General features: G+C 36.3%; 178 protein-coding genes and 2 tRNA genes (1 of these 180 cut by a window edge). 77 read left to right on the top strand and 103 right to left on the bottom strand.

Translation table 11 applies throughout. From position 1 onward, the window contains the following. From VB248_RS04495 to VB248_RS04465, 7 genes are all read right to left on the bottom strand, one after another. Window positions 1-378, bottom strand: the 5' portion of a protein-coding gene (locus VB248_RS04495; RefSeq protein WP_323295543.1) for a solute:sodium symporter family transporter. The gene continues 1227 nt to the left of window position 1, outside the view; the window shows 378 of its 1605 coding nt (coding positions 1-378); it begins with the start codon at window positions 376-378; the stop codon falls past the left edge of the window. Continuing rightward, window positions 375-1391, bottom strand: coding sequence for a GntR family transcriptional regulator (locus VB248_RS04490; protein WP_323295542.1), 1017 nt, complete (start codon window positions 1389-1391; stop codon window positions 375-377). The genes VB248_RS04495 and VB248_RS04490 overlap by 4 nt, the downstream gene beginning before the upstream one ends. A 261-nt stretch (window positions 1392-1652) precedes the next feature. Continuing rightward, window positions 1653-3863, bottom strand: a complete 2211-nt coding sequence (locus VB248_RS04485) for an alpha-galactosidase (RefSeq protein WP_323295541.1) — start codon at window positions 3861-3863, stop codon at window positions 1653-1655. 23 nt (window positions 3864-3886) lie between these two features. Then, a complete protein-coding gene (locus VB248_RS04480; protein ID WP_323295540.1) occupies window positions 3887-7183 on the bottom strand; it encodes a VCBS repeat-containing protein in 3297 nt (1098 codons plus the stop codon). A gap of 46 nt (window positions 7184-7229) precedes the next feature. Then, window positions 7230-10793, bottom strand: coding sequence for a VCBS repeat-containing protein (locus tag VB248_RS04475; RefSeq protein WP_323295539.1), 3564 nt, complete (start codon window positions 10791-10793; stop codon window positions 7230-7232). Window positions 10794-11055: 262 nt separating this feature from the next. Next, window positions 11056-12612 carry a RagB/SusD family nutrient uptake outer membrane protein gene (locus VB248_RS04470; protein WP_323295538.1) on the bottom strand — a complete coding sequence of 519 codons (1557 nt, stop codon included), beginning with the start codon at window positions 12610-12612 and terminating at the stop codon, window positions 11056-11058. A 20-nt stretch (window positions 12613-12632) separates the two neighbouring features. Next, complete coding sequence (locus VB248_RS04465) at window positions 12633-15758, bottom strand: SusC/RagA family TonB-linked outer membrane protein (RefSeq protein WP_323295537.1); 3126 nt, start codon at window positions 15756-15758, stop codon at window positions 12633-12635. A 534-nt stretch (window positions 15759-16292) separates the two neighbouring features. Here VB248_RS04465 and VB248_RS04460 point away from each other — a divergent pair. Then, window positions 16293-16862 carry a hypothetical protein gene (locus VB248_RS04460; RefSeq protein WP_323295536.1) on the top strand — a complete coding sequence of 190 codons (570 nt, stop codon included), beginning with the start codon at window positions 16293-16295 and terminating at the stop codon, window positions 16860-16862. Here VB248_RS04460 and VB248_RS04455 read toward each other — a convergent pair. Both VB248_RS04455 and VB248_RS04450 read right to left on the bottom strand, forming a co-directional pair. Continuing rightward, window positions 16846-17754, bottom strand: coding sequence for a sugar phosphate isomerase/epimerase family protein (locus VB248_RS04455; protein WP_323295535.1), 909 nt, complete (start codon window positions 17752-17754; stop codon window positions 16846-16848). The genes VB248_RS04460 and VB248_RS04455 overlap by 17 nt on opposite strands. 231 nt (window positions 17755-17985) lie before the next feature. After that, the gene (locus tag VB248_RS04450; RefSeq protein WP_323295534.1) at window positions 17986-19701 is read right to left on the bottom strand and encodes a GMC family oxidoreductase; all 1716 of its coding nucleotides are present in this window, start codon (window positions 19699-19701) and stop codon (window positions 17986-17988) included. 369 nt (window positions 19702-20070) lie between these two features. Between VB248_RS04450 and VB248_RS04445 the strand changes: the two genes are divergently transcribed. From VB248_RS04445 to VB248_RS04435, 3 genes are all read left to right on the top strand, one after another. Beyond that, window positions 20071-23853, top strand: coding sequence for a sensor histidine kinase (locus VB248_RS04445; RefSeq protein ID WP_323295533.1), 3783 nt, complete (start codon window positions 20071-20073; stop codon window positions 23851-23853). Between the two features lie 94 nt (window positions 23854-23947). Continuing rightward, a complete protein-coding gene (locus VB248_RS04440) occupies window positions 23948-24313 on the top strand; it encodes a response regulator (protein ID WP_323295532.1) in 366 nt (121 codons plus the stop codon). Window positions 24314-24390: 77 nt separating this feature from the next. Next, entirely contained in the window at window positions 24391-27954 is a 3564-nt protein-coding gene (locus VB248_RS04435) for a PAS domain S-box protein (protein ID WP_323295531.1), read from the top strand. Here the strand turns inward: VB248_RS04435 and VB248_RS04430 are convergent. The 4 genes from VB248_RS04430 to greA form a co-directional block, all read right to left on the bottom strand. Continuing rightward, a complete protein-coding gene (locus VB248_RS04430; protein WP_323295530.1) occupies window positions 27951-29039 on the bottom strand; it encodes an ATP-binding response regulator in 1089 nt (362 codons plus the stop codon). The two genes, VB248_RS04435 and VB248_RS04430, sit on opposite strands and share 4 nt — an antisense overlap. 307 nt (window positions 29040-29346) lie before the next feature. Then, window positions 29347-29751 (bottom strand): response regulator, encoded by a 405-nt coding sequence (locus VB248_RS04425; protein WP_323295529.1) that lies wholly within the window; start codon window positions 29749-29751, stop codon window positions 29347-29349. Between the two features lie 360 nt (window positions 29752-30111). After that, entirely contained in the window at window positions 30112-32193 is a 2082-nt protein-coding gene (locus VB248_RS04420) for a BatA domain-containing protein (RefSeq protein WP_323295528.1), read from the bottom strand. 183 nt (window positions 32194-32376) lie between these two features. Next, window positions 32377-32850 (bottom strand): transcription elongation factor GreA, encoded by a 474-nt coding sequence (gene greA / locus VB248_RS04415; protein WP_323295527.1) that lies wholly within the window; start codon window positions 32848-32850, stop codon window positions 32377-32379. A gap of 595 nt (window positions 32851-33445) precedes the next feature. Here greA and fmt point away from each other — a divergent pair. After that, window positions 33446-34360: a methionyl-tRNA formyltransferase gene (gene fmt / locus VB248_RS04410; protein WP_323295526.1), complete on the top strand. Its 915-nt coding sequence runs from the start codon at window positions 33446-33448 to the stop codon at window positions 34358-34360. A 205-nt stretch (window positions 34361-34565) separates the two neighbouring features. On the opposite strand, the gene VB248_RS04405 is transcribed toward fmt, so the two are convergent. The 3 genes from VB248_RS04405 to VB248_RS04395 form a co-directional block, all read right to left on the bottom strand. Next, window positions 34566-34835 carry a hypothetical protein gene (locus VB248_RS04405; RefSeq protein ID WP_323295525.1) on the bottom strand — a complete coding sequence of 90 codons (270 nt, stop codon included), beginning with the start codon at window positions 34833-34835 and terminating at the stop codon, window positions 34566-34568. Window positions 34836-34906: 71 nt separating this feature from the next. Continuing rightward, the gene (locus tag VB248_RS04400) at window positions 34907-35341 is read right to left on the bottom strand and encodes a hypothetical protein (RefSeq protein WP_323295524.1); all 435 of its coding nucleotides are present in this window, start codon (window positions 35339-35341) and stop codon (window positions 34907-34909) included. Window positions 35342-35352: 11 nt separating this feature from the next. Next, window positions 35353-36582 (bottom strand): sulfite oxidase, encoded by a 1230-nt coding sequence (locus VB248_RS04395; protein ID WP_323295523.1) that lies wholly within the window; start codon window positions 36580-36582, stop codon window positions 35353-35355. A 175-nt stretch (window positions 36583-36757) separates the two neighbouring features. Between VB248_RS04395 and VB248_RS04390 the strand changes: the two genes are divergently transcribed. After that, entirely contained in the window at window positions 36758-37591 is an 834-nt protein-coding gene (locus VB248_RS04390; RefSeq protein ID WP_323295522.1) for a fumarylacetoacetate hydrolase family protein, read from the top strand. 48 nt (window positions 37592-37639) lie between these two features. Here VB248_RS04390 and VB248_RS04385 read toward each other — a convergent pair whose 3' ends face one another. The 13 genes from VB248_RS04385 to VB248_RS04325 all read right to left on the bottom strand — a co-directional run bounded on the left by VB248_RS04385 (window position 37640) and on the right by VB248_RS04325 (window position 48534). Continuing rightward, window positions 37640-38176 carry a DNA polymerase III subunit psi gene (locus VB248_RS04385; protein ID WP_323295521.1) on the bottom strand — a complete coding sequence of 179 codons (537 nt, stop codon included), beginning with the start codon at window positions 38174-38176 and terminating at the stop codon, window positions 37640-37642. Window positions 38177-38188: 12 nt separating this feature from the next. Next, window positions 38189-38911 carry an alpha/beta fold hydrolase gene (locus VB248_RS04380; protein ID WP_323295520.1) on the bottom strand — a complete coding sequence of 241 codons (723 nt, stop codon included), beginning with the start codon at window positions 38909-38911 and terminating at the stop codon, window positions 38189-38191. Between the two features lie 42 nt (window positions 38912-38953). Next, window positions 38954-40291: an ethanolamine permease gene (gene eat / locus VB248_RS04375; protein ID WP_323295519.1), complete on the bottom strand. Its 1338-nt coding sequence runs from the start codon at window positions 40289-40291 to the stop codon at window positions 38954-38956. Window positions 40292-40542: 251 nt separating this feature from the next. Further along, window positions 40543-41685, bottom strand: coding sequence for a cysteine desulfurase family protein (locus tag VB248_RS04370; RefSeq protein ID WP_323295518.1), 1143 nt, complete (start codon window positions 41683-41685; stop codon window positions 40543-40545). Window positions 41686-41813: 128 nt separating this feature from the next. Beyond that, window positions 41814-42422 (bottom strand): hypothetical protein, encoded by a 609-nt coding sequence (locus tag VB248_RS04365; protein ID WP_323295517.1) that lies wholly within the window; start codon window positions 42420-42422, stop codon window positions 41814-41816. Between the two features lie 11 nt (window positions 42423-42433). Further along, on the bottom strand, window positions 42434-43243 hold the full coding sequence (locus VB248_RS04360) for a hypothetical protein (protein WP_323295516.1): 810 nt from the start codon (window positions 43241-43243) through the stop codon (window positions 42434-42436). A gap of 21 nt (window positions 43244-43264) precedes the next feature. Next, window positions 43265-43858, bottom strand: a complete 594-nt coding sequence (locus VB248_RS04355; RefSeq protein WP_323295515.1) for a hypothetical protein — start codon at window positions 43856-43858, stop codon at window positions 43265-43267. A gap of 104 nt (window positions 43859-43962) precedes the next feature. Then, the gene (locus tag VB248_RS04350; protein WP_323295514.1) at window positions 43963-45036 is read right to left on the bottom strand and encodes a hypothetical protein; all 1074 of its coding nucleotides are present in this window, start codon (window positions 45034-45036) and stop codon (window positions 43963-43965) included. Window positions 45037-45084: 48 nt separating this feature from the next. Beyond that, complete coding sequence (gene glmM, locus VB248_RS04345; RefSeq protein ID WP_323295513.1) at window positions 45085-46476, bottom strand: phosphoglucosamine mutase; 1392 nt, start codon at window positions 46474-46476, stop codon at window positions 45085-45087. A gap of 263 nt (window positions 46477-46739) precedes the next feature. Then, window positions 46740-46810: transfer RNA gene (locus VB248_RS04340), tRNA-Gln, on the bottom strand. 71 nt (window positions 46811-46881) lie between these two features. After that, window positions 46882-46952, bottom strand: a tRNA-Gln gene (locus tag VB248_RS04335). A 162-nt stretch (window positions 46953-47114) separates the two neighbouring features. Continuing rightward, a complete protein-coding gene (gene fabD, locus VB248_RS04330) occupies window positions 47115-47996 on the bottom strand; it encodes an ACP S-malonyltransferase (protein WP_323295512.1) in 882 nt (293 codons plus the stop codon). 118 nt (window positions 47997-48114) lie between these two features. Continuing rightward, the gene (locus tag VB248_RS04325) at window positions 48115-48534 is read right to left on the bottom strand and encodes a thiol-disulfide oxidoreductase DCC family protein (protein WP_323295511.1); all 420 of its coding nucleotides are present in this window, start codon (window positions 48532-48534) and stop codon (window positions 48115-48117) included. A 125-nt stretch (window positions 48535-48659) separates the two neighbouring features. Between VB248_RS04325 and VB248_RS04320 the strand changes: the two genes are divergently transcribed. From VB248_RS04320 to VB248_RS04310, 3 genes are all read left to right on the top strand, one after another. Next, entirely contained in the window at window positions 48660-49841 is a 1182-nt protein-coding gene (locus tag VB248_RS04320; RefSeq protein WP_323295510.1) for a cation:proton antiporter, read from the top strand. A 52-nt stretch (window positions 49842-49893) separates the two neighbouring features. Next, on the top strand, window positions 49894-50982 hold the full coding sequence (locus VB248_RS04315; protein WP_323295509.1) for an MBL fold metallo-hydrolase: 1089 nt from the start codon (window positions 49894-49896) through the stop codon (window positions 50980-50982). A gap of 236 nt (window positions 50983-51218) precedes the next feature. Beyond that, window positions 51219-52154, top strand: a complete 936-nt coding sequence (locus VB248_RS04310; protein WP_323295508.1) for a hydroxypyruvate isomerase family protein — start codon at window positions 51219-51221, stop codon at window positions 52152-52154. Between the two features lie 50 nt (window positions 52155-52204). Here VB248_RS04310 and VB248_RS04305 read toward each other — a convergent pair whose 3' ends face one another. The 4 genes from VB248_RS04305 to aroQ form a co-directional block, all read right to left on the bottom strand. Continuing rightward, the gene (locus VB248_RS04305; protein WP_323295507.1) at window positions 52205-52843 is read right to left on the bottom strand and encodes a ribonuclease H family protein; all 639 of its coding nucleotides are present in this window, start codon (window positions 52841-52843) and stop codon (window positions 52205-52207) included. A 154-nt stretch (window positions 52844-52997) separates the two neighbouring features. Beyond that, window positions 52998-53573, bottom strand: coding sequence for a MarC family protein (locus VB248_RS04300; protein ID WP_323295506.1), 576 nt, complete (start codon window positions 53571-53573; stop codon window positions 52998-53000). A gap of 6 nt (window positions 53574-53579) precedes the next feature. Then, on the bottom strand, window positions 53580-54626 hold the full coding sequence (locus tag VB248_RS04295; RefSeq protein ID WP_323295505.1) for an aminotransferase class V-fold PLP-dependent enzyme: 1047 nt from the start codon (window positions 54624-54626) through the stop codon (window positions 53580-53582). A 172-nt stretch (window positions 54627-54798) separates the two neighbouring features. Beyond that, complete coding sequence (gene aroQ / locus VB248_RS04290; RefSeq protein WP_323295504.1) at window positions 54799-55224, bottom strand: type II 3-dehydroquinate dehydratase; 426 nt, start codon at window positions 55222-55224, stop codon at window positions 54799-54801. A 340-nt stretch (window positions 55225-55564) separates the two neighbouring features. Here aroQ and xerD point away from each other — a divergent pair, with 340 nt between their 5' ends. Then, a complete protein-coding gene (gene xerD, locus VB248_RS04285) occupies window positions 55565-56485 on the top strand; it encodes a site-specific tyrosine recombinase XerD (protein ID WP_323295503.1) in 921 nt (306 codons plus the stop codon). Here the strand turns inward: xerD and VB248_RS04280 are convergent. The 11 genes from VB248_RS04280 to ade all read right to left on the bottom strand — a co-directional run bounded on the left by VB248_RS04280 (window position 56475) and on the right by ade (window position 70434). After that, window positions 56475-57074: a Crp/Fnr family transcriptional regulator gene (locus VB248_RS04280; RefSeq protein ID WP_323295502.1), complete on the bottom strand. Its 600-nt coding sequence runs from the start codon at window positions 57072-57074 to the stop codon at window positions 56475-56477. The two genes, xerD and VB248_RS04280, sit on opposite strands and share 11 nt — an antisense overlap. A 137-nt stretch (window positions 57075-57211) precedes the next feature. Continuing rightward, a complete protein-coding gene (locus tag VB248_RS04275; RefSeq protein WP_323295501.1) occupies window positions 57212-57415 on the bottom strand; it encodes a hypothetical protein in 204 nt (67 codons plus the stop codon). A 177-nt stretch (window positions 57416-57592) separates the two neighbouring features. Then, window positions 57593-57994 (bottom strand): hypothetical protein, encoded by a 402-nt coding sequence (locus tag VB248_RS04270; protein WP_323295500.1) that lies wholly within the window; start codon window positions 57992-57994, stop codon window positions 57593-57595. Between the two features lie 145 nt (window positions 57995-58139). Beyond that, window positions 58140-59360, bottom strand: a complete 1221-nt coding sequence (locus VB248_RS04265; protein WP_323295499.1) for an alanine dehydrogenase — start codon at window positions 59358-59360, stop codon at window positions 58140-58142. A 43-nt stretch (window positions 59361-59403) separates the two neighbouring features. Further along, window positions 59404-59847, bottom strand: coding sequence for a tRNA (adenosine(37)-N6)-threonylcarbamoyltransferase complex ATPase subunit type 1 TsaE (gene tsaE / locus VB248_RS04260; RefSeq protein ID WP_323295498.1), 444 nt, complete (start codon window positions 59845-59847; stop codon window positions 59404-59406). A 155-nt stretch (window positions 59848-60002) separates the two neighbouring features. Then, window positions 60003-60923: a sugar phosphate isomerase/epimerase family protein gene (locus VB248_RS04255; RefSeq protein WP_323295497.1), complete on the bottom strand. Its 921-nt coding sequence runs from the start codon at window positions 60921-60923 to the stop codon at window positions 60003-60005. Between the two features lie 167 nt (window positions 60924-61090). Continuing rightward, complete coding sequence (locus VB248_RS04250) at window positions 61091-62806, bottom strand: GMC family oxidoreductase (RefSeq protein WP_323295496.1); 1716 nt, start codon at window positions 62804-62806, stop codon at window positions 61091-61093. 104 nt (window positions 62807-62910) lie between these two features. After that, complete coding sequence (locus VB248_RS04245) at window positions 62911-63765, bottom strand: BT_3044 domain-containing protein (protein ID WP_323295495.1); 855 nt, start codon at window positions 63763-63765, stop codon at window positions 62911-62913. Between the two features lie 82 nt (window positions 63766-63847). Next, on the bottom strand, window positions 63848-65317 hold the full coding sequence (locus VB248_RS04240; protein ID WP_323295494.1) for a SusD/RagB family nutrient-binding outer membrane lipoprotein: 1470 nt from the start codon (window positions 65315-65317) through the stop codon (window positions 63848-63850). A 63-nt stretch (window positions 65318-65380) separates the two neighbouring features. Then, window positions 65381-68551, bottom strand: coding sequence for a SusC/RagA family TonB-linked outer membrane protein (locus VB248_RS04235; RefSeq protein ID WP_323295493.1), 3171 nt, complete (start codon window positions 68549-68551; stop codon window positions 65381-65383). A 239-nt stretch (window positions 68552-68790) separates the two neighbouring features. Next, window positions 68791-70434, bottom strand: a complete 1644-nt coding sequence (gene ade / locus VB248_RS04230; protein WP_323295492.1) for an adenine deaminase — start codon at window positions 70432-70434, stop codon at window positions 68791-68793. Between the two features lie 198 nt (window positions 70435-70632). Here ade and cmk point away from each other — a divergent pair, with 198 nt between their 5' ends. The 4 genes from cmk to VB248_RS04210 all read left to right on the top strand — a co-directional run bounded on the left by cmk (window position 70633) and on the right by VB248_RS04210 (window position 77411). After that, window positions 70633-71322 carry a (d)CMP kinase gene (cmk, locus tag VB248_RS04225; protein WP_323295491.1) on the top strand — a complete coding sequence of 230 codons (690 nt, stop codon included), beginning with the start codon at window positions 70633-70635 and terminating at the stop codon, window positions 71320-71322. Between the two features lie 9 nt (window positions 71323-71331). Continuing rightward, window positions 71332-72390: an NAD(P)/FAD-dependent oxidoreductase gene (locus VB248_RS04220; protein WP_323295490.1), complete on the top strand. Its 1059-nt coding sequence runs from the start codon at window positions 71332-71334 to the stop codon at window positions 72388-72390. A gap of 102 nt (window positions 72391-72492) precedes the next feature. Next, window positions 72493-75744, top strand: a complete 3252-nt coding sequence (locus tag VB248_RS04215; protein WP_323295489.1) for a hypothetical protein — start codon at window positions 72493-72495, stop codon at window positions 75742-75744. A gap of 17 nt (window positions 75745-75761) precedes the next feature. Beyond that, the gene (locus VB248_RS04210) at window positions 75762-77411 is read left to right on the top strand and encodes a CotH kinase family protein (protein ID WP_323295488.1); all 1650 of its coding nucleotides are present in this window, start codon (window positions 75762-75764) and stop codon (window positions 77409-77411) included. On the opposite strand, the gene VB248_RS04205 is transcribed toward VB248_RS04210, so the two are convergent. The 6 genes from VB248_RS04205 to VB248_RS04180 all read right to left on the bottom strand — a co-directional run bounded on the left by VB248_RS04205 (window position 77401) and on the right by VB248_RS04180 (window position 81812). Continuing rightward, window positions 77401-77916: a hypothetical protein gene (locus VB248_RS04205; RefSeq protein WP_323295487.1), complete on the bottom strand. Its 516-nt coding sequence runs from the start codon at window positions 77914-77916 to the stop codon at window positions 77401-77403. The genes VB248_RS04210 and VB248_RS04205 overlap by 11 nt on opposite strands. Before the next feature lie 54 nt (window positions 77917-77970). Continuing rightward, window positions 77971-78708, bottom strand: coding sequence for a dioxygenase family protein (locus VB248_RS04200; RefSeq protein ID WP_323295486.1), 738 nt, complete (start codon window positions 78706-78708; stop codon window positions 77971-77973). A gap of 81 nt (window positions 78709-78789) precedes the next feature. Continuing rightward, window positions 78790-79500, bottom strand: a complete 711-nt coding sequence (locus tag VB248_RS04195; RefSeq protein WP_323295485.1) for a pirin family protein — start codon at window positions 79498-79500, stop codon at window positions 78790-78792. Between the two features lie 131 nt (window positions 79501-79631). Next, on the bottom strand, window positions 79632-80318 hold the full coding sequence (locus VB248_RS04190; RefSeq protein ID WP_323295484.1) for a LytR/AlgR family response regulator transcription factor: 687 nt from the start codon (window positions 80316-80318) through the stop codon (window positions 79632-79634). A 1-nt stretch (window position 80319) separates the two neighbouring features. After that, window positions 80320-81378 (bottom strand): sensor histidine kinase, encoded by a 1059-nt coding sequence (locus tag VB248_RS04185; RefSeq protein WP_323295483.1) that lies wholly within the window; start codon window positions 81376-81378, stop codon window positions 80320-80322. 11 nt (window positions 81379-81389) lie between these two features. Continuing rightward, the gene (locus VB248_RS04180; RefSeq protein WP_323295482.1) at window positions 81390-81812 is read right to left on the bottom strand and encodes a (4Fe-4S)-binding protein; all 423 of its coding nucleotides are present in this window, start codon (window positions 81810-81812) and stop codon (window positions 81390-81392) included. Window positions 81813-81911: 99 nt separating this feature from the next. Between VB248_RS04180 and VB248_RS04175 the strand changes: the two genes are divergently transcribed. From VB248_RS04175 to VB248_RS04125, 11 genes are all read left to right on the top strand, one after another. After that, window positions 81912-83183: a glutamate-5-semialdehyde dehydrogenase gene (locus VB248_RS04175; RefSeq protein WP_323295481.1), complete on the top strand. Its 1272-nt coding sequence runs from the start codon at window positions 81912-81914 to the stop codon at window positions 83181-83183. A 215-nt stretch (window positions 83184-83398) separates the two neighbouring features. After that, window positions 83399-84178 carry an RMD1 family protein gene (locus tag VB248_RS04170; RefSeq protein ID WP_323295480.1) on the top strand — a complete coding sequence of 260 codons (780 nt, stop codon included), beginning with the start codon at window positions 83399-83401 and terminating at the stop codon, window positions 84176-84178. Between the two features lie 65 nt (window positions 84179-84243). Continuing rightward, a complete protein-coding gene (locus VB248_RS04165) occupies window positions 84244-84828 on the top strand; it encodes a porin family protein (RefSeq protein ID WP_323295479.1) in 585 nt (194 codons plus the stop codon). Window positions 84829-84956: 128 nt separating this feature from the next. Then, window positions 84957-86663, top strand: coding sequence for a DNA polymerase III subunit gamma/tau (locus VB248_RS04160; RefSeq protein ID WP_323295478.1), 1707 nt, complete (start codon window positions 84957-84959; stop codon window positions 86661-86663). Window positions 86664-86912: 249 nt separating this feature from the next. Beyond that, window positions 86913-88001, top strand: coding sequence for an MBL fold metallo-hydrolase (locus tag VB248_RS04155; protein WP_323295477.1), 1089 nt, complete (start codon window positions 86913-86915; stop codon window positions 87999-88001). Between the two features lie 142 nt (window positions 88002-88143). Then, complete coding sequence (locus VB248_RS04150) at window positions 88144-88524, top strand: BlaI/MecI/CopY family transcriptional regulator (protein ID WP_323295476.1); 381 nt, start codon at window positions 88144-88146, stop codon at window positions 88522-88524. Window positions 88525-88879: 355 nt separating this feature from the next. Then, entirely contained in the window at window positions 88880-89377 is a 498-nt protein-coding gene (locus VB248_RS04145; protein ID WP_323295475.1) for an ExbD/TolR family protein, read from the top strand. A gap of 52 nt (window positions 89378-89429) precedes the next feature. Beyond that, window positions 89430-91157 (top strand): TonB family protein, encoded by a 1728-nt coding sequence (locus VB248_RS04140; protein WP_323295474.1) that lies wholly within the window; start codon window positions 89430-89432, stop codon window positions 91155-91157. 156 nt (window positions 91158-91313) lie between these two features. Beyond that, window positions 91314-91970 (top strand): hypothetical protein, encoded by a 657-nt coding sequence (locus VB248_RS04135; protein WP_323295473.1) that lies wholly within the window; start codon window positions 91314-91316, stop codon window positions 91968-91970. A gap of 87 nt (window positions 91971-92057) precedes the next feature. Continuing rightward, on the top strand, window positions 92058-92888 hold the full coding sequence (locus tag VB248_RS04130) for an energy transducer TonB (RefSeq protein ID WP_323295472.1): 831 nt from the start codon (window positions 92058-92060) through the stop codon (window positions 92886-92888). 230 nt (window positions 92889-93118) lie between these two features. Next, window positions 93119-93421, top strand: coding sequence for an isoamylase early set domain-containing protein (locus VB248_RS04125; RefSeq protein WP_323295471.1), 303 nt, complete (start codon window positions 93119-93121; stop codon window positions 93419-93421). 152 nt (window positions 93422-93573) lie between these two features. Here the strand turns inward: VB248_RS04125 and VB248_RS04120 are convergent, their stop codons facing one another. Both VB248_RS04120 and VB248_RS04115 read right to left on the bottom strand, forming a co-directional pair. Next, window positions 93574-94683 carry an acyltransferase family protein gene (locus tag VB248_RS04120; protein WP_323295470.1) on the bottom strand — a complete coding sequence of 370 codons (1110 nt, stop codon included), beginning with the start codon at window positions 94681-94683 and terminating at the stop codon, window positions 93574-93576. A 218-nt stretch (window positions 94684-94901) separates the two neighbouring features. Continuing rightward, a complete protein-coding gene (locus tag VB248_RS04115; protein ID WP_323295469.1) occupies window positions 94902-95858 on the bottom strand; it encodes an alpha/beta hydrolase in 957 nt (318 codons plus the stop codon). A gap of 112 nt (window positions 95859-95970) precedes the next feature. On the opposite strand from VB248_RS04115, the gene VB248_RS04110 reads away from it, so the two are divergent. Then, complete coding sequence (locus tag VB248_RS04110; protein ID WP_323295468.1) at window positions 95971-96690, top strand: tRNA1(Val) (adenine(37)-N6)-methyltransferase; 720 nt, start codon at window positions 95971-95973, stop codon at window positions 96688-96690. Between the two features lie 42 nt (window positions 96691-96732). Continuing rightward, window positions 96733-97683 carry a glycosyltransferase family 2 protein gene (locus VB248_RS04105; protein ID WP_323295467.1) on the top strand — a complete coding sequence of 317 codons (951 nt, stop codon included), beginning with the start codon at window positions 96733-96735 and terminating at the stop codon, window positions 97681-97683. 95 nt (window positions 97684-97778) lie between these two features. On the opposite strand, the gene VB248_RS04100 is transcribed toward VB248_RS04105, so the two are convergent. After that, window positions 97779-97982 carry a hypothetical protein gene (locus VB248_RS04100; protein ID WP_323295466.1) on the bottom strand — a complete coding sequence of 68 codons (204 nt, stop codon included), beginning with the start codon at window positions 97980-97982 and terminating at the stop codon, window positions 97779-97781. Window positions 97983-98329: 347 nt separating this feature from the next. On the opposite strand from VB248_RS04100, the gene VB248_RS04095 reads away from it, so the two are divergent. From VB248_RS04095 to VB248_RS04080, 4 genes are all read left to right on the top strand, one after another. Next, window positions 98330-100051, top strand: a complete 1722-nt coding sequence (locus VB248_RS04095) for a DUF885 family protein (RefSeq protein ID WP_323295465.1) — start codon at window positions 98330-98332, stop codon at window positions 100049-100051. 183 nt (window positions 100052-100234) lie between these two features. Beyond that, window positions 100235-101488 carry an NAD(P)/FAD-dependent oxidoreductase gene (locus VB248_RS04090; RefSeq protein ID WP_323295464.1) on the top strand — a complete coding sequence of 418 codons (1254 nt, stop codon included), beginning with the start codon at window positions 100235-100237 and terminating at the stop codon, window positions 101486-101488. A gap of 185 nt (window positions 101489-101673) precedes the next feature. Beyond that, window positions 101674-104028 (top strand): glycoside hydrolase family 127 protein, encoded by a 2355-nt coding sequence (locus VB248_RS04085; RefSeq protein WP_323295463.1) that lies wholly within the window; start codon window positions 101674-101676, stop codon window positions 104026-104028. A 591-nt stretch (window positions 104029-104619) separates the two neighbouring features. After that, on the top strand, window positions 104620-105720 hold the full coding sequence (locus VB248_RS04080) for a DUF4172 domain-containing protein (protein ID WP_323295462.1): 1101 nt from the start codon (window positions 104620-104622) through the stop codon (window positions 105718-105720). Between the two features lie 55 nt (window positions 105721-105775). Here VB248_RS04080 and VB248_RS04075 read toward each other — a convergent pair whose 3' ends face one another. Then, a complete protein-coding gene (locus VB248_RS04075) occupies window positions 105776-106672 on the bottom strand; it encodes an AraC family transcriptional regulator (RefSeq protein WP_323295461.1) in 897 nt (298 codons plus the stop codon). Between the two features lie 140 nt (window positions 106673-106812). Here VB248_RS04075 and VB248_RS04070 point away from each other — a divergent pair, with 140 nt between their 5' ends. The 6 genes from VB248_RS04070 (at window position 106813) to VB248_RS04045 (ending at window position 115571) form a co-directional block, all read left to right on the top strand. Next, complete coding sequence (locus tag VB248_RS04070) at window positions 106813-107709, top strand: dihydrodipicolinate synthase family protein (protein ID WP_323295641.1); 897 nt, start codon at window positions 106813-106815, stop codon at window positions 107707-107709. A 282-nt stretch (window positions 107710-107991) separates the two neighbouring features. After that, window positions 107992-109452, top strand: a complete 1461-nt coding sequence (locus VB248_RS04065; protein ID WP_323295460.1) for an aldehyde dehydrogenase (NADP(+)) — start codon at window positions 107992-107994, stop codon at window positions 109450-109452. Between the two features lie 180 nt (window positions 109453-109632). Beyond that, window positions 109633-110634, top strand: coding sequence for a 4-hydroxyproline epimerase (locus VB248_RS04060; RefSeq protein ID WP_323295459.1), 1002 nt, complete (start codon window positions 109633-109635; stop codon window positions 110632-110634). 220 nt (window positions 110635-110854) lie between these two features. After that, the gene (locus tag VB248_RS04055) at window positions 110855-112252 is read left to right on the top strand and encodes an APC family permease (protein WP_323295458.1); all 1398 of its coding nucleotides are present in this window, start codon (window positions 110855-110857) and stop codon (window positions 112250-112252) included. 257 nt (window positions 112253-112509) lie between these two features. Further along, complete coding sequence (locus VB248_RS04050) at window positions 112510-114906, top strand: glycoside hydrolase family 127 protein (protein ID WP_323295457.1); 2397 nt, start codon at window positions 112510-112512, stop codon at window positions 114904-114906. Between the two features lie 152 nt (window positions 114907-115058). Next, window positions 115059-115571, top strand: a complete 513-nt coding sequence (locus VB248_RS04045; RefSeq protein WP_323295456.1) for a GNAT family N-acetyltransferase — start codon at window positions 115059-115061, stop codon at window positions 115569-115571. Between the two features lie 116 nt (window positions 115572-115687). Here VB248_RS04045 and VB248_RS04040 read toward each other — a convergent pair whose 3' ends face one another. Next, on the bottom strand, window positions 115688-116851 hold the full coding sequence (locus VB248_RS04040) for a sigma-54-dependent transcriptional regulator (RefSeq protein ID WP_323295455.1): 1164 nt from the start codon (window positions 116849-116851) through the stop codon (window positions 115688-115690). Between the two features lie 293 nt (window positions 116852-117144). Here VB248_RS04040 and VB248_RS04035 point away from each other — a divergent pair, with 293 nt between their 5' ends. The 5 genes from VB248_RS04035 to VB248_RS04015 are packed head-to-tail and all read left to right on the top strand — an operon-like array spanning window position 117145 to window position 120191. Further along, window positions 117145-117573: a DM13 domain-containing protein gene (locus VB248_RS04035; RefSeq protein WP_323295454.1), complete on the top strand. Its 429-nt coding sequence runs from the start codon at window positions 117145-117147 to the stop codon at window positions 117571-117573. Between the two features lie 40 nt (window positions 117574-117613). Beyond that, a complete protein-coding gene (locus VB248_RS04030) occupies window positions 117614-118345 on the top strand; it encodes a hypothetical protein (RefSeq protein WP_323295453.1) in 732 nt (243 codons plus the stop codon). 18 nt (window positions 118346-118363) lie between these two features. After that, window positions 118364-118897, top strand: a complete 534-nt coding sequence (locus tag VB248_RS04025) for a YceI family protein (RefSeq protein WP_323295452.1) — start codon at window positions 118364-118366, stop codon at window positions 118895-118897. Between the two features lie 44 nt (window positions 118898-118941). Next, entirely contained in the window at window positions 118942-119445 is a 504-nt protein-coding gene (locus VB248_RS04020; RefSeq protein ID WP_323295451.1) for a hypothetical protein, read from the top strand. A gap of 29 nt (window positions 119446-119474) precedes the next feature. Then, window positions 119475-120191 (top strand): NRDE family protein, encoded by a 717-nt coding sequence (locus VB248_RS04015; RefSeq protein ID WP_323295450.1) that lies wholly within the window; start codon window positions 119475-119477, stop codon window positions 120189-120191. Window positions 120192-120374: 183 nt separating this feature from the next. Here the strand turns inward: VB248_RS04015 and VB248_RS04010 are convergent, their stop codons facing one another. Next, window positions 120375-120908, bottom strand: coding sequence for an NUDIX hydrolase (locus tag VB248_RS04010; RefSeq protein WP_323295449.1), 534 nt, complete (start codon window positions 120906-120908; stop codon window positions 120375-120377). A 154-nt stretch (window positions 120909-121062) separates the two neighbouring features. On the opposite strand from VB248_RS04010, the gene VB248_RS04005 reads away from it, so the two are divergent. From VB248_RS04005 to VB248_RS22575, 11 genes are all read left to right on the top strand, one after another. Next, complete coding sequence (locus VB248_RS04005) at window positions 121063-121944, top strand: DUF2911 domain-containing protein (protein WP_323295448.1); 882 nt, start codon at window positions 121063-121065, stop codon at window positions 121942-121944. Window positions 121945-122115: 171 nt separating this feature from the next. Continuing rightward, window positions 122116-122505 (top strand): hypothetical protein, encoded by a 390-nt coding sequence (locus tag VB248_RS04000; RefSeq protein WP_323295447.1) that lies wholly within the window; start codon window positions 122116-122118, stop codon window positions 122503-122505. A 184-nt stretch (window positions 122506-122689) separates the two neighbouring features. After that, window positions 122690-125053: a TonB-dependent receptor gene (locus VB248_RS03995; RefSeq protein ID WP_323295446.1), complete on the top strand. Its 2364-nt coding sequence runs from the start codon at window positions 122690-122692 to the stop codon at window positions 125051-125053. A gap of 123 nt (window positions 125054-125176) precedes the next feature. Continuing rightward, window positions 125177-126811, top strand: coding sequence for a PepSY-associated TM helix domain-containing protein (locus VB248_RS03990; RefSeq protein ID WP_323295445.1), 1635 nt, complete (start codon window positions 125177-125179; stop codon window positions 126809-126811). Between the two features lie 207 nt (window positions 126812-127018). After that, entirely contained in the window at window positions 127019-127831 is an 813-nt protein-coding gene (locus VB248_RS03985) for an MbnP family protein (RefSeq protein ID WP_323295444.1), read from the top strand. A 303-nt stretch (window positions 127832-128134) separates the two neighbouring features. After that, window positions 128135-128434, top strand: coding sequence for a YHS domain-containing protein (locus tag VB248_RS03980; RefSeq protein WP_323295443.1), 300 nt, complete (start codon window positions 128135-128137; stop codon window positions 128432-128434). 11 nt (window positions 128435-128445) lie between these two features. Next, window positions 128446-129546, top strand: coding sequence for a cytochrome-c peroxidase (locus VB248_RS03975; RefSeq protein ID WP_323295442.1), 1101 nt, complete (start codon window positions 128446-128448; stop codon window positions 129544-129546). 128 nt (window positions 129547-129674) lie between these two features. Continuing rightward, window positions 129675-130592: a transporter gene (locus tag VB248_RS03970; RefSeq protein WP_323295441.1), complete on the top strand. Its 918-nt coding sequence runs from the start codon at window positions 129675-129677 to the stop codon at window positions 130590-130592. A 160-nt stretch (window positions 130593-130752) separates the two neighbouring features. Next, on the top strand, window positions 130753-131145 hold the full coding sequence (locus VB248_RS03965) for a transposase (RefSeq protein WP_323295440.1): 393 nt from the start codon (window positions 130753-130755) through the stop codon (window positions 131143-131145). A 38-nt stretch (window positions 131146-131183) separates the two neighbouring features. Continuing rightward, entirely contained in the window at window positions 131184-131834 is a 651-nt protein-coding gene (locus VB248_RS03960; protein ID WP_323295439.1) for a DDE-type integrase/transposase/recombinase, read from the top strand. Further along, entirely contained in the window at window positions 131831-132085 is a 255-nt protein-coding gene (locus VB248_RS22575; RefSeq protein WP_407652852.1) for an integrase core domain-containing protein, read from the top strand. The genes VB248_RS03960 and VB248_RS22575 overlap by 4 nt, the downstream gene beginning before the upstream one ends. 130 nt (window positions 132086-132215) lie before the next feature. Here VB248_RS22575 and VB248_RS03955 read toward each other — a convergent pair whose 3' ends face one another. The 3 genes from VB248_RS03955 to VB248_RS03945 all read right to left on the bottom strand — a co-directional run bounded on the left by VB248_RS03955 (window position 132216) and on the right by VB248_RS03945 (window position 135087). Beyond that, window positions 132216-133034 carry an aminotransferase class IV gene (locus VB248_RS03955; protein ID WP_323295438.1) on the bottom strand — a complete coding sequence of 273 codons (819 nt, stop codon included), beginning with the start codon at window positions 133032-133034 and terminating at the stop codon, window positions 132216-132218. A gap of 178 nt (window positions 133035-133212) precedes the next feature. Then, window positions 133213-133944, bottom strand: coding sequence for a peptidase (locus VB248_RS03950; protein ID WP_323295437.1), 732 nt, complete (start codon window positions 133942-133944; stop codon window positions 133213-133215). Between the two features lie 147 nt (window positions 133945-134091). Continuing rightward, window positions 134092-135087 carry an alpha-E domain-containing protein gene (locus VB248_RS03945; RefSeq protein ID WP_323295436.1) on the bottom strand — a complete coding sequence of 332 codons (996 nt, stop codon included), beginning with the start codon at window positions 135085-135087 and terminating at the stop codon, window positions 134092-134094. Window positions 135088-135453: 366 nt separating this feature from the next. Between VB248_RS03945 and VB248_RS03940 the strand changes: the two genes are divergently transcribed. Further along, complete coding sequence (locus tag VB248_RS03940; protein WP_323295435.1) at window positions 135454-138165, top strand: TonB-dependent receptor; 2712 nt, start codon at window positions 135454-135456, stop codon at window positions 138163-138165. 76 nt (window positions 138166-138241) lie between these two features. Here the strand turns inward: VB248_RS03940 and VB248_RS03935 are convergent, their stop codons facing one another. The 20 genes from VB248_RS03935 to VB248_RS03845 form a co-directional block, all read right to left on the bottom strand. After that, the gene (locus VB248_RS03935) at window positions 138242-139924 is read right to left on the bottom strand and encodes a sensor histidine kinase (RefSeq protein WP_323295434.1); all 1683 of its coding nucleotides are present in this window, start codon (window positions 139922-139924) and stop codon (window positions 138242-138244) included. 92 nt (window positions 139925-140016) lie between these two features. Next, complete coding sequence (locus VB248_RS03930) at window positions 140017-141129, bottom strand: sensor protein KdpD (RefSeq protein ID WP_323295433.1); 1113 nt, start codon at window positions 141127-141129, stop codon at window positions 140017-140019. Window positions 141130-141266: 137 nt separating this feature from the next. Further along, window positions 141267-142346, bottom strand: coding sequence for a porin (locus VB248_RS03925; RefSeq protein ID WP_323295432.1), 1080 nt, complete (start codon window positions 142344-142346; stop codon window positions 141267-141269). Window positions 142347-142565: 219 nt separating this feature from the next. Further along, window positions 142566-143132, bottom strand: a complete 567-nt coding sequence (locus VB248_RS03920) for a K(+)-transporting ATPase subunit C (RefSeq protein WP_323295431.1) — start codon at window positions 143130-143132, stop codon at window positions 142566-142568. A 142-nt stretch (window positions 143133-143274) separates the two neighbouring features. Next, window positions 143275-145320: a potassium-transporting ATPase subunit KdpB gene (gene kdpB, locus VB248_RS03915; RefSeq protein ID WP_323295430.1), complete on the bottom strand. Its 2046-nt coding sequence runs from the start codon at window positions 145318-145320 to the stop codon at window positions 143275-143277. A gap of 164 nt (window positions 145321-145484) precedes the next feature. After that, window positions 145485-147179: a potassium-transporting ATPase subunit KdpA gene (kdpA, locus tag VB248_RS03910; RefSeq protein ID WP_323295429.1), complete on the bottom strand. Its 1695-nt coding sequence runs from the start codon at window positions 147177-147179 to the stop codon at window positions 145485-145487. 3 nt (window positions 147180-147182) lie between these two features. Next, window positions 147183-147260: a K(+)-transporting ATPase subunit F gene (gene kdpF, locus VB248_RS22570; protein ID WP_407652867.1), complete on the bottom strand. Its 78-nt coding sequence runs from the start codon at window positions 147258-147260 to the stop codon at window positions 147183-147185. A gap of 863 nt (window positions 147261-148123) precedes the next feature. Beyond that, window positions 148124-148861, bottom strand: a complete 738-nt coding sequence (locus VB248_RS03905; RefSeq protein WP_323295428.1) for a hypothetical protein — start codon at window positions 148859-148861, stop codon at window positions 148124-148126. Then, the gene (locus VB248_RS03900; protein WP_323295427.1) at window positions 148851-149966 is read right to left on the bottom strand and encodes an AAA family ATPase; all 1116 of its coding nucleotides are present in this window, start codon (window positions 149964-149966) and stop codon (window positions 148851-148853) included. The genes VB248_RS03905 and VB248_RS03900 overlap by 11 nt, the downstream gene beginning before the upstream one ends. A 458-nt stretch (window positions 149967-150424) precedes the next feature. Next, window positions 150425-151582 (bottom strand): Fic family protein, encoded by a 1158-nt coding sequence (locus VB248_RS03895; protein WP_323295426.1) that lies wholly within the window; start codon window positions 151580-151582, stop codon window positions 150425-150427. A gap of 283 nt (window positions 151583-151865) precedes the next feature. Next, entirely contained in the window at window positions 151866-152618 is a 753-nt protein-coding gene (locus VB248_RS03890) for a shikimate dehydrogenase family protein (protein ID WP_323295425.1), read from the bottom strand. 149 nt (window positions 152619-152767) lie between these two features. Further along, a complete protein-coding gene (gene ruvX, locus VB248_RS03885) occupies window positions 152768-153184 on the bottom strand; it encodes a Holliday junction resolvase RuvX (protein WP_323295424.1) in 417 nt (138 codons plus the stop codon). 60 nt (window positions 153185-153244) lie between these two features. Then, window positions 153245-153877, bottom strand: a complete 633-nt coding sequence (locus VB248_RS03880; protein WP_323295423.1) for a hypothetical protein — start codon at window positions 153875-153877, stop codon at window positions 153245-153247. Window positions 153878-154025: 148 nt separating this feature from the next. Next, window positions 154026-155195, bottom strand: coding sequence for an AI-2E family transporter (locus tag VB248_RS03875; RefSeq protein WP_323295422.1), 1170 nt, complete (start codon window positions 155193-155195; stop codon window positions 154026-154028). 185 nt (window positions 155196-155380) lie between these two features. Continuing rightward, a complete protein-coding gene (locus tag VB248_RS03870; protein ID WP_323295421.1) occupies window positions 155381-156478 on the bottom strand; it encodes a M15 family metallopeptidase in 1098 nt (365 codons plus the stop codon). A 59-nt stretch (window positions 156479-156537) separates the two neighbouring features. Continuing rightward, complete coding sequence (locus VB248_RS03865) at window positions 156538-157401, bottom strand: DMT family transporter (protein WP_323295420.1); 864 nt, start codon at window positions 157399-157401, stop codon at window positions 156538-156540. A 253-nt stretch (window positions 157402-157654) separates the two neighbouring features. Then, window positions 157655-158107 carry a regulatory protein RecX gene (locus VB248_RS03860; RefSeq protein WP_323295419.1) on the bottom strand — a complete coding sequence of 151 codons (453 nt, stop codon included), beginning with the start codon at window positions 158105-158107 and terminating at the stop codon, window positions 157655-157657. Continuing rightward, window positions 158107-158328, bottom strand: coding sequence for a hypothetical protein (locus VB248_RS03855; RefSeq protein WP_323295418.1), 222 nt, complete (start codon window positions 158326-158328; stop codon window positions 158107-158109). The genes VB248_RS03860 and VB248_RS03855 overlap by 1 nt, the downstream gene beginning before the upstream one ends. A gap of 647 nt (window positions 158329-158975) precedes the next feature. After that, window positions 158976-159656, bottom strand: coding sequence for an Abi family protein (locus VB248_RS03850; protein WP_323295417.1), 681 nt, complete (start codon window positions 159654-159656; stop codon window positions 158976-158978). Between the two features lie 623 nt (window positions 159657-160279). Further along, on the bottom strand, window positions 160280-161053 hold the full coding sequence (locus VB248_RS03845) for a hypothetical protein (protein WP_323295416.1): 774 nt from the start codon (window positions 161051-161053) through the stop codon (window positions 160280-160282). A gap of 394 nt (window positions 161054-161447) precedes the next feature. On the opposite strand from VB248_RS03845, the gene VB248_RS03840 reads away from it, so the two are divergent. Both VB248_RS03840 and VB248_RS03835 read left to right on the top strand, forming a co-directional pair. Then, the gene (locus tag VB248_RS03840; RefSeq protein ID WP_323295415.1) at window positions 161448-163517 is read left to right on the top strand and encodes a S9 family peptidase; all 2070 of its coding nucleotides are present in this window, start codon (window positions 161448-161450) and stop codon (window positions 163515-163517) included. A gap of 123 nt (window positions 163518-163640) precedes the next feature. Continuing rightward, on the top strand, window positions 163641-164216 hold the full coding sequence (locus tag VB248_RS03835) for a peptidylprolyl isomerase (RefSeq protein ID WP_323295414.1): 576 nt from the start codon (window positions 163641-163643) through the stop codon (window positions 164214-164216). A gap of 173 nt (window positions 164217-164389) precedes the next feature. On the opposite strand, the gene VB248_RS03830 is transcribed toward VB248_RS03835, so the two are convergent. From VB248_RS03830 to VB248_RS03810, 5 genes are all read right to left on the bottom strand, one after another. After that, window positions 164390-165415, bottom strand: a complete 1026-nt coding sequence (locus VB248_RS03830; protein WP_323295413.1) for an ATP-grasp domain-containing protein — start codon at window positions 165413-165415, stop codon at window positions 164390-164392. A 319-nt stretch (window positions 165416-165734) separates the two neighbouring features. Then, window positions 165735-167093, bottom strand: a complete 1359-nt coding sequence (locus VB248_RS03825; RefSeq protein ID WP_323295412.1) for a M24 family metallopeptidase — start codon at window positions 167091-167093, stop codon at window positions 165735-165737. 99 nt (window positions 167094-167192) lie between these two features. After that, a complete protein-coding gene (locus VB248_RS03820) occupies window positions 167193-170369 on the bottom strand; it encodes a WD40 repeat domain-containing protein (protein ID WP_323295411.1) in 3177 nt (1058 codons plus the stop codon). After that, entirely contained in the window at window positions 170366-171997 is a 1632-nt protein-coding gene (locus VB248_RS03815) for an nSTAND1 domain-containing NTPase (RefSeq protein WP_323295410.1), read from the bottom strand. Before VB248_RS03815 ends, VB248_RS03820 begins: the two co-directional genes overlap by 4 nt. A gap of 21 nt (window positions 171998-172018) precedes the next feature. Beyond that, on the bottom strand, window positions 172019-173467 hold the full coding sequence (locus VB248_RS03810; protein ID WP_323295409.1) for a toll/interleukin-1 receptor domain-containing protein: 1449 nt from the start codon (window positions 173465-173467) through the stop codon (window positions 172019-172021). 304 nt (window positions 173468-173771) lie between these two features. Here VB248_RS03810 and VB248_RS03805 point away from each other — a divergent pair, with 304 nt between their 5' ends. Continuing rightward, window positions 173772-174926: a T9SS type A sorting domain-containing protein gene (locus VB248_RS03805; RefSeq protein WP_323295408.1), complete on the top strand. Its 1155-nt coding sequence runs from the start codon at window positions 173772-173774 to the stop codon at window positions 174924-174926. A 227-nt stretch (window positions 174927-175153) separates the two neighbouring features. On the opposite strand, the gene VB248_RS03800 is transcribed toward VB248_RS03805, so the two are convergent. Continuing rightward, window positions 175154-177319 carry an FUSC family protein gene (locus VB248_RS03800; RefSeq protein ID WP_323295407.1) on the bottom strand — a complete coding sequence of 722 codons (2166 nt, stop codon included), beginning with the start codon at window positions 177317-177319 and terminating at the stop codon, window positions 175154-175156. A gap of 161 nt (window positions 177320-177480) precedes the next feature. Here VB248_RS03800 and VB248_RS03795 point away from each other — a divergent pair, with 161 nt between their 5' ends. Beyond that, window positions 177481-179016, top strand: a complete 1536-nt coding sequence (locus VB248_RS03795; RefSeq protein ID WP_323295406.1) for a glycosyltransferase family 39 protein — start codon at window positions 177481-177483, stop codon at window positions 179014-179016. Between the two features lie 161 nt (window positions 179017-179177). Here VB248_RS03795 and VB248_RS03790 read toward each other — a convergent pair whose 3' ends face one another. Continuing rightward, window positions 179178-180377 (bottom strand): type IV pili methyl-accepting chemotaxis transducer N-terminal domain-containing protein, encoded by a 1200-nt coding sequence (locus tag VB248_RS03790; RefSeq protein ID WP_323295405.1) that lies wholly within the window; start codon window positions 180375-180377, stop codon window positions 179178-179180. Between the two features lie 489 nt (window positions 180378-180866). On the opposite strand from VB248_RS03790, the gene VB248_RS03785 reads away from it, so the two are divergent. The 3 genes from VB248_RS03785 to VB248_RS03775 all read left to right on the top strand — a co-directional run bounded on the left by VB248_RS03785 (window position 180867) and on the right by VB248_RS03775 (window position 182948). Beyond that, the gene (locus VB248_RS03785; protein ID WP_323295404.1) at window positions 180867-182003 is read left to right on the top strand and encodes a hypothetical protein; all 1137 of its coding nucleotides are present in this window, start codon (window positions 180867-180869) and stop codon (window positions 182001-182003) included. 407 nt (window positions 182004-182410) lie between these two features. Continuing rightward, the gene (locus VB248_RS03780) at window positions 182411-182623 is read left to right on the top strand and encodes a hypothetical protein (protein ID WP_323295403.1); all 213 of its coding nucleotides are present in this window, start codon (window positions 182411-182413) and stop codon (window positions 182621-182623) included. Further along, on the top strand, window positions 182610-182948 hold the full coding sequence (locus VB248_RS03775; RefSeq protein WP_323295402.1) for a type II toxin-antitoxin system PemK/MazF family toxin: 339 nt from the start codon (window positions 182610-182612) through the stop codon (window positions 182946-182948). The genes VB248_RS03780 and VB248_RS03775 overlap by 14 nt, the downstream gene beginning before the upstream one ends. 41 nt (window positions 182949-182989) lie before the next feature. Here VB248_RS03775 and VB248_RS03770 read toward each other — a convergent pair whose 3' ends face one another. The 3 genes from VB248_RS03770 to VB248_RS03760 all read right to left on the bottom strand — a co-directional run bounded on the left by VB248_RS03770 (window position 182990) and on the right by VB248_RS03760 (window position 185863). Then, window positions 182990-183526 (bottom strand): DUF2911 domain-containing protein, encoded by a 537-nt coding sequence (locus tag VB248_RS03770; protein WP_323295401.1) that lies wholly within the window; start codon window positions 183524-183526, stop codon window positions 182990-182992. Between the two features lie 191 nt (window positions 183527-183717). Next, on the bottom strand, window positions 183718-185091 hold the full coding sequence (locus VB248_RS03765; protein WP_323295400.1) for a sodium:solute symporter family protein: 1374 nt from the start codon (window positions 185089-185091) through the stop codon (window positions 183718-183720). Between the two features lie 190 nt (window positions 185092-185281). Next, window positions 185282-185863 (bottom strand): acyl-CoA thioesterase, encoded by a 582-nt coding sequence (locus VB248_RS03760; RefSeq protein WP_323295399.1) that lies wholly within the window; start codon window positions 185861-185863, stop codon window positions 185282-185284. Window positions 185864-186078: 215 nt separating this feature from the next. On the opposite strand from VB248_RS03760, the gene nuoL reads away from it, so the two are divergent. Both nuoL and VB248_RS03750 read left to right on the top strand, forming a co-directional pair. Next, window positions 186079-188001 carry an NADH-quinone oxidoreductase subunit L gene (nuoL, locus tag VB248_RS03755; RefSeq protein ID WP_323295398.1) on the top strand — a complete coding sequence of 641 codons (1923 nt, stop codon included), beginning with the start codon at window positions 186079-186081 and terminating at the stop codon, window positions 187999-188001. A gap of 152 nt (window positions 188002-188153) precedes the next feature. After that, window positions 188154-189809, top strand: coding sequence for a complex I subunit 4 family protein (locus VB248_RS03750; RefSeq protein ID WP_323295397.1), 1656 nt, complete (start codon window positions 188154-188156; stop codon window positions 189807-189809). 194 nt (window positions 189810-190003) lie between these two features. On the opposite strand, the gene VB248_RS03745 is transcribed toward VB248_RS03750, so the two are convergent. Further along, window positions 190004-191017 carry a sensor histidine kinase gene (locus VB248_RS03745; RefSeq protein ID WP_323295396.1) on the bottom strand — a complete coding sequence of 338 codons (1014 nt, stop codon included), beginning with the start codon at window positions 191015-191017 and terminating at the stop codon, window positions 190004-190006. A gap of 72 nt (window positions 191018-191089) precedes the next feature. Here VB248_RS03745 and VB248_RS03740 point away from each other — a divergent pair, with 72 nt between their 5' ends. Further along, a complete protein-coding gene (locus tag VB248_RS03740) occupies window positions 191090-192622 on the top strand; it encodes an NADH-quinone oxidoreductase subunit N (protein WP_323295395.1) in 1533 nt (510 codons plus the stop codon). A 109-nt stretch (window positions 192623-192731) separates the two neighbouring features. Here VB248_RS03740 and VB248_RS03735 read toward each other — a convergent pair whose 3' ends face one another. Continuing rightward, a complete protein-coding gene (locus VB248_RS03735; RefSeq protein WP_323295394.1) occupies window positions 192732-193241 on the bottom strand; it encodes a phosphoribosyltransferase family protein in 510 nt (169 codons plus the stop codon). Between the two features lie 239 nt (window positions 193242-193480). On the opposite strand from VB248_RS03735, the gene VB248_RS03730 reads away from it, so the two are divergent. Beyond that, entirely contained in the window at window positions 193481-194038 is a 558-nt protein-coding gene (locus VB248_RS03730; RefSeq protein WP_323295393.1) for a YcxB family protein, read from the top strand. Window positions 194039-194139: 101 nt separating this feature from the next. Here VB248_RS03730 and VB248_RS03725 read toward each other — a convergent pair whose 3' ends face one another. The 5 genes from VB248_RS03725 to VB248_RS03705 all read right to left on the bottom strand — a co-directional run bounded on the left by VB248_RS03725 (window position 194140) and on the right by VB248_RS03705 (window position 204863). Next, the gene (locus tag VB248_RS03725) at window positions 194140-194655 is read right to left on the bottom strand and encodes a hypothetical protein (RefSeq protein ID WP_323295392.1); all 516 of its coding nucleotides are present in this window, start codon (window positions 194653-194655) and stop codon (window positions 194140-194142) included. An 86-nt stretch (window positions 194656-194741) separates the two neighbouring features. Next, on the bottom strand, window positions 194742-196433 hold the full coding sequence (locus VB248_RS03720) for a S41 family peptidase (protein WP_407652866.1): 1692 nt from the start codon (window positions 196431-196433) through the stop codon (window positions 194742-194744). A 94-nt stretch (window positions 196434-196527) separates the two neighbouring features. Further along, window positions 196528-199068, bottom strand: coding sequence for a translocation and assembly module lipoprotein TamL (tamL, locus tag VB248_RS03715; RefSeq protein WP_323295390.1), 2541 nt, complete (start codon window positions 199066-199068; stop codon window positions 196528-196530). After that, window positions 199065-203993, bottom strand: a complete 4929-nt coding sequence (locus tag VB248_RS03710; RefSeq protein ID WP_323295389.1) for a translocation/assembly module TamB domain-containing protein — start codon at window positions 203991-203993, stop codon at window positions 199065-199067. The genes tamL and VB248_RS03710 overlap by 4 nt, the downstream gene beginning before the upstream one ends. 156 nt (window positions 203994-204149) lie before the next feature. Next, the gene (locus VB248_RS03705; RefSeq protein WP_323295388.1) at window positions 204150-204863 is read right to left on the bottom strand and encodes a hypothetical protein; all 714 of its coding nucleotides are present in this window, start codon (window positions 204861-204863) and stop codon (window positions 204150-204152) included. A gap of 502 nt (window positions 204864-205365) precedes the next feature. Here VB248_RS03705 and VB248_RS03700 point away from each other — a divergent pair. The 3 genes from VB248_RS03700 (at window position 205366) to VB248_RS03690 (ending at window position 207999) form a co-directional block, all read left to right on the top strand. Further along, complete coding sequence (locus tag VB248_RS03700) at window positions 205366-206175, top strand: tRNA threonylcarbamoyladenosine dehydratase (RefSeq protein WP_323295387.1); 810 nt, start codon at window positions 205366-205368, stop codon at window positions 206173-206175. A gap of 448 nt (window positions 206176-206623) precedes the next feature. After that, complete coding sequence (locus VB248_RS03695; protein ID WP_323295386.1) at window positions 206624-206983, top strand: hypothetical protein; 360 nt, start codon at window positions 206624-206626, stop codon at window positions 206981-206983. A 422-nt stretch (window positions 206984-207405) separates the two neighbouring features. Further along, on the top strand, window positions 207406-207999 hold the full coding sequence (locus VB248_RS03690) for a hypothetical protein (protein ID WP_323295385.1): 594 nt from the start codon (window positions 207406-207408) through the stop codon (window positions 207997-207999). 174 nt (window positions 208000-208173) lie between these two features. Here VB248_RS03690 and VB248_RS03685 read toward each other — a convergent pair whose 3' ends face one another. Continuing rightward, entirely contained in the window at window positions 208174-209106 is a 933-nt protein-coding gene (locus VB248_RS03685) for a metallophosphoesterase family protein (RefSeq protein ID WP_323295384.1), read from the bottom strand. Window positions 209107-209429: 323 nt separating this feature from the next. Continuing rightward, complete coding sequence (locus VB248_RS03680) at window positions 209430-210371, bottom strand: ATP-grasp domain-containing protein (RefSeq protein ID WP_323295383.1); 942 nt, start codon at window positions 210369-210371, stop codon at window positions 209430-209432. A 355-nt stretch (window positions 210372-210726) separates the two neighbouring features. Here VB248_RS03680 and VB248_RS03675 point away from each other — a divergent pair, with 355 nt between their 5' ends. The 3 genes from VB248_RS03675 (at window position 210727) to VB248_RS03665 (ending at window position 213489) form a co-directional block, all read left to right on the top strand. After that, window positions 210727-211413, top strand: coding sequence for a response regulator transcription factor (locus VB248_RS03675; protein WP_323295382.1), 687 nt, complete (start codon window positions 210727-210729; stop codon window positions 211411-211413). Window positions 211414-211476: 63 nt separating this feature from the next. After that, window positions 211477-212313 carry a UDP-2,3-diacylglucosamine diphosphatase gene (locus tag VB248_RS03670; RefSeq protein ID WP_323295381.1) on the top strand — a complete coding sequence of 279 codons (837 nt, stop codon included), beginning with the start codon at window positions 211477-211479 and terminating at the stop codon, window positions 212311-212313. Window positions 212314-212325: 12 nt separating this feature from the next. After that, entirely contained in the window at window positions 212326-213489 is a 1164-nt protein-coding gene (locus VB248_RS03665) for a glycosyltransferase family protein (RefSeq protein WP_323295380.1), read from the top strand. A gap of 174 nt (window positions 213490-213663) precedes the next feature. On the opposite strand, the gene VB248_RS03660 is transcribed toward VB248_RS03665, so the two are convergent. Next, complete coding sequence (locus VB248_RS03660) at window positions 213664-214413, bottom strand: L,D-transpeptidase family protein (RefSeq protein ID WP_323295379.1); 750 nt, start codon at window positions 214411-214413, stop codon at window positions 213664-213666. A 307-nt stretch (window positions 214414-214720) separates the two neighbouring features. Between VB248_RS03660 and VB248_RS03655 the strand changes: the two genes are divergently transcribed. The 3 genes from VB248_RS03655 to VB248_RS03645 all read left to right on the top strand — a co-directional run bounded on the left by VB248_RS03655 (window position 214721) and on the right by VB248_RS03645 (window position 218480). Then, window positions 214721-215974, top strand: a complete 1254-nt coding sequence (locus tag VB248_RS03655) for a DEAD/DEAH box helicase (protein ID WP_323295378.1) — start codon at window positions 214721-214723, stop codon at window positions 215972-215974. Window positions 215975-216335: 361 nt separating this feature from the next. Continuing rightward, a complete protein-coding gene (locus tag VB248_RS03650; RefSeq protein WP_323295377.1) occupies window positions 216336-217280 on the top strand; it encodes a 3-oxoacyl-ACP synthase III family protein in 945 nt (314 codons plus the stop codon). A 300-nt stretch (window positions 217281-217580) separates the two neighbouring features. After that, on the top strand, window positions 217581-218480 hold the full coding sequence (locus VB248_RS03645; protein WP_323295376.1) for a DUF4349 domain-containing protein: 900 nt from the start codon (window positions 217581-217583) through the stop codon (window positions 218478-218480). A gap of 105 nt (window positions 218481-218585) precedes the next feature. On the opposite strand, the gene VB248_RS03640 is transcribed toward VB248_RS03645, so the two are convergent. Together VB248_RS03640 and VB248_RS03635 are read right to left on the bottom strand one after the other, a co-directional pair. After that, a complete protein-coding gene (locus VB248_RS03640; RefSeq protein ID WP_323295375.1) occupies window positions 218586-220193 on the bottom strand; it encodes a RagB/SusD family nutrient uptake outer membrane protein in 1608 nt (535 codons plus the stop codon). A 32-nt stretch (window positions 220194-220225) separates the two neighbouring features. Continuing rightward, window positions 220226-223381: a SusC/RagA family TonB-linked outer membrane protein gene (locus VB248_RS03635; RefSeq protein ID WP_323295374.1), complete on the bottom strand. Its 3156-nt coding sequence runs from the start codon at window positions 223379-223381 to the stop codon at window positions 220226-220228. Between the two features lie 380 nt (window positions 223382-223761). Between VB248_RS03635 and VB248_RS03630 the strand changes: the two genes are divergently transcribed. Beyond that, window positions 223762-225087 (top strand): amidohydrolase, encoded by a 1326-nt coding sequence (locus VB248_RS03630; RefSeq protein WP_323295373.1) that lies wholly within the window; start codon window positions 223762-223764, stop codon window positions 225085-225087. A 91-nt stretch (window positions 225088-225178) separates the two neighbouring features. Here the strand turns inward: VB248_RS03630 and VB248_RS03625 are convergent, their stop codons facing one another. Both VB248_RS03625 and VB248_RS03620 read right to left on the bottom strand, forming a co-directional pair. Next, complete coding sequence (locus VB248_RS03625; RefSeq protein WP_323295372.1) at window positions 225179-225982, bottom strand: SDR family oxidoreductase; 804 nt, start codon at window positions 225980-225982, stop codon at window positions 225179-225181. 66 nt (window positions 225983-226048) lie between these two features. Beyond that, complete coding sequence (locus VB248_RS03620) at window positions 226049-227284, bottom strand: M16 family metallopeptidase (RefSeq protein ID WP_323295371.1); 1236 nt, start codon at window positions 227282-227284, stop codon at window positions 226049-226051. A gap of 614 nt (window positions 227285-227898) precedes the next feature. On the opposite strand from VB248_RS03620, the gene VB248_RS03615 reads away from it, so the two are divergent. After that, complete coding sequence (locus tag VB248_RS03615) at window positions 227899-229011, top strand: ABC transporter substrate-binding protein (protein ID WP_323295370.1); 1113 nt, start codon at window positions 227899-227901, stop codon at window positions 229009-229011. Further along, entirely contained in the window at window positions 229008-230339 is a 1332-nt protein-coding gene (locus tag VB248_RS03610; protein ID WP_323295369.1) for a sigma-54-dependent transcriptional regulator, read from the top strand. The genes VB248_RS03615 and VB248_RS03610 overlap by 4 nt, the downstream gene beginning before the upstream one ends. Window positions 230340-230686: the final 347 nt, after the last annotated feature.

The following is a 230686-nucleotide window of genomic DNA, read 5'->3' as shown; positions in this document are numbered from 1 at the left end:
GAGAAAAATAATACTAACAATGGTTTTGGTACTTGAGTCAAAGCGTTCTTCTAAAAAATCGGGCGTAGTAATGAAGCCTCCACGTAAATAAATAGGCATAAAAAACTCCGAAACGATAATCATAGCAAAAACCGAAGTAAGCCCCCAAGCCATTACCGTCATGTTATTGGTATAAACGGATTCGTTTTCTCCGATAAATTGTACGCCGTTGATATTCGTCAAAAAAAGTAAACTTCCTACTAATACAAAACCAAGATTTCTTTTTCCTAAAAAGTACTCTTCAGAAGTTTTACTTTTTTCTCTGAATAGCTTTTTCCAAGAAACCAGAGCGATGATTCCATTGAAAAGTAAAAAAAAGAGTAAAGCAGAAATATTCACAATGAATTTCTTCTAATTAATACGGTTGGTAATATTTCTTGTACTTTTTTTCGAGTTAAAACGTAAGTAGCTGCTTTGCGTCCCATTTCTCCAAAATCAACTGAATAGGTCGTTATGCCGTCCCAAAGTATTTCTTTTACTGGTTCGTCATTATGTGAAAGTATGCCAAAGTCTTCACCTAATTTGTAATTTTTGGTTTTACAATCTTTGAGAATTGATACAATACAGGCGTTGTCTAAAGTAAAATATACTTTCCCTTTTTCTAATGAACCTGCTGTATAATTTACTTTTATAGTACCTTTTACTTGGTAATTTTTACAAAACTTCTTGAATGATTTTAGAATTTCAATCGGAATGGCTGAAACTGGCTCGTAAAAAAAGATTACTTCGTCGAATTTCTTGATGGCATCGGCTAATTCTACGAAAGCATTATAAGTAGCTTCTCCAAATTCTTGAGAGAGATAACTAAAGTCGCCTTCCATTGGCTCGTATCTATCAAACATCAAAAACTTATTTGTAGGAATCGCTTGCAACAAAGCGGCCGTTTTGGGATGCGGAATCGGTGCTACTACATACATTCCGTACTTTCCTTTGATATGCCCAAGAATGGTTTCAAATACTTCTATGTTGTTGTGATGAAAAAAAACATCTAAATGAACATTTTCGCCCAAAGTTTCTCTGAAATTTCTATAAAAAATCTCTTGAAAAGTATCGAAACCAAACATCAATAGTGCTACTTTCAAGGTTTGGTCGATAGATTCATTGGCAACAAAATAGCCCAATCTATTTTTAGATTCGATAATTCCTCTGTCTTTTAGCTCTTTGTACGCTTTCGTGATGGTTTCACGGGCAAAGCCAAATTCTTTTATCATATTATTGACAGAAGGCAAAGCTTGCCCTTTGGTCAATAATTTTTCTTGAATAGCATTGATAACTCCTTGAACCAACTGTTCATGTTTTGAGTAGGTTGGAATATCTTCTAATTCTTGTATTTTCTCGAAAAGGTCTCTCATTTGTGTCAGAATGAGTAAGTGATATATTATGTATTCTTAGTTTGTACTGCACGAAAAGCTTGAGTATTATGGAAGATTTGGGATTTGGGGTTTCTGATTTCGGATAAAATGACTTCATAAAAAACACTTCTAAATAATGTGTTTTATAAAGCCGAAATCCGATACCCGAAATCAACAACTTTCACAATTCTTCGCACAGTACTAATGCTCGTTCATTGGATATTTTTGCAATCTACTAAGAATACATAATATTTTACATCATTACTTCAGTTCTGTTAATTCTAATACAATACTTGTTCTATTGCCTGATAATTCTGGATTGATACCAACATTCATTAAATAGTCGCCAGAATAGACTAAATCTGTTTTTAAGCTTGAGCTTGTTCCGGGGAAAAGGTTGATTTCTTTTACCGAATATTTTTTGTTCGGGTCTAATCCGTTCAACTTGATTGGCGTCGGATTATAAATAATATCAAAACGATTTGTGGTTAGATAAGTAAACATTACTGCATGGCTTTTATCTTTATTGCTGTACAACAAAGAAGCAAAAGGTTTTTCCCACGGACTTTGCAAACGATATAAATCGCCTTTCCAAATGGTAGGATTGATTCTTTTGTAATTTTCAAGTGCTTGCTGACTGAACAATAATTCTTTATCAGTAAGATTACTTACTACAATATCATAACCCATTTTGCCCATCATGGCTACGTCTGTACGGAATTTCAAACCTACTTTACTCCAATCGGTAATGTGATTACAATGTGCTACGGCTGGATAGAAATATGAGTATTCCCATTGAATAAAAATTCTTTCTAATGGGTCAGTATTATCACTCAACCAAAATTCGGTGAAGTATTTCAATGCTTCGTAGTCCACACGTCCGCCACCGCCCGAACACAGCATCATTGGTACTTTAGGATATTTTGCCCTGATGCGTTCTAATACTTTGTACAAACCTTGTACATATTCTACATACAGATGTGTTTGTGGCAAGCCTTGTTTTTGTAAATAAGCCGAATGTGCATTATAAGTAACGGCGTTACAATCCCATTTGATAAAGGCTAATTCTGGATTTTTGGTGAATAAATTATCCAAAACACCAAATACAAAATCTTGTACTTCTGGATTACTGAGGTCTAATGGCAATTGATTTCTGAAATAATGTTCTGGTCTTTCAGGTTCACGAATTACCCAATCTTTATGTTTTTCATACAATTCTGATTTTGGATTTACCATTTCTGGTTCAACCCAAATCCCGAATTTTACACCTGCTTTGGTGGCTTCTTTTACCAAATAACCGATGCCATTGGGTAATTTTTTACGGTTTTCTTGCCAATCGCCCAGACCAGCTACATCGCCATTTCTTGGATATTTATTCGCAAACCAGCCATCATCCAACAAAAACATATCAACGCCCAGTTTTTTAGCGTCTTTGAACAAGCCTGTTAATTTTGTCTCATCAAAATCAAAATAAGTTGCTTCCCAGTTGTTCAATAAAGTCAATCTACTGCCTTCGCCATCCAAGATTCTGTATTTTTTTGCCCAATCGTGCATATTTCTACTGGCTTCGCCTTTTCCATGACTTGAAAAAGTATAAATAAACGAAGGCGTTTTGAATTCCTGATTTGCCGCAAGCGAGTACTCCGAAGCGTGCGGATTGATACCAGCCAACACACGAAGGTTGTGATATAAATCCATTTCAAAATCAATCTTGAAATTTCCTGACCAAGCCAAAGTTCCTAACATTACATTTCCTTCGTTTTCAGTGGCTGGGCGGTCGAATGAAATCATAAAAGTTGGCGGTTGGAAAAGATTGGCTCTTGTTCCTAATTTAGAATCCAAGGTTTTGATACCAGCCGTCAATAAAGTTTCTTCGGGCTTCATTTCACGTCCCCATCCTCCGTGATAATGGCGTAAATAATAATTGTCTGCCATAAAGTACAAGTTGGCAGAAGCGTATTTTTGTAGTAAAATGTTCTTCTTTTCTTGGTGTTTAATGAGCGTCCATTGCTCTATGGTATTTTCTTTTGCATACACTTTGTAGCAAAGTGTTACTTCTACGCCATATACAGGGTCTTTGAGTACGATATTGGTTTGGCTCACGTTGGCATCTGTGCGTTTGGTTTCGTGACTCACGTACTTCAATTCTAATGAAGTATTACCGTCGGCATGCGTAATTTGCAAGGCTGGTTCAACCAAACTCCAAGTACCGCTTGGGGTATAAGCTGAATTATAAATACCTGCATTTGAGTCGTTTAGGCGGTACTCTTTCGAAATCAAAGCATTTTCGCTACTTTTTGCGAGCTTTTTTCCAAAATAAGTAATTCCTAAACGGTTGTCTTTATCCGTTTGTAAAACCAAAGCATTCTGCTCTGTTTCGATTGGAATGGTAACGATTGTTTGAGCTTGTGCAAGAAAACTGAGGCTTACAGCACACAAGAGTATCAAAGTTTTTTGAGCTACTTTCAACATAGATTTTGATTTTACTAAGGTTGTTACTTGTATTTAAAAATTTGTAATTGGTCTGAATTATTTCCTACTACGATAAAGTTTTGGTCTTTGTCTCGTACTTTCACTAAACTTTTGGCATTTTTATCCGTTAAAAAACCTGTTTTCACTGATTTTTTAACTCCAAAATTTCCTTTGCCATTACCTACCAAAAGTAAGCCCGTAAGAGCATCATAACGCCCCGTGGACGATTCTGTACTGTATGAATTGCCTGCCAAAAGAATATCCAAATGTTTATCGTGATTGAAATCGTTGATGACAAGCCCGCAAACAGGTGCAAACTGTGCTTCAATCGGCAAAGTATGTATTTTAAAATTTCCGTTTCCTACATTTTCGATATAACTACTTGCAAAATGGGTACTCTTTAACACAAAAGCGTCTTCTAATTCCTGCTTCATAAAAGAGTTTTCAAAAGTAGTTTCAGCGTATTTTTTATAGGAATCAAACCTGAGTTTCATCGAAGGAATCTGTATCGCCAATTCGTCACGAGTATGGCTGATATAATTTTTTCCTTGAATGTAATAACTCATTATGGGGTCTAAAGTACCATTTTTATCAAAGTCTTTTGCATGGATTTGAAGTGGTTCATCAACATTTGCTTTGTAACGAGTATTTAATCCTAAGTTTCCTGCTACAAAATCGCTGTCGCCATCGTGGTCAAAATCACCCGACGCAATTACATTCCACCAACCATTTGAATTGGGGATTTCTATTTTCTCTCGTACACTAAAATTACCTTTGAGGTTTTTCAAGAAAGTAATGGGCATAAATTCTCCCACAATTACCAAATCGTCCCAGCCATCGGCATCATAATCTTGCCATAAAGCACTACTTACCATTCCGATTTTGGCAAGTACTGGTGGCGTAACGTCGGTGAAAACGCCTTTGTCGTTGCGTAATAAATAATTAGTGGCAGGCATCGGATAATTTTGTACAGAGATTCTTCCTCCTACAAAAATATCTAAATCGCCATCGTGGTCGTAGTCGTTGGCTTGCACACACGAACCGCTACTTTTGGTATTGGGCAAAGCTTTGGGCTGAAAAGTAAAATTGCCTTTGCCGTCGTTGAAGTACAGTCTATCTTGGTACAATTCTGTATCAATGCCAAATTCCGTTCCGCCACTTACTACGTACAAATCTAAATCTTTATCGTTATCAGCATCGAAAAGTAAAGCTCCTGTGTCTTCTTCTTGAAGATGTTGATTTAATGGATGTTGCGAAAAAGTACCCGAAGCATTTTGCCAGAAAAACACGCCACTAAAACCAGACGAACCGCCTACATAAAAATCTTCGAGACCGTCGCCATTCACATCGCCCACGGCGATACAAGGCCCATTTTGTGAATGCTGATGTGGCAATAATGGATTTTGTTTGAAATCAACAAAATCATTTTCTTGATGAACAAAATTGCCAAAACGACTACTTTCTACGGCTTGAAAAAGCCAATTTTTATTATCGTCAATTGTTCTTAATTGGCTATTTGGGGCGTATTTTACTTGAAGTATTTGGTTGATTTTTGGGTGAAGAATTACTTGGCGTTGTTGGTTGGGCCACATTACCACAAGGCTATCGATTGCCGTAGATTTACCAATGCCAAAATGTAAAGTACTTTCTACGGTAGATTCATAACCTCGATAGGGATTGAGTTCTTGAAACTGTGTTTTTCCATCTGCATAAAGCCAAACTTTAGTACCAATGCCCTGAATATTGGGCGATGCTCCCTTCATTTTTAAAGTAATAAAATGATGCTGACGCAATTCGTTAGCCCTGTTTTCATATACTTTTGCTTCGGCATTAAATTCGTTGATGACTAATTCAAGGTCTCCGTCGTTGTCTAAATCGGCATAACAAGCACCGTTTGAAAAACTGGGTGAATCGAAACCCCAATCTTCAATGCGATTGCTAAACGTTAAATCACCATTATTTTCATAGAGATAATTATTCAAAGGTACTTTTACGAGTGAATGAATGGCTTTCAATTTCTCAGCACGTTTTACCGCTTCCGAACCCATCGGCGAAGCAGATTTAAACTGATAATTGATGTAATCTAAATCGCCTAAATCTCTGTAAAAACCATTTGTTACCATCAAATCTTTATCGCCATCATTGTCATAATCTGCAAAAAGCGAACTCCAACTCCAGTCTGTACTACTGATTCCTGCCAAAAAAGCAATTTCTGAAAAAGATACTTTATTGCCTTTGGGCGTGCGAACGACTCCATTGTTGAGTTGTAAAGTATTGCGAGTATATTGTGCTGAATAACCTTTCTTGAGTGTCAGTTGAAATTTATCATAACCCGTTGCAGGAATCAGCATTTTCTTGCGATAATTGTCTTCGGGCAACATATCCAACACGAAAATATCGGTCAGTCCGTCGTTGTTAATGTCGGCAATATCATTGCCCATAGAGGCAAAACTGGTGTGTTTTAAGTACTCCGTAATTTTATCCGTAAAAGTACCATCGCCATTATTGATGTACAGAATATCATTCGTCAAAAAATCATTCGATACATAAATATCAGGAAATCCATCTTGATTAATGTCGCTAATGGCTGCCCCCAAACTATAACCATCCATTAAAATCCCTGCTTCTTTTGAAACATCCGTAAAAGTATGATTGCCATTGTTTCGATACAAAATATCCGTTCCCTCCGACTCGCCCTTTACCAATCTGTCTTTTACGGTATTTACGCCCGTAATCATTTCATCGGCTGGATTGGTAATCAAAAAAAGGTCTAAATCGCCATCTACATCATAATCAAAAAAAGAGGCGTTCATGGTTTGCCTTTTTTCAGCAATCCCATAAGCTTCAGCACTTTCTGTGAATGTCACCAAGTTTTTATCTTTGGCAGAAGGACCATTGTTGATATAAAGTAAGTTTGCCATTTTACCAAATTTGGCACTTCCCGAAACGTTGATGTAGATATCTAACCAACCATCCTGATTGATGTCCACCATCGAAACGCCCGTACACCAACGGTCGGTTTTGATACCTGCTTCTTCGGTAATGTCTAAAAATGAAATTCCCTCCGCTTGATTGCCTTTATTCAAATACAATTTTCCAGAAACCTGATTGCCACTAAAATATAAATCTGTAAAACCATCGTTATTCACATCGCCTGCCGCTACGCCTGCCCCTGTGTAGATGTTCATGTATTCCAACACATTGTACTTGTCGTTTTCTTCTACTTGGTTGACGAAAGTAATGCCTGTTTCAGAAGAAGATAATTCTTTGAACAAAGTATCGCTACGCTTACAAGCCGTGAAGACCGAGATGAAAAGCACAAAGCAAAAGTATTTGTATATTTTATGTTGATAAATGTTTTGCATCTTAACGTTTCCCAAATTCAATGATTCTACGAAGTCCTTTGCTGCTGACAATTTCCATTTTGGTAGCTTGGCTTGGCACATTCACCGTTCTACTTCTTTGTGATAAATAAGTACTTCCCCAATAAAATTCTTCTTTGTATTTTTTCCCGTTGCGGAGCGTAATCCAAGCGAAAGTATCGGTAGGCAATAATTTTACGAGCTGGTTTCTACTCGCTACTTCATCATATACTTTTAGCTTTGCCGAATTTGCCCCAATTAAAATAATGGGCTGATTTCCTTTGCCGTACAATTGTGTGATAGATTTATTATCGCCCGAAATGGCAAAAGTATTTCGCTTGGCAATGAAATTTCCTTTGCCGTTTCCTTTCAAAAATAAACTTCCTTGTGCATCGTATCGCCCGAGGTTTACTTCTGTGGCAAAAGAATTTCCGACTGATAGAATGTCTAAATTTCCATCGCCGTCGATGTCTTCTACCAGCATGCCAAACACGGGTGAAAGTTGCATTTCCAAAGGAAGCGAAACGAAAGTAAAATTACCATTGCCAAGGTTTTGGAGGTAAGAGGTCTCAAAGCGTTCGGCTTTGAGGATAAGGGCATCTTTTAATTCTTCTTTTAAAAATGATTTTTTAAAAGGCGTTTCAGCATAAGTCGTGAAGTCTTTAAACCTTGCACGCATGGCTGTCATTTGCTTATTGAGGTCGTCTCGTGTATGAAAAATCTGTTCTTCGCCATCAATATAATGGCAAAGTATGGGGTCGATAATGCCGTTTTTATCAAAATCTTTGGCATATACACAAGTAGGCTCGTCTTCGCTGGCTTTGTGCTGAGTATTCAGTCCGAGATTTCCCAAAACATAATCTGTGTCGCCGTCTTGGTCAAAATCTGCCGCTACAATACTGTTCCACCAACCTCTTGAAACAGGTATTTGCTGTGATTGACTAAATTTTCCTGCTTCGTTATGAAACAAAGTAATGGGCATATACTCGCCTACCAAGAGTAAATCTTGCCAACCGTCGTTGTCATAATCTGTCCAAAGTGCAGACGTGACCATGCCAATTCGTTCAAGTGTTGGAGCAATTTGTGCGGTAACATTCGTGAATTTTATATTTTTGGGTGAAGAATCATTTCTCAATAAATAGCTCTGCGGAGCAGTTGGATACGCCTGCGGACTTACTCTTCCGCCCACGAATACATCCAAATCGCCATCTTTGTCAAAATCTCCAGCCGTTACACTTGCGGCACTGTTAGTAATGGTCGGAATAGCACGGAGATTTTTACTAAAATTTCCTTTGCCATCATTCACAAAAAAACGATGCTGATACACGGATTTATCATCACTTTGCTCAACTACTCCTCCACTGGCAATGTACAAATCTTGGTCGCCGTCTTGGTCGGCATCAAAGAAAAGTACGCCCATTTCATCACTTAAATTTTCAGAATCAATGGTTTTTGGAATAAACTTTCCATCTTTTTGCTGAATGTATAAATTCCCTTTTGCTCCTTTGCCTGCTCCTACATAAAAATCGTCCAAGCCATCAGCATTAACATCTGCAACGGCAATACCCGGCCCATTTTTTGAATGCAAATGCGGTAACAAAGCCTGTGTATGAAAATCTACAAAAATGTCTTCTTGGTGCTGATAATCAATGTTTTTTGAAGTACTGCTTTCTACAAAAAGATTATTTTTAGGCTGAATTTCTTCACTTTTTCCCTGTACTTCTTTTGCATTTTTATGGGTTAAATGTAGTACTTGTTTCGCTTTTGGATGAAGAATTACTTGTTCGTTTCCGTCTGTCCAACGAACTTTCAAACTATCAATTTTGGGATTTTCTAAACCAAAATGCAAAAAAGGCTCAACCGTAGATAAGTAACCACGATAAGGCGAAAAATACTGATACTGCATTTTTCCTTGTTGATAAAGCCAAACTTTTGCTCCGAGTCCTTCACGGTTGCCTTCTCCGCCTTCAAAGCCAATTCTTAGCCAATTGTTTTCTGGCGAAATTTGATTCAATTGATTTTCGCAAATGTTCGATACTTCATCTAAATTATTGAAAACCAAATCTAAATCGCCGTCATTGTCTAAATCGCCATAAGCGGCACCGTTTGAAAAAGTAGGCGTATCAAAACCCCAATCTTTTGAAACATCTTGAAAAGTAAGATTGCGTTGATTTTTGTATAAATAATTATGAATATGAATGCCGGGATATTTTTTTAGTTCTTCCAATCTATCATGGCGATTGGCTTCGGGCGTTCCCATAAAAAGGGCTTGTTTGCCGTACATGATAAAATCCAGATTGGTAACGTCTTCTCTGTAACCGTTGGCAATCATCAAATCTTTCCAACCGTCATTGTCGTAATCGGCTAATAATGGCGACCAACTCCACTCTGTGGCATGCACACCCGCCAATTGCCCGATTTCACTAAAACTTACTTCTCCTTCGCCATTTTCGGCTACACCATTATTGATTTGCAAAGTATTCCGAACGTATTGTGGCTCATAACCCAAACCAATATTTTGCTGAAATTCTTCATAGATATTGCCCATCATGGTCAGTTTCCAACGCTTGTTATCGGGCGGAAGCATATCTACAACGACAATATCTTGATTGCCATCGTTGTTAATATCGGCTACGTCGTTGCCCATGCCGTTGTAGGTTTGGTGACGCAACATTTTGCCTGCATTATTTACAAAACCTGTGTGTTTTCCTGTTTTGTCGTGTTGATTAATATAAATGAGGTCGTTGGTAAGAAAATCGTTTGAAATATAAATATCTGGAAAATCGTCGTTGTTGAGGTCGCAAATAGAAATGCCCAAACCGAAGCCTTCAATTCGGATGCCTTCTTGGTAGGACACATCGGTAAATTTAATTTCGCTTAGGGCTAAAGCTTTTCCTTGAAGATTTTTTGGACTATCGTTTCTGAATAATTTGCCCGTTGTAGGCGATTGTCCGTCCGTTTGTTTAGGTCTTGAGTTATTACGATTATAATTCACAAAGGCATTTCTGAGTAAATACATATCCAAGTCACCATCTTTGTCATAATCAAAAAATGCGGTTTGAATATCATAACCTTCGTCGTTGAGTTTTAAATCTGCGGCTACTTCTTTAAAAGTATTATCGCCATTATTGATGTAGAAAAGGTTTCTCATTTTGTCCACAGGTGTTTTTCGGCTACCTGCTTTACAGACATAAAAATCTTTGAAACCATCTTGATTGATGTCCACTACCGAAACGCCATAAGCCCAACCATCAGTTTGTACGCCAGCTTTTTTAGTAATGTCTTCAAAGTGCATATTTCCTTTGTTGAGGTACAAACGGCTTGAAACCATATTGCCTGCAAAGAAAATATCCAATAAATTATCATTGTTAATATCTGCCAAAGCTACGCCAGCCCCATTGAACATATACTCAAATTCGAGTACAGTTAGGGAATCGTTATAAGTAAGTTGATTGACGAAATCAATGCCTGTTTCTTCTGAACTTAATGTTTTAAAAAGAGGCTTTGATTTCCCGAAACGGCAATCCGTCAGACCGAAAATTACTAAAACGAACAGTAATTTTTTCACCAATTTTAACATGATTTTTCAAGATTGTTTTATTAAGAAAGGGCAAGGCAAAACCTCGCCCTTTAATTCATTAACCATTTTATTATTGAACACTATTTATTGGATTTGGGATGTCGGATGTATGATGTATGATTTCGGGTTTCAGATTTCGGATGTCGGATTTCAGAAATTTGATAAAATAAAACGTGTCATTAACCTTTTATCCAACATCATAAATCATACATCATACATCCGAAATCATACATCCCAAATCCGAAGATGATTAATAATTCGGATTTTGTTTCAATACTCCACCAGTTCTGTTGATTTCAGACTGAGGGAATGGAAACACGTTGAATTTATCATCCCATTTACTGCCAAATACTTCTTTACCAATTCCCCAGCGAGTAATATCAAACCAACGGTGTGGCTCGAATGCCATTTCAACACGTTTTTCGTGGCGTAATGCTTTGCGTGGGTCAGCAATAGTCGTCGCTTTTAAGCCTACTCTTGCTCTGATTTCATTGTTGATTACAGCTAAACCTTCAGCAGTACGACCAGCTTCAATCAATGCTTCTGAATACAATAAAAGCATTTCGGCATAACGGTAATAACGTTCGTTGTTAAATCCTGCTTGTCCGTTTGGTGCATAAGCCGCTGCTACTGCATTTTTTGCTCCAAAGTATTTTTTCACAGAATATCCACTTGAAGACCAAGCAGGGTCATAAGGTGCTGTTCCGCTTGCTTTGTCGTAATAAGTATCGCCAGCTTTGTAGATACTTGCCGCCAAACGTGGGTCGCCAGCTTCAAATTCATCTACTAAATTTTTGGTAGGAATAAACCAACCTAAACCTCCGCCTGGAGCACCAGCATCGCCACTTGGATTCCAGTACCAAACTCTACCAGTACCCTGAGACGCTTTGAAAGCTTCTGAGTGTGTATCATCAAAAACCCAAAGGTTATCGTCTGAGTGTGGGCCGCCGTATTGAATTTCAAAGATTGATTCTGTACTGTTTTCTTTGTCGAAAGCGAAAGCGTCTTCGTAGTTAGCCATCAATTTATAGCCACCATTTTTTCTTACGTCTTCAAAAGCAGCAATGGCTGCATTCCAGTCTTTTTTCCAAACATTTACTTTTCCTTCAAATGCACGAGCCGCATATTTTGTAGCACGACCAGTATTGCCAGAATCCCATTTCTCAGGAAGACCAGCGTAAGCATCTTGGAAATCTTTTAAAATCGCTGCAAAAAGAGCTTCTTTTGTAGCATTTGGCACTGATAAAGAAGCTAAATCTTTTTTCACTTCCATAACTAAAGGAGGCGTTCCCCATACTTCTAAAGCAAGGAAATGAAAGAAAGCTCTCAAGAATTTTGCCTCAGCAATGTACTTTGTTTTTTGTTCGGCAGTCAATGAATTTTGTCCGCTTTGAGCTGCTTCAATCACTAAATTAGCACGCAAAATACCTTCGTAAACTTGTGTATAAAGTGCAGCATAAGGCGTATCAGATGCTCTGATAAACAAATTATCCAATGACCTCGCATTGTTATAATCTCCTCCGCTATTCCCTGCTTTGGCGTTTACTTCTACGTCGTCGGTAGTTGTCAATGACAAACTCCAGTATTCACCTCTTTCGTTCAAAGTTTCGGTACTTGTTCCCCAGATGTCTTGAATAGAAGAATATCCTGCGAAAATCGCTCCGTCAAAATCAGTGGGTGTTTTGTAAAAAGTACTCGTTGTAACTCTATCTAAAGGTTGTAAATCAAGATTATTACAAGCCTGAACGATAAAAAAAGTGGAAAAAGTGGCCAATACTATGCCTTTGATATATGTGTTTTTCTTCATTTCTCGTAAAATTTTAAATGTTAGAATGATAATTGCCAGCCCAATTGAACAATAGATGGTTGTGGTGAACCTCCTGAATCCTGACCATTTGCTAAAGCAAACTCACCTTTTTGGAAACTTGCCCCACGAGTTACTTCTGGGTCGTAACCTTTATACTTCGTGAAAGTGGCTAAGTTTTGCATACCGACATAAATACGAGAAGTCGATAATGCTCCTTTGCTAATTTTACTCAATACTGAAGCTGGAATGTTGTAACCGATTTGGATGTTTTTAATTCTCAAATATGCTCCGCTTTCAATCCATCTGTCAGAGTAACGGTTGTTTTGGTTAGGGTCATCAGCATCTGCTCTTGGCATTGTAGTACTTGGATTAGAAGTAGTCCAACGCTCTAAAACTGTTGCTGATTGGTTTGCACCACTTCTCATCGCTTCCAAAGAAGCTCTTGCTTGGTTGTACACTTGAACATTACCAACACCTTGGAATAATACCGAGAAATCGAAGTTTTTGTAAGAAGCTGAAATATTTGCTCCGTAATAATAACTTGGAATTGAAGAACCAATGTTGGTACGGTCGTTGGCATCAATTGTTCCGTCGCCGTTTACATCTACGAAGCGAATATCACCCGGCTGACGCTTGCTTGAGTTTACGTCTTTGGTTTTGTCGGCATCAATTTCTGCTTGACTTTGGTAAATACCATTGGTTTTGTAGCCATAGAAATATCCTAAAGGCTCGCCTACCGAAGTACGGTGTGTTTGTCCACCGCCAGTACCTGCTATGATTTCTGGAACAGAACCTAATGAAGTAATTTTGTTTGAAACAGTAGTGATGTTACCGCCAATATTGTATTTCAAATCGCCGATACTTCCTCTGTAATTTAATGATAATTCAATCCCTTTGTTTTTGATTTGCCCTAAGTTGGCATCAGCAGGCAAGAAATAGCCAGAAGTGTATGGAATTGGTAAACTCAACAATACGTCATCAGTAGTTTTGCTATAATAATCAATTGTACCGCTGATTTTTCCGTTATAGAAACTGAAATCTGTCCCTAAGTCAAACTGTGTACTGGTTTCCCATTTCAAGTCTTTGTTCGCAAAAACCGTTGGTGCTGGCCCTCTTACTACGGTTTGTCCATCGCCTGCTACATAAAAAATAGTAGTATTTAATGAAGGCAAGTAAGCAAAGTTTTGACCCGTGAACTGATTACCCGATTGCCCTAAACTTGCTCTTAATTTCAAATCGCTAATGATAGAAGAACCTTTCAAGAATGGCTCTTCGCTCAAACGCCAGCCAGCAGAGAACGATGGGAAAATACCTGCTCTGTGTTCTGGAGCAAATCTTGAACTTTCGTCACGACGAACGTTGAACGTCAATAAGTATTTATTATCGAAAGAGTAATTCAAACGACCCAACATACCTCTCAAAGCCCAGTGGTCAGCTTCGTTGGCTGCCGCTACGTTGTCTGCTACCGAAGCAAAACGAATCGCCGAGTTGAACAAATTACGTCCTTGAATACGTACTTTGTCATAACGGAAATTAGTTTCTTCATAACCCGCCAAAATGGTCAAATCATGTTTTCCAAATTTCTTGTGATACGTAAGCGTATTAGCAATGTTTGTTGTTAATTCGATTGGTCTTTCTTGTACTAATAAAGACGTTCTGCCCGGTGTTCCAGCAGTTCCGTAGTTATTAGCTTCAGCTTCTTGGAAGAAAAATCCGTCAGCTACGTTATAGTCAAGCCCGACAGCAAGTCTGTATTTCAAGCCTTCGATTGGTTCAAATTCACCATAAAGGTTGCCTAAAATTTTCTTGTTGTTTACTCTGGTTTCGTTGTATTTGGTATCAGTTGCCCACATATAGTTTGAACCCGTTGCACCATTTCCACGAGTAGCCGCAGTTGACTGGTTGTAATTTCCAGCTGCATCATAAGGTTGATAATAAGGAGCGTTCAACATCGAGTTGAAAGCCGCAAAGTTTCCACCTTCCGACTGTACCAATCTGTCGGTTGAAGTAATCAAAGCAGATTCACCAAATTTGAAATACTTCCCTACTTTCGCATCAACATTTGCTTTGAACGAAAATCTTTCAAAACTCTGCGAACGCTCAACACCATCTTGTTTGTGATAACCGCCAGCAATGTTGAAGTTTACATTTTTTGAACCACCGTTTATTGTAATGTTATGGTTGCGTACTGCTCCTGTTTGGAACATTGCATCTTGCCAATTGTAAGCTGGGCTACTACTGAAAGAAGAAAAATCTCTTCCTAATTCTTTCTGCAAACCGATGTACTGATTTACGTCTAATACCTTAATTCTTTTGCCTTGAGGCACATACTGCACACCCACATAGCCATCGTAAGTAGCCGAAGTTCTTCCTTCTTTACCTCTTTTGGTCGTTACGATAATGACACCGTTTGCCGCTCTTGCACCATAAATTGCTGCCGCCGAAGCATCTTTCAAAATGTCCATTGATTCAATATCACTTGGGTTGATACCTGCCAATGGGTTCGATTCTGTATAAGATGCTGTGTTTACAGAAATATTACTGGTTTGAACAATCGGCACACCGTCGATTACCCATAAAGGTTGGTTGTTTCCAGTAGTACCAACACCACGGATACGCACGTCGATTGGTGCACCCGGGTCACCACTTCTGTTTGAGATGTGAACTCCTGATACTCGTCCTGCTAAAATTTGGTCAGGGTTTGTATAAGGACGGCTCGTAATGTCTTTACTAATTACTGAACCAACCGCACCTGTCAAATCTACTTTTCGCTGAGTACCGTAACCTACTACTACTACTTCGTCTAATGCTTTGGTTTCAGAAACCAATTGCACATTAATTTCTGACAAACTTCCAACCCTTACTTCTTTGGTTTGGAAACCTGTAAAACTAAATACCAACACAGCATCGCCATTGGGAACAGTTAGGGAATAAACCCCTGAAGCGTTGGTACTCACGCCTTTTTTTGTTCCTTTAATGAGTACAGATACACCGGGTAATTCCGCTCCAGAATCATCCGTTACTTTTCCCGACACCTTTTGGTCAACTGCCCAATGCGTCTTCGCAGCAATGTCATAACTGGTCATTTTCATTACTCCAAATACCAGAAGTATTAGCAGCAATTTCTGGGTAATTTTTGCATTCATAGAATAATTGTTTTTAGATAAAAAAGATTAATTATACTCTCGGCAATGCTTTAAAGGGTTTTCATTTCGGTCGCTAATCATTCTAAAGTGACCTACACTATCCTATATTATACTATACTATGCTATACTACTTTAAAGTCGTGCAAAGATATATAAAATATTATTTATCCAAGAAGTTTTTTGATTAAAAAATTTTCGGGCAATAATTATCTCCTGAATGTTACAAAAAGGCAAAATTTCCGTTCAACATTCATTTTGATTTTCAAAGTATTACAGCCATTAAATACATCAGAGAAAGCCGATTATAAGATTTTGTTTGATACTTTTGGAAGTACCAGAAGGATTGTTGAAAATTGTATTTTTTGAAGATTTAAAAATTGAATAAAAAAGGCTTTTATACAGTAGTCTAAATTGATTTTGAAGAGAATTAATATTTTTGGGGAAGAGAGAATGTTAAAAAATCTTAATAAGAAGGATTTTGGAAATAGAGTTATTTACTGTTACGTTCTTGAGTTATCAAACTAATTGCAACAAATGAAAATAATACTTTTACTGGTTTTGATACTGATTAATTTCAGCCCAATGTTGGCTCAAGACGAAGTGTTTCACAAGCCATTTATTCGTTGTCTTACCTTACAAATGACAGGTAATAAACACAATTTGCACTTCCATGAAGGCGATGAAATTTCCTTGAAATTATTTTCAAGACGACAAAAACAAAGCATTGAAATCGTTGAATTATCTGATTCTTCTTTGTTTTATTTTCCAGATAAAAACCAATATTCCATTTTCGACCTCCAAGAAGTGAAGTTCAGAGACATTAAGAAAATTTACATTGGCGGAAACAAACAAGTATTTGGCACAAAGGGCGTAGGTGCTTTGGGCGGTGCAGGCTTGTTATTGTTTTCAATTGATAATCTCAACAGAGTTGGGAAGCCAACCAATGGAGCAAGTCCGACTATTATTATCGTGAGTACTGGTTTAATCGGACTAAGTTACGTCATCAATTCCTTACAAAATCCTGGGTACAGGATTTCAAAAAAGCATTTTCTAAGGCTTTATCACATCCAAAATCCGCAATTACATTTTAAAAATACTTTTTGATAGCGATTGGAAAATCTGGTATGGCAATCTCTGGCTCTTGGATTTCTGGATGCCAGAGTTTTTCCCATTCAAAACTATAAAAACCTTTGTAGCCACCTTTGGCTAAAACTTTTACAGCCTCCGCAATAGGTGCTTCGCCTTTGCCCAAAAGTACGTACTCTTCTTTGCCATTTAGCAAATTGGCATCTTTGATATGCGTATGGCGAATGTAAGGATGAAGTTTTTGATAGACAAAAGTTGGGCTTTCTTTAGTAATCGACCACATATTAAAAATATCCCAAACCATTCCGACATTGGGATGGGCTGAGGCTTTCATAATTTTCAAGAGTAAATCCGTCTGAATTACTTTTCCGTGTGATTCCAACAAAACCGACACAGACGAACCTTTGGCATAGTCACCAAGTTCCAATAAACCTTTGATGATTAAATCTATCGTTTGGGATTCGTCTTGGTCTTTGGGCAAATCGTTCGGGAATACTCTGATAAAAGGACAATCTAATTTTGCCGCTAAATCAATAAAGCGTTTGGCTTCATCCATTTGAGTTTTTCTTTTACTTGAATCTGCATGATGCAATTCAGCAGAAGAACCCAAATCAACAATTTTCAGCTTATTATCGGCGATTTTCCTCTTGGTTTCAGCAATATTCAGCGAAGAAAATTCAGGGCATTTAGTTAAATCCAATTGCTTTTGAATACCTCTGATTTCAATGCCGTCATAAGCATTATCTACTGCATATTTTAGAATGGTATCAAAAGACCAATTCGGACAACCTAAAGTCGAAAACGACAATAATGGTTTTACTTTTTTGAAATCCAAAGAAGTTTCAAGCATCGCCAAACTGGCAAAAGCTAAAGTATTTTTAAGAAAAGTACGACGAGTATTTGGAGTCATTTTTTTTGAGCTTTGAGCTATGAGCCGTGAGCTGTGAGCCGTAAGCGATAAGTTTTAAGTTAATAATAATCAAGAATACTCAAAGCTGATAGCTCATTGCTCACGGCTAATATAAAAAGCTCGTCGCTAATAGCTGAGAGCATTGAGCTGTGAGCCATGAGTTTTAAGTTAATTATTGTCCTTGCTCCAATAAGCAAGAATACTCAAAGCTCACTGCTCAAAGCTGACAGCTCACAGCTTCAACGCCTTCATCTGTTTTACCGCATAATCAACCGCCCGTGCGGTCAGTGCCATGTAAGTAAGTGATGGATTTTGTGTGGCAGTGGAAGTCATACAAGCACCATCCGTTACAAATACATTTTTACAAGTATGAAGCTGATTCCATTTATTCAATAAAGACGTTTTCGGGTCTTTTCCCATTCTTACGCCACCCATTTCATGATTTTCAGAACCGGGCATTCGGTGAGTTTCGTGCAACTGAATGTTGGTAAAACCTGCTTTTGTGTACATTTCAGCAAATTGTTCGTGAAAATCTTTCATCATTTTACGGTCGTTTTCATCAAACTTTACTGAAATTCTTAATTGTGGAATGCCGTACTTATCTTTCAAATTTTTATCTAAACTTACCGCACTTTCTTCTTTCGGAATCGTTTCGCCCATCATGTGCGAGCCAACTTGCCACAAGCCTAAATCATTACTCAATAATTTACTTTTCAAGTTTTCGCCCATTTCATCAGAAGATTGAACTGGGTTTCGGGAAGCCGAAAAACCTGCGGCATAGCCTCTTAAAAAGTCTGTTTCTTGTTTGAAAACATTTCTAAATCGTGGTACATAGCTGGCATTGGGTCTTCGTCCGTCGGTTGTGGCATCTAAATAGCCATCATACTCGGCTGAAATTCTACCTTGATAAGTATGGAAGGCGATGAACTTTCCCAGCAAACCATTGTCGTTTCCTAAACCATTCGGAAAACGATTTGAAGTAGAATTTAATAATATCAGGTTTGAATTGATAGCAGAAGCATTCAAGAAAATGATTTTTGCATAAAATTCAATCATCTCGCCCAAAAGAGCATCAATTACTCTTACGCCTGTGGCTTTGCCTTTTTGTTCATCATAAATAATAGAATGCACTACTGAGTGTGGACGTAAAGTAAGATTTCCCGTTTTTTCAGCCCAAGGTAAAGTAGAAGAATTACTGCTAAAGTATCCTCCAAGCGGGCAACCTCTTTCGCACATCGTTCGGTGCTGACATTTACTTCTTCCTTGTTTTTGATGAATTGCTTTTGTTTCAGTAAGATGGGCTGCCCTACCAATAATTACATGACGAGCTTTTCCATAGTTTTTTGATACTTGTTGTTTAAAATGTTTTTCAACACAAGACATTTCGTGCGGAGGTAAAAATTCGCCATCGGGCAATTCGGGCAAAGCGTCTTTATTGCCGGTAATACCTGCAAATTTTTCTACATAACTGTACCACGGAGCAATATCGGCATAACGAATGGGCCAATCTACGGCAAAACCATCACGGGCTGGGCCTTCAAAATCAAAATCACTCCAACGCTGGGTTTGTCTTGCCCACAGCAAAGACCTTCCTCCTACTTGGTAGCCACGCATCCAAGTAAAGGGAGCATCCTGAACATACTCTTGTTCGGCATCTTTCACTAAAAAGTGTAAAGTACTTTCACCAAAAATATAATGACTACTCGGAATTTTATATTCATCATGAAGTGCCAAAGGAATTTTACCATGATGCGGAAATTCCCAAGGATTCATCATAGCCGTTGGATAATCACTGATATGCTTTACATCTCTGCCACGCTCCAAAACTAAGGTTTTTAGCCCTTTTTCTGTGAGTTCTTTTGCTGCCCAACCTCCACTAATGCCCGACCCAATCACTATGGCATCGTAAGTATTTTTCTTTTGACTATCTATATTTATTAATGACATAAGGATTCAGTTTTTATACTTCAAGAAAGAAAAATAAAAGATTAAACTACTGAAAAACAATAGGAATCCTAACAGCTATTAACCCGTTCTGAGTAAAAATATCACAAGGCAACGTGGCGAAATAAAATTAAAAAAGGATTTTAATAGAATGTTTTATGAAAAATCTTATTTAAAATTGTTCAATCTAAAGATTTTAATAAATTGCATTAAATTTATGCGGATGACTGTTCATCCAAAGTAGTACACAATCTAAGCTTAAACTACAAATAATGATTTGTTTAGATTTTCATGTAATGTAAGTAACACTTATTTTACTTTGCTGTATCGAGGACTATGACGAGCTACTTAAAAAATGACCTCTACCAATATATGAAGAGGGATGAGCAGGTTTTCGATTTTATTGAAAACACTGCTTTAGACGGTTTTTGGGTTTGGGATTTAGAAAAAACAGCTTTGGGCTGGATAAACCCAACATTTGCCAATACTTTAGGCTATACTTCGCCAACGGAGTATGCTAATTTGATGCAAAAATGTAGCTATGTTTTTGAAGATGAAAGTATCCTCAATACTATCCCGACGACTCACTTTATTAACGACCCTTTTAGCCTTCAAATCAGTTATCGCCACAAAGACGGAACGACAAGTTTGATGAATTGTAGCTGTGTGGTTTTTAATGACAGTGAAGGAAAAGCCAACAGACTTTTAGGAACAAACAAAGTGGCGGAGTCTAAAGTAAAACCACACGAGTTATCGGTACTTGAAGCAGTTGGAAGCGGTGTAAAAAATAGCGGTGCTATTTATATTTTAAAAACAGATGTATTAGGCAATTACATTTACAGCAACGACTACTTTTATGAAGTTTTTGGTTTTGCTCCTCACGAGATTCTGGGAACAAATGCCTTAGATTCCATCATTCCCGAAGACCATGCGGCTTGTAGAGAAACGGTTGTAAAATGTTTTATGTACCCCAAAACGCCTTTTAAAGTCGTACTAAGTAAACGTCATAAAAAAGGACATATCATTACAAATCAATGGGAATTTACGGGCTTGCCAGATGCCGATGGAAAAACCTTTGAAATCCTGTGTATTGGCTATAATGTTTCGGAAAAAGTAAAAACTGAAAATGATTTATCAATTTTAGTTGCCAACATGACCGACCTACTAATTTCGGTTGATTACTTCGGAAATATCTCTTATGCTTCGCCCAATATTACGGCATTGTACTATTATGATTTAGAAGAAATTATTGGAAAAGCCTACTTAGATTTTGTACATCCAGACGATATAGAAATCGGAATTAATGCTGTAAAGCAAAGTCTTGCAACCAAAATTCCTTTCAAAAACGTAGAAGTTCGATTAAAAAGAAAAGATGGTACTTATGTTTGGACAAATACAAATTCAAGCATCAATCCACTCAATAATGAAACCATTTTAGTCATCAATGACATTTCGGATAAAGTTGAATCTTTGAACGAATTAAAACAAACGAAAGAGTTATTAGAGGAAGTCAGCGAAGTATCAAATGTTGGTGGTTGGGAATATTTCCCTTCTGATAAATCTTTTTTCTGGTCTGGAATTACCAGAAAAATCTTTGGTTTAAATCAAGATTTCGTTCCAAATCTCAATAAAATTCTGCCTTTCTTCAAGCCAGAAAGTAAGGCTAAATTTTTAAGTGCCATCAAAAAAGCCGTAAAAACCAAAAATTTTGCAGCAGACTTAGAAATGGAAATCATTACGGCTCAACAGCAAGAACTTTGGCTGAGAGTAATTATCAAAAATAATTCTACGGATGAGGTTTGCCATAGAATTTATGGTACTTTTCAAGACATCGACCAGCTCAAAAAAGCAGAACTTGCCCGTGAAGCCAGTTCTTTGATGTTGAAACAAATTGCCAAACAAGTACCGGGAATGCTCTACCAATTTCAATTATTTGATGATGGGCGTTCATTTTTCCCTTTTGTCTCTCGTGATATTATTAAAACAGCCGATAATTCGAATAGCAAAAACGAAGAAATTACGAAAGGTCTGTTTAAGTTAATTCACCCAGACGATGCACCGATGGTGATGCAAGAAATTAAAAAATCTTTTCATTCACTTACACTAACCGATATTGAATTTAGAATATTTACCCTTTCTGGTAAAGTGAGATGGCTCAAAGCTATTTCTACCCCAGAAAGGTTGAAAGATAGCGTAATTTGGCACGGCTACATGAGTGACATTACCGAGCGAAAAATTGTAGAACAAGAACTCCGTAGAACCAAAAATTACCTTCAAGAAACAACACAAGTAGCCCGAATTGGCGGTTGGGAAATTGACCTTAATACCAATACGGTTTATCTGTCGGAGCTTACCAAAGAAATGCACGGCATTGATAAAAATGAGTACATGGATGGCATCGACGACGGCATTAACTTCTACAAAGAAGGTAGAAGCCGTGAAATGATGCGTGAAGCTTTGGAAAAACTCATAAAGTACGAAACACCTTTTGACCTCGAACTACAAATTATCACACTTCAAGGAAAAGAAATGTGGATTAGAGCTATCGGTAAAGCAGATTTTAGCGACCCCAACCGTAAAAGAGTGTATGGTACTTTTCAGGATATTGACCAACGTAAAAGAGCGGAAATTGAAACAGAAAAAGCCAATCAATTATTAAAACATTTATCAAAACAAGTACCTGGCGGTCTTTGTCAGTACCAATACTATGATGATGGGCATTTTGATTTCCCATATATGTCGGAAGGATTTTTAAATCTTTTTCAGATTCAAAAGGAAGAGATTATCGAAAACCCAAGAATTATTTATGATAGAATTCATCCTGATGATTTACCACTTTATCATCAATCATTGATAGAGTCTTATCATAATTTAACGATTTGGCATTCAAACTTTAGAATCTTTTTACCATCGGGCGAAATCCGTTGGATTGGGAATGAATCCAGCCCAGAAAGACTTGAAAACAGAGTAATCTGGCATGGCTATTTTAGTGATATAACTGATGCCAAAAATGCAGAAGTACAACTTACCCGAACAAGAGATTTATTAGAAGAAACCAACCGTGTAGCCAGAGTAGGCGGATGGTCGATTGATATTCCAAACAACAAAGTTTACTGGTCAAAAATCGTGAAAGAAATCATTGAAGTACCCAATGATTTTGAACCTTCGCTTGAGTTTGGTTTGTCTTTATACAAAGAAGGTTATAGCAGATATATTGTTACGGAAGCAGTCAATAAATGTGTAGAAGATGGAACACCTTTTGAAGTAGAAGTACAGGTAGTAAGTACTGAGACAAAGGAAGAAATTTGGGTAAAAGTAATTGGGAAAGCTGAATACGAAAATGGAAAAGTGAAAAGAGTATATGGTATTTTCCAAGACATCAATCAGTCTAAAATTGCTGAAGAAAACAAAAAGAACTTACAAGCTTTAGAAGTACTGCTGGTAAAAGAACGACAATTGAATTTACTAAAATCACGTTTTATTTCATTGGCATCACACGAATTCCGTACACCTTTGGCATCCATCTTAGGTAGTACAGATTTGTTAGAATTGTATGCCGAAAATATAGAAAATACAGCAATCAAGAACAAAATGCAAGAACACCTCAACCACATTATCAGTAAAGTGGACAGGCTAACAGGCATGGTTTCTGATATTTTAACTTTAGAAAAAACAGCAGAAGGTAAAACAACATTAGAGCTGAAAGCCGTAAAAATTGTGGCATTTCTGCAAAAACTTGCCCAAGAGTATGACTTACATCATCGTGACAAGCGTAAATTAGTTTTAATTTTACCTGCCGAAGAAAAAGAAGTCCTTTCAGATGAATCCTTATTACTTCATATTCTGAACAACCTCATCAGTAATGCCTTCAAGTACTCAAGAGGCGTAGAAAATGGGCCAGAATTGCAATTGGAGTATTTTGAAAAAAGTTTTATCATTTCCGTAAAAGATTATGGTATGGGAATTCCAGCAAAAGACCAAAAACAGTTGTTTGAAACTTTTTATAGAGCAAGTAATGTAATTAGTACAGAAGGTACTGGTTTAGGGTTAAGTATCGCTAAAGAATTTACCCTAAAATTAGGGGGCGAAATCAGCTTTGAAAGTGCCGAAGGGAAAGGCAGCATTTTCAGGTTAGAATTACCATATAATAATTAAATCAAGTATCTTTTGTAAAATCAAAAAAAGATGTTATCTTTTGTAGCTTTTTCCCAACCCATGCCTAATCTTGTTTAGACGATAAAATTTAATTATGAAGCCCAAAATACTTTTTGTAGAAGACGACATAGTGCTCAGGAACAATTACGTTGAAATTCTTGAACTTTACAATTTCACTGTTATCCCAGCTGAGGACGGACAGGAAGCTTATGAAATTCTTCAACACGAAAATGTGGATGTAATTGTTTCGGATATCAGAATGCCCCGAATGAATGGTTTGGCATTTTTAAAGACTGTCCGTTCTGAGTCAAAATGGGAGGATTTACCTTTCATTTTACTGTCTGCTCATGCCGAAAATGTGGACTATGAAAATGGCATTAAAAGTGGGGCAAACGACTATCTCACAAAGCCCATTCGTGGTAAAGACTTAGTGAATGCTATCCAAAACGTACTTCCGTAAAGTTTGTATATTTCTCCTCAGTTCCACAAAACACTGAATAACTCACTTCAATTTAGGTTTAAACCATCAATAAACTAATGGAATCTCGAAAAAACCCTTCAAGTGAATCTATTCGTTTGTCAGTTTTAAAAGAATTGAGAATACTTGACACTCCTCCTGAACAAGATTTCGACGATATCGTTACGCTGGCTTCTCAAATTACTGGTGCTTCCATTGCCTTAGTGAGTCTGATGGACACAGACCGCCAATGGTTTAAAGCTAAGATTGGCATTGATTTCTGCGAAGTATCTAAAAATGATTCTTTTTGTCAGTATTTAGTCAGAGAAGAAAAAACCATCAATGTTGTAGATGCTACACAAGATGAACGCTTCTCGAACAACCCTTTTGTAGTAGGCCCACCTTATGTAAGATTTTACACAGGTGTTCCTATTGCTTCGGTTGATGGGCTTATATTGGGTTCGGTATGTGTATTAGACCCTTCTCCTATCGTTTTAAGTGAAAAGCAAGTCAAAAGTTTAGAGATTTTAGCTCGTCAGGCTGAATCGCTGATTAATAAAAAATCGGCCCTTATCAAATCTGAAAGTATTCTTTCAACTTATGTGAATAATACTTTAGATTCTATCATTCTGATTGATTTAGATAAAAATATTATCGACTGCAATAAGGTTTTTATAGAAAGAGTTCGTAAAATTTTAAACAAAGAACTCATCAAAGGAGACACAGTTTATAATTATACTCCGCTAAGTATTCACCCTATCATCGACGAATCTATTCAAAAAGCTTTTTCGGGACAAGAAGTAAAACTTGAAATTTTTATTCCCTTCCCCAATTTCCCGAATTGGTATAAAACACTCTTGATTCCAATCAAAAACTCTTATGAGGAAATCACGGGGGTTGTTATTACGCTTACCAATATCACCGAACAAAAAGAGTATGAAAAACAATTACAGTCACTCAATAGAGAATTAAGTTTTCACCAAACTAATTCGCCTTTGGCTGTAATTAAGTGGGACAAAGGGCTTACGGTATGCAGTTGGTCGGAACAAGCAGAAAATATTTTTGGTTGGTCGGCGGATGAAGTAGTTGGAAAATCAATCAATAAGTTGAATATGATTTTCGAGAAAGACATTGAGTCCGTTTTGAAAAATAGTGAGCTTATGCTCAGTGGAAAAATCAGTAGATTGACTTCCAAAAACAGAAATTATACAAAATCTGGCGAAGTTATCTATTGCAATTGGCATAATTCTATTTTGATTGACGAAAGCGGTGATATTATTTCAATTCTTTCTTTAGTTGAAAATATCACAGAGGTCATTACGCTTACCAAAGATTTAGAAAGTAAGAAAAGTAATTATGAAGCCTTGATTAATAGTAGCGATGAAATGGTTTGGAGTATCGACGACCAATACAATTTTCTAACGCTCAATCAAGCTACAACCCGACAGTCTGAAATAATTTTTGGCAAAAAAGACATCAAAGAAGGGGAACAATTCTTTGATATGCCAATGCCAGATTGTAGAAAAAATTTCTTCAAAGATTTATTTGATAGAGTATTATTGGGTGAAGGAATTTCTACGGATTTACCATCTTTCAATGTCAATGATAATTTCAACAACTTACTTTTTGATGCTCACTTAAACCCCATTGTCAAAAAAGGAAAAATAGTTGGCGTAGCTGTTTCACTAAGAAATATTACCGAAAAAAGAGCCGCAGAACTAAAACTGTTGGAGTCGGAAGCCAATCTAAAAGCTATTTTTGAAACTACCGATACAGGTTACATCCTCATCAACAACGAGTTACGTGTAGTTGCTTTCAATAAAGTAGCGAGTGATATTTCTGGTCAGAATTTCTTTAATGCCGATAAAATACCAGAAATTGATACACCAATTTTAGACTATTTCCCTGAAGAAAGAAGGGAAATTCTAAAAAATACGATGCTTCAGGTACTTAACGGCAGACGAGTAGAGTACGAAATCTCGTTTCCACAGCCCAATGGCACAACTAATTGGTATTTTGTAAGATTGTACCCCATTCAACCTGAAAGTAAAATCAAGTATGGCTTGGTAATGACACTTTCGGACATTAGCCGTCAAAAATTATCTGAAAAAGAATTAGAAGCCAGTAAAGAAAGATTTACGTTGGCTGTTCGAGGCTCAAGTGATGGCATTTGGGACTGGGATATTGCTCGTAATGCCATTTATTTCTCGCCAAGATTCAGAGAAATGCTTGGTTTTAGTCCAGAAGTATTCAATGAAGAAACTTATATCAATTCGTCGGGCTTCAATTATATTTTTGATTCAACGCACGAAGACGACTTAGAGTCGCTCATTTTTGCAATCAACGAACATTTTGAATATAAAAAACCTTTTCAACACGAATGTAGATTCAAAACCAAAAAAGGTGATTATCCGTGGTTTTTAATCAGAGGTCAAGCTACTTGGGACAGTAACCAAAAACCTGTACGCATGGCAGGTTCATTAACAGACATTACTCAGCGAAAATTGGCAGAAGAAAAACTCCGCCAAAGCGAAAAAATGTTTAGTGATTTAGCTAAAAATGCTCCCGGAGTAGTTTTCCAACTTTGTGCCGAACCCGACGGTTCTTCTTATTTTTCTTATATCAGTGATAAGGGAAAAGGTATTTTGGATATTCCTATCAATGACAAAAACTGGCAGTTAAATAATAGAATACCGCCAAAAGACATTGCGACATTTAATCATTCTATTTCAAAAGCTTTTTCAACCAAAAGCGATTGGAATTATGAAGGAGAAATCATACTTCCCAATGGCACAAGAATGTGGTTCCAAGGTTTAGCGAGTCCAATTGTTAAATCTAACAAACTCATTTACAACGGTATAGCTTTAGATATTACCGAAAGAAAAATTGCAGAAGAAGACCGAAAAAATTTAAGAAAATTAGAACTTTCTTTGGCAAAAGAAAAGGAAATCAACATTCTGAAATCTCGTTTTATTTCTTTGACTTCGCATGAATTCAGAACACCAATAACGGCTATCGTAAGTAGTACCGATTTACTGGGTATTTACGCTGAACATATTCCTGACCCCGTTTTACAACAAAAAACAAATGACCATATCAACAAAATTATCGTTCAAACAGACCGACTGACAGGTATGTTGGAAGATATTTTGATGTTGGAAAAAAATGTGGAAGGTAAATTAAAAGTTACTCCACAGCCCGTAAATATCAATAAGTTTTTGATTGATTTGAATAATCAGTATTACACTGACAGAAGAGATAAAAGAAAACTAAAAATGTACTTGGGAAATGAGTATCGTGAAATTATTACTGACCCTTCATTACTCATTCATATTGTGAGTAATTTGGTCAATAATGCCTTCAAGTACTCGTTGGGTGCTGCCGAACCTGAACTTACACTTAGCTATCAACCTGATACTTTTAGTATTAGTATCAAAGATTATGGTATTGGCATTCCCCTTGCTGACCAAGAGCATCTCTTTGAAACCTTTTTTAGGGCCAACAATGTAATGAATATCGAAGGAACAGGCTTGGGATTGGCAATTACCAAAGAATTCACCGAAAAATTAGGAGGAAATATCTCCTTCACAAGCCAACAAGATAAAGGAAGTATTTTTGTTATTCAATTCCCTTACCGCATTTAGTTGACTTTAGGAACAGGGATTTTAAGCATTACTTCAAAAATATTCGACATTCCATTCACAGAAAAAGAGCCGCCCTGTCGGCTCGCCCATTCTTTTACAATATATAGCCCCAGTCCCGAACCATTCATATCTTTTGAATAATGAGCCTGATAAAAAGGCTTTACATGACTGGTTTTCATTCGATAAGAATCCTTATAATGATTCCTAATAGTGAGGACAAACATATTATTTTCAGTATATGCGATAGATTCTACTTCATATTTAGGGTCGGCGTATTGTATAACGTTCTGGAATAATTCCGTAATCATTTGCTCTAATACTTCACTATCACAACCATACAGATACGACACGTCACTTTTTACCGATACATTGAAATGCGTAGAAGTACTATTTTTCAAAAACTCAAAAATAGACTTTTGCATTTCTAAAACGTTCACTTTTGATTTGCTGGAATTTTCCCAAGGATTGATGCCATTTGAAAGCTGATTGTACCACAAAAGTTTGCGAGTTACCCTCAACATCCTTTGTCCAGAAAGTTGTATGCCTTTGATGATACTGATGGCGTCTGCCAAGTCGTTCTGAACGATCATTTCTTCAAGAAGATTGCCGAAGTTTATGATTCCGTTCAGTGGAGTAAGATATTCGTGATTGGAGATTTTATAGAAAATATCAATGGCATTCTTTCGAGTTTCGATTTCAGCATTTACTTTTTTTGCCGAACTTATCTCGATTCTTGCCTGAATCGTTTCTATCAAATCTTTAGAAGTATAAGGTTTTGTGAGGAAATCATCTGCTCCTAAATTCATTCCACGACGCTTGTCGGTAAAATCAGCCAGTCCAGATAAAAATATAAATGGCAAATTGATAAAGCCTTTTTCCTGACGAATAATTTTGAGTACTTCAAAACCATCCATTGAATCAAGCATAATGTCGCATACAACCACATCGGGAACAATTTGTTCTATTAAGCTAACTCCCTCTTGACTACTATTAGCCACAAAACACTCATATCCATTTAAACTAAGGATTAAACTGGTATTTTCGGCAAGAAGTAAATCATCTTCTATCAGTACAATTTTTGGCATCTTAGTAACTATTTTCCCAATTCTTAAAGTTTTCCCTTCAAAATAAGCCCCTCAAAACAAAAAGATAACACTCTATCGAAATATTTAAAAATTGACATTTTCTAATATTGACTCTTTAAAACAGACATAAAAATGACAATTATTAAAGATAATAAATCTTTGAAAAAGTATCACTATAAAGTTATTCTTAAAATTTAAAAATGAACAAATAGGTTACATTTGTGGAGAAAAGGCTATTAAATTTACAACAAAAGCCCATCAAATCATAGGATTATGATGGGCTTTTATTAAAAAAGTTTAACAAATGTTAAAAAACGGTTTGCAAGTTTTCGGCAGCTTGCCAAACTACGTCTATTAGTACATCTTTACTAACTGGTTTTGAAATATATTGGACAATTTCTGCATTCGGAGCGTTTTGCCTAAAAACAGTATATTCAGATGCCGAAACAATTACTATCAATATTTTTTTGTCACTAAACTCATCTTGGTGATATGAAAGATACTCCAGAAACTCATAGCCATCCATTACGGGCATGTTCAAATCAAGTAAAACAATAATCTGTTTTTCGGTGCTTCCCTTAATCCAATCAATTGCTTCCTGACCATCCGTTGCTTCAGCATAAGGAATGCCACCAGTTGCTAAGAATTTCTTCATCAATAGTCGATTCAGATGTTCATCATCAACGATTAAGGTCATAAAATTATTCATCATTTCAATACAGTGTTAATCTTTCAATGTTATATGATTGCATTAATTATCATTTAAAACTAAAATGATAATCATAATTTTAATAGGATATGTAACATAGAAAAAACTAACAAAAATCATATTTAAAGAGCCTTTAAAAGTACTTGTTTACACGATTGAGCGATAAATTTAAAGGCTATAAATGAGATTGTTTTTCTAATGATTACGTGCCAAATGTATAATTTTTTTATGTAAAAAACATCTAAAAAATCAAAAATGCCATAAAAAAAATTAAAATATTAACATTTTATATTAATACAGGTAGATTTTATTAAAAATATGAAGATGTCGATACGATTTAACACAAAAGCTACCGAAGGGTTTTTATTTTAATAGCTTAACTAATAAAATTTCAATTGCCAAAAACAGTAAGGCAAGTACAATAAAGTACTTCCAAAGCGAAGTGCCAAAGTTTTGTTCTTTGAAGGTACTCACAAAATCGGTATCGTCAATTTTATCAAAAACAGCTACATTTTTATTGGCTTTGAAAATACTTTTCAATTCATCAGCACTGTAAAAATCCATTTGAGATTCGTTATCGTCGTGATTCAAGGCTAAAATTCGCTCTACTTTTCCATCCAATAATAATTCATAATATCCCGAAAGTATCGATTGGTTTTCATTCAATTGGTTAGCTTTAGGAAGTTCAATCGTTAGCTCTTTACCAACTAAATTCTGCACGGGAATCATTTCCAAAGCCTTGTTTCGTAATTTGAACATTACTTGCTTATTGGAATTAAGCTGAGGTAGATTATTCAAAATCAACTTAATGGTATTTTGCTCAAAGGAATAGGCTACTGGCTCTTGCGTTACACTCAAAGCGGCTATTTTATACATAATTGGCACAAAAAGAGCATTGCGGGCAAAGTCGCCAAACTGCGTATCCAAAGGTGAAGCCACTAAGTAAACTTTACCAGCACCACCAAGGGCTACACTCAAAAAAGGTTGGTTATTTCTGAAAGATAAAAGTTTTTCAGCCACTCCTTGCCAAGCGATGGTTGCTCCTTGCACAGGCATTTGTATTAACTCTTGTTGCGTAGAATGGTCAAAAATATCTATAAAAAAAGAGGAAGATTTAAGTGGTTCGGCAAGTGGCAATTTTTCGTCCACTGCCAATTCTTTTGTCTGTACATTCCGAATATTATAAGTACCCAAGAAACTATTATAACTACCTGTATTAGGCGAAGAATGTGGTATAAGCAACAAACTTCCGCCTGCACGAACAAAATCTTGTAAAGCCGTTTTCATACTTCCTTCAATACTTTGTACGCCTTCCAGAATTACTAAATTGGCACTTTTAAACAAGCCTACATCAACATTTGAAGCCGAATAACTATTGAAAACGAAGACGCTATCGTTATTGAAAACCGCAGGAATATACTTGGCAGCAGTAGCCTGTTGACCAAACAAATGTAAAACCTTTATGGTAGGAGCAGCATTGAGGACAAAATAGTAGTCGTTGTCAAAAGTAATTGGAGAATCATCAAAGGAAATACGTGCTTTTTTGAAACCTTTTCCTTGAACATTAAAAGAAAATTGTGCGTTTGCCGACGATTTCGCTCCAATATTTACAATCGACGAAGACACTTGTACTTCATCCATAAACAGTTTTACTTGTAAATTATCAACGGCTCTTTCGCCAGTATTGAAGAGTTTAACGCTCAGTTGGTTCACTTGCATTTCACGCACAAATGGTGTACTCAACCATACTGAATCAACAAAAACATTTTGCAAAGCTTTGGCTTGAACGGGTACAAGAAAAAGACGTGAACTGGTATCAATTTTCAGTTTGGTTAAATCCCCTGCTGTTGATTTCTGAAAATCAGAAAACCATAAGTATTGATTCCCCCCTTGCGAATTGTGCTTGGCTGCCAAACTGCTTTGGCGTTTCAGAATATGATCGAACGAACGTGCTGTATGCGTAAATTTGATAGAAGTGGTTCGATCTTTTAGCTGCTGAGGATTTCCTAAACTATGTTCTTCAGAGGAGAAGTCATTGGTAATTAGTTGCAAACGAGCGTCTTGAGGAAAAGCTGTTAATAATTCCTCTACTTTGCTAATTGCTTTATCGAGGTACGATTTTTTATCCAATTCGTTTTGCATCGACAAAGAATTATCAATGTATAAACTACTAATTCCGCCTACTTTTAGCCCAACGCCGTTGCTCGAAGGCAAAAATGGTTGAGCAAAAGCCATGACCAAAGCTGCAATAAAAGCCATTCGTGCAGCCATAATCAGCAAGTGTTTCAAACGACGAAACGAAGAAGTTTGTGTATTGACAGACTTCAAAAAAGCAACGTTTGTAAAAAGTACCTTGCGGGTTCTTCGGAAATTAAAAAGATGAATAATCAGAGGAATCGACACAGCCAAAAGTCCCCAAAGAAAAGATGGATATAGAAATTGCATGAAATTATCGCTTCGTTTGAATTCAGGTTTAAAATGTTGATGTACAAAACTTGAACTTTTATTATGGTATAAATCTACAAAAAAAAGCCATCATTGACCGACATCAACAATGGCTTCTTTTAGATTTGTCTATTGCTTTAGTTTAAATACGTACAAAGCCATAGAATATTTTAAAATTCTTGCTTAGCGAGAAATTTCTAAGATTTCAAATTCTAATCTTCCAGCAGGAGCTTGAATTTCAGCAATATCTCCAACTGATTTTCCGAAAAGACCTTTTCCAAATGGAGAAGAATTAGAAATTTTTCCAGCTTTCAAGTCTGCTTCCTCTTCAGAAACGATGGTATAAACTACTTCCATACCATTTTTCTTATTTTTAATTTTTACTTTCGATAAAATCGACACTTTTGAAGTATCAATGTTCGTCTCATCTAAAACACGAGCATTGGCTACGATTTCTTCCATTTTAGAAATCTTCAATTCCAACAAACCTTGTGCATCTTTTGCGGCATCGTATTCCGCATTTTCACTTAGGTCTCCTTTGTCACGTGCTTCAGCAATTTGTTTTGCCATATCCGAGCGACCTTGCAATTTTAAATATTGCAATTCAGCTTTTAATTCGTCTAATTTTTCTTGCGTGTAATACTGTACTTTTGCCATTGGGTTATTTTTTTAGAGCGTAAAGACCGAAATTGTGATAAATACACCGAGTAGCATACTCTGAGCTTCATCGTCAAATCGCTTTTGAATTCATTACGCTTTGAGTTGATACAAAAAAAATTACTGACATCGCTGCCAGCAAGTGAAAATCAAGGATAAATACTTTACTCAAACTCTTTACAAACAAAAAGAACGGCTTTCGACCGTTCTACAAGATTTTTTAAGACCTTTGCAGAAATATCGAAGCTATGTAATGATGCTTATTTGAGTCGTTCGTATCATATTTAACCGAATTGAGTAAACAAAGTTACAAAAAGCCAAAAGGATTTCAAAGAGAAATTTAAAATTGTGTTTTTTTTAGAAAAAATTACATCAAGCTTAAAGCATTTAGCAGTAAGCTGTGAGATTTGAATTTATTTTGAAAACTATCTTGTCAGCATTAAACTTAATTGGAATGCTTTAGGCGGTAAGCTGTATGTAATAAGTACAAAATACCTTTTTTTGACAAAAAGCAAAAAATCGCCTATTGCCTACCGCTTACAGCCTATTGCATCTTAAAAGTCATACCAATAATGACAACAAAAATATTCATCGTATGAAAATCATTTTTATGGGTACTCCCGACTTTGCTGTTGAGAGTTTAAGAATTTTAGTTGAAAATAATTGTAACGTCGTAGCCGTAATCACAGCCCCCGACAAACCGATTGGTCGTGGTTTGAAAATGGGAATGTCTGCTGTGAAAGAGTACGTTTTAGCGAACGCTCCGCATATTCCAATTTTACAACCAGAGAAATTAAAAAATCCTGAGTTTTTAGAAGAATTAAAAAGCTATGAAGCAGATTTACAGATTGTAGTGGCTTTCAGAATGCTTCCAGAAGTAGTTTGGAATATGCCTCCGCTCGGTACTTTCAATTTACATGGTTCGCTTTTACCACAATATCGTGGGGCTGCTCCTATCAATTGGGCGATTATCAATGGCGAAAAAGAAACAGGCGTAACTACTTTTTTCTTGAAACATGAGATAGATACAGGTTCAATTATTTTTCAAGAACATGAACCCATCGCTGAAACTGATAATGTAGGAGATGTGTATGTTCGTTTGATGCACATTGGAGCAAAATTGGTTTTAAAAACCGTGAGAGCCATAGAAGCAGGCGATTATCCACAAGAGCCACAAGTAGAATCTGATGAGATAAAACACGCTCCAAAGATTTTTAAAGAAACTTGTGAAATCGACTGGACAAAATCTGTAAAAGCTGTTTATGATTTTATTCGTGGACTTTCACCCTACCCTGCCGCTTGGACTACTCTCAATGGAAAAACTTGTAAAATCTATCGTACCGCTAAAGTAAGCGACGAAAGTATTCAGTTTGAAGAAGCCTTTAAAAGTGATGGCAAAAAACACCTTCACTTCAAATGTGCCGACGGCTACTTAGCCATTGAAGAATTACAATTAGAAGGCAAAAAACGCATGGGAATTGAAGAGTTTTTGAGAGGGTATAGGTTGTAATAAGATTGTAAGACTTTAGGATAAAAGACTTTAGGAATTTGGATTCTGGGAAATAGGAGGAAATTCGCTGTAATTAGCCTCGAAGAGGCGAAATATTGGTAGTTTTCTGTAAATATTATTTACATCGAAGCCCCATCAGAGCGAAACATTTCGCTCTGATGGGGCTTCGATGACTTGGGGAAATACTACAATACAATTTCGAAAATCATATTAAAGCATCATTTATTGATGAAAAAAGAGAAACTGCCTCTTTGCTAATACTTTCATCAGTTATTCCATAATTAATTGTTGAAATATGTTCTTTATAATCTAATGAAGGAATAACAAAAGGAAGTGTTTGCGAAGTAATATCTTGTTCATGAAGATTCAAACTCAAAACATTTTGTACAAATGCCTGAGTAGTCATTCCATTTTCAAAAGCTTTTTTCTCTATCAGTTGCTCTAAGTGAGCATCATTTATTTCTACTGTTAGCATGGCATATTGATTTAGATACTTTACAAATATATCAGTATTTCGCTTGAATAAATTTCATAATTCTAAAATCCTTATCGCTCTTCCAACTTGTACCACTCTATCTTTTTCAATAATTCTCGTCTGTTCAGAATTTTCTGTGAAGCCATTTTAGGAGAATAATACTTTTCTAAATAGTCTAATACTACTTTTTCAGATTCTCCCAAATCCCATAGTTTATGGTTTTTCTGCATCCACCTGATTTTATCCTTCCAGCCTTCACGAGTAAAACGGTGTTGCTGAATCAATTTGGTATTATGACAAGCCGTACACTGTGCCTTTACCATCATCAAATTTGTATCATTGATTAAGCCTGTTTCTTCGTCAATGGTCAAAGAATCAGAAACATTTAAGTTTGGAGTGCGGAGTGCGGAATGCGGAGTATTAATTTTAATTTCTTCTGGTTGCTTGAAAGCAAGAAAAGTAATCAATACCGTTCCGACTAATATATATACATTAATAATTTTCATCTTGATTTGATTTACACGATTTTCACTGCAATTCTATGACAAGCATTATTCAAATATCCTCCCGGATTCCACTGTGGAATTACCATTGGTTGCGTAATTCCTTTACTGTCGATTGCTCTTACCCATACTTCAAAATACCCTTTTTGCGAAAAATCTAAGGCTAAAGACCAATGTTGCCATGCCAAACGATTTTTGGGTGCTTCCAAATTACATTTCTTCCAAGTTACACCATAATCAAGCGAAAGCGATACTTCTTTTACTTCCAAATCGCCCGCCCAAGCGTGTCCACGCAAAGTCACTTTTTTGCCTGCATCAATTACTGCACCTGTTTTAGGATAAGTAATCAAAGATTTTACAGGCATTGCTTCGATAATTTTGAAGTTTTCGGGCGTTTCTGCTAACTTCTCGCCGGGTTCAATCGGATTAATGGGTACTCTATAACTATGACCGCTCATTTTTTCGCCATCATGCTCTTTGTTTCTGACCACGATTTTATCCAACCATTTTCCCGAAACCGAAGCAGGCCAGCCACCCACAACCAAACGTAATGGAAAACCATGTTCCAAAGGAATATCTTTGCCATTCACCGCCCAAGCAATAAGTGTTTCATCTTCTAAGGCTTTTTTGATAGGTACGCCTCTTGAAATTACCGACTTATTGGGCGTTCTACTCAAGTGAATGTCTTTCCCATAATAACCGATATAAACGGCATCGTCTTTCAAACCAACGTCTGCTAAAATATCTTTTAGACGAACGCCCGTCCATTCTGCACAACTTACTGCTCCTTGCTCCCATTGGTTTCCAGAGGTTTGTGGGAAATAGCCCGAACGCCCATTTCCGCCACATTCCAAAGTAAGCTGATAAGTATATTGCTTAAATTTCGATTTTAAATCCTTGATTTTATACACTTTAGAGGTTTTTACTGATTCTCCGCCGATGGTCAAAGTCCAAGTATCAATGTCTATTTTTTCTTCTGGAATCAAGCCATTATTCCGAATAAACATTTTTTCAACTGGCGTTACTTTGTCATCTAATAAATGCGGTGGCGTTTCTACATTCCAAGGTTTATCCGAAAGAATAATCAGCTCCTTATTTTTCCATTCAGGCAAAGCACCTTCTGCCAGCTTTAAATTTTGAGCAGTATTTTGCGAAAAAGTAACCTTTGGAATGAGTAATCCCAACAAGGTAGAATAAGTACTTTTCTTTAAAAAATCTCTCCTGTCTTGAATCATTTTTTTCATTGTTAATTTGTCTTTCAATAATATATAAATTTTAAATCGACATCTTTAGCAAATCAGATGGTTTGATTCGTAAAACAATTTGATTTATTTTGATAAATTTATGGCAATATATTTGGTAAAAATAGCATTTCTGTCTGCTTTATCAATTTAGACCTTTCAAATCAAACCTTTAATAATGAAAATTTACAAAACCAAACAGGGAATTATTGTAGAATCGGCTGATAAATTTTATTTATCTACCGAAAGTAATTGGGACGCTTATGTAAATCGTGATGATTTATACGAACAAGTAAGTAAAGAAATAGCAACACTTACAAGTATAGCATGGGCTGGCGATGAAATACTACCTCCCATCGGGCAACAAGAAATTTGGGCATCTGGCGTAACCTATATGCGTAGCCGTGAAGCACGCATTGAAGAATCTAAAGATGCTGGTGGTGGCGATTTTTATGCTCGTGTTTATGAAGCCGAACGCCCTGAGATTTTCTTTAAGTCTCCTGCAAGTCGCTGCGTAGGTACAAACGATTTTGTGCGTATTCGTAAAGATTCCGCTTGGAATATTCCTGAGCCAGAACTGACACTTTTTGCTACTTCAAGTGGAAAAATTGTTGGCTACACGGTTGGCAACGACATGAGTTCGAGAGATATTGAAGGCGAAAATCCGCTGTACTTACCTCAAGCCAAAAGTTATGACAAAGCCGCTGCCATCGGCCCTTGTTTGTATGTAACTGAAGGAGAAATTAGTCAAGATACTTTGATTTCGCTTGAGATTATTAGGAATAATGTTTCACTATTTGAGGGAAGTATTGCGATTAATCGCATGAAGCGAAAGCATACGGAACTGATTTCATTTTTATTCAGAGAAACCACTTTCCCACAAGGAGTATATTTGATGACAGGAACGGGCGTTGTTCCTCCAAATGAATTTACTTTAGCCGTTGGTGATGTAATTAAAATTACGATTGAAGGCATTGGAACATTGACGAATACGGTGGAGGAGAAGGCTTAGATTCTATATTTACTTGGTAGATTCTTAGAGAACCTACCAAGTAAATTTCTACAAAAACATTTCCTGCAAAGCCTTCCAAAGGGCTTTTTTCTTTTCTACATCATTTTGCAATTCACTCAAAGCATCAGAAAATAAAAAACGAATACTTTTGATTTCTTTTATTTGATATGCCATTAAAGGAATCTCAAGCTTAATATTAGGCATTGGTATGCCAAAGGTGATAAAATGACTTATCAGATTTTGTGATAATGCTGTTTTTACATTCATCGTTTTTAGTAGCGATAATTCCACTAAATCTACTTTGCTTAAATCTAATTTTACCGCTACTAAGATTTTTGATAAAAGTACTTTGTCGGCTTCACTGATATTATTTACCAAAATCACTACTCTGTGACTTGGCACAAAATGCAATAATTCTTGTGATTTTTCTTCTTCTACAATCGGCTGGGGTACTTCTTTTACTACTTGAACATTTTCTGGTTCAAGTACTTTTTCGGGTACAGCAATTGTAGCATTTTCGGGAATCACAAAAAGATGTTCTTCCGCAAAAAGGTATTGAAAAACCGCACTATTATTCTCAAACATTTTTCTTTTTATTTAACACTTCAACAAAAATTTCCCTACAAATTTCAAGCAATCTTCTGGTTCTTCAATCATTCCCATGTGAGCTACTTCGTCGAGTATCAACGAAGAGAAAAATTTAGGAATCATAATCTGAGCTTTCGCATCGGCAGGAGCTACACTTTTGTCTTTTTCTCCAATAATAAACATTACCGGACAACGCAAAGATTTCAGCACGTGCTTTCTGTCAGGACGTTCACGCATGGCTTCCATGCCTGCAATCAGTGCCTCCACTGGCAAAGTAGAAGAAGCTAAAATATGCTTTTGGATGATTTCTGGGTATTTTTTAGCAAAAGTTTCTGCATACAAGTTGGGAGTTGTGGCTTTGATAAATGCTTCTGTTCCGTGAGTTTTCAGAAATTCTACATTTTTACTTCTTGCTACCTTTTTCTCATCCGAATCCGCAAAAGCAGTTGAATGAAACAATGAAAGCCCCAATACTTTTTCAGCATATTTTTCAGCAAAAGCCAAAGCAATATAGCCACCCATCGAGTGTCCGATAAGAATACATTTCTCGAAACCACTTGCTACTACAATGTCATTCACAAAATCTGCATATTGTTCTATCGTCTTTAAGTGACTCAAACGTGCATATTCTGGCGTAATGATAAAAAAGTCTTTTTGTAAGAAAGGCACATAACCACTCCAAATGGTGGAGTCTTCGCCAAAACCATGTAATAATACTACTGCCTTTTTCATGTTTTTATTTACATTCGCTACCTGTTTGGAGCGAAATGAATATTAGATTTTTTGTGGAGCTTTTACTCCAAATATTAATAGAAAGCCTACCAAACACACCAACATACTACCGAAAAAAAGTAAACTCAATCCTACATTATAATACACAATCGCACACATACAAACGAAAGACAAAAGCAAAGCAATGATTGGAAAATAAGGATAAAATGGAGCAAGATAAGGTCTATCAAGTAAAGGCTCTTTTTTCCTTAAAACCAGCAAACTTACCATACTTGTACCGTACATCACCACCGCACCCAGTACCGACATGATGATAATTTTATCCGTAGTTCCTGTAAGGATTGCTAAAGTTCCAACCAATCCACCAACAATCAAAGCCCAATGAGGCGTTTGATACTTTTTATTAACACTCGCTAAAAAAGCAGGCAAGTATCCTGCACGAGCTAAAGCAAACAATTGTCGAGAATAACTAATGGTATTACAGTGAAAAGAAGCAATTAAACCGAAAAGACCGAGACTGGCAAAAATCTTTGATAAACTATTGTTTTTGCCCAATGCCATCGACAAAGTTTCGGGTAAAGGATAATCTATGGTACTTAGTGTCCGCCAATCGCCAACGCCTCCGCTCAGAACCATTACGCCCAAAGCTAACACCACTAAAGTAATAATACTTGAAATATAGGCTTTCGGAATCGTTGTTCGTGGTTCTTTTACTTCTTCGGCTACCATTGCTACGCCTTCGATGGCAACAAAAAACCATATCGCAAAAGGGATTCCAGCAAAAATACTGTTTGTACTGATGGGCGGATTGTTGGCAACAAAATTTTCGGTTTTGAAGTAAGGAACAATCACCGCTATATAAATAAGTAACTCTGCAACAGATAAAATAGTTACAAAAAGTGAAAAACGAGCTGATTCTTTGATACCAAAAATATTAATTCCGATAAAAATCACATACATCGCTACTGCCGTTGGAATCACAGGAATCAGTGGATGTAAAAAATGTACATAACTTCCTAAAGCATACGCAATGGCTGGTGGAGCTAAAAGAAAATCTACCAAAGTAGCAAAGCCTGCAATAAAACCGCCAACATGACCAAAAGCTCGATTGGCGTAATCGAATGCACCGCCTGCGTGCGGAATAGAAGTAGTGAGTTCGGTATAAGAAAAAATGAAAGTAATGTACATTACCGTCACCAATAAAGTAGCGATTAAAAAGCCAATTGTTCCAGAGGAAGCCCAACCATAATTCCAGCCAAAGTACTCTCCTGAAATAACCAAGCCAACCGCAATGGCCCATAATTGTGTGGTATTTATTACTTTTTTTAAGGTTGGCTGATGATTTTCGGCAATCGGATGGTGGCTATCTGTTGTCGGCATAAGTTTATAATATTAGTAAGGATTTAAAAATTGATGAATCAGTAATGCTTTTTATATTTAAAAATATGCTTCAAGATGCAATAATTAAAGGTTTTCGAGAGTAATAAAATCCAATAAAAGAATGTCAATCTCCGAAAATTGACGACCGAAAGCCGACGGCTGAAAGCCATTTTTAATTTGGCAATTAAACAAATATACAAAAGGCTCAGATAATCTCTGAGCCTTTTGTATTAAATCTATTTAGCCTTTGCTTATACAGGAGTTTTCACAATGCTGATAAGTTTTTCTACTACGTAATCTATTTCTTCAACAGTATTATATTTCGAAAACGAGAAACGTACCGAAGGACGGTCTGGAGCTACATTCAGAGCCGTCAAAACGTGTGAACCAATATCCGAACCACTCGTACAAGCACTTCCACCTGAGGCTGAAATTTTATTAATGTCTAAATTAAACAAAAACATATCGCCTTCGTCAGACGGCGGGAAGCTTACATTCAATACTGTATAAAGGCTATTCTCAAGATTTGCTGAATCTCCATTGAATTCTACTCCTTCAATATTTTGTTGCAACTTCTCAATCATTCTACTTTTCAAGCCTTCTACATGTTTGCGGTGTTCATCCATGCCAGCGTAAGCAATTTCCAAGGCTTTAGCCAAACCTACAATTCCATATACATTTTCAGTACCTCCACGCATATTTCTTTCTTGCGAACCACCGTGAATGAATGGAGAAATTTTACTTTTAGCATTGATATACAAAAAGCCTACACCTTTAGGCCCATGAAATTTATGAGCCGCACCTACCAAGAAATCAATTTTCAATTGTTGTAAGTCGTGGCGATAATGGCCCATCGTTTGTACAGTATCCGAATGGAAAATCGCTCCATAATCTTCACACAATTGTCCGACGATATTCAAATCTAAAAGATTTCCGATTTCATTATTACCATGCATCAACGAAACCAAAGTTTTAGGATTATCCCTTAGAAGTTCTTCTAAATGCCCTAAATCAATATGTCCTTTGGCATCTAAAGCCACATAACTCAATTTGATTTTTCCTTTTTTTGCCAAGTACTCCATCGTATGCAAAACCGCATGGTGTTCTAAAGGCGAAGTAATGGCGTGCGTAATGCCAAAGTCTTCAATAGAGCGAACAATCGCCGTATTGTCTGCTTCTGTACCACCCGAAGTAAAGAAAATTTCGGCAGGCGAAGTATTTAAAAGATTAGCAATTGTTTTTCTCGAACGCTCGATGGTATTACGCACCTGACGCCCGTGAGTATGGATAGATGAAGGATTGCCAAAGTTTTCTTCCATCATCGGAAGCATTGCGTCAATTACCGCTCTATCCATCGGAGTAGTAGCAGCATTATCTAAATAGATTCTATTCATTACTTGATGAAGTCTATTACTTCTGTCTGTTTAATTGATTTTGCTTAAAACGAAGAATGTCAGACCAAAGCCTGACATTCAAATATATATTAGGAATTAAAATTCTTTGTAATTAGTATAGTTAATGATTAATTCAGAGATTTTATTATTCTGAATTTTATTCCCATCAATTTTGAATCTGGATTTTTGTTTGTCATTACATCTAAAAATTTACATACATTATCTTTGGTTAAATAATTATAACCTCGTTTTCCTACTTTTTTTCCTTTAGGAAGAAATTGTTTCTCATCATCCTCATTAAATAATACATAATTTTCAAGTAGATAAATATCTTTAGGTAGTGACTTTATATTCGTTTCAAAATATTCTTTAAAAGTATCTATTGGGGATTTTTTTCTACCTTTTTCAAAAATAGGAAAAGCATAAAAACCGACAATATAAGTTAAACCATCTTTCCAATTTTTTGACTTTAAAATTACAATCTTTACTGTTTTAGATTTTTCTTTATCTGGTGTTTTAGTCCATAATTGTGGAAGTAGCCCTGAATAATATTCATCTTCATCGCTTGGGTACATTTCATGTCCAAAATTTATAGCTGTGTAAGTTTTGTTATTTTCTTCTACATAACCAAATTTTGTACTTTCTAAGTCTTCAATAGTTGGTACATTTTGCCATTTATTTGAGTTCCAATCAATAGTTGCTAATATACCACAATATTTTTCTTCTATAATATTCATAAGGTTATAGTTTAAATATTCATTTCAAATTTTACAGTATTAGTTATGTCCATAAAGATTTCTCTGTCAGCAATTGAAAACAATAACATTTCAGTGTAGTACAAATTTCGTTTTTTTTCATCATCACCTTTCCATAACTCATCACTTATCCTTTTTATCAAAGTAGTTAGCTCTATATATGCCTCCGATTCTTTAATAAATATTTTTTTATCAGCATTTTTAATAAAGAATCGTTCTTCTGTCTGTATTCTTGATTTGGGTTGAAAATGATGAATATTTTTTAACCGAATAAGAACATCTAAGTCAAACGCAGACATTTTAGAGTTTCGTCCTTCAGGTATAGGGAAAAAAACTTCACCTGCATTTTCTTTTAAAATAATCCAATTAATTGAGTAAGCTACCCGAGAATCATAAATTACATTTTGTTCTGGATACAAATATGCTCCTACTTTAGATTTGCTTGCAATCCTCTTAAAACTCTTTTTTTCATCATTTAGAAAACTGTAAACCAAATTTATCGTTTCTCTATCATTTGCGGATGTAATACCACCCCAATCTTTAATTATCCATAAACAAAGCTTTTCAAACGAAGATTTGTCTGTTTCTAAATACTCTCTTAATTTTCCTCCAACAACTTTCTTTAACTCTATCTCTTTCTCATACGGTGTTAGGCTATTTAATTCTAAAACTTTTTCCTTGGTAAAAATACCCAAGTCGATTAGCTTATCAATTTTTGCATTCCAACTGTATAATTTATGCAAATCAAATTTAAATTTCTCAAGATAATTTACAATTAAAGTTATATCGAAGGTCTTTTCCATATTAGCGTTTGTCGTTTATGATTAATCTTCATCATCATCCAAAAAATTGGCTATGATAAATTTATCAAGATAAATCAAGCCATTATTTTCTAACATCTCAAAGAGTTCGCCAAATACCTGCTCATCTTCCTCAAATAATAAACGACCCAAAGCGTCAAGGTTTTCAGGATTATTTGCAATTTTTAATTCATTTAAGACATTTTCAATTGAATCATCCTTTTTAAGAAGTATTTCATTATATACAAAAATAGTATATACATGAGTTCTAATATTTAATTCTGGTAAAACTGCACTAAATTCATGTGAAAATTCTTGTGCTTCATTTAAGATTTGTATATCAGATTTTGTATTACTTTGAAAATAAATAGTCGCTCTGTTATGAAGTGACGTTATTCTTTCTAAAATTTCTTCTTGAGAGGGTATTTCGTTAAATTGTAAGAGTTTTTCATTCTCAGTAGTTGATGATAGTCCAAATAAACTCAAAACGTTATCTTGAATTTCTAAAATTTCATCAAATATTTCTCCATCAAAATCTGGTCCACCTAGCTTATTTAACTTTAATTGAAGATTGGCTAAGTTTGATAGTTCAATTACTAAGGCTTCATAATTTATCATCTTTTCTAAGGTTTAATTTTTATTAAAGAATTTATAGATGTATCTAATAAACAAATGTCAGACCAAAGCCTGACATTTGTTCAAATTTATTTATTAAAGAATCCTTAAAAATCATACAAAACAGAGAATATTACATTTCTTAAACTTCCGTTTGTTAATTCTCTGTATTCTATTTTTACGGCTCTTTTCCAACTAACACCTGCACCAACAATACCTTCTCCTCCAAATTTACCCATTGCTGACAAACCTACATTTACATAAGGTCTAATACTTCCTTTACCTAAGTGCATTCCACCTAAAACATTTCCCCCAAAAACTTGAAGTCCATCATCGTATTTAGGATTAATAAACTGTCCACTTGATTCTCTGATATTATTATAATTAGCCTCAATTAACAAAAAAGCATTCCTAAAATTGCGAGGGAAGTTCATTCTTAAAGCTAAACCTCCAATCCAATTTTGTGGATTATCCACTCTTAAAAAATGTCCGCCAAGCACTCCTAAAGAATAAGTTATTCGCTCTTCTTTATTTTCACTTGTATTAACTGTAAAAGATGAATTATCACCTTTGCATTTTAAGTAAGCTAAACAAATTTTTAAAATTTCACTCTTTGTATAAGGTAAATTATCATTCACTTGAATTTTGCTACAATCTCCTAATAATGCTCTCAATTGACCTATATAGCCTTTTTTGCTCACCATATACAAGATATTTTCTTTATTGTAGCGATATTCTTCTGAAAAGAATAACTCTTGAAAAGCATTATCTTTTTCAATAAACAAATGAACTTTCTCATTTGAATCCACAAATTCAAAAAGTGTAATAATATTCGTTTTCAGTAATACTCTTAAAAATCTATCGCCTTCAAACAAGATAGGAACGGTTTCTACATTGATTGACTTTTGATTATTTACCTCAACTAAAATTTTAATCTTTTTAGATACATACACTTCATTATGTACCGTAAATTCATCTGCACCTTGTGCATCAATTTCATCAGGATAAGCTTCTAAAGTAGTTTTAAACTGAATACTTTTTGGTGTTTGTAACCAGTTTTCGTAGTTAATGAAACCTACTGATTTCTTTCCATCTTTAATAAATTGCCCTGCCTCATATCCTTGCGAGTAAATAGGTGAAAATGCTAATAGGATACAGAACACCAAAACAAGTGTCTTCATATAAATAATGATGCGAATTAGTGAATATGTTTCTGAAATCTAAAATTATTACTTCCCAGCCACAAACTCTTTAATATCACTAATGAGTTTCTTAGCTAAATTATCTGCCTTCGTCATAGAATCTGACTCTGAGTAAATTCTGATGATAGGCTCGGTATTAGATTTACGAAGATGTACCCACTCTTTTTCAAACTCAATCTTCACGCCATCAATGGCATTGATTGGGTTTTTAGCATACTTTTTCTTCATGGCTTCTAAAACGCCGTCAACGTCGATATCGACAGTTAATTCAATTTTATTTTTCGAGATATAATACTCTGGATAGCTTTTTCTGAGTACTGAAATACGTTTGCCAGCTTTAGCTAAATGTGTCAAAAACAAAGCAATTCCTACCAAAGCGTCACGTCCGTAGTGTAATTCTGGATAAATAATTCCTCCGTTGCCTTCGCCACCGATAACCGCCTTACTTGATTTCATCAAGGTAACTACATTTACTTCACCCACGGCAGAAGCATAATATTTGCCTCCTGCTTTCTCTGTAACATCACGCAAAGCACGAGTTGAAGAAAGATTTGAAACGGTATTTCCTTTCTGATTTTGTAAAATATAGTCTGCAACGGCTACCAAAGTATATTCTTCTCCGAACGGTGAGCCATCTTCGCACATAAAGCAAAGGCGGTCAACGTCTGGGTCAACGACGATACCTAAATCGAATTTTCCTTTTTCGATAGCCTTTGTTATATCTGTTAAATTTTCAGGAAGTGGCTCAGGATTATGTGCAAAATGCCCTGTTGGTTGGCAATGCAATTCTGTAATCTGAGTAACGCCCAAAGCTTTTAAAAGCATCGGAACGGCAATTCCACCCGTAGAGTTTACAGCATCTACAATTACTTTGAAATCTTTACTTTTGATAGCTTCTACATCCACCAATGGCAAAGCCAAAATCAAGTCGATGTGTTTTTGAAGCCAAGTATTATCTTGGGTATAAGCACCCAGTTTTTTTACATCTACAAAATCAAAGTCTTCTTTCTCTGCAATTTCAAGCATTTCTTCGCCGTCGCTGCCAGAAATAAATTCACCTGTTGCGTTCAGCAATTTCAGTGCATTCCACTGAATAGGGTTATGGCTTGCCGTAAGGATGATACCCCCTGCGGCTTTTTCAGCAGGAACTGCCATCTCAACGGTTGGCGTTGTAGAAAGACCTAAATCAATAACATTAAAACCTAAACTTTGTAGCGTACCAGTCACTAATTTAGAAACCATGTCGCCCGACAAACGTGCGTCACGCCCAACTACAATTTTAAGTACTTCTGGACTTTTTCTTTTTAACCACGTGCCAAAAGCAGCGGTAAATTTAACAACGTCTAAAGGAGTAAGTGCTTCTCCAGCTTTTCCTCCGATAGTACCTCTAATGCCTGATATAGATTTGATGAGTGTCAATTTCTTATAGAATTGTTTTAAATTTTCAAATATTAAAGTTACTAAAAAAACCAGCTTCTTTTGAGATAAATCATGAATGAAAAGCTGAGAATCTTTAGCTTTTTTTGCACGTCAAAAAGAATTTAGAGATATTTTGTATAATAATCTTTTGCTAAGAATTCATTTCGGCATTTAAAACTTGAATTCGCTTAAAAGCCTCATTTTCAATATTCAAGGTATTACTAATACAAAAGCCTTCAAACTTGAAGTTTGAAGGCTTAATGTTAACCGACATGGATTCGAACCATGAATGACGGTACCAAAAACCGTAGTGTTACCATTACACCATCGGTCAATTTATATTCTTTTGCTCTTGACTTGTTATTTAAAAAGACTCTCGAAACAGAAGTTTCAAGAGTCTTTTTGTTAACCGACATGGATTCGAACCATGAATGACGGTACCAAAAACCGTAGTGTTACCATTACACCATCGGTCAATCGCAATTGAATTGTGGTGCAAAATTAGTCCTATAATTCGATTTTGTCAAGTGCTTTTTTTAAAAAAACTTTTCAAAGTCATTATTTCACAGGCTAAGTAATTGAATATTTGCTTATTAAGTACTAAAAAAAATACTCAATTGCCTCAGTACTTTACTTTTTTATAAAGAAACTCCGCTGGTCTCAACGGTTGGAGCAATCTTTTTCACCAATCCTTGTAATACTTTTCCCGGGCCACATTCTACAAAAACTGTTGCTCCGTCTTCAACCATATTACGAACAGACTGTGTCCAACGCACTGCACCTGTCAACTGAGCAATCAAATTAGCTTTAATCGTTTCAACGTCTGTTGAAGGCTGTGCATTTACGTTTTGATAGATTGGGCAACTTGGTTGTTCAAAATGAGTTGCTTCAATCGCTGCGGCTAATTCTTCACGAGCCGACTCCATCAATGGTGAATGGAAAGCTCCACCCACTGGTAAAAGCAATACTCTCTTCGCTCCTGCGGCTTTCAATTTTTCTCCAGCCTGAGCAACACCTTCATTTGAACCAGAAATCACTACTTGTCCTGGACAGTTATAATTGGCAGCTACTACTACTTCGTCGCTGATAGATGCACAAATTTCTTCGATTACTTCATCTGATAAATTAAGAACCGCTGCCATTGTTGAAGGATTGTTTTCACAAGCCTTTTGCATTGCCAATGCACGAGCTGAAACTAATCTAAGACCATCTTCAAAACTCAATGCTCCAGCCGATACCAATGCCGAGAATTCTCCTAATGAATGACCCGCTACCATTTCTGGCTGAAAATCAGCCGTTTCTTTTGCTAAAATAACTGAGTGCAAGAAAATAGCTGGCTGTGTTACTTTAGTTTGTTTGAGTTCTTCGTCTGTTCCTTCAAACATAATGTCTGTAATACGAAAACCTAAAATTTCGTTTGCTTTCTCAAAAAGAGCTTTAGCTGATTCTGAATGGTCGTAAAGGTCTTTACCCATGCCTTTGAATTGCGAGCCTTGACCAGGGAATACGTATGCTTTCATTTGTAAAGAGTAAATGAATGTGAGGAAAAAATTGTAAATCAAAGTTTTGCATTGTCGCTACTTGCTCTGATTAAAGTTCGCAAAAATAGCTATTCACTCTCAACTGTTTGCTATACGTTTATAGAAATCTTTCACGTAACTCTGGAGTAATGACTCGACAAGTGACTGATTTACCAAAAAGTTTATACCTGTTTTTTGCCAACTTGATATAAAAAAAATCAAGCCAAGCACTTGGTAAAATTTGCAATACCGACAAGTACTTCCAAACACCTGATAAGCTTTTTACAATTTCTAAAGTTGCCGAAGACCTTTGGTATAAATGATTGTTTTTCAGTAAGATTACTGAGTCGAATTGTTGAGTATCTAAATGATGTGTTTTTAATAATTCCTGACCAATCGGAGATTGAAGCGAGGCAAATCTGAACTGTTTTGAAGGGTCGTGGTCGATAATAAAATTGATTGATGAATTGCAGAAATTACAAACTCCGTCAAACAAAATTATTTGATACTCCTTAGTCAATGCTTCTATGTTTTCCATTTGCAAATGTATTTTCAATCTTTAGTTTTCCCCTTAATAATACAATAAATAACGAACCTGTACTTTATAAACTCAAAAAGAGTACCATTTTACAGTTATCTATCAACTTTTAACCTTTTGAATTTATGACTACTACTATTATCATCACTATTTGCTCGCTATTATTAATAGCTTACGCATTCGACTTGACGGCTTCTCGCACAAAAATCCCATCAGTTATCTTATTACTCCTTTTAGGCTGGTTGGTTAAACAGATTACTGAATTTAGCCATATAACAGTTCCCAATCTGAGTCCAATTTTACCCGTTTTAGGCACAATTGGTCTGATACTCATTGTATTGGAAGGTGCTTTGGAACTCGAATTAGACAAAAGCAAAATCCCAATGATTAAAAAGTCATTCATCGTTGGCTTTATTCCGATGGGCGTTTTGGCTTTTTCTTTGGCATTTATTTTTCAATATTTTGGTGGTAATTTTTTCCAAAGTAATCTTCTGAATGTAATTCCACTTTGCGTAATAAGTAGTGCAATTGCCATTCCGAGTGTAAAAAACCTTAGTCCGCTCGACAAAGAATTTATCATTTACGAAAGTAGTTTATCAGACATTATCGGCGTATTGTTTTTCAATTTTGTTGCTTTCAACAGTACCATTAGTTTCAGTTCATTTTATGATTTTGCACTTGAACTCTTCGTTATCATTCTTATTTCCTTTATTTCCACCGTTACTTTATCCTTTTTGCTGAGTAAAATTGAGCATCCAATCAAATTTGGTCCAATTATTCTATTAGTCATTTTGATTTATGCCATTGCCAAAATTTTCCATTTGCCAAGCTTAGTTTTTATTCTTCTTTTTGGACTTTTCTTAGGAAACCTCGACAAGTTAAAACAGTTTAGTTGGATTCAGCAATTAAAACCCGAACAATTAGAAACAGAAGTAAACAAATTTCATGAATTGGTTGGCGAAGCTACTTTTCTGATAAGAGCTTTATTTTTTCTCCTTTTTGGCTACCTTATCCAATCTGAGGAAATTCTCAACACAGATACACTCGTTTGGGCATTTGGTATTGTTACTTTGATTTTTTTGATTCGTGCCATTCAATTAAAAGTTTCTAATCTAAAACTCAAGCCTTTTCTTTTTGTAGCTCCAAGGGGGCTGATTACCATTTTACTTTTTTTAGCGATAGAACCTCAGCAAAATATTCCGCTGATGAACAAGTCTTTAATCATTCAAGTAATCGTTTTAACCGCTTTAGTAATGATGTTTGGTTTGATGAACAATTCACAAAATGAACAAAAACAAGCAGAATAAGTGTTAGCTCTATAATTATTTTAATGACCCTAAAAAAGTGAAACTAAAAAAAATGATATTTACGCTGCTCTTGATTGTTGCCATTCTGGGAATTGGCATTTTTATATTTATGCAACAGGCTGTTTTTGGAAAAGACCCATCAGGAAACCGATTAGCACGTATTGAAAAATCGCCCAATTATAAAAATGGTACATTTCAGAATCTTTCTCCCACAGAAGTAATGCCAAAAGACGCTTCATTTTTTGAAATGTTGAAAGATTTTATCAATAAACCTAAAACCGTTGAACCAGAAAAAGAGCTACCTTCTGTACAGACGGATTTAATCAATTTGTCTTCCGAAAAGCCGAGTATTGTTTGGTTTGGGCATTCTTCTTATTTAATCAAATCAAAAAATATCAATATTTTAGTTGACCCTGTTTTTAGTGGTACTGCATCGCCAGTTTCATTTTTTGGAAAATCCTTCAAAGGTTCTGATGTGTATTCGGTAGAAGATTTGCCCAACATCGACATTTTGGTACTCTCGCACGACCATTACGACCACTTAGATTATCCAACAATCACTAAACTAATTCCTAAAGTAAAGAAATTTTATACTGCTTTGGGCGTTGGGGCTCATCTTGAACATTGGGGCGTAAAACCTGAAAATATCGTAGAATTAGATTGGTGGGAAAATCATCAAATTTCAGCAGAAATTCAAATTACTTCAACGCCAGCAAGACATTTCTCTGGACGTGGTTTTACTCGTGGCAAAACACTTTGGTCATCTTTTGTATTGAATATTCACGGCTACAACATCTTTATTGGCGGTGATTCGGGCTATGATTATCACTTCAAAAAAATTGGTGAAAAATTTGGGCCTTTCGACCTCGCACTTTTAGAAAATGGTCAATACGGCAAAAACTGGCCTTTGATTCATACAACGCCCGAAGAAACCGCTACCATCGCCAAAGAACTCAATACCAAAGTACTTATGCCAGTACACTGGGCAAAATTTGCCTTGGCGTATCACCCTTGGAACGAGCCTATCAATCGCCTAACACAAGCTTTGAAAGGAAGTAATATCCAACTCACTACTCCGATGATTGGCGAGCCTGTGATTTTAGGTAGTCATTATCCACAAAAAGTTTGGTGGAATTTTTAAATATTCACTTTTGTATTGATTAGAATTTAGTAATAATGTTTGGATTTCGGATGTCGGATTTCAGCTTTCTGAATTTAGACAAAACAACTTTGTTTAGAACAAATCACTGAAAACCAACATTTTAAATTCATCATTCATATCTCATAATTCATACTTATAAGTCCATACATATTTTTAATTCCTTCTTGATATATTTGTAAGCCATTATTAAGGCGTTCAAACAATACTCCGTAACTATGAAAAGAAGGGATTTTACCAAAAACATCATTGCAGGTACAGGTTTGGCTACTTTGCCATCCATCGCTAAAGCATCTGAAAATACTGCTCATTCCAACACAACAGCACAGCCTGCTTTTAAATTAAAGTACGCTCCGCATTTTGGAATGTTTGAAAATTCAGCAGGAAAAGATGAAATCGACCAATTGAAATTTATGCACGAAATGGGTTTTCGTGCCTTAGAAGACAACGGCATGATGGGCAGAAGCCCCGAATTACAAACCAAAATTGGCGATACAATGGCAAAATTGGGTATGTCGATGGGCGTTTTTGTTATTGATGGCGGCGAAAACTGGAAAACTTCTTTAACAACAGGCAAACAAGTACACAAGGATGTTTTTGTAAATACTTGTAAAAAAGCCCTTGAAACTGCCAAACGTTGTAATGCAAAGTACATGACCATTGTACCCGGATATTTTGAAAGAAATTTACCGATGGGACTACAAACGGCAAATGTAATTGACGCTTTCAGAAGAGGGGCTGAAATTTTTGAACCACATGGTTTAGTAATGGTAATGGAGCCACTTTCGGATAATGCCGATTTGTTCCTTCGCCATTCAGACCAATCTTATCTGATTTGTAAAGCTGTGAATAGCCCTTCTTGCAAAATTTTGTTTGATATGTGGCACATGCAACGCAACGAAGGACGAATGACGCAACACATTGATTGGGTTTGGGATGAAATCGCTTATTTCCAAATCGGAGATGAACCGGGCAGAAAAGAACCAACCACAGGCGAAGTAAATTATAAGAGTTTATTCAAACATATTCACGAAAAAGCCAAAGCAACCAACCGTGGTGAATTTATTTTCGGAATGGAACATGGCAATTCAGTAGCTGGAAAAGAAGGAGAAATGAAAGTAATTGAAGCTTACAGAGTTTCGGATATTAGCTAAAATCAAAAAGGGAATTTGAACAAACAATAAAGTTCAAATTCCCTTTTTACTTATTTTCGACCATAATCGGCAGGATTTTCTCCCCAAAATTCAGTTTCCCACTTCAATATTTTGTTAGCGTATTGGTTGTTTTTCAGCCATAGAATACCTCTATCTACTAATTGAAATAGCTCTTCATTTTTAGCGTTTCGTTCCAATTTGGTTTTTACCGCTTTGTTTTTCACCCAACTAATAGCCGTTTTTGAATCTGAATAAATCGGTAAAGTAGAGTTGTGTTTTTGTAAAAAAGCCAAACCATGCACAATTGCCAAAAACTCTCCAATATTTACCGTTCCTTCTGGAAAAGGCCCCATCGAAAACAGTACTCTTTTGGTACTGGTTTCTACACCCTGATACTCCAAAACGCCAGGATTACCCGCACAAGCTGCATCAACTGAAATACTTTCTGCAATAGGATTGCCTACCAAAGCCAAAGATTTAGTTTGATTACCCAAAAAGCCGCTTTGTTTTTTCTGAACTATCTGCCAAAAATTACTCTTGAAAGCTTCTTCTGCTTCTTTTAGGCTTTCAAATGATTTGAACTGAGCCGTTTCAAAACCTTTTACTTGTTCTTCTGTTTCAGCCCAAGTATCAAAAACACCTGTTTTTCGTCCTTTCCAGACTACATAAAATTTAGGTTTCTTTGCCAAATGAATAAAATTTAGAGAGAAAAGGTTTAGTTAAATATGAGTACTTAATTATGAATTATGAGTTTAAATATTTGAATATCAATTTGCTGACCAATCTTAAAATCATAATTCAGCATCGCACGGCGAACCGTTCGCAACTCTGCATTTATACTTATTATCCGATTCTCGATTTAATGATTTTGATAGCAATGGCTAATAAAATTACACCAAATACTTTTCTCAAAACATTCGCTCCTACTTGCCCCAAACGGTTTTCAATCCATTGCGAAGCCCTCAGAACTACATAAATAAATACCAAATTTAAGCCAATTCCTACTAAAATATTAATTTCGTCAAACTGGGATTTCAGTGAAAGAATGGTCGTCATTGTACCTGCACCTGCAATCACAGGGAAAGCCAAAGGTACAATTGAGGCGGCTTTTGCTTCGCCCAGCGAGCCTTCCGACTTGAAGATATTTCTACCCAAAGTCATTTCAAGACCAATCAAGAAGATGATTAATGCCCCAGCGATAGCAAATGAGTTAATATCGACGCCGAATAGATTTAAAATTGATTTTCCGACATACAAAAAACCAACCATAATAATCCCCGAAACGATGGTTGCTTGTTCGGCATGAATGTTTCCCGTTTTTCTACGAATGTCGATAATAATGGGAATTGAGCCTAAAATATCAATAACCGAAAAAAGAATAAGCGAAACCGAAATGATTTCTTTGAAGTTTAATTCCATAATTTTTTAACCTAATATTTCTTTAAGTTTTGTGATTTCAAATTCATCTATGGCTGGGAAATTGGCAATTCTAAAAGTTGAATTTTTCCATTTACCATAGCCATTTCCCAACGTAATTCCTGCCAATTTGGTTCGCTCTTTTACCGCTTGAATCGTTTCCTCAGAACCTTGCACGGCAATTACGGTATCTGATTGTGTTTCAATATTTTGCACTAAACAATTTAAGCCAAATTTTTCAGAAGTATTCAAGAACTCATACCAACTTTTTGATTGCTTTTTGATTTTTTCTGAAATCGTAGAAATATTGGGAATTTCATATAAAATTTTATTCAACAAATACATATTCAATACATTAGGTGTATAATGTGTTTGAAACTTCATAAAATTTTCGTGGATAAACAGTAGGCTGTTATAATACTTTCTGTCGTTGATTTCGGTAGCTCGTTCGATGGCTTTTGGCGAACAAATCATCACTGCCATACCTGCAGGCAAGCCCAAACATTTCTGAACAGAAGCAAACCAAACGTCTCCGTCTTCCCAATTGAAGTTGATACCTCCCAAAGAAGAAGTAGCGTCCACAGCAATGATACTTTCTGGAAAAGCTTTTCTGAAAACCGACAAATCTTTGATTTGCGTAGCATTAGAAGTTTCATTTTGAGTCAGACACAATACTTCTATTTCTTGCTGTGACAACATGGCTGGCGAAGCAATTTCTTCTACACCAAACACAATACTTTCGGTTTGCTTTAACAATTTCCCTGCATACTCTGCCCATTTTTCACCAAAAGCACCATTGTACAAATGCGTACTTTTCTCTTTCGTAAGCGACTGAGCAATAATTTCCCAAGCCTCCGTTGCCGAAGAAATAAAGTAAACGGAATATTGATTGGGAATATTCAACCGCTCGTGCAACAACTGTATGGCACTTTGGGTAATGTCCATACATTCGGGGCTACGGTGATTGATACTCAGAACGCCTTCCTCAAAAGCACTCTGCATAAATGTTGCTATTTGCGGATATACTTTTGAAGGGCCGGGATAAAAAGTTATCATTTAGAATGAGTGATGAAATAGTTGTGTACGAAGTGTTGATTTTGGGTTTCGGATGTCTGATTTCGGATTTATTAAAAACGATTTTTTTAGAAGTATTTTATCCAATTTCCGAAATCATAAATCCGAATTGCTGAAAGCTCACTGCTGAAAGCTCAAAGCTAAAAGCTAAAAACTACAAAAACGTCTGAACGGCAAAATCGTAGCCACGCAAACCAAAACCAATAATAATTCCCTTAGAATGCTTACTAATATAACTATGATGACGAAACGATTCTCGTGCATGAACATTTGAAATGTGTACTTCAACCACAGGCGTTTTTACGCCAGCCATCGCATCGGCAATAGCAATAGAAGTATGCGTATAAGCACCTGCATTCAGCACGATGCCATCATAATAAAAACCTACTTCATGAATTTTATCAATCAAAGCTCCTTCGTGGTTTGATTGAAAGTACTCTAAATCAACCGTTTCGCTGAATTTATCTTTTAAAATTTCAAAGTATTGTTCAAAAGTTTGATAACCGTAAATTTCGGGTTCACGTCTTCCTAATAAATTAAGGTTGGGGCCATTGATGATGATGATTTTTCTCTTTCCCATGTTTACAAAAAATAATGAATGTTTATGAGTGCGTAATCTTGTTAAAATAAACGATAAACATTTTGAGGTAAATTACTGAAAATCAAATTTTTAAATTCTCATTTCATCATTTATTCCTTATCATGCGTACAGTATAAAAATTTCAGATTTAGGATTTGTGATGACGGATGAATTAGACAATTTTATTGAAAATGAAGTATTATTCATTCAAACTGAAAAATCAGAAATCTCAAATTCACAATCAGATACATTGGTTTTTAGCTATCTTTGAACGAAATTCAAGCATCACAGAATTTTATTTTTCAAGACTCCCACCATCAATCCTAAATGCTGAATCCTTATGGTATGGCAAAGCTATCTAAAAAATTTCAAAAGCTATCTTACTTTAGAACGTTCTCTTTCTGAAAACTCTATTGAAGCTTATCTTCGAGACGTTCAAAAACTATGGGAATATTTAGAAATTGCTGGCGAAGCCGATGTAAATCCAGAAACGGTAAACGATACACATATTTTTAATTTTTTTACTTATTTAGGCGAATTGGGCTTAGAAACTACTTCTCAAGCCAGAATTTTATCTGGATTAAAAGCTTTTTTTAAATATCTCCTGATTGAAGATGTGATAAAAAAAGACCCAATGGATTTGATTTCTTCGCCAAAAGTTGGTCGAAAACTTCCGCCAACACTTTCATTTCCCGAAATCGAAAAAGTACTTTCTATCATCGACCTTTCTACGCCCGAAGGTACACGCAACCGTGCCATGTTGGAAGTACTGTACAGTTCAGGACTTCGAGTTTCTGAATTGGTAGAAATGCAATTGAGTGAATGTTTTTTTGATATTGGTTTTATCAGAATTATCGGAAAAGGCAACAAAACTCGGCTTGTACCTATCGGTAAAGATGCCATTCATTATACAGAAATTTATTTAGAAAATATCCGCAAATTTCAAGTTATCAAAGAAGAAGCAAGCAACTATGTTTTTTTGAACAGAAGAGGCAATAAGCTGACAAGAGTGATGATTTTTCTGATTATCAAAGACTTAGTGGCTCAAGCAGGTATTCATAAAAACGTAAGTCCGCATACGTTCAGGCATTCTTTCGCTACGCATCTGATTGAAGGTGGTGCTGATTTGCGTGCCGTTCAAGAAATGTTAGGTCATGAATCCATCACCACTACCGAAATTTATACGCACCTCGACCGTGAATATCTGCAACAAACCATCGTTGATTTTCATCCAAGAAGTAACAAAAATCTTAGAATTTAATTTGCGTTCTGATTCTACTTAAACTATCAGGATGAATGCCCAAGTACGAAGCCAAATCTTTGATGGGAATCAAACGAAGTGCATCTGGTTGATTTTCTAAAAGATGCAAATAACGCTGCTCGGCATTTTGTGAAATCAACGAAAAAGTACGTTTAGTTTCTCGAATATAAAGCTGTTCGGCGATGAGTCTATGGAAGCGTTCAGCATTTTTTGAGGTTTCCATCAAGTCCAAAACCGAAGGATAATACAAGCGAAAAGCCTTCACCGCCGTTACGGCTTGAATAGATACCGTAGAGGCTTTCTGTGACAAACAAGAAGCAAAAGAACTTACGAAATTGCCTTTAAAGCCAAAATCCAAGCAAATTGTTTTGCCATCTTCTGTATTTGTTTCGTATTTTACCGCCCCATCCACAATGAAATAAGCATATTTTTCTATTTCGCCTTTGAGCGTTAGGAATGCCTTCTTCTTAAATGAGACTTCTTCAATAATACTTTTATAGAACTCCCACTCTTCCGAAGAAAAATTGGCAAGCTTAAAAATTGACTCTTTAACAAGATTTATTTTAGAGAGATTCAAGGCATTCATCATATCAATGTTCAGGATTTAAGGGAGTAAATTTAATCATTTATCAAAAAAAAAGCTGAGAATAGTTGAGGACTATTCCCAGCAAATTTTACGATAATAAAGCATTTAGTGTTAAAACTGATACTTTATCTCTTGAAAAATTAACTCCACATCATGTAAGTAACAAGGTCATTGTCTCTTTCTACTTCTTCGATGACTTCAAGAGGATAATCAAACTTGATTTCTTTAGAATCAGTTTGTGTAAATGTGATTACGTAGCCATTTGACTTCAAATTAACTACAACGCCGTCGCCATAATCTTTGTGACGGATACGTGAGCCGATGCCCAAAATTGCGTTTAACATTTTGTTTGAGAAATTTAAAGGCATACTCCCATTGACAATTATGAGCTTGGAAGTCTGCTTAGTGGTTGGTTCTTCAAAGTTAATAAACGCAATTTATAATTTTATATTATTTGTAAAATTATTTTTTTTATTTGTATAGTTATATTTTTAAAACTCTACAAATTTAGTAGTTTTTACTCAATCTTCTGGAAATGGGATATAAACGAAGCTGGCAAAGTCACGGTCGAGTACGAAAAGACAGCAAAATTCATCTGCATCTTTGTAACTGGTTTTAAAAACTTCTACATTTTCTTCGGCAATGATTCCTCTTTGAATAAATTCCTCCATAAAAGAAGCGTGATAATTCCAAGTATTGCCGTTCATTTCGTGGATGCCGATGAGTTTCTGACCAATCGGAACTGGATTTTGCGAAACGGCAAAAATTGGGAATTTAGAAAAACCTCTGGTTCGGATTTGGTATGAGGCTTCTTTCAAAAATTCTGCGACTAAAGCAAAGTCGGCAGAAATAATGCCCAAGTATTTTCCATTCAAATCAGGAGAATTCGGGGCATTGGATATGGCTGTGTAATCTTCTATCATTGTTTTTATATTTTTGTGGACTTTGGGATTTGAAGACTGGAGGACTTGAAGACTTTAGGATTTTAGACTTTAGGAATAGTTTCAAGAATGTTATTCGTTAAAAATCAAAAAGTCTAAAAATCTTAAAGTCCTAAAGTCTTAAAATCTAAAATCTCGCCGCAGATAATAAACTTAAATCTTTGTAATTCATGCCTAATTTTTTGGCAATGTTGGCGTTTGTTAAACTTCCTTTAAAAGAATAAACACCTTTCATAAAAGCTTTGTTGGCAAAAATGGCTTCTTCGATACCGCCTGTTTTTCCAGTTTTCAATAAAAATGGCGTGAAAATATTACTCAAAGCTTGGCTTGCAGTATGGGCTACTCTTGAAGGAATATTCGGAACACAGTAATGAATAACATCATATTTTCGGTAAATCGGCTTGTCGTGCGTAGTGATTTCTGAGGTTTCAAAACAGCCCCCTCTGTCAATACAAACATCTATAATTACCGAATCGGGTTTCATCATTGATACCATTTCTTCCGTAACAATGCAAGGTGTAAAGCCATCTTCGGCACGCAAAGCACCAATTACTACGTCGGCTTCACGGATGGCTTGGGTAAGTACGTTGGAGTCGATGATACAAGTATAAATATTCTGCCCAACTGAGTACTTCAAACGTTGGAGTTTGAAAATATCTTTATCAAAAACCTTTAAATCAGCTCCTAAACCAATGGCAATTCTTGCTGCATATTCCGACACCGTTCCTGCACCCAAAATCACAACTTTGGTAGGTGGAACGCCAGTAATACCGCCTAAAATTACGCCCATACCATCATTGGCACTACTCAAACATTCAGCGGCAATCAACATGACGGTACTTCCAGCAATTTCAGACATGGCACGAATAATGGGAATTCCGCCAGCATTATCTTCGATATACTCATAACATAAGCCTGTGATTTTCTTCCGATTCAGTTTCTCGAAATACTCCTTTTTCATTTTAGGCATATTCAGCGAAGAAACTACCGTAGCTCCATGTTGCAAATACTCAATTTCAATGTCTGTCAATGGTTGAATTTTCACAATCACATCAGCTTTGTAAAGCTCTTCGGTAGAGTATGCGATTTGAGCTCCAGCTTCAGAATACTGATTATCCGTAAATTTTGCACCATTTCCAGCACCTGTTTCAATCAGTACACGATGTCCGTTTCTTACTAATAAAGCTACGGCATCGGGCGTGAGCGAAATACGATGTTCTTGCATAGACACTTCACGAGGAAGACCAATGAAAAGACTTTTAGCATTTTGTTTAGTCCAAACTAATGCTTCTTGTGTCATTAGCCCTGATTGAGCAAGTACTTCTTTGAATCCAGAGGGTTGAGCCATTTCGATTTTGTAATAAGAGTGCCGTTTTGAACAACACCCAACATTAAACTTTTAACAAATTTATCACTCTTTTACCATTTTCATCTACTTCAATGTTTACTTTGAGGTGTTTGGAAGGTAAAAGGTTCTCAATTTTAGAAGGCCATTCAATAAAACAAAAACCTCCAGAATAGAGATAATCCTCAAAACCAATGTCCATGGCTTCTTCTTCGTTTTTGATTCTATAAAAGTCAAAATGATAAATTTTTTCTCCACGAGTAGTAGCGTACTCGTTTACAATAGAGTAAGTTGGGCTTTGTACGTGCGTATTTACGAGCATACACTCACAAATTGCCTTAATCAATGTTGTTTTTCCAGCACCCATTTGTCCTTCAAAAAGCCAAATGGGTGTATTTTTTCCAAAAGCAAGAATTGCCTGAGCCGCTTTGTTGATGTCTTTCAACGAAGTATATTCTATGGTTTTGGTATTATTTTGGTTTTTACTCATTTTATTGTAGCTATTAGTTTTTGAGCTTTTTAGCTGTGAGCTGTGAGTTTTGAGCCATTAATATTTCATATATCATACTTCATACATCATATCTCATAATTCATATTTCATACATCCTAACTCATATATCATAATTCATATCTCATACTTAATAGCTAACCCAAAAACTGACTCAAATAGTTTCTTGCCGTCAGGATTGCGGTCTCTATATCTTCATCAGAACCTTCATAGGCTTTGTCTTCTACTTCAATTACAACTGGGCCACGGTAGCGAGCATCATTCAAAGCAGAGAAGAATTTTCCCCAATTGATGTCGCCCAAACCCGGTAATTTTGGTGAATGATACTCTAATGGGTTTGCCATAATGCCTACTCTGTTGAGTTTATCGTAATACACTTTGGCATCTTTTAAATGGATGTGATGCAGACGGTCACGGTAATCGTAGAGCGGACGAGTATAATCCATCATTTGCCAAACCAAATGAGAAGGGTCGTAATTCAACCCTAAAGTGGCAGAAGGAATAATTTCAAACATTTTATCCCAAATAGCTGGCGTTGTTGCCATGTTTTTTCCGCCCGGCCATTCGTCGTTTGTAAAAAACATTGGACAGTTTTCGATACCGATTTTTACGCCCAAAGTTTCAGCGAGTTTTACAATATCCGTCCAAGTTTCTTTGAATCTATCCAAATTATAAGCAATATTTTTAGCAGGGTCTCTACCGATAAAAGTATTTACTACGGGAATTTCTAATTTAGCCGCCGCTTGGATGATTTTCTTGATATGGTCAACATAGAAATTTGCTTTGTCCACATCAGGGTCGAGCGGATTGGGATAATAGCCCAAGCCAGAAATAAATACTCCTTTTTCGGCTGTATAATTTTTGATATGAGTAATTTGTGCTTCGTCAAGCGAATCGACGTTGATATGTGTTACTCCTGCGTAACGACGAGCGTCGGCATTACCAGCAGGCCAGCACATTACTTCTACACATTTAAAATTCTTTTCTGAGGCGAAATCAATTACTTCTTCAAAAGTACGTTCCGCTAAAATAGCACTGACAAATCCTAATTGATGCATTGTTGTTTTGAAAGATATTAAATTGGTTTTTAGTAAATTTTATTAAAAATAGAGAATCAAAAGAGAAATTGTTATCTATAAGTTAGGAGCAAAAGTAATGTTAAATATACTATTTTCATTCACGCAGTTATCATACCTTTAGAAGTATAATTCATATCTCATACTTATTATAAACTCCCTTTCTTCATTTCAGCTACGGCATGATTTACTGCACGAGCCGTAAGAGCCATAAAAGTAAGCGAAGGATTCTGATTTCCGACAGAAGTCATACAAGCACCATCGGTTACAAACACGTTTTTACAAGTATGTAATTGGTTGAATTTATTCAATAATGAAGTTTTGGGGTCTTTTCCCATGCGTACTCCACCCATTTCGTGAATATCCAATCCGGGAGCTTGTTTGCTATCGGACATATAAATATTCTTGCAACCTGCTTTTTCAAGCATTTCTGTGGCTTGTTGATGAAAATCTTTCATCATTTTTTCGTCGTTTTCAGCATCATAGCCAATAGAAGTAATCAGTTGAGGAACTCCCCAAGCATCTTTTTTATCTGTACTTAGGCGAAGGTGATTTTCTTCACGAGGTACAGTTTCGCCTTGCATCATAATAAATACACCCCAAGGCCCAACGTTTGTTGCTTTTGCTTTGTAGTCTTCACCAAAAGTAGGCTGATTGATGTCTTGTTGCCATCCTGCTCTGGAGGCAGAAAAAGCCACCATATAGCCCCGCTGAAAATCCATTTCTTGTTTTTCGAGGTTTCGGAAAGAAGGCATAAAAGCCGTAGTGGGTCTTCTTCCTAAATAATATTGGTCTTCAAAACCCTCAAAAGTAGCTCCGCCCGAACCACGATAATTATGAAAAGCCACATACTTTCCGAGTAAACCATTATCGTTTCCTAAACCTTGCTGAAAACGATTGGAAGTAGAATTGAGTAAAATCAGGTTTGTGTTTAGCGTAGCGGCATTTACAAAAATAATTTTAGCGTAAAATTCCATTACTTCTTTCGTTTCCGAATCCACTACTCTAACGCCTTTTGCTTTGCCTTTTTGCTCATCATAAATAATTGAATGTACTACTGAATGTGGACGAAGGGTGAGATTCCCCGTTTTGGCAGCCCAAGGAAGCGTAGCAGAATTTGAACTAAAATATCCACCAAAAGGACAACCTCTATAACATAAATGCCGAGCCTGACACTGCCCACGCCCTTGTGCCAAATGAATAGGATTGGGTTTGGTGAGGTGTGCACAACGCCCAATAATTACGTGGCGGTTGGCATAATTTTCTTTTACACTTTTTTGAATGTGTTTTTCCAGACAGTTCAATTCCCAAGCAGGTAAAAATTCACCATCGGGTAAACTTTTGATTCCGTCTTTATTACCACTGATTCCTACAAATTTTTCTACTTTACTGTACCACGGAGCAAGGTCTGCATAACGAATGGGCCAATCAACGGCAAAACCATCACGGGCTGGGGCTTCAAATTCATAGTCACTCCAGCGTTGGGTTTGTCTTGCCCACAATAAAGACTTCCCTCCTACTTGGTAGCCCCGAATCCAATCAAAAGGCTTTTCTTGGATGTATGGATGTTCTTTATCTCTTACGAAGAAATGTTGCGTAGCTTCATCAAAAGCATAGCAACGTTTTACGATAGGGTTTTCATCGATTACTTCTTGTGGCAATTTTCCATGATGGGGTAAATCCCAAGGGTCGGTCATGGCTGTTGGATAATCCTGAATATGTTTTACATCTCGTCCACGCTCTAAAACGAGCGTTTTCAAACCAGCTTCACACAATTCTTTGGCAGCATATCCGCCACTAATGCCCGAGCCAATCACGATGGCATCATAAGTAATTTTTTTTGAGGCTACTCCGTTTAGATACATTTTTAGGTTTGTTGATTTGAGTATCAATTTAAGATAAATTTAGAAGAAAAGCCACAAAAAAAGGGTCGCTGTATAGCGACCCTTTCCAGACAGAAAAACTAAAATTAGTTTTTCTTGATTGTTTCAGTGATAACACGAGTACCAACATTGTATTGATAATTCAATGTAAATGTTTTGGTAGCAGGGTCATATTTATTCACGCCAGTTTGCTCGAATGGACCAGCCAAATCAGCAGCAGCACCTTTTGGAATAATCGTAACAGTGTTGTCTTTGTTCACTTTCAACCACATGATATAACCTAAATCTGCAAACTCAGTTTCAGAAGTATTTTTATCAATAGTAGCCAAATGCTTTTCTCTATTGATAGCACGAGGAGCACTTGGGTGAGAGAAATAACCAGTTGATTGGTAAGTACCGTCGTATTGGTTAGGAGTACCTCCAACGAAGATATTCATAAAGCCCAAGTTGCTACTGATTTTCACACCGCTTGCATCAGTAATACCTACTGGAATAACGTATTCTTTAGATAAATCAAGCGTTTTAGGAAGTTTTACTTTTACAGTAAAATCTGCATCTCTTGTACCTGCTTTGATTACTGGATTCACAAAAGTATAAGCAGAAGTTGGTAATGCTACGTAAGGATCATCGCCAGCGGCAGCTCTTGTAGCATTTGTTGCTTTCAAGAAGTCTGTTGCAGCAGTAGTTACACCCATTGTTAAAGCTAAATCTTTGTCTAAAGTATTTACAGAACCAAGATTTACTTTATAAGTTACATCTACTAAAGTATCAATTTTGAATTTTCCAGTTTGTAATGAACCACCCGCATTTCCGAAGATACTTACGATTGGTTCTGCTCCGACAGCATTGATAATGTCTGTATAGCCTTTGTCCTCTAAACAACTGCTTAGTCCGATAATCGTAGCAAAAAGTATCAGACCTGATTTTATTATTCTTTTCATTTTATAATTGCTAATGTTAAAAATTGAGTAATGTGTTGGTTTGAGTGTCTTTCAACTCAAACCTTCAACTTATCAAATTATATTATTTCTTAGCCCAGAAGATTTTATTATCAAATTGGCTGGTAACATTTTGTGCCGCCACGTTTTCAGCATTTGTTGAAATCTCAGAAGTAGGATAAAACAAACGTTGTGGAGCTTTTGCTTGAATAGCTTTCGTAGCTAAAGGTACTTTAGGGAAACCTGTTCTACGGAATTCACTCCAAGCTTCAAAACCAGTTAAGCTGAACATTGCTACCCATTTCTGAGTAATGATAGCTTCAATTTTATCAGGAGAACCTGCCCAGCTTGCATTTACAATACTTGAACCATAATAAGTAGCAGCGTCAGCAGCAGTTAAACCAGCCGCTGTAAATGCTTCTGTAATACCTGCTTCATACAATGCTTTTGCATCGCCAGTCATAAAACCTCTTTGAACAGCCTCAGCTTGTAAGAAGAAACTTTCAGCAGCAGTCATCAAAATCATTGGTTGGTCGAACGACTTAATGATAGCAGGACCAAACCAAGAACGTTTAGGGAAAAGGTTGGCATCGTTACCTTCGCCAAGTGGTACACCTACATAAATACCAGCATTATTTTTAGCCGCTAAACGAGACAAACGTGGGTCTTTCAAATCATCTTGAAGTGTATTGATGAAGAAAGCAGAACAAACATAAGCTTGTTTTGTACCAGCATCACCACCGGCTGCATTTTGTACATAGTTTTCCCAGAATGGGTTTTGCTTACCAGAAGTTTTCAAATAACCCGGCGTAGAAGTAACAGTAGCACCAGCTCCTAAGAAACCTGCACCTTCAGCTACAACTTTAGCAATTTCAGTTTTTAAATCTTTACCACTAACGTTTGTTTGACGTATCAAAAGTCTTAAACGAAGTGTATTTGCAAACTTTCTCCATTTAGTTAAATCTCCTTTGAAAACGATGTCCTGAGCACCAGGGCTTGGGTTGTCACCCGAAATAGCCACTTTCAAATCTGTTGATGCTGCATCTAATAAAGCTACCAAGTTATTATAAACCGTTTGAGCATCATCATATTTAGGACGAATCGCAGTTGTACCTTTTAAAGCATCAGAATATGGAATATTACCATAAGCATCTACTAAAATTTGATAGTTATAAGCCATCATTACTTTAGCAATACCTGAAACTGCTTTCCATTTCTGCTCTTCAGCTTTATCTAAAATATATTTATAGTCAGTTAAGTTATCATAACAGCCATTCCAAACACCAGTACCATAAGTAGCACCATAGTCAAACTGACGTTCTTCGATGAAACCAGAGTAGCTACCAGATGGAGCCCAGTATCCTCCGAAGAAGTTACCAATTTGGTTATGACCAAGTCTTCCAGCAGTAGTATTCAAAGCATTTGATAATACTAATTCTGGCGTTGCAGATACCGCTTGGTTGGGGTTATCGTTAATATCGAGATAATCTCCAGTACAACCTCCCAAAAATAGAAGAGCTGTTGCGGTAAGGATTGAATATATTTTTCTTTTCATTTTGAATTTCTATTTGAACGTAAAATATTTATCTGATTGACAAGTATTTAACTGATTTTTGACTTAGAATCCTAAATTAACTGTGAAACCATAAGTACGAGTTGGAGGCGTTTGACCAGTGTTGTTCAAACCAACTGCGTTAGAAGTAGTGTTCGCAAACTCAGGGTCAGTGTAAAGGTTTTCTTTTGGAAGTAAAGTAATCAAGTTACGTCCTACGATACCAACTGAAGCACTTTTAATGAATTTAGTCGAAGATAAAACTGACTTAGGAACATCATAAGTGAAAGCAATTTCACGAAGTTTCCAGAAAGCAGCACTTGTAACAAAGTTTTCACCATAACGACGAAGGTTACTATCCCATGCACCTAAACCACCATCTTTCACTGTTACAGTTGTGTTTGGAGTGAAAGTTCCATCAGCATTTTGAATTACTGAGTTAGGGAATACAAAACGCTCACGTCCGTAAGATGCTGTTGCAGAAGCAACACCTGTAAACCACATTGTACTTGCTAAACCATGATAAACATAGTTTCCTCCACGATATTCAGCTACTGCATTAAGTCCGAATCCTTTGTATTTCAAGTTTGTTGTTAAACCTAATCTGTATTTAGGGTTAGACTGTCCGATAGTTTTCAAACCAGTAGCAACCGTTGGATAACCTGTTTGAGAGTTTACAATTACACGGCCTTCTGGGTCACGTTTGTAAGCTACTACTTTAATTACTGGATACTGCTCACCAACTGTTGCGAATACTTGTCCTAAAGAAGCATCACTTGTTAAACCATAATAGTTAGAAAGGTTCAACTCGTTAATTCCTTGGTATAACTCAAGTACTTTGTTATCTACTTGGCTAAAGTTGATGTTGAAATCCCATTTGAAGCCATTCGCTAGTTTCACTGGAGTAGTTTTCAAGTCTAATTCAAAACCAGAGTTTTGAACTGTACCAGCGTTAATCAAAGCACTGTTATAACCTGTTGCTTGTGAAGTAGAAATTGATACTGTTTGACCAGTTGTTTTCTGTGTATAGTAAGCAACTTCTAAGTTTACTCTGTTGTTCAAGAAACCAAACTCACCACCGATTTCATAAGAATTTGTAAATTCTGGAGTTAAGTTAGGGTCAGGTAAAGTGTTTCCTACTGAATAACCAGCTAAGCTACCATAAGGGAAGTTACCCGTTCCGAAAGTAGTTTGTAAAGCATAAGGACCAACGTTGATACCACCCACTTTAGTAGCCGCTAATCTTACTTTAGCAAAATTCAAGAAAGTTAATTCTTTCAATGCTGGAACAGCTTCTGTCAACACTAATGAAAGGTCAGCACCTGGATAGAAGAATGAACGGTTTGCTTTGCTCAACAATGAAGACCAGTCGTTACGACCAGATACGTGTAATGAAAGGTAGTTATTATAAGTAACAGATAAGTCTGCATAAGCACCGAACAAACGGCTCTTAAAATCTGAAGCCGAAGCTCCTGCTTCGCCAATACGGTTAGTTACGTTGTATAAACCAGGAATAACCAATGAGTTTGCAGTAGCATTAACAAATTTCTGAGTTGTCTCTTTATTGTTGATACCTGCGATTAAAGTACCTGAGAATTTACCGATTTTTTTCTCTGCTGTCAAGAAGAAGTCAGAACTCAAACGGCTCTCGCTTGAATTATAATCAAAATTAAATCCATTTAAATCGTTTTGAGCTTCTGAGAAATCTGCAACGCTTTTCGCATAATCGCTATATCTGAATTTCTCTTGATAAGCTTTTCCGTTGTAATCTTTTTTAGTGATACCCACACGACCTAAGAAACTCAACCATGAAGTAGCTTTGTAAGAAAGCTCAACGTTACCAGTTAAGTTTGTGTTTACTTCTTTTCTACGGTTTACATCTTTAAAGAAGAATGGAGAATAGAAATAAGCATTATAGTAGTTGTTAGGGTGTGCGTAGTTCAATGAACCATCAGCATTTTTGAAATCTCTCCAGTTTCTGTATTGGTCAAGAGGTACTTGTCCACCTGTGTTCAATACGTTGTTATAGAAATCTGAAGTAGTAAAGTCAATAGTATTGCTTGTATAACCGATATTGAAAGCACCTTTAAACTTACCATATTCATGCGAAGCATTTGTACGGATAGTAGTTTGAACTTTTGTATCACCCGGAACAATTGCTTTTGTATTGTTTTGTTGAGCCGAAATAAAGAAAGTACTTGCTTTATCACCAACAGAAAGCGATACCGCAGACTGAGTAGTAACACCTTTATCGTAAGAATTCAACTTAGAGTTTGCTTTGTTTGTGTAAGAAGTTTTTTGGATTGTTCCATCTTCCAAAGGCATCCCTAAGTCAACACTTGTACCTTTTTGAATACCAGCACCACTTACTAATACATCACCAGTTGTATATTCTGGACCGTAAGATTGGTTTTCAAAAGGAATATAAGTACGGCTATAAGATTCTGTACCACTACCAAATCTTTCTTGTAACTTAGGCATGAAGCTTATTTCTTCAATATAAGTAGTATTAGAAACTGAAATTTTTGGAGCACCCACAGAACCTTTTTTAGTAGTAATGATTAACGCACCGTTTGAAGCATCTGAACCATAAAGAGCAGCAGCGTTAGCACCTTTCAATACAGTTACGTCATCAATATCATTTGGGTTCAAATAGTTCAACACATCTGATGGTGCTACTGTACCATCCACAACAATCAAAGCTTCGTTGTTACCTAATAATGAACGGTTACCACGTAAAACCACACGGTTTGAAGGGTTTACACCGTTATTAACAGTATTGATTTGAAGACCTGAAACTTTACCTTGTAAAGCACTTGCTACTGAAACAGCCTTAGCTTGGTTAAGTTCTCCACCTTTTACACTGGTTGTAGAATAACCTAAAGATTCTTTTTGACGAGTAACCCCTAAAGCCGTAACTACTACTTCTTGAAGCTGTGAAGTGTTAGCACCAAGCGAAACATTAATTACCGATTGGCTACCAACAGCAATTGATTTAGAATCAAAACCTACGAATGAAAAAGTAAGTGTTGCTCCGTTCGGTACACTAATTTTGTATGTACCATTCGCTGTTGTAGTTGTACCTCTTGAAGTACCTTTAACAACAATACTTACACCTGGTAGTGGAGAGTCATCCTCTGCTGAAACCACTTTACCAGTGATTTGCCTGTCTTGTGCAAACGTCTGCCCGATTAAAGCCAACAAAAGCACTGATGTAATGAGTAAAAATTTTCTCATTGCGTTTTTGGGTTTTAGGTTGAAAAATTGAAGAAATATTTTTTTAAACACAATAAATCATCAATACCATATCAAGTATGGGAATATTTGATTACTAAAAAAAACAGGATTAATTAGAAATTTGTCCATAAACGGATAGGACACAATTCTTCTAATGAAGGAAAGTGGCGTGTTTTTTAGTTTGGATTGATGAATTGTAACAATAACATTTTGTTATTGAGATGTTAAAATTAGTTAAATTATTTAACAAACAAGCTGGTTAGTGAAAATTTTTCTCCATCAAACAGGCCAAGGTCGGACAGCTTTAGCTTCGGAATTACTAAAAGCCCCATAAATGATAGACTCATAAAGGGAGAATGCAAAGTACATCCTAAATCTTTGGCAAATTTGTCTATGGCAGAATATTCTTTGGCAACGGCATATCCATCATTTCCCGACATAATACCAGCAATTGGTAGCTTTAACAGTTTTTTTTCTCCGTTTTGTGCAATTGCAGCTACTCCGCCTTTTGCTTCAATGATTAAATTGACAACCGCTGCAATCGAAGCATCATCAACGCCTACCGCAATAATATTATGTGAATCATGTGCCACTGATGAAGCAATTGCTCCTTCTTTCAAGCCAAAATTTTTGATAAAACCTATTGCTGGATCTGCCTCCGAGTATCTGTTCACAACGGCTATCTTCAAAATGTCCTGCAATAAATTAGTTTGAATTACGTTATTAAAACTTTGCATTTCATGCTCGGATTGTAGCGTAATCAATTGCCCATCTAAGACCTCAATAACCTTCACTACATTACTTTCAGCCCTTATCTGAAACTGTTCAGGCGTTTTGGGTTTACAGTCGAACTGATTCACTATTTCACTACCTAAATTCGGAATTAATGAAATCCCATTTTCTGCCACTACTTCTCCTGATAAATAGGTTTGAAGAATATTAAAATTATGAAGATTTTCAACTACAATAAAATCTGCCGAATCGCCTTCACGCAATAAACCTACTGGCAATTGATAATGAAGTACAGGATTGACACAAGCAACTTGTAAAATTTCAAACATAAGTGTAGGAAATTTTTCCAATGCTCTTAGCACTAATTGATTGATATGCCCTTCCACCAAATTATCTGGATGCTTATCATCCGAACAGAACATTAAACTTTGATAGTATTCTGGTAAAAGTTCAATCAAAGCCTCGAAATTTTTAGCAGCAGAGCCTTCTCGTATCAAAATTTTCATACCATACTTTAACTTGTCTAAAGCTTCCTCTGCCGTGAAACACTCGTGGTCAGTTTGGCATCCTGCTTCAATGTATCGTTTGGCGGCTTCCCCACGCAAACCCGGAGCATGGCCATCTACTGGTTTTTGGTACTTCTGAGCTAAGGCAATTTTCGCCATCATATCTGGGTCGGCATTTAGTACACCCGGAAAATTCATTACTTCTGCCAAGTAGCCAACTTCTGGATAGGTCTGAAATAATTCTTCAATATTTGCTGGGGTAATCACCGCCCCCGCTGTTTCAAAAACCGTAGCAGGTACACAGGAGGGAGCTCCAAAACATACTTTAAAAGGCGTTTGTCGAGCATTTTCAATCATATATTCTACGCCTTTTTTACCGAGTACATTCCCAATTTCGTGCGGGTCTGAGACCGTTGCAACAGTGCCATGCACTACTGCCAAACGTGCAAATTGAACGGGAGTAAGCATCGAACTTTCAATATGTACATGGGCATCAACAAAACCTGGAAGAATATACGATTCATTCAATCTTTCCGCCGAATCTTCCTCAATTCTGATTTGTACAATTTTCCCTTGTTCAACTTCAACTGTTCCGTAATAAATACTTTTTTCAAAAATGTTGATGATATTGCCTTTAATTTGCATGATTTATATTTTTTTGATTGTCAATTATTTAGTCGAAATTTATTTTTTGAATCAAAATTAATCTTTCAAAAGCTTGATACTTAAAATTTGAATATGGTTCATTTAAGTATCTTTGCCGCTATTTACTGAGGTTTCGACAGACGAATAAAGCAATTAATCTTAGTATTCTATCATTTTATTTTAGAAAATTCTCTTTCAATGAAAAAAGTCATTATTGCTCTTGACGGGCATTCAAGCTGTGGAAAAAGTACAACAGCCAAACGTGTAGCAGCCCAATTGGGTTATGCTTTTATCGACACTGGTGCAATGTATCGAGCGGTAAGCTTGTACTTTCACCAACAAAAAATCAATAGCTCGGATACAGCTGAGGTAGAGAAAGCCCTTAGTCAAATCCACATTCGTTTCGTATTTAATCAACAAAGAGGGGCAAGTGATGTTTATTTGAATGATTTGAACGTTGAGGAAGAAATTAGGAAAATGTATATCTCACAAATGGTTGCCCAAGTAAGTGCCATTCCAGCCGTTAGAAAAGCGATGGTTGCTCAACAGCAACAAATGGCAAAACACCGTGGCGTAGTGATGGACGGAAGGGACATCGGCACACAGGTATTTCCAGATGCAGAAGTGAAAGTATTTATGACTGCCGATACCGTTATCAGAGCGGAAAGAAGACAAAAAGAATTACTCGAAAAAAACGAATTAGTTGATTTAGAGGAAATTATCGAAAACCTCAAACAAAGAGATTTGATAGATTCAACTCGTAGCGAAGGACCACTTGTACAAGCCAAAGATGCAGTATTGATGGATACTTCGTTTATGACGCTTGAAGAACAAGTAAATTTTGTTCTGGATTTACATCAAAAAGCCCTTGAAAAACAGGCGAATTAGCCTAAAATTATGGAAACAGAAACCACAGGTTTGGATTACTTAATCGTCGGACAGGGTTTGGCGGGGTCGATACTTGCCTATTTACTCATTCGTGAAGGTAAAAAAATTAATATTATTGATTCCCCCGAATTCCCTTCTTCATCTCGGGTTGCCGCTGGTATTTATAATCCAGTAACAGGCCGAAAATTAGTGAAAACTTGGCTCGCCGACGAGTTATTTCCTCATCTTGAAGTTTTTTATACCGAATTAGAACAAGTACTGGATGCAAAATTTTTACATCCAGTACCCATATATCGTCCCTTTCCGAACAAAGAAGTACAAACATATTTCAAGAGTGACAAAGTATCGGCAGATTTTTATGATTTTGCTACCGTTGAATTTGAAAATATCCGCTACAAAGACCTTGTGAATAGTACTTTGGGCGGTGTAACAACCAAACATTCTGGCTGGCTCGATTTGAAAGTAATGTTGGAAGCTTTCAGAAAATATTTTCAAGAAAAAGGAGTTTTTATTGCCGAAAAGTTTAATCCAGAAAAAGCTCTATCGGCTACTTGTACAACAATTTTCTGTGAAGGTTTTCAAGCTGTCAATAATCCATTTTTCAACTACTTACCCTTCAGTCCTGTAAAAGGTGAAGTATTGGACATCAGTATTGAAGGAATTGAACTTTCAGAAATCATTAATCAAGGAGCATTCGTTGTGCCACTTTCTGCGAATACTTTCCGTTTGGGAGCTACTTATAGCTGGCACGAATTAGACTTTGCCCCTACTCAAAAAGCCAAAGAGGAGTTAATTGAAAAATATCACAAATTAATGAAACCTGCAATCAGCGTTACGGCTCATCAGGCTGGTGTTCGCCCAGCTACAAAAGACCGTCGCCCATTGATAGGAATGCACCCAGAGTTTCAACAAATTGGCATTTTTAATGGTTTAGGCTCTAAAGGTGTAGCACTTGCCCCATACTTTGCCGAACAATTTGTAGATTTTTTGGTGAATGGAAAAGAACTTTCACCCGAAGTCAATATAAATCGTTTTGCTTCGTTATATTTAAGGGTCGGGAATTCGTGATTGATGAATTACCATTCTTTTTTTATGAGTAAATACGTCTTCTATTTCTTCATAAATAATGGTATTTTACGAAGAAAAGCCCCTAAACTTCGTCCTAAAACAATGAGAAAATTATTACCAATATTTTTTATTCTGACTACTTCTTACTCGTTTGCTCAGAATTTTTTACCTACACAAGAACCTTTCGGTAAAAACCGTATTCAATACCGTCCGTTCAAATGGAAAGTATTGGCTTCACAGAATTTTGAAATTTACTTTTATGAAGGTGGACAAGCTACTGCCACTTTAGCTGCCCAATTGGCCGAATCTGAATTCGACCGCATTACCGAAATTTTAGGCTACTCTCCTTTTACGAAAACAAAAATTTTCGTTTACAATGCTACGCAAGACCTCAACCAAAGTAATGTAGGCTTGAAACTTTCGAGCGAAAAAGAAATTCGTGAAGAAAATTTATCAAAATCTCGTGTAGAAGTTGCCTATACTGGTAGTGCCTCAAGTTTTAAGAAAAAGCTTGCCAAAGAGATTTCACAAGTATTTGTACATGATATGCTTTATGGCGGAAGTGTGAAAGAATCTTTACAAAATTCATTATTACTCAGTGTACCCGAATGGTATCTCAACGGTATTACAAGCTACATCGCCGAGGGTTGGAGTACGGAAATGGACACTTATATGCGTGATGCCATCACGAATAAATATATTAAAAAGCCCAATTTTACTACTGATAAAGAAGCCGAATTGGTCGGTCAGTCTATTTGGAATTACATTGCTGAAAAGTACGGAAAAGATAATATTGCTAATATTTTAAACCTTACTCGTATTATCAGAAACGAGCAAACGTCTATTTCAAGCAGTATCGGAATGCCTTACAGCCGATTCATCAAAGAATGGCGTGAGTATTATACCAGCGGAGCTGAACAAGTAAATAGTAGCTACCAGAACAATAAATATGATTTTAAGATTGACGAAGATAAATTCAATAGCAGTAGTAAAATCAGTAAGTTTAAAATTAGCCCTGACGGAGCTTTTATTGCTTATTCTCGTAATGAACTTGGGAAATCAAGTGTTGAAATTTTAGATGTAAAAACGAAAAAAAGAGCCTTATTGCTTACTTCTGGCTTCAAAACATTGAAGCAAGCAGTGGATTATAATACGCCACTTTTATCTTGGACGAAAGGCGGAACTTTAGCGGTGATATATGAAAATCAGGGTGATATGGTTTTAAGTATTTATTCTGATATTACTTCTAAAGATTTAACAGGGAAATTTTTCGCCAGAAAAATCTTAAAGGATTTCGACCAAGTACAAGATTTTGATATTGCTGATAATGGAACTTCCATAATTATGAGTGCCATCAGTAAAGGACAAAACGACTTGTTTTTGTACGAAGTATCAAGAGGTAGAGTGCAACAACTTACCAACGATTTGTACGATGACCTTTGTCCACAATTTGTTGGAAATGCAGGAAAAGTGATTTTCACGTCCAATCGTTTGAAAGACACTTTAGATGCCGACAAAGGAACTTATAAAAGCGTGAACAACCGTTTTGATTTGTACCTACACGAAGGTAAACCACAAGCAACTAAATTAAAACGTTTGGTAGATTCGTTAGGAACAATTTCACGTCCGATTGTTACCGACGGAAGTACCGTATATTTCCTAAGCGACGAGAAAGGCATTAGAAATATTTATCGATTAGTTGCGGGTGATTCTACCGTTACGCAAGTATCAAATTTCAAAAATGACATTGACGATTTTGACTATACCGCTACTACCAATAGTTTGGTTTACAAATCATTAGAAAACAATCAAGAAATTATTGTTTATCTGGCAAATGCTGATTTTAGTAATAAAGTAAATCTTCCGCATACTCTCAGAAATGTTCGCTTGTACGGAATTCAACAGAGCAGTCAAGCCAATATCTCTACAAATAGTCATAATGAAGAAGATACAAAAACCACTAAAGTTGAACCCAATAATACTCCTAACAAAAACCCTAAAATTGTATTCGAGAAAGGCGAAATAGATACTGATAATTATGCTTTTGATAATCCTTCGGTAAGTAAAACGCCTACGACGAATAGCAACGAAAACGTTAAAAAGAACAGAGTAGAAAAAATCATTTCAGCAAAACAAAGCCGAAAAGACAATATCAAAATAAAAGCACCTGTTGACTACAACAATCCATTTGTGGTAAATAATACTGATTTAGATTTCTTGATAGACCCACTTCCACAGAGAGGTTTTGGACTAAAAGGAACAATCAATATGAATGATTTATTAGAAAATCATCATTTACAAGGAGGCGTTTTTGTAACTCCTAATCTAAAAAATTCTGACTTCTGGGGCGAATACGCTTACTTGGCAAACAGAATTGATTATGGCATTCGATTTGACAGAAGAATCATTAATGAAGAAAGCGAAAGTGTATTGAAGAAGTATCATTTCAATAGATTATCGGTTTCGGCAACGTATCCAATCAATACCAATACACGAGTATCATTTTCGCCATCATATACTTCAAACAGATTTTTGGATTTGGTTAACCTAAGTACTCCTGATGGTTTTTCAAATTACCTCGGTGGAAAAGTTGAATTTGTTTACGACAATACCATTAGCACTGCTTTGAATACACTGGAAGGTACTCGTTTCAGAGCTCGTTTTGAACATTACTCAGGCTTGGCAAATAAGACTGACGGATTTGATAGACTTTATGTTGACCTTCGTCATTACATCAAAATTGGAAAAGGAATCGTGTTGGCTGGACGCTTCTCTGGTGGGCACTCTTTTGGATTTTCGCCCAAACAAACTGTCATGGGCGGTATGGACAACTGGTTAAATATTCAATACGAAACTCGTAATGATACTGGTAACCCCTTTAATCCTTTAGAAGCTAACAGTACCAGTGCCAAAGTAGATAATAAAGATGTTTTCTTCTTAGATTATGCCACTCCGCTCCGTGGATTTAATATCAATAAATTATCAGGCGTAAGCCATTTGTTATTCAATGCTGAAATTCGTATTCCAGTTGCCAAGTATCTATACAATGGCACTATTTACAGTAATTTCTTCAAAAACTTACAATTTATTGGCTTTACAGATGTTGGCTCTGCCTGGACAGGAGCAAGTCCATTTGCCAGAAAAAATGGTTTCAATACCATTATTGTAGGAGGTTCGCCAAATCCATTCCAAGCCACAGTGACCGACTTCCGTAATCCATTTTTAATTGGTTATGGTGTAGGAGCAAGAACTACCATATTCGGATATTTTGTGAAGTATGACCTTGGTTGGGGGGTAGATAATAAAGAAGTAAAAACTCCGATTTCTTATATAACTTTAGGGTATGATTTCTAAATTATCCTAAATTTTATATGAATAAGAATATTTCAAACTTCGTAATAGCTTTATTACTAAGTACGTCTTTTTGTTTTGGACAAAGTCTGACAAGTTCAAATCTTCCTATTTTAAAGATAAATACCAATGGCAACGCTATTCCAGATGAGCCAAAAATATTAGCTAATATAGAATTTATACACAATGGCAATGGTCGTTTGAATAACGTAAACGACCCTGCCAATGTCTATAAAGGATTGGCAGGTATCGAACAAAGAGGCTCTTCTTCCAGAGAACTTTTCCCTAAAAAGCCTTACGGACTTGAAACTTGGGCTGATGTTTCAGGAAAAAGCTTAAAAATCAACCCTTTGGGATTACCAGAAGAATCCGACTGGGTTTTGAATGCTTCTTATAATGACAAAACCTTTCTGAGAGACGTACTCACTTACGACTTAGTAAACAAAATGGGGCGATATGCCACCCGTACTCGTTATTGCGAAGTAGTACTTAACAATAACTATGAAGGTTTGTACATTTTGATGGAAAAAATCAAAAAAGATAAAAACAGAGTTGATATTTCTACCCTAAAATCTACTGATAATACAGGCGACGATGTAACGGGCGGATATATTATTAAAATTGACAAAACGTCTGGTGCTACTTCAAAAAGCTGGACAAATACGAATGTAACTCCTTTTGGCAATTCCAAAACTTTTTTTCAAGTTGAATACCCAAAATTTGCAGATATTACAACACAGCAATTCGACTATATCAAAAATTATGTCAATAATTTTGAAACAGCTCTTTTAGCTCCAGACTTTGATAGCCCAGTAGCAAAATGGCGAGAAATGTGCGACATTGATACTTTTGTTGATTATTTTTTAATTACTGAATTTGTAAAAAATGTAGATGGCTATCGTTTGAGTGCTTATTTCTACAAAGAGAAAAATACCAAAGGCGGTAAAATTAAAATGGGTCCAGCTTGGGACTATAACTTGGCTTTTGGCAATGCAGATTATTATGATGGATATAAAACATCTGGTTGGCAATACAAAATTAATGACATCGCTATTCCACAAGGTGATGTTTTTCCTGCTCCTTTCTGGTGGCAACGTTTAGCACAAGATTCTGAATTTAAGGCAAAAGCTGCCAACCGTTGGATAGCCTTACGAAAAACTATTTTCAAAACTGAGACTATTAATTCGTGGATAGACTCTGCGGCAGCTCCTTTGCAAGACGCTCTAAAGAGAAATTTCAGCCGATGGCCAAATGTAATGGGCAAATATGTTTGGCCAAATTACTATATTGGAAGTACCTACCAAAACGAAGTAGATTTCTTGAAAGATTGGATTCGTACTCGTACTTCTTGGTTAGATTCACAATTTAGCGAGTTTGGTTTAACACTTGCCAACGAACCTTTTCAATCCAAAGAAACACCGCTTAAAGTTCTGAAAAACCCTATCGAAAATGATTCAAAAATTGAATATCAAGTTTTCAAAAAAGGGAAAGTCACACTTTCGCTGTATGATTTAAACGGGAAAGTAGTTCAACTATTGGTGGACGAAATTCAAAGTACTGATACTTATCTGCTACCTATCAATGCCGACAATCTATCAAAAGGTACTTATATTTTAGATTATCAGTTAGATGGCATTCCAGTAGAACGAGCAAAACTTATTAAACAATAGGCTTGAAATACGCAATCGACAAACGGTTTTGCATTTTGTACATCAATGTTTCTAAACCTTCTGAAAGGTTTTGGAGGTTTTCGTCTAAAGAAATTAGGTAATGACCTTCCCAAATATCAATCAAAGAAAGTACGGGGGTATAAAAGGTAAGACCAATTTCGTGGGCTTTGATGTCCTTGATGTTTGAGTCAATAATGTCTAATTGACAATAATTGAAGGGCATAAAATTATTACCCAAAGTATCAGCCAAGTGATATATTTTACCTTTCCATTGTAAAATATAAGGATGTGCCGCCGTACTTACCAAAAAATGTAATTGCTCTGCTTTTTCATTTTTGCTCAGTAACTCCTTAAAAGTAAGGGCGGGTTGGGCTTTATCATTAAACAATTGGGCTTGCATCAGAAATTCTTGGTAAGTACTTTCCCATAAGTACTTCTCCCAAGCAGTGCTGGAATGTTGATTGATAACAATCCGATAAGCAAATCTTACGTTTCCTTTTGGCATGGTATAAGAAAAACCTCCAAGTAATTGACGAACAATACTTGGAGGTTGGTCAATTTAAGCTTTAACATAAATAATATGAGTAAGTACATAGCCTGCTGAAGCACTTCCTGTAACGGTTGCCAACTCATTGGTAAAACCATCTCCGAAAACATTATCACTGGCATTTTTAGTATCTGCCTGTCCATGACTGGCATAAACTCCTTGTGCGTACACAACAGCACTTACATCTTCTGGGAATGCAATTTGTGTTACTAACAATGAAGTACCTGAGCTATTATAAATATGTACGTGAATATGAGGTGCTCTTGACGAATACCAGCCCGGATAAATACTTGTAAAAGCCGCCAAACCTGTTGAGTCTGTACTTTGTCTGCCTCTTAGGAAGTTTACAGAAGTATAATCGGTCTTTTGCATATTTGTTCCGCCATATTGCGAGTACTCGCCTGCGGCATCACAATGCCAAATATCAACAATCGCATTGGCTAAAATTTCACAGCTATTGTTCACATTTCTAATATAAATATTAATCGTCAGCGGTGTTCCTTTTCTGTCAGAAGTAATGTCTTTGATGACTAAAGAAGAAGGCGTTTTTGTTGGAAAAGGGCCTTCGGTTTCTGCATTTGTTACCGAACAACTTGAAGGTGTTGTAGTGGTAGTTGTACCGCTGGTAGTAGTAGTGGTGGTACTTGCAGCCGTAATTTCTTCTTCTTTACAAGCAGCTAAAATGGGTACTGCAATGGCGGCTGTACCAAGTGAGCCAAAGCTTCTTTTTAAAAAATCAATTCTTTTCATTTTATAATTAATTTAAGGGGTTTCATTATAAGAAAATTGTGAGTGATGAATTTTGAATGAGGAGTTTTATTACTGATTTGTTTACTTTAAGGGTATTTCTAATAACAGCAATACAGCTTCATTTGAAAGGGCTTCAAATTCAACTACTGCGTTTTCAAGCTCAGAGAAATTCCATAATGCCAAAGCGTCTTTGGGATGCAAAAGCCTGTCTTGCACTTCAAAAACTCCAGCAATCGCAAAAACAAAAACACCATTTCGGGGATTTTTCAAGCTGTAAGAACCATCGGTTCGTCCATCATATTGACCAATAAAAATTGTATCTCGTTGCGTAGTAATTGGCAAAAGCTCGTTTTTAGTCGAAAGATTAAAACTGACAATTTTCGTAGTATCTTCAAGCGTTGATGATACTTCTTCCACACGAAGCCAAATCTGTAAAAAGCTCACCGTTTCAGCCTGATACGGGTTACAGATTTCATATTCTGAATCTTTTTTTCCTAAAAAAAACACTACTTGTTCTGTTCCTAAAAACTCGCTTTCTACACCTTTGCGTTTTAGTTCTATTCCACCTACAAGAGGCAAAATCATCACCTTGCAATCTTCTTGAATTTGCATTTTGAGGCTTTCGCCAGCCACAAGTACATCTTCGTTGAAAACTTTTAAGCCACCAAAAGGCACTCTACTTTCATCAAAATATTGCCCATAATTGAAAGTATGGAAACTGTTGAATCCAGTACCAGCCGAAAAACCTCGCTGTTCGTGTAAGTAAATTCTACCCTCAGTTTGAAGAAGCATGATTGCGTAATATTAAATTTTCCGATTTGCCAGAGAATACGCTAAATCGAGAATCAATATTACGAGAATGAGAAGAATTGAGGTAAATGCAGGAATTGTAACGGAGAATGAAAAGATTGCTAAGATTAATCTTATTTAAAATGTTGAAAAAACTCTTTCTCATAACTTACGCCAATCGGGATTTCTTCATTTCCCAACTGAATCGTTTTGTTACGAACGCTATCAATTCGAGCAAAAGGTACAATAAACGAGCGGTGTACTCTGATGTACTCTTTTTCGGGTAGTTTTTCAAGCATGGCTTTCATCGTTATTCTGGCAACAATGGGCTTTGCATTTTGAAGGTGAATTTTGAGATAATCGTCCAAACCTTCGATGTATAAAATCTGATTCAAGGCAATTTTATGAAGGCTATAATCTGCCCGAATAAAAATATACTGCTCTGTTTCAGCTTGAGTTTTTTCTTGAGTTTTGAATAAATAATGAGCTTTATTGACACCTTGTAGAAAACGTTCGAAAGTAAATGGTTTCAATAAATAATCGACGGCATTCAGATTAAAACCTTCAACGGCATACTCCGAAAAAGCAGTTGTAAAAATCACCAAAGTATTCTTTTTCAATGATTTATACAATTCGATTCCCGTCAGTGCAGGCATATTGATGTCTAAAAAAAGTAAATCTATGTCATTTTCGGCAAGATACCGAAGGGCTTCATTGGGTTTGTGAAAGGTCTTTTCTAAAGTAACAAAGTCTAACTTCTCACAGAAATTAGCAATTACTTTTAGGGCAAGTACTTCGTCGTCAATAGCAATGGCTTTCATTTTACAAGTGAATAGTTAAATGTGCTTCATAATATTTTTCTTCATCGTTGATGACTAACTCATAAGCTCCAGCATACAACAATTGAAGGCGATTGCTTGTATTCAAAATCCCGACACCACTTTTACTTTCTTCAGAAAGATGAATGCTTACTTTGTTATTAAAAACATACAATTTGAGCATATTTTCAACAATCGAAATATCAATTTTTATGACTGAATCTTCTTCGGCATTGATGCCGTGTTTGAAGGCATTTTCGATAAAAGGAATCAAAATAAGTGGAGCTATTTTTTTGCCAAACGTTGTTCCCGAAATCGAAAAACTAAGATTGATTGTGTCTTCAAAGCGAATACTTTGCAAATCTATGTAACTCCGAATGTAGGAAATTTCTTTTTCCAAAGAAACATATTCGTTCGAGGATTCGCTGAGTACATAACGCATCATTCCCGATAATTTCACTACGGCTTCGGGCGTTTTGTCTGATTTTTCTATCGCTAAAGCATAAATACTGTTGAGGGTATTGAACAAGAAATGAGGATTTATCTGTGCTTTCAGGTACGACAATTCTGCATTAAGTTTCTCTTTTTCAGTCTGTTTCCAACGATTGCTAATTCGCAACATCAAAGAAAATGAAAGCATTAACAAAAAGAAAAAAGCCTCTTGAGTTAGGATGTCTCCGCCTTCGGTTGGTGGAGGCGGAAAGCCATTTCCATGAAGCATTTTCTCAGAAGGTGGCGGAAGTGGACCTATAAAAGATTCTTTACCACGAGGTAAATCGTGCAAAAAAGCATTTGGTAAAATGATAATCAGTAAAAAAATAAAGATTTGGATTCCTGCAAAACTAAAGTATTGTCTTTTGAAAAATAAGAAGGGAATCAGCACAAAGTAGTTGACGTAAAAGTAAACAAGTAGCAAAAAGTACAAAACAAAAACCCTTATTCCCAATGGATTGAACATCTCGAAAAAGGTTTTTTCAGTACGTGACATAAATATGACTGGTAAAGACATAAAACTTACACAAGCCAAAATATGCAATACAATTTGACGATTCTTTGCACTCATTCTTTCGTTTTTTAGCCTTGAAAAGCAATTTTCACGTGCGAACCGTCACAATAAGGTTTGTGTTCAGAAGCCCCACATCTACAAAACGCCGTCGTTTGGCTTTTTGATGTTTCCTTGCCGTCTTTATCTTTTACTTTCAGATTTCCGTAAATCAAAAGTGGACCATTTTCCAGCACCTCCACCACGGTATCTGTAATTTCTTGGCTTTCTTGATTGCCTTCGTCATTCATAAAATAACTGATAGCCCCCGAAGGACAAGCCTTTACTTGTTCGATAATGGCTTCGGTTTCGCCATGTTCAAGGGCAACCCATGGGCGTTTTCTTGGATTAAAAACCCGAGGAAGTCCTTTAAAACAAATAGTTGAATGAATACATTTTGAAGGTTGCCAAACCACAGTTACTTCTCCGTTGGTATATTTCTTTTCGATTTCCATGAATTTATTGAGCTTTGTTCAAACGATATTACAAAAAATCTGAATACATTCTAAAAATCTTTCCGAACTTTACACTGAATTTTGTTAATCATAAAAACAATGGAACTTGAAACATTAACGCTTCCCAAAACCATCATTCCACTTTTAGAGCAGACACAAGCTGCTTCTGCGGAAATGAGACGTTTGACGGACGAAAAGAAAAAAGCCATTCTGAACCGTTTGGCTGTGGTTTTAGTAGAAAACAAAGCTCAAATCATTGCTGAGAATCTGAAAGATTTAGTCCGCATGGATTTATCTGACCCCAAGTACGACCGTTTGGTTTTAAACGAAAGTCGTATCGACGCATTGGCTGAAAGTATTAAAGAAATAGCGGTACTCCCCGACCCCACTGGAGCAACTTTATTAGAAAAAACTTTAGATAACGGTTTAAAAATCAAAAAAGTAGCCGTTCCGATGGGCGTAATCGGCGTTATTTATGAAGCCCGCCCGAATGTAACGGTTGATGTAACGGCTTTATGTATTCGCTCTGGAAACGCTGTGGTTTTGCGTGGTGGTTCGGATGCTTTTGATACAAATTCATACTTGGTCAATTTGATTCACCAAGTATTACAAGAGTTTGGCATCAGTACAGCTTGTATTACTTTGTTGCCAACCGACCGTGAATTGGTGAAAGAATTATTAACGGCAACTCGTTTTGTTGATTTAATTATTCCTCGTGGTTCGGCTTCTTTGATTCAGTTTGTACGAACTCATTCTTTAGTGCCAACGATTGAAACAGGTGCGGGCGTTTGTCATACTTACGTGGAAACTTCGGCAGATTTGCAAAAAGCTAAAGCGATTGTAGCAAACGCCAAAATTTCAAGACCATCGGTTTGTAATTCTTTAGAAACTATCATCGTTGACGAAGCAGTTTCAGATACATTTTTACCATTAATTATCGAAGATTTTGCCAAAGCTCAAGTAGAGATTTTTGCGGATGAAGTATCTTTTGAGGTACTTGCTCAACACGCTTATCCTTACTTACAAAAAGCTCAGGACAGCGATTTTGGTAAAGAATTTACAGATTTTAAATGTTCTATCAAAACCGTAAAAAATACGGATGAAGCTTTGGAACATATCCGTAAACACTCTACTCGTCACTCGGAAGCCATCATTACGACTAACGATGAGTTAGCCGAAAAATTCATAACCGAAGTAGATGCGGCTGCCGTTTATACCAATGCTTCCACACGCTTTACCGATGGCGGACAGTTTGGTTTGGGTGCTGAAATCGGAATTTCTACGCAAAAGCTTCACGCTCGTGGGCCTTTTGCTTTAGAAAAATTAGTGACTGAAAAGTGGCTAATTACTGGCGACGGACAGATTAGATAGAACGTGTAGAATTATGAGTTTTGAATTATGAATTATGTATTTTAACAATTTTGCAATAGGCTATGAGCTTTAGGCATTAGGCAAAATATCTATTTTCATAGTAAAAAGAGATTCTGGCTTATAGCTTAAAGCCTAAAGCAAGTTCTGTTAATATTACTTACATTGGCATTTCAAAGAAAAAATAAAGGGACGGAGCGATTCGTCCCGCTATGATTATGAAAATTGAAGCCTACCAAGTATCAGAAGTCATCAACCTTAAAAAGTTCAGAAATGAGTACACCAACGAACCGTTGCTATTCAATAATTCTGAACTTTTTTACAAACAAGAAGAAAACAAATACTGCTATTTGTTGAGCTATGGCGTAGTAGTTTTCGGAGGATTTAATGATTTAGAAAAAAGTACTTTTCTGAAATTTTTAAAGACCTTTGTTGAAGACGTAGTTACGAGCAAATTTGAAGAAAATTTCGACCTTCAGACGGAAGCTCAAACCTCACTTATTCTTCGCTATAATTCCATTACCATTCCCGAAATCACTGAAGATTCTATCAGAATCGTCATGCTAAATATCGGTCAATCCGTTGCTTTGGATTATTATGAATTCTTGACTTTAGAGATTTTTCAAGATTCGCAAAAATTCACTGACGAACTCGAACGAACAGGTACTTTCAGCCACTCTAAGAAAGATTTACTAAAATTTATCGGTAGAACGCTCAACATCAAAAATTCAATTATTGATAATCTTTACATTTTTGATGCTCCAGACATTGTGTGGGAAAACGAACATTTAGAACGCATCGACAAAGGTTTGAAGCGAAACCTTGATTTAAAAATGCGTTATCAAGATATTGACTATAAATTAAAAATCGTTCAAGAAAACCTCAAACTTTTTACAGATTTACTTCAAAACCGAGAAAGTACTCGTCTGGAATGGGTAGTCATTATCCTGATTTTGATAGAAGTATTTGACCTTTTGGTGAAGAAGTTTTTTGAGTAAATCACAACAAAATAAACCTATTTTATTTATCTTCGATTCATAAACACCCAATCATACTCACACAAATGAAAAAAACTATCCTACTCGTTCTAAGCTTAACATTTTTTTCTATCGCTACAAAAGCACAAACTCGTTTGGGCTTGAAAGGAGGTCTGAATCTGGCAAATGTTTCAGTCACTTCTGGAGCTATCAGTGCTACACCAGAATCGCTTACTTCGTTTCATGCTGGAGTACTTTTGGAAACCAGACTGACTGACAAATTACTACTTCAACCCAACTTACTCTTTTCTCAGAAAGGTTATAGAAGCGGAGCAGATACCGAAGCCAAAGTCAACTACATCGAAATCCCCGTGAATTTACTTTATGAAGCAAACAAAGATTTTACGGTCGGCATTGGTATTTATGCTGCTCATGCCCTTAGTGGAAAAGGGACTCTTAACGGAAAAGCTTACGATTATGATTTCAGTAATGGCAAAGCAAACCGCTTTGATTTGGGTGTAAACCTCATCGCAGGCTATGAGATAGTTGAAGGTATAAAGTTTAGCGTCAATTATACGATTGGCACAGCGAATATATTAGATAATGCTTACCTGAAAGAAACTAACAAAGTTTGGGGTTTTTCATTGACCAAATTTATAGGTGAAAGATAAATTTTGCTTCGCCACAGCAATAAGTTTAGCAAAACCTGCTAAACTTATTCTTTTTTAGGCTTCTATAATAAAAGCGACATCGCCCTATCTTGATTTGAAAAATCGTACACTTGTACCTACATTTGTGTATGGAAAACTTTGTCGTTTCAGCCCGAAAATATCGCCCGCAATTATTTGATTCCGTAGTTGGTCAGTCACATATCACCACTACGCTCAAAAATGCTATCCGTACCAATCACTTGGCACAGGCATTTTTATTTTGTGGCCCTCGTGGGGTCGGAAAAACCACTTGTGCCAGAATTTTAGCCAAAACTATTAACTGTGAGAACCTTAGCGAAGAAGCCGAAGCTTGTGGTGAATGCGAATCGTGCCGTTCTTTTCAGAATAATGCTTCTTTTAATATTCACGAATTGGATGCCGCTTCCAATAACTCGGTAGATGATATTCGTAGTTTGATAGACCAAGTACGTTATCCGCCACAGTCGGGCAAGTACAAAATCTATATCATTGATGAGGTTCACATGCTTTCAACCAGTGCTTTCAATGCTTTTTTGAAAACTTTGGAAGAACCGCCTTCCTATGCCATTTTTATTTTAGCCACTACCGAAAAGCATAAAATTTTACCGACGATTCTGTCTCGTTGTCAGATTTTTGATTTCAATAGAATTCAAATTCAAGACATGACGAAGCATTTATCAAAAATCGCTTCGCAAGAAGGCATTGTAGCCGATGAGGATGCTTTGGAATTGATTGCCCAAAAAGCTGACGGTGGTTTGCGTGATGCTCTTTCGATGTTTGATTTGAATGTTACTTTTTCAAAAGATAATATTCTCAGGTACTCGGAAGTATTAGATAATTTGCACATTCTGGATTATGATTATTATTTCAGAATGACTGAGGCTTTACTCAGTACCAACATCGCTGAGTCGCTCCTACTTTTTGATGAAATTTTGAAAAAAGGTTTCGACGGACATCAATTCATCGTTGGTCTTTTAGAACACTTCCGTAATCTTTTGGTTTGCAAAGACCCCGTAACCGTCAGGCTATTAGAAGTATCTGAAACCGTTCAGCAAAAGTATTTGGCACAGTCGGCAAAAGCTCCTTATTCATTTTTAGCTTCTGCCCTCAGCCTCGGTTCGGCTTGTGATTTGAATTATAAAACAGCCAAGAATCAAAAATTACACGTTGAAATTTGTTTGTTGAAATTAGCCAATATTCCCAATGTTTTGAATTTAGCCAATTTACCAGCAAAGGAGGGCGAAGGCTTGGGAAAGGACTTAGGGGCTAAGGATGCTGTAACGAAAGAAGTAGCTGCGGTGGCTACGCCTACGCCCAATCCAAATCCCCAAACTCAAATTATCAGTCCGCAAATTGGTAAATTAAGAAGTACGGCTACACTTGGCAAACCGATTGTTCAAGAACAAAAAACGGTTATTAATACCGTTCAAGAGCCACAAGTACAGCAAAACAAAGCTTTTACGCTGGAGGAATTACAAGTAGTTTGGGATGGACTCGTCAAACATTTGGAAAGTGAAAAACGTTTTAGTGAATATGTTATTCTGAACAGGGCTTTTACGTTAAACGGTACAACGATTCATTTAGAAGTAGATAATGATATTCAAGTTGACTTACTAACTACGACGCTCAGAACCGAAATACTTACGCACATCCGACAGGCTTTGCAAAATAGCAGTATTCATTTAGAAGTGGTGGTTTCGGAAGTAGAAAATACTACTTTGATTTACACGCAAGCTGATAAGTTTAAGTTCTTGGCGGAGAAAAATCCTGCCATGAATGAACTAAGAACGGTACTTGGATTGGATTATGATTATTGATAGCTGTGAGCGATTTAGCTTTGAGTTATGAGCTTTGAGCCAGCCGTTGCGTGTGTTTTCACACGCAACCGAGTTACTATCATAAAACGGCAACTAAGTTTGTGTGCGATTAGCTTTGAGCTTTGAGCAGTTGCGTAAGTTGTTAATTCTGAGTCTAAAATCTTCATTTTGAGCCGTTGCGTGTGTTTTCACACGCAACCGAGTTACTATCATAAAACGGCAACTGAATTTGAAAAAAATCTTTCCCTGATGAAACGTAGAAACTTCATTCACAAAATATTTACCCTCGCTACGGTCTCAAAAGCCAGCGGGGGTATTCTTTTTACTCAAGCTGAAAAAACGCAAATGATTAAAACTCGCACAAATAATCCTAATTTAAAAACCATTTTGGATACTTGGGAAGGTACTCCTATTGACCAAGACGGTCGTTTTATGAATCATGAATTTCCGTTTATTCACAAATTTGGAACTGTTTTTAAATGGATGACGAGCAAAAATCCTCAAAAGCAATTCAAAAAAGAAGACACTTGGCAACTGAAAGTAATCAAAAATGATACTTTCTTGACCGACCAAAACGACATCATTGTTTGGCTGGGTCATGCTTCATTTTTTATTCGTTTGAATGGAAAACAAATTTTAATCGACCCAGTTTTGGGAAAAATTCCTGCAACCAAACGTCATTCTGAATTACCTGTTTCGCCAGAAAAACTCCAAAAACTTGATTATATCTTGATTTCCCATGCCCATTATGACCATTGCGATAAAGACAGTTTAAAATTATTACAAAGCCAAAATCCAAAAGCAGTTTTCTTGACGGGTTTAAAAATGATGCCTTTACTTCGCAAATGGATTCCCAACAACGAAATCCAAGAAGCTGGTTGGTATCAACAATACCAAACCAAAGACGATTTAGAAATTTATTTTTTACCTTCAAGACATTGGTCAAATCGTTCTTTGGGTGATGCCAACGAAAGACTTTGGGGAGCGTTTGTCTTAAAAAGTAAAGAAAAAACCATTTACTTTGGCGGAGATTCGGGTTATGGTAGTCATTTCAAAGAAGTAGCTACTTTGTTTCCAAATATTGATGTAGCCATGATTGGTGCTGGGGCGTATTCGCCACGCTGGTTTATGTCGCCAAACCATCAAGACCCCGAACACGCTGTGCAGGCTTTCAACGAAACCAAAGCTAAAATAATGATTCCTTTTCATTACGGAACATTCGACCAAGCCGACGAACCGCTTTCTGAACCCGAACGGATTTTGAGGCAATTAGAAAAAGAAGGCAAAATCAATCAAAAATTAAAAATCTTGAGTATCGGCGAGAAACTATTAGTCTAAAGCGGTGGAAACATCGCTTTTTTTATGTTTTTTCAATAAAATATTACAAAAACTAAAAAAATAGTTTGTAAACTAAAATATTAGTTTTATATTTATCACAGTAAATCAAAAAACGCTATCAAATCCCCAATTATAATACAACATGCAAGCAGTAGAAAGAGAATTGACTAAAGCCGAAGAACAAATCATGCAAGTACTTTGGCAATTAGAAAAGGGCTTTGTCAAGGATGTCATTGATGAATTACCCGAACCCAAACCCGCTTACAATACCGTTTCTACCATTATCAGAATCCTTCAAGAAAAAGGTTTTGTAAGCCATAATTCATTCGGAAAATCACACGAATATTACCCTATTATCAGCAAAGAAAGTTACAGTTCATTTGCAGCCCAAAAGTTAGTAGAAGGCTATTTTGAAAACTCATTTTCAAGTTTGTTCTCTTTCTTTTCTAAAAAAGGAAAGATTGACGTAAAAGATGCCGACGAAATCTTGAACATGATTAATAAAATGAAAGAAGAAGAGTAATAAGCTATTAGCTGTGAGCAACGAGCTTTGAGATTTGAGATTTAAAATTTGAGCCATTCCCCAAAAAAATACTTGAAAAAAATGCCTAAAAGCCACAACTCATAATTCATATTTCAAAACTCATAACTAATAAACTCTGAGTACAAACGAAATTCTTTAATCTCTACATTTAACGATGAAAACCTACTCTACACCTCTAAAAATTTTTGACATAAAAATGCTACTGATGGCATGACTTAGAGTTATGCCATCAGTAAAAGGGTTTTTGTTTTTCATAAATCCGACTTCTGAAAGCTAATAGCCAGAAGCTTAATAATGCCTAAAACTCTGAAAATTAATCAAAACCAATAAAGTCATGGCTGAAATCTCCACGTCCGACAACAACAGTAAAAAAACTCGAAGTCATAAATCTTCTACAAAAATTGATATGACTCCAATGGTTGATTTAGGTTTTCTACTTATTACTTTTTTTATGCTCACTACTACCTTAGCCAAGCCAGTAATTATGCAATTGAATATGCCCGAAAAAGACGGAGAACTCAGTTCACAAGTTCGCTGCTCCGAATCTTTAACGGTGGTTTTGGACGAACAAAACAAAGTATTCTACTACCAAGGTGTTGAATGCGACCCAAAACCAAAAGAAACTGATTTTTCGGATAGAGGTATCAGACAAGTACTGTTTGATTACAAACGTAAAATTGGCGAGAATTTTACCGTCGTGATAAAATCAACCAATAAAGCAAAATATCGCAATATGATTGATTTATTAGATGAAATGAAAATTACCAATAATCGCCGTTATGCCATCGTTAATATGACCTCAGAGGACGAAAAACTATTGAGCATTAAGTAATTACCAAAAGCCCCTAAATTATTAAAAATCCGAAAAACCAAATTTTACGATTATGAATTGGCTCAGTTATCTCCTCCAAGTAAATCTGTATTTATTATTGTTTTATGGTTTCTACCAATTGCTTTTACGTTCAGAAACCTTCTTCAACCTCAATCGTGGCTACTTGATAGCCTCGGCAGCATTGGCGTTTTTTATTCCGCTGATGCAGTCGGAATGGGTGCGTAGTTGGTTTGTTACCGAACAGGTTGCTCAAACATTTTACACCATTTACGACCCCGAAGTATTTTATATCCGTTCGGGACAAACAGAGCAAACAGGTTTGACTTTAGGTGAAATTATAGCCTTTGCGTACATCACAGGAATTATTTTGGGCGTTGCTCGTTTCAGTGGCAACTTAGCCTATTTGGGGAAACTGATGAAATCAAAAACCGCTGGCGAAGAGAACAAAAGGGCCTTTTCATTTTTTAATATGCTTTTTGTGAGTAAATCGCTGAATAATCGCTCAACCATTATGAAGCACGAGTTTGTACATATCCGTCAGCTTCATTCTGCCGACATTATGTTGTTTGAACTCATCGCTATTTTCAATTGGTTCAATCCAGTTGTGTATCTCTACAAAAGTTCTATCAAACAAATTCATGAGTTCATTGCCGACGAAATTGCAAGCCGCAACGAAATCTCAAAATCACATTATGCCATGCTTCTCTTCCAAGAGCAGTTTGGCGTACAAGCTATACCGCTTACCAATAATTTTTTCAATTCTTCACTCCTAAAACTTAGAATCAGTATGTTACAAAAAGAACGTTCTACCAAAACTGCTTTGCTCAAATATGGGCTTACCGCTCCCCTATTTATGACCATGATTGTACTTTCTTCGGCTACTTTGGCAAGTAAATCATTGGCGAAGATTGAGGATAAGATTTCAGAAGTAAGTGATACTTATTTGTCTTCTGTAAAAGTTTCTTCCCAAAAATCTGGTCAACAAGTTTTATTAGAAAACGGTATTGATATTTCTGATGCACTTATTATTAGTCCAGCTTTGGCAAAAGAAATGGCTGAAGGTTATTCAAATGAAGAAATCATTAAAAAGTCGCTTCAAAGAACCTTACTCTATCCATTATCTGCCAGAAAAAATTCAATCATTGGCAAAGTTTACGTTGGCTTCACACTTGATAAATCAGGTTCGTTACAAAATATCAAAGCCTTAGAAGCACAAGACGACCGAACAGTTTTAGCCGAAGAAGTAATTCGTGCATTAAATTCTCTCAAAAACTTAAAAGCAAATGACAAAACCGAAGATTTTGTGCTTTCTGTCAATTTTGGCTTAGAAGTTAGTAATGAAAATGGCACTCGTGAATTAATACAAAATGAACCAAGCAAAGAATTCAAAGGAAGAAAAACGTTGGATGAGATAATAGTAATGGGCTATTCTGTACCTGAGAAAAGAAATATTACTAAAGACACAGTTTTTGATGGAGTTGACCATCAGGCTGAATTTCCCGGTGGAATGCCAGCTTTTGCCAAATACCTTCAAGAACATTTAAAATACCCAGCTTCTGCCCAAAGACTTAATGCTTCTGGTAAAGTATATGTTCAATTTATTGTTCGAAAAGACGGTAGTGCAAGTAATTTTGAAGTATTGAAAGGGGAAGGTTTTGGCATGGATGAAGAAGCTGTACGAGTGTTAGAAAGTGTTCCAAGATGGGAAGCTGGTATTCATCAAGGTAAAAAAGTGGACAGCCGTTTTACAGTTCCAATTAAATTTGTGCTTTCTGAGTAAAAAATAACCTTTTATTTTATTTGGAAAGAGAAGAAGTTATCAAAAGTACATTAAAAAATAGTGGTAATTAATGATAAAAACTCTCGAAAAGTATGGTAAAAAGGTAAAAATGACGTTGTAATTATTACTTCTAAGAAAAAGTAAATTATTGAAATCATGTTTAGTAAAATTACCATGTTATTAAAAACCTCCAATTACAATGCTCTTTTAAAAGTTTTTACAAATTCAAGTATTACAGTTATTCTGATTTTAGTTATATCAACCAATATATCTAAAGCCACGGATAGAACTTTGGATGCTCAAAAATCAAAAAAAGATAGCTCAGAAGTATTCTTAGCTGTAGAAAAGCCCGCTGAATATTCTGGAGGACAAATAGCTTTGTCAAAATATTTACAACACAATGTCATAAAGCCTTTATCTTCGATAGGTTTAAACAATGCACATTTGCGATTTATTGTAAATACTGATGGTTCTACATCTGATTTTAGTATTTCAACAGCTATTGATAAAAAAGTACCTCTATTTATTGAAAATTTTCCAGCTTGGAAACCTGCTTACCAAACGGGAAAAGCTGTAAGAAGTTGGTTTATAATTACTCTTCATTCAGAGATGTTACAGGAAGATAATGAAGTTCAAAATAAATTAATTCCCTTAATAATTTTGAATAAAGTAGAAACACCAGCAACTAAGCTTAAAAAGTTTTCTTTGAATACTCTCGAAAAAATAGTCATCATGAATGATAAAAAAACTCTCGAAAAGTATGGTGATAAAGGTAAAAATGGCGTTGTAATTATCACTACCAAGAAAAAATAAATACTGTAAAAAGCCTCAACAAAGATTGAGGTTTTTTAAAAACTTAATCAACTAAAAAATTAGTTTAATCTCAAAACAATTACAATCATGGAAAATCAAACTGTATTACCCGAAGACGAAACATTAGAAGACATCGTTTTCCACAACCGCAACAAAGCTTATGGAGCTTATATTTTGCGTTCTGATTATCAAAGAGTGATTAAAATCGCTTTAGCCACAGGCATTGGCTTGTTTTGTTTAGCCGTACTTACGCCTATGATTTGGGCAAATTTTGAAGCCAAACAAAGGCAAGTTGTTGAAATAGATTTGGGAGATTATAAAATCGAAGAACCACCCAAAGAAATTCCGATTGAAGCACAGCCAACACCTCCGCCGCCACCAGCAGAAGTAATTCGTAAAACCATTGCTTTTAACCAGCCCGAAATTGTAGAAGACGATAAAGCAAGCGAATTACCGCCCGACCAAGAAGTACTAAATAATACCAATGCTCAGATTAGCTCTGTCACCCATGAAGGCGAAATAAGCGAAATCCCCGTTGATGACCCTGATAAGTATAAAACGGCTGAACCAACGCCGCCAGTTGAGCTTGCAAAAGAAGAAGAGAAAGAAGTACTTTTTGTTGAAATCATGCCTGAATTTGCTGGCGGAAAAGCAGCTTTAGCAAAGTTTCTTCAAAAAAACTTACGTTATCCTCCAAAAGCTTCAGCCGCAGGTATCGGAGGAAAAGTATATGTGCAGTTTGTTATCGGGAAAAATGGAGAAATCTCAAAAGTGGATGTTTTGAAGGGTTTGGGCTTTGGTTGCGACGAAGAAGCTGAAAGAGTAATCAAGCTAATGCCAAATTGGAATCCGGGCAAACAGTCGGGCAGAAATGTGTCTGTAAAATTCACTTTACCGATTGTATTTCAACTTGAGTAACGATTTATTGCCACCGATATACGATAATATAAATTCTAAATTATTTTAGTAAAAAATTTCGTTAAAATATAACTATTTCAATTTTATTTTAATTTAATCGTTTGGTTATTAGGATATTGTGAAAATATTTTTTGAATATTTGTATTATATTTGCTTTAACGCAAGCATAATATTCCTTCGATAGAATTATTTCATAAATAAAAATATTAATCTTAAAACCCATCACGATTATGGCTTTGACTAAACAGTATTCAAAAAGTAAACCAGTTTGTAAAGTAACTTTTGCTCTTCCTGCTGAAACAGTAAACGGTGCTAAAAAAGTAAGCGTATTAGGTGATTTTAATGAGTGGAATCCAACGGCATTGAAAAAACAAAAAGATGGTACTTTCAAAGCATCTGTTGAATTGGAAGTTGGAAAAGAGTTTGCATTCCGTTACTTAGTTGACAATGACATTTGGTTGAACGACGAGCAAGCAGATAAATTCGTACCAAATGGCATTTCTTACGATGAAAATTCTGTAGTTGTACTTTAATTTTTTAAGGCAGCGATAAAAGTATTCAAAAAGCTTTTATCGCTGTTAGGCAAGCAATCACTTTTGTTCTGGTCAATAGGAAATTTGGGATTCGTGAAAGTATTTATCATTTCTGATAATTTCTTCCCTCCTATTTTGTCCCTCCTCCTTTTTTATACTTTCACAATAATTTTCTTCTCGTACATCGCCCACAAAATTCCTAACCAAATCAGTACAAAAGTGATTGCTCCTGCCAAAGAAGCATTCTTTGGCTCGCTAAAGAATGGCACAATAAAAGATTGATACAGCCAAGTAATCGAACTTACTTTTTCGCCATCGGGCATTTCTACTTTTATCATGTTCATAATTCTTGGAATTAAGCCTGATAAAAAGAAAACTGTAATAGCATTTACGCCGTAAACGACAAAGGGTTTTGTCCAAAATTTATAGCCTTTTACATCTATCAACCAATAAAATCCTGCCAAGAAAAACATCGCCAAGCCAATCGTCCAAAGTGAATATGAACTCGTCCACAAAGATTTGTTGATAGGAAAACCTGCGGCATCCCAAGCCCAAGCTAATGCCAAAGCGATACTTCCATAAAAATAAATATACATTAGTCGTTCAGAAACACTTTTATCGTTTCGTTGTAGCCAAGTACCCACCAAAACGCCCGCTAAACCGTTGGCAATGGCTGGCAAAGTACTGAGGATACCTTCGGGGTCCCAAACTTTTACGGCTTTGTACAAATGCGGTACGCCCAACAATAATCTGTCTAAGTACGCTCCTAAATTATGCTCTGGTTCAAGATTAGCCGCACCAGCGTCGGGAACAGGTACGAAAGTCATCAGTAACCAATAGCCGATTAAAAGTGAAGCAAAAATGATTTGTTGAGTTCGCTGTTTTGTCGTGAGGAAAACGATAGCACTTACTAAAAAAACGATAGCAATTCTTTGTAAAACGCCCGGAATCCTGACGATAGAAAAATCAAATTTGGGAAAAAGCGAAAGAAAAATACCCAGAGCAAAGAGTTTGATACTTCGCTCGATAATCTTTAAAATCGTTTTGCGGTCTGCTACTTTTCCTTGAAAAGCGAAGGAAATTGAAACGCCTACGATAAAAAGGAAAAAGGGAAATACTAAATCGGTAGGTGTACAGCCATTCCATTCAGCGTGTTCGAGTGGAGCGTAAATATGTCCCCAGTCTCCCGGATTATTAACCAAAATCATCATGGCGACCGTCAAGCCACGAAAAACATCTAAGGAAAGTAAGCGTTGTTTCATTTTTTTAGCTGTGAGATTTTAGCTATGAGCTGTGAGTTTTGAGCGATGAGCTATCAGTCTTCGGATGTCGGATTTCAGATTTAATTTAGTAAAGCATTTCAAGGCTAATAGCTGAAAGCTTAAAGCTACGAGCAATCAGCTTTTAGACTTTTTTAGAAAAAACTCGAAACTCACGGCTCATAGCTCAAAGCTCACGACTGATAGCTCACAACCCAAATCTACAAGCTATCCACAAATTTCACAACCGCCTCTACCATGCCTTTTGAAAGAGGTAAATCTGAATTCGTATAAGTTTTAATATTTTCGGCTCGGTCGGCTGGGGCATCTTTCAAGACATGATTCATTCCGTTGATGAGTAATAATTTAGCTTTGGGTTGAGCCGCCGCCAACAATTTACCTTCATTTTCATTTACTTGAATATCCGTTGTACCTTGAATAATAAAGGTTTTTGCTTTTACTTTTTTGATTTCCTCAGAAGGTACATACTTCAACCAAGAAATCATATAAGGCTGAATACTTGGACGGAAAAGCATGATAATCGCCATGTTTTGCATCAATTTCGGTAATGTTTCACCCTTTTTGAGTTTATCCAAATTTCGTTTTACTTCATTCTTCACTGAATCAGGCAAAGGTTGTTGAGCGATTTGTTCATTCAAAATTTCATCAATGCCACGAGCTGGTCCAGCCAAAGAAATGTAGCCCTCCACTGATGATTTTTGCACAGCAACCATTCCCAGTAATGAGCCTTCTGAATGTCCTAAAACGGTAATTTTTGAAAAACGATTACTCTTTTTCAAGGTATCAATCCACTGTTGAACATCTTGAATATAAGTTTCAAAAGTTAAATCGCTTTCTTTCATCATCGAAGAGGCACTTTTGCCTACGCCTCTTTTATCATAACGCAAAGAAGCGATGCCATTATTTACCAAACCTTCTGCCAAAAGTTGATAAGGTTTTGCTGTTACGTTCAGTGAACTGTTTCCATTGCGGTCTGTCGGTCCAGAACCTGCCACTATTAATACAACAGGCACTTTTTTCGTGCTGTTGGGCATTAACAAAGTGCCATCCAAAACGCCTTTACTTTGTTTGAGTACTACATTTTCTTCGTGTGTTTGGGCAAAAATCGGATTCAACAAAGAGCAAAAAGAAAGGAAAATAAAAAGAGTGGTTTTCATTGTGTTTATTTTTTGGTGATAAAGCATTCTTGATAAGCCATCACGACATTTCAAAAATAAATTGTCGTAATTTTGAATTCTGTTCAAAGATGCAAATTATCCACAAAATCTAATGTCAAAAAGTATAAACGGTTTTCAATTCAAGCAATTTATGATTCATCAAGACAAAACAGCGATGAAAGTAAGTACCGACGCTTGTATTTTGGGAGCTTATACTGCACTTGAAAATGCTACAAAAGTATTGGACATCGGCACTGGTACGGGACTGATAGCACTCATGTTGGCACAACGTTCTGAGGCTAAAATCTTTGCCGTTGAATTAGACGATATGGCTTATCAACAAGCGGTGGAAAATGTTCAAAACAGTATTTTCAAAGAACAAATTACTGTTTTTCATCAAAGTATTCAGGATTTTGCCGAAAACAATAATGATTTATCTTTCGACTTAATCGTCAGTAATCCGCCTTTTTTTCAGAATCATTTAAAATCAGTTCAAGAAAATAGAAATAAGGCATTACATACAGATACACTTTCCTTTGAAGATTTGTTGGCTTCGGTGATGGCACTATTATCGCCCGACGGTCGTTTTGTAGTTTTACTTCCAGCTTATGAAAGTATAGTATTGGAAAATTTAGCCTTGCAAAAAGGACTTTATCCCAACAAAAAATTACTGATAAGACACCGAGATGGCTCGAAAATATTAAGAATTATTACGACCTTTGGGTTTGCTGAACAAGAAATGATTCAAGAGGACTTACTCATTCGCAATCTTGATGAAAGCTATACAACACAATTTGCAACGCTCTTAAAAGAGTATTATTTAATTTTTTAAGCTGTAAAACGGGATTCCATCCCGTAAATATATCATCACATCATGTTAGATATTTCTGTTATCATTCCCCTTTACAACGAAGAAGAATCATTGCCCGAACTTTGTTCTTGGATAGAAAAAGTAATGAAAACGCATCATTACAGCTACGAAGTAATCTTTGTAAACGACGGTAGCCGAGATAATTCTTGGCAAGTGGTAAAGGATTTATCCATCAAAAATACTTGTGTAAAAGGGATTTCTTTCAGCAGAAATTACGGAAAATCTGCTGCTTTGCACGTAGGTTTCAAAGAAGCCAGAGGCAAAGTAGTGATTACGATGGACGCTGATTTGCAGGATAGTCCAGACGAAATTCCAGAGTTGTACCGCATGATTACTGAAGATAATTATGATTTGGTTTCGGGCTGGAAACAAAAACGCTTCGACCCAATCACAAAAACGATTCCTACCAAACTATACAATGCGGCAACACGCTCGATGTCGGGTGTATATTTGAATGATTTCAATTGCGGACTCAAAGCGTATAAAAACGAAGTAATTAAATCCATCACCTTGTATGGCGAAATGCACCGCTATATTCCTGTGCAAGCAAAATGGAATGGCTATGATAAAATAGGCGAGAAAGTGGTACAACACCAAGCCAGAAAATACGGAACAACCAAGTTTGGTATTGAACGCTTTTTGTACGGTTTCTTAGATTTACTTTCAATTACTTTCGTACAGAAATTTGGTAAAAGACCCATGCACCTTTTTGGCGGTTTTGGGATTCTGTTTTTTATGATTGGAAGTTTTATCACAGTCTATCTCATTGGCGATAAAATTTATGCCATAGCTAATCATCTAAAGTTCAGAAATGTAACCGATAATCCACTTTTCTTTTTGGCATTAGTATCTATTATTATTGGCGTACAGTTATTTGTAGCAGGTTTTATTGGCGAATTAATGACCAGAAATTCAGAGAAGACAACGGATTATCAGATTCGGGAGAAGGTGTAGCTTTTGAGAACAATATTAGCTCTCACACCTTAACTTATTGAACTAAGGAGTGAAAGCTAATATTTTTTATTTTAAGGCAATTTCAGCATAATCCTTTACTTATTCTTCTCAGTCTTTGAGTAAATACTGATGCCAAAACTGATAGCATTAAGTACTAAACTTATTACAATTAATACCATTCCTTTGAATTGAAGTCCAGTAAAATCAAAGCTTATCAGGCAAATTAAGCAGATTACTGCAATTACTATTGAAAGTAAAAATAAGATAGCACTTCGGCTGTTGGCTAATAAAGTTTTCATAAATACTATTGTTTTAGTGCGGATATATGGTTGCAAGCAATTTTTCAAGCAAATGAAATAAAAAAAGCAATATCTGTATTAAAAATAGATATTTTTTTGTCTAAAGTTGGGTACTTATTTCTTTACCCAGACAATCCCTTCAAACATTTATTTTAGGGCAACAATTACTCTATTTCTTCAAGATATATCTATTTTTAGCTCTAAAACCACACTTTTTTAGGATTAATGGTTAATTTCTGCTCATATCTTGATAAAATGTACATAGATGAAGCTCTAATTAAAGTTTAATTTTACATCAAAGCTTTCTTTTTTTGAATTGCATTACTCATCATCAAACATTTTATCTTGTGCGTTACTTCATCAACATACTATTGATTACTTGTGTCATGATTTTTGTGCTGACTACACAGAGTATAGCACAAAAAAATACTGGCAATGAAACTCTTAGGCAATTGATAACGATGTATCATGCCGATAATGGAAATCTGCAACGCTTTTATACCATCGAACACTCGCCCGAACGCCGTGAGCGGTTCAAAACTTTAGCCCAATCGTACTTATCACAATTACAAAGTATTGATTTTAATTCGCTGGATGCTGGTGGACGTGTTGACTACCTCTTAATAAAGCGTGATTTTGAAGATATACTTTACCAAAGTCAACAGGAAGCCACCGCCTTCAACCAGTTGGCTACTTGGTTTCCTTTCGCTGCTGTGCTTTACGATGCCAAAAAGGCACGCAGAAGGGGTTTGATGCCCGATTCGCCCAAATTGGCCAACGACCTCAACCAATGCGTCAAAGAAATCAATGTACTCCAACAAAAACTCAAAGAAAATACTTCTTTAACCAAAGATTTGGCGAATAGAGGTAATCGCATCGCTTTAGGCTTGAAAAGTGCTTTAAATGCTGTTTATAGTTTTTATAATGGCTATGACCCACTTTTTACGTGGTGGATTGCCAAGCCTTACGAAGACCTCGACAATGCTTTGAAAAACTACGCTGCGGCTTTTCAGCAGGTGGTGACGGTAAATACCCAACTCAAAAAAGATGCCTCTGGTATTGTGGGCAATCCGATTGGCGAAACGGAGTTGATTCGTAAGCTCAAATTGGAAATGATTCCTTATACGCCCGAAGAGTTGGTGGAAATTGCCAATAAGGAATTTGCTTGGTGCGATGCCGAGATGCTCAAAGCGAGCCGTGAAATGGGTTTTGGCGATAACTGGAAAGCGGCTTTAGAAAAAGTAAAACAAACGGCTGTTCCGCCCGGTCAACAACCTGCGGCAATGGTAAAATTGTATGATGAATCTATTGCTTTTTTGAAAGAAAAAAACTTACTCACCATTCCGCCATTGGCAGAAGAAACGTGGCGTTTGTCGATGATGAGTCCCGAACGGCAGTTGGTTAATCCTTTCTTTTTGGGAGGCGAAGAATTTATTGTTTCGTACCCAACCAATACCATGACGCATGACCAGAAAATGATGAGTATGCGAGGGAATAATCCGCATTTTTCAAGAGCTACGGTACACCACGAACTCATTGCTGGGCATGGTTTACAAGAATTTATGATGAGTCGCTATAAAACACATCGCCAATTTTGGACTCCTTTCTGGATAGAAGGTTGGGCTTTATACTGGGAAATGCTATTGTACGATTTAAAATTTCCTCGTTCGGCAGAAGACCGTGTGGGTATGCTTTTTTGGCGAATGCACCGCTGTGCCAGAATCATTTTTTCTTTGAATTATCATACAGGAAAATGGTCGCCACAAGAATGTATCGACTTTCTTGTAAACCGTGTGGGACATGAAAAAGCCAATGCCGAAGGTGAAGTACGTCGTTCGTTTGAAGGAGGCTACGACCCTTTGTATCAGATTGCTTACATGATTGGCGGTTTACAAATCAGGGCTTTAAAGGACGAATTGGTAGGCTCTAAAAAAATGACTTATCAAGAGTTTCATGATAAATTTATTCAAGAAAACGCTATGCCAATCGAAATGATGCGAGCGATTCTTACCAAGACATCTTTACCCAAAGACTACCAAAGTAGTTGGCGGTTTTATTCAATAAAATAATTTTATGATAAGGGAATTTGAAAATTTGATGATTTGAAAATTTGAAAATGTGACTATTTGAAAATGGAAGAACATATTTTTCTATCATTTTCAAATCTTCAAATTTCTAAATTTTCAAATCCTTTAATCCTATCTTCAAATTTCCAAATCTTCAAATTCACAAAATCTTCAAATCAACATATAATGAATCATATATCAATCATCGGTGGAGGCATTGTGGGCTTGAGCAGTGCCTATTATTTACACGAGGCAGGGTATCAAGTAACGATATTTGATAAAGGCGATTTGTCGGACAACTGCTCTTTTGGCAACGCAGGCTATGTTTGTCCGAGTCATTTTGTGCCATTGGCGGCACCGGGCATTGTTTGGCAAGGCTTCAAATGGATGTTTAACCCTTTGAGTCCTTTTTATGTAAAACCTTCGTTGAGTAAAGCCTTGGTTACTTGGGGATTGAAATTTATGCAAAGTGCCAACGCCCAACACGTTGAAGATTCGGCAATTCCTTTGCGAGATATTTCTTTGTTAAGTCAAAAATTATTTGAAGACTGGGAAGCCCAAGATATTTTTGCTTTTGGTTACGAACGCAAAGGTATGTTGGAAGTATTTCAAACCCATGCCGTAGCCGAACACGCCCATCATACGCTTGACAAAGCTCAGGCATTGGGCTTGGATGTCAATTACTTAGACAAAGACCAACTACAAGCTTTAGAACCCCAAACGCCCATCAATGCCCTTGGAGCATTGCAGTTTAATTGTGATACCCACGTGTATCCCAACAAGCTGATGAAAGCCCTCATTGCCGATTTGCAAAACAAAGGTGTCGTTTTCAGAACCAAAGAAACGATTGTGGGCTTCGAGAAAAAACAGGGCAAAGTTACCCATGTGCGTACCCAACAACAGCAATACGCTACCGATGGCGTAGTGATTGCGGCTGGTTCTTGGAGTCGTGAATTGGCTGAACAATTAGCCCTCAACTTGCCTTTGATGGCTGGTAGAGGTTATTCTTTGACTTTAGAAAATAGTCCATTTCATATCAATCATCCAATCATTTTGGCAGAAGGCAGAGTAGCCTTAACGCCGATGGATGGCAATAAAATTCGGATGGGAGGAACAATGGAAGTGGTTTCGACCGATACACCGCCCAATTTTCAACGAGTAAAAGGTATTTTAAAATCGGTGAAAAGCTTTTTGCCTACGTTCGATATTCCTTTTCCTGCTGAAAAAGATATTTGGCATGGCTTCCGTCCTTGTTCGGCCGACGGCCTGCCTTACATTGGTCGCACGAAGGCTTTCAATAACGTAGTGGTTGCTACGGGGCATTCGATGATGGGGCTAAGTTTAGGCCCAGCTTCAGGTAAATTAGTCGAAGAAATCATCAGCGAAAAAGCTACAAGTATTGATATTCAAGCTTTTAGTCCAGAAAGATTTTATAGTTAAGCTTTCGGATTTCAGCTTTTAAAACAAAACTTTTGTTAAATATCAATGTAAAATTGTGAATTGTCAATTAGTGAATTAGTGTTTTGATTTTCAGTAACTTACAATAAATGTTGATTTGTTTATTTTTTCATGATTCCTTAAAAGATAGCCGAGAGCCGACATCCCAAAGCTCAAAGCCAATAAATATGAAAAAAGTCTTATTCCTTCTTTTATCCTTGTCGTGTTTTGTACAAGGTTTTGCCCAAAATTATACGCCACTCAAAGGCGATAAAAGGTTTAAAGTACAACCAAGCGTTTCGCTGAAAGCTTATCCTTTTGATTTAGACCAAGTGACATTGCTGGAAGGCTCGCCTTTCAAAAATGCGATGGACAAAGACGCAGCGTATTTATTGAGCATAGAGCCACAACGCTTGTTGCATCGTTTTTACCTCAATGCTGGCTTGCCTACCCACGGAGCAGTGTATGGCGGTTGGGAAAGTGAAGGGCTTTCGGGGCATACTTTGGGGCATTATCTTTCGGCTTGTGCCATGATGTACGCTTCTTCACAACAAAAGGCTTTTAAAGACCGAGTAACAGAAATCGTATCGGCATTGGCTGTTTGCCAAAAGGCACGCAAAACGGGTTATGTCGGGGCAATTCCAAAGGAAGATTCTATTTTTACGAAAGTAGCCAAAGGCGAAATCAAAACGGGAGGCTTCGACCTAAACGGCGGTTGGAGTCCGTGGTACACCGTGCATAAAGTAATGGCGGGTTTAGTGGATGCCTATTTATATTGTGGCAACAAACAAGCCTTACAAGTAGTAGAAGGCATGGCCGATTGGACAGGCAAAACCGTCAATCCGCTTTCGCCTGAATTATTACAAAAAATGCTCAAATGCGAATACGGCGGCATGGCAGAAGTATTGGCGAATTTGTACGCCATCACGGGCAAAAAAGTCTATCTCGATTTATCCTATAAATTCTACGACGATTTTGTGATGCTCCCTTTGTCGAAACGCATCAATCCTATGGCAGGGAAGCACTCCAATACCAACGTACCCAAAGCCATTGGCAGTGCCAGACAATACGAACTCGCAGGACAAGAATCGGATAAAACCATTGCCAGTTTTTTCTGGGACATCATGGTGCATCACCATAGCTACGTGATTGGTGGGAATAGCAATTATGAATATTGCGGTGAACCCGATAAACTCAATGAACACCTCAGCGACAACACCTGCGAAACCTGCAATACCTACAATATGCTCAAGCTGACACGCCATTTGTTTTGCTGGCAACCCAACAGCGAACTGAGTAATTATTACGAAAGAGCATTGTATAACCATATTTTAGCTTCGCAAAATCCAGAAAATGGCATGATGTGTTATTTTGTGCCTTTAAGAATGGGGACAAAAAAAGAATTTAGCGACCAATTCAATACCTTTACTTGTTGTGTAGGCAGTGGCATGGAAAACCACGTGAAGTATAACGAAAGCATATACTTTCAAGGAGCAGAGGGCAGTTTGTTTGTGAATTTGTTTATTCCTTCACGTTTAAATTGGAAAGAAAAAGGCTTAATTCTTACACAGCAAACGCAGTATCCGACCCAAAACAACACCCAATTTTCTTTAAGTTTACGTAAATCTCAAACTTTTGCCCTCAAAATCCGTAAACCTTGGTGGGCTACACAAGGAGTTGATATTGCAATCAATGGACAAAAACAAACTGTAAAAGCTGATGATTCTGGCTATTTTGTGTTGAATAGAACTTGGCAAAACAAGGACCAAATCAGCCTGACAATGCCCATGCAAATTTACAGCGAAAGTATGCCTGACAATCCCGACCGCATCGCCTTATTATATGGGCCTTTGGTTTTGGCAGGACAATTGGGCGAGAAAAATCCAGACCCCGTTTATGGCATTCCAGTACTTTTGACCGACAATAAAAATGTAAATCAATGGGTAAAAAGTGTGGATAACTCGAAGCTTTTGTTCAAAACCAATGCCGTAGCCGTGCCTTTCGACGTAACCTTACAACCATTTTACCAAACCTACCAACAACATTACAGCGTGTATTGGGACTATTTCACGAAAGCAGGTTGGGAAGAAAAAAAGGCCGTGTATGAAGCCGAAAAGAAACGTCAGCAAGAAATAGAAGCCCGCACGATTGATAATTTCAGAATTGGCGAAATGCAACCCGAACGTGACCACAACCTCAGCATCGACGGCGAATCGTATGTAAGCGATGCCCTTGGGCGTACAGGCAGAGAAGTGAGAAAAGGCGGTTCGTTTTCGTTTGATATGAAAGTTGTTAAAGACAAACCTAATACTTTATTGCTAACATACATCGGCGATGACAAAAACAGTGCTTTTGATATTTTAGTAGAAGGACAAGTAATCGCCAGTCAAATATTGAAAGGTGGAACAACTGGTAAATTCTTTGATGTTACTTACCCAATTCCCAACAACCTAATCGAAAACAAAGAAAAAGTACAAATAACGATTAAAGCACATACGGGAAGAACCGCAGGTAGAGTATTTGGGGCGAGGATTTTGAAGTAAACAATAGTTATAAAATTCTTTAGTGGGTGAATAAATTCGTTCAGTAAAGGAAAATTGTTTTTAAGCTTAGAAAAATTTATCTCTCACTTGGCGTTTGTTTCACTATGTCAGAGTGTATTGCAATGTTAGATTGCAAAAATGTATAGCATTTTATATGTTTGTTTAAGCAAATTTTTCAGTATATGCCTATTAAAGCTATAGTAGAATTAGAAATAAATTTATTATCCAATATGAAGCGAAGATTGAGGTATAGTCCTTTTATGAAGAAAATCTTTTCATTTCTTAAATACTCAATTTCAAGTCTGCTATTATTGTTCTTCATATTAGTTATTTATGACTTTATAGTAACGGGCAATTTTAGTTGGAATACAATCTTGTTATTTGCTATAATTTCTATAATATTCTATGTCTTTTACCGAATATTTAGATTGTCTAATGAGGAATGATACCAGTTTTAAAGTTAATATTAACAGATAAAGTAAGTTGAACTCAACAATGAAAATAGATTCTATTTATCAATGAGCCGATTAATTTCATTATTCGGCTCATTTTTTTGCTATATTTGAGCCGAATAGACATTTTAATCGGCTCATGATGTACAATTGGCAATTTGATAACTGGACGCAATTTGAATATGACATTCGTCTTTTCGATGAAGTTGACAAACAATTTCACTCACTTGCAGGGCAAAATGGAGGTGTCGTTCAGCTATTAGCACAAGATGAAAAAGAGGCTTCTATCCTTACTTTATTGGTAAAAGAAGCCATCAAAACTTCTGCCATTGAGGGCGAATTAATCAGTAGAGAGGATGTGATGTCTTCTATAAAAATTAATTTGGGCTATAATACCAATATCCAATCGGTTAAAGATAAACGTTCGGTAGGCATAGCCCGTGCCATTGTTACTTCCAGAGAACATTTTGAGCAACCCTTAGATGAAATAATGCTATTTGAATGGCATCAAGCCATTATGTTGGGTAATACCAGCGTCAATGCAGGCGTATGGCGTAGCCACGAAGAACCCATGCAGATTGTTTCGGGAGCGATTGGTAAAGAAATCGTACATTTTGAAGCACCGCCTTCTAAGGACGTTCCTAGCGAAATGAAGTGTTTTATTCAATGGTTTAACGCAAGCCATCCCAAAGGAGAAACACCCATCAATAATGCCATTGTGCGTGCAGGTTTAGCCCATTTGTATTTTGAAAGTATTCATCCTTTTGAAGATGGGAACGGACGTGTCGGAAGAATCATTGCTGAAAAAGCCTTATCGCAACACCTGCAAAGTCCTGTTTTGCTGAGTCTTTCTACCACCATTGCCGCAGATAAAGGCATTTATTACGAGCAATTAAAAAATGCTCAACGAGGGAAAGAGTTAAACAATTGGATTGCATATTTTGGTAAAGTTGTACTGGATGCACAAAAAGATTTCTTTAACACTGTGCATTTTACGATAAAGAAAACCAGATTTTTAGATAAAATAAAACCCCTTGTAGATGCCAAGCAACAAAAAGTAATCTACAAAATGCTTCAAGATGAAACCTTTGAAGGAGGAATGAATGCTCGGAAGTATCAATCCATCACCAAAACCTCAAAAGCAACCGCCACCAGAGATTTAGCAGATTTGGTACAAAAAAATATCTTGATTCAAACAGGCGGCGGCCGAAGTACGAGCTATTATATTTCTTTAGAGTGAATCCTGCTTAGTAGCAACACTTTTAAAAAACTCAGAACTCAACATTCCCAACTCCTCACTTAAAAAACTCCTCTAAATACTCACTCGGTGATTGCCCTTTGATGCGTTTGAAAATGCGGTTGAAATTAGTGATGCTGTTGAAACCGCAACTGTACGCTACTTGTGCAATGCCAATGGGTGAATCGTTGGTAAGCTTTTTACAGGCTTCGTTGATGCGTACTTCATTGAGAAATGATAAAAAGGTATGTCCTGTGTGTTTTTTGAAATACCTACAAAAAGCATGAGGTGTCATGTAGGCTTTGCTGGCGGCTTCTTCTAAAGTAATGGGTTTTTCGTATTCTTGAATAATAAAATTATAAATGTTACTCATCCGCAAGCCTTCGTTATCGCTATAAATTTTAGGTCTTGCTCCTTCCGAAAGGGCTTCTAAGGTTTCTATGCCCGAAAGTAGCCTGAGTAAATCCATGAAATGAATCATTTGTTCTACGCCAGTCAGTTCATAAATCTGACTCAACTTTTCGGCTATAGCCTCAGTCATGCCCGATGGAATTTTGAAGCCATTGGGATTTTGCTGTAAAAATCGTTTTACATTACTCATTTCTGGAAGGCTGAACAATGCCTCTAACGCTCCTTTGGGATTAAAAAACAAGACTATCGCTTGAATATTTTTATCACTTTTTGGTAAAAAATAAATGGGGTCGCTCTTGAAAAGATGTGGCTGATTGGCTCCCAACCAAAAAATATCATTTGCCTTAAATGCGTGCATATTGTTATCGGCAATCAATGTGCCTTCGCCTTGTTGTACCCATGTAAGCTGAATCTCCTCGTGTCGGTGTAGGTGCGGATAGAAATAAGGCTGTACGTCTTGCTGTACAATAATGGTGTGGTCGTGGGCAACAGGAATGGTAAAAGGAAGTACTTTCATGACAAAATAATTGAGTGGTTTATCCATTGATTAGCTAAAAATAAACCTTTTTCTCGAAAAATAAAACCAAAATAGGTTAATATCCGACTATAATTGATTAAAAATGACGCTTCTTTCTGCTTTTGTTTTAAGTAATTTTGAAAAAAAACATCAATACAACTATGGCAATCAATTGGCAAGGGGTGTTTCCCGCTGTGACAACTAAGTTTGGTGAAGACGACCAACTTGATTTTGAATTATTTGACAAAAATTTACAGTTTCAATTAGAATCTGGTGTCCACGGTATCATCCTCGGAGGTACTTTAGGCGAAGCAAGTGTACTCAGTTTAGAAGAAAAAGGAGCTTTGGTAAAATTTACGGTAGAGAAAGTTGCAGGTAAAGTACCTGTAATATTGAACATTGCCGAAGGTGCTACCAGAGATGCGATTCAGTTGGCGAAATTGGCCGAAGAATGGGGTGCAGCAGGTTTGATGATGCTTCCGCCGATGCGTTATAAATCAGACGAGCGTGAAACCGTGGAGTACTTCAAGGCTGTGGCAAAGGCTACAACTTTACCAATCATGATTTATAACAACCCTGTTGATTATAAAATTGAAGTTACGCTCGATATGTTTGCCGAATTGGTTGAATGCGAAAATATCCAAGCCGTAAAAGAATCAACTCGTGACTTGACCAACGTTACTCGTATGCGTAACCGTTTTGGCGATAGGTTCAAAATCATGTGTGGCGTTGATACCATTGCGATGGAGCAATTGGTGATGGGTGCAGATGGCTGGGTTGCAGGCTTGGTGTGTGCTTTCCCAAGAGAAACGGTGGTTATTTACGAATTGGTAAAAGCTGGAAGATACGAAGAGGCGTTGAAAATCTATCGTTGGTTTATGCCTTTATTGGAACTTGACATTCATCCGAAATTGGTGCAATACATCAAATTGGCTGAACAGTGTGCAGGTATCGGTAGTGAAGCTGTGCGTCCTCCACGCCTTACCTTGGTTGGTGAAGAAAGAGAACGTTTGCTTACACTCATCAACGGTGCAATCGCTGTACGTCCGACGTTACCTTTGTAGGAATTTGAAAATTTGGTAATTTGAAGATTTGAAAATGATTTTATTGATTTGAAAGTTTGGTAATTTGAAGATTTGAAAATGGTTTTATTGATTTGAAGATTTGGAAATAGTTTTGGTTAATTATCAAATTACTTTCCTCCTCATTTTCAAATTCTCAAATCTTCAAATTTCCAAATTCTTTTTACCACATTTTCAAATTATCAAATTTTCAAATTCTTTTTACCACATTTTCAAATTACCAAATCTTCAAATTCTTTTACCACATTTTCAATTTAGCCAAAAATGTCTCAAAACATATCCACGGTAATGCAACAGGCACAAGAGGCTTTTGAGCAATACCGCAAAGTATCGGGTAAAAACCGTGCTATTTTTTTAGAAACCATTGCCGAAGAAATAGAATCGTTGAAAGATGCCTTGGTAGCTGTGGCTCACCAAGAATCGCATTTGCCTTTGGGACGATTACAGGGAGAAATTGGTCGTACTACAGGGCAATTACGGATGTTTGCTCGTTTGGTTGCCGAAGGTTCTTGGGTAGAGGCTTGCATTGATTTGCCCAACCCCGACCGAGTACCGCCCAAACCCGACACCCGTAAAATGCTTGTGCCAATTGGCCCAGTGGCGATATTTGGGGCGAGTAATTTCCCTTTTGCTTTTTCAACAGCTGGTGGCGATACCGCAAGTGCTTTAGCGGCTGGTGTTTCGGTGGTTATCAAGGCTCATCCTGCACACCCCGAAACTTCAGCTTTAGTATTTTCGGCTATTGAAAAAGCTATTGCTCGTTGCCAAATGCCTCCGCACACGGTTCAACACCTCAGCGATTCGAGCATCGAAGCAGGTAAAGCATTGGTGATGCACCCACTTACCACAGCCGTAGGTTTTACAGGCTCGCAGGCTGGTGGCAAAGCACTCAGAGCTTATGCCGAGCAAAGAGCAGTACCGATTCCAGTTTTTGCCGAAATGAGCAGTATCAATCCTGTGGTCTTATTTCCTGAATCATTAAACCAAAACCATATAAATTTAGCCAAAACCTTTGCAGGTTCTATTACGCTTGGCATGGGACAGTTTTGTACAAAACCTGGCTTACTCTTGGCGATTGATAGTCCTGCATTGGCTTTGTTTACTGAGGCTTTGGAACATGAGCTAACGCAAGTTTCGCTACATCCAATGCTACATTCGGGCATTGCTCAAGCTTTTGATAAAGCTCGAAATACTTTGACCAATCAAGATGGAGTAGTGTCGAAAAGTATTGAAAATACCGAACTAACGCAACCTACGCCAAGCCTCGCCCAAGTGCAAGCCAAAGATTTTATCAGTAATCCTACGCTACACGAAGAAGCTTTTGGTCCTTTTGCTTTATTGGTTATTTGTAAAGATACCGAAGAACTCAGCACGGCTTTGAAAGCTTTGGGCGGACAGCTCACGGCTACCTTAATGGCAACCGACGAAGATGTAAAGCAATATCCCGCAATACTTGATTTACAAAGTGCTTTGGCAGGAAGGGTGATTTTGAACGCTGCTCCGACAGGTGTAGAAGTAGCCGCCAGTATGGTTCATGGCGGAGCGTATCCTGCCACGTTCGATGCTCGTTATACTTCCGTTGGAACAGGGGCAATCAAGCGTTGGGTACGCCCGATATGCTTGCAAGGCTTCAAAGACTGGATGCTTCCCGGCGAGCTTAAAAACGATAATCCATTGAAAATATGGCGTTTGGTGAACGATGTATTTACAAATTCGAGCATATAAGTATCAATTGTGAGTGAGTTAGTTAGTGAATTGTGAATAAAGGCTTTGCTAGGTAATCAAGCAAATTCAAATTTTATTAAAAAATCATAAATTACTGGAAATCAAAACACTAACTCACAATTCACTCATTCACAATTTATCACTAAACCACTCATTCGCTCAATCACTCAATATATTAACATGAAAAAAACATTCTTCTGTGTAGATGCACATACTTGTGGAAATCCTGTGCGATTGGTTGCTGGCGGCGGCCCTACGCTCGAAGGTAATAATATGAGCGAAAAACGCCAGTTTTTCCTCCAAAACTACGACTGGATTAGAAAAGGGCTGATGTTTGAACCCCGTGGTCACGATATGATGAGTGGGAGTATTTTGTATCCGCCTCATAGTCCAGAAAACGACGTAGCTGTACTTTTTATCGAAACCAGTGGTTGCTTGCCTATGTGTGGGCATGGTACTATCGGCACGATAACCATTGCCGTAGAAGAAGGCTTGATTACGCCCAAAGAGCAAGGCAAAATCCGCATGGAAGCACCTGCTGGCTTGGTATTGATTGAATACAAACAAGAAGGCACAAAGGTAAAAAGTGTAAAACTAACCAACGTGGCATCGTTCTTGGCGGCTACCGATTTGAGTGTAGAATGTCCTGATTTGGGTATGATTACCGTAGATGTTTCGTATGGAGGAAACTTTTATGCGATTGTTGACGTGCAAGCCAATTTCAAAGGCTTACAACATTATACTGCCGACCAACTGATTAGTTGGAGTAGAGTATTACGAAATCGTATCAACGAACAATATTCTTTTGTACATCCCGAAAACGAAACCATCAAAGGTTGTTCGCATATTTTGTGGACAGGCGATGTGTTAGACCCAAGCTCAACGGCTCGTAATGCCGTATTTTATGGTGACAAAGCCATCGACCGCTCGCCTTGCGGCACGGGTACTTCGGCACGTATGGCACAATGGTACGCCAAAGGTAAGTTGAAAAAAGGCGATGAATTTATTCATGAAAGTATTATTGGCTCTAAGTTTATCGGCAGAATAGAGGAAGAAACCAGCGTTGGAGGCAAACCTGCCATGAAACCAAGTATTGAAGGTTGGGCAAGAATTTATGGCTACAATACCATCAGCATCGACCCCAACGACGACCCCTATGCGTATGGTTTTCAGGTACTTTAGTGAATCAGTTGTGAGTTAGTCAATTGTGAATGAGTGAATAATAGCTTTTTTTAATAGAATAGTTTAGTTGCTCATTCACCCCCTCACTCGTTCGCAATTAACTAATGTATAAGTTGTGAATTGTGAATAAGTTAATACCTGATATTTTCATAATAGAATTATTCATTCACTAACTCACAACTCACTCATTCACAATTAAATAATTACTCATCAACAAACTATGTCCAACGAACAACCTTCTTTCAAACGCTCTTTTCGGCTATTCGATGCCACCATGATTGTGGCTGGCTCGATGATTGGCTCAGGTATTTTTATCGTAAGTTCCGATATTGTCCGAAATGTTGGCTCGGTAGGAGGCTTGCTGGTTGTGTGGTTACTCACGGGCTTACTTACCGTTGCGGCTGCCGTCAGTTATGGCGAACTCAGCAGTATGTTTCCCAAAGCTGGCGGACAATACGTTTACCTCAAAGAAGCCTTCAATCCATTGATAGGCTTTTTGTATGGTTGGAGTTTCTTTGCCGTGATTCAAACGGGGTCTATTGCCGCCGTTGGGGTCGCTTTTAGTAAATTTTCGGCTTACCTTTTTCCTGTATTAAGCGAAAGAAATATCCTTTTTTCCATAGCAGGACTACAAATTTCTGCGGCACAACTTACTTCTATTGCCCTGATTATTTTTCTTTCGTTCATCAATACCAAAGGCGTACAATACGGCAAATACGTACAATCTATCTTTACTGTCACCAAACTTTTAGCTTTATTTGGCTTGGTGATTTTTGGTTTCGTCCTAACGGCCAACGCCGATACTTGGCATAAAAACTGGGAAACAGGCTTTACTTTTCAGCAACTTACACCCACGGGCTTTTTGCCTTATACAGGTATGGCTGCTTTCGGGGCAATTGCCGCCAGTATGGTTGGGAGTCTTTTCAGTAGCGATTCTTGGAACAACGTTACCTTTATTGCGGGCGAAATTCAAAACCCCAAACGCAATATCGGTCTGAGCCTGTTTTTAGGTACACTCATTGTGACGAGTATTTATATGCTTGCCAATATTATGTACGTTTCGGTATTGGATTTACCTGCCATTGCTTTTGCCGAAAACGACCGTGTGGGAGTTGTAGCTTCGCAAATGATTTTCGGAGAAAAAGGGACAATGATTGTAGCGGTTTTCTTGATGATTTCAACCTTTGGTTGCGACAACGGCTTGATTCTTTCGGGAGCAAGAGTATATTATACGATGGCAACTGATGGCTTATTTTTCAAAAAAGTAGGCGAACTCAACAAAAATGGCGTACCTGAAAAAGCCTTATGGATTCAATGTTTTTGGGCTTCGGCTTTGTGTTTGAGTGGCAAGTACGGCGAATTGTTAGACTACGTTATTTTTGCGGTATTAATTTTTTATGCTTTAACGATACTCGGCATTATCCGACTACGGATTAAAAAACCAGAGCTTGAGCGTCCATACAAAGCCTTTGGTTATCCTTTTATTCCATTGTTGTACATTGTTACGGCGACTTGTATTTGTGTTTTATTACTAATTTATAAACCCAATTATACCTGGCCCGGCTTAGGCTTGGTACTTTTGGGCATTCCTGTTTTTTATGTACTGAAAAAAAGTTAGTGGATTGTTAATTAGTGAGTTGTGAATGAGAGAATTAGTGAATTAATAAGTAACAATTAGTAGTGTAACAAGGATTAGCATTGACTTTCAAATAAAATCATGTAGCGGCTACTCTTGTTTTACCACATTCAAAAGGGCAACCGCAAGGGTTGCCACTACACAAAAAATGCTGATAATAAGAACTATTTAATTCACTAACTCACAATTTGCTAATTCACAACTCACAACTCACTAACTCACTCCATCACTCAATAACTATGATACGCAAAACATTACTTTTCAGCTTTTTAATCCTTACTTGTTGGGGAAGTTTTGCCCAAAACGGCGATTATCCCATTCAGCCCGTTGCCTTTACGCAAGTGCATTTTAAGGATAATTTTTGGTTGCCTAAAATGCAAGTAAACGCCAACGTAACCATTCCTTACACCCTCAATCAGTGTAAAATTACGGGGCGGATTGATAACTTTCGCAAAGCAGCCAAGCAGATTCCTGCCGATAAAAGTACTTCATTTACTTTCGACGATACCGATTTATACAAAGTAATCGAAGGAGCATCGTACAGCCTGCAAACCCAGAAAAATCCACAACTGGAACTTTACCTCGATTCGCTGATTACCATTATTGGAGCAGCCCAAGAACCCGACGGCTATCTTTATACTTTCAGAACGATGCCTATTCAAACACCACATGAATGGATGGGCAGCAAACGTTGGGAAAAAGAAGAAGATTTGAGCCATGAATTGTACAATTCTGGACATTTGTTTGAATCGGCAGTGGCACATTATCAGGCAACAGGCAAAAAAAACCTGTTGAATATTGCCATTAAAAATGCCGATTTATTGGTAAAAACTTTCGGTTGGGGCAAAGAAGAGCGTTTTCCCGGTCATCAGATTGTTGAAACAGGGCTGACTAAACTTTACAGGGTAACAGGCAAAAAAGCCTATCTTGACTTGGCTAAATTCTTTTTGGATTTACGTGGAAAAGAAGGACACCTCAACCAAGAATACAGCCAGTCGCATAAAAAGGTGGTTGACCAGCACACTGCCGTTGGTCATGCCGTGCGAGCAACCTATATGTACACCAGTATGGCAGACGTGGCGGCGTTGACAGGCGACAAGCAGTACCTATCCGCCATAGACGACATTTGGCATGACGTAGTAGATAAAAAAATTTACATCACAGGCGGTATCGGAGCTACGGGTAATGGCGAAGCCTTTGGCGATGATTACGACTTGCCCAATATGAGTGCTTATGCCGAAACCTGTGCCGCCATCGCCAATGTGTATTGGAATCATCGAATGTTTTTGTTGCATGGCGATGCCCAGTACATCGACGTTTTAGAAAGAACCTTGTACAATGGCTTGCTTTCGGGTATTTCGTTGAGTGGCGATAAATTCTTCTATCCCAATCCTTTGGCTTCTTACGGACAACACCAGCGTCGTGCTTGGTGGGACTGTGCTTGTTGCGTATCGAATATGACACGCTTTTTGCCTTCGGTACCGGGTTATACGTATGCCCAAAATCAGCAAAATATTTATGTCAACTTGTTTGTAGGCGGAACAGCTACTATTCAACTACCGAATACTGCCGTAACGCTTACGCAAGAAACGGCGTACCCGTGGCAAGGTAAAAATGACATCACGGTACAACCCAACAAAACCAGTACATTCGCCTTGCACGTTCGTATGCCGGGTTGGGCTATGGGTAAACCACTGTCAGGCGATTTATACAAAGACGAAACACCTATCAACAATATTCCGATTTTGGTCAATGGTAAACCTTTTGCCTATACCCTTCAAAAAGGCTATGCTGTGATAAAAAGAGTTTGGGAAAAAGGCGATAAAGTAAGCTTTACTTTACCAATGGACGTAAGAAAAGTATTGGCAAAAGACGAAGTAAAAGCCGATAAATCAAAATTTGCTTTACAAAGAGGTCCTTTGGTGTATTGTTTAGAAGGACACGACAATACCAACGCCTCGGTGATGAGTTTGGTATTAGACAAAAATGCCGAAGTAAAAGCCACTTTTCAGCCCAATCTATTAAACGGAGTAATGACGCTACAAGCCCAAGGCTTTGCTACCGAGCGTCAACTCAATTCAGAGCAATTAATCAAAACCAATCAGCCCATACAAGCCATTCCGTATTATGCTTGGGCAAACCGAGGAGCAACCGAAATGACCGTTTGGATTCCTTATGAAGAAACGGCCGCACGACCAAAGCCAGCCCCAACCATCGCCAGCAAGAGTAAAGTTTCGGGGTCGGTGAGCAATCAATTGATGCTAAAAGCCCTCAACGACCAATTTGAAGTACAAAACTCCAATGACAAAAGTGCCAATTACCTGCACTGGTGGCCAAAAAAGAATACGACAGAGTACCTTCAATACGATTTCGACCAAAGTTATACCGTGTCGAGTTCGAGTATTTATTGGTTAGACGATAGCCCTTGGGGCGGTTGTCGGATACCTCTTTCTTATAAAGTTTATTACAAAAAAGATGGAGCGTGGTTGCCCGTAACCGTAACACAGCAAAGCCCGATTGCTAAAGACCAATTCAACGCTTTGCAATTTGAACCCGTGACTACAACAGGCTTAAAGATAGAAATCCAACTGCCAACAGACAACGCCGCTGGCGTACTTGAGTGGGTGGTGAAGTAAAAAAATAACACTAACTCATAATCCTAACACACTTTGAAACCGAGTCCAAGCCATTTGCTTGGACTTTTTTTGTACTAAATTGTGAAAGAGAATTAACTTTATACTCATTTTAAATAAATTGTTTGTCAGTAAACATATTAAACACATCAACAATGCAAAAAATAATAGAAACAGAAAGGCTTATTTTACGAGAATACAATTTTAAAGACACCCAATTTATTATTCAATTACTCAATTCAGAAGGTTGGTTGGCATTCATTGGCGACAAAAATGTACATACAGAAGAAGATGCCCAAAGTTATTTATTGAATGGGCCAATGAAAAGCTATGCAGAAAATGGCTATGGGTTGTGTGCTATCATTAGAAAAGAAGATTTAACACCTATCGGAATGAGTGGTCTTATTAAAAGAGATAATCTTGATTTTCCAGACATTGGATTTGCCTTCTTGCCCGAATTTATGGGGCAAGGCTATGGTTTTGAAATCGCCGATGCCATTCTCACTCATGCTAAGGACACATTGAAAATTCCAACAGTTTATGGCATCGTAATGGCTGAAAATATAGGCTCAAGAAAGCTATTAGAAAAAATAGGACTCCGTGTTATTGGAGACTATACCTTTCCTTCAAAAGATGAAAATTTATTACTTTTAAAAATAGATTTTTAAAAACAAAGTCTTTTAGAATTTCTCTTTGTAACAAATTACCCACAAAACTATTAAATCAAAAAAGGGAAAACTCTTTGTAGAATTTTCCCTTTTTTGATTATATCTCGAAATTTATTTTATACCACTGGCATCGCAAATAGTTTTGCGTCTTCATAAGTAATTACTTCATTACACATAATTACTAAGCGTTCTACCACATTACGAAGTTCACGCACATTACCTGTCCACGGCAAAGATTGTAAATACTTCATGGCTTCGTCTTCTACTGCTTTAGCAGGCTGACCGTACTCAGTAGCAACGTCTTGTAAAAACTTTTCTACCAACAAAGGAATGTCATCTCTGCGTTGTGCCAAAGGCGGAACGTGAATCGGAATCACATTCAAGCGATGATACAAATCTTCTCTGAAACGTCCTTCTGCAATTTCTAAAGGTAAATTTTTATTGGTAGCGGCAAAAACACGCACATTGATTTTGATTTCTTTATCGCCACCAACACGGGTAATTTTATGTTCTTGCAAAGCACGCAATACTTTCGACTGTGCCGAGAGCGACATATCGCCAATCTCATCTAAGAAAAGTGTACCGCCGTCTGCTTGTTCAAACTTACCAATACGCTGCTTAATTGCCGAAGTAAAAGAACCTTTTTCATGACCAAACAACTCTGATTCAATCAATTCTGAAGGAATAGCGGCACAGTTTACTTCAATTAAAGGCATATTTGCACGATTACTTCTTTCATGCAAACGCTTCGCTACCATCTCTTTCCCCGAACCATTCGGCCCAGTAATTAATACTCTGGCTTCAGTGGGGCCTACTCTATCTGCCGTGTCTATTACTCTTTTAATGGCACTCGACTGTCCTACAATTTCGTTCAAACGATAAACTTTTTTCTTTAAAACTTTAGTTTCTACGATGAGTTTTCCTCGTTCAACTGCATTTTTTACAGTCACCAACAAACGATTCAAATCTGGTGGCTTTGAAATAAAATCAAAAGCTCCACGCTTGGTAGCTTCAACGGCTGTTTCAAGGTTACCAAAAGCAGAAATCATAATAAATTGAGTAGCCTTGCCCATCTCGGTTACTCGTAAAAGTAAATCAAGACCTTCAATTTTTGGCATACGAATGTCACAAAGTACCACGTCGTAATCATTTTGCTTGATTAACTCCAGTCCTTGTTCTCCGTCGCTTGCCTCCTCAATTGTATAGCCTTCATATTCAAGGATGTCTCTTAAAGCTCCTCGAATCGCTTTCTCATCATCTATAATTAATAATTTTGCCATAGGGCGTTTGGGTATTATGGGGCAAATTTTTATGGGTTCTCTTTCCTTCGATGTGAATTTAAGAAGTTATCCTCAAAAATACTTGTTTTATCTATCTTTACTTTGAGTCGATGTGTAATTTTTTTCAAAAAAAGCACTCAACTGCAATTATCCTATGTTTATGGATATTATTCTTTTAGCTATTTCAGCGTCTTCACATTCATATCCTTGACGACAATTTTCTCGAAAGGTCACTTAGCCGACTTTCTCTTTCAGTCAATCATGGCAACTTTGAAACATAAAATCAAAAAGCCATGAAAAAAATCATCTTCTCTTTATTTGTTTGTATTTGTCTTTCATCATGTGTAAAAGACATTGAACTACAACCACTCAATCAAACACCAAAACCCAGTATTCAAGATGGCACAAAAGAAGCCGAAGGCATTTTTATGAATGGTGTGCATCAGGTTTCGGGTTCTGTAAAACTTATCAGCGATAGCCAAGACCCACAGAAAAAATACTTGTCGTTTCAGCAATTCAATACCGAGCAAGGGCCTGATTTATACATTTATTTGTCTGAAGACACTCGCCCAAGCAACGCCATCAGTGTAGCAAAACTGGGAAACACGGGTACATTTTCCCTCGAAATTCCCAATGGAAGTATCACCCCAAAACATCAATATGTACTTGTTTGGTGCAAACAATTTAGTGTGCTTTTTGGTAGTGCCAAATTGGCAAAATAATCATGAAATGTATTTCTGAAATTATAAAAATCATTTACAAATGAAAAAAATCTTAGTATGTTTATTCTTGAATTTTGCTGCTTGGCAAAGTTTTTCACAAAGCTTTGAAAAATCGTATCAAACGATTGACGCAGGCTTTGCAGTAGGAAAAAGTTTTTCATCAGCTTTTTCTTATACAAAAATGTTTGGCGTTGGCAAAACCAATCGTTTTAAAGCAGGTTATGGACTAAGACTGAGTTCGTTTTGGGCAAAAGATATTGAAACTCGTACCGCTCCAGCTTCGCTTACTTCTGGGAAATCCAGTTTTGCGGCTTTGGTTTCGGATGATATTATTGCCAATATTGATACTTTGAACTTGAAAAACATCCAAGTAAATGCCTTGAATGTATCCATTAATCTTCAATATGCCATTAGTACCAAATTGGAGGCTGGCATTAACATTGATGCCATTGGTTATACTTTCGGTGCTAAACAAAACGGTACATTGATTTCTAAAGCTTCAAAAAGAACATTTACAGATGGTTCTGCCATTTCCGAAGCAAAGCCTACTCCTTTCAATTTATTATTAGTCAGCGATTCAGATTTAGGAAGTCTGAATTCAGAAATATTTGTACGCTACTGGTTGAATGAAAATGTTGGTATCAGAGCAGGACTTAGTTTTATGTTTTCAGAATACACAAGTACCAAAAAAGTAAACGTAGCCAATGAACAAAACGACCGTTGGCGTTATAAAAGCCTTTTGCCTTTAATAGCTATTTCTTATAAATTTTAACGCTCTTTGAACAATCAAATGAAAAAAATCTTTCTTGCTTTGGTCTTCGTACATATCGCTATCGGTAGTTTTGCACAGCAGTGGAAACCCGTAACGGCTGGTGTTTCTTTCAAAATAAGAATGCTTGGCTCAAACGTTGAAGGAAAATTTAAGGGCTTTGTCGGACAAATAAAATTCGACCCAAAAGACTTGTCAAACGCCAGTATTGTGGCTTCGGTAGATGCCGCTACAATTGATACCGACAACAGCTTGAGAAACAGACATCTTAAAGAAAAAGAAGACTTTTTCAATGTAGCTAAATATCCGACTATCAAGATGAAATCGACAAAAATTGAACGTGATGGCGAGAATTATATCGGCTATTTTGACTTGACGATGAAAGACAAAACTCAAAACATCAAAATACCTTTTACTTTCAAACAGAACGGAACAAATGCCACTTTTGAGGGAAGTACAAGTATTAACCGACGAAACTGGGCGGTTGGAGGCGGGACAATCGGCATGAGCGATAATGTTACTTTTGCCATTATTGTCAATGCGGTTGCTCTGTGATTCAAGCAAACTAAACATTATTTACCACCAAATTGTGTTTTCAAATGATACTTCAAAAAATTAACATAGACATTCTTCATCAACTAACTGATTTGTTGGAAGATTTGGACTGTTTGGTCTATCAAGAAATGCTTGAGCCTTTGCATCAGCATTCGGTAGGGCAACACGTCAGGCATATTACTGAATTTTATCTTTGTCTTTTAAAAGGCTTAGAAACGGGAAAGGTCAATTATGATGCTCGTGAACGAAATTTAACCATTGAACTCGATAGAAATTATACTTTAGAAGTACTGAGTACAATCAAAAATCGCTTGAAAGAAGAGCAAACAGATACTACTTTGGTACTTCAAAGTGCTTTTGGCATGGACAAAGCCATAGAAATTCAAAGTAATTATTTCCGAGAATTGGTCTATCTTATCGAACATACCATTCATCATTTAGCGATTATTAAAATAGGACTTAACGAAGTTCATCCAGAAATAGCCATTGCTCCTGATTTTGGCGTAGCTCATTCTACTATTCAATACAGAAAGCGTGTGGAAGCTTAATTGTTGTTCTGTTTTAATCATTTTATTCAATGTGTGTTTTAACGTACTTACCTGATAATCAAGGCGGTTTTATCTTGACGAATAATCGTGATGAAGCTGTGGCACGCCCCAAAGCGATTCCTCCCAAAAAATATAATATCCACGGGAAAACAGTTTTTTTCCCAAAAGATGCTTTGGCTGGTGGTACTTGGCTGGCTACTTCCGAAGATTTTACGCTTTGTTTGTTGAATGGAGCTTTTCAAAAGCATACTCCTACCCCACCTTACCGACAAAGTAGAGGACAAATTATTTTAGATTTTTTCAAGTTCAATTGCCCTGAACATTTTATCCAACAATATGATTTTGAGGGCATTGAAAATTTTACTTTAGTCATTCTTTCGCATCAAAACGGAAAAAGAGCCATTCTTGAAATTCGTTGGGATGGAAAAACACTTTATCAAAGCAAGAAAAATCCGAACGAATCGCATATTTGGTCGTCGGCTACTTTGTATAGCGATGAAATTAGGCATCTGCGAGAAAAATGGTTTGCTGATTTTCAAGAAAAATTTCCGCATAAAACAGCCGAAGAAGTAATAGATTTCCATTTGAATGGCGGTACTGGCGACCTCCACAATGATATGCGAGTAAACAGAAATGATGAATTAGTAACGCAATGTGTGTTTCAAATAGTAAAACAAGAGGCATACTTATCCTTTTCTTTCCACGATTTGTTGGCAGAGGAGGCTTTGAGGTATAGAGTGCTTTAGGATGTGGGATTGGTGATTTCGGATTTGGGATTTTTTTGGCTTTCGGATTTCAGTCTTCGGATTTGGGATTTTTACTGTTTTATACTTTTAAAGAAAGAAAACTAAATACAGAAGACCGAAAGCCGACAACCGAAGACTGAAAGCTAAAAAAAATCTCAAATCCGAAATCACCAATCCCAAATCCTAAAGGCTTTTCTCCACCATTCGCATAATAGAGTCGCTATCGTTATACTCTGAAACTTGTGAAAGTGGAATCCATTTCAAAGCCGTTGATTCTGAAGAAACCGTTACATTTTCGTTCATGTCTGCTTCTAACAAAAAACGAACATCATAATGCAAATGCACAGGAATTCCTTTGCGTTCGGGAATGATGTGAATATCAATATCAAAAATTTCTGGACTAATAACACTTATGTTTTTCAAACCTGTTTCCTCTTGTGCTTCCTTCAAGGCTACTCTTAGCACATCCGAGTCTCCATCGCAATGTCCGCCCGTCTGAAACCACTGATTAAGTTTTTTGTGATGTGTTAATAAAGTAAAAGCTCTGGTTTTATCCAAAATCCAAGCTGATGCCGTTACATGACCTACCAATAAAGACCTTTCAAAACAAGAAGGATTTGCCTTTACAAAATCACCAATTTCTTGATGAAATTTTCTTTCTGTTTCATTGTAGGGCCGATAATTGTCGAGTAATTGAAGTAGTTGATTTCTGTGCATAGTTTTAAGAGAATTGGGATGGTTCGGTAATGTTTCGTATTTCAAAGGTTCTAAAAAATATCCTTTTAAAAAAGCTATTCAGCGAAAAATTCAGCGATTTGAGTATTAGTCCTATATTTTTGTAGAGTTTAAAAGATTCAAAAACGTATCAAACATGAAAAAACTATTTTTAGGTATTTTAGTATGCCTTAGTGTATCGGCGAAGGCACAACTTCGTTTACCACAGCCAAGTTCTGCGGCTTCTGTTTCACAAACAGTAGGTACAACTGACTTTACGGTGAAATATTCTCGTCCAAATGTAAGAGGTCGTGAAATTTTCGGAAGTTTAATTGCCTACGATAAAGTATGGCGTACTGGTGCAAACGCTGCTACGCAAATTTCGTTTTCAAATGACATTACTTTAGGCGGACAAAAAGTAGCGGCTGGTACTTATTCGGTATTTTCGATTCCTACCAAAGAAGATTGGACATTGATTTTGAACAAAGACGTTACGGCTTCTGAACAAAGCTATTCAAAAGAAAAAGACGTTTTACGTACTTCTGTAAAAGCCCTTACGATTCCTAAAACAGAATCTTTCAGCATTGATTTTTCTGATATTACTGATACTTCTGCTAATCTGAATATTTACTGGGCAGACAAAAAAGTATCTGCTCCGATTTTTATAGAAACTGCTAAAATCGCTGAAAATGCCATCACTAAAGCCGTAAACGACCACGCCAACACCATGCGTGCTGCTGCTGAATTTTATTTGAGCAAAGGCAAGTTTGAGCAAGCTCTTACCGCCATCAATACTTCTATGACAGGCGGTGAAAATGTGCGTAATGTATGGGTAAAAGCTCAGGTTTTGAGCAAATTGGGCAACTACACAGAAGCCTTTCCCTTAGCACAGAAAGCTTTGGCTTTATTAAATGCTGATGCTACTAATTCGTTCGGTTTCTTAAAAGATGCCATCGAAAAAGGCGTAGCTGAGTACAAAACAAAATTGCCAGTGGCAGCTCCATACACTCCAGCGAAAAAGAAAAAAGCAAGTTTATAAAACACTGTTTATAAAGTATTTTATACTAAAATCGTCCATAATTTTTTGTTCAATAGCTAACAAAAAATTATGGACGATTATGTTTTTCTTGATAGTCAATCTACATCAATTTGGTATTTTTTCGTACAAGCTATTTATTCCTGTTGTAAATTGCGTGAAATTTAAAAATCCATGAAAACCAAAAACTACATAGCATTACTGCTTTTGGTGCTGATTAGCGTAAAAACGTTACTCGTGCCTGTGGTGTATTTGGATTTTGAATTAAGAAAAGAGTACATCATTCAAAACCTTTGTGAAAACCGTTTCAAACCACAAATGAATTGTAATGGTCATTGTTATTTAGCCAAAAAACTCCAAAAAGTAGCCGAAGACAATGCCACCAAAGAAACGCAAAAACAAGGGCAGTCTATCAAGAAAATCATGGAAGAAGTATTTGATGCCGAACCATTATTCTCTTTAGAATGGGCTTATGTACCACTTGCTACAAAATCTACATACACTTTTCTTACTAAAAATTCAGTAAGTATTGCTACTTCTCTTTTTCATCCTCCGATTGTCTAATCGTTTCATTTTTCTGGTTTGTTCTTAAAGTATCAGCAAAAACGACTGTTTTTGTATGAATGCTCCTGCGTTCTGTACTTTCTGAACCTTTCTTTCTTATTCATTTCTCAAGAAAAAATGATTGTCCCCAAAACCTGTTTTCAGTTTTTTGTGGACAAAATCGAAACGATTTTATACAAACAAAATGAAAAATATTTTCAAATTCATGTTCGTCATTTTATTGACGACAAGTACTTCTTTTGCTCAACAAATCATTAAAGGTAAAATTTTCGACAACTCTACCAAAGAACCCGTAGTAGGTGCTTCCGTAAGAGCTTTAGGCACAACGGCTGGAACAACTACCAATATCAACGGTGAATTTGCCTTGAAAACCAAGGAGAAAATCAATAAAATCTCGATCTCAAGCATTGGTTTTCAGCCTTTAGAAGTCGATTACAAAGCCGAACAAGCACTCAGTATTTCTTTAGAACCTTCGGTAGAAAACCTTCAACAAGTAGTAGTAACTGCCAACCGTGAAGCAAGTTTGCGTACAGAAGCTCCTGTGGCGATTTCAAAATTATCTTCAACCTTGATTAACGATGCCAAGCCAACAAGTATGTACGAAATCATCAACAAAACGCCGGGCGTAGTGATGATGAACTACAACAACGAACAACACGGAATGGGGATTCGTCAACCAATGGGAACGGCTGCCTACTTTTTGTATTTAGAAGATGGCGTGCCGATTCGTCCTATGGGCGTTTTCAACCACAATGCCATTATTGAAATGAATGTATTTTCAGTTTCATCGGTAGAAGTAGTAAAAGGCCCAGCTTCCTCTTTGTACGGCCCAGAAGCCGTTGGCGGTGCAATTAACTTTATTACACAACGCCCAACGGCTGTGCCAACGGCAAGAGTGGGGATTCAGTTTGATAATTATGGTTACAAAAGAATTCAATACGGAGCAGGTGCAACAGTTGGCAAATTTGGTTTGTACTTAGGTGGTTATGTGGCGAAACAAGTAGATTCTTGGCAAACAAGAAGTGATTTCGACAAAACTTCTTTCAATGCCAGAGCCGAATATAAACTTTCTGATAAAACTCGCTTGGTAGGTACTTTGGCTTATAACGATTACTACTCACAAACAGGCGGAAGCGTTGACTCTATCGCATTTTACAAAAGAGAGTATTCGTCAACTACTGATTTTACTTACAGAAAAGTATTGGCAACTCGTGCCAAAATCTCTTTAGAACATACTTGGAATGCGAATGCAGAAACAACCGTTACGCCATATTACCGTGATAATACTGTCGGACAAAACCCAAGTTATTCAATCCGTTGGACGACTGGGGCGACGACGGCCAAAGGCGAAATCAATGATAATTCTTTTACTTCTTATGGCGTTTTGGCACAACATTCACAGAAATTCAATTTCTTGAAAGCTCGCTTGTTAGTCGGTGGTACTTATGATTATTCAACCAATCCTTACCGTTCTTATACAATCGACCTTTCAGCAAAACTGCGTGCAGATGGAAAATCGGTTGAAAAATATACTTTGGTAAAAGAAAATCCAGATGTTTTTGTAGCCAAATATGATGCTAAAATCTACAATACAGGTTTATTCTCGCAATTTGATTTTGAACCCATCCAAAAATTAAGACTTTCACTGGGGCTTCGTTACGACCGTATGGCTTTTGATTATTTAAACTATTTGGACAACAACGCCACAGGTACAAAAGAGTACAGCCAAGTAACGCCAAAAATCGGAGCAACTTATGATTTAGGCAACGGAAAAGGAATTTATGCCAATTATTCACAAGGCTTCTCGCCTCCAGGATTAACGGCTGTTTTCCGTAAAACCCCAGTAGGAAGTGCAAATCCATTTTACTATAATTTAACACCTGCCTATTTCGACAACAAAGAAGTAGGCGGTTGGGCTTCGTTTTTAGATAATAAAATTTATATCGACGTTGCCTATTATGAAATGAATGGTAAAAACGAATTATTAAGTATTCGTCAGCCCGACAACTCTACTGACTATCAATCTGCTGGAAAAACTTTGCACAGAGGTATCGAATACGGCATTACTTATAAACCTAATTCAGAATGGTTTATTCGTTTTGGCGGAACAAATGCCGTTCACCGTTTTATCGAATTTACTTTGAGTACGAGAGCTTCGGATGCAGTGAAAAACGTAAATGGCAAAGATATGCCTTCAGCTCCTTCATTTATTGCTAATTCTGAAATCACTTACAAACCAAAATGGGCGAAAGGTTTGCGTGCTGCTATCGAATGGCAACGCTTGTCGTCGTACTACCAAAACCAAATTAACACGGTGATGTACAATGACAAAACCGCTTTCGGACTTTCGGGTGTAAGCATATTGAATTTCCGTGCAGGGTATAATTTCAAAGGCATTGAAGTATTTACCAATATCATGAACTTGACGGACGAATTGTATGCCAACCAAGCTTCAAGAGGTAATAATGCTACTGACAGAACAACCTTCACACCAGCCGCTCCACGTACTGTGGTGATTGGCTTGCAGTACAATTTTACGGAAAAATAGTTGTGAATGAGTGAGTTGCGAGTTAGTGAATTGTGAATTAGTGATTGAGTGATTATACAATCTCTAATGATTAATATTCACTAATTCACTCATTCACAACTCACTAATTAAATAAAAAAAAACATGGAAAATAACATCATTGATATAGCCGACGAGCAGGTTCAGAAAGAATCGCATTTCGGAGGAATAAAGAAAAAAGTCAAACGAAATATTTATCGTTGGCACAGAATCATCGGTTTGATTACGATGATTCCCGTAATCTTTTGGTGTATTTCAGGAATGATGCACCCTTTTATGTCACATTGGTTTAAAGTGAAATTAGCACATGAATTTGTAAAGCCAGAGGCGATAAATCAAGCCCAAATCAAATTGTCATTACAAGAAGTATTAAACAAAAATGAAATTACTGAATTTAAAAATTTCAGAATTGTTAGTTTCAACAATCAAACTTATTATCAAGTAAAAAGAGTAAGTAATCGTTTGGCGTACTTCAATGCTACGGATGCCAAAATGCTTGAAAATGGTGATAAAAAGTACGCAGAATTTTTGGCTCGCTATTTTACAGAAGACCAAAATTCAGCCATTAAAAGTATTGAAGAAATTACTGATTTTGATGAAGAATACGCTTACGTGAATCGTTTGTTGCCCGTTTGGAAAGTATCATTCGACCGTGCCGATGGAATGGATATTTATGTAGAAACAGAACAAACACGTTTGGCAAATTTCAACGAAAACCGTAGAAAAGCATTTTTATGGGTTTTCAGAACTTTCCACAACTGGGATTTCTTGACAAAAATTTCCAATAATACACTCAGAATCTCTATCATGACTGGCTTTCTTGCTATCATCATTATTTCAATGATTAGCGGTTTGGTGATTTATGGTTTTATGTGGGGGAAATTCAAAAAACCACGCAATCCCAACGATAAAGTAGGTATTTTACGAAAATATCACCGCCAAATTGGGCTTTGGGTTGCTTTTGTCACTTTTACTTTCGCTTTTTCGGGAGCTTATCACGCTACTAAAAAACTTACCCCCGACGAACGTATCAAGTATTTCTATCAACCAAGTATCAAAACGGCAGATTTACACACGGCTAATTTGGCTTTGCCTTTAGACTGGTCAAAGGTTTCAAATCTTTCATTAGCCACAATCGACGATAAATTGTATTACCAAGTATTTACAAAGTCGGAAGAAAAAGGAGCTTGGAAAAAAGAACAACAAGACAAAGCCGAAAGAATGAACGAAGGCAAAAAGCCTGATGCAAAACCGAATGTGACTTATTACGATGTACAAACCGCCAGCCTTTTACCAGACGGTATTATGCTTCATGCTAAAGCATTGGTCGGACATTTTATTGAGCAAGGAAAAACAGGTGGCGACCCAGCTTGTTGCGAATTAGGAGGAAGTACCGAAACAAGTGAAGACGAAAGTACTTTGCCAGCCATTGCTTCAACGGGCTATTTAACCAAGTTCGACAAAGAGTATGGTTTTGTAAACAAACGCTTGCCCGTAGTGAAATTAGCTTTGGCAACCGACAACCATTTGACTTATTATGTAGAACCAGCCACCAGTCGTTTGGCAGCACAAATCGTTGATTCAGACCGCCGTGAAGGACTTTCTTTTGGCGTATTACACAAATTTTTGTTTATGGATTGGGCAGGAAAAGACATCCGAGACATCGCTACTATCTTCTCGGCATTGGGTGTTTTGGTAGTGAGTTTGTTTGGACTTGCTTTGTTTTTGAAAGTGAAGTAAACCTTATATTGGTAGAGAATCTCAGCTTTTCTCTACCAATATATTTTAGACAAAATCGTTATTAAGAAAAAATTATTTCAAAAAATCTGCGTCAGTTGACGGAAAATAAAGTAATGAAAACCATTTAAGTGAGGTTCATGAAACACCAATCACTTTTTTCTAATCACTACTTAGGTTGCCTTCTGCTGTACCTCAAAATATACAAATATGAAAACGAATAAAATCTTTACGCTATTAACATGCTTTGCTTTAGTAATTACAAGCATTTCTTGTAAAAAAAATGACGAAGTAAAGCCTGACGAAAAAAATAATATTACGCTTGAATTCGACAATCAAGTCGGGTCAGATGAAATGACTTTGGGAACGGGTTCTTACAAAAATTCATCTGGCGAAGACTTTACCATTACTACTTTCAATTACTTTATTTCAAATGTATCTTTCAAAAAATCTGATGGAACAGTAGTGAAATTTCCAAACGATTATTTCTTAATTAAACAGTCGGATTCAGAATCTTTTGAAGCTACTTTGAAGGATTTACCAGTTGGCGATTATACAGAAGTTTCATTTACCGTAGGCGTTGATAGTGCAAGAAGTGTATCAGAACTCAGCCAACGCACAGGAGTACTCGACCCTGCCTCTTATGGTACTGATAATATGTATTGGGCTTGGAACTCAGGCTATATTTTCTTTAAGTTTGAAGGTACTTCATCAGTTGTACCAAGTGATGCCGCTGGTAAAAGAGTATTCCAATATCATGTTGGCGGTTTCGGTGGCATGACTACCAAAACCATCAATAACCTTCGTACAGTTACTTTACCATTACCTACTTCGGCAACCGTTCGTAGTAACATTGCTCCAGAAATTCATTTGTTTGTAGATGCCGCAAAAGTATTCAACGGTACTTCAACGCTAAACTTAGCTACTACTTTTATGGTTCATAGTATCGGAGCAGCCGTACCAATTGCAGATAATTATAAAACAATGTTTAGCGTAAACCACGTCCACAACGACGTACAATAAACATTTGAGATTTCGGATTTTGGATTTGTTGAGTATTTATTTTCCAGATATGAAATCGAGTAGCATTTAAACTTTCGTACAATACTAAAAGACACAGAGGAACACTGAGAAAACAAGGAGTTTCACAGAGAAACATTCAAATAAATACTCTGTGAAACTCTATAAAAGCTCTGTTAAACTCTGTGTAGGAAAATTGTTTACTCATCTATTGTAAGCTATATTTTTATTGAAACCCTAATAATCAAATCAATAAAACATTCATTTACAATTACCAAAAACAGTTTCATTAAATTTCAAAAAACCATGAAAAAATTCATTTTAAGCGGATTATTCATCTTAGCATTTAGCACTTTCGTTTCGGCACAAGAGGAGAAAAGTAAAACGCAAAAGGCACATCACCATTCAGAGAAAAAAGAAGGTGAAAAAGGTAAAAAACAAGAAAGCCAAGTATTATTGGCAGACAGCATCGACCCAATGTGTAAAATGTCGGTAGCGAAAGGCTCAAAAATTACGGTTAATCACAAAGGCAAACAATACGGTTTTTGTAGTGAAACTTGCAAAGAAAGATTTTTGAAAGGAACTAAAGAAACTTCCAGACATTAAAATAGCCAATTATGAAATTTCCTAAAATCAGTACTTTTATACTTTGCTGTTCTTTGATGAATTGGGCTTGTAACAAAACCCAATCCGTTGAAATTGAACCAGATAAATTATTTGTGCAACCTCAGAATTTCCCCGAGCCTGTTTATAATTTATCCAGTAATCCAATTACTAAAGAAGGCTTTGAGTTGGGGAAAAGTCTGTTTTATGATGGTTTACTTTCTCGTGATGGCTCTATTTCTTGTGGCGAATGCCATCGACAAGACTATGCCTTTACGCATCATTTGCACGATTTAAGCCACGGTATTGATAACCAAATTGGACTTAGGAATGCTCCTTCTTTACAAAATATGGCTTGGGAAAAAACTTTCGGCTGGGACGGAGGCGTATTCAACTTGGACTTATTTTCTATCGCTCCTATCGAAAATCCAGTAGAAATGGATGAAAAAGTAACCAACGTTTTGGAGAAATTGAGAAATACAGACAAGTATCCGCCCATGTTCAAAAATGCTTTTGGCACTACCGAAATTACTTCCGAACGCTTTCTGAAAGCTATTTCTCAATTTGTATTGAGCTTAGTTTCTGCTAATTCTCGTTACGACAAATACGTCAGAAAAGAAGCGAATGCCAGTCTTACTGACACAGAATTAGCAGGAATGACTGTTTTTAAACAGAAATGTGCTTCCTGTCATTCGGGTGAATTATTTACCGATGGTAGTTTTAGAAACAATGGTTTGCCTCCTACCGAACGCCAGCAAGTAGTTTATAGAGTAGTCGATGGCGTGAAAAAAGCATTTTTTGAATTGGTAGTGGATAACGGAAGAATGCGAGTGACAGAATTGCCAGAAGACCAAAACAAATTTAAAGTACCAAGCCTAAGAAATGTTGAAGCCACTCGTCCATATATGCACGACGGGCGTTTTCAAACTTTAGAAGAAGTACTTAACCATTACAGCAATACCGTAACGGCAACCAATAATTTAGACCCACAACTAAATCAAAACGGGAAACTGGGAATTCCGCTTTCTGATACCGAAAAAACGCAAATTATTGCCTTTTTAAAAACCCTCACTGACCGAGAATTTTTGGCTGACAAAAGATTTACGCCACAGTGAGTATTCATTTAAAATACTGATTTACAGAACCTAACCCATAAAATCATATCCTTACAAAAGGAAATTTTGTGATGCTAACTCACACGAGTAGCATCACAAACCAACAACATATAACTAACACACACATAATGAAAAAAATATTACTGTTAGTTCTACCATTTTTACTCTTACAAGTATCGCCTATTTTTGCCTGCGAAATTTGTGGTTGTAGCAATGGTAGCTCATTTTACGGCATTTTACCACAATCGCACAAAGGTTTTATAGGTTTACGATACAGCTATCGAAGTTATGATTCACACTTGAGTAGCCCAACATTAAAATCAAAAGAAGATTTTTGGAAAGCAGAACTTTGGGCAAGGGCTTATCCATTCAAGAAAGTACAAGTATTTGCTTTTGTCCCTTATTTGATGAACCAACAAACGATTCTGAGTACAGGCAAAAAACTCAATCTAAACGGTTTGGGCGATATTACACTTTTGGCAAATTATAATCTACTGAATACGCTCGCAGATACTTCTGTACATCGTTTCAACCATAATTTATTGATTGGTGGTGGCGTAAAATTGCCTATTGCCAAGTATCAATTTGATGTATTAAACGATGCCGAAGTAGCCAATGCCAATTTTCAACTCGGAACGGGAAGTACCGATTTTATCGCTAATGTGGTTTATACCCTACGCTATCAGGCTTGGGGATTGAACTACGACGCTACTTATAAAATCAATACAAAAAATGCAGAAACCTACCAATTTGGTAATCGTTTTACGACGAACCTTTCTGTATTATATTCAAAAAATATTGGTGATAATCTTACACTAATGCCCAACGCTGGCATTTCTTACGAGCATGCTCAGTTAGACAGAAAGTATAATATTCGTAATGCACAGACGGGTGGCTATACTTCGTGGGGAAATTTGGGATTAGAAAGCTATTATAAAGGTGTTTCGATGGGCGTAAATTATCAGATTCCTTTGAAACAAAATTTATCAGAAGGCGAACAAATTGCCAATGCTCGCCTAAATGTACATTTTACTGTGATGCTTTAATTTAGCTGTGAGCTTTGAGTTATGAGCCGTGAGCTATGAGTTATGAGCCGTGAGTTATGAGCTATGAGTTTTGAGCTATGAGCTATGAGTTTTGAGCTATGAGTTTTGAGTTTTGAGCTGTCCTTGCCTAAAATAGGTTGCCTTCAAAAGGCAACAAATAATGGCAAATTCAAAATCAAAAACTGGAAAAAGTACAAAATACGAGATTCGTCAAAGTCGTATTTTCAGTGAGTCGTTCAAACGAGAAAAAGTCGAAGATATTCTCAACAAAAGGATTAGTATCATCGAATTTTGTAAATTGTGGGATGTCAGTAGCACAAGCGTTTATCGCTGGATTTACCAATATTCTCCCCATCACAAAAAAGGTACTAAGATGATTGTACAACAAGATTCCGAAGAAGCTAAAACCCAGGAGCTACTCAAAAAAGTGGCTGAACTTGAGCGAATTTTAGGGCAAAAACAAATGGAGATAGACTATCAGTCTAAACTTATTGAGATTGCCTCAAAGGAACTCGACATCGACCTAAAAAAAAGTTTCAAGCCAACACTTTAGAGTACTTTCGCCAAAATATTACCCAACATTCTTACCAAATGAAGCACTTATATACGCTCTGTGGTATTTCCAAACAAGGACATTATCGAATGCTTCGCAGAATCGAAGAATGGAAGGTAAAAGAAAGTCTTTATGTGGGCTTGATGCTCCAGATTAGGGAGATTCATCCTGCTATGGGTCTGAGAACTATGTATGACTATTATCGACCAGAAGGAATCGGACGAGATGCCTTTATTAGTATTGGACTCTATTATGGCTTTAGGGTAAAAGCCTATAGAAACCTCTGTAGGACTACTTTTTCAAGTCCTTACAGTCGTTACAAAAACCTTTTGGTTGATAAAGTCCTCACAGACATTAACCAACTCTGGACGAGTGACATTACCTATTTTAAAGTAAATGATCGGTTTTACTACATCGTTTTTGTCTTAGATGTTTACTCGCGTTTTATCGTTGGATATTCTCTTGCAGATAATATGAGAGCAGAAAACAATATTGTTGCTTTAAAAATGGCGTTGAAAACTCGGAAACAGAAGAAGTTTAAGCATGAGCTTATTCATCATTCTGACAGAGGAAGTCAATACATCAGCGAAGCCTATGTCAGCCTTTTGAATGAAGCTGAAATTAGCATCAGTATGTGTAATGAGGTCTATGAAAATGCTCGGGGACGCCTAGTCACGTTGAAAGAGTGAATGGCACGATTAAAAATCAGTATCTAATCTATAGAAATATTACAAATTTTGACGAATTAGCCACTGAGCTTAAAAAAGCAATTCACACATACAACTATCAAAGACCACACGCAGCCCTGAAAGGACTAACACCTTTTGCGTTTGAACAGTACATCAAAGAACTAAACAATGAAAACAAACCTAATTTACCGATTTGGACTTGTGATTATTCAAAAAACATCAACCCAAATCAAACTATTTTACAATTTTGATTACTTTAACTTGTTTAAAAATCAGGGCAACCTATTTTAGGCAAGGACAAGCTATAAAAATAAATACTCATAGCTCAAAGCTCAAAGCTGATAGCTCATAGCTCAAAGCTCACGGCTAAAAGCTTACAGCCTAATACAACTTTTCGTAGTCCAAAAATAGTTCTTGCAATTTCTTTGTGATTTTACCCACTTTTCCTTCACTAAAAACATGATTATCGGTTTGGGTAATGGCTACAATTCTTTTTGTACTTCCTGTTGTGAATACTTCGTCGGCTTCAAAATATTCTTGTAGCGAGATGTCTCTTTCTTCTACAACAAAGTATTTCTTAGCGAAATTAAGTACGTGTTTGCGTGTTACACCAAACAAAGCACCGTCCACAGGCGTAATGATTCTTTCATTTTTTATGATAAAAATATTACTTCTCGACGACTCCGAAATATTGCCATTCAAATGGTAAAGTACATCATCAGCCCCCGAAGCCTTCATTTTTGCCAAAGCCCTAATCGGTACGATATAATTTAAGGTTTTGATTTCAGGAATTTCTCTTCTGTATTCCATACTCATCAGTTTCATTCCAACATCGGCTGGTTTAAACTCAAAAGGTTTTCCCATCACAATTAGGTTTGACTCAGCCGCAGGCGTGTAGCCATCTACCGAAAATCCCCCAGTCAGTATCATTTTAATACCTAACAAAGGCATTGGATGCAAGCGAATAATTTCAAGAATAATTTCACGGAGTTTGTCTCTACTTTCTGGAATAGGCAAGGCCATCAAACGAGCAGAGTTTTCAAAACGGTCGAGGTGGTCTTCAATAAAAATCGGTTTTCCGTCAATCGCTCTAAAAAAGTCAAAAATACCATAACCTCTAATTAAAGCAAGGTCAGAAACATGGATGCGTGCATCTTGAGCAGGTAGAATACTACCATTGAGATAAATATATTCTTTCATTGTTGATTTTTAGCTACAAGCCATCAGGCATAAAACAAACATCCAATGGCTAAAACCCGAAAGAGCTTAAATTAAGAAGAAAGATTGAATAAATAAAGTAGCAGAAAAGGATTTTGAAGGGATTACAAAAACAAGAGGCTTGGAATTGAATCCCAAGCCTCTTGTTTATCTTAATTTTTTATACTTCACAGCTTTTTTCTAAGATATGTTGTAGCCATTCGTTAGGGAGATTATCAATAGAATCTTTCAGAAGAGAATTCCATTTTTTAGTCACTTCGTTCATGTCTTCTTTAGTAAGACGATGTTCGATGATACTGAAACTATTTTTTTGATAAACAATAACGTCAATCGGATAATCAACATCACTGGCACTTACTTGGGTAGCATCAAAAGAAAGGAAGCCTAATTTTAGTGCATCTTCCAAAGATGTTTCATAAGACAAAGTACGGTTTAATAAAGGTTTTCCATAATTAGAATTACCTATGATTTGGTATTTTAGTCCTTCATTAATTTCAATCCAGTTGCCTTCCGGAAAAATCAAAAACAATTTATGCTCATCATCTTCAGGCATTTGTCCGCCTACGATAGAGTGTAAATTGAAATTATAGCCTTCTGATTTCAACATAGCCTTGTCTTCCTCGGCAACTTTTCTAATCATATCTCCGAAAGCATTCACTGCCTCAAACATATAATCAAACTTACAGCCTTTTTCTTCGGTAAGTCTGTTGAAATAAATAATTGACTTATCACGAATAGACCTCAGTCCAGCCGTCATAATAAAAAGTGAATGGTTTCCTACTTCGTGAATAGATACCTTTTTGTTGGAGTAAACCTCCGTGCCAGCGGTTATTCTTGTGTCTGCAATCGCCACAAGTCCGCCACGTACTTTAATCCCTAAACAATATGTCATGTGCACAGTCGATATTTAATTTGAATAAGTGCTATTAATTTTTTGAATTTGTTTTTGAAAAAATAGACTTAATTCACGCTTTATTGGTAAAATAGTGGTCTGTATTTTTAAGTAAAAATAACTATTACACAAAATTAAACAAACTCCTTATTGTTCTACCATGTTTGCTGTTATTTCTTCATTGATTACTGGTTTTAAATCAAAATATGTTTTGAAGATTTCTTCGCCTACGGCATTGTTTTTTTGCTGAAACTCATCAAGATACTGATGTAAACCAGTTGTAAAAATATCTTTGATTTCGGTAAATTCTACTTCTGAACGCAATTTACTAAGTGCTTTTTCTGCAGAATTTGAATACGAATTTGTGATAGCAGTACCAGAGATTTCGTACAAAGAAATTTCAGCCTGACGGATACAGTGCATTACCGAGCGAGGGAATTTTTTATCCAACAATAAGAAATCTACAATCGACGCAGGGTTCATTACTTGGTATTGTTGGCGAAACATATTATATGCACTCACCGACTTCAATACCGACGACCAAAGCATAAGGTCGAGTGGCGAACCTACGGCATCAATTTCTGGAAGTAAAGTAAAATATTTCACATCCAAAAATCTGGTAGTTTTGTCGGCTCTTTCAATCAATCGCCCAAGCCTTCCGAAGTGCCAGCCTTCGCCTCTGGTAATGGTAGAATCTACAATTCCATAAAACAATTGGCTACCCGTTTTGATACTTTCTAAAAATCCTTGGTAACGAGCCAGCTCCCAAGATTTACTTTCGGCTGCGGCATCCTTGACAGTCCAATAAATTTGATTGACATACTCCCACATCTCACGAGAAATACTTTCACGAATTGTTCTTGCATTCTCACGAGCTTCCAACAAACACGATAAAATAGAATTAGGATTCTTCACATCAAAAGCCATGAAGTACAAAACATTTTCACGTGTTGGGGCATCATAGTGCTTCTGGAAGATATAATTATCCGCCGTAGCAATAATAAGCGGCTCCCATTGTTCAGGAACGTCTGGTGGCAGGTCAAGTGCTAAATTGAAGTTTACCGAGATAAAGCGGGCATAATTATCGGCACGTTCAATGTACCGATTCATCCAGTAGATAGAATTTGCTACTCTGCTAAGCATACGTTTGGGGTTAATGCGTTATGGTGAAAAGTACTTATTCAAACAATTTTACTTTTTGATTTACCTTACGATATTCTCTAAAAAAGCTAATATTGTTCGATTCTTCATGTTTACTCATTCATAAAATTAGAAGAAATTTCTTTTATTCAATAGATTATCTAAGATTTTAGCTACTATAATTTTTTTTGCAATAATCTATCCTTTGTTTAGTTATATTTTTCCTTGAAAAATAATTATTCCTATTTTTTTCAAAAAACAAAAAAAAGTGTTTCCGTGCTTAAAATTGTTTTTTCTATTATATTGCAGGGCGTTTATTAAGTTTTCATTAAAAAAACCAAATAATTATTAATCTTTTCTAAAAATCACATGAAAAAAATTCTTCTACTTGTACTCGTTGCCATGCTCGGATTTTGCGGACAAATCCAAGCTCAGACAAAAACCCTTACGGGGAAAGTCACAGATTCAAAAGATGGTTCGGCTCTTCCAGGTGTATCAGTTGTAGTAAAAGGCTCTAAATTAGGTACTGCTACCAGTGGCACTGGTGAATTTACATTGAAAGCTCCTAATGCAGCTACAACGCTTGTTTTTTCTTCAGTAGGTTATGTTACAAAAGAAGTTTCAATTCCATCTTCTGGCGTATTAGCCGTTTCGCTTGACCCTTCTTCAAGTCAATTAGAAGAAGTAGTAGTTTCAACAGGTAGTAGAAACTCGAAAAGAACAATGACTGATACTCCCCTTCCGATTGACATCCTTTCGGCAAATGAGTTGAGATCAACAGGTCAAACTTCTTTCGACAAAGCATTACAGTATCGTGTACCTTCATTCAACACAGTGAACACGCCTGTAAACGATGCAACGTCATTACTTGACCCTTACGAAATCAGAAACATGGGACCAAGCCGTACCTTAATCTTGATTAACGGTAAGCGTAAAAACACAAGTGCTTTGATGTACATCCAGACTTCTCCAGGTCGTGGTGAATCAGGTGCTGATATTTCTGCTATCCCACAACAAGCTATCAAACGTGTTGAAATTCTTCGTGATGGTGCTTCTGCTCAGTATGGTTCTGATGCGATTGCTGGGGTAATGAACATTATCTTGAAAGATAAATTTGATTACGGTTCGGCTACTTTAACAACAGGTATTACGCACAAAGGTGACGGAAAACACATCGGATTCTCAGTAAACAATGGTTCAAACTTCGGTAAAGGCGGTTTCGTAAATTATACAATCGACTTTAGCCGTACTACGTTGGCAAACCGCCCAGGAAAAGTAAGTGCTGAAGCAGAGGCAGATGCAAACTTAGGTTTTGATGCCCCTTTAGCTCAAGTAAAGAGTTTCTTAGCACTTAAACCAGATGCTGGAAACATCAACGGTCAGCCTGAAAACACAGCTGCTAAATTCTTGATTAACAGTGGCATACCAGTTGGCGAAACTGCTGAATTGTACTTCAATGCAGCTTATGTTTATAAAAGAGTAAACAGCTTTGCTAACTATCGTACTCCTTATTGGAGAACTACTGATGATGGACTTTTAACTCCAGCAGGACAGCCATATCTTGGTTATGTGCCTACTTTCCAAGGAGATTTGAACGACTACAATGCTACTATTGGTGTTAAAAATGAGAAAAATGGTTGGAAAACAGACCTTAGCTTTACAACAGGTGGAAACAAACAACTTTATACAGTTTCAAATTCTCGTAACCGTAGCTTAGGTAAAAACTCTCCTACTTATTTCAAACCAGGTGGATATGAGTTTTCACACAATGTTGGAAACATTGATATTTCAAAACAATTGAACGACAAATTAAGTCTTTCATTTGGTTCGGAGTTCCGTGCTGAAACATTTACCGTATTCGTAGGTGATACTTCTTCTTATGTAGGAACTGGTGCAGACTCATTCCCTGGAACTACTCCAAACAATGCTGGTTCAAATAGCCGTTTCAACTTTGGTGGTTATATCGACTTAGGCTATGACATCACTGACAATTTCTTAGTAAACGGAACTATCCGTTCTGAGCATTATAGCGACTTTGGTAGTGCTACTGTTTACAAAATAAGCTCACGTTATAAAGTAAATGACAAAATCACGCTTCGTGGTTCGTACTCTACTGGTTTCCGTGCTCCATTGTTGCACCAAATTTATCAGCAACAAGCTCAAGCAAGTTTCGTTCCTGGACAAGGTATCCAAACTAAAGGTATCGTAAACAACGTGAGCCCTCAAGCTTTTGCATTGGGTGTACCTAAATTAACGCCAGAAAAATCTACTAACTTTACACTTGGTTTAGGCTTAAATCCTACTAAAAACTTGAGCGTTACTTTAGATTACTACAACATCAAAGTTAAAGACCGTATCGTTTTAGGTTCAGAAATCGCAGGTACTTCTGCTGGAAATACTGCATTGGATAATATCTTGAAATCAAATGGTATCGTTGCTGTAAGTTTCTTCGCAAATGCCTTAAATACAACTACTTCTGGTCTTGACTTTGTAGTTTCTCAGAAAAACATTGATTTAGGAATGGGTAAATTAGGTATCAACTTAGCTGGTAACTATACTTTTGAAAATAAATATACTTCAATCAACAACCCTAAATTGATTGCTGATGCTGGTAAATCTATTTTCGATAGAACGCAAGATGCTTTGTTGTTCTCTTCTCGTCCTAAATACAAAGTAATTTTAGGTTTTGATTACTTAATCAAAGGAATCAACATCAACTTGAACAACACATTATTTGGTAAGACTCGTTTCCACCAAAATGGTTTAGATGCTAATACTGATACAGAATTTACTCCAGCAGTTGTTTCTGACTTAGCAATCTCAATTCCTTTATCGAAACAAACGACTTTTTCTTTCAACGTAAACAACGTATTGAATGTAATGCCTAAATGGGATTTCATCGACCTTAAAACTGGAACAAAAACTCGTTTCGATGCTAACAACAACGTACCAACTGCTAAATATTGGGAACAATATAACTTGATTACTTTCAACGGTCGTTATTCAAACGTAACTTATGATGGTTCTCAGTTCAGCCAATTAGGTACAATTTTCAATGCAAGCTTGAACGTTAAATTCTAATTTACATATCTCTAATTGCATTATTAAACAAAAAAGCCAGTCTTAATGACTGGCTTTTTTGTTTAATACGTTTCCGCTAAACCTTCAAAGAAAAGTAAAAAGTACTACCTTTCCCGATTTCAGATTCTACCCAAATTTGTCCGTTTTGGGCTTCAATAAACTGGCGAGCGATGGCTAAACCCAAGCCTGTTCCTTTCTGACTATCGGGTGTTTGGAAGTACTTATCGAATATTTTTTCTAAATATTCTTGTGCGATTCCTTTGCCAAAATCTTGTACAGAAAATACTACTGTTCCATTTTGGCGAATGGCTGAAACGATAATTTTGCTATTTTCGGGACTGTAACGAATGGCGTTTGTCAATAAATTCACTAAAATCCATGCTGACTTTTCGGCATCAGCTTGTACTTGTGGAAGTTTGTCTGAAAGCTGAATTTCAATTTCTATATTTTGTTGCTGTGCTTGAAATTGTATTGCCGAAGTTGCGTATTCAATGATATTTTGCGGTGCTACGGCTTGTAAATTCAAACTGATTTTGCCACTTTCTACTTGGGTTAAATCCAACAATTCGCCTGTAATATTTAACAATCGCTGACTATCGGATTTGATATTTTCTAACAATTGGCTTTGCTCTGGATTCAGGCTTCCAACTTTTTCGTTTTCTAATAATTTCAAACTCATTTTTATCGCTGAAATTGGCGTTTTTAATTCATGCGAAATCGTGGCGATAAAGTTGGTTTTGGCTTCATCTAATTCATGGAAACGAGTAATGTTTTTCAATAAAATTACTTTTCCTAAAATTTTCTGATTGCTTTCAACCGTTAAAGTTTCTTTGGTAAAATAGCTTTCTCTTTCGTCTGCATAGATTTTAATTTCTTTATTTTGCTGTTTTTCATTCAAAAGTGTTCTCAGCAAATCGTTGTAAATGGCAACATCGGGAGCATATTTTCCTATCAAATCTTCTGATTTCACATTCAACATTTTAATGGCTACAATATTGACGAAGAGTATTTTATTTTGTTCGTCTAAACCAATCACGGCATCGTTCAGATTGTTGATAATAGCTTCAATTCTACTTTTTTCAAAAAGTATTTTTGCCAGATTTGAATGCTCGTACTCGTTCAATTTTTCAGCCATTGAATTAAATGCCGAAGCCAATTCGCCAAATTCATCTTCCGAAGAAAAATGCAGGCGTTGTTCATAATTTTTATTGGTAATTGCCTGAATACCTTTGGTCAGTTCTTTAATGGGATTGGCAATGTAAGACGGGAAATTGACGATGAAAGTAAAAGTCAGCAACATACAAACGATGGCAACCATTTTTAAATAATTGCTGGCATTTTCGGCGGTTTTCAAAGCCAAATCATTTTTCCGAACAATGCCTTGTTGATTCAACTCAGCAATGTTGAACAATGCTTGATTCAGTTTGGTAAAGTGTGTTTCTGAACTATCTTTTTTAAATTCAAAATAGGCTTTCCGTAGATTTTGCGTAGCTTCAAGCTCGCCTACTTCCGTTACGTTATGGGCTTGTTTCTCCAACAAAACTTCAAAAGATTTATGCTTGGCAGTATCAACCGACGACCAAGTATTGAGTATTTCTTCCATACCTTGCACATATTCCAAGGACTCAATATTATCTTTCAAAATTTTGCTGGAATCTGCCTGTAATTGATTCAGATAATACGTTCCCATACCGCCCAACAAGACGATGACGGAAAAAAGGAAGAATAATCCCAGTTGAAGTTTTGCTTTGATTTTCATGGTAATTAGCTGTGAGTTGTGAGCAATGAGCTTTCAGCTTTTTTTGATTGCCTGCCAGTGAAATAATAGACAACCATTAATGAGTAATCTATTTAACTTAAAATCACAATATCAATATCCGAAGACGATAGTTTTTTTAGTAATTGATTAAATAAATTCGTTGCCAAGATAATTCTGAATAAACTAAAATGTGGTTTTCCGATACAAATTGTCGTGATTTCGTACTTTTCAGCGATTTCTACAATACTTTTTGCTACCGAATCACTTGGTATTCTGATGACTTCCGCTCCTAATTCAGTGGCTAATTTCAAATTATTAATCAAATGCCTTTGCGTTGCTAAATTGATTTTGTCTCCCGATTCCGAAGGCGTTTGAACATACAATACAAACCATTTTGAATCATAATGCGAAGCCAATCGAGCCGTTTTGCGAATGATATTTTTGGAAGTATTGGCATTAGAACTGATACAAGCCAAAAATCGTTCATGGGTAAATTTGCTACTGGCTACTTCATTGAATACTTTTCTTTCTACTTGATGAGCTACTTCTTTTAAAGCTAATTCTCTCAATTGCAATAATTTAGCAGGTTGAAAGAAATTATTCAAGGCAGTTTCTACTTTCCTCAAATCATAAATTTTCCCTTCTTTGAGCCTTGTAATTAATTCATCAGCCGTTAAATCAATGTTTACCACTTCGTCGGCTTGTTGCAAAACCCAGTCGGGTACTCTTTCGGCTACTTCTACATTGGTAATTTGTTTTACTTCGTCGTTTAGGCTTTCAAGGTGTTGAATATTGACGGCAGAAATCACATTAATGCCTGCATTCAGAATGTCCATGACATCCTGCCAACGCTTTTCGTTTTTAGAGCCTTCAATATTAGTATGAGCGAGTTCATCGACAATAGCAATTTCTGGACGTTGGTTGATTACAGCTTGCACGTCCATTTCTTCTAATTCTTTGCCTTTGTAAAAAAGTTTTCGGCGAGGAATCATAGGAATACCTTCCAACAAAGCATGAGTTTCGGCTCGGTTGTGGGTTTCGATATAAGCAATTTTTATATTGACATTGTTTCTGAGCAAAGTGTGGGCTTCTTGCAACATCCTAAAAGTTTTGCCCACCCCAGCACTCATACCAATGTAAATTTTAAACTTCCCTCTTTTGGAGCTTTTGATTAAATCTAAAAAATATTGAGCCGAATGTTCCATGTTTTTTTAGCAATGAGTTATGAGCTGTGAGCTTTCAGCCTTGAGCTTTGAGCAGTGAGCTATGAGTATTGAGCTATAAAATATTGGGATACTTATTTAATAGTAAAGCTCACTGCTCATAGCTCGTCGCTCAAAGCTCAAAACTGAACAGCCATTGAAGTATTCAGTGAGAAATTATTGTTCACCGTTTTTCCTTCTTTTATAAAAATATTGTCTTTACTTTCTAAGTACTTCCCTTCTATTCTCCAAAGTAGATTGTCATTTACTTTATAGTCGATATTCAATGAATAGCCTTTTGTTTGAAAGCCATTTGTCGTGTTAGTGGCGATAATTACGCCATTTTTATCTTGATAATACTCCCAGCGTACCGCTCCTGACCATTTTGTATTTGCGGTATATTTTAAAATTGCCACAGGACTATACCAAGTATTGTACTCAGACGAAGCCACCGCTTTTTGTTCTAAACCATAATCAAATCCTGCTATCAAACCCAATGTTGAAGACAGTTGAAAAATACCATAAAGATTTGAAAAATAACGCTCTTGCTTTTGGCTACTTGGTTTGTCATTTCCGATAAAAGTACTCCAATTCAGTGTGGTTTTTTCATTCGGTTTAAATTGTACTTGCGTTCCTAAAGCCAGCGTTTGGTTTCCATCTGGTCGTTTGATTCGTTGCCAACCATTCAATGCCAAAGCTGAAAGCGTCCAACGATTGTCTGCATTGATATAGGTAATTTTCACTCCTGACTCATAATAGGGTGAATTTTCCGCCAAAATACTTCTGGTGAGCGTCCAACAATCTTTTGAAATGGCACTTTCAAAACCAATATGAGAAGGCATAATGCCTGCATCCAACCAAAGGTTTTGTTTATTTGAAAGTTTCACTCCTACGTTCGCTTCAAAAACGTGTTGCAAAAGTGAAGGTTCGCTTGCCAAATTGTACTGGGCATAAGTACCAGTCATCAAAGCTAAATTCGCTCGTGTGTTTGCTGAAAGATAAGTGCCTTTGATAAAACCGAGATTGAGATTCAACTCATTATGTCGATTATGATTGTACAAAAAGCTTGGTCTTTCATGATTAGCTGGTTGATTGAAATCATAAACATAATATGTTTCCAAATAACCCGACCAAGTAATACTTGGTTTACTTTCAGTTTGTCCAAAAATATTGACTTGGAAAAAGAACAAGGCAATTAATGTTAAATAAATGGTTTTCATGATATGAGATTGTTTTTGTGAATTGTTTTATCTCATAGTTTTATAGGTTTAGAGTTGAGACTCAAGCGAGGCTGTACAAAAAGGATGTAACAACCAAATGTTCTTTAGGAAAAGACCTCACCCCCAACCCCCTCTCCTGCAAAGAGGGGGCTTTTTTAGTTCCCAAAGCTCCCCTCTCAACAGGAGAGGGGTTGGGGGTGAGGTCTTTAGTGAGTTCACTCAATTATTCACAGCTTCCAAAGCAATATTCAATTTCAACACATTTACTTTTTCTGTTCCGAACAAGCCTAAAAGTTGTTTTTCGGTTTGGGCATTCACTAAATCGATTAATTTTTCTTTCGATAAATGTCTGATTTTAGCAATTCTGTCAACTTGTACCAAAGCAGCTTTTGGCGAAATGTGTGGGTCGAGTCCACTGCCAGAAGCCGTTACTAATTCAGAAGGAATTTCTGCTTTGGGTACTGTTGGATTATGTACTAAAAAAGTATCAATACGAGCTTGTACTTGTGCTAAATAGTCAGGATTGGTAGTTCCTTTGTTTGAACCACCAGAACCAGCAGCATTATAATTCACCGCCGAAGGACGACCATTAAAATACTGATCTTGATCGAATTTCTGACCAATATTGGCTGCTCCAACAACTCTACCTTTGTATTTCACAAAAGTAACTTTTCCTTTATCAGGAGCAAGTTGAGCAAAACCCAACACAATTAAAGGATACACAAAAGCAAATAGCAATACACACAACAAAGTGAGTTTAAGTGCTGGAAAAAATTGAGTTTTCATCTTCTTGTCTGTTATCGGTTAACCGTTAATTGTTATCTGTTAATAGTTAACCGTATATTACTTTAATAAACTTTCTTAATTTGGGAACTTTTTAGCTCAAAAGAACTCCTTGATAACCGATAACCGATAACCGATAACCGATTTAGAAAAACATTCCCACCGCCAAATCAAGTACTTTGATACCGATAAAAGGAATAATCACACCGCCGAGTCCGTAAATCAATAAGTTTCTTCTTAACAAAGCACTCGCTCCGATAGGCTTATAGTCAACACCACGCAAAGCCAAAGGAATCAAAGCAGGAATGATAAGGGCATTGAAAATCACAGCCGATAAAATAGCACTTTCGGGCGAATGTAAGTGCATAATATTCAAGCCTTGCAAACTTGGAATACTGGCAATAAACAAAGCTGGCACAATGGCAAAGTACTTGGCTACGTCGTTGGCGATAGAAAAAGTAGTAAGCGTACCACGAGTCATCAATAATTGTTTACCGATTTCTACAATCTCAATCAATTTTGTTGGGTCATTATCCAAATCCACCATATTTCCCGCTTCTTTGGCAGCCACCGTTCCAGAATTCATGGCTACGCCTACATCGGACTGAGCCAAAGCTGGTGCATCGTTTGTACCGTCGCCCATCATCGCTACCAATTTTCCACTGGCTTGTTCGGCTTTGATATAGTTCATTTTATCTTCTGGTTTTGCTTCAGCGATAAAATCATCTACGCCTGCTTTTTCGGCAATATACTTGGCTGTCAGAGGATTATCACCCGTTACCATTACCGTTTTAATGCCCATTTTTCTCAAACGTTCAAAACGTTCTTGAATACCTACTTTAATAATATCTTGCAATTCGATAACGCCCAATACTTTTTCATTTTGAGTTACGACCAAAGGCGTACCGCCATTACTGGCAATAAATTTTACTTTGTCAGCAATTTCGGTTGGGAAAGAATTGCCTGCACTTTCTGCAAGATTTTTCATAGAATCAAAAGCACCTTTACGAATACGAATACCATTCGCTAAATTCACACCCGACGAACGAGTTTCTGCGGTGAATTTTATCAGTTCAACATCATTTTGTAGTACTGGAATCTTCAATCCGTGACTACCTGCCAACTCAATAATAGACTTTCCTTCGGGCGTATCATCTGCTAATGAACTTAATACTACGGCATTCATAAAAGTCTTGTTATCAGTGCCATTGGCTGCGTAAAAATTGGTTGCTTTTCGGTTTCCAATCGTAATTGTTCCCGTTTTATCCAACAACAACACATCTATATCGCCTGCCGTTTCTACGGCTTTCCCTGATTTTGTAATTACGTTAGCACGCAAAGCTCTGTCCATTCCAGCAATACCGATTGCAGATAATAAACCGCCAATTGTGGTAGGAATCAAGCAGACAAAAAGTGAGATAAAAGCGGCAATCGTAATCGGCGTATTGGCGTAATCTGCAAAAGGTTTTAGGGCTACGCAAACAATGATAAAAATTAAAGTAAAACCTGCCAAGAGTATCGTAAGAGCAATTTCATTCGGTGTTTTTTGGCGAGAAGCACCTTCTACTAAAGCAATCATTTTATCCAAAAAGCTCTCGCCGGGTTCGGTCGTAACAACTACTTTGATTTTATCAGAAAGTACTTTTGTACCACCCGTTACCGAAGATTTATCGCCACCCGACTCACGAATGACTGGAGCAGATTCGCCCGTAATCGCAGATTCATCAATGGTTGCTAAACCTTCGATAATTTCGCCATCAGTAGGGATTGTGTCACCTGCTTCGCAGACAAATACATCACCTTTACGGAGTTGGGCGGAATTGACGATTTGAATTTCGTTTAAATACATTTCACCTACTTGTTTGATAAGCTTTGCAGGTGTTTCTTCACGAGTTTTACGCAAAGAATCTGCTTGAGCTTTGCCTCGTGCTTCGGCGATGGCTTCGGCAAAATTGGCAAACAATAGCGTGAAAAATAAGATGATTAAAACCGTTAGATTATAAGTAAATGAACCTTGGTCTGTATGATTGATGCTATAAATCGTAACGAATAACATCACAAGCGTTCCTAATTCAACCGTGAACATCACTGGGTTTCGGAACATTATTTTTGGATTTAGTTTTACAAATGAAGCAGCGAAGGCTTCTTTCACTAAATCCGCTTGGAAAAGCGAAGTTGGTTGGGTTTTCATGAGAGTAAGCTTTAAGCTGTGAGCATTGAGCTATCAGCTTTGAGTTTTGATATGAGAAATGAGATGTAAGCTTTGAGCTGTGAGTTATGAGCTTTGAGCTTTGGACTTTGAGTGTTTATTTCTAAAAATCTCACTACTCACAGCTCGTAGCTCAAAGCTTACAGCTATAAGCTAAAAAATTCTGCAATCGGCCCCAATGTCAGTGCTGGGAAGAATGACAGGGCTGCTACGATAAAAATTACGGCAAAGACCATCAAACCAAAAGTACCTGTGTCGGTTTTTAAAGTACCTGCACTTTCGGGAATGTATTTTTTATTGGCTAAAATTCCTGCAATGGCTACTGGCCCGATGATGGGTAAAAATCTACTCAGTACCATCACGATACCGCAACTAATATTCCACCAAAGCGTATTGTCACCCAAGCCTTCAAAGCCCGAACCGTTGTTGGCTGCTGAAGAAGTATATTCATACAACATTTCTGAAAATCCGTGAAAAGAAGGATTATTCAACCAACCAATCTCTGGATTTTTTACAAAAATGAAAGACGATAAAGCCGTAGCTCCCAGAATCATCAGCGGATGCAGTAGAGCGATAATCGTAGCGATTTTCATTTCTCTTGCTTCGATTTTTTTACCTAAAAATTCAGGAGTACGCCCTACCATCAAGCCAGAAATAAATACGGCTATGATGATAAAAACATAGAAATTAAGAAAACCAACGCCAACTCCGCCATACAAAGCGTTAATCATCATACCCAAGAGCGTAAACATTCCCGTCAGTGGCGTAAAGCTATCGTGCATGGCGTTGACAGAACCATTTGAAGTAACCGTAGTGGATATACCCCAGTAGGCAGAAGCGGCAGAACCAAAACGTACTTCTTTGCCTTCCATGCTACCAAGCTGTTGGGTAATTCCCATACGCTCAATGGCGGTATTGCCATTCATTTCTAAATAAATAGAAGGTATCAAGAACAAAAGGAATCCTAACGTCATTACACCAAAAATGGTGTAGGCTAATTTTTTACGTTTCAGATAATAGCCCAAAGCAAAAACCATCGCTATCGGAATCAATAAAATACTGCCTACTTCTACAATATTGGTTAGGTAATTGGGATTTTCGAGTGGGTGAGCAGAGTTTACGCCAAAGTAACCACCGCCATTTGTCCCGATTTGTTTAATGCCAATCATCGCAGCGGCTGGGCCACGAGAAACCTGTACAGTATCGCCTTGCATTGAAACAAAAGAAGCTTTTCCTTCTACATTCATAGGCGTTCCGTTGAAAAGAGTAATCAAAGCAACGACTAATGAAAGTGGCAATAAAATGCGAGTACAAGATTTCAAAAAGTAATTGTAAAAGTTGCCTAATTTGTCGGTAGTACGTTCTTTCATGGCATTAAAAACCATCGCACAAACTGCCATTCCTGCTCCTGCGGAGATAAATTGAAATAAAGTCAAACAAGCGATTTGTCCTAAGTACGACATGCCACTTTCGCCAGAGTAATGTTGTAAATTGGTATTCGATAAAAAGGAAATGGCAGTATTAAAAGCCAAATCTGCCGACATCGAAGGGTTTGCGTCTGGATTCCACGGCAACCAGCCTTGGTTCATCAAAATAAACATTGCCCAGAAGAACCAGAGTAAATTGATGGTTAGCAGAGCCGTAAGATGTTGCTTCCAAGTCATTTCCTGTTTGGGATTGATGCCCGAAATTTGGAAGAAAAGTTTTTCGATAGGATTAAAAACGGCATCCAGAAAAGTAGCTTCTCCACCGAAAACTTTGGCGATATATTTCCCCAACGGAATAGCACAAACGACGGTGAGGATAAACGTGAGGATTACTCCTAAAATTTCAGTATTCATTTTTTAGAATTTTTCAGGTTTTAACAAAACATAACACAAGTAGCCAAACACGGCAATAGATAGAGCAAAGAGGGCTGTCATCATGGTTATAAAAGAATCATTCGATTCGTTGAAGGTTAAATGTTTTCAAAAAAATCAATGGCTTTAAAAAAGAAAGCAAAGCACAAAAGCCCAGCGAGTAAAAGAAGGATTGTTATCATCGTTTTAATTATTTGTTCGATGACCTTATGCCAAAATATAAGCCAAGAAAAAAGAAACGAATGTTACTTATTGAAAATCAATAGAATAGAGATTCGAGCTTATTTTGGGACAATAAAAAAACCCTTCCATTTTGGAAGGGTTTTTATCAGAATGGAAGGGGTTTGGGATTTTGGATTTGTGATTTCGGATTTGGGTTAAGGCAATATTTCAGAGTCTTAACCCTCGCTTGGCGTAGTGTTTTCCACTACGTCAGTGTGTACAGCAATGTTACATTGCAAAAATGCAACGCATTTTATATTTTCCATGTTGCATGTTCTGTATAGCACTAGCCCTTTTGTAAACGGACTCGGTTGCGTTCTAAGAACGCCTGACACACTGACGGAAGGGAGGTTGGATTTTGGATTTGTGATTTCGGATTTGGGTTAAGGCAATATTTCAGAGCCTTAACTCACACAAACCGCATTCCAACTCACATTTTCCGAGTATCAATACAGAAAAAGCGAGTCGCTATACAGAAATGTTGATTTACAAGGCTGGATTTGTATCTGCTTGATACAGTTTTTGTGAGTAGCTACTCTGAAAAACTGAATACTTACTCACAGAATTGGAGATGCGATACAGAAATTGTGAGTTAAGACTCGGTTTTGCTGTATTAGGTTTCGTATTGTGTGACTCATGGCATAACTGAGGAAGAATTGTTGTTCATGCCATGAGTTTTGAGAGGGCCGAGTTGGAAGCTTGCTCTACGGAATTTTACTATCTGAAAGCAAATTTGAAATGTATTTACTTCCATAGTAATCAAATAGAAAAATTGGGAAGGCACTTAAAACCGCAACCGTTGAATCTATCTTAATATATTTTTCAACTTGTTTTTGAAAAATAGCATTTTGAAATATCATTTCGGAAGGTATAGAAAAATTATTTCGGAAAATATAATTCATTTTCCCGACGTGTAAGTCAATTAATTGAATCCAAATTTCTTTGGTATATTTTGTTATTTGCTTTAGTGTTTTATGTGCCTCGCTGTTTACAAGCTGTTTATAGCTAATATTTTTCTTGGCTTCTACTTTTAATTTTCTAAAATCAATTTCATCTGAACAATGCTTTAAAGCTTCTACCATTGGGTAACTAATATACATTTTACCAACAGAAGTTTCTTCATTGAAAAAACTTAATATTCTTTCAATTTTATCATCATCAGCCGAGGTTGCGTGTCCGTCATAATCAAAGAATAAATAGATTTCGGCGAAATCGCTTCTTTTATATTCAGAGAGTACTTTTTCATTTTGTCCTCGCTCTTTCAAGAGTTGAAAAGTATCCAAATCTTCATCTTCGTTGATTTGCTCGTAAAGCTGATAGACATCAGCACAATAGGCACAGTGAATGATTGAGTTTTCACTAACGAAATATTTCTGGAGATTATCTGTAATTTGCTTTTCGGTTTTCTCCCCTTCAAACACAAACAATATTTTATTTGACATCGAATGAACCTGCTTTATACATTTTCTCAATATTATGTGCTTCTCTCAACTCTTTAGAAGTACTTCTCGCCAATGATTTTATGGATTGTTTATACATCAAGAAATAACAATCAGGTCTTAATAAATCGTTGGAAATATTAGAAGTATTATGGGTAGTTAGCACAAACTGAACGCCTGTTTTTTTTAGTTCCTCAACAATGAGGGTTGATAGCTCGTGATGGTAAAAAGCATCAAATTCATCAATAAATAGAAATGAAATTTTTGATTTTTCTCTCAGTCGTTGTAACCAAAAATAAAAAAGCGTAAGAGCTTTTGTTCCATGCGAAGCAATCTGAAAAAAAGGAATAGGTTTTCCTTCAAAATCAAAAGAAAGAATCTCTTTATCAAATTCTTTGACAACCAACAACTTGCACTCTACACCAGCTTTATTTAAGAATATTTCAAAATCAGAAACATTCCCTTTTTTGATAATATCATCAGCCAATACTATCTTTTCAGATTCTACACCCAAAAACATATTTCCTTGTATCGACCTAAAGAAAAGCATCCCCTCAATAAACTGGAAAAAATGCAGAAAGGTCTCGTTTTCTATGTTTTTTTCCAACACCGAATTATTTTTAATGTATTTTAAAAGCGATAATTCTTTGTTGGCTAATGCTGTCTTTAAGTTTTCTGTACCACGTAAACTTACTCTGGCTTCATCGCTTATATTTCTATCAATATAAGCTAATTCTTTCCCGTTAATTGTAAATTTTTCGTAGATAATTGTTTTACGATTGATTTTGTGGTACTCATAAATAACCACATTTGAGTCAATCAAAAATTCATATTTAAACTTAGCGGTTTCAGCCTTGCTAAGTGCATTTAAGTAGATATAATATTCTGATTCATTGGTATTTGAATCGGTTAAATGTCCGATAATATCAAAAAGAGCAAGACCTAAATTCGATTTTCCAACACCATTATGACCATATATCAGTGCATTGTTTACAATACCGTCTTTAACGCTTGTTTTATTAAACTCGTAGCCGTTTGTATCTTGTAAATCAAATATGAACTCATTATTAAAGCTCTTAAAATTCGATACTGAAAATTTTATCAACATGATATTTCATTTGTTTTGTACAAAGATATAAAAGCAATTATCATTGCCGTAATTTTTTTACGGAAACTAAATTTTAAATTGATACCATATAAACATAAAATAGGTGTAATAGCATAAAATCAGAGCCTTAACTCACACAAACCGCATTCCAACTCAATTTTTCAGAGTACCAATACAGAAAAAGCGAGTCGCTATTCAGAAATGTTGATTTACAAGGCTGGATTTGTGGCTGCTGATACAGTTTTTGTGAGCTGGTACTCTGAAAAACTGGCTTCTTACTCACATAAATGGAGATGAAATACAGAAATTGTGAGTTAAGACTCGGTTTTGTTGGATTAGGTTTCGTATTTTGTGACTCATGGCATGACTGAGGGTGTGTTTTATTGATACAAATAATTGTTGAGTCATGCCATGAGTTTTGAGAGGGCCGAGTTGGAAACTCGCCCTACGGTTTTATTTTAATCATGTACAGGTAAAAATCCTTTTTCTCCTAAAGACTGAATGATACCTCTCAAAAGATAGTTGTTATCAAAGCGTATGACATATTTCCTTGTTCCATCCTTTTCAGGGATAAGCATCTTTTTATCTACCAATTTCCTTATTTGCCTTGATACTTCTGCATCAACTTTACCAATAAAAAATGCTTTTAAGTCACCTGCCTGAACCACTTGTTTCTCTACTACTTTCTTTAAAATTTTTGCTTCGTTATCGGTAATATATTTTCTATCTAATGAATGAGCAATTGCAGGAAGTAAAATTTCCTTCCGCAAAAAATCGTAATCTGATAATTTATCTATCTTCTCAATTTCTTCTTTTAGTCCTTTCAAAACATACTCTATCCAGATTAATAAACCAGCTTCTGTTCCTTTGTCGGCTTCCGATAAGTTTGAATAATAATCATTTCTATTACTACAAAAAACAGCCGTAGGATTAATAATCCTGCCTACATTAACATTAAAGCCTGTTTTGACCAACATTGCATAAGTAAACAAGCGAACAGTTCTACCATTCCCATTGCCAAATGGGTGAATCCAAACAAAACGGTGATGTGCAATTGCAGCTTTTATTAAATCATATTTAGGACTGTCTTCCTTAGCAATAAAGTCGAATAATTCAGTCATGTATTCTTCAACTTTTAGAAAATCGGGAGGTTGGTGACTTGATTTTTGAATTTTCAGATTTACTTTTCTGTATTCGCCAGGTGTGTAGTCGCCTTCACCATTTGGTGGAGGAAGTAAACCGTCAACAATCATCTTGTGCATTTCACTAATAAAAAATCTATTGATTGGGTAATCTTCTACATTTTCTTCGATAAAAGCCATCGCTTTTTCAATGTTCTGAATTTCCTTAATTCCTTGCGGAACGGTTTTAGTCTCTATTAGTTTTGTTTCAATATACTCAGCAATGGTTGTATTGTTTCCTTCAATTCGTGCTGAACCAATACTTTCCAATGTGTGAAAGATATGCTTTAGCTGGAAAAACACTTTAGGATGTGTTGAACCTCCAAGTGATTTTTTACGTAGGTAATCAAGCTCAATCACCAAATCGGTAAGTGAAGAATTAAAAGCAGGTTCAACTAACTTTAAATCATAATGGTTAAATTTTGCTTCTGACATTTATTTTACAGTTTATGATTTAACAAGTATTAAATTAACACTTAACAAGTATATGTGAATATACATTGTATGTCAAGCAATTACAAAAAAAATATTTTATAAACATTTAACAAAACATAAAAAAAGACTTACAAGCACATAAGTCTTATAAGTCTCTTAACTTATATAGCTTTTCAAAAAAATCTTCTTGAGTTTTTTTGAAATTTACTAAAATAGAAAATACTTTGAGTAACTACATCAGTAATTTAGTATCGGGTTAAAAACCCGACCTACGTTTTTAGGCTTATTCGCCCCAAATTTCCCAAGCTTTTTCGGCTTGTCCGTGAAGCATTTCTAAACCAAAATGAACTGATTTTACTCCTTGTGCTAATCCTTTCTTTAGAAAAGTGGTTTCTAATGGATTATATACAATGTCGTACAACAAGTGTTGGTCGCTTAATAATGAATAAGGAATGGCTGGAAAGTTTTCGGTTTTGGGGTACATTCCTAATGGAGTGGTATTCACAATCAAAAGATGTTCTTTCATTACTTCTTCCGTTAATTCTTCATAAGTAATTGTATCTTCTTCCTTTTTGCGAGAAACGTATTGTGTGGCTAAACCCAAATCTTCTAAGGCTTGAATGATTGCTTTGGCGGCTCCGCCTTTACCCAAAATCAGTGCTTTGGTAGGTTTTACTTCTTGAAACTCTGCCCACTTTTCTAAAGTCCATCTAAAACCCCAATAGTCAGTATTAAAGCCTTTGGTAGAACCGTCGGGCATTATTTTAATGGTATTCACTGCCCCAATTTTCAAAGCTCCTTCGTCCACTGCATCCAAAAATGCTATGATATTTTGCTTGTGTGGAATCGTAACATTTAGTCCTTTTAGTGAACCTGCGTTTTCTTTCAACAAAGCTGGGAAGTCTTGAATATCTGCTAATTCAAATTTTTCGTAAGTGTGATTTTCTGAAATGCCTAATTGCTGGAATTTTTCTGTGAAATATCCTTTAGAAAATGAGTGTCCAAGTGGATAACCTATCAGACCGTAAAGATTCATATTGATTGTTTTGGCTTTGATTTAAGGAGTGATTCGTAATATTACTTTAGGCAATAGGCAAAATTTATATTTTTTTATGATAAAAAGTGTTTTGCTTATGGCTTACAGCCTATTGCCTGAAGAAATACAATTAATTTGATTATTCATGATTACATACCTTTACTTTCCATAAACGATTGTAAAATAATGGTGGCTGATATTTTATCAATATTGCCTTTTTCTCTTCGGTCTTTTTTAGAATAACCGCCCGAAATCATAGTACTTAGTGCCATTGATGAAGTAAAACGCTCGTCGTGCAAGTGGATAGGCATTTCTGGAAAAGTCTTCTTTAAACCTTTCACAAAGCCTTTTACTTGTGGGGTATTGTTGGTATCTGCTCCGTCGAGATTCACGGGCATTCCTACCACAATCGCTTCTACTTCTTCTTTTTGGAAATATTTTTTCAGGTACTCGATAACGTCTTTGCTATGCACTGTGTCTAAAGCCGAAGCAATGATTTTGAGCGGGTCTGTTACTGCCATTCCTACTCGCTTACTACCATAATCTATGGCTAATATTCTTCCCATTTCTTCTTGTTGCTAAAATTACCTTTCGACCAAATTTCTGCAAAATAACAAAAACTATCTCTAATCTATGCGATAGCTAAGTCCAAAGGATAAATTTGCCCCTCTTTTTCCTGCTACTCCTACATTCAAGTTGGCAAAAGCTCCTAAATTTCTAAAAATAAAGTACCTCGCTCCTGTTTGTAAATAAAAAGCCGAACCCGAATCATCTAAAATTTTACCGTACATCGCCCCCAAGTACGAATCTAATTTACTTGGTTTGCCATCACTTTTTTGGTTGATAAAATGGTAGTTTAAACCCACGCCCAAAAAGCCATCTTCATACTTTGTACCATTTTTTGTTCTGTTACCGTACCAAGTTCTGGCTTCTATCCCAAACCTTCTGCCAAGTCCAAATTCTCCTGCAAACATGACGGGTAAAAGATTACTTTGATAGACAATCCCACCGTCCACTATCAAAGAACCTCTTTCAAATACATTCTGAGAATACCTTGCTGGTTGATTTACTACCTGCACTACTTCTACCTGCTTTTCGGGCGATACACTCGGCCTTACGCCTTTTACTACGGTATCTACCTCCACTACTACAACCCTCTTGATGGTATCGCTTTTGGTTTCTTGGGCTTTCAATGACAAAGGCATCAAACCACATACAAGTACCATAAGGTGTAATCTGAATCTGCTTACGTTTTTCATAGACTTATTTCGTTTAATTTGTAATGACTATACTATACAAACGTATTTTAAAGCCCTATTAGCTTTGATTTTTGTACTTTAAAAGCAAAACAAACACTAAACAACTGATAATCAATAGCAAATCAAGTAAAAAACATACTATAAAATCTTACTTTCTCTTCTTTCCTGTTACTAAAGATTTAACGTCTTCAGTAGTTTCGGCGATTGTTTCTACTAATTCTGGCACAAAATCGTGCATCTTCTTTTTCTTTTCGTTGAGATAACGAGTATGGTCTGGTTCACCCAAAAGGTAGCCAAAGGGTTTTAAATCTGGTACGGAATCGAATATTACTTTTAAAATTGCTACTGTTGGCAAAGACAAAGCCATGCCTGCAATTCCCCACAAAGCAGAACCCAAAATCAAAGCAATAATTGCCACTAAGCCATTGATACTGATCTTAGAACCTACTACTTGTGGTGTAATAAAATTGCCTTCTAAAAACTGAACAAAAGTAAAAACTGCTGCCACACCTACTGCATACATGGGGGAGTCTTTGGTTGCCAAAGCCACAACAATTGGTAGTATTGAGCCAATCAGAATACCCACAAAAGGAATTACTAAGAGTGCTGCTGCTAAAAATCCGAAAAAAACAGCATAATCAATTCCTAATGCCAATAGACCCAAAGTATTTAAAGTACCAACAATAATTGTAACGGTAATGAGTCCTTTGAGATAACTATGAACGACTTCATAAATCTTCGTTAAAACAGTATCAATCGTATATTTACGAGTGTTTTTGAAAGCTTTATAAAAAAAGAGGCGAAAGAAATCTCTATAATACAAAAAGAAAAACATATAAATGGGAATCAGAGCTAAATTGCCCAGCATACTACTTGTTACAGAAAGTGCATAAGTAAACACCGTTCCTCCGCTACTGAGTATGCCTGTACCATACTGACGTAAACGAGCATTTTGGGTTCTTCTTCCTACATGAAAAGTATCCTCCGTCCAGCGTTGTGCTTGGAGAAACAAATGTCTAAAGCGTTCCTCAAGTTGAGGGAAAATCTCACTAAAACTGGCAATTTCTGAGGAAGCTAACCAGATAATTCCGACTGAGAATAAAACAAAAATAATTAGTGCAAAAGTGACAGCCCATACTCTTCCTAAACCAATTTTTTCAAGCCAATTTGAAATGGGAAATATAGCCATTGCCAAAATCACAGCAATAAATAGCGGCACAAGAATATCCTCTAATACTTTTAACCAATACACCAAAAGCGTAACGCTGAGAAGTGCAAAGGCGAATTTTACGATATAAGGGAATTTTGGGGTTGTCATAAGGAATGAGGAATTGTGAGTTGTGAATGAAGAGTTGTCAATACTGGATTTCGGAATTGGGATTTCGGGTTTCGGATTTCGGTCTTCGGATTTCAGATTGCCGATTTCTGACTGCCGACAGCCGACCTCTGATTACTGATTGCTGACCGCAGACAGCTGAAAGCTATCTCATATTTAATAAAACCCTATTTCCACAAACCTAAAGGAAAAGTACTGGTAGTATTTGCATTAACTAATGAAACGCTTTGGCTGGCTAAATCTCCGACCAAAAGTAAGTCGTTTTCTTTCTGATAATCAACTACTGTACTTAATGTTTCTTGAATTTTTTGTATCAAAACATTTGGCGAAATAGCTTTGCCATTCATACACTGACAAGGCTGGTCTTTTTTTAATTTATTGAGTTCAAGTAATAATTCTCGTGTATCGCCTGCTTTTTCTTCTTTGCCTGCCTCAATCATTTTTTTCATCCAAGCGTTGTATTGCGGACGGTAAGGCTCAAATTCAAAAACCAATTCGGGATGTTTTCTTAATAATTCTGCTCCATTTTTATATAATTGAAAATGTCCAGAATCAACAAAACCGACAAAATTGCCACCCCAAGTAAGTCCCATCGCTTTTGTAAGACTATCCAAAGGACGATAATAAGCTAAATTGTTCGACATCCGACCTCTTCTTTTAAAAATACCAATGTCAACCGCCAAACCAAAATTGTGCATAGAAACTGGCGTAGCCGTGCGATTTCGTCCTAAATACTTCAACTGATGAGCCATTGAACGCAAATCAGAAGTAATTTTTACAGTATGATGATGCTTTCGCATTTCTGCTAAAATACTATCTCGCTTCGCTAAAAAAGTACTTCTGTCGTCGGAAAGTAATTTTTCCCAACGGGTATATAAATAATCAGGTTGTTTGATTAAGGCTGATAAATAATTCTGTTCTTCCCATGTAAGTTGAAAAGTTGAAAAGCCAAACCTATTTTTCAAATCTAAACTATCATTTTCTAATGAGGCTACTTTGATATTTCCTTTGGTATCAGTAAGAGCCACAAATACGTTTCGGACTTTCAAGTTTTGCTTCAATAAAGTGTCTGACAAATAATAAGGCTGTGCTAAAGTATAGATTTTTAAGTCATTAACCGACTGAGTGGTATCGCAAGTATAGTCTTTCCAAGCATCGTCGCCAAACAGTTTTGCTGTTGTATCAAAGAAATTACAAGCAAAAAGGGAAAGACAAGTAAAGCAAATTTTTAATAAATTTCTCAATAAGAAAGTGGTTAAAAGCATAAAGTATCTCGGATTATTTTATACCAAAATACAAGAAATTAGCCAAGCAATCAATTTATTCAGGATTTTAGTTTTTCACGCTGTGCCAAATACAATCCGACAATTACCAAAAAAGTACCAATGTATGTATAAAGCGTAATGGGTTCGTCGAGGATGACAGAGGCGTAAATAAAACCAAAAATAGGACATAAAAACAGCCAAAGTGAAGCTTTTACGGCATCTATTTTCAGTAAGTATAGCCATAATTGCACTGCCCCAATAGACACGGGAATCACCAACCAGAATACTGATAACCAGAAACGAAGGTCATAAACATTGTGTGTCCAATCGGTAAAAACAAAAGTAATCGGCAACATAAAAACGCCTCCAATAAGTACTTGCCAAGCGTTGATAGTCAGTAAAGGTAATTGCCATTTTTGTGAAGAATAATACACCGTACCAACAGAATAGGAAATCATACTTGCCGACAAAATCAATAAACCTTCTACATCAGCAAAGCTTTTTTGTAAAAGTGGATAAGTAGCAACGCCAACGCCTGTAATGCCCAAAATCAAACCCAAAATTTCGGTTTTCTTTACAGGACGACTTAACCAAAACGCCGAAAGTACGCTAATAATCAAAGGATTGGTAGCTGTTGATAAACTTCCAATGCCCGCAGAAACGTGTTTCATTGCCAATACAAAGCATCCCAAATATATAGTAACGTTTAAAAAGCCATAAATTGCAATTTGTTGCCATTCTTTTCCTTTGGGCAAGGGGCTTTTCTGAATGATATGCGTATAAGCTAACATCAAGAAACCTGCTAAAAAAAATCGGCAATTGCCGATTACGAGCGGTTGAGCCGACAAAAGTCCAATTTTCGTCGCTGCTGATGCCGATGCCCAAAGCATCGCAAAAAATAATCCTGCCAATAGGTTTTTCATAGTTAATTGGGCTTTTAGCTTTCAGCCTTTAGCTGTGAGCAATGAGCTTTGAGCTTCTGGGATTCAGCTTTCGGTCATCGGATTTCAGGTTTCGGAATACATTTATAAAAATTAGCTTTCAGCCTTTAGCTGTGAGCAATGAGCTTTGAGCTTTTGGGTTTCAGCTTTCGGATGCCTGATTTTGTTCTTTGGAATCATAAATCCGCAAGCTAACAGCCGAAATCCGATGACCGAAAGCCAAAATCGTAAATCGTTAAATCCCAATTCCTTTCATTTGTTCAAACACCAAATCCGACTCAAAACCTTTGCTAAGTGCATAAGTCAATAGTTTTTGTTTACGTTTGATTGGATTGGGTTCTTTGATTTCTTTTGCTTTTTTTTCGAGAAGGTCTGTTAATGTTTGGAGGTAATCTTCGTCGTCGATTTCACTCATTCCTGCTTTTAAACAGTACTCCGACACGCCACGCATTTTTAATTCTTGTCGAATTTTCAATCTTCCCCAGCGTTTCTGACGGAATTTACTGCCCGCAAAAATTCTGGCAAAACGTTCTTCGTTGAGGTAATTATTCTCAATCAGCCAAGCAATCATCTCCTCCGCCTCATCGCCTTCCACTTCCAATTCAGCAAGTCTTTTGCGTACTTCTTGCTGAGTACGTTCTTGATAAGCACAAAAGTTGGCGGCCTTCACAAGTACTTCTCTGTTCATTATTTTCTACTATTTTTTACTTTCTTTTCGGCTGTAAAAGAATCTTTTGCCACATAAATAATTCTTCCGATAAGTCCTACGCCCGCAATACCGCCAAAAAGAAGCATCAGTATTGTTTTTTCATTCATTCCAAAACTAACAATACTGGAAATAAGCCAAAACAAAGCTGCCAAAAGCATCAATCCAGCCACAGCTAATAATATATATGCGATATTTTTCATTTTAGAATTGTTATGAGTTCCTACAAATTTCGTTGATAGCTTTTAAATGTTTTAATTATCAACTGTAAATTTCGGATATATGTTGAAAATATTTGAATCAATATTCATGTTCTGACTATTTGGAAACCAATTAGGGGAATGGAAATAGAACATTTCTTAGTCAGGAAGCAAAATCCCTTAGTCAGGAAGCAAAATCCCTTAGTCGGGAAACAAAATCTCTCAGTCAGGAAGCAAAATCCCTTGGTCGGGAAGCAAAATCTCTTAGTCGGGAAACAAAATCTCTCAGTCAGGAGGCTTAATCTCTCAGTCGGGTTGTAAAATCTCTCAATCAGGAAGCTTAATCTCTCAGACGGGAAACAGTTACGAGGAAGGATAAATCCAAAGGATTTAAAGGTTTATAGCTAATTCAAATGACAACAAACATTGTTCGACCCCGAAGGGGTCATACGCCCATGTCATTTTTCATTTTCTATAAAGCTGTAATCCTTTCAGGATTATTGTTGGCTTAATCTGTGAATTGGTGTACTCTTTTATTTTCTTGATTTTCACAAGGTTCGAGCCTGACGCTCTTTTTTGTTTTTGGTCTTAGAAGGGCTTAATGCCTATTTGAGGGGTACAAATTATTAACATTCATTTATTCAAATGTCTTATAAATTATCAATTTCGTTGCAAACAGTATTTATATGGTCTAAACCATAAAGTAAAGCTGCTTCATCAATTTGCATCCATTGAAATAATTGTAAAATTAAATTATAGTGTTGTCTGGCATATTTGGTATCTTTTATGGCTTGCCCTGGTAAAAAGCAGATAGGTTCGTGATGTGCCATCCTGTTTCTAACATTATTGAGTTGAGCCAACTGGTTAAATATATAATTGTTATTGTATTGCATAGCAGGTGTTGATGTTGGTTTTGACGGAAATACTCGCAGTAATATTCGTCCTGTGGCATTAAATTGATTTTGAGCAAACATAAAACGCCAAAATCCAAATCCTAATTCTGCTACCAACTTATAGTGACTGTAAACATGTAATTTGTTGATGGCATCGTTAATATTATCTCTTGTTAAACGACATTTTGTCGTATCAAATACTCCACCAGCAGAAGCTGCATCTCTCAACCAGTCATTTCCCAACGAAGAAGTAATAGTGGCATCAATAGCATTTCTTAGGGCTACTTCAAAGCAACTAATCACAGTAAATAGCTCTTGAGTGAGTTGTAAATTCTTTCTATAAAGTGTCATTGCCTTACGAGTATTGCCACCACATGCTAATAAATAGCGGTTCATTCGGGCGTTGGTCATTATATTGGCGAAGTCGCTATATTTCATTATTTTTGATTTTGTATGTACATTTTCAATGTTTTACTTTATATTTGCAGCATCTTATTCCCATTAGTCCCTGAAGCAATTCAAACTAATGGGTTTCGTTTTTATAAGGGTTTCTATTTCGTAGTTGGTCTCACCCTCCCCCTTCAAACCTGCATTAAAAAGAAATAGTTAAAAACGTTTTTGGTCTTCCTAATTTCCTTACTCGCTTGCATTAACAAGCAATCTGTCAATTAGTATATTTATAATTTACTCCTTCTAACAAAATTCGAGCGTGACACTCTTCTTTGTTTTAGGTCTTAGGAGAGCCTAAGACCAGTTTGAGCCTAAGACAAGTCGGAGCTTAATCTCTCGGTGGGAAACAGCTATGGGGGAAATAAATCCAAAGGATTTAAAGATTTATAGCTAATTCAAATGACAATAAACATTGTTCGACCCCGAAGGGGTCATACGCACACATCATTTTCCTTTTTTCTATAAAGCTGTAATCCTTTCAGGATTATTGTTGGCTTAATCTGTGAATTGGTGTACTCTTTTATTTTCTTGATTTTCACAAAGTTCGAGCGTGATGCTCTTTTTTGTTTTAGGTCTTAGGAGAGCCTAAGACCAGTTGGAGTTTTTTGTTTTTACTCATATTGTTCCTCAATTTTTAGAATCAATTTTTTCGCATCTTCTTTTTTCATTCGTAACGCTAATGACTCTGCAATGTCTTTTATTTTTAGGTCGTCAAATTCATATAATTCATTATAAATTACAGAAATCAACTCTTGTAAAAAGTGATTTGGTTTGTCTTTTATTCGTTTGTAGAACTTGTCAACTTTTGCATATGTAAGTTTATCTGAGGTTTTAAACTCTTGTATAGATGTCAATGTAACTTCATAGTCATTAGAGTGTTTTATCGCATTATTTACGCTTTTAAGTTGAACAATTTCGTTATAACTATTAAGAGTTTTGACTTGAATATTTTTATCTTCTAAAAATTTAATTAAGTTGTCCCACTTGTAGAAATCTTTTGTTGATTTCAAATTAAATGAGGCTTTCAATAAATTTTTAATGTGTATTTCCAAAGATTTAAAGGCATAAATCACTTTCATTTCAATAAGTGATAACAATTGCTCTTGGTTATGAATAATATCTAAAATATAGTCATATTTTTGGTGGTCAATGTTAATCTCATAACGTTCCGCTTCTTCTACTAATTCAGCGTACCTTTTAGGGTATGTTTCTTTTAGTTCATTCCAATTGTCAAATTGCTCATGCGAGTTATTAATACCAGTCTTTAAGTCTTCAATTAGTTTATCAATAGCAATATCAAACATATTTGTCTTGTCAAGAAAATATGTTTCTAAACCAATTTTATTTTGTTCTCTTATGTTCTGTATGTCAATGTAGTTTTGCATTCTGGTAGGTTTAATAAAATTGTTCACAACGAAAATATAACCGCAATATACTAAATTATCGTTCTGTTTTACGGTGGCTCACTCATGCCATAACTGACAAAATTTGTCCCTTTTCCCAAATCAATTAAAGTCATGCCATGAGTATTTCTCCAATATTTTCCCTAAAAACCCTAATATTGAATTAAAAAGGCAAAATGCAGGTTTTTAAAATGCTTTTCTCTTTGAAAAACTTAACTTTGAAGATGGATAGCCTTCCAAAAGACAATCTAAGTATTCGTGCAATATTAATTTCGATTAATATAAAATGTAAGTAGCTGAAAATGAAAATTTTAAATTCACAATTCGTAACTCACAATTCTGCATTAGTACTTAATACCCTTCTAAAATAAATAGTATGAACCCAGATGTTATGCAAGCTCCCGTGGCGGCGATAAAGCCACATCCAATGACTCTCCACGGCGATACTCGTCAAGATAATTATTATTGGTTAAACGACCCCGAAAACCCAGAAGTAATACAATACCTCGAAGCTGAAAATGCTTATACTGATGCCGTAATGGCCCCAACAAAGGCTTTGCAGGAGGCTCTTTTCCATGAAATGAAAGGCAGAATCAAAGAAAACGACGAGTCTGTTCCTGTAAAAGTGGGTAGCTATTATTACTATTCTAAGTACATCGAAGGCGGTGAATATCCTCTGTATTGTCGTAAAAAAGAAAGTTTAGAAGCCGAAGAAGAAATCATGCTCGATGGCAACGAAATGGCAAAAGACCTCCCCTATTTCAGTATTGGCGGTTATGAAGTGTCGGACAACGAACAGATTTTGGCTTTTGGTGTCGATACCGTCAGTAGAAGAAATTATACGCTAAAGTTTAAGAATTTAGTCACGGGTGAGATTTTAGCTGATGAAATTCCCAATACCGAAGGCGGTGCTTACGCTTGGGCAAGCGACAACCAAACGATTTTTTACATGATTCGTGACCAACAAACTTTGTTGGCTTCAACGGTTTATCGCCATGTTTTAGGAACAGACATTAGTACAGACGTGCTGGTTTATACCGAAGAAGACCCACAATTTTATATGGGTTTGGGGCGAATGAAATCTAAGAAATATATCGTTTCGGCTTCTGAACAAAATGGCGTTTCTACGGAGTATCGTTTGTTGGATGCCTCGAATCCAACGGGTGAATTTGTTACTTTCTACCCTCGTGAACATGGTTTAGAGTATGCCGTTGAGCATTTCCAAGATAAATTTTATATCAGAACCAATGCTCAGGACGCTATCAATTTTAAATTGATGGAAGTATCAGAAGGCGAAAGTAACAACATGGCAAACTGGAAAGAAGTAATTCCGCACCGTGAAGATACTTATTTAGATGGCATGGAGGTTTTCAGTAATCATCTGGTTTTGCAAGAAAGACGCAACGCTTTGATTCATATCCGAATCATCAATCAAAGTACCAAAGCCGAACATTATATTCAGTTTGATGAAACGGCTTATGACGCTGGCATTTCATCAAATCCAGATTTTGAGACCAATACGCTTCGTTACGCTTATACTTCGCTGTCAACGCCTTCTTCTACTTTCGACTACGACATGGACAGTAGAAACAAAACTTTGATGAAAGAACAACAAGTATTGGGCGAATTCAACAAAGAAGATTATGTCAGCGAACGCCTTTTTGCTACCGCTCGTGATGGCGTAAAAGTGCCAATTTCAATTGTTTATAAAAAAGGATTCAAAAGAGACGGCTCGCAACCTTTGCTTCAATATGCTTATGGTTCTTATGGTTATTCGATTGACCCTTACTTTTCGGCAGCAAGATTAACTTTATTGAATCGTGGTTTTGCTTTTGCGATTGCTCATATTCGTGGTGGACAAGAAATGGGCAGACAATGGTACGAAGATGGGAAATTGCTGAAAAAGTTGAATACTTTCCATGATTTCATTGATGTTTCAGAATACTTGATTCAAGAAAAATGGACTTCAAAAGATAAACTTTTCGCCAATGGCGGTTCGGCAGGTGGCTTATTGATGGGTGCAGTAACGAATATGCGTCCTGATTTATACAAAGGGATTTTGGCGGCTGTACCATTCGTAGATGTGGTAACAACCATGCTCGACGAAAGTATTCCTTTGACTACTGGCGAATGGGAAGAATGGGGAAATCCAAAACAAAAAGAGTATTACGAATACATGAAATCGTACTCGCCTGTGGATAATGTAGAAGCAAAAGATTATCCAAATATGTTGGTTACCACAGGTTTACACGATTCGCAAGTACAGTATTTCGAGCCAGCCAAATGGGTAGCTAAATTGCGTGCCTTGAAAACCAACAATAATCTTTTACTTTTCCATATTGACATGGAAGCTGGTCACGGCGGAGCATCGGGCAGATTCAAACGTTTCCATGATGTAGCTTTGGAGTATGCTTTTATGTTGAATTTGGTGGGAATTAATGAATAATTGGTTCTCGAAGCATATAAGTGCTTAAAGACAATCTCACTAAATTTCTTAATTTAGAAGAAAAATAAATGATTTTTGTATCTAAATTAAAAGCAGAAAATTGAAGGCTAAATGTCTGAAAAGATGAAAAAAATAATCCTTTTATTGATAAGTATTGCTTGTTTTTCTTGTAAAAAAGACTTGCGATTGTACGACCAAGACCCCAAAACTTTTTTGACGCAATACGGAAAAGAAAACCCAGAAGATAAAGTAAAAGTACACACTGTTGGGGGCGATTTTGTGATAAAACTTTATGCCGAAACGCCTTTGCATCGTGCCAATTTTATCAGAAATGTAAAAGCGGGTTATTACGTCAGTAGAACCTTTTACAGAAATATTTATATGATGGGAATTCAAGGGGGCGGCGAATATATGGATCAATTAGATTTTCTTGTTCCGCCCGAATACTTCCCACACTTAACACATAAAAGAGGTGCGGTAGCGATGGCTCGTTATGATGAAGGAAACCCAGAAAAAGCTTCTTCGCCCACTGAGTTTTACATCATTACGAACGAAGCCGAAGCTCGTAAACTGAATGGAAATTATGTGGTTTTCGGGGAAGTAATTGAAGGTATGGACGTAGTTGATGACATAAAAAATGCTAAAGAGTACAACGAAACGCCTGCGATTCCTGTGTTTTTTAGGATTGATGTTTTGTAGGATTTTGGGATGTCGGTCTTCGGGTTTCAGTCTTCGGATGTCTGGATTTTTGGTTTATAGTTCAGTTAGGAACGGAATATCGGTAGAAAAAATGTGTTACTGATTACCGACATTTTATTTCTAACGGAACTACAAATTATTGAAATTGGGGAAGCCTCTTATTTCAATTTTCACTAAGCAAAATGTTCACGGGCTACTTGCCAGATAATTTTGGGAGCTATCGGTTGAACACCTCTTTTTTGTTGTTGAATCGAAATATCAGCGATGATTTTCCAATGTTTGGCTAAGTCTCTGTAAGCTTTCCAAACGGTATTTTTAGGGTCGTAAATATGTCCCGGTTCAGAACTTACACCATTCAATTCCATGATTTTGATATTTTTCCCTTCGTACAAATCTTCAATAGATTTTACTTTCATATCAAATCGTCCGTAATGAAAACCTTCTATCGGCAGAGCGATTTTATCAAATACTTGATTCAGTTTTTCATTAATCAAGAAATTATTATCTAAAAATTTTGTACCTCTACAATGGTTTCCGATGGGTTCGAGCAAACGCTTTTCACCTACGGGTATTACTTCTTTTATTTTTTCTCCCAAACGCAAACGCATGGTTTCAAGTTGAAATCTGGCACGAGTACTTGCTTGCATCAGTGCTTCAATACTTGATTTCCCATCACCAATGACGGATAAAAATTCTTTTCGGGTTACAGAGCTTACTTGCCCTTTGGTCTCTTCGGGCAAACGATAATACAATACGCCCAATTCAATCTCAAAAGTGATAAATTCTTGAATGATAAAATCTTCTTGAAGGTTTTTTAAGTACTTTTCAAGAGCCTCTTTATCATTGATTTTTTCTACTTGAGAGCCTCTTTCGCCAACATTGGGTTTACAAATAATCGGGAAATTCAATTGCTTTTCTTCAATCATCTCAAGTACTTTTTGCAAAGTACTTTCTTTTTTGACAAAGAAATAGGTAGGCAAAAAAGCCGATGGAATTTGCTTGAGAATGTCAATTTTACTTTCACCAAAAAAACCGCCGTAGTCAATACAAGGGTCGGCATTGGTGAAAAAAGTAAGCGAACGAGTTCGGACAGCTTGATACAACCAATAAGGAAGTAGAGGGATGTAAAACATCCACCATGTCCAATATTCAAAATGCGTAAGTTTGATAAACCAGAGCGGTAATTGTATTTTATTCATATTGCAAACTTACGCATAATGAGGAAATGATGGATGTCGGTTAGCGGACAGTTTTTTTGATTTGGGATGTTGGATTTGGGATTTCGGATTTTAGGTCTTCGGATTTTAGGTCTTCGGATTTCAGTCTTCGGCTTTCGGATTTTGGCAATCGGATTTTGGTCTTCGGCTTTCGGATGTCGGCAATCGGATTTCGGATTTTCAGATTTCGGATTTCGGCAATTGGATTTCGGATTTTTCTTAAAAAAAATTAATCACTCAATCACAATTCACTAATTCACAATTAAAAAGCTGAAATCCGAAAGCCGAAATCCCACACCTATCATTGCCCCAAATGTTGAATAGCCTTTCTTCTTGGAATCGTTAAAATTTGTTTTTGTCGCCCGTCTATATAATGTACTTTTCCGTTGATAAACAAACCTTGTTCTTCCAACATTACTCTCACTTCTTTATTATTCCATTCTGGAATTTTCACTTTAGCGTTTAATTCAATCGCATAAGCAGTATTTTCGTTCAAAGGATATTCGCCATTGCCAGGTACTCCGCCTTGCATATCCCACATACCAATTGTAGTTCCTGCGGCGTGACCATGATAACCCACTGGATGCGAGTAAATCTGAGCTACCAATCCATCTTGTTCGGCTTTGCGGAGCGAAAGTGCTAAGATTTGATTTCCCGTCATGCCCACTTTAAAGAAGCCAGTCATAATATCTTGCAAGCGATTGCCCGCAACTAAAGCTTTTCGTAAGTATTCTGGCAATTCAGTCTCTTCTGGACGTAATACATAAGCCAATTCTTGCACATCGGTATTCAAACGCAAGTACGTAATACCAAAATCGCAATGCAGTAAATCACCCGGATAAATCACATCTTCGGTTGGGCGACGGTCGTAAGGCCAATTAGTTTTATCAGGGTCAGGACGTTGTACATCTACCGTCGGATGAAACCAAGTATCTAATTTCAGTTCCGCCACTCTTTCACGGAAATACCAAACGACATCTTCGGTAGTAGTTACGCCCGGAATGATTACTTTTTCAGAAAAAGCCTCCGCAATAATTTGGTGCGTAATACGGTCGAGGGTTTCGTAAAGAGCGATTTCTCTTGGCGTTCTACTTTCAAGCCAACCCACAGCCAATTTTTCACTGGAAACAATTTTCTCTTTACTTTTTTCAGAAAGATGTTGCACCAGCGATTCATGTTCAGAATGCGAAAGACCGTCGGAATGAGCAAATTGTTCAGAAACATCCACCGCAATTTTTTTAGGATTTCTTTCTTCAATCAAAGCCGAAAGGCGTTTCCATTGGTTAGGTTCTTCTTCGGGTTTCCAAGCAGATTTAAAAATTGTTCCCACATTATAGCGAGCCACCGCCAGACATTCTAATCCTTCTTTTTCGCCTTTATCATAAATCAATAAAATCGTTCTTCGGCGAGCGTTCAGCCAAGTAGAAGGCAACATTGTTTTGATAATTGGGTCTTCGTTGTACTCACGAGCAATAATTAGCCACATATCAATTCCCTGCTTCCGCATCAGCGAAGGTAAAAGAGTTTTGAAACGTTCTTCCAATAATTGGTCTTGCAAAACCGCTCTGTCTTTCAGTGGCAAAATTTTAGGAATATCCTGAGCAAAAAGCATTTGCACAGAAAAAAGCAAAGCGATAAAAGGTAAATAGTGTTTGTGCATGATGAAGTAAGTAAGCGTTATAAATGTTGAATGAATATTATTACTTTCTAAAATACATCACTTTTTTTACAAATACTATTGGTTCTATCATTTTCAAAGCTAATTCGCTCTATCATTTTTACTTACAATCCCATACTTTTCTTTCATCGCATTAGATAAATCTGGTAAGTAGATATGATTAAATACTTTTTTCCATTCTGTGATTTCTTCAAAACTATAATCTAATGGTTCATTATCACCATAACTCATGAAATATTGTTTTTTCATTTTGGTGTCGAATTTAATAATACTTTTTCCAACGGTAACCAATAAAAACTGTTCATCCAAGTATTCTAATTTTGTCGGACGCTTATTGAGGAAAAGGGCATTTTTAAAATCTCCAGTTTTAAGATTATAAGTTTTTATTTGATGCTGACTTACGAGTGAAATCAATTCACTGTTGGGAGAAATCGCTATTTTCTGTACATCAACCAACGTTTTGGAAATACTTGGAATAACTTCTTTTCCACTTGGATACTCCCAAAGTTTGATAGAATTATCAGCATAAGTAACCCATAGCCAATTTTTATTTTTAGATAAATGTAGCGTTTTGATGTTTTTTTCTTTTGTTAAAAAATCAACCGACTTGTCAGTTTCTAAATCTTTAACATAATTGATATGATTGTATCCATTGAGAGTATTTATTAAAAATCTATCATTGTCTGCAAAAGAAACAGACTCATTAAGCAGATTAAATTTTAAATTTTGAGGTTCTTTTTTATCTGCCAAGTCAAGAAGCATGGCTGTACCGTTTTCAAAACTTACCAATAACCATTTTTTATTGGGTGAAATATCTTTTGAACCAAGTTTATGATTTTTTACCGAATCTACTTCTGTCCCTTTTTCTATATCCCAAATTTTGGTAGGACTATTACTATGTTTAACAATTAGCCATTTACTTTTATTAGAAAAATAAACATCTACGATGTCTGATTCTTTTTCCAAAAAGTTTTCTTTTGAGGTTTCGTTTAAAGAAATGATTTCTGTTTTTTTATTATCATAATTGATGGCTAACCATTGGTTATCCTCAGAAAATTTTTCAGTAGAAATTTTGTCCTGAGTATTCATTTCTTTAATTAAGGACATAGATTTTAAATCCCAAATCTTTGCTTTTCCATTCAAGTAACTTGTAATTAAACACTTTTCGTTACTCGAAATATTAGCATAATTCATCTCTGGTTCTTTTTCTAAAAAAGTGGGTATTTTACCATTTTCTAAATCCCAAATCTTTACTTTTCCATTCAAATACTTTGTAATTAACCATTTATTACTCTTTGAAATATTTACAGAAAATGTTTCTGGTTCATTTGCTAAAAAATCAGGTTTTTTACCCGTTTCCCAATTCCAAATTTTAGAGGAATAATCAAAATAATGGGTAATTAACCATTTGTTATTTCTTGGAATATCAATAGAACTTACTACTTTCTCTGAACTTAAAAAACCAAGAACCGCACCAGTAGAAATATTCCAAATTTTTGAAGTTCCATTTTCAAAAGCTGTAATAATCCAGTTATTGGTTTCGTCAAGAACACTATTTTCAATCCCTTTAGTAGCTGTTATAAGTGGACGAACTAATTCCGTTTCTAAATTGCAGAGAGTAACACTTTTATTTTGATGAATGACTAACAACTTTTTGGCATCTGATGAAAAAAATGCTTGTGTTACATTTCGTTCGTCAGTCAAGAAATTCCGAGGCTTTTTAGTCTTTAAATCCCAGAGTTGCACGGTTTTGTCTTTATACCAAGCTACCAGATATTCGTCGTCTTCTGAAATAGTTACATCTTCAACATTTTTTTCATACTGAATAAAATCAAAGAATTTTTTATTGACAAAATCCCAAATCTGAGTTATCCCGTTTACATGCTTAATAACCGCAAATTTGCTATTATCGGAAATTATAACGCCTAAAATTTCTTCTTCTTTTGGTAAAAACTTGATGCTCTCGCCCTTTTCTAAATCCCAACACTTAGCTGACATTTTTTCATCAATGGTAATCAACCATTTGCTATCTGGCGAAATAGTAACTTTATTAATGTATTTTTCATTAGATAAAAAACTTTTACCTTGTCTGTTACTCAAGTCCCAAACCTTAGAACTGTCATCTTGATATTTAGTAATGAGCCATTTGCTATCTTTTGAAATAGTTGCTTCTTCGATTTTTAAGTTCTCAGCAAGGATTTTTTTAGTTTTTTCACCTTTCTTTAAATCCTCAATCATTGAATAGCCATCCCAAAAATTTGCAATAAAAAGCTTTCCATCAGACGAAACCGTAGCCGAACGAATACCTATATTTTTAGAATAGAAAGTTGTAGAGGTTTTACTTTCTAAATTCCAAACTTTAATGATACTATTGATATTGAATGTAATAAGCCATTTTGAATCATCAGAAATTGTTGTCCAGATAATGTCTTTTTCTTTAGCAAAAGAAGTCTCTAACTTATTTTCTTTCAAATTCCAAACAGTAAGTGTTTTATCCTCATTTTCAGCAGAAAGCCATCTACTATCAACCGAAATTCGTATATCACGCAGCTTATTAAATCTTTTGCTGGTAACAGGAATAACATTTTTAGAATCGTAGGTATCCAAATCCCAGAGGATAGCAGTTTTATCACTATATTTGGTGATTAACCATCTTGAATCCGAAGATAAAATCACGCCAACAATGCCCTTTTCTTCGGTAAGTATTTCAACTGGCCTCTGGGAAATTAAGTCAAAAATTTGGAGTCTTTTATTCTTAAAAAGAACAAAAAGCCATCGGCTATCGGAAGAAGTTTCTACATTTTCTACATTATCAAAGTAATTAAGAACCCTAAAATGATGAGTATTGCTTTTATTGAATACTTTTTCAGTTTGTTCCCTTACCATCTTTTGTACATCAACGTCACTTGAATCTGCGTAAGCATATTCTAATAATTTCATCCCTTGTCCCGGGCCAATTTTATCCGACTCTGAAATCCAATACAGTAGTTTTGCCTTTTCACCATTCATGAGGGCATCTTCTTTTTGTTTTTCAATTGCCTTAAATACTTCTTTGATTTTTGTATCTACCTCTCCGTGTTTAGCTTTATCTGTTCCTGCTAAAATACGAGCGATATTATAACGCTTTATTGCATCAGTAGTTTTTTTATTTTTAGCTAATTTATTTCCTTCTGCAAGGTAATGTTCAAAGCTAATGAGGTTTTGTCCTGTACTAAAAAAACTTAGCAACACACATAATATAAGTAATAGTGGTTTCATTTAATTCTGTTTTTGATTTTCGATATTTCAGTTTGTAGCATAATCCCTTCTCTTTTACTATCCAAGTCTGTGATTGTATCAATTCTATTTAGAATATTCGTTGCTGAATCGCAGTAATATTTTGCTACTGGAATACCTCCATTCCTTTCGAGATTATCAATATTATCTTTTAAACTTCTTGCTTGTTGAAGATATACTTGATTCAAAGCGTGAGTAGCCTGTATTCTTAAAGAATTAGCCTGATCCCTGGCTTTTAAGGCTTCATCTTTGGATGAATCTGCTTCATAATATAAATATCCTATCACAGTCAAGATTCCCAAGAGTACAAACATTGCCCCTGAAATAGTATAGAACCTTCGTCTTATTTTAATTTTAAGCTCTTCTTGCCTTCTTTTACTGGAGAATTCTAAAATGGGTTCTATCAGTGTATCATGCCCGATTTCATAAATGTACCTTCCATAAGAATCTCGTTCTTTTCTTAATAAAGTACTGTCTTCCAACTGTCGTAATACTTGTTCTGAAAAGCCGTATTCTTGTTGAATATGATTACTTTCAAAGGGAATACGACGATTATTCTGAATAAATTTATCTTCTAAAGTTCTTCGGACATTCTCTTGTTCTGTTACTTCAAGTTTATTCAATGCCGATTGATAATAATTTTTAAAGATGTTTTTGATATTACCCAAAACGGCTTCGGTAATTACCAGTTTCTGCTGTTCAATTACTGTATGTTCTTCAATAAACCTACAAATAATTTGAAGGGCAGCTGTTTCTATTTTTCCATCATAATCATTCTTTACTCGCTTGATAATGCTATCAATCACTGTCGATTCAAAACTGAAATTGGGCGAAAGAAAAGTATCACTGATAATTTGTGAAGGTTTTTCAATTGCCATTCTGGCACTTTCTTCCGAGATAGCATCCAGTTCGTAATGATGTTGTAAAAGGTTGGGCAAGTACTTGGTTAGTCTATTCAATAATGACATTCTATCTGCCCGAATCGAAAACACGATTTTTATATTGGGTTTTTCATATAAGAAATCTATTTGCTCGTGACTCAAACTTTGAAATAATTCATGCTCGATAATACTTCTACATTCTTCCGGAAGTGTCTGGTAAAGTAAATGTCCAATTTGGGCAGCAAAGGCATCTATTTCTTGTTCGCTATAAGAAAATAGTTCTTCAAATTGGTCGAAAAAAAAGATAATTGGCGTGTTTTTATTTTTATACTGATGCTGTTTTATCCAATACCAAAAGTGGTCATCCTCAGACATTTTAGCTTTGAGTGGTAACATAAAATCCAGCTCTTGCACATCATTGGATAAATGTTTTATCAGTGTATCGTGCGGTGAGTTGTTAATGCCACCTAATACATTTCCTTTTTCTTGGGTATATAATCGTATTTGAAAATACTTTGCTTTATTGAGAAGAGATTGTTCTAATTTGGGAATAATACCAGCATTAATCAATGAGCTTTTTCCATAGCCACTTTTTCCGTAAAGTATAACCAATTGTTTTACAAAAAGTAATTGATAAAATGCTTCAATATCCTTCTCTCGTCCCATAAAGAGTGATTTTTGAGCAGTAGAAAAAGGTGTAACGCCCGGATAACGATATGTTTGATTCATATAGTCCATCATTCAATATTATTAGTGGTTTATATAATGCTTAATTGACTTTATTAACTGTTCAAATCCATTCACATAGTTCTCGGGAGTTAGGTCGCCTCTGTTTTTCTCTTTAAATTCTGCCATAATATCATCATAGTTTTTCTTCAAACTCAGTATTCTATCTCTTTCATCTTGTAAATCTTTTATACTTTCTTCCTTCTCCAAACGCTCATTAAAGCTTTCTTTTAGCTCTTTTAATTTGGCATCGAAAATGCTCATAGCTCTTTCTCTGAACATCGTATCATTTAACGCATCGTCAATTTGGCAAGGCAATACTCTTTTGCCTGTAAGTTCAGCAACATGGAAAGCCTTTAAAGATTCCTGAGCAACCCAGCCAGAAGTAAGAAAATGTTGAGAAATTAATTGAAGAATAAAGTCGCATTTAGCAATACTTTGATTGATAAAAACAGGAATATCATAGCCAATTGGATTATCGGTGTCGATAATCACGGAAAGCCCCAAGGCTTCTAAATCTTTCTGTACTCGTAAAGCAATAGCTTGGTCATTATGGTTGTAAGAGATAAATACTTTTGCATCAAGTGTTTCCTTATCTCGTTTGGGTATTCTAAGTAACTGATGCTCTTTACAAGCATTATAAACTTCTTGGAGGAAATCAGCAGGTTTTTCACCTTCAAATTGAAGCTGAAATCTATCCCAAACCAAAATATCAACGTCGTCTTCGGCTGAATGCACCATCGAAAAACGTTCTCCGCCAATCAAATTTCCATTAGATTCTGAAATCAATAATCGAATAAGCAATTGGATATACCATTTTTCAAAACGAACACCAAGAAAAACAAAGACAGGATTATTTTGTAATACAAACTCAATTTTTTCGGGAAGTGGCTGTTTACCAAAAATATTTTTGAAGTATCCAAACCAATCATCAAAAGTAAAAGTAGCGTCGTAACGTTCTAAATCACCCAACAGTTTATAAATCAATGGATGTTCTTTACTTGGAATCTGATTGATAACGGGTACGTCTTTGTTAGTTCTGGAATACCTGCTTACCCTAAAGCCGTCGGGCTTATCGGCGAATACTTCCTCAAAAGCATTTTGAAGATTATCGTCGGGTAGTAATGAAATAATCAGTGGAATTGGTAATTGGGCAATTTGTCGGAAATGTTTTTCCCATTCTTTTCTTTGGTCGAAATACCATTTGGCAAAGCGGTAAATGTGCATTTCCTCTTTTTGCTGAGATTTAAGACTCATCAACTCTTCTTTGATGAAAGAAAAATCAGAAAAAGCAATTTTACTAAACCGCCTCCTTTCAGAATTATCAATTACTTTATCATAGTAATATTCATAGGCGGATTTGATAGATTCATCAAAATTTTTACCTTCAAAATGGCATACTTCTGGGCCTAAAACAAGCACGCACTTTCCCTCTTGAATTGCTTCAAGAATGACGGAAATATTATCACTCATAGCTACTTAGCGATTAACTACAATTATTTTTTGTAAAAGGTAGTTAAAAAAGAAAATAGAGAAAAGAAAATATTAAAAAACTTATCTAACGGTAAAAACTTATATTCTTTACTGGTAATCTTTAAATAAAATTTATTGCCAATATCCACTTTTAACACTTTCAAAACATTTATTATCATAAGTGAAGAATGCACAGTCTTGAATAAGAACATTTTATTTTGAATTATTTATCAGTTTTTCTATTTAGTTTTAGGTTCGGCAGCAACAGTATTTTTAATATTCAAACCTTTTAACATATAAACCAATGAAAACCTACCTCAACTTAATTGTACTCTTTTTTATTAATTCTCCACTATTTGCTTCGCATCTCAAAGGTGGAAATATTCAAGTGTCACAAGTAAATGACCAAAATTTGACTTATGAAATCACCGTGACCATTTACTCAGATTTAACTTTGGGTATAAGGGCTTATATGGAACAGAAAGAAATACCCGTTTGCTTTGGCGATGGTAGTTCGGGCATTGCTTCAAGAGTAAATGGCAATGGAAACGGAGAGGAAATAAGCAATAGTATCGGTAAAAGTATTTACAAAATTCAACATAAATATGCGTCGAATCTTACGGCTTATCGGGTTTATGTTGCTCTTCTGAGTAGAAATCAAACTATTCGTAATATCAAAAATGCCGATTATGTGCCTTTTTATATTGAAACTTTATTCAATCCAAAAGCCATTAATTCAACGCCAATTCTTAATAATGACATTGGTGTTTTGTATGCAAAGGTTAAACAAGTATTTGTTTACAACCCAAAAGCTACTGATATTGAAGGCGATAGTTTGTCATATCGGCTTACGATGGCAAGAACCAGTACCTCTAACGATTGTTCTACTTTAGGAATACCTATTGAAAGCTTTAAACAGCCTAATGAAGTAAACGAAGTAGGAACTTTTAAAATCAATGAAATCACTGGCGATTTAACGTGGAATGCTCCTACTCAAATTGGGATTTATACTTGTTCTTTTATGGTTGAAGAGTGGAGAAAAGGCATCAAAATAAGCTTGACCGTAAGGGATATGGAAATTGTGGTGAAAGATGAAGCAGGCGAAACAGCAACGATTCCTCCGTTTGAAGCAGTGATAAAAGCACCGATTGTAAATGAAGTATCGAATCAGGCATTGGTTTTATCTACTGAAAATGAAGTGATTTCTGATATGGAGTTTACCATCTTTCCAAACCCAAGTAGCGGTGTATTTAAGGCAGAGGTTATTACAAAACTACCTTCAAAAGTAGTTTTCCAGCTTTTTGATAATTCGGGGAAACTTTTACAAGAGTTCAAGCATACGAATGTTGGTCTAACACACTTTCAAGAATTTAATGTAGAAGCCTTTTCGGAACAAATGCTGATATTAAAAGTAATTAACGGAATACATTCTATTACGAAAAAGGTCATTATCAAATAAGCTCTTTCATACTTCTATGCAGAGAACAATTGAAAATAGTTGGAACACTTAGTAAAAACTATTTTTCAACTTTGGGAAGAAATTTTTCAGAGAAGAAAAAGTATTTTTCTTCTCTGAAAAAAACTTTCGCAGGTAAGAAAGACTTTTTTTCCTTCTTAGAAAAAGCTTCCGTAAGCAAGAAAAACATTTTTTCTTTCTTGAAAAAAATCTTCGGAAGAAAGAAAAAATTAGACTTTTATCTTCTCAGAAATTTTATAAATATCAAAAGCTACTTTTTGAATATCTATAAACTGCTCTGATATCAACATCAATTCTTCTTGATTTTTAAAGGTATTTTTCAAAGATATAATTCTTAAATCTTGATGAATTACGCCGTCTTCGGAATCCAAAATAATCATGGCTTCGGTCATAAGTTTTTCTGTATTCATTGCCACTAATTGTAGCTTTTCAAATTCTTGTATGTCGTCGCAATGTTCGGTGATGTACAATGCTAAAGTAGCAATGTAGGATGTCATCAAATGGTTCAAGACCGAAAACTTATGTACTTCTTTGATACTCAACTGTTTGCTTTTTGGTTCAGAGAACATTCTTTGAAAAGCAGAAGCTAAGTTGGCACTTCGTACATATACTTCTTTACGTATAATTTTATAGGGAATTTTATCGTACTGTTGTCCGAAAAAATAGGCTGAAACCTGATGATAATAAGCCAAATTAGCTTCTATCATTTCTATCAATACAGTTCTGAGTTTTTGATGTTCCCAACTTGGCAATAAAAAATGGCTTGCCATAAAAGCGATACTTCCGCCAATCAAAGTATCATATACTCTTTCTATAAAAACGGCTTTGCTCAATAATCCTTGAAAATCGTATAAAATCAGGATAAAGGGTGTCATGAACAAAACACTGATGATATAATTTTTTCGGATAAAAATGAATGTTCCCAAAATACAGAATAGCAATATGCCAAAAAGTGCATTTTCGTTTTCTACCCAAGCCAAAATAAACATTCCGATACCAACGCCAATAATTGTACCTATCAAACGATGATAGTTTCGTTCTTTGGTTAGGCTAAAAGCAGGTTTCATAATAACGATAATCGTCAATAATATCCAGTTGCTATGCAGAAAATGGGAAAATTGGGCAATTAAAAAACCCAATAACATAGCTGATGAAACCCGAATGGCATGACGAAAAACCCCTGATTTTAGATTGAGGTTTTCACGAAACAAATCAAAACTGTACTCTTCGTGTGAAATAAAATATGCTGATTGTGTTTTACTTTTAATCAGTTTATTAGCTTTTTTATCTTTAAAATAGCTATTGATTTTTCTGATTCTCAGGTAAATATTTTCAATGTTTACGTCAATACTCTTCAAAGCCTGAATCCCACTTTCCGAAAATGTTTCGGGCGAGTACGACGACTCCAATATTTCTATTTCTTGTTTTAAATCTCTGATTTCACGAGGTAATCTTAATGAAAAATTGGGTTTTCCGTCGGCTTTCAGAGCCAAACCAATTTCTTCTAATTGGTCGGATAAATGAATGAGTACTTCTTCAAAATGTTTCAAAATGCCCACATCGTCAAACTGCTGATGAAGGGTTTGATAACTGTAAAAAGTAGAAAGGGCTTGCTCAAACAAATCCATGGTATCTACAAATACAATTACTAAAAAACGTCCTTCTTGTGTGGATTCTCGAACAATTTCTCGGCTTTTAAAGAGTAATTCTCGTACTGCATTTTGTTTATCATTCACAGTAGCTTGGCACAAAAGCAGTTTTTTATAGTTTTCATCATAATCCATTCCTGCTTTATAAAAACCTGATTTTATTCTCATAAAATTGGCTACTTCTATCACACATTCACCCAAAGTTTGTTGTGCCAAACGATAAGGCATGATTTTGTACAGAGACAAACTCAGCAAGGAATACCACAAACCACCAGTAAGTATATACAAAGAGTAATGAGCAATTTCGGCAAAGGAGCGTACATGACTAAGCCCCAAAGTAAGTACCAACAAAGCGGCAGTACCAACCAAAGAACTACGGTTGCCATACACGTGAAGCATTGAAAAAATAAAGCTAAAGGCAACCACCACAAAGCCTAAAAGAACGATAGAATTACTCGCAAAACCAACAATAAATGCGACAACCGACACCAATACGGTACTTACCAACATGGCATTGCGTCGGTGAGTAATTGGGCCAGGAGTATCGGCGATACTGGCACATAAAGCACCCAGAGAGATAGTAATCCCGATTTGCTGTAAATGATATTGAAATAAAATTAAACTTGGCAAGACGACGCCGATTGTCACCCTGAGACCATCTCCGAAGTAATGACTCCAAACAAAATTCTTGATTTCGTTGGTGGTTTGTTGTGTTTTCGAGGTCATGGTTTTTGCGATGCTCTGTAAATGTGATAAGTAAAAATAGATATTTTCTAAAAATAGTATGCACAACCTTTGGCAATAAGAAAGAATAATCGTTTTTAATAGAATTTTTCTATAACTTCCATGCTCAAATCTGAAGCCTTCCTCAAAACCCCTACAATACTATGAAAATCAAAACTTTAATACTTTGTTTTTGTATTTTATTGAAGTTTATTCTCCAATATACTTTAATTAATGCTGGTTATGACTTACATCGAGATGAATATTTGCATCTCGACCAAGCTCATCATTTGGCTTGGGGATATTTATCTGTTCCGCCCTTTACTTCTTGGATTTCTTATTTGATACTTTCTTTAGGAAACAGTGTTTTTTGGGTAAAGTTTTTTCCCGCTCTTTTCGGTACTCTTACTTTACTGCTGGTTTGGAAAAGCATCGAAGCCCTTGGCGGTGGTATTTTTGCTTTGTTGGTTGGGGCTTTTGCCATTATTTTTTCCGCCATTTTACGCATCAATACACTTTTTCAACCCAACTCTTTTGATGTTCTTGCTTGGACTGCCGTTTATTTCTTTTTGCTAAAGTACATCATTACACAAAAGAATCAATGGCTTTGGTACATAGTCTTTATTTTTTCTCTTGGCTTCTTAAATAAATACAATATTGTGTTTATGTTGATAGGCTTAGTGCCAGCTTTATTGATTTCAGAACATCGTAAAGTTTTCTTGAGTACCGAACTCTATTTAGCTATTCTAATGGGTTTTTTCTTGATTCTCCCCAATCTTTTTTGGCAATATCATCATCATTTTCCTGTGTTTTATCATTTAGAACTTCTTTCTAAAATACAATTAGTCAATGTAAATAGAATCGACTTTCTGAAAGAACAAATACTCTTTTTTTTCAATTCATTTTTTGTGTTAATTATCGCTTTTATCGCCTTTTTTAGGTATCAACCTTTCAAAAAATTTCAGGTTTTTGTCTTTGCTTTTGTCTTTACCTTACTCCTTTTTGTATATCTCAAAGCCAAAGCTTATTATGCCATTGGCTTGTATCCGATATTTTTTGCTTTTGGTGCGGTATATATCGAATATTTGCTGAAAGATTCTTGGAAAGTCTATGTGCGTCCTTTGGTGCTTTTGTTGATTGTCGGGCTTTTTATTCCTGTTATCAAAGTAGCTTTTCCAGTACTGAGTCCTGCGGAAATAGAACAAAAAGCTCAGTCTTTCAAAGATTTTGATTTGCTAAAATGGGAAGACGGTGAAAATCATACACTACCACAAGATTTTGCGGATATGCTCGGATGGAAAGAACTGGCACAAAAAGTAGATAAGATTTATGAACAAATTCCAGACAAAGCCCACACTTTAGTACTTTGTGATAATTATGGACAAGCGGGAGCTATCAATTATTACTCAAGATTTAAGCAGATAAAAGCCGTTACGGTGAATGCAGATTATATCAATTGGTTTCCGGCTTTAGATAAAGTCATAATCAAAAATATTATTCTAATACAAAATGCTGACGACGATGATAAAAACAGAGAAAAAGAACGACCACTTTTTGAAGCGGTATCATTAGAAAGTAAAATCGACAACCATTTTGCCCGTGAATATGGCACAAGTATTTATTACCTCAAGAATGCCAAAGTACCCATCAATCATTTCTTGAAAGAAGACATCGAAGAAGAGCAAAAAAATTGGGAATAGAATTTATTTTAGAATTTTTGATTGGGGATGTCGGATGTCAGATTTCAGATGTCGGATATATAGAATTTCTAAAACCCTAAAGTCTTGTATCTTGTATCTTTAATCTAAAGTCCAAAATCCTAAAGTCTTATAGTCCTAAAGTCTTATAGTCCCCCAAAAACCTACTTCTGATAAACCGAATGCGTTTTTGCAACGATTTCTTTAATGATTTTATCAAGTCTCTGGGCTTCTTCCTCCAGATTTTTGATAAAATCAGATTTTTCATCATCACTAATCATATACTCTTTGTTTAAAAGCAAATGTGTAAAACCCAACATATTAGCCACTGGGCTTCTGACTAAATGCGACTGTTGCCAAGCGATATCATTAAGAATACTCAATTGCTCCTTGATTTTCATTTCAGCCTTTTTGCGTTCGTTGATATTGGTGGCGTTGAAAGAAACACCAATAATTTGCTGTGCATTGTCGTACACAGGAAAATAACGAAGTTTAAACCAAACCATTTTTTGGTTGATTTTCATCTGCGTTTCCTTTCCTACGATTTCACCCTTCATGGCTTCTCTGAAAGATTCAAAAAACGAATACTCCATACCATTCAGTAAATAATTCCTGAAATCATCCCCAATTTTGATTTGTAACTTATGTGAAAGTCGGACACTTTCTTCGGCAGATTTATTAAAATTGATGATTTTATAATCGGGGCCAATGAAGATATTAGAATCTGGCGAACTGTTTAGAATAGCCAATAATTTACGTTCAGAACTTTCCAATTCTTTGATAATCTGGAGGAGTTTTCTTTCAATAGGTTGAAAAATATAAATAATTTCAACCACAATAATACTTATCGAAAACAAAGCCAGCACTACTTCAATCACAACAATAAGCCAAAGTTTATGGTCGGCTTCTTGTTCTAATTTTTTCACAGTGTCGTCCATTTCCACCAAAAAAGCCGCTTGATTCTCGCTCAATTGACTAATAATTCCTAAGTCAATTTTATCCTGTAAATGTCTTCCAACAAAATCAATTCTTGGTGAAAGTTCTCTAAGCATTTTACGAGCTTCCTCATTTTTGATAGCATGAATCTTCAAATCAGCATCACCATTGAGCAAAGCATAATGTGCTTTTCGCCAAAGCTGATAGGTTTTTTGAATATCCGACAAAGAAATCTGCTGATGAAAAAGTTTGAAAATCTCAAGGTTTAGTTTCTGACTAAGCATCCGCTGTCGCCCCGAAATATTAATTACTTTAGAATCTTCTTTTTTCTGATAAAGCCAATACTGAATAAAAAACTGATTAACAGTGATAATCAATATCGCCATTAGCACACCAATGAAGTATCTATTTTTATGTTTACGAATCATATTGTTGATGAAAAATTATATCAATAGATCGAGAGGCTTCTTTTTTGAAATAATTGAGTTTTTATTAAAAAAATAGCTGTAAACTTCACTAAAAAGAGTTGGCGATAAAATTCCTCTACGAAACTCAATTATCAATCATTTTTTTATTGAATTAAGCTTAAAAATACAATTTTTCAAAATATTGTAATCAATTGTAAAAATATTAATCACTTTGTGTGGAAAGTAGAGCAACTTGTTATTAATGGTAGTATTCTTAATTTATACTCAAAAAATAAAGTACTCATTGCTCAATTAGCAAAAAGATGCGAGGCAAAAGCTTTGAGCTATACTTATATTACTCATAAAGATTTTAACGCACTTAAAATAATTTTTTACTTCTTCATCAATTTATTTTTTTTACATATATTTGATGTGTTGAATATTTGCCTAAGCTCATCTTCTGTTTATAGATGATTTTTACTGAATCTATAATTTTTAGCCAAACTCTGTATGTATAAAGTTTTACTTGCTTCTGTCGGACATTTCTTTGATTCGACCGCCGAAATCCCCTCAATCTTTAAAAGAGCAGGTTGTATTGTTGATGTTTTTTGTTCGGAAGAATCTTGGCTTAGGAGTAACCGATTTCATGATAATTGGATTGAAGCACCTGACGACGAAGAAAATTTCAAGTATCATTTAGCTGATTATGTTAGAAAAAATACAGACAATTACAATTGGATTCTGCTACTTGATGAGTTTACCTTGAAGTTGATGAACAACTTTATTGGTGATGACCAACTACTTATTGATAGGCTTTTGCCGATTAAAAAGATTGAAAACCGTGAAGTATTATCTTCAAAAATCGGAATGTCTAATGCTTGTACCAGATACAACATTACTACTCCGAGGTTTATCAATTATACCGAAGACCTTTCTTTAGACTACATTGCCCAAAATCTTGATTTCCCGATTTTATTGAAAGAAGACTTTAGTTTTTCTGGCTTGGGTATTCAGTACTGTGCTACCATCAATGAATTTCAGGCTTGTTTAGATAAAGTACTTAGCAAAAAGAATCTTGTTTTACAGGAATTTATTGTTGGCGAAGATATTGGCGTAGAAGCTCTTTTCTATAATGGACAATTAGTAAGCTATAATTGCTCTACGATTTTGTCTTATATGACGGATAAATTCTCGTTTACCACTCGCAGAATTTACTATCAAGATGCAGATTTAGCCCTACAACTCAAAAAACTGGGTGAAAGCTTTGGAATTAGTGGCTTGGGAAGTATTCAGTATATCTATCATAAAGAAAGAAATTTGTTTTACTTGATAGAAACCGATTTGCGTTCAAACTCTTGGATGCCTTATTCGAAATTTATGGAAAATGATATGTCGGAAGGAGTTAAGCAAATTATGAGTGGCAAAATTATTGGTGAGTTCCCCAAAACTACACCAGTCAATGAAAGACTTGAAATTGCTATTTTCGACAGAGATGTTAGACGTTGCATGAAGAATAAAGACCTAAAAGGTTTTCTCCGTTGGGCATTTAATTACAAAGGCTACTGGCGTTTTATGCCTTTTTACGATACCAAACTCTTCAAACGCATTTTCACTAAACTGTACAAAGACTTCTTTAAGATAGCGTAATAACGATGAAATAATTCATCACTTACAGATTGAAGTAACTAAAAACAAAAACGGCTGTACTTAAAAGTACAGCCGTTTTTGTTTTTAGTTAAGCACGCCAATGTTAACAAGTATCCCCAGTTGTTTAATAACAATGTCTATATTTTAGAAGTACTATATCGTCTAAATGTATGAAACTGGCAATATAAATTAATCTGATATTAAGATTTGAAAAAAGATTAGTTTGTAATACATTCGATTAAAAATAAAGTATTATTAGTAGGCAATGAAGTAATGATTTGCCTAATACTTTTCCAGTATTGATAAACTTTGCTTATATTGAACCTTTACAACATTGAAAGCTATTTCAATTAAAGCTTAAAGATGTATTAAATAATATGTAAAATCACTATTTAATTTTTTAGCCAATGCAAACATTAGATTTAATACAAGAAATCCAACGCCTACCACTGACGAAAAGGTTTTATGTGATAGAAGAAACATTAAAATCTATCAAAAAAGAAGAAATGCAACAACAAATGGAACTTGCTGCAAATGAGCTTTATGATGACTATGTAAACGATAAAGAACTAACTGTATTTACTTCACTTGATTTTGAAAATTTTTATGAAACAAGGTGAAATTTGGCTCATAGACCTCGACCCTACAAAAGGAGCTGAAATACAAAAGAAAAGACCTGCTATTATTATCAATGACAATAGATTAGGCAAACTACCTTTGAGAGTTGTTGTACCTATTACCGATTGGAAAGACCGCTATAATATTGCTCCGTGGATGGTAAAAATTGAACCTTCTGAAATTAATGGACTTTCCAAAATTTCCTCTGCTGATTGTTTTCAAATACGTTCTCTCTCACAAGAAAGACTTATTAAAAAACTTGGAAATATTGATGACAATACGCTCGACGAAATTAAAGAAGCTATTAAGAAAGTGTTGGATATGTAGATTACCTCATTTCACTGCGAACAGTGAAACGAGGTAAAACATTACTTCACAGGAATAATCACTTTGGTAGTATCCCAACGCAAGATAATATCAACGCCCTCTGGTTTTTCACTGAAATCAATAGTGAATTTTTCTATTGAATCAGATTGCTGAATAGAAGGTACTGGTACTCTTAACACATCTTTTTTATCGTTATAAGATAATCCCCATTGTCCTACTTCTGAATTGATGATGGCAGTCCAATCTGTTTTTTCAGGAATGGTAAAAAGTGTATAAGTACCTGCTTTTAGGGGTTTTCCTGCAAAAAGAACATCTTTTGAAAACTTTATGGTAGTTGCTTCGTTTGCTCCTGTTCTCCACCATTTTCCATAAGGAACTAAGGCTTTTGAACTTTGTTCGCCAAAAATCAAACGCCCTTTTTTCGATGGCTGGCAGTAATCAATTGTGATACTTAATCCATTTTTTTCATACTCGGCTGTGGCAGATGGACTGAAAGATTTGGTATAATAAAACCTAAATAAAAGGGCAGCAGATGCTAAAATTGCCAGAATTATCAGAACAACTTTTAAAATTTTCATCGTTTTTTTTGTGGATTAAGTTGATAAACGTTTGTTGAGTAAAAATAGACAAGTTTAGCTTGCCTTCAAAATGATGTATTTGTTAAGAAGATATAAGACACAAGATTTTAGACTTTTTAGACTTTAAGATTTTTGGACTTTAGAATTTTAAGATTCAAGATTTGGGTAATAGCCTGTGTTTCCAAGAATACTTAGTTTCGGTTGATGTGAGAACCCACAAACATACTTCCTAAACTTACAAATAATCCAATAAGCGAAGCAGGAAAGGCAGTTTCGTAAACAAAATGGCAAATTGCCCAACTGCCCAAGCCCAAAAGCATAGCGGCAACGCAACCAGTGGCATTGGCTTTTTTCCAATATAAACCTACGGTGAGTGGCACAAACAGCGACACCAAACTAAATGCCGAAGATTCGCCTACTAATTCAAAAATATCTTGTCGGGAAGAAGCCATCCAGATACTCGCAAAGGTTACTAATACTACCGAAAACCGAATGATGCGAAGTAATTGTTTATCAGGAAGTGTAGGAAAAAATGGCTTGATAATATTTTCACCTAAAACCGATGCTGGGGCTAAGATTGCACCGCTCGTTGTACTCAAAACAGCCGAAATCAATGCCCCGAAAAAGAGAATTTGCAAGAAAATATTGGTATGCTTCATTACTAAATTCGGGATAAGCATTCGGTTGTCGCTTTGCATCAATTCTGGATGTAAATATTTAGCCATCAAAGCAATAAACAAAGGAAGTAAGGCAACAGAAATATATAAAAAACCTGCCAGAACTGACGCTCTTACGGCTGTATTTTCGTTTTTTGAAGCCATTACTCTTTGAAAAATATCTTGTTGCGGAATAGAACCCAAGCCTACGGTAATCCAAGCAGTGATATATTGAGCTATCCCCAGACCAGAAAATGAACGAGGAGCAAAACTAAAAAATCCCTTGGGCGATTGGTTTAGTACGGGAGTAATACCACCTATTTTTTCTTCTAAAACAAAAAATAAAATCACCAAACCGATGATTAGTACAATATTATGAAAGAAATCTGTCACCGAAACAGACCACATACCGCCCATTAAAGTATAGCTCATCACCAACAAAGCACTTAGCCAAATCCCCGTTTGTAAAGGCCAGCCCATAATTACTTCCAGTACCGTTCCCATCGCAATCAATTGGGCGGCTATCCAACCAAAGTAAGAGGGAATCATCACAACAGCAGAAACCAATTCTGCCGTAGCCCCAAAACGGATTTTGAAGTAATCACAAAAAGTTAAAATATTAAGTCTGTAAAAAGTACGAGCATAAAACAAGCCGACCAAAATCAGACACAAAGCTGCTCCGAAAGGCTCTTCAATTACGCCAGCAATGCCATGTTCGATAAATTCGGAAGGTGCTCCCATCATGGTTTCCGAGCCAAACCAAGTAGCAAAAGTTACCATAGCCGATAAGCCCAACGAAAGCCCTCGCCCTGCCAAAACAAAGTCTTCGGTATTCACTATTTTCCGAGAAGCCCACCAACCGACGAATAGATTGATAGAAAGATATGCCAGAATAAAACCAATGAGCATAGCCGTTTTAAGTTATGAGTTCTGAATGATGAATTTTGAGTTAGTTTGTAAGAAAGTTTTAAAGCATTTAGGATTGGGGGTTTCGGAAATTGGATAAATACTTCTCAAATAATCATTTAAAAAAGCCGAAATCCGACATCAATTCTTTCACAATCCTTCTTATGAACTAATTCATATCTCATAATTAAGCTTATATCCAATCGCTTTGCATATCTTTTTCACGTTTTACGATACAACGTTCTGCCTCTAATAAGTGAAGGTTTTCGTCGATTTCCATCAGCGTTTTAGCATTATGAAGTAATTCTTTGTATGAATTCTTAATTTCTTTTCTTTTCAAAGCTTCCAAAAAACGGCGAATATCATCGTCACTTTCTAAAATTAATGGAGGAACAGATGTCAATTTACCATTTTCATCTTTGGCAACCATCGTAAAGTATGAAGTATTAGTATGTTTTACGCTGGCAGTTTTGATATTTTCAGCCACTACTTTTATTCCTACAATCAATGAACTATTTCCGACATAGTTTACAGAAGCGTGTAAAGACACCAATTCGCCTACTTCAACGGGCTGCTTGAACTCAACGTTATCAACCGAAACCGTTACGACATAAGTACCCGAATGTTTGGCAGCACATACATAAGCTACTTTATCCATCAATGAAAGTAAAATTCCTCCGTGAATTTTTCCACCAAAATTGGCATAAGACGGAATCATTAGTTCGGTTATGGTTGTCCGAGAATAATTTACAGTTTTTGCATTCGTATTTTCCATCAGATATTACAAGTTTATTAAATGTTTTAACGCTCTATAAATGCTTATTTCCTCACTCATTAGCAAGAAATATTGAATATTACTCCACAAACTTAGTGGGTTTTATCTGAAATCAATTAGGAGTAAATACATTTTGAACTGTATATTTGTACAAAAATTGAAATTTTCCAAGAAAATCTCTGCGAGAGTAATTAAATACTTTCGTAATTATTAATATGACTCCTTCGATATTTGTTTGGCTCATTTTACTAACTCCACTTTTAGGGTTTATCATGCCAATTCTGTTGGGAAGAAAACATAATGGCTTGGCGGCTTGGCTGACAATTGGCTTTACGGGCTTGAACCTTATTTTTTCTGTACTCCTGCTTCTTCAAAATCTGCACGCACAGAATCAACATCTTTCTTTTGATTGGTTTATATTGGGCGAAAAAGCCTATTACTTTGGTTTCCTGACCGATTCCCTCACTTTATTGATGCTGGTTTTGGTGAATTTTATCGCCATTTTAGTACAGATTTTTTCCTTGGAATATATGCACGAAGACCCCGACCAATATCGCTATGTTGGCTTTCTGAGTCTCTTTGTGTTTTCAATGTTGGGCATTGTGCTAACTGATAATCTTTGGATAATGTATGCTTTCTGGGAATTAGTTGGTCTAAGCTCATATCTTTTAATAGGTTTTTGGTATCAGAAACCTTCAGCAGTACAGGCTTCAAAGAAAGCATTTTTAGTAAACCGAGTAGGCGATGTGGGCTTTTTACTGGGTATTTTCTTGATTTACTATATTTTTGGCAATGCTGATTTACAAACGCTTCATACAGATTTTTCAAAAAATCCTAATGTCCATTTAGTTCCACTGGCTGGTTTGCTATTATTCTGTGGATGTATCGGAAAATCAGCTCAATTTCCTCTACATACTTGGCTTCCTGATGCCATGGAAGGACCAACCCCTGTTTCAGCTTTGATTCACGCCGCTACGATGGTGGTGGCTGGGGTGTACTTGGTCGCTCGTATTCATCCTTTGTTTGGCATTGAAGAATCCATTTTTGTTGCTTCTATTGGTTGTATTACCATGTTGTTGGGTTCGGTTTATGCTATTTTTCAAACAGATATTAAAAAAACCTTGGCTTATTCTACCATTTCACAAGTAGGTTTAATGGTAATTGGTTTAGGCACAGACGCTTCAATATTTCATTTACTAACACACGCTTTTTTCAAAGCAGGACTTTTCTTAGCGGCAGGTTCTGTGATTCACGCATTGCATCATTCTGGAAATCACCACTTCGATGCCCAAGATATGCGATTGATGGGTGGTTTACGCAAACGCTTGCCCATTACTTTTATTTGTTACTTGCTTTGTTCTTTGGCTTTGGCTGGGCTTCCACTTTTTGCTGGATTCCTTTCTAAAGATGCTATTTTGGCTCATTTATTTTCATTGGCAGAACAAAAACAAAGTACGGCTTTGTATGTTATTATAGGCTTTTTCTTTGTCGGAATTTTGCTTTCTGCATTTTACATGACTCGCCAAGTTTGGATGATTTTCTTCGGAACATTCAGAAACAAAAAAGTACAAATCGAAAGTATTCATGAAGGTTCATGGAAAATTACTTTTCCGATTTCACTTTTAGCAATTTTATCCACAGGTTTTGTGTTTACCCTGAACCCTTTGGATGCCGAAAATGCTTGGTTTTGGCATTTTATGAATCCTAATTTGGTAGAAAAAGTAGCTGAAAACCATTGGATTGCTTATCTGTCCACAGCGATTGCTCTGTTGGGAGTAGCTTTGGGATATTTTCTTAGAAATCTATACTTCAATTTTGAAGTGCCTACTTTAGATGCCGCCAACGAAGCTTTGTTTGTGAAACCTGTTTTAAATTTTGCAGAACAATTACAGAAGTTTGACAAAAAGAGAATCGACAAATTGGTGGATTCTTTGGCGATGATTCAAGTAATTTTTGCTCATATTGTAGCTTGGTTCGACCACGCCATTATCGACGGAATACCCAATGGTTTAGCCTTTTCGGCGGGAATCATTGGTCGAATTACTCGTTCGGTACAAAGTGGAAAAGTGCAGATATACATTGCCATGTCTTTTTTAGGATTAATTGGTTTAATACTTTTTATCATTTTTTCATTTTGATAAAATGATAATTGGATTTCGGGTGTCGGATTTCTGATTTCGGATTTATAAAAAATTATTTCCGAAATCAGAAATCACAAATCCAAAATAAAAGGACACACTACTAATTCATAATTTTTTACATACCAGATACGATTTTCTGATTCAATAATATGCCCATTTTATCAATACTTATCTTTTTGCCATTAATAGCTTCGTTGGTTATTGCCTTTTCGCCCGACCAGTACAAAGCTTATTTCAAATGGTTTACGCTCGGTGTTACGGGAGTAGAGTTATTACTTTGTATTTTCCTTTACTTCAATTTTGATAAAACCACTTCCGACTACCAGTTTCTTGAACAAATAGATTGGATTACACTTCCTTTGGGTACTTTGGGCGTTGGGTCTATCGACTACCTTTTAGGCGTTGATGGCATCAGTTTGCCAATGGTAGTACTTACAGGAATTGTGATGTTTGTAGGTGCAATTTCTTCTTTTGAAATCAAGAAAAAAGAAAAAGGTTATTTTTCACTTTACTTGTTGCTAACGGGTTCGGTGATAGGCTGTTTTATTGCCTTAGATATGTTTTTGTTTTATCTCTTTTTTGAGTTTATGCTTTTGCCAATGTACTTCCTAATTGGTATTTGGGGTGGACCAAGAAAAGAGTATGCTTCTATCAAGTTTTTCATTTACACATTGGTCGGTTCAATCTTTATTTTGATTGTTATGATTGGCTTGTACCTATCAGTTGTTGACCCTGTGGAGACGGCTTTGCAGATGGGTTTAATCAATGATGTAGCTGATATTACGCCACAAATTATTACAGAAGTACAAAATTTATTGAAAGAATTAAAGATACCAAGTCAGCAAATTGTACATACTTTCGACCTGCGTTTTATGCCCGATGCAGGCAATTTTTTACCAAATGCGTGGCTAAGTACTTTCTCTGGCACACAGATTTTAAGCATTTCTGCTCGTGCTTTAGCCTTTATTTTATTGATGATTGGTTTCGGCATAAAATTACCAGCCGTTCCTGTACATACTTGGTTGCCTGATGCACACGTAGAAGCACCAACGCCCGTGTCGGTTGTTTTGGCAGGTATTCTTTTAAAAATTGGTGGTTATGGTTTTTTAAGAATAGCCTATCCAATTTTTCCAGAAGCCGCCGAAGAGTATGCTTTTGTGGTAGTTGCTTTTGGAGTATTGTCGATTCTTTACGGTGCATTCAATGCTTTGGCGATGAATGATTTAAAGAAAATGATTGCTTATTCTTCTGTTTCGCACATGGGTTTTGTGTTGTTGGGAATCGGCTCGCTTACCAGCGAAGGCGTAAACGGAGCTGTTTATCAAATGTTTTCACATGGTGTTTTGTCGGCGATGTTGTTTTTATTGGTAGGCGTTTTGTACAACAGAACGCATGATAGACGCATCGACAGTTATCAAGGATTAGCGAAAAAAATGCCTTTATATACTGCCATGACGGCAATTGCCTTTTTTGCTTCATTGGGTTTGCCTGCATTTTCGGGCTTTATTGGCGAAGTATTTACTTTGATGGGCGGTTTCAATAGTCCATTTATTCCAAGATGGCTAACGGCTTTGGCTACTTTTGGTTTGGTACTGGGGGCAGCTTATTTTCTGTGGACTTTACAAAGAATGTTTTTTGGTAAATTTTGGCTTCGTCATCCCGAACATCCGACGAATGATTTAACGGCTATCGAAAAAACGATGTTATATCCATTAGCCATTTTAGCCTTAATTTTCGGGATTTTTCCACAGTTAATTTTTGACGTTACCAATGCTTCAATTACTGAATTGTTGAAATTGTTTTAAACAGTGATTGGTAAATGGTGATTAGTGATTAGAATTGTAAGAACTCAAGAAAAAATTAGCATTAGGGCTTACGCTAAAGGCTATAAACGATAGGTATAACAATGTTTTTCATGAGAATAAACTATTTTAAGTAAGGACAATAATAAATTCACAACTCATAATTCACAACTATTACTTTAGCCTAAAGCAAAAAATCAATAAGGCATTTTGATACGAGCCATCACCGTATCATTTTTAGTATTAAAGATTTTGAAAGAAGCATTTTTTCCGTACTCTAAATCGAGTCTTTTTCTGAGGTTTTCTAAACCAATTCCTCCTTCATCACTTGGTGGTTTTGGGTCGTAAACACCAGTATTTTCAACCGAAAGAATAATGTTATTTTTTTCGATGTAAGCCGAAACAATAATTTTTCCACCAGATTTCAACTGTCCGATTCCATGTTTTACTGCATTTTCGAGCAAAGTATTCAAGGTCATGGGCATAATTAAAACATTTTCGATATTATCTTGAATCTCAAAATCAAAATTAAGCCGAGCATCGAAGCGAAGTTTTTCTAAAGATAAATAGTTTCGAGCCAAACGTAACTCTTCACTAAGCATGGCTTTTTGAAGTTCACCAAGATTAAGCGAAAGTCTTAATAAATCTGATAATTGAATGATTGATTCTCTTGCCTGAACGCTATCAATAATCGTAAGAGCTTTGATTCCGTTGAGTGCATTAAATAAAAAATGTGGGTTTAATTGATTCTTGAGGTTTTCTAATTTTGATATTTTCAACATATTTTCGACAGTAATTTGTCTTTGTCTTCTGTCTTGATAAAAACTCAGAAAACGATATAAGTGAAAAAACAAAAACCAAGGTAATACTTTCCAGATGTTCATTAGGAAAGTAATCAAGAATGAATGAGGGAAAAAAGAAAGTTGGTTAAAAAGTTGGTAATCAAGCAAAGTATAAATTGAACCAATGGCAATTCCACCCGATAAAATGAACATTACAAATTGTAAATTAGTAATTTCATCAGGATTGAATTTTTCAATGATGGTTTTATAAATATGACTTGAAACAGTTCCCAAAGCAAAATAGAAAAATCCATAAATTGCCTGAGTAGATTGATTTAAAGTTTGAAATTCATCATATTGGATAGAAAGTATGGAAACAATTATCCAACACGGAATTTGAAATGACCAATATAAATTCGCTTTATTCATCAGTGTATATTATGTAGTAAAACTCAAATTTAATATTAAAAGTAGAATAAAGCACATTTACGAAGAAAAATAATGACGATAAAAAGTATTTTACCCGAACAATTAATTCATATTCTTGATAGTTTGAGCTTTCTTTCTCCTGAGATTTTCTTAGGAACTGCTTTTTTATTTTTAATTATTTTAGAATTATTCCTTTATAAGTATATCTACGAAAAAGCTGAAACAAACGATGTAGAAAGTAAAAATAAGTATCAAAATACCTTATTTAGCGTTACGGCTATTTCTGTTTTAATTGCACTTAACCAAGTTTTTCAAAGCTCTGATGTTGCCGAAGAATTTTTACTTTTCGGTGGGATGTTGGTGTTGGATGCCAAAGCTATTTTTTTCAAAATCATCATTATATTTTCGGTTTTATTGATGCTGGCTCATATTGCCGTCACGAAAAGGAAGTATGCTGGCGAGTTTTATCCACTCGTCATTAGTTTATTGATTGGACTCAACCTAATGACGATGTCTATCAATTTATTGATGATTTATCTTTCTATCGAAATTGTTTCTATTGCTTCTTACGTACTTACGTCGTTCAACAAAACAAAAAAAGCATCAGAAGGAGGTTTAAAATATGTACTTTTCGGGGCAGCTTCGTCGGCAATTATGTTGTACGGAATGTCTTTATTGTACGGGATGACGGGTACTTTAAATTTAGCTTCTCCAGATTTTTCAAGAGGTATCGCCCAGATGGATGTGATGGTTGCTACTATTGCAATTGCCTTAACGATTAGCGGATTTTTATTCAAAATATCAGCAACGCCATTTCATATTTGGACGCCAGATGTCTATCAATCTGCACCAACACCCGTGGTTGCCTTTTTCTCGGCAGCTCCAAAAATTGCGGCTTTTTTAGTACTTATTCATTTTTATTCGGCTCTTCCAAACGATTTACAAACTATCACTGCCTTTGTAGCTTTAGCTACCATTACTTTTGGTAATTTCTCGGCTTTATGGCAAAATGACGCAAAAAGATTATTGGCTTACTCGACGATTGCCCATTCAGGTTTTATGTTGATTGGTTTGGTTACGATGTCGGAACTGGGTTTAACAAGTATCGTTTTCTACTTAGTCGTGAGTGTTTTTACCAGTTTCTTAGCTTTCCTTTTGATTGATTTGGCAGCACATCGACAAACTCAGTCCGAGGACAAAACTGAAGATATTACTCGTTTTGCTCTTTCAAATTTCAAAGGGCTTGGGAAATTAAATCCTTTTTGGGGAGTGTTGCTTACTTTGGTGATGATTTCTTTGGCAGGTTTACCACCAACGGCTGGATTTTTTGCCAAATTAAATATTTTTTCGGCACTTTGGGAGGCTTATCAACTCTCTGGAAAGCAAGTTTTGCTATTCCTTTTTGCTTTTGGTTTATTAAATACGGTAATTTCACTGTATTTCTACTTGAAATTACCGTTTTTGATTTTCTTTAAAGATAGTGAGGATTCGCAATCATTTACTTTAAGCTTACCACAAGCTGTGTTTGCTATTCTTTTAGCAATTCCAGTACTGGGATTATTTTTTAAAGCAGATTGGCTGATGAATTTGATTGGACAACTTTAAGAGTGAGGAATTTTGAGTAATGAATGATGAGTGACAAACAACTGACAATCATATAAGTACAACAATAATCACCAAAATCACTATTTACCAATCACTAACTACTAAATTCTTAATGTAAATAAACGCCCATTTTTTCTTCGTTATCTAATATAACGGTCACGTACTCGCTGAGTGTGGTTGAAAGTTCGTAACCAACATAATCTGCCATGATGGGAAAACGACGGTAATTTCTATCCACCATTACGGCTACTTGAATACGTTTTACAGGAATACTTAAAAAAGGAGCTAAAGAATACGCCAAAGTACGTCCGCTATTGAGTACGTCATCTACAACGATAATGGTTTTACGTTCCAAGAATCTTTCGTCGCAATCAAATTCAACGGGCGTGTCATAAGTAACATCTTTATCGACATCAATCAGTACAGCACTGGCATCAATTGGGGAGATTTCTTTTAAAAACTTCGCTACTAATTTTGCAAAAGCATGACCTTGCCCACGGATACCCGCAATCACAATTTCTTTTTCTTCAAAATTATTTTCATAAATTTCAAAGGCGATGCGTCTAATCTTCTGTAATGTTTGTGTCTGACTGAGTATTTGGTTATCAATAAGTTCCATCGTTAAAAATTCTTGAAATTTCTTGGATATTCATTTCTTTAAAAAGCTAATTTAGAAGGAAAAAGCCCCTAAAACAAATACTCAGGGCTAATTTAGCAGTTATTTCATGCTGAAATTCGAGTAATAATTGCTCATAAAAGAGAATGATTCAATAATTTCAGCCTCAGAAAGCTCTTTCCTGCAAAACTTCCTTATTTTTTGTACCTTTGTAGTCTGAATCACCAAATTTCATTTTAGACATGGCAAAAGGATACGCTCAGTCGCAACAAAGACGAGTACAGCAACCAATTCAATCAAATCCATTAGCAATCAAAACCAAAAAGGTTGCCCTTGAAAAAAACAAATTCATCGGTATCAACATGATGCAACTTATTAAAAATCAATGGTATTGGGGATTTGTACCTTTAGCATTAATTTTAATGAATGTAGTTTTAAACTTAACAGGCGTTTATCACAACTATTGGATTTATGTATTAACGGTTTTAGGAGCAATGGCTTACCTTATTTTCTGGGCAATTCAATTCACGGGCGTTACTCAATTAGAACAATACAAACAGCTTTTCAGTAAATACCGTTACGAAATCGACAGCCGTCAGATTTTGATGAAATTGAACGACACCGAAGGAGGCGTTATTAAGTGGGATATGATTAAAGGTGCACGTAAAGACAAAGAAGCTTATATTTTAGACATGGGTCAATATCAGTTTATTTACTTACCTTTCACAGCATTTAATAATGATAATGACAAAAAATTATTAGATAGAATCTTGAAAGATAAAGGCTACGAAATCGCTTAAATCTCTATTAGAAAGCATTAAAAAAGTCCTGCAAATTTTATTTGCGGGACTTTTTTGTTTTTGGGGTTGTATTTGCTCGTGTCCACTGGGAACTAAACTCTTTAGCTAAATACGCTCAAAAACCTTTTATAATTAAAGATTGTCGTTCCTACTATTATCCATAAACAAGCCTTGAGAGACGAAAAAACAACGTCTTCTCTTATTGATTCATAAACTAAATCATTGCAGCATAAATTATAGTCAGGATCGCCTGACAAGTATTTTACACATATTTTTTGTCCTGTGTGTCCATGGTAATTTTTAAACGTAGTACCAAAATACTCTTCCCCTGAAACATAGAATTTAAACACCTCAAGATAACCAAGACTTCCAACAGCCCTCTTCTTTCTAACAATAACAGCTTCAGTTTCAACAGCATTTTTTAAAACAGTGTCTCTAATAGTATTTCTGTTAACTACTTTAAGTAAAATTACAACAAAAGTAAAAAGAGAAAGACTAACCCAAAGTAAAAGCATAAAACGAATAAGTGATTTTACTTTATCCCAATTTAGCTTTCTTTTTTTTCGCTGTGATTTTGCATTCTCTCTAATTGATGCTCTCCTTTCTCTTCTATTCAAGATGGTAATTTTGATAATATTATATTACTATTTGGGGACTTTGTTATAATCTAAAGTATTCAATACATTAAACTCATCACTTAAAACTACTTCCCAGAATGCGTAAGTGTTTCCACGATTTCGCCGTGGGCTAATTTCTCGGCTTTATCAAAATTCTGTAAGGCTTTTTGGAAAGTTTCGTCATAAGCCATCAAGATTTGATAATACTCGTTATTATAGCCCTTAGCTTTTTTTCTTTGCCAAACATTGCGTGCTACCAAAGCTTTAATTTGTCCTTTGAGATAAGCTAACGAACGCTCATAGTCTTTGGCAGTAGCTTTTACTTTGGCTTGCTGTGCTACTTTTTGAAGCTCCGACAACATTTCATCACTTACATTAAATTGCTTGTTGAATTCCTTGAAAGAAAGTTTTTCTAAGCTCTTAATGTTTTCATTCGTATAAGTCAAAGCATATTCACGGATAATATTTTTACTGAATAATTCGGTTAAATACTTGGTCATATAACTGGTGTCTCTTGGTACGAAAACATCAGGCGTAATGCCTCCGCCGCCATAAACGATACGACCAGCTACGGTTTTATACTTGAGTTTTTCATTAAACTTGATACTGTCTGAACTGAAAAACTCCCCTCCTTTCAAGCGTTGGTCATAATCTTTTTCGTACTCTTCTTCTTTACCCAAAGAGTATGGTTTTTGAATACTTCTGCCACTTGGGGTATAATATCTCGAAATCGTCAAACGTAATTCTGAGCCATCATGAAGGGTAACGGGCATTTGAACCAAACCTTTTCCAAAGGAACGTCTGCCTACAATCAAAGCACGGTCATTATCTTGTAAAGCTCCTGCTACGATTTCGGCTGCCGAAGCACTGTTTTCGTCCACTAAAACAATCACTGCTCCTTTTTCAAAAATACCGTCGTTTTGCGTAAAAGTCTGAGAATCATACTTTGTTCCTTTACCATCAGTATAAACGATAAGTTTTTCGCCTGCCAAAAGTTCATCTACCATTTTTTCAGCACGGTCTTTATACCCGCCCGGATTGCCTCTTAAATCTAACATCAAACGTTTCAATCCCTGAGATTTCAAGGTCGATAAAGCACTTTTAAATTCATCATAAGTAGATTCTGTAAATCTATCTACTTTGATGTAGCCCGTTTGGTTATCAATCATAAAACTGGCGTTGATAGAATATGAAGGAATTCTATCACGGGTAACCGTAAATACCTTTACACCTTTTTCGCCTTTTCTGACAATTTCTAAGGTTACTTCGCTTCCTCTTGGGCCACGCAGTTTGCTGAAAATCAAAGCTGAATTTACTTTTTGTCCTGTAAGCGAAACGCCATCAGCACTGACAAGTCTGTCGCCACTTTTGATACCCACTGCGTCAGAAGGCCCGCCCAACATGGCATTTACCACATAAACAGTGTCATTAAAAACGTTGAATTCGATACCGATACCATCAAAACCTGATTCTAACTGAGAGCGTGCAGCGGCTACTTCGGAAGTAGAAAAATAGGAAGTGTGTGGATCGAGTTTTTCTAACATTTTTTTGATAGAAAATTCAACCAAAGAATCTGTATTGACTGAATCGACATAACTGGTTTCTATCAACGATAATACTTCTCTGTACTTTGAATAACCTTTGGCTACGCTATTCATTCTTGCTTGTCCACCAAAAAAATTAGCTCCAACCAGCATTCCTGCCACTAAAGTAATGGCAATGACGATGGGCATTCTTACGGTATGAGCTTGGTTATTTGTGGGTTCTTTTTCCTTCATCATTTAATCAGCATATTATTTCATCAACAAAATACCAATAAATTATTAAAAAACATATAAAAGGCTATGTTTTTCTGCCTTATCCGCAATAGAATTAAAATGGATAGCCAACGGCAATATTCAAAACTAAATTTTCTCTTCGCCATTCAGCGTCGCCCAAATTAAAATCTTTCAGAACCCAACGTTCGTTTTCGGGTAAATAAGGTTTTCTTACTGGCGTTGCCAAGTCAAAACGCATGACTAAATAACTGAAATCAAAACGCAAACCTATGCCTGTACCAACGGCTAATTGTTTGTAAAAATCTTTACGAAAAACGGCATCTTCGCCGTACACGTCCACATCGTGTTGCATCCAAACGTTTCCTGCATCTATAAAAACCGCTCCATGAATGTACTGATTGAATTTTGCACGTAATTCAGTATTCAATTCTAATTTTACATCGCCCGACTGTCCGCCGATAGTTTGTTCTAATAAAGAGCCTGTACTTTGATAACTTCCAGGGCCAATGGTTCTTGCAGCAAAAGCACGAATACTGTTATTCCCGCCTGCTACATATTGTTTTACAGTGGGTAAAAAAAGTGAATTACCATAAGGCAAACCATAGCCTATCAGTAACCTATTTGCCAAACGAACATTCTGGCTGATTCGGTAAGCATAGCGAAAATCTGCATCAAATCGGGCGTATTGTGGATAAGTTACCCCAAAAACAGTGGTGTTACTTGAGCCTTCTTCCGACATTAGATTAGATAAGAGTTTTGCCAGATTTCCTGCTAATTCTACGCCACCAGTAAACGAAAATGTATGTCTGCTACTGGGTTTGGCAGGTGGCATATATGAAAAAGTATAAGCCGAACTCATGATGATTTTATTGTCTAAAATCTCTTCGTATAAAATTGGATTTCGGAAATACTCCAAAGCAAAATCTTCACTAAAATTGGATGCTTTTACCAAATTGACTAAAAGTGGCGTAAAGGAATGTTCGATGGCTGCGTTTTGTTTCCAAGCATAACTCAAAGAAGAACGAAGTGAAGTAAGGTCGTACAAACCTCCCCTTTTCATAATTTCGTAGCCAATATTGAAATTGGTTTTCGGTAAAGATTGGTTTCGGGTTGGATTAATACTGACAAAAGGAATGGTAAATCTTGGCAATGAAAGGTTACTTTCAATCGAAAAACGAGTGGTATTTACTGCACCAATCGAGCTACTGATACCGCCAACTTGAAACTCCAAACCTGCATTGGCTGTCACTTTTAATAATTCTGCTCCTTTAAAAGTATTTTTATTCAACCACGAAATACTGATGTTTGAACCCGTATAGTTGTTGGATTTGGTAGTGGCGTTGAGGTCGGCAACTAAGGATTTTGCTTTCAAGGGCGTAAGATGATAATACACATCCAAAAGTGCTGAGTCTGAACGAGGTACTAATTCAAAAGTATTTTTTACGAATTTAAAATTGCCGTTCAAGTTGATTAATCTTGACAGAGAAACGTCTTGCGTCATACTGCTGTATCGTCCACCACGACGAAAACCGATGGCATCCGAAAAAATCTTTGGACGGAACGAATGTGTTCTATCAAAAATTTTCAATCCTCTATAATTGAATTCAACTTCGCTACTGTCGGTACTGCTTTTTTCTCCGTAGTCTGAAATCACATGAATGTCTCTGATGCGATAAAGTTTTTTGGCAACTTGCGAAGTTGTCGGTTTTACTTCAAAAGAAAGATTTACTTTGTGTTTTCCAACAGAAGAATCTGCTTTAATGATAATAAAATCTGGTCTGAAATAATAAAAACCTCTTCGTTTCAATTGATTGTCGATGCGTTCACGTTCGGCATTAATTAAATCAAATTGATAGGGCGTTCCTTGTTTCAATAAAGAATTATTTTGTGCTGCCAAAAACGCTTTACCAAAAGCACTGGTGTCTTGCGGATTGAACTGAATAGAATCTATAAGATACCTTTGATGAAGTAAAACCCGATAATTGGCAGTAGCTTTTCTGTCTTTCTCGACCAGTGAACCACTTGCTCCCGAACGAAAAAAACCGTTATTGTTCAAAAATAAATTAATCTGTTTGGCATTGGCTTGAACGATTCCTTTACTTGCCAAAACTGGCGGCTCGCCAAAGCGTTTTCTGAAAAAAGCCTTAAAACCTTTATCGCCTTTAGGTTCGCCAAAAAGGTAATAAAACCATACTTTGTACGGAAATCCTAAAATGGCAGAATTGGGTTTAGGTTTAATTAATGCTTCAATTTGTGTTTTTACTAATGCACTTTCCTTTTTACTGATAACGGAATCTTTTTGAATATTAACTTTCGCTCCTACATACAAACTTTCGCCTGCTGGGAGTTTTTTTGTTACCGAACAACCCCATAAAACCAACAAAAAAAGCAGACTGAAAACGCTCTTCGTTGGATAGAGTATTGAAGGGAAATATCGTAAAAATTTTATTTTCATGAGTAAAATAATATTATTAGCTTTCGGATTTGGGATTTCGGCTTTCTGACATCGGACTTCGGTCATCAGTTTTCGGTCGTCGGCTTTTAGCTTTCTAACATCTGAAATCCGATGACCGAAATCCGACAGCCGACGACCGAATGCTGAAATCCGAAATCCGAAATCCAAAATCCCAATCACTTGTTTGGCTTTTTGAAAATCTCTTTAAATGTGCCGTACTCCATCGTAACAGTAAAACCAAGACCCGTTTCTACCACATAACCATCTAAAACAGACTGAAATTGATTTTTTCTGAAAGCTTTAAAAAGGTAGCGACCGTCGTTGGTCAATTTGTAATTTACTACAATGTTATCGAATACTTCTGCGGAATTTCTGCTGATAGAAGTTTGGTTTTCCAACTCAAAATTTCGCCCAACTTTTACTTGAATTTTATCATTGAAAAATGCTTTTGAAAGTCCAAGACTCAAATCCGTTCTGGCACTTGTTTTTCCGTTGTAATAATCTTGCGTAGAAGCCAGATTAATATCTAAATCAACCACCGTAATCAAGTCGGAAGCCAAAGAAGCCAATTGGTCAGATAATAATTTACTCACACTTTGTCGGGCAAGAGCTTCTGGGTTTGCTCCGCCACTACTTGAGAAAAAGTCGGAAGATTTTTCTGAGAAAAAGCGATTCAAAATCAACAATGCAAATACTTGTTTATTGACATCGTTTTGGTCAAGTTTATTCAAACGTGTTTGAATACTGGTCGTTACACTTTTATCCACAAATCTTTGTGTAGCAGAGGGGCGAATCTTGAATGAAATATCAGGTTTTGTCAGTTTTCCAGCCATCGTTAAAAGTACATCAAATTGTACTTTTTGACGATAGAGATTCACGTCGTCGGTTTCATTTGCCATCAAATCCAATGGCGAAGTTTCGGTATTATAAATGGCGGTAATGTTTACATCGGCATTCATAGGGTCGCCAGACCAAATGATATTACTCCCTTTTTCGATACTAAATTGGCGTTTCAATACTTCAAAAGTAATTCCGTAACTTCCTTCGGTAAGGTCATAAGAACCAATGATATAAGGCTGTCCGTCGGCACTTAATCCAGCATTTAAGCGAGCATTTCCACGTACTTTCAAATTATCGCCATTGAGTTCATCCACAATAATTGTGAATTCAGATTTGTCATCAGCTTCAATATTCAAAGACATTTCCGTTACAAAATCATTTACCAAAGTATTTTTTGCCAAAGTATCTGGCGGTGGTGCAGGCGTATTTTTATTAACAAAAACCACAATACCTTCGCTTTCGCTTTGGGCATCCAAATCGTCGGGAACGATGATTGAAATATTACTTTTTTCTCTGACCTTAATATCGCCTTCTACTTTGGCATTGGTTGAAATGCCTTGAACCGATAAGCTGGCATCAACAAAACCTTTGCCGTAAAAAAAGTCATTATCGTTTCTGGTAGAATTTAAAACCATGAAATTTTTGGTATCAATATTCAAATCATACTTTACCGAAGGAATATTGGCAAGTACTATCGTTCCATCAATTTTTAGCGGTTGATTCAGCGTATCACTGACGATAAATTGATTCAGTTGAATGGTTTGTTTATCAAAAATAAGTTTTTGATTATTGATTAAATAGCGACTTCCCAACTGCGAAACCGTAAAACCAACATTTTTAAAATTCAAATTACCCAACAATTCTGGCTGTGTGGACGAACCTTTGATACTGGCTTCACCAAAAAGTACTCCTTTCGACTGTTTTAATTGACCGAAACTAAAAGCTTGTACTGTTTCAAGTCCTAAACTGTTGATTTTCAAGTTTAAATCGAAAGGATTGGCAGTATTCAATAGGTAATTTCCAACCAATTGCACATCGTTTTTGGCACTGAGAAGTGTGGCTTTTACAGTGATTTTTTCGGCCGTTTCATTAAAGGCATTGATGGCTACATCGCCAATGGCTGTTTTTTGAAAATTAAAATTACTGATGTTGATATTACCTGTAAACGAAGGCGAAGTCATGTAATTACTCAGTAAAATATCGCCGTCGATTTTACCACTTGCCATCGTAGAGTCTGGAACAAAAAGGGTAACAAAATTTTCAATCTTGAAATTTTCAGCCAATACTCTAATCGCTCCGTTTGGTTCGTGGTTTTCAGTATTGACCAACAAGCGTTGTTTAGCTTGTTCAATTTGGAAATGGTTTACCAACAAACCCGCTTTCCCATACTGAATAAAACCTGTGGAATCTACATTCCAATTTTCAAAATTCAATTTCAAACCATCGTTAGCCAATTTTATTCTGTACTGATTATCAGCATTTTGCACAAAACCTACTACTTGGTTTTTGTCTAAATTCAAAGAATCTTTAAAGGTCGCTTTGAAAGTAGCGATATTATTCGCCACATTTCCTGTAAGTATCGTTTTACGAATTTTAAAATCATTCATCGAAACGCCGTCAAGTCCTGCTTGATAATTTAGTTGGTCGGCATCGTTGGCGATATGAAAATTTACATTAGAGATTTTTATGGTATCGTACTCGATAAAGGGAGCTTTCAAATCAGCTTGTAACATACTGCCAGCTTGGTTGCTCAGTTTTGCCGAAAAGCTAAGAGTATCTAACTTGCTAAGACCGGGCAAAAACACATTGAAAGCTGGATGTTTGAGTAATTTTAGGTCGATAGCGATATTGAAAGCCTCGGTAACGGGCGTAAAAGTGACTTCTGGAATGGCAAAATAATGGCTGATATTGCCAATAAAAATATCTGACAACTGCAAATAATTAAAATCGCCTTTAAGTTTTGCTTTTAAAAAAGGAGATTTCAACTCAAAGTTTTTCCCGTCGGCATTACTTTGTGCCGTGAAAATGGTATTATCAATCGGAATCGCTTTGCCATTTTGAAAGAGCGTTGTTCTTTCAAAAGTCACTCTTCCTATTGGATTCACAGGGTCAGTTATAGGCATATCAATCGCAATATCTCCTTGAATACCAATATTATCTGGGTAGAGTCCGAGCGGTTTTAAATTCAATTGAGCAATCGCCAATTTTCCGTTGATACTTGGATATTTTTGAGATAAATCTACTTTTGAATCAATATTCAAGTTAATATTCGGGTCTGCAATTTGGGCTTTTATGCTGGCAATTTGTTGGGCAATATTGGTTTCAAAAGCTAAGTTTTTATAAGCATATCCTTTGATTTCCGCTTGCTGAATAAGTCCTTTTACAGAAGTATTCATGGTTTTCAAATCAAAGCCTTTGCCTTTTATTTGTGCATTTAATGAGATTTTTCCAACCGACTCCGACTGTTTGATGAGTTTTCCTACTTCAAAAGCCGTCAAGTTCAAATCACCTTCGTACTGTTGATTTTTGTCTGCTGTAATATTAACCAATCTTCCCTTGAAAGACGCTCCACCTAAATCCGTTTGTAATTTGGTATTGATAGTTAAGTCTTGTACTTTTCCTTGAATCGTTCCTGCTACACTTATTTTCTGAGGTAAGTCAATCGTTGGCGGAATGGAATTTTTAGGAGCTAATTTCAAAATATCATTTTTCGTAAGCGAAATCTCTTTTAGATTTACTTGCACTGCCGTTTTATTGATATTCGGCAAACCTGTGATTGTTCCTACAAGATTGGCTTTGGTTTGCCCAAGTCCATTGACGCTCAATTCGTTAATTTTCAGATTATTTACTGTTCCTTTTGCCAAAGCATTGATTTTCAAAACAGCGTTTTCGTTGCCCACAAAAGGTGATTGTTTTGCCAAATCGGGCATTAATAGCAAAATATCTTTGAAGCCAATTTGTGTATTTTTCAAATTTACGTTCAAAGTACTTGCACCGATATTTTTATTCAATTGTTCAAACGAAGCATACTTCAAGGAAACTTCTTCTCGCAGAATTGTATTAGGCGTTTTTACATACAATTTCTTTAAAAATGCCTGCCGATTGGTATAAGCAAAATCTGTTTGGAAATTCTGCAAAGTAAAACCAGATTTTTCACGAAATGAACTCGAATACAACCAACCCGAAATCTGATTAGGTGAATAAAAAAGGCGTTCTGCATTCAGTTTGAAATTATTAATACCCAAATAATTGGCATCCAAGCCTTTTTTCTGTGGCTTGTGGTTGAAGTCCTGATACTGAATATTGTTATTGTCGAAAACGATTTTGTCCACCAACACCTGCCAGTTGTTAGGGCTTGCAACTTCTTTTTCTGTGGGTTTCTTTGGGTTTTTCGGTCTTTTCAAAAAGCTTAATTTGGCATCCGTATTGAACAAATCTACCGATTTCAAATGTATTTTTTCGCCTGCCAAATACAGTTGCTCGCCTTTTACTTTTAATGAACCCAAACGAACAGTATTCAGCAAACCTGCACTTTCTTCAAGGATTTTCCATTGAATTTTCTTTGCTTGAAACTCGCCAAAAGCTAAATCCAAAGTGTCCTTTGAAGCGGTTTCTGCTGGCGATTTCACCAATGCCTCATAGATTCGTAAAGAAAGATTTCCGCCGTTTAAATCAATTTTATCTAAATGATATTTTGAAATACTGGGGTCGATTGCCTTAAATGAAGTATTGGCTTCGTCCAAAAAAACTTTGGCATCAATGCCCGTAACATCGTCGAGATACGATACTTTAATTTGCTTTAATGCAATGTTGGATAACTGATAATCAAAAGGCGTTCCTTTGCTGGTATCAACTTTTGTATCGGTACTTTGAAATGCTTTTAAGATGTAGTTGAAATTGAAAGTAGTATCTGGAAGAGTACGTTTTAGATTAATATTTAGCTGTTCTAATTCTATTTTGTTGATTTTCACTTGGTTGCTGATTAAAGCCAGCATATCCATATCAACACGGATTTTTTTTCCGTAAAACAAAGTATCGTTTTGATTATCAGGCAAATAAATACCTTCGAGAGCAAGCCAGTCTGGAATGTCGTAACTTATTTTTTGAATGGAAACAGGTTTATGTAGTTTTTCTTGAAGGTACAGACTTACTTTTTGTGTCAGAAATGCTTGTCCATTCGGACTTTTAAAATAGAAAAAAGTAGCCACCAGCAGTAGCAAAAAGCTGAGGACAATGATTCCTGCTATTTTTAAAAGTGGTTTCATATAAAAGCATTCTTTAGGTTAATCGGTAAATGAAGTAATGGGGCAAATTGCTTTAAGCAATAGGCTTTAGGCAATAGGCAAAAATATTTTTTGCTTACAGCCTACTACCTAAAGCCCGATTACTTAAAATCACTTCCTATTGATAAAAAGGTTTGACTATCTTTTAAAAACAGTAGCGTCAAAAGTTGGGTTGAAAACGATTGAGTTGGTAAGTTTTACATTTTTCTTGTCGATACTGCTGTAATAAGTACCCGAAGATGGGAATTTGATACCAAAATCAGTAGTCGTGTAAGCGGTATATTCTTGGGTAATTTCTTCACCACTCGAAAGTTTGTACTTCAATTTCGACAATAAGCTTGTTGCATTATCAAAATACAAATCGTATTTGATGTCTTTTCCAGCCAATTCGATATGATAGAATTTGCCTTCCAAACCTACATAAGTAGCAATATAACCTTTATCTTGGTAATTCAAGAATGGTAAAAGGAAATCGCTTACTTCTCTTCTCATGTTGGCTTGTTCTTTATCGCTCAAATCTTTCACACTGTAAACCGTTGTTACGTCACGGCTACCAGTAGGAATTTTCAAGAAAGCATCAGCATTACTTACGCCATAAATGAAGCTACGTTTCATAATGGTTTTGGTTTTCAACATCGCTTTGTCAGTCACAGAAGCCTTTACTTCCATATCATAATCCGTTACCGCATTCGCCACAAACGACTGTTTCAACGTATAAGTTTTTACTTTTTTCCAAAGCTCTAAACCACCAGTACTCTGATAAAATTTGTTGAATATTGCATCAGGTGTTTGAGCAAAAGAGTTGACAAGACTTGCCGTCATCATCAACATAATTAAGCTTAGTTTTTTCATGGGACTTGTTTAAGATTATTTTAAAAATACTTGTCTTTGACAAAGGAACTTGAATTTACAAACCATATTGTTTTTTTATACTGATAATTAGCATTTTACTTGAAATTTTTAATGTCAAAAAATTAAAACTGGATTTTATAAAGTAAAAATATTTCTGATTTGGGATTTCAGATTTAGGATTTGTGATGTACAAAGCCTTAAAATTTCATACCCTCCTAATTGAGATTTACAGATTTTCGTAAAAATCTACACATCAACCTTTTTATCCAAAATACATTAGAAGAAAACATTTAAAAAGCCGAAATCCGAATTCTGAAATCCGAAATCAAAAATCACCAATTTCGATATAATTCTATGGCATTTAGTGGGATTTGTAACAATGATTCTGCCAATTATTTAAAATTTGAGCTTAGTTGAGTAAATTTGTAGAATTGATGGACTGAAAAAATAGTCCTTTTCATGCAATTCCCGACAGCGTAGTCGTGAGTATAAATATTGAAACATGAGTGATTTAGCTTGGCTTGGAAGAACCAAATTATTAGTCGGAGACGAAGGAATCCAGAAATTACAAAATGCCCATGTATTAGTAGTAGGGCTTGGCGGTGTTGGCTCTTTTGCGGCTGAATTCGTTGCCCGTTCGGGCGTTGGTACAATGACTATCGTCGATGGCGACGTAGTGGATCCTTCAAATAGAAATAGACAATTACCTGCTTTGGCAACTACGCACGGTTTGCCAAAGGCAGATTTGATGGAAGAACGCTTGCTGGCAATTAACCCAGCCCTGAAATTGACCAGTATTCGCCAGTTTCTTTCGCCCGAAGCTGTGGAAGAATTATTGACTAATAATCGTTTTGATTACGTAATGGATTGCATTGATTCAATTACGCCAAAATTGACACTTCTGACGATTGCTCATGCTAAAAATCTGAATATCGTAAGTTCGATGGGTGCAGGCGGAAAAGTTGACCCAACAAAAATTCGTACAGCCGATTTATTCGATACTCGTGAGTGTTATTTAGCTTCATTGATTCGTAAGCGTTTGCGAAAATTGGGGATTCGTTCGGGCATCAAAGCAGTATATTCTACCGAAAAAATGATGGACGATTCTTTGATGTTGACGGATGGCTCTAATTTCAAAAAATCAGCTTATGGCACGATTTCTTATATGCCTGCGGCTTTTGGTGGAGCTTGTGCATCGGTAGTACTCCGAGATTTATTAGGCTTCCCGATTGAAATGGAGAAAAAGCTGAAAGCCTTAGCAAGCCGAGAAAAAAAGCAACAAGCATTGGCAAAAAAGAAAAAAGAAGAATAGTTTTTTAGAGAGATTCACATTCTAAATTAAGTCAGAAAATCATGAGGCTGTCCCTAAAAGGGCAGCCTTTTTTTATTGAGAAAAAATTATTTTCAAAAAAAATCATTTTTTCTCATTTTTCTTTTTTAAATATTATGCTTCCAAAATAAAGTACTTTTTCAACAAATGATTGATAAAAAATGAAAGCCTCTTACTAATCAATGAGGAATATTAAAATTCACCAAAAAATCCTTAAAAACTCCTTTAAAACACATCTTTTTGCCCTAAAATACCTCATTTGGCTATTAAAACATTTGTTTTTATCTTTCGTTATAAGTAAAAACACTCATAATTGAACTGATACTTTTATCTCAATCTCTATCTTATTTCTTTGGATAAACAGTTTATTTTTTGTGTTTTTTACAAAACTCTGAAACGAAATTTTTCAATTAAATCACAACAAAAATCTATGAAAACTAAAATTTTTTGGGCAAGTGTATTGCTAATCGCAGCTCGTACTTCGTTCGCTCAGGAGATTCCTTCGGACCCAGGTTATAGCATACATAATTACAAACATCCCAACAAGGCAGCGGCTGCAAAGAAATTCACGAAAAGTCTTTCTGTTACCGAAGACGTTAGCGTTGCAAATGTCAATTACAAACAACCTGCCTCAACAAAAGTTGAAAAAGGTTTGGGATTTGTTAGAAATCAGCCAGCGAAAGAGTACTTGGCTTGGCAAAACCCTAAAATGCCGTACAATAAAAGAGTTGAGCCAAAGCAAGAAGTAGCGATGGATTCAATTAAGAAAAAAGATGTAGTAGTTGATTAAGCTTATGCCTAATAAAACACAAATCATCCTAAAGATGGGCTTTTACCTACTTTAGGATGATTTTTGTTTTTATCCTTATTACGAATATTTATGTGACAATTAAACTTACATCACAAAAGCATAAATGTCATATTGGTCAATGAAAAAATATTTTCTCATTTGAATACACACTTAGAAATAATTGTAAAATGCTTTGCATTTTTGCAATATAACATTGCTTACACAAGACGTAGTGTTGGAACACTACGCCAAGCGAGGGGCTACAGATAAAGTGGAAACTGGACAGTATAATGCAGCACTGAAAGCATTAAGTGGTAAATGGACATCACTACCAGGAGGAAAACATGAATGGAAATAAAATTTAGACAAAGAATTTTTAAAAAACCGTGCGGCTCTGTTAATAAATACGAAATAACAATATTATGAAATCCTGCCATATAATTTTCTTAGTAATATCATCCATAATTGGGTTTTATTTCAATAATTATGCTTCAAAGGAGGCTAACGAAAATATTCAATATCAAGAAAAATTTGACGACTTAATCAAAAAAGATACAATAGTATCATGCAATTGTTCAAATGGTATTAACAGTGTAAAAATAAAATCTAAATATTTGATTTATAAAAACTTACTACAAGATTCAATTTTTGTTGTGAATCAAAAACTTGTATTTTTAATCAATAATAAAGAGATTGGTAATTATAAACCGCCTTTCCTCTATTCGTATGTAAGTTTGAATGGAAAAAAAGTTAAAGTTCTGAGGACTATTTTGGCTGAGGCTAAATGTTTGGAAAATAACTCGAAGCATATAATTTATAGCTTTTATGGATTCAATACGTTTGACCCTGAGCATGAATTTTTTAGTTTAAATTCAGCAAAAGGGAATTGGTTATGGTATTTTTACGGTGATAAGTACGAAACCTATAAGAAATATGGTAATCAATCAAAATATATCAAAAAATATGGAGCGAAGGTAACAAGTTTAAGTAATATGGTAAAGGTTTTTCCATTTTGACTTACCTTCGCTTGGCGTAGTGCTTTTCACTACGTCACTGTGTAAATAGTATAAGAACACTACGCCAACAAGGGTTTCACTAAAATAAAAAAAGGGGAGCAATTGCTCCCCTTTTTTAGGAAAGAATAACCACTTTATGACCAAAAATCCAAATTCCGATTCATAAAGTGTTTATTAATAACTAATATATTGGTTGGTAAACGAACCGTCGTCGTACAAATCTATTACAGCATAACCAGCGTCGGTATGTTGGTATTTTCCAAACCACCATCTGCCCGAAACCGCACCATTACAGCAGTACGAAACCCCGTTATAATCAACACGGTCGCTGAGGTGGATATGTCCCGAAACTGCCAATTTTACATTTTTATGATGATGAAACAATTCAGCAATTTTCTTTGAATCGGTGTGCATCCAACTTCCCGGTACTTCCCAACGATTATCTTTTTCTTTTAAATTATTGCCATCAAAAAATACACAAGCCGCCAAAATCGGAATGTGCGAAATCACCATGGTTGGTTTATTTTCAGGCAAATGCTTGAGGTCTCTTTCCAACCAATCGAACTGTTCTTCATCCAAATTAGCCGTGTACCAAGAGCCATCTTTCTTTTTCTGAACGCTATCCAACATTACAAAATGCCAATCTTTGTTATCAAAGCTATAATAGCGTTTGTCCATCCCCATTTCGTCCATCGCCCATTTTTTGCCATCTTCAAAATTACTTTCGCTATCGCCTTCACAACAAATATCATGGTTGCCAACAGAGTGATAAATCGGTAGTGAATTCTCAGCTTTCAGTACATCGTTGAACAAATTCCATTGTTTTTTCACATTGCCTTTGCGGTGTTTGTGGGCATCCATTACGCAATCGCCCGAATTGATAATCAAATCAGGTTTTACTTCGTCTTGGATATGGTGCAAACATTTGGCAAAGCCTTTTGAAGAATTTACCAAAGGAATGGCTTCTTCGATATGCACATCGGTAATGTGGGCAATTCTGAGTACTCTTTTGGGAGCAACAGGTTTTTCCTGTGCTTTTACAATATTGGGTAAAGATAAACCGCCAGCTACAAGTCCTAATTGGCGAAGTAAATCACGTCTTTGCATCTATTTTATTTTTGGTTGTGCAAAGATTGAATTATAAGATAACTTGTTGTTTTTCTGACAATTAAAGATTTGTAAACTTTTCTATCGGATTGTGAAGAAATTGTAAATTAGCTTATAGCTGTGAGCTATCAGCTTTGAGCTTTGAGCTGTGAGCTGTGAGCCTTGAGATTTTTTGTTATCAGCTTTAATAATCAATAACTATTAAAAAACTTTACAGCTAAAATCTCAAGGCTCATCGCTCACAGCTAAAATCTCATAGCTCACTGCTCAAAGCTCAAAGCTGATAACTCACAGCTAAAATCTCATAGCTCATTGCTCAAAGCTCAAAGCTGATAGCTCACAGCTCGTCGCTCATAGCTAACAGCTCTTTTAGTCACTAATAAAATTCTTCTGAAAAGTTCTTTTAAATCAATGCCTTCGTTTTGGGCGATACTTGGCAAAAAGCTACGAGTATCCAAATTAGGCATGGTATTGATGTCTAAAATATAAATTTCACCATGATGAATTCGTATATCTGTCCGAGACATTCCTCTGATTTTCATGCTTTTATGCAGTGCTAACACTTTTTGCATGATTTCTTGTTTGGTACTTTCTTCTAAAGCAGGATTCAAGATTTTTTCGGTAACGCCATACGATTGTCCTGCTATATATACTTCTCGTTCATCGTCTGGGCGAATTTCTAAGGGCGATAAAGCTATATAATCTGTTCCTTCTTCGTTCGGAATGACGGCAACGGTAAATTCTCTGCCTGTAATATAAGGTTGAATGATATAATCTTCTTTTTCGAGTAAAGTCTGATAAGGAATTTCAGAAGCATCAAATACCAACATATTTAAGTGTAAACTTCCCATGCGATGTTTTACGATGTAGCGTTCGTAGGGTAAGTTGGCTACCTCGCTCAATGATACGATGGCGGGTGTTTTCAGATTGATTGATGCACAAATTTGTGGCAAATTACTTTTGTCTTTGGCAAGTATTTGTACGGTATAAGGGCTTGCCGTATGTTGAATATCGTGACTGTCTAACCAACGTGCAATATCTGCCTGACCAGCTTCGCCAAAACCATAACATACATTAAATACCATGTCGAATTGTTTGAGGAAATCAGCAAACTCATTGGTAAAACCTACAAAATGAGTAATATATGGATAATATTCGTCGGGAGTTGATTTCAAGAAAGTAGCAACTGTACTTGCAAAAATATTCTCTTTCCATGGCGTAAAGCTGGAATCTGAATAAAGATAAATGAGTTTTTGAACAGACATGATTTCTTTTATTTAGAAATCGAAAATAGTACAGCTTTTACCAGAAAGTGATTAAGAAATAATTATGGATATATTAATTAAAAACTTTATCAGCATCCTTCATAGAAACGTAAAGTGCTGTTAATAATGAGTTTACATTGATTCTCTATTTTTGAAGAAAATTTTAAACATTCAACATGTATGAAAAAGGCAACAAAAATTCTCGGAGCATTTCAACGTAATTTCACTTGGTTTATGACTTCTATGTTTGTTTCGTAATAAACATAAAAAAAGCATAATTCAAGCTTAACATAGAGATAATGTTAGGGATGTAAGTTTGGTGAAAATTTCGCAATAAACTTTACCAACATCCATTATGATTGACCTATCTCTGAAAATACTATTGGTTGACGACGACCCCGATATTTTAGAATTATTGGCTTATAACTTACAAAAAGAAGGTTTCTTGATAGAAACTGCCAGCGATGGTGCTGAAGGCGTAAAAGTAGCCAAGACTTTCTTGCCCGACATGATTATCATGGATATTATGATGCCTGTAATGGATGGCATTGAAGCCGGGCGAATTATCAAACAGTCGAAAGAATTAAAAAATACTTATCTCATCTTCTTGACGGCTCGCACAGAGGAGTATTCGGAAGTGGCTGCTTTTGACATCGGGGCAAACGACTACATCACCAAGCCCGTAAAACCAAGAGCTTTGATTAGTAGAATTAAAGCCGTTTTTCAACGCAATAGTCCAGAAAACTACGAGGAAGAAAAATTGGTATTAGAAGACCTCACCATCAATCGACAAAACTATTCGATTGCGGTAAAAGATTCTTCGTGGACACTTCCTAAAAAAGAGTTCGACTTATTGATGTTTTTCGTGAGCAATCCCAACAAAGTTTATACTCGTGACGAAATCCTTTCGAGTGTTTGGGGCAAAGGTATTCACGTGACAGAAAGAACGGTAGATGTTCATGTCAGAAAGATTCGTGAGAAAATTGGAGAAGATTATATCCGCACCATCAAAGGAGTTGGCTACTTGTTTTCGAGAAATTAATCCTTAACAATCCTTTAATGTTCAGGAAATCATAAGATTAAAGTAAATCTACAATTTTGGATTATGAAAACGCCGAAACAATACAAAACCGTCATCATTTCTGATGTCCATTTAGGCTCAGAAGGTTCAAAAGCTAAAGAAGTAACTGCTTTCTTGAAGTCAATTACTTGTGAAACGCTCATTATGAACGGTGATATTATTGATGGCTGGCAATTGAAAAAAGGCGGCTCTTGGAAGAAAAAGCATACAGCTTTTTTTAGAGCGGTTTTGAAAATGATTGAAAATCATAATACCAAAGTAATTTATCTGAGAGGAAACCATGATGATTTCTTAGACCAAATCATTCCTTTTCAATTAGGAAAATACTTTATCGTACAACGTGACTACATTTTACAGTCGGGTTCAAAAAGTTATTTAATTACACACGGAGATATTTTTGATTCGGTTACTTCTAAAATGAAGTGGCTTGCCTACTTGGGCGATATTGGGTACAACTTTTTATTATCTATCAATAAATTATACAATCAATACCGCAAATGGCGAGGCTTTACGTATTATTCTTTCTCGCAAAGAATTAAACAAAAAGTAAAAGATGCAGTGAATTATGTGTCGGATTTTGAAGAAAAACTCGCCGAACTCGCCAGAGCAAATCACTGCGACGGTATTATTTGCGGACACATCCATAAGCCTGATATTCGCCAAATCCAAGATATTACTTATATGAACTCAGGCGACTGGGTAGAATCGCTTACGGCTTTGGTAGAAGATTATCAGGGTAATTGGGATTTGCTGTATTTACTCCAAGAAAGTACGCTTGAAGTAGAAGAAGAAAGCAACGATGAAGCCTTGGATTCGCAGGCAATCAGCACGGCAAAAGGAATTTTTATGAGCATTTCTTAATCAATAACCAATATGAGTAAATACTTATTTGTAGTACAAGGTGAAGGTCGTGGGCATTTAACCCAAGCCATTTCCCTTTTTGAAATCCTTACCGCCGCCGGACATGAAGTGGTTTCGGTAATGGTAGGCATGGAAAACGAAAGTAATTTACCCACATTTTTTAAAGAGAAAATTACCGCTCCGCTCAGTACTTTTCCTGCACCAAGTTTGGTTTATGGACAAACCAAAGCCTTGAAAGTATGGGATACCATCAAAACGCATCTTTTTCGATTCAGAAAATATTGTAAAAGCATTCAATACTTGGCCGACGAAGTAAATCATCATCAGCCCGATGTAATTGTGAATTTCTATGATATTATTTGTGGTTTATATGCACAATTTTATCGCCCAAATATTCCAGTTGTTTGTATTGGACATCAATACTTGTTGCTACACGAACAATTCGTAACATTGCCCAATAAAAAAATTGACCGTATTTTACTCAATCTTAATACCCATCTTACCTCTCTGAATGCTACTAAAAAGTTAGCTTTGTCGTTCGTGGAAATGCCCAACGACGAAGCCAACGATATTATCGTTACACCTCCACTTTTACGCAAAGAAGTAAAAGCCCTAAAACCTACACAAAAACCCTATTTGTTGGCATACATTACACACCATAAATTGGCGGAAGACATCATCAATTGGCATTCAGCCAATCGTGAGGTGGAAGTACATTGTTTTTGGAATAACCGTGAATTTGCCGACGAATGGCAATGCCAAGAAAACCTGACTTTTCATCAAGTAAATGCCGAGAAATTTCTCAGCATGATGCAAGATTGTTCGGGATTAGTTTGTACGGCTGGCTTTGAATCTGTTTGCGAGGCCATGTACTTGGGAAAACCCATTATGATGGTACCAGTTCCAAATCATATCGAGCAACAAATCAATGCTTTGGATGGTGAGCGTGCTGGAGCGGGCATTGCAGATACTACTTTTGATTTAAGTAGATTGATAGCGTATTTACCAACACATCAAAATATCAGTAATACTTTTCAAGCTTGGCAAGGAAAAACAGAACAGATTTTTCTGAAAAGTTTGGAAACACTGGCTGAAAAAGAAGTAGAAATTTACACTTTTAGCAAAACGACACAATTTGCCAGAAACTTTCGCAGGTCGCTGGGTTCTATATTTTAATTTACAAAGAATCAATCAAAAAACAAAAGCCTTTCTTTCGGTGAAATTCACGAAGAAAGGCTTTTTTTCAGCTATAAGCATTAGGCTATAAGCTGTAGGCTTTAGGCAAATTTTTTTTCCTGACAAAAGGAATTTTGCTTATTGCTTACAGCCTACTCTAAAGCATAATTTCGCTTACTTTCTAAAAACATACAATCCTTTTTTATCAACACTAAAACTGATGGGGTTTTTATCTTTTTCAAAAGTATCAAATCCTGTTTTCAGATTTTTCCAAAAATTCAATAATACTTCATCTTCTTTGAATTTTTCTTGATGAATACTCATATTTTCCTTCGTCATTCTGAAAGGAAAAATATATACTGGAATATCCTCTTGTCCATTTTGGCGAGCTTGGATGGCATAAAGGTAAATCTCTTGAATCAAATCATTGGTCATCGGCAAGCAACCCACCGTTACGCATTCGCCATGAATAAAAATATCTCCTCCCCTATCAACAGCATCACTTCTTAGATAATCGGCTTTATTCGGATAATTGATGCCCAATGATAAATAATAAGTACTGACAGGATTGAATCTATCAATCTGATAAAAGCCTTCGGGTACTTGTAAATCTCCTTGCTTCCATTTCGGCCCCAAACGCCCCGATTGCTGGCAAATTGGATAAGCCACCAACTTTTTGTAGTTTCTATCTTTCAAGTTTTTGGCAAAAATCTCCAGAACTTTTTCTTCTTTGTAGGCAACAATCAGTATGTTCAATTGCTCTGGTTGAATACCATTGATGCGGAGTTTTTCGCTAAGAATACTTCCTTTGGCTTCAAAAGCTGCTTGTACTCTTTCGTACTTTTTTTGTTCTGATAAAAAATCGCTTTGCTGAATCAATGTGCTAAAAAATAGGGCTAAAATATAAGTTATCGTTGTTTTCATAAAATTGACGTTGATATAAAATCAAATGACAAATGCCTTTACAAGATAAGTTTTTTCAAAAAATATATCCTCTTTCAAGTAATTTTTTGGTGAAAATCTTTTGATTCAAATCGAATTACCCTAAAATGAATCCCTGCAATTTGTGAAAAAATACTTCATTCTGTCATATTTCACTTAACTTTGTAAAATCTATTCGATGAAAAGATTGATTCTGAAAAACTTCATTACTCACACTTATCATTTTGAATTTCAGTGTTTTATATGTGTAGTTTATATATAAAACCTTTTCGTTTTTAACAAAATACTCATGTCATTTCAATCATTAAAACTAATTGAACCTATCCAAAAGGCACTTGTCGAGGAAGGTTACAGTACTCCCACACCTATTCAATCACAAGCCATCCCTCTGATTCTTGAAGGAAAAGATTTACTGGGAGTAGCCCAAACAGGTACAGGAAAAACCGCTGCTTTTGCCATTCCTACGATTCAGTTATTAGTACAAAACCAGATTCCCAACCGTGTAAAAAGAACTATAAAAGCCCTTATCGTAACGCCAACCCGTGAATTAGCCATTCAGATTGATGATAGTTTCAAGGCTTATGGAAAGTTTACCAACTTACGTCATACTGTTATTTTTGGCGGCGTAAAACAAGGAAAACAAACGGAAGCTTTACAAAATGGCGTAGATATTTTAGTTGCCACGCCCGGAAGATTGTTGGATTTAATCAACCAAAGATATATTTCATTAAAAGATATTCAGATTTTTATTCTGGACGAAGCCGACCGAATGTTAGACATGGGTTTTGTTCACGACATCAAAAAACTCCTTACTTTCCTTCCTTCCAAACGTCAGTCTTTATTTTTCTCGGCTACGATGCCACCTGAAATTCAGAAATTAGCTGATAATATTCTTTTCAAACCTGTAAAAGTAGAAGTAACGCCTGTTTCATCCACAGCCGATACCATCAAACAATCAGTATATTTTGTGGAAAAAGACCAGAAAAATGCTTTGTTGATGGATATACTGAAAGATACTTCCATAGAAACGGCTTTGGTTTTTACTCGTACCAAACATGGTGCAGACAAAGTGGTGAAAGTATTACTTCGCCACGACATCAAAGCTGAGGCAATTCATGGCAATAAAGCCCAAAACGCACGTCAAAGAGCTTTGGATAATTTCAAAAGCAAAAGCACCAGAGTATTGGTAGCCACAGACATTGCCGCACGTGGCATTGATGTGGATGATTTGGCTTATGTCATCAATTTTGACATTCCGAATATTCCCGAAACGTATGTACACAGAATTGGTAGAACGGGCAGAGCAGGAGCAAATGGAACGGCGTTTTCGTTTTGTGATTCGGAAGAAAGAACTTTTTTGAAAGATATTCAAAAACTGATTGCTAAGAATATTCCTGTTATCGAAAATCACTCTTTTGTAAGTACCAAAGTACAAGCCATTAGCCCAACCAGCAAAGCAACGAATGAAAAGAAGCCTTCGGCAAAATCAAACGAAGTAAGCAATAAAGGAAAAAAAGTATGGTTTAAACCTAAAAGGAACTAACACTGCGAAATCCTAAAGTGAAAAATTCAGACGAAAAGAGTAAGAAAAACTATTTTTAAAAGAAATTAAGAGTAGCAAACTTCCAGAAGCTGAAAATTTCGGAAATTATATTAATTTTATGGGATTTATCCAAAAAACATGGAAATAGTACAAAAAATTACAGGATTATATAGAGTAATAATTGTTTATTTCTAATAAACTATTGTACTATGCAAAAACATTGAGTTCCTTTGTAGTAGATTTATAGCTTAAAATTAATTTCTCAAGGTCATCAACAGACGTTATTTTCAATAAAACACTGTATAAAGTTCATTATCAAGAGATTAGTCGATATTTAAAAGAATAGACCAAAATAACCCCAATGTTTATAAACGCTATCGCAAGTTATTTGCCCGAACAAATTATTACAAATGCTTATTTTGAAGAATTGAATGGACTTACCGACGACTGGATTACCGAAAGAACAGGTATTCGTCAGCGTAGAAAAGCCTCAGCTTCTGAAAATACGCATACAATGGCAATTGAAGCGGTAAACAAAGTTCGTGAAAGTTTACCTTATGATATTTCGGAAGTTGATTTGATTGTGGGTGCTACTTATACTCCACACGACTGCATATTTACTTTGGCTCATGCCATTCAGCATCATATTAATGTAAGTGAAATTCCAGTAGTAACGATTTCTTCGGCTTGTTCTTCTTTATTGAATGCTATTGAGATTGTACAAGGCTACTTCGCTCTTGGTAAAGCTACGAAAGCTTTGGTAGTGGCATCTGAACACAACACGGCTTACAACAACGAAGACGATACAAAAGCAGGTCACCTTTGGGGAGACGGAGCGGTGGTCGTTTCTATTTCTAAAGAAAGAATTTCAGACGAAAACTGGGAAATTAAAGATTTATTAACTGGCGGAGCTGGTAACGTAGGCAAAGCTTTTGAAAGTGTTACACTAAAACCCCTTCACCGTGGTATTGTGATGCCTTATGGTAAAGACGTTTTCATCAATGCTTGTACTTATATGCCAAAGGCAAGTTTAAAGGTGTTAGAAAGAAATAACCTAAGCATTAGCGATGTCGCTTATATCGCACCGCATCAGGCAAACCTTAGAATTTCTAAAAATGTTGCCAATACTTTGGGGGTTTCAGAAGATATTATGCTCTCAAATATTCAGTATCTTGGCAATACGGGTTGTGCGGGCTGTGCCATTGCCTTAGACGAAAATAAAGCAAAGTTTAATAAAGGAGAAAACATCATTGTTACCGTTTTTGGCGGTGGTTACTCTTATGGAGCAATGCTGATTACGATATAATTTTAGGTATTACAGTACGAGAGTTTGCAGGTTATTTAAGATTTGTGATTGCCGATTTCGGAGATTTTATAAAACATAAATCAAGAATTTTCACTATCTTTCCTACAAAACTCATAAAAACCTCAAGTTTAGCAAAACTAAATTTGAGGTTTTTTTATGCTCTTTTAATTTTATTAAGTGCTAAATACCAATCACAAATTAATAAGTTTTTAATAAAATTTTAATAAGTTTTTAAGTATTTACAATACTTGAAACAAAGCTTTCGTTTCTTGATAAAATAAAACAAAAACTTTACAAGCAATGAAAACTTACCAAAACGCTCTTTGCATCATGGTAGCTACTACGATGGTGATTTTTACAGGTTGTACTGAAAAAAAGGCTGAAATCACTTTGGCTGGTGAAGAATTCGCCGATAGTGTTTCTGCCAGTACTTTTCCTTCTGAAACGAACGATTTTGCCAAAAGGAAGTTTATTAAAACAGGTAGTTTGCGGTTTAAAGTAAAAAATGTACAAGAAGCAAGTAATCTCATCGAGGACATTGTAGAGAAGTACGACGGTTTTATTACACATTCTGAACTAAGTTCAAACATTACGCAAGTCAATGAAGTAGAGATTAGCGAAGACTCTGTTTTATTGAACAAAGCTTATGAAATGAGTAATAAAATTACCTTACGGATTCCGAACCAAAATTTTGATAAAATATTAAGAGAAATTCAACCAGTAATGACTTTCCTTGAATACAAAAAAGTATCTGCCGACGACGTAAGTTTGAATTTATTGGCGAGTGATTTACGCAAAAAACGCTATTCAGAGTTTGAAAATCGCTATAAACATGAAATTGCTACTAAAGGGAAAAAATTAGCAGAAACGACCAATTCAGAAGAAAAACTCTTTGATTATCAAACCCAAGCAGACATTAATAATGTAGAGACGCTCAGTATCAAAGACAAAGTAAATTATAGTACTGTGGAGATTGAAGTATTTCAGCCCATTAGCAACATGATTGAATTACAGCCCAATATGAATAATGATTTTGCTTATCAGCCTCATTTTTTAAGAAGAATTTGGCAAAGTTTCAGAACAGGTTGGTTTGTTTTTGAAGAAGTATTGGTTTTTCTAACAAAATTCTGGATGCTGATGTTAGTACTTACAAGCGGATTTTGGCTGTATAAAGTATATTTTAAAGCACGTAAAGTTTAAGTTCAAAAGAGCATTTCATTAAAAAAAATAGCGACCCAATGTAAAATTAGGTCGCTATTTTTTTATGAAGAATTATCGTTCAAACATTAGAAATGAACTAATTTCTTACCAACCCGGATTTTGTTGGTCTTTCAAAGTAGGGTTGTTATTGATTTCTTCAATTGGCAATGGCCATATAAATCTAAAGCTTTCATAAGGAATTGCCGCTAACATCGTGTAAGTTGTTGCAGGATTGTTAGTATATAAATTGGTAAAAGTCAGTGTTTGGCTTGCTTTCGCAGGAATACCTTTTGTTCCAAACACTGTATCTTTTCCAAGGCGGTGAATATCTAACCATCTCATCCCTTCAGCTAAGAATTCAATTCTACGTTCGTTCAAAATCGCTTGAACTAACTGCTGACCATTTGTAAAGCTTGCAGCCGTATAACGACCTGGGCCTTCTGGCACAGCACGGTTTCTAACGGCATTCAATAAAGCTAAAGCTCTGGTATCAACTGAAGAACTTGAACGAGCTAAAGCTTCAGCAGCATTCAATAATACTTCTGCATAACGGATAATTGGAGCGTTGTCGGTACGAGACGTAGCATCTGCATATTTTTTACTAAACATTGCACCACGACCCGGAGAAGTAGCACCATCTTGCTGAACCATAGCAGAAGACTTACGGAAGTCGTCAGCAGGGAAAAACGGCTGATTCCAAATCAGAGGGCTAATACCCACAATACCACGTCCACCAGAAATAGAAGCGCTGTACATTGTTGGTGCTGCACCATTCACACCTGCGTTATCTACGTCGTTGTTTTCAATTGAGAAAATAGACTCTACGTTGTTTTTGTTAGCAGTACCAAAAGGCCCCATTGGCGTAGCCGTCAATTGATAATTTCCTACTGGACTTACTAAATTACCCGTAGTTGGAATCAATTTATTAGCCTCCTCAATTACCTTCGCCCAGTTGTTTTGATGCAAACGGATTCTTGTTTTCAAGGCAATGGCTGCCCCTTTTGTAGCACGAGTAATCGCATTGCGTGAACGAGTAGCAGGCAAATTAGCTTCTGCGAAGTCTAAATCAGCTAAAATTTTATCATAACATTCAGCTACTGTGTTACGTCCTTGCTTGCTGGCTTCATCTACAGAAATACCTGTACTTGTACCAATTGGTTGCTCACGATAAGGAACACCACTGGCTGCCGCAGTAGGATTGTCGCTGTAAGGACGAGCAAAATTCACTAACAAGTAAAAATGCCCCATTGCTCTTAAGAATCTTAATTCTGCTTCATAAGAACTTTTCACAGATTCTGTCAATGAAGTACTTGTTGGAGCTTTACGGATACCGTCAATTACTACGTTTGCTCTGTTAATCATGGCATAAGCCGTTTGCCAGAAAAAACCATTATTAGGCGTTGTAGCATCATAAGTACCATTATAAGTAATAGCATAGAATGCCGCCACACTTACCATGTCTTCGCCACGGCAGTCGCCTTGTTGCAAATGGGCAGCTCCAAACGGATAGCCACGCACAGCACCACCAGCATAAAATCCTGACTGAGCACCATCATATACCCCTGTTACAGCCAATTCAACTCTTTCAAGAGTTTCATAAGCCGTTGTTTCCGAAAGGGCATCTATAGGCTGTAAATCTGTTACTTCGCAAGCCGCTCCAAACATCATTAATGTTCCAAGAGCGAATATTTTTTTATAAGATATAATTTTCATTGTATTTCTCTTTGAGTTAATGTTTGTTGAGACTAAAATCCTACGTTCAAGCCAAAAGTAAGTATTCTGAACTGAGGGTTAGTGTTGTAGTCAAGACCAAATGTTTGGTTAACATCCCCGTTGCTGTTCAATTCAGGGTCTAAGCCTTTATAGCTTGTGAAAGTGAAGGCATTTTGTACTTGCCCATAGATACGAACACTATTAATACCAATGTTAGCACGTGTAATCACGCTTTTTGGCAGCGTATAACCTAAAATGATGTTTTGGATTCTGATAAAGTCACCTTTTTCAACAAATCTGGTTGTTGCATTTCCGTTTAAGTTGATGATGTTACCATTATTTAAAACCATTTTAGGAACGTCTGTAATTTGTCCTTCGGTAGTCCAACGATTCAAGATTTCAGTACCATTGTTATTGAAATCTTGGTTCAATAAAGTTTCTTGACGAGTAACGTTCATAATTTTGTTACCACCAGAGAAACGAGTAAATATCTCTAAATCAAAGCCTTTGTATTTGAAGCTATTCGTAACACTACCAAACCAAGTAGGGTTTGTGTTGCCTAATACTCTTCTGTCGCCACCGTCAGCTACGTCTGCCGAAAGAAGAGACGCTCCTGTTGTGTTAGTAGTAACACTTGGGTTGGCTGCATCATAGAATGAATAAACCCCTGTGTTTGCATTTCTTTGTACAATTCTACCATCGCCTTTTACAAACAAAGGGAAACCATTTGCTGGATTTACGCCTGCAGTTTCATAACCATACAAAGCAGCTACTGGCTGACCAACTGTAATAATATGATATGATGAAGGGAAAATTGGCTGGTCTTTTCCGTCAATACCTTTATTCAATGCAGTTACTTTATTTTCCTGTGTTGAATAATTCATGTTTACGTCCCAAGTGAAATTACCTTTCTTGATAGCTTCAATAGAAAGATTAAATTCCAAACCTTTGTTGTACATCGCACCTACGTTTTTAGAAATAGAGTTGTTAGGTACACCCAAAGAAGGAGCCGTTGGAGCAGCCAAAATCAAATCAGAAATATCGTTTTTATAATATTCTGCTGAGAAAATAATTTTGTTATCTAAAAATCCTAAGTCAATACCGTAGTTAGCTTGTGTACTTGCTTCCCATTTCAAACCAGAGTTTCCAGCTTGTGTAAAACCAATACCATTTTGCGAACCGTACTGAGCTGTTCCGAATAAACCTAAGTAAGGGAAGTTACCAATGTTTACGTTACCTACTTGTGCATAGCTACCTCTCAATTTGATGTCGTTGATTACTTTAGCAATGCTTGAGTTTTTATAGAAATCTTCGTTAGAAAGCTTGTAAGCCAAAGAACCACCAAAGAAATTACCTCTTCTACTTGCTTCTGGTAAGGCAGAAATACCATCATTACGTGCCGAGAATGTCATGAAGTACTTGTTGTCGTAATCGTATTGCAAACGACCAAAGTATGAATCAAAACCAGCAGAAGCTCCTCCACCTGTTACAGTTGGCACTGAGAAACTACCCGAAATGATGTTTTCTTCTTGGAAGAATCTGTCAGAGAAATTAGCTGCTTGAGCAGTGAAAGAAGAGACAATTTGTTTTTGATATTCAGTACCTACGGTTAAGTCGATAGAGTTTTTACCGAATTCTGTTGAATAGTTAGCTGTATTTTGCCAGTTCCATCTGGTTACGTTTCTTGAAGTTTGCGAAACAATACCGTTTGAACCACGACCGTCGCCATGTCTTGGATCAAGAGATTGGAAACTGCGAACATCTGTATAGTCGATACCAATCATTGATTTCAAAGTTAAACCTTTGAAAGGTGTCACTTGTAAATAAGAAGTTGACAATACACGTCCGATTTGTGCATTGAATTTGTTATTAGCAAGTACAAAAGCAATGTTAGTATAGTTGTTATCAATATTTCTTGTGTTTGCACCTTGTCCTAATACAGCACCATCTGGCGAAATATTATAACCAGTAGCATTTGTTTCACTGTAAATCGGTACGTTAGGGAATAATCTTGCAGCACCCGTTAAGTTTCCAGATAAAGCGTTAGAACCTGTGTTCAAACCTGTATTTTCTGTTCTGGTTACTTGAAGTTTAGTACCTACCGAAACATACTTATTGAAGTTATGGTCAAGATTTGCAGTGAAGTTATAACGTTTCTGACCGTTTGCTGTAATTGCACCTTCTTGTTTATTATAACCTAATGAGAAGTAATAGTTCGTTTTTTCAACGCCACCACTGAAACTCATGTTATAGCCTTGTGTGATTCCTTGACGTAAAATAATACTTTGCCAGTCGGTATTTGTACCATTTGCATCCAAGAAAGCTTGGTTTGTACCACCAGCGTTTTTCAATTTTTCGTTCGCAATCGTTACAAATTGGTTAGCATCCAACAAGCTTAATCTATTGATAGCGTTGGTTGTACCGTATTGCATACTCAAATTCACTTTCAAAGGAGTACCTTTTTTACCTTTTTTAGTAGTTACTAAAATAACGCCATTGGTAGCTCTTGAACCGTAAATTGCAGTAGCTGCACCATCTTTTAAAATTTCCATCGACTCAATATCCGCAGGGTTGATGTCTGCAAGTGGGTTAGTCGGTGTAGCCACACTTTGGTTTCCGTCAATAGCTGGTACTCCATCAACTACAATTAGTGGTGAACCACCCGAAGTAATAGAGTTTGTACCACGAATACGAATACGAGGAGCTTGTCCAATAATACCACTACCCACTGTTACTTGTACCCCTGAAGCTCTACCTGCTAATTGCTGGTCAAAGCTGGCTGTGTTTAGGTCGGCAATGTCTTTACCTGACACACTTGAAATAGAAGACGTAAGCTTAGATTTTTTTTGTACCCCGTAACCAATTACCACTACTTCATCTAAGTCAGCAGCAGAAGATTTTAGAGAAACATTGATTTGAGATTGATTACTCACCAAGACCTCTTTCTTTTCAAATCCTACAAAAGAGAATACAAGTACAGAATTTGAAGGAGCATTAATTTTGAAAGTACCGTTCGCCATCGAGTTGACACCTCTGTTTGTGCCTTTCACGATAATACTTACTCCTGGAAGTGGTGAGCCATCTTCGGCCGAAGAAACTTTACCTGTAATGGTTCTATCTTGAGCATTAACTCTAAGTTGAAGCAAAAGAAGAAACACAAAACTAATAAGCAGTAGTTTTTTGTTCATTTTTGTTTAGTTTATGATGTGATTTATGAAAACAAAATAGTTGATATGCAATCATAATATTGCTACAACAACTATTATTGTAGCAACTAAACGAGAAAAAAGAAGATATAGTTTACACAATCGTAAAAAAAAACATATTTTATTTTGTAGATGTAACGATTGGGCAATCTTAATTTGGTTTTAGCAAAGAAGAAATACAGAATAAAAACACAGATTTTCTACTTATGTTTTGAAAAAAGCAAATAAGTATAACTTGTCACAGATTGTACTTAATGTATTTTTTTGAATACAAAAACACGATTGAAGCCACTGGAAGTTTGGGAGTAAATGATTTTAATGGTAGATTTATCTAAATTTCATCTTTAAAATCAAACTATTCAATGAAAAAAATAATCATGCCTGCGGCACTGTTGATACTTTCTCTTTCAACATCATTTGGGCAAACAAACACGCTAAAAGCCAAAATTTCTCAAAAAGCAGAAACACTTGAATCGAAAGTAGTAGCATGGAGAAGAGATTTCCATGAAAATCCAGAACTTGGGAACCGTGAATTTAAAACTGCTGAAAAAGTAGCCGCACACCTTCGTTCGCTGGGTTTTGAAGTAAAAACTGGCGTTGGAAAAACAGGAGTTGTAGGACTTTTGAAAGGTGGAAGACCCGGCCCAGTAGTGGCTCTTCGTGCTGATATGGACGGACTTCCTGTGAAAGAACGTGTAAATATTCCTTTTGCTTCTAAAGCTACGGGCGAATACAATGGTCAAGCAGTAAGTATTATGCACGCCTGCGGACACGATACACACGTGGCGATTTTGATGGGAACAGCCGAAATTTTGGCTTCTATGAAAAATGACTTGAAAGGTACTGTGAAATTTATTTTCCAACCTGCCGAAGAAGGAGCACCCGAAGGAGAAGAAGGAGGAGCAGCTTTGATGATTAAAGAAGGTGTTTTAGAAAACCCTAAAGTAGATGTAATTTTTGGTTTGCACATCAATGCACAAACTGAAATCGGAAAAATCAAGTACCGTCCGGGTGGTACAATGGCGAGTTCTGACTGGTTTAAAATTAAAATCAAAGGAAAGCAATCGCATGGAGCGTATCCATGGTCGAGTGTTGACCCAATCGTGACGGCTTCTCAAGTAATCATGGGCTTACAAACGATTGTCAGTAGAAATTTACCTGTAACGGAATCAGCAGCGGTAGTAACTGTCGGGCAAATTAATGGTGGCGTAAGAAGTAATATCATTCCAGAAGAAATCAGCATGAACGGAACGATTAGAGCTTTAGACCCAGCCGTTCAAGATATGATTCACGCCCGCATGACGCAAATTACAACTAATATCGCTGAAAGTGCAGGAGCAACAGCCGAAATAAATATTTCAAGAATGTGTCCTGTTACTTATAACGACGTGGCACTTACTGAAAAAATGGTTCCTACTTTAGAAAGCGTAGCCGGAAAAGAAAATGTTTCCATCACAGCAGCCGTAACTGGTGCGGAAGATTTTGCTTTCTATCAGCAAAAAGTACCGGGTGTTTTCTTCTTCTTGGGCGGAGCTCCAAAAGGCAAACCCGTTTCAGAAACAGCACCACATCACACACCCGACTTTTATATCGACGAAGGTGGCTTTGTACTCGGCATGAAATCAATGGCAAGCTTGGTGGTGGACTATATGGATATGAATACTGGAAAGAGTAGTGTGGGAAAATAATTTGATGTCGGATGTCGGCTATCGGATGTCGGATTTATAAAATCCATTTGCTGAAAGCTGACATCCGAAATCTGACATCCACAATCCCAAATTATTTCTCAGCATTTACTTTCTGAACCAATTTATAAACCACAGCAGGAAAATAGCGTTTTAGATATACACCCATTACTTCGTACCAACCGCCGATATATACTTCTTTTTGGTTCGCTTTTACGGCTTTTACAATCTTCTCGGCACAGCGTTCGGCACTCATGCCACGACTTTGGTTTTTATCCATTTTCCCATGCACATTTCCTTTGCCATCCAATGCGTTTAAAGAAATAGGCGTATTGATATACCCCGGACAAATCACCGTTACTTGTATATTTTCTTGCCAAACTTCTGCCCTTAATGAATCAAAAAATGCAATCATAGCGTGTTTGGCAGCACAGTAGCCACTTCTCAGAGGCGTTCCGATTTTTCCTGCAACGCTACTAATCGCTACAAAATGTCCTGTTTTTCTTTCGCTAAAATGGGGAAGAATTGCTTGCGTAAATGACACAGTACTGAAAAAATCCAGTTCCATAATGTCTCGATAGACTTTAAAATCTGTCTCTTTTACCCAAGAGCGTTGCGTAATGCCTGCATTCTGCACAATTACATCAATTTGTCCGAAGTGTTCCAACACCGTTTTTACTTTCTCAGGAAAAACATCAAAATTCAACATATCCATTGGCAAGACTAATACTTTATCAGCACCAAGTCCAGTGGCATTGGCGACTCTTTGCAATTCCATTTCTCGCCTTGCCGAAAGTACTAATTTTGCTCCTTCTTTAGCAAACTGATACGCAAGAGCTTCGCCAATGCCCGACGAAGCTCCTGTAATCCAAACTATTTTGTTTTGGAAATTATTCATGGTAAATAGGAAAAACCTATTGTTTATCTATCTGAATCTTCAATGGTATTTCATAGTCAAAGACTCCTACCCTGCCCGATAATACATCGTAGAGCAGTTTTCTTTCTTGAGTATTAGTTGCGATTGTGTACTAATATCGTCCACCGTTACGGCTTGTATTTTTCCTGATTCTTGGTTTACGTACTCTACATTGCCTGCATTTGCGGCAAATGCTAAGTTCATGGCACGGTTCAGTAGTTCTACTTCTGAAAAAACTAAAGTTGATTCTGCTTGATTTTTTACTTTTTGTAATTCTTCTTCCGAAACTGGATTTTTCAAAAACTCGTCCAATACTGCTTGCACGGCTGCGTCTCCTTCTTCAATACTTACGCCTTTGTTTAAATTTCCTTGGATAATTAACAAACCGGGGTCGAGCGATGCCGTTACATAAGCATTTACCGAATTGAAAATATGATTTTCTTTCACCAATTGATTATACAGTCTTGAAGATTTACTTCTTCCCAAAATATCACTTGCTAAATCAATCGCATTAAAATCGCCCTCGTGTCGTCCTTTGGTATGATACACTTTATAGAGTGCATCCGAAGGCACTTTTGCTTCTACTTCCAAAAATCTGGCACTTGTTTGAATGGGTTCTTTGGGCAAATTTCTTGGGGTAAGTTTCCCTGCTGGAATTGGCTCAAACCATTTTTTAGCTAATTGCTTTACTTCTTCTACTTGCACTGGGCCAGCCACTACCAAAATCGCATTATTGGGTAAATAATGTTTATAAAAAAAGTTGCGGACATCGTCCATCACGGCATTTTCGATATGCGAAATTTCTTTGCCAATCGTTGCCCAGCGATAAGGATGTACTTGATACGCCAAAGGACGAAGTTTCAACCAAACATCGCCATAAGGTTGATTTAAGTAGCGTTGCTTGAACTCTTCAATTACTACTTTCTGTTGTACATCCAAAACCTTTTGGTCAAAAGAAAGTGCCATCATTCTATCAGATTCCAACCAAAAAGCCGTTTCAAGATTTACCGCAGGAAGTGAAATATAAAAATTGGTAATATCTGGCGAAGTAAAGGCATTATTTTCGCCACCTACTTTCTGTAAAGGCGTATCATAAGAAGGGATATTTTTTGAGCCACCAAACATCAAATGCTCAAACAAATGAGCAAAACCTGTTTTATGTTCTTCTTCATCTCTCGAACCAACATTATACACAATATTTACGGCAGCAGTAGGTGTCGAGAAATCTTGATGAACAAATACTTTTAGTCCGTTATCAAGTATAAAAGAATCGTATGAAATCATATAAAATGTGATTAGAAAAAAGTGATTGGTGATTAGTATTTCAAATTAAGCTGTGTTTAGTAAAAAGCAATTGGCGATTAGCATTTTATACTCCTAATAATCAACTATTTACAAAATCCACTCAAATTGTATTCATTTCATAATCAAGTGTGCAAATGAACTTTAACCGTTTTAAACTTAAAAATAAAATAGAAGTTTCAGAAAATTCTATAAGTATTTTGCCTAATGCCTAAGGCTTAGAGCCTATTGCACGAGTACATATTATGTAAATAAAATTTATTTTTAAAATTAGCGTGACAAAAGTAAGTAATTAGGCGTTGTGATAGTATAGAAATCGAAAAAACACTTAGTCTAAGTAATCAGGCAGCATTAAATTGCTTTAGGCAATAGGCTGTAAGCAATAAGCACAAATCCTTTTTATCGTGAAAAAATAAATATTTTGCCTAATGCCTACCGCTTACAGCCTAAAGCAAAATTTTAAAACTAATATTGCACGATTACTTAATAGAATTAGCCTTCATTAAAAACGAATAATCAAATTTTATAAATTATTATTGCATGATTTTGGAGAGCATCATCATAGAATCTCTCAATTGCTTTACCCGTTTTCCAATATGAAAAAATTACTTTGCTTCATTATTCTTTCTCTTTGTATCTTCTCAAAAAGTGATGCTCAAATATTAAATGATTCTGCCGTTCGTGCCTTAATTTCGCAAGGTTTAGATAAAATGTATGCTTATGACTTTAAAGAATCCTCTGAGATTTTTCATAAAATAAAAGCCAAGTATCCACAACACCCAGTATCTTATACTTTGATGGCGATTCAACTGGAATTACAGTATTTTCCTTTGAAAGATTTTCCTGCACAACAAAAAAACTACCTTAGTTACCTCAATCAGAGTAGAGCTTTGGCAGAAGAAATGTTGGAAAAAAACGAAGACGACATCGAAGCTAACTTCTTTGAATTAGCCACATTGGGCTATATTGCGGCTTATGATGCCGATAATCAAGATTTTTTCAAAGCCGTTGGTGTAGCCAAAAAAGCCTATTCGCACTTGAAAAAAGGCTTGAATTGGACAGAAAAACAACCCGAATTTTTATATACTTCGGGAATGTATAATTACTACCGTGTGGAGTATCCAGAAACCCATTCCATGATAAAACCTTTGATTTGGATGTTTGCCGATGGTAATAAAAAATTAGGTTTACAACAATTGGATTTGGCTACTCGCAAAACTGTTTTCGTAAAAACAGAAGCTACTTTTTATGCCGGATATGTATATTTAAAGTATGAATCGAACCCTGCTAAAGCACTGTATTACAACAATATACTTACGGAGAGATACCCAGAAAATGTACTATTTCAGATGCAAAGAACGGAAGCACTTACAGGCATAGGAAAGTATGGTGAAGCCGAAGAATTTGCCAATAAATTACTCAAACAAAAAGGTATTATGTACCAATGTGCAGGTACAATTTTTAAAGGAATTATTACAGAAAAAGAAAAGAAAGACGATAAAACCGCCGAAGCATTATTATTAAAAGGAGTAAAAATGCCTTTCGACGAACGTTTTACCAAAGATTATCACGGACTTGCTTATATGGCTTTGGCAAGAATCGCCAAGCGTGCAGGGCAGTACGATAAAATGAAAGAGTACGCCAAAAAAGCCGTAAAAATAGCCGAATACAAATCAACCATCGCCGAAGCAAAGGCAATTTTGAAATGAAAGGAACAGTACTAATTATTGATGACGAAAAACAATTAAGAGGATTACTCAAGCGAATTATTGAGTTGGAAGATTATACGGTTTGGGAAGTTGGCGACTTAAAATCTGCGTGGAAAATCCTTGAAAATCAAGCCATTCAAGTAGTACTTTCTGATGTAAAACTCCCCGATGGTAATGGTGTTGATTTTACTCAAAAGTTTAAAGAGAAATTTCCAAGCCTTGAAATAATCGTAATGACTGCCTACGGAACAATCCAAGACGGCATCAAAGCCATGAAAAATGGTGCTTTTGATTATTTAGTAAAAGGCGACGACAACGAAAAAATATTGCCCATGCTAAGTTTGGCAATGGACAAAGTACAAAAACAGTTGCCCATTATTCAGCCTAAAAGTCAAGGTTTTGAAAAGGTTTTGGGTAAATCTAAACAGATTAAAGAAGTCATCAGTTTAGCCCAAAAAGTAGCTAAAACCGACACCACCGTACTACTAACAGGCGAAACAGGTACAGGAAAAGAAGTATTTGCCAACGCCATTCACCAAGAAAGTAAAAGAGCTTCAAAAAACTTTGTGGCGGTAAACTGTGCTACTTTTTCAAGAGAAATTCTGGAATCGGAACTGTTCGGACATAAAGCTGGGGCTTTTACAGGAGCGACCAAAGATAAAAAAGGCTTGTTTGAAGAAGCAGACGGCGGTACGATTTTCTTGGACGAAATCGGAGAAATGTCGCTGGATTTGCAAGCTAAATTACTAAGAGTATTAGAAACGGGAACGTTTATCAAAGTTGGCGATACCAAACTGATAAAAGTAGATGTACGAATTATTTCGGCTACAAATCGTGATTTAAGCAAAGAAGCAAACGAAGGACATTTTCGCTCGGATTTGTTTTATAGACTGTCTGTTTTTCAGATTGCCCTGCCTCCCTTGCGTGAACGCAAAGCAGATATTGAAGTAATGGCTCGTTTTTTTGCAAAAGATTTTGCTAAAAAATTCAATATTTCGATAGCTGATTTACAAGAAGATTTCCTTACAAAATTGACTAATTACGATTGGCAAGGGAACATCCGTGAACTCAGAAATGTGATTGAAAGAACCATCATTTTGAATGAAAACGGACAGCTAACCGTAGAGAGTTTACCGATTAACATTCAGTTTCCTGCTGAAAACTTATCTGCTAATCTCCTCAATTCCTTCGATTTACACACCATCGAAAAGCAACATATCCAAAAAGTACTGCAACATACCAAAGGCAACAAAACCGAAACCGCTCGACTTTTGAACATTGGTTTAACAACGCTTTATCGTAAAATTGAGGAATATAACATCTCCTAAAATCTGAAAGCGTACTTCAAAAATCCTCCACAAGTATTATTCAAACAAAAACCTACCAACAAAATCTTATTGTAAGCTTACATTACAATTTTTACGTATTACAATGAAGCATTGTTACACGACATAATAATTTTTACGTGTTACAATGACTCATTGTTATACTACTTTATAATTTTTACGTATTACAATGGCTCATTGTAATACTACTTTAAACTTTTTACGTGTTACAATAGGGCACCCTCCCTTTAGTTGTGTAAGTTGTTTTTTGAATTTCAATTGTTTTTGATTCTTTGGTCAAAAATAAGGTAAAATTGGTTGATAATAATTCCCCAGTTCTGGATTGGTTT

This window comes from Arcicella rigui, assembly GCF_034929435.1.
In the GTDB taxonomy this organism is placed as follows: Bacteria; Bacteroidota; Bacteroidia; order Cytophagales; family Spirosomataceae; genus Arcicella; species Arcicella rigui.
The sequence above is the reverse complement of the archived record's forward strand: the minus strand, read 5'-3'. Positions and strand labels throughout refer to the sequence as shown.

Bases quoted from the DNA above. Each gene is read 5' to 3' on its own strand.
- VB248_RS04490 (WP_323295542.1), bottom strand. From the start codon at position 1,391: ATGAGAGACCTTTTCGAGAAAATACAAGAATTAGAAGATATTCCAACC.
- VB248_RS04485 (WP_323295541.1), bottom strand. From the start codon at position 3,863: ATGTTGAAAGTAGCTCAAAAAACTTTGATACTCTTGTGTGCTGTAAGC.
- VB248_RS04470 (WP_323295538.1), bottom strand. From the start codon at position 12,612: ATGAAGAAAAACACATATATCAAAGGCATAGTATTGGCCACTTTTTCC.
- VB248_RS04465 (WP_323295537.1), bottom strand. From the start codon at position 15,758: ATGAATGCAAAAATTACCCAGAAATTGCTGCTAATACTTCTGGTATTT.
- VB248_RS04460 (WP_323295536.1), top strand. From the start codon at position 16,293: ATGAAAATAATACTTTTACTGGTTTTGATACTGATTAATTTCAGCCCA.
- VB248_RS04455 (WP_323295535.1), bottom strand. From the start codon at position 17,754: ATGACTCCAAATACTCGTCGTACTTTTCTTAAAAATACTTTAGCTTTT.
- VB248_RS04450 (WP_323295534.1), bottom strand. From the start codon at position 19,701: ATGTCATTAATAAATATAGATAGTCAAAAGAAAAATACTTACGATGCC.
- VB248_RS04445 (WP_323295533.1), top strand. From the start codon at position 20,071: ATGAAGAGGGATGAGCAGGTTTTCGATTTTATTGAAAACACTGCTTTA.
- VB248_RS04440 (WP_323295532.1), top strand. From the start codon at position 23,948: ATGAAGCCCAAAATACTTTTTGTAGAAGACGACATAGTGCTCAGGAAC.
- VB248_RS04435 (WP_323295531.1), top strand. From the start codon at position 24,391: ATGGAATCTCGAAAAAACCCTTCAAGTGAATCTATTCGTTTGTCAGTT.
- VB248_RS04430 (WP_323295530.1), bottom strand. From the start codon at position 29,039: ATGCCAAAAATTGTACTGATAGAAGATGATTTACTTCTTGCCGAAAAT.
- VB248_RS04425 (WP_323295529.1), bottom strand. From the start codon at position 29,751: ATGATGAATAATTTTATGACCTTAATCGTTGATGATGAACATCTGAAT.
- VB248_RS04420 (WP_323295528.1), bottom strand. From the start codon at position 32,193: ATGCAATTTCTATATCCATCTTTTCTTTGGGGACTTTTGGCTGTGTCG.
- greA (WP_323295527.1), bottom strand. From the start codon at position 32,850: ATGGCAAAAGTACAGTATTACACGCAAGAAAAATTAGACGAATTAAAA.
- fmt (WP_323295526.1), top strand. From the start codon at position 33,446: ATGAAAATCATTTTTATGGGTACTCCCGACTTTGCTGTTGAGAGTTTA.
- VB248_RS04405 (WP_323295525.1), bottom strand. From the start codon at position 34,835: ATGCTAACAGTAGAAATAAATGATGCTCACTTAGAGCAACTGATAGAG.
- VB248_RS04400 (WP_323295524.1), bottom strand. From the start codon at position 35,341: ATGAAAATTATTAATGTATATATATTAGTCGGAACGGTATTGATTACT.
- VB248_RS04395 (WP_323295523.1), bottom strand. From the start codon at position 36,582: ATGAAAAAAATGATTCAAGACAGGAGAGATTTTTTAAAGAAAAGTACT.
- VB248_RS04390 (WP_323295522.1), top strand. From the start codon at position 36,758: ATGAAAATTTACAAAACCAAACAGGGAATTATTGTAGAATCGGCTGAT.
- VB248_RS04385 (WP_323295521.1), bottom strand. From the start codon at position 38,176: ATGTTTGAGAATAATAGTGCGGTTTTTCAATACCTTTTTGCGGAAGAA.
- VB248_RS04380 (WP_323295520.1), bottom strand. From the start codon at position 38,911: ATGAAAAAGGCAGTAGTATTATTACATGGTTTTGGCGAAGACTCCACC.
- eat (WP_323295519.1), bottom strand. From the start codon at position 40,291: ATGCCGACAACAGATAGCCACCATCCGATTGCCGAAAATCATCAGCCA.
- VB248_RS04370 (WP_323295518.1), bottom strand. From the start codon at position 41,685: ATGAATAGAATCTATTTAGATAATGCTGCTACTACTCCGATGGATAGA.
- VB248_RS04365 (WP_323295517.1), bottom strand. From the start codon at position 42,422: ATGAATATTATAGAAGAAAAATATTGTGGTATATTAGCAACTATTGAT.
- VB248_RS04360 (WP_323295516.1), bottom strand. From the start codon at position 43,243: ATGGAAAAGACCTTCGATATAACTTTAATTGTAAATTATCTTGAGAAA.
- VB248_RS04355 (WP_323295515.1), bottom strand. From the start codon at position 43,858: ATGATAAATTATGAAGCCTTAGTAATTGAACTATCAAACTTAGCCAAT.
- VB248_RS04350 (WP_323295514.1), bottom strand. From the start codon at position 45,036: ATGAAGACACTTGTTTTGGTGTTCTGTATCCTATTAGCATTTTCACCT.
- fabD (WP_323295512.1), bottom strand. From the start codon at position 47,996: ATGAAAGCATACGTATTCCCTGGTCAAGGCTCGCAATTCAAAGGCATG.
- VB248_RS04325 (WP_323295511.1), bottom strand. From the start codon at position 48,534: ATGGAAAACATAGAAGCATTGACTAAGGAGTATCAAATAATTTTGTTT.
- VB248_RS04320 (WP_323295510.1), top strand. From the start codon at position 48,660: ATGACTACTACTATTATCATCACTATTTGCTCGCTATTATTAATAGCT.
- VB248_RS04315 (WP_323295509.1), top strand. From the start codon at position 49,894: ATGATATTTACGCTGCTCTTGATTGTTGCCATTCTGGGAATTGGCATT.
- VB248_RS04310 (WP_323295508.1), top strand. From the start codon at position 51,219: ATGAAAAGAAGGGATTTTACCAAAAACATCATTGCAGGTACAGGTTTG.
- VB248_RS04300 (WP_323295506.1), bottom strand. From the start codon at position 53,573: ATGGAATTAAACTTCAAAGAAATCATTTCGGTTTCGCTTATTCTTTTT.
- VB248_RS04295 (WP_323295505.1), bottom strand. From the start codon at position 54,626: ATGATAACTTTTTATCCCGGCCCTTCAAAAGTATATCCGCAAATAGCA.
- aroQ (WP_323295504.1), bottom strand. From the start codon at position 55,224: ATGGGAAAGAGAAAAATCATCATCATCAATGGCCCCAACCTTAATTTA.
- xerD (WP_323295503.1), top strand. From the start codon at position 55,565: ATGGTATGGCAAAGCTATCTAAAAAATTTCAAAAGCTATCTTACTTTA.
- VB248_RS04280 (WP_323295502.1), bottom strand. From the start codon at position 57,074: ATGATGAATGCCTTGAATCTCTCTAAAATAAATCTTGTTAAAGAGTCA.
- VB248_RS04275 (WP_323295501.1), bottom strand. From the start codon at position 57,415: ATGTTAAACGCAATTTTGGGCATCGGCTCACGTATCCGTCACAAAGAT.
- VB248_RS04270 (WP_323295500.1), bottom strand. From the start codon at position 57,994: ATGATAGAAGATTACACAGCCATATCCAATGCCCCGAATTCTCCTGAT.
- VB248_RS04265 (WP_323295499.1), bottom strand. From the start codon at position 59,360: ATGGCTCAACCCTCTGGATTCAAAGAAGTACTTGCTCAATCAGGGCTA.
- tsaE (WP_323295498.1), bottom strand. From the start codon at position 59,847: ATGAGTAAAAACCAAAATAATACCAAAACCATAGAATATACTTCGTTG.
- VB248_RS04255 (WP_323295497.1), bottom strand. From the start codon at position 60,923: ATGCATCAATTAGGATTTGTCAGTGCTATTTTAGCGGAACGTACTTTT.
- VB248_RS04250 (WP_323295496.1), bottom strand. From the start codon at position 62,806: ATGTATCTAAACGGAGTAGCCTCAAAAAAAATTACTTATGATGCCATC.
- VB248_RS04245 (WP_323295495.1), bottom strand. From the start codon at position 63,765: ATGAAAAGAATAATAAAATCAGGTCTGATACTTTTTGCTACGATTATC.
- VB248_RS04240 (WP_323295494.1), bottom strand. From the start codon at position 65,317: ATGAAAAGAAAAATATATTCAATCCTTACCGCAACAGCTCTTCTATTT.
- VB248_RS04235 (WP_323295493.1), bottom strand. From the start codon at position 68,551: ATGAGAAAATTTTTACTCATTACATCAGTGCTTTTGTTGGCTTTAATC.
- ade (WP_323295492.1), bottom strand. From the start codon at position 70,434: ATGCAAATTAAAGGCAATATCATCAACATTTTTGAAAAAAGTATTTAT.
- cmk (WP_323295491.1), top strand. From the start codon at position 70,633: ATGAAAAAAGTCATTATTGCTCTTGACGGGCATTCAAGCTGTGGAAAA.
- VB248_RS04220 (WP_323295490.1), top strand. From the start codon at position 71,332: ATGGAAACAGAAACCACAGGTTTGGATTACTTAATCGTCGGACAGGGT.
- VB248_RS04215 (WP_323295489.1), top strand. From the start codon at position 72,493: ATGAGAAAATTATTACCAATATTTTTTATTCTGACTACTTCTTACTCG.
- VB248_RS04210 (WP_323295488.1), top strand. From the start codon at position 75,762: ATGAATAAGAATATTTCAAACTTCGTAATAGCTTTATTACTAAGTACG.
- VB248_RS04205 (WP_323295487.1), bottom strand. From the start codon at position 77,916: ATGCCAAAAGGAAACGTAAGATTTGCTTATCGGATTGTTATCAATCAA.
- VB248_RS04200 (WP_323295486.1), bottom strand. From the start codon at position 78,708: ATGAAAAGAATTGATTTTTTAAAAAGAAGCTTTGGCTCACTTGGTACA.
- VB248_RS04195 (WP_323295485.1), bottom strand. From the start codon at position 79,500: ATGCTTCTTCAAACTGAGGGTAGAATTTACTTACACGAACAGCGAGGT.
- VB248_RS04190 (WP_323295484.1), bottom strand. From the start codon at position 80,318: ATGAAAGCCATTGCTATTGACGACGAAGTACTTGCCCTAAAAGTAATT.
- VB248_RS04185 (WP_323295483.1), bottom strand. From the start codon at position 81,378: ATGAGTGCAAAGAATCGTCAAATTGTATTGCATATTTTGGCTTGTGTA.
- VB248_RS04180 (WP_323295482.1), bottom strand. From the start codon at position 81,812: ATGGAAATCGAAAAGAAATATACCAACGGAGAAGTAACTGTGGTTTGG.
- VB248_RS04175 (WP_323295481.1), top strand. From the start codon at position 81,912: ATGGAACTTGAAACATTAACGCTTCCCAAAACCATCATTCCACTTTTA.
- VB248_RS04170 (WP_323295480.1), top strand. From the start codon at position 83,399: ATGAAAATTGAAGCCTACCAAGTATCAGAAGTCATCAACCTTAAAAAG.
- VB248_RS04165 (WP_323295479.1), top strand. From the start codon at position 84,244: ATGAAAAAAACTATCCTACTCGTTCTAAGCTTAACATTTTTTTCTATC.
- VB248_RS04160 (WP_323295478.1), top strand. From the start codon at position 84,957: ATGGAAAACTTTGTCGTTTCAGCCCGAAAATATCGCCCGCAATTATTT.
- VB248_RS04155 (WP_323295477.1), top strand. From the start codon at position 86,913: ATGAAACGTAGAAACTTCATTCACAAAATATTTACCCTCGCTACGGTC.
- VB248_RS04150 (WP_323295476.1), top strand. From the start codon at position 88,144: ATGCAAGCAGTAGAAAGAGAATTGACTAAAGCCGAAGAACAAATCATG.
- VB248_RS04145 (WP_323295475.1), top strand. From the start codon at position 88,880: ATGGCTGAAATCTCCACGTCCGACAACAACAGTAAAAAAACTCGAAGT.
- VB248_RS04140 (WP_323295474.1), top strand. From the start codon at position 89,430: ATGAATTGGCTCAGTTATCTCCTCCAAGTAAATCTGTATTTATTATTG.
- VB248_RS04135 (WP_323295473.1), top strand. From the start codon at position 91,314: ATGTTTAGTAAAATTACCATGTTATTAAAAACCTCCAATTACAATGCT.
- VB248_RS04130 (WP_323295472.1), top strand. From the start codon at position 92,058: ATGGAAAATCAAACTGTATTACCCGAAGACGAAACATTAGAAGACATC.
- VB248_RS04125 (WP_323295471.1), top strand. From the start codon at position 93,119: ATGGCTTTGACTAAACAGTATTCAAAAAGTAAACCAGTTTGTAAAGTA.
- VB248_RS04120 (WP_323295470.1), bottom strand. From the start codon at position 94,683: ATGAAACAACGCTTACTTTCCTTAGATGTTTTTCGTGGCTTGACGGTC.
- VB248_RS04115 (WP_323295469.1), bottom strand. From the start codon at position 95,858: ATGAAAACCACTCTTTTTATTTTCCTTTCTTTTTGCTCTTTGTTGAAT.
- VB248_RS04110 (WP_323295468.1), top strand. From the start codon at position 95,971: ATGTCAAAAAGTATAAACGGTTTTCAATTCAAGCAATTTATGATTCAT.
- VB248_RS04105 (WP_323295467.1), top strand. From the start codon at position 96,733: ATGTTAGATATTTCTGTTATCATTCCCCTTTACAACGAAGAAGAATCA.
- VB248_RS04100 (WP_323295466.1), bottom strand. From the start codon at position 97,982: ATGAAAACTTTATTAGCCAACAGCCGAAGTGCTATCTTATTTTTACTT.
- VB248_RS04090 (WP_323295464.1), top strand. From the start codon at position 100,235: ATGAATCATATATCAATCATCGGTGGAGGCATTGTGGGCTTGAGCAGT.
- VB248_RS04085 (WP_323295463.1), top strand. From the start codon at position 101,674: ATGAAAAAAGTCTTATTCCTTCTTTTATCCTTGTCGTGTTTTGTACAA.
- VB248_RS04080 (WP_323295462.1), top strand. From the start codon at position 104,620: ATGATGTACAATTGGCAATTTGATAACTGGACGCAATTTGAATATGAC.
- VB248_RS04075 (WP_323295461.1), bottom strand. From the start codon at position 106,672: ATGGATAAACCACTCAATTATTTTGTCATGAAAGTACTTCCTTTTACC.
- VB248_RS04065 (WP_323295460.1), top strand. From the start codon at position 107,992: ATGTCTCAAAACATATCCACGGTAATGCAACAGGCACAAGAGGCTTTT.
- VB248_RS04060 (WP_323295459.1), top strand. From the start codon at position 109,633: ATGAAAAAAACATTCTTCTGTGTAGATGCACATACTTGTGGAAATCCT.
- VB248_RS04055 (WP_323295458.1), top strand. From the start codon at position 110,855: ATGTCCAACGAACAACCTTCTTTCAAACGCTCTTTTCGGCTATTCGAT.
- VB248_RS04050 (WP_323295457.1), top strand. From the start codon at position 112,510: ATGATACGCAAAACATTACTTTTCAGCTTTTTAATCCTTACTTGTTGG.
- VB248_RS04045 (WP_323295456.1), top strand. From the start codon at position 115,059: ATGCAAAAAATAATAGAAACAGAAAGGCTTATTTTACGAGAATACAAT.
- VB248_RS04040 (WP_323295455.1), bottom strand. From the start codon at position 116,851: ATGGCAAAATTATTAATTATAGATGATGAGAAAGCGATTCGAGGAGCT.
- VB248_RS04035 (WP_323295454.1), top strand. From the start codon at position 117,145: ATGAAAAAAATCATCTTCTCTTTATTTGTTTGTATTTGTCTTTCATCA.
- VB248_RS04030 (WP_323295453.1), top strand. From the start codon at position 117,614: ATGAAAAAAATCTTAGTATGTTTATTCTTGAATTTTGCTGCTTGGCAA.
- VB248_RS04025 (WP_323295452.1), top strand. From the start codon at position 118,364: ATGAAAAAAATCTTTCTTGCTTTGGTCTTCGTACATATCGCTATCGGT.
- VB248_RS04020 (WP_323295451.1), top strand. From the start codon at position 118,942: ATGATACTTCAAAAAATTAACATAGACATTCTTCATCAACTAACTGAT.
- VB248_RS04015 (WP_323295450.1), top strand. From the start codon at position 119,475: ATGTGTGTTTTAACGTACTTACCTGATAATCAAGGCGGTTTTATCTTG.
- VB248_RS04010 (WP_323295449.1), bottom strand. From the start codon at position 120,908: ATGCACAGAAATCAACTACTTCAATTACTCGACAATTATCGGCCCTAC.
- VB248_RS04005 (WP_323295448.1), top strand. From the start codon at position 121,063: ATGAAAAAACTATTTTTAGGTATTTTAGTATGCCTTAGTGTATCGGCG.
- VB248_RS04000 (WP_323295447.1), top strand. From the start codon at position 122,116: ATGAAAACCAAAAACTACATAGCATTACTGCTTTTGGTGCTGATTAGC.
- VB248_RS03995 (WP_323295446.1), top strand. From the start codon at position 122,690: ATGAAAAATATTTTCAAATTCATGTTCGTCATTTTATTGACGACAAGT.
- VB248_RS03990 (WP_323295445.1), top strand. From the start codon at position 125,177: ATGGAAAATAACATCATTGATATAGCCGACGAGCAGGTTCAGAAAGAA.
- VB248_RS03985 (WP_323295444.1), top strand. From the start codon at position 127,019: ATGAAAACGAATAAAATCTTTACGCTATTAACATGCTTTGCTTTAGTA.
- VB248_RS03980 (WP_323295443.1), top strand. From the start codon at position 128,135: ATGAAAAAATTCATTTTAAGCGGATTATTCATCTTAGCATTTAGCACT.
- VB248_RS03975 (WP_323295442.1), top strand. From the start codon at position 128,446: ATGAAATTTCCTAAAATCAGTACTTTTATACTTTGCTGTTCTTTGATG.
- VB248_RS03970 (WP_323295441.1), top strand. From the start codon at position 129,675: ATGAAAAAAATATTACTGTTAGTTCTACCATTTTTACTCTTACAAGTA.
- VB248_RS03965 (WP_323295440.1), top strand. From the start codon at position 130,753: ATGGCAAATTCAAAATCAAAAACTGGAAAAAGTACAAAATACGAGATT.
- VB248_RS03960 (WP_323295439.1), top strand. From the start codon at position 131,184: ATGAAGCACTTATATACGCTCTGTGGTATTTCCAAACAAGGACATTAT.
- VB248_RS03955 (WP_323295438.1), bottom strand. From the start codon at position 133,034: ATGAAAGAATATATTTATCTCAATGGTAGTATTCTACCTGCTCAAGAT.
- VB248_RS03950 (WP_323295437.1), bottom strand. From the start codon at position 133,944: ATGACATATTGTTTAGGGATTAAAGTACGTGGCGGACTTGTGGCGATT.
- VB248_RS03945 (WP_323295436.1), bottom strand. From the start codon at position 135,087: ATGCTTAGCAGAGTAGCAAATTCTATCTACTGGATGAATCGGTACATT.
- VB248_RS03940 (WP_323295435.1), top strand. From the start codon at position 135,454: ATGAAAAAAATTCTTCTACTTGTACTCGTTGCCATGCTCGGATTTTGC.
- VB248_RS03935 (WP_323295434.1), bottom strand. From the start codon at position 139,924: ATGAAAATCAAAGCAAAACTTCAACTGGGATTATTCTTCCTTTTTTCC.
- VB248_RS03930 (WP_323295433.1), bottom strand. From the start codon at position 141,129: ATGGAACATTCGGCTCAATATTTTTTAGATTTAATCAAAAGCTCCAAA.
- VB248_RS03925 (WP_323295432.1), bottom strand. From the start codon at position 142,346: ATGAAAACCATTTATTTAACATTAATTGCCTTGTTCTTTTTCCAAGTC.
- VB248_RS03920 (WP_323295431.1), bottom strand. From the start codon at position 143,132: ATGAAAACTCAATTTTTTCCAGCACTTAAACTCACTTTGTTGTGTGTA.
- kdpB (WP_323295430.1), bottom strand. From the start codon at position 145,320: ATGAAAACCCAACCAACTTCGCTTTTCCAAGCGGATTTAGTGAAAGAA.
- kdpA (WP_323295429.1), bottom strand. From the start codon at position 147,179: ATGAATACTGAAATTTTAGGAGTAATCCTCACGTTTATCCTCACCGTC.
- kdpF (WP_407652867.1), bottom strand. From the start codon at position 147,260: ATGACAGCCCTCTTTGCTCTATCTATTGCCGTGTTTGGCTACTTGTGT.
- VB248_RS03905 (WP_323295428.1), bottom strand. From the start codon at position 148,861: ATGTCAAATAAAATATTGTTTGTGTTTGAAGGGGAGAAAACCGAAAAG.
- VB248_RS03900 (WP_323295427.1), bottom strand. From the start codon at position 149,966: ATGTTGATAAAATTTTCAGTATCGAATTTTAAGAGCTTTAATAATGAG.
- VB248_RS03895 (WP_323295426.1), bottom strand. From the start codon at position 151,582: ATGTCAGAAGCAAAATTTAACCATTATGATTTAAAGTTAGTTGAACCT.
- VB248_RS03890 (WP_323295425.1), bottom strand. From the start codon at position 152,618: ATGAATCTTTACGGTCTGATAGGTTATCCACTTGGACACTCATTTTCT.
- ruvX (WP_323295424.1), bottom strand. From the start codon at position 153,184: ATGGGAAGAATATTAGCCATAGATTATGGTAGTAAGCGAGTAGGAATG.
- VB248_RS03880 (WP_323295423.1), bottom strand. From the start codon at position 153,877: ATGAAAAACGTAAGCAGATTCAGATTACACCTTATGGTACTTGTATGT.
- VB248_RS03875 (WP_323295422.1), bottom strand. From the start codon at position 155,195: ATGACAACCCCAAAATTCCCTTATATCGTAAAATTCGCCTTTGCACTT.
- VB248_RS03870 (WP_323295421.1), bottom strand. From the start codon at position 156,478: ATGCTTTTAACCACTTTCTTATTGAGAAATTTATTAAAAATTTGCTTT.
- VB248_RS03865 (WP_323295420.1), bottom strand. From the start codon at position 157,401: ATGAAAAACCTATTGGCAGGATTATTTTTTGCGATGCTTTGGGCATCG.
- VB248_RS03860 (WP_323295419.1), bottom strand. From the start codon at position 158,107: ATGAACAGAGAAGTACTTGTGAAGGCCGCCAACTTTTGTGCTTATCAA.
- VB248_RS03855 (WP_323295418.1), bottom strand. From the start codon at position 158,328: ATGAAAAATATCGCATATATATTATTAGCTGTGGCTGGATTGATGCTT.
- VB248_RS03850 (WP_323295417.1), bottom strand. From the start codon at position 159,656: ATGAAATATAGCGACTTCGCCAATATAATGACCAACGCCCGAATGAAC.
- VB248_RS03845 (WP_323295416.1), bottom strand. From the start codon at position 161,053: ATGCAAAACTACATTGACATACAGAACATAAGAGAACAAAATAAAATT.
- VB248_RS03840 (WP_323295415.1), top strand. From the start codon at position 161,448: ATGAACCCAGATGTTATGCAAGCTCCCGTGGCGGCGATAAAGCCACAT.
- VB248_RS03835 (WP_323295414.1), top strand. From the start codon at position 163,641: ATGAAAAAAATAATCCTTTTATTGATAAGTATTGCTTGTTTTTCTTGT.
- VB248_RS03830 (WP_323295413.1), bottom strand. From the start codon at position 165,415: ATGAATAAAATACAATTACCGCTCTGGTTTATCAAACTTACGCATTTT.
- VB248_RS03825 (WP_323295412.1), bottom strand. From the start codon at position 167,093: ATGCACAAACACTATTTACCTTTTATCGCTTTGCTTTTTTCTGTGCAA.
- VB248_RS03820 (WP_323295411.1), bottom strand. From the start codon at position 170,369: ATGAAACCACTATTACTTATATTATGTGTGTTGCTAAGTTTTTTTAGT.
- VB248_RS03815 (WP_323295410.1), bottom strand. From the start codon at position 171,997: ATGAATCAAACATATCGTTATCCGGGCGTTACACCTTTTTCTACTGCT.
- VB248_RS03810 (WP_323295409.1), bottom strand. From the start codon at position 173,467: ATGAGTGATAATATTTCCGTCATTCTTGAAGCAATTCAAGAGGGAAAG.
- VB248_RS03805 (WP_323295408.1), top strand. From the start codon at position 173,772: ATGAAAACCTACCTCAACTTAATTGTACTCTTTTTTATTAATTCTCCA.
- VB248_RS03800 (WP_323295407.1), bottom strand. From the start codon at position 177,319: ATGACCTCGAAAACACAACAAACCACCAACGAAATCAAGAATTTTGTT.
- VB248_RS03795 (WP_323295406.1), top strand. From the start codon at position 177,481: ATGAAAATCAAAACTTTAATACTTTGTTTTTGTATTTTATTGAAGTTT.
- VB248_RS03790 (WP_323295405.1), bottom strand. From the start codon at position 180,377: ATGATTCGTAAACATAAAAATAGATACTTCATTGGTGTGCTAATGGCG.
- VB248_RS03785 (WP_323295404.1), top strand. From the start codon at position 180,867: ATGTATAAAGTTTTACTTGCTTCTGTCGGACATTTCTTTGATTCGACC.
- VB248_RS03780 (WP_323295403.1), top strand. From the start codon at position 182,411: ATGCAAACATTAGATTTAATACAAGAAATCCAACGCCTACCACTGACG.
- VB248_RS03775 (WP_323295402.1), top strand. From the start codon at position 182,610: ATGAAACAAGGTGAAATTTGGCTCATAGACCTCGACCCTACAAAAGGA.
- VB248_RS03770 (WP_323295401.1), bottom strand. From the start codon at position 183,526: ATGAAAATTTTAAAAGTTGTTCTGATAATTCTGGCAATTTTAGCATCT.
- VB248_RS03765 (WP_323295400.1), bottom strand. From the start codon at position 185,091: ATGCTCATTGGTTTTATTCTGGCATATCTTTCTATCAATCTATTCGTC.
- VB248_RS03760 (WP_323295399.1), bottom strand. From the start codon at position 185,863: ATGGAAAATACGAATGCAAAAACTGTAAATTATTCTCGGACAACCATA.
- nuoL (WP_323295398.1), top strand. From the start codon at position 186,079: ATGACTCCTTCGATATTTGTTTGGCTCATTTTACTAACTCCACTTTTA.
- VB248_RS03750 (WP_323295397.1), top strand. From the start codon at position 188,154: ATGCCCATTTTATCAATACTTATCTTTTTGCCATTAATAGCTTCGTTG.
- VB248_RS03745 (WP_323295396.1), bottom strand. From the start codon at position 191,017: ATGAATAAAGCGAATTTATATTGGTCATTTCAAATTCCGTGTTGGATA.
- VB248_RS03740 (WP_323295395.1), top strand. From the start codon at position 191,090: ATGACGATAAAAAGTATTTTACCCGAACAATTAATTCATATTCTTGAT.
- VB248_RS03735 (WP_323295394.1), bottom strand. From the start codon at position 193,241: ATGGAACTTATTGATAACCAAATACTCAGTCAGACACAAACATTACAG.
- VB248_RS03730 (WP_323295393.1), top strand. From the start codon at position 193,481: ATGGCAAAAGGATACGCTCAGTCGCAACAAAGACGAGTACAGCAACCA.
- VB248_RS03720 (WP_407652866.1), bottom strand. From the start codon at position 196,433: ATGAAGGAAAAAGAACCCACAAATAACCAAGCTCATACCGTAAGAATG.
- VB248_RS03710 (WP_323295389.1), bottom strand. From the start codon at position 203,993: ATGAAACCACTTTTAAAAATAGCAGGAATCATTGTCCTCAGCTTTTTG.
- VB248_RS03705 (WP_323295388.1), bottom strand. From the start codon at position 204,863: ATGAAAAAACTAAGCTTAATTATGTTGATGATGACGGCAAGTCTTGTC.
- VB248_RS03700 (WP_323295387.1), top strand. From the start codon at position 205,366: ATGAGTGATTTAGCTTGGCTTGGAAGAACCAAATTATTAGTCGGAGAC.
- VB248_RS03695 (WP_323295386.1), top strand. From the start codon at position 206,624: ATGAAAACTAAAATTTTTTGGGCAAGTGTATTGCTAATCGCAGCTCGT.
- VB248_RS03690 (WP_323295385.1), top strand. From the start codon at position 207,406: ATGAAATCCTGCCATATAATTTTCTTAGTAATATCATCCATAATTGGG.
- VB248_RS03685 (WP_323295384.1), bottom strand. From the start codon at position 209,106: ATGCAAAGACGTGATTTACTTCGCCAATTAGGACTTGTAGCTGGCGGT.
- VB248_RS03680 (WP_323295383.1), bottom strand. From the start codon at position 210,371: ATGTCTGTTCAAAAACTCATTTATCTTTATTCAGATTCCAGCTTTACG.
- VB248_RS03675 (WP_323295382.1), top strand. From the start codon at position 210,727: ATGATTGACCTATCTCTGAAAATACTATTGGTTGACGACGACCCCGAT.
- VB248_RS03670 (WP_323295381.1), top strand. From the start codon at position 211,477: ATGAAAACGCCGAAACAATACAAAACCGTCATCATTTCTGATGTCCAT.
- VB248_RS03665 (WP_323295380.1), top strand. From the start codon at position 212,326: ATGAGTAAATACTTATTTGTAGTACAAGGTGAAGGTCGTGGGCATTTA.
- VB248_RS03660 (WP_323295379.1), bottom strand. From the start codon at position 214,413: ATGAAAACAACGATAACTTATATTTTAGCCCTATTTTTTAGCACATTG.
- VB248_RS03655 (WP_323295378.1), top strand. From the start codon at position 214,721: ATGTCATTTCAATCATTAAAACTAATTGAACCTATCCAAAAGGCACTT.
- VB248_RS03650 (WP_323295377.1), top strand. From the start codon at position 216,336: ATGTTTATAAACGCTATCGCAAGTTATTTGCCCGAACAAATTATTACA.
- VB248_RS03645 (WP_323295376.1), top strand. From the start codon at position 217,581: ATGAAAACTTACCAAAACGCTCTTTGCATCATGGTAGCTACTACGATG.
- VB248_RS03640 (WP_323295375.1), bottom strand. From the start codon at position 220,193: ATGAAAATTATATCTTATAAAAAAATATTCGCTCTTGGAACATTAATG.
- VB248_RS03635 (WP_323295374.1), bottom strand. From the start codon at position 223,381: ATGAACAAAAAACTACTGCTTATTAGTTTTGTGTTTCTTCTTTTGCTT.
- VB248_RS03630 (WP_323295373.1), top strand. From the start codon at position 223,762: ATGAAAAAAATAATCATGCCTGCGGCACTGTTGATACTTTCTCTTTCA.
- VB248_RS03625 (WP_323295372.1), bottom strand. From the start codon at position 225,982: ATGAATAATTTCCAAAACAAAATAGTTTGGATTACAGGAGCTTCGTCG.
- VB248_RS03620 (WP_323295371.1), bottom strand. From the start codon at position 227,284: ATGATTTCATACGATTCTTTTATACTTGATAACGGACTAAAAGTATTT.
- VB248_RS03615 (WP_323295370.1), top strand. From the start codon at position 227,899: ATGAAAAAATTACTTTGCTTCATTATTCTTTCTCTTTGTATCTTCTCA.
- VB248_RS03610 (WP_323295369.1), top strand. From the start codon at position 229,008: ATGAAAGGAACAGTACTAATTATTGATGACGAAAAACAATTAAGAGGA.